Annotated in this window: 240 protein-coding genes, 1 tRNA gene and 1 riboswitch (2 of these 242 cut by a window edge); of the genes, 81 read left to right on the top strand and 160 right to left on the bottom strand. The window is 46.9% G+C overall.

Translation table 11 applies throughout. From position 1 onward, the window contains the following. Positions 1-538, bottom strand: the start of a protein-coding gene (locus tag ACP7H9_RS02215) for a protein adenylyltransferase SelO (protein ID WP_414018443.1). The gene continues 869 nt to the left of window position 1, outside the view; only the first 538 of its 1407 coding nucleotides appear in the window; the start codon lies at positions 536-538; the stop codon falls past the left edge of the window. A gap of 106 nt (positions 539-644) precedes the next feature. On the opposite strand from ACP7H9_RS02215, the gene ACP7H9_RS02220 reads away from it, so the two are divergent. After that, positions 645-1541, top strand: coding sequence for a gluconeogenesis factor YvcK family protein (locus ACP7H9_RS02220; RefSeq protein ID WP_414018444.1), 897 nt, complete (start codon positions 645-647; stop codon positions 1539-1541). Here the strand turns inward: ACP7H9_RS02220 and dcd are convergent. Together dcd and apbC are read right to left on the bottom strand one after the other, a co-directional pair. Beyond that, a complete protein-coding gene (dcd, locus tag ACP7H9_RS02225) occupies positions 1538-2125 on the bottom strand; it encodes a dCTP deaminase (protein ID WP_011233961.1) in 588 nt (195 codons plus the stop codon). The two genes, ACP7H9_RS02220 and dcd, sit on opposite strands and share 4 nt — an antisense overlap. Before the next feature lie 45 nt (positions 2126-2170). Then, a complete protein-coding gene (gene apbC, locus ACP7H9_RS02230) occupies positions 2171-3157 on the bottom strand; it encodes an iron-sulfur cluster carrier protein ApbC (protein ID WP_439222143.1) in 987 nt (328 codons plus the stop codon). 105 nt (positions 3158-3262) lie between these two features. Between apbC and metG the strand changes: the two genes are divergently transcribed. Continuing rightward, entirely contained in the window at positions 3263-5296 is a 2034-nt protein-coding gene (gene metG, locus ACP7H9_RS02235) for a methionine--tRNA ligase (protein WP_114981383.1), read from the top strand. Between the two features lie 12 nt (positions 5297-5308). Here metG and ACP7H9_RS02240 read toward each other — a convergent pair whose 3' ends face one another. Beyond that, a complete protein-coding gene (locus ACP7H9_RS02240; RefSeq protein ID WP_011233964.1) occupies positions 5309-5611 on the bottom strand; it encodes a PilZ domain-containing protein in 303 nt (100 codons plus the stop codon). 98 nt (positions 5612-5709) lie between these two features. Between ACP7H9_RS02240 and hspQ the strand changes: the two genes are divergently transcribed. Continuing rightward, the gene (hspQ, locus tag ACP7H9_RS02245) at positions 5710-6021 is read left to right on the top strand and encodes a heat shock protein HspQ (RefSeq protein WP_011233965.1); all 312 of its coding nucleotides are present in this window, start codon (positions 5710-5712) and stop codon (positions 6019-6021) included. A 61-nt stretch (positions 6022-6082) separates the two neighbouring features. Continuing rightward, positions 6083-6451 carry a histidine triad nucleotide-binding protein gene (locus tag ACP7H9_RS02250; RefSeq protein ID WP_011233966.1) on the top strand — a complete coding sequence of 123 codons (369 nt, stop codon included), beginning with the start codon at positions 6083-6085 and terminating at the stop codon, positions 6449-6451. Positions 6452-6456: 5 nt separating this feature from the next. On the opposite strand, the gene ACP7H9_RS02255 is transcribed toward ACP7H9_RS02250, so the two are convergent. Further along, the gene (locus ACP7H9_RS02255) at positions 6457-6897 is read right to left on the bottom strand and encodes a hypothetical protein (RefSeq protein ID WP_114981384.1); all 441 of its coding nucleotides are present in this window, start codon (positions 6895-6897) and stop codon (positions 6457-6459) included. 6 nt (positions 6898-6903) lie between these two features. Next, positions 6904-8643, bottom strand: coding sequence for a gamma-glutamyltransferase (ggt, locus tag ACP7H9_RS02260; protein ID WP_110014022.1), 1740 nt, complete (start codon positions 8641-8643; stop codon positions 6904-6906). A gap of 77 nt (positions 8644-8720) precedes the next feature. Here ggt (ACP7H9_RS02260) and rrtA point away from each other — a divergent pair, with 77 nt between their 5' ends. Beyond that, the gene (rrtA, locus tag ACP7H9_RS02265; RefSeq protein ID WP_110014023.1) at positions 8721-9290 is read left to right on the top strand and encodes a rhombosortase; all 570 of its coding nucleotides are present in this window, start codon (positions 8721-8723) and stop codon (positions 9288-9290) included. A gap of 8 nt (positions 9291-9298) precedes the next feature. Here rrtA and ACP7H9_RS02270 read toward each other — a convergent pair whose 3' ends face one another. From ACP7H9_RS02270 to pspA, 14 genes are all read right to left on the bottom strand, one after another. After that, entirely contained in the window at positions 9299-11782 is a 2484-nt protein-coding gene (locus tag ACP7H9_RS02270) for a prolyl oligopeptidase family serine peptidase (protein ID WP_439222144.1), read from the bottom strand. A 30-nt stretch (positions 11783-11812) separates the two neighbouring features. Continuing rightward, positions 11813-12451 carry a maleylacetoacetate isomerase gene (gene maiA, locus ACP7H9_RS02275; protein ID WP_110014025.1) on the bottom strand — a complete coding sequence of 213 codons (639 nt, stop codon included), beginning with the start codon at positions 12449-12451 and terminating at the stop codon, positions 11813-11815. Continuing rightward, entirely contained in the window at positions 12451-13476 is a 1026-nt protein-coding gene (locus ACP7H9_RS02280) for a fumarylacetoacetate hydrolase family protein (protein WP_114981386.1), read from the bottom strand. The genes maiA and ACP7H9_RS02280 overlap by 1 nt, the downstream gene beginning before the upstream one ends. A 6-nt stretch (positions 13477-13482) precedes the next feature. Beyond that, positions 13483-14613 (bottom strand): homogentisate 1,2-dioxygenase, encoded by a 1131-nt coding sequence (locus ACP7H9_RS02285; RefSeq protein WP_011233973.1) that lies wholly within the window; start codon positions 14611-14613, stop codon positions 13483-13485. Then, positions 14606-15679 carry a 4-hydroxyphenylpyruvate dioxygenase gene (hppD, locus tag ACP7H9_RS02290; protein WP_110014026.1) on the bottom strand — a complete coding sequence of 358 codons (1074 nt, stop codon included), beginning with the start codon at positions 15677-15679 and terminating at the stop codon, positions 14606-14608. The genes ACP7H9_RS02285 and hppD overlap by 8 nt, the downstream gene beginning before the upstream one ends. 190 nt (positions 15680-15869) lie before the next feature. Continuing rightward, entirely contained in the window at positions 15870-17450 is a 1581-nt protein-coding gene (gene tyrR / locus ACP7H9_RS02295; RefSeq protein ID WP_439222145.1) for a transcriptional regulator TyrR, read from the bottom strand. A gap of 115 nt (positions 17451-17565) precedes the next feature. After that, positions 17566-17907, bottom strand: coding sequence for a 4a-hydroxytetrahydrobiopterin dehydratase (locus tag ACP7H9_RS02300; protein ID WP_034820683.1), 342 nt, complete (start codon positions 17905-17907; stop codon positions 17566-17568). A 19-nt stretch (positions 17908-17926) separates the two neighbouring features. Then, positions 17927-18721, bottom strand: a complete 795-nt coding sequence (gene phhA, locus ACP7H9_RS02305) for a phenylalanine 4-monooxygenase (RefSeq protein WP_011233977.1) — start codon at positions 18719-18721, stop codon at positions 17927-17929. A gap of 69 nt (positions 18722-18790) precedes the next feature. Beyond that, positions 18791-20017: a trans-sulfuration enzyme family protein gene (locus ACP7H9_RS02310; RefSeq protein ID WP_011233978.1), complete on the bottom strand. Its 1227-nt coding sequence runs from the start codon at positions 20015-20017 to the stop codon at positions 18791-18793. A 107-nt stretch (positions 20018-20124) separates the two neighbouring features. Then, a complete protein-coding gene (locus ACP7H9_RS02315; RefSeq protein WP_439222146.1) occupies positions 20125-21114 on the bottom strand; it encodes a YcjF family protein in 990 nt (329 codons plus the stop codon). Then, a complete protein-coding gene (locus ACP7H9_RS02320) occupies positions 21111-22484 on the bottom strand; it encodes a YcjX family protein (protein WP_114981387.1) in 1374 nt (457 codons plus the stop codon). The genes ACP7H9_RS02315 and ACP7H9_RS02320 overlap by 4 nt, the downstream gene beginning before the upstream one ends. Further along, positions 22481-22864 (bottom strand): envelope stress response membrane protein PspC, encoded by a 384-nt coding sequence (gene pspC / locus ACP7H9_RS02325; protein ID WP_034820668.1) that lies wholly within the window; start codon positions 22862-22864, stop codon positions 22481-22483. The genes ACP7H9_RS02320 and pspC overlap by 4 nt, the downstream gene beginning before the upstream one ends. Beyond that, positions 22861-23103, bottom strand: coding sequence for an envelope stress response membrane protein PspB (gene pspB / locus ACP7H9_RS02330; RefSeq protein WP_011233982.1), 243 nt, complete (start codon positions 23101-23103; stop codon positions 22861-22863). Before pspB ends, pspC begins: the two co-directional genes overlap by 4 nt. Before the next feature lie 15 nt (positions 23104-23118). Next, positions 23119-23793, bottom strand: a complete 675-nt coding sequence (gene pspA / locus ACP7H9_RS02335) for a phage shock protein PspA (protein WP_034820665.1) — start codon at positions 23791-23793, stop codon at positions 23119-23121. A gap of 190 nt (positions 23794-23983) precedes the next feature. Between pspA and pspF the strand changes: the two genes are divergently transcribed. The 8 genes from pspF to ggt (ACP7H9_RS02375) all read left to right on the top strand — a co-directional run bounded on the left by pspF (position 23984) and on the right by ggt (ACP7H9_RS02375) (position 33755). Further along, positions 23984-25060: a phage shock protein operon transcriptional activator gene (gene pspF / locus ACP7H9_RS02340; RefSeq protein WP_114981388.1), complete on the top strand. Its 1077-nt coding sequence runs from the start codon at positions 23984-23986 to the stop codon at positions 25058-25060. After that, a complete protein-coding gene (locus ACP7H9_RS02345) occupies positions 25053-26678 on the top strand; it encodes an ABC transporter substrate-binding protein (RefSeq protein ID WP_034820659.1) in 1626 nt (541 codons plus the stop codon). The genes pspF and ACP7H9_RS02345 overlap by 8 nt, the downstream gene beginning before the upstream one ends. Beyond that, positions 26675-27703, top strand: coding sequence for an ABC transporter permease (locus ACP7H9_RS02350; protein ID WP_034820656.1), 1029 nt, complete (start codon positions 26675-26677; stop codon positions 27701-27703). The genes ACP7H9_RS02345 and ACP7H9_RS02350 overlap by 4 nt, the downstream gene beginning before the upstream one ends. Then, entirely contained in the window at positions 27690-28583 is an 894-nt protein-coding gene (locus ACP7H9_RS02355; RefSeq protein WP_034820655.1) for an ABC transporter permease subunit, read from the top strand. Before ACP7H9_RS02350 ends, ACP7H9_RS02355 begins: the two co-directional genes overlap by 14 nt. Beyond that, positions 28583-29575, top strand: a complete 993-nt coding sequence (locus ACP7H9_RS02360; RefSeq protein WP_011233988.1) for a peptide ABC transporter ATP-binding protein — start codon at positions 28583-28585, stop codon at positions 29573-29575. Before ACP7H9_RS02355 ends, ACP7H9_RS02360 begins: the two co-directional genes overlap by 1 nt. Next, entirely contained in the window at positions 29572-30384 is an 813-nt protein-coding gene (locus tag ACP7H9_RS02365; RefSeq protein WP_114981389.1) for a peptide ABC transporter ATP-binding protein, read from the top strand. The genes ACP7H9_RS02360 and ACP7H9_RS02365 overlap by 4 nt, the downstream gene beginning before the upstream one ends. Positions 30385-30407: 23 nt before the next feature. Continuing rightward, the gene (putP, locus tag ACP7H9_RS02370) at positions 30408-31940 is read left to right on the top strand and encodes a sodium/proline symporter PutP (RefSeq protein ID WP_114981390.1); all 1533 of its coding nucleotides are present in this window, start codon (positions 30408-30410) and stop codon (positions 31938-31940) included. 105 nt (positions 31941-32045) lie between these two features. Further along, complete coding sequence (ggt, locus tag ACP7H9_RS02375) at positions 32046-33755, top strand: gamma-glutamyltransferase (protein ID WP_114981391.1); 1710 nt, start codon at positions 32046-32048, stop codon at positions 33753-33755. Between the two features lie 67 nt (positions 33756-33822). Here the strand turns inward: ggt (ACP7H9_RS02375) and rssA are convergent, their stop codons facing one another. Beyond that, a complete protein-coding gene (gene rssA, locus ACP7H9_RS02380; protein WP_114981392.1) occupies positions 33823-34800 on the bottom strand; it encodes a patatin-like phospholipase RssA in 978 nt (325 codons plus the stop codon). An 80-nt stretch (positions 34801-34880) separates the two neighbouring features. On the opposite strand from rssA, the gene ACP7H9_RS02385 reads away from it, so the two are divergent. Then, a complete protein-coding gene (locus ACP7H9_RS02385; RefSeq protein WP_114981393.1) occupies positions 34881-36203 on the top strand; it encodes an anti-phage deoxyguanosine triphosphatase in 1323 nt (440 codons plus the stop codon). 62 nt (positions 36204-36265) lie between these two features. Here ACP7H9_RS02385 and recA read toward each other — a convergent pair whose 3' ends face one another. Then, entirely contained in the window at positions 36266-37384 is a 1119-nt protein-coding gene (gene recA / locus ACP7H9_RS02390) for a recombinase RecA (protein WP_011233994.1), read from the bottom strand. A 99-nt stretch (positions 37385-37483) separates the two neighbouring features. Then, entirely contained in the window at positions 37484-37990 is a 507-nt protein-coding gene (locus tag ACP7H9_RS02395; protein ID WP_114981394.1) for a CinA family protein, read from the bottom strand. A gap of 30 nt (positions 37991-38020) precedes the next feature. Here ACP7H9_RS02395 and mutS point away from each other — a divergent pair, with 30 nt between their 5' ends. Further along, positions 38021-40636 (top strand): DNA mismatch repair protein MutS, encoded by a 2616-nt coding sequence (gene mutS, locus ACP7H9_RS02400; protein ID WP_181813901.1) that lies wholly within the window; start codon positions 38021-38023, stop codon positions 40634-40636. Between the two features lie 39 nt (positions 40637-40675). Here the strand turns inward: mutS and rpoS are convergent, their stop codons facing one another. The 9 genes from rpoS to ftsB all read right to left on the bottom strand — a co-directional run bounded on the left by rpoS (position 40676) and on the right by ftsB (position 47219). Continuing rightward, positions 40676-41644 (bottom strand): RNA polymerase sigma factor RpoS, encoded by a 969-nt coding sequence (gene rpoS / locus ACP7H9_RS02405; RefSeq protein WP_114981395.1) that lies wholly within the window; start codon positions 41642-41644, stop codon positions 40676-40678. A gap of 78 nt (positions 41645-41722) precedes the next feature. Further along, complete coding sequence (locus ACP7H9_RS02410) at positions 41723-42640, bottom strand: peptidoglycan DD-metalloendopeptidase family protein (protein WP_114981396.1); 918 nt, start codon at positions 42638-42640, stop codon at positions 41723-41725. Next, positions 42641-43225: a YqaA family protein gene (locus ACP7H9_RS02415; RefSeq protein WP_114981397.1), complete on the bottom strand. Its 585-nt coding sequence runs from the start codon at positions 43223-43225 to the stop codon at positions 42641-42643. After that, the gene (locus tag ACP7H9_RS02420; RefSeq protein WP_404398985.1) at positions 43222-43863 is read right to left on the bottom strand and encodes a protein-L-isoaspartate(D-aspartate) O-methyltransferase; all 642 of its coding nucleotides are present in this window, start codon (positions 43861-43863) and stop codon (positions 43222-43224) included. The genes ACP7H9_RS02415 and ACP7H9_RS02420 overlap by 4 nt, the downstream gene beginning before the upstream one ends. After that, a complete protein-coding gene (gene surE, locus ACP7H9_RS02425) occupies positions 43863-44615 on the bottom strand; it encodes a 5'/3'-nucleotidase SurE (RefSeq protein ID WP_011234001.1) in 753 nt (250 codons plus the stop codon). The genes ACP7H9_RS02420 and surE overlap by 1 nt, the downstream gene beginning before the upstream one ends. Then, on the bottom strand, positions 44612-45664 hold the full coding sequence (gene truD, locus ACP7H9_RS02430) for a tRNA pseudouridine(13) synthase TruD (protein WP_114981399.1): 1053 nt from the start codon (positions 45662-45664) through the stop codon (positions 44612-44614). The genes surE and truD overlap by 4 nt, the downstream gene beginning before the upstream one ends. Then, on the bottom strand, positions 45664-46143 hold the full coding sequence (ispF, locus tag ACP7H9_RS02435; protein WP_114981400.1) for a 2-C-methyl-D-erythritol 2,4-cyclodiphosphate synthase: 480 nt from the start codon (positions 46141-46143) through the stop codon (positions 45664-45666). The genes truD and ispF overlap by 1 nt, the downstream gene beginning before the upstream one ends. 14 nt (positions 46144-46157) lie before the next feature. Beyond that, positions 46158-46919, bottom strand: coding sequence for a 2-C-methyl-D-erythritol 4-phosphate cytidylyltransferase (ispD, locus tag ACP7H9_RS02440; RefSeq protein WP_114981401.1), 762 nt, complete (start codon positions 46917-46919; stop codon positions 46158-46160). Between the two features lie 18 nt (positions 46920-46937). Next, complete coding sequence (gene ftsB, locus ACP7H9_RS02445; RefSeq protein WP_011234005.1) at positions 46938-47219, bottom strand: cell division protein FtsB; 282 nt, start codon at positions 47217-47219, stop codon at positions 46938-46940. A 92-nt stretch (positions 47220-47311) separates the two neighbouring features. Between ftsB and ACP7H9_RS02450 the strand changes: the two genes are divergently transcribed. Together ACP7H9_RS02450 and ACP7H9_RS02455 are read left to right on the top strand one after the other, a co-directional pair. Beyond that, positions 47312-48034, top strand: a complete 723-nt coding sequence (locus tag ACP7H9_RS02450; protein WP_114981402.1) for a sulfite exporter TauE/SafE family protein — start codon at positions 47312-47314, stop codon at positions 48032-48034. A 40-nt stretch (positions 48035-48074) separates the two neighbouring features. Then, complete coding sequence (locus ACP7H9_RS02455; protein ID WP_011234007.1) at positions 48075-50564, top strand: bifunctional diguanylate cyclase/phosphodiesterase; 2490 nt, start codon at positions 48075-48077, stop codon at positions 50562-50564. Position 50565: 1 nt separating this feature from the next. Here the strand turns inward: ACP7H9_RS02455 and ACP7H9_RS02460 are convergent, their stop codons facing one another. Then, entirely contained in the window at positions 50566-50832 is a 267-nt protein-coding gene (locus ACP7H9_RS02460; protein ID WP_011234008.1) for a DksA/TraR family C4-type zinc finger protein, read from the bottom strand. Between the two features lie 107 nt (positions 50833-50939). On the opposite strand from ACP7H9_RS02460, the gene ACP7H9_RS02465 reads away from it, so the two are divergent. Beyond that, positions 50940-51242, top strand: a complete 303-nt coding sequence (locus ACP7H9_RS02465; RefSeq protein WP_034820623.1) for a putative signal transducing protein — start codon at positions 50940-50942, stop codon at positions 51240-51242. A 31-nt stretch (positions 51243-51273) separates the two neighbouring features. Beyond that, complete coding sequence (locus ACP7H9_RS02470) at positions 51274-51696, top strand: MAPEG family protein (protein WP_011234010.1); 423 nt, start codon at positions 51274-51276, stop codon at positions 51694-51696. 26 nt (positions 51697-51722) lie between these two features. Here the strand turns inward: ACP7H9_RS02470 and ACP7H9_RS02475 are convergent, their stop codons facing one another. Next, the gene (locus ACP7H9_RS02475; RefSeq protein ID WP_034820619.1) at positions 51723-52379 is read right to left on the bottom strand and encodes a Fe2+-dependent dioxygenase; all 657 of its coding nucleotides are present in this window, start codon (positions 52377-52379) and stop codon (positions 51723-51725) included. A gap of 88 nt (positions 52380-52467) precedes the next feature. Here ACP7H9_RS02475 and ACP7H9_RS02480 point away from each other — a divergent pair, with 88 nt between their 5' ends. The 11 genes from ACP7H9_RS02480 to thiH all read left to right on the top strand — a co-directional run bounded on the left by ACP7H9_RS02480 (position 52468) and on the right by thiH (position 62686). Next, positions 52468-53262: a hypothetical protein gene (locus ACP7H9_RS02480; protein ID WP_439222147.1), complete on the top strand. Its 795-nt coding sequence runs from the start codon at positions 52468-52470 to the stop codon at positions 53260-53262. A 135-nt stretch (positions 53263-53397) separates the two neighbouring features. Continuing rightward, a complete protein-coding gene (locus ACP7H9_RS02485; RefSeq protein ID WP_114981403.1) occupies positions 53398-53790 on the top strand; it encodes a c-type cytochrome in 393 nt (130 codons plus the stop codon). 33 nt (positions 53791-53823) lie between these two features. Continuing rightward, positions 53824-54981, top strand: a complete 1158-nt coding sequence (locus ACP7H9_RS02490; protein ID WP_114981404.1) for a multicopper oxidase domain-containing protein — start codon at positions 53824-53826, stop codon at positions 54979-54981. A 10-nt stretch (positions 54982-54991) separates the two neighbouring features. Then, positions 54992-55744: a formylglycine-generating enzyme family protein gene (locus ACP7H9_RS02495; protein WP_110014050.1), complete on the top strand. Its 753-nt coding sequence runs from the start codon at positions 54992-54994 to the stop codon at positions 55742-55744. After that, a complete protein-coding gene (locus ACP7H9_RS02500) occupies positions 55737-56381 on the top strand; it encodes an SCO family protein (RefSeq protein WP_114981405.1) in 645 nt (214 codons plus the stop codon). Before ACP7H9_RS02495 ends, ACP7H9_RS02500 begins: the two co-directional genes overlap by 8 nt. A 40-nt stretch (positions 56382-56421) precedes the next feature. After that, positions 56422-56540: riboswitch (TPP riboswitch) on the top strand. Between the two features lie 83 nt (positions 56541-56623). Further along, positions 56624-58327, top strand: a complete 1704-nt coding sequence (gene thiC, locus ACP7H9_RS02505; protein ID WP_114981407.1) for a phosphomethylpyrimidine synthase ThiC — start codon at positions 56624-56626, stop codon at positions 58325-58327. Beyond that, a complete protein-coding gene (gene thiE / locus ACP7H9_RS02510) occupies positions 58324-59841 on the top strand; it encodes a thiamine phosphate synthase (RefSeq protein WP_227016300.1) in 1518 nt (505 codons plus the stop codon). Before thiC ends, thiE begins: the two co-directional genes overlap by 4 nt. Further along, the gene (locus ACP7H9_RS02515) at positions 59831-60589 is read left to right on the top strand and encodes a HesA/MoeB/ThiF family protein (protein ID WP_114981411.1); all 759 of its coding nucleotides are present in this window, start codon (positions 59831-59833) and stop codon (positions 60587-60589) included. The genes thiE and ACP7H9_RS02515 overlap by 11 nt, the downstream gene beginning before the upstream one ends. Further along, entirely contained in the window at positions 60573-60773 is a 201-nt protein-coding gene (thiS, locus tag ACP7H9_RS02520; protein ID WP_114981412.1) for a sulfur carrier protein ThiS, read from the top strand. The genes ACP7H9_RS02515 and thiS overlap by 17 nt, the downstream gene beginning before the upstream one ends. Positions 60774-60776: 3 nt before the next feature. Beyond that, a complete protein-coding gene (locus tag ACP7H9_RS02525; RefSeq protein WP_114981413.1) occupies positions 60777-61547 on the top strand; it encodes a thiazole synthase in 771 nt (256 codons plus the stop codon). Next, positions 61544-62686: a 2-iminoacetate synthase ThiH gene (gene thiH, locus ACP7H9_RS02530; RefSeq protein WP_114981415.1), complete on the top strand. Its 1143-nt coding sequence runs from the start codon at positions 61544-61546 to the stop codon at positions 62684-62686. Before ACP7H9_RS02525 ends, thiH begins: the two co-directional genes overlap by 4 nt. On the opposite strand, the gene ACP7H9_RS02535 is transcribed toward thiH, so the two are convergent. The 18 genes from ACP7H9_RS02535 to ACP7H9_RS02620 all read right to left on the bottom strand — a co-directional run bounded on the left by ACP7H9_RS02535 (position 62637) and on the right by ACP7H9_RS02620 (position 80658). Further along, a complete protein-coding gene (locus tag ACP7H9_RS02535; protein WP_114981418.1) occupies positions 62637-63314 on the bottom strand; it encodes a hypothetical protein in 678 nt (225 codons plus the stop codon). The two genes, thiH and ACP7H9_RS02535, sit on opposite strands and share 50 nt — an antisense overlap. After that, positions 63268-64560 carry a phosphopyruvate hydratase gene (eno, locus tag ACP7H9_RS02540; protein ID WP_114981420.1) on the bottom strand — a complete coding sequence of 431 codons (1293 nt, stop codon included), beginning with the start codon at positions 64558-64560 and terminating at the stop codon, positions 63268-63270. The genes ACP7H9_RS02535 and eno overlap by 47 nt, the downstream gene beginning before the upstream one ends. 39 nt (positions 64561-64599) lie before the next feature. Further along, positions 64600-66237, bottom strand: a complete 1638-nt coding sequence (locus ACP7H9_RS02545; protein ID WP_114981422.1) for a CTP synthase — start codon at positions 66235-66237, stop codon at positions 64600-64602. Positions 66238-66389: 152 nt separating this feature from the next. Next, positions 66390-66770, bottom strand: coding sequence for a DUF6404 family protein (locus tag ACP7H9_RS02550; RefSeq protein WP_114981424.1), 381 nt, complete (start codon positions 66768-66770; stop codon positions 66390-66392). Positions 66771-66786: 16 nt separating this feature from the next. After that, complete coding sequence (locus ACP7H9_RS02555) at positions 66787-67017, bottom strand: hypothetical protein (protein ID WP_114981426.1); 231 nt, start codon at positions 67015-67017, stop codon at positions 66787-66789. Positions 67018-67144: 127 nt separating this feature from the next. Next, positions 67145-70276 carry an efflux RND transporter permease subunit gene (locus ACP7H9_RS02560; RefSeq protein ID WP_114981428.1) on the bottom strand — a complete coding sequence of 1044 codons (3132 nt, stop codon included), beginning with the start codon at positions 70274-70276 and terminating at the stop codon, positions 67145-67147. Positions 70277-70286: 10 nt separating this feature from the next. Next, positions 70287-71192 carry an efflux RND transporter periplasmic adaptor subunit gene (locus ACP7H9_RS02565; RefSeq protein ID WP_114981430.1) on the bottom strand — a complete coding sequence of 302 codons (906 nt, stop codon included), beginning with the start codon at positions 71190-71192 and terminating at the stop codon, positions 70287-70289. After that, positions 71189-72436, bottom strand: a complete 1248-nt coding sequence (locus ACP7H9_RS02570) for a TolC family protein (protein ID WP_114981432.1) — start codon at positions 72434-72436, stop codon at positions 71189-71191. Before ACP7H9_RS02570 ends, ACP7H9_RS02565 begins: the two co-directional genes overlap by 4 nt. 49 nt (positions 72437-72485) lie before the next feature. Continuing rightward, entirely contained in the window at positions 72486-72812 is a 327-nt protein-coding gene (locus ACP7H9_RS02575) for a hypothetical protein (RefSeq protein ID WP_227016301.1), read from the bottom strand. Positions 72813-72879: 67 nt separating this feature from the next. Beyond that, positions 72880-74850: a hypothetical protein gene (locus ACP7H9_RS02580; RefSeq protein WP_114981434.1), complete on the bottom strand. Its 1971-nt coding sequence runs from the start codon at positions 74848-74850 to the stop codon at positions 72880-72882. Between the two features lie 37 nt (positions 74851-74887). After that, positions 74888-75598, bottom strand: a complete 711-nt coding sequence (locus ACP7H9_RS02585) for a hypothetical protein (protein WP_114981436.1) — start codon at positions 75596-75598, stop codon at positions 74888-74890. 196 nt (positions 75599-75794) lie between these two features. Then, the gene (locus ACP7H9_RS02590; protein WP_110014063.1) at positions 75795-76187 is read right to left on the bottom strand and encodes a SecDF P1 head subdomain-containing protein; all 393 of its coding nucleotides are present in this window, start codon (positions 76185-76187) and stop codon (positions 75795-75797) included. A 47-nt stretch (positions 76188-76234) separates the two neighbouring features. Then, the gene (locus ACP7H9_RS02595) at positions 76235-76879 is read right to left on the bottom strand and encodes a class I SAM-dependent methyltransferase (protein ID WP_114981438.1); all 645 of its coding nucleotides are present in this window, start codon (positions 76877-76879) and stop codon (positions 76235-76237) included. Positions 76880-76907: 28 nt separating this feature from the next. Beyond that, complete coding sequence (locus ACP7H9_RS02600) at positions 76908-77534, bottom strand: HAD-IB family phosphatase (protein WP_114981440.1); 627 nt, start codon at positions 77532-77534, stop codon at positions 76908-76910. A 109-nt stretch (positions 77535-77643) separates the two neighbouring features. Beyond that, positions 77644-77862: a type II toxin-antitoxin system Phd/YefM family antitoxin gene (locus ACP7H9_RS02605; protein WP_114981441.1), complete on the bottom strand. Its 219-nt coding sequence runs from the start codon at positions 77860-77862 to the stop codon at positions 77644-77646. A gap of 60 nt (positions 77863-77922) precedes the next feature. After that, entirely contained in the window at positions 77923-78288 is a 366-nt protein-coding gene (locus tag ACP7H9_RS02610; RefSeq protein ID WP_114981443.1) for a cupin domain-containing protein, read from the bottom strand. Positions 78289-78318: 30 nt separating this feature from the next. Further along, entirely contained in the window at positions 78319-79557 is a 1239-nt protein-coding gene (locus ACP7H9_RS02615; protein WP_114981445.1) for a pyridoxal phosphate-dependent decarboxylase family protein, read from the bottom strand. A gap of 72 nt (positions 79558-79629) precedes the next feature. Further along, positions 79630-80658, bottom strand: coding sequence for a DUF2157 domain-containing protein (locus ACP7H9_RS02620; protein WP_114981447.1), 1029 nt, complete (start codon positions 80656-80658; stop codon positions 79630-79632). Between the two features lie 91 nt (positions 80659-80749). On the opposite strand from ACP7H9_RS02620, the gene ACP7H9_RS02625 reads away from it, so the two are divergent. From ACP7H9_RS02625 to ACP7H9_RS02635, 3 genes are all read left to right on the top strand, one after another. Beyond that, positions 80750-83080 (top strand): glucose/quinate/shikimate family membrane-bound PQQ-dependent dehydrogenase, encoded by a 2331-nt coding sequence (locus ACP7H9_RS02625; RefSeq protein WP_114981449.1) that lies wholly within the window; start codon positions 80750-80752, stop codon positions 83078-83080. Between the two features lie 122 nt (positions 83081-83202). Next, the gene (locus tag ACP7H9_RS02630; RefSeq protein ID WP_011234042.1) at positions 83203-83691 is read left to right on the top strand and encodes a hypothetical protein; all 489 of its coding nucleotides are present in this window, start codon (positions 83203-83205) and stop codon (positions 83689-83691) included. Positions 83692-83782: 91 nt separating this feature from the next. After that, positions 83783-84562 carry an acetoin reductase gene (locus tag ACP7H9_RS02635; RefSeq protein WP_011234043.1) on the top strand — a complete coding sequence of 260 codons (780 nt, stop codon included), beginning with the start codon at positions 83783-83785 and terminating at the stop codon, positions 84560-84562. Between the two features lie 58 nt (positions 84563-84620). Here ACP7H9_RS02635 and ACP7H9_RS02640 read toward each other — a convergent pair whose 3' ends face one another. Continuing rightward, a complete protein-coding gene (locus ACP7H9_RS02640; protein ID WP_208107274.1) occupies positions 84621-84965 on the bottom strand; it encodes a DUF3179 domain-containing (seleno)protein in 345 nt (114 codons plus the stop codon). A 22-nt stretch (positions 84966-84987) separates the two neighbouring features. Further along, positions 84988-85788: a DUF3179 domain-containing (seleno)protein gene (locus ACP7H9_RS02645; protein WP_011234045.1), complete on the bottom strand. Its 801-nt coding sequence runs from the start codon at positions 85786-85788 to the stop codon at positions 84988-84990. A gap of 168 nt (positions 85789-85956) precedes the next feature. Between ACP7H9_RS02645 and ACP7H9_RS02650 the strand changes: the two genes are divergently transcribed. The 3 genes from ACP7H9_RS02650 (at position 85957) to yiaY (ending at position 89277) form a co-directional block, all read left to right on the top strand. Further along, the gene (locus tag ACP7H9_RS02650) at positions 85957-87084 is read left to right on the top strand and encodes a TonB-dependent siderophore receptor (RefSeq protein WP_227016303.1); all 1128 of its coding nucleotides are present in this window, start codon (positions 85957-85959) and stop codon (positions 87082-87084) included. 8 nt (positions 87085-87092) lie between these two features. Next, positions 87093-87938: a TonB-dependent siderophore receptor gene (locus ACP7H9_RS02655; protein WP_439222148.1), complete on the top strand. Its 846-nt coding sequence runs from the start codon at positions 87093-87095 to the stop codon at positions 87936-87938. 190 nt (positions 87939-88128) lie between these two features. Beyond that, complete coding sequence (gene yiaY / locus ACP7H9_RS02660; protein WP_034820542.1) at positions 88129-89277, top strand: L-threonine dehydrogenase; 1149 nt, start codon at positions 88129-88131, stop codon at positions 89275-89277. A gap of 88 nt (positions 89278-89365) precedes the next feature. Here the strand turns inward: yiaY and ACP7H9_RS02665 are convergent, their stop codons facing one another. Next, positions 89366-89812, bottom strand: a complete 447-nt coding sequence (locus ACP7H9_RS02665; protein ID WP_034820539.1) for a hypothetical protein — start codon at positions 89810-89812, stop codon at positions 89366-89368. 90 nt (positions 89813-89902) lie between these two features. On the opposite strand from ACP7H9_RS02665, the gene ACP7H9_RS02670 reads away from it, so the two are divergent. After that, positions 89903-90511, top strand: coding sequence for a superoxide dismutase (locus ACP7H9_RS02670; RefSeq protein ID WP_439222149.1), 609 nt, complete (start codon positions 89903-89905; stop codon positions 90509-90511). After that, positions 90508-91401 carry a ZIP family metal transporter gene (locus ACP7H9_RS02675; RefSeq protein WP_439222150.1) on the top strand — a complete coding sequence of 298 codons (894 nt, stop codon included), beginning with the start codon at positions 90508-90510 and terminating at the stop codon, positions 91399-91401. The genes ACP7H9_RS02670 and ACP7H9_RS02675 overlap by 4 nt, the downstream gene beginning before the upstream one ends. Before the next feature lie 84 nt (positions 91402-91485). Here the strand turns inward: ACP7H9_RS02675 and ACP7H9_RS02680 are convergent, their stop codons facing one another. From ACP7H9_RS02680 to rpoE, 25 genes are all read right to left on the bottom strand, one after another. Then, positions 91486-91806: a hypothetical protein gene (locus ACP7H9_RS02680; RefSeq protein WP_439222151.1), complete on the bottom strand. Its 321-nt coding sequence runs from the start codon at positions 91804-91806 to the stop codon at positions 91486-91488. 114 nt (positions 91807-91920) lie between these two features. After that, positions 91921-92502 carry a TIGR00730 family Rossman fold protein gene (locus ACP7H9_RS02685; protein ID WP_439222152.1) on the bottom strand — a complete coding sequence of 194 codons (582 nt, stop codon included), beginning with the start codon at positions 92500-92502 and terminating at the stop codon, positions 91921-91923. Between the two features lie 117 nt (positions 92503-92619). Continuing rightward, positions 92620-94173: a tannase/feruloyl esterase family alpha/beta hydrolase gene (locus ACP7H9_RS02690; protein ID WP_439222153.1), complete on the bottom strand. Its 1554-nt coding sequence runs from the start codon at positions 94171-94173 to the stop codon at positions 92620-92622. 79 nt (positions 94174-94252) lie between these two features. Then, positions 94253-94612, bottom strand: a complete 360-nt coding sequence (locus ACP7H9_RS02695) for a VOC family protein (protein ID WP_439222154.1) — start codon at positions 94610-94612, stop codon at positions 94253-94255. Between the two features lie 270 nt (positions 94613-94882). Continuing rightward, positions 94883-95392, bottom strand: a complete 510-nt coding sequence (locus ACP7H9_RS02700) for a DUF4823 domain-containing protein (RefSeq protein WP_439222155.1) — start codon at positions 95390-95392, stop codon at positions 94883-94885. Positions 95393-95514: 122 nt separating this feature from the next. Beyond that, a complete protein-coding gene (locus tag ACP7H9_RS02705; RefSeq protein ID WP_439222156.1) occupies positions 95515-96369 on the bottom strand; it encodes a hypothetical protein in 855 nt (284 codons plus the stop codon). A gap of 112 nt (positions 96370-96481) precedes the next feature. Then, positions 96482-97252, bottom strand: a complete 771-nt coding sequence (locus tag ACP7H9_RS02710; protein ID WP_439222157.1) for a hypothetical protein — start codon at positions 97250-97252, stop codon at positions 96482-96484. An 80-nt stretch (positions 97253-97332) separates the two neighbouring features. Further along, positions 97333-98088 (bottom strand): hypothetical protein, encoded by a 756-nt coding sequence (locus ACP7H9_RS02715; RefSeq protein ID WP_439222158.1) that lies wholly within the window; start codon positions 98086-98088, stop codon positions 97333-97335. A gap of 5 nt (positions 98089-98093) precedes the next feature. Further along, a complete protein-coding gene (locus ACP7H9_RS02720) occupies positions 98094-99185 on the bottom strand; it encodes a ComEC/Rec2 family competence protein (protein ID WP_439222159.1) in 1092 nt (363 codons plus the stop codon). A 270-nt stretch (positions 99186-99455) separates the two neighbouring features. Next, positions 99456-100049 carry an HAD-IB family hydrolase gene (locus ACP7H9_RS02725; protein WP_439222160.1) on the bottom strand — a complete coding sequence of 198 codons (594 nt, stop codon included), beginning with the start codon at positions 100047-100049 and terminating at the stop codon, positions 99456-99458. Positions 100050-100061: 12 nt separating this feature from the next. Then, positions 100062-100664 (bottom strand): hypothetical protein, encoded by a 603-nt coding sequence (locus ACP7H9_RS02730; RefSeq protein ID WP_439222161.1) that lies wholly within the window; start codon positions 100662-100664, stop codon positions 100062-100064. A gap of 196 nt (positions 100665-100860) precedes the next feature. Next, a complete protein-coding gene (mazG, locus tag ACP7H9_RS02735; RefSeq protein WP_439222162.1) occupies positions 100861-101634 on the bottom strand; it encodes a nucleoside triphosphate pyrophosphohydrolase in 774 nt (257 codons plus the stop codon). A gap of 22 nt (positions 101635-101656) precedes the next feature. After that, positions 101657-103846, bottom strand: a complete 2190-nt coding sequence (gene relA, locus ACP7H9_RS02740; RefSeq protein ID WP_114981455.1) for a GTP diphosphokinase — start codon at positions 103844-103846, stop codon at positions 101657-101659. 3 nt (positions 103847-103849) lie between these two features. Beyond that, positions 103850-105202 (bottom strand): 23S rRNA (uracil(1939)-C(5))-methyltransferase RlmD, encoded by a 1353-nt coding sequence (rlmD, locus tag ACP7H9_RS02745; RefSeq protein ID WP_439222163.1) that lies wholly within the window; start codon positions 105200-105202, stop codon positions 103850-103852. A 27-nt stretch (positions 105203-105229) separates the two neighbouring features. Next, positions 105230-105610 (bottom strand): holo-ACP synthase, encoded by a 381-nt coding sequence (acpS, locus tag ACP7H9_RS02750; RefSeq protein WP_114981458.1) that lies wholly within the window; start codon positions 105608-105610, stop codon positions 105230-105232. After that, on the bottom strand, positions 105610-106338 hold the full coding sequence (gene pdxJ / locus ACP7H9_RS02755) for a pyridoxine 5'-phosphate synthase (RefSeq protein WP_011234058.1): 729 nt from the start codon (positions 106336-106338) through the stop codon (positions 105610-105612). Before pdxJ ends, acpS begins: the two co-directional genes overlap by 1 nt. A gap of 38 nt (positions 106339-106376) precedes the next feature. Beyond that, positions 106377-107081, bottom strand: coding sequence for a DNA repair protein RecO (gene recO / locus ACP7H9_RS02760; RefSeq protein WP_114981460.1), 705 nt, complete (start codon positions 107079-107081; stop codon positions 106377-106379). A 3-nt stretch (positions 107082-107084) separates the two neighbouring features. Then, complete coding sequence (gene era / locus ACP7H9_RS02765; protein WP_011234060.1) at positions 107085-108002, bottom strand: GTPase Era; 918 nt, start codon at positions 108000-108002, stop codon at positions 107085-107087. After that, positions 107999-108688 carry a ribonuclease III gene (gene rnc / locus ACP7H9_RS02770; RefSeq protein WP_114981462.1) on the bottom strand — a complete coding sequence of 230 codons (690 nt, stop codon included), beginning with the start codon at positions 108686-108688 and terminating at the stop codon, positions 107999-108001. The genes era and rnc overlap by 4 nt, the downstream gene beginning before the upstream one ends. Beyond that, positions 108685-109605, bottom strand: coding sequence for a signal peptidase I (gene lepB / locus ACP7H9_RS02775; RefSeq protein ID WP_114981463.1), 921 nt, complete (start codon positions 109603-109605; stop codon positions 108685-108687). Before lepB ends, rnc begins: the two co-directional genes overlap by 4 nt. Positions 109606-109608: 3 nt before the next feature. Then, positions 109609-111420, bottom strand: coding sequence for a translation elongation factor 4 (gene lepA, locus ACP7H9_RS02780; RefSeq protein ID WP_114981465.1), 1812 nt, complete (start codon positions 111418-111420; stop codon positions 109609-109611). Positions 111421-111523: 103 nt separating this feature from the next. Then, positions 111524-111967 carry a SoxR reducing system RseC family protein gene (locus ACP7H9_RS02785; protein ID WP_011234064.1) on the bottom strand — a complete coding sequence of 148 codons (444 nt, stop codon included), beginning with the start codon at positions 111965-111967 and terminating at the stop codon, positions 111524-111526. Then, the gene (locus tag ACP7H9_RS02790) at positions 111967-112932 is read right to left on the bottom strand and encodes a MucB/RseB C-terminal domain-containing protein (RefSeq protein ID WP_110012519.1); all 966 of its coding nucleotides are present in this window, start codon (positions 112930-112932) and stop codon (positions 111967-111969) included. Before ACP7H9_RS02790 ends, ACP7H9_RS02785 begins: the two co-directional genes overlap by 1 nt. Positions 112933-112936: 4 nt before the next feature. Beyond that, entirely contained in the window at positions 112937-113524 is a 588-nt protein-coding gene (locus tag ACP7H9_RS02795; RefSeq protein WP_110012520.1) for a sigma-E factor negative regulatory protein, read from the bottom strand. Positions 113525-113542: 18 nt separating this feature from the next. Beyond that, positions 113543-114121, bottom strand: a complete 579-nt coding sequence (rpoE, locus tag ACP7H9_RS02800; RefSeq protein ID WP_011234067.1) for an RNA polymerase sigma factor RpoE — start codon at positions 114119-114121, stop codon at positions 113543-113545. A gap of 145 nt (positions 114122-114266) precedes the next feature. Here rpoE and nadB point away from each other — a divergent pair, with 145 nt between their 5' ends. Beyond that, positions 114267-115868, top strand: coding sequence for an L-aspartate oxidase (nadB, locus tag ACP7H9_RS02805; RefSeq protein WP_011234068.1), 1602 nt, complete (start codon positions 114267-114269; stop codon positions 115866-115868). Here the strand turns inward: nadB and ACP7H9_RS02810 are convergent. Both ACP7H9_RS02810 and ACP7H9_RS02815 read right to left on the bottom strand, forming a co-directional pair. After that, positions 115865-116098: a hypothetical protein gene (locus ACP7H9_RS02810; RefSeq protein WP_153849033.1), complete on the bottom strand. Its 234-nt coding sequence runs from the start codon at positions 116096-116098 to the stop codon at positions 115865-115867. The genes nadB and ACP7H9_RS02810 overlap by 4 nt on opposite strands. 45 nt (positions 116099-116143) lie before the next feature. Continuing rightward, complete coding sequence (locus ACP7H9_RS02815) at positions 116144-116416, bottom strand: succinate dehydrogenase assembly factor 2 (RefSeq protein ID WP_011234070.1); 273 nt, start codon at positions 116414-116416, stop codon at positions 116144-116146. An 80-nt stretch (positions 116417-116496) separates the two neighbouring features. On the opposite strand from ACP7H9_RS02815, the gene ygfZ reads away from it, so the two are divergent. Then, positions 116497-117390, top strand: a complete 894-nt coding sequence (gene ygfZ, locus ACP7H9_RS02820; protein WP_011234071.1) for a CAF17-like 4Fe-4S cluster assembly/insertion protein YgfZ — start codon at positions 116497-116499, stop codon at positions 117388-117390. 4 nt (positions 117391-117394) lie between these two features. After that, positions 117395-117877, top strand: coding sequence for a peptidylprolyl isomerase (slyD, locus tag ACP7H9_RS02825; protein WP_034820491.1), 483 nt, complete (start codon positions 117395-117397; stop codon positions 117875-117877). A 62-nt stretch (positions 117878-117939) separates the two neighbouring features. Here the strand turns inward: slyD and lysS are convergent, their stop codons facing one another. The 6 genes from lysS to ACP7H9_RS02855 all read right to left on the bottom strand — a co-directional run bounded on the left by lysS (position 117940) and on the right by ACP7H9_RS02855 (position 124618). After that, positions 117940-119451 (bottom strand): lysine--tRNA ligase, encoded by a 1512-nt coding sequence (gene lysS / locus ACP7H9_RS02830; protein WP_011234073.1) that lies wholly within the window; start codon positions 119449-119451, stop codon positions 117940-117942. A gap of 36 nt (positions 119452-119487) precedes the next feature. Further along, positions 119488-120586 (bottom strand): peptide chain release factor 2 gene (gene prfB, locus ACP7H9_RS02835; protein ID WP_110012522.1). Its coding sequence is split into 2 segments (ribosomal slippage): positions 119488-120510 and positions 120512-120586, totalling 1098 coding nucleotides; the frame shifts between segments, so codons are not numbered across the junction. A gap of 39 nt (positions 120587-120625) precedes the next feature. After that, positions 120626-122338 (bottom strand): single-stranded-DNA-specific exonuclease RecJ, encoded by a 1713-nt coding sequence (recJ, locus tag ACP7H9_RS02840; RefSeq protein WP_114981467.1) that lies wholly within the window; start codon positions 122336-122338, stop codon positions 120626-120628. 3 nt (positions 122339-122341) lie between these two features. Further along, positions 122342-123073, bottom strand: coding sequence for a bifunctional protein-disulfide isomerase/oxidoreductase DsbC (dsbC, locus tag ACP7H9_RS02845; protein ID WP_114981469.1), 732 nt, complete (start codon positions 123071-123073; stop codon positions 122342-122344). Positions 123074-123128: 55 nt separating this feature from the next. After that, a complete protein-coding gene (gene xerD, locus ACP7H9_RS02850; RefSeq protein ID WP_114981471.1) occupies positions 123129-124031 on the bottom strand; it encodes a site-specific tyrosine recombinase XerD in 903 nt (300 codons plus the stop codon). Between the two features lie 101 nt (positions 124032-124132). Next, a complete protein-coding gene (locus ACP7H9_RS02855; RefSeq protein WP_011234078.1) occupies positions 124133-124618 on the bottom strand; it encodes a VC2046/SO_2500 family protein in 486 nt (161 codons plus the stop codon). Positions 124619-124729: 111 nt separating this feature from the next. Here ACP7H9_RS02855 and ACP7H9_RS02860 point away from each other — a divergent pair. Further along, positions 124730-124814: transfer RNA gene (locus tag ACP7H9_RS02860), tRNA-Tyr, on the top strand. A 37-nt stretch (positions 124815-124851) separates the two neighbouring features. On the opposite strand, the gene ACP7H9_RS02865 is transcribed toward ACP7H9_RS02860, so the two are convergent. Then, the gene (locus ACP7H9_RS02865; RefSeq protein ID WP_110012527.1) at positions 124852-125820 is read right to left on the bottom strand and encodes an NAD(P)H-quinone oxidoreductase; all 969 of its coding nucleotides are present in this window, start codon (positions 125818-125820) and stop codon (positions 124852-124854) included. Between the two features lie 84 nt (positions 125821-125904). Between ACP7H9_RS02865 and ACP7H9_RS02870 the strand changes: the two genes are divergently transcribed. After that, positions 125905-127548 (top strand): tetratricopeptide repeat-containing response regulator, encoded by a 1644-nt coding sequence (locus ACP7H9_RS02870; protein ID WP_114981473.1) that lies wholly within the window; start codon positions 125905-125907, stop codon positions 127546-127548. Here the strand turns inward: ACP7H9_RS02870 and ACP7H9_RS02875 are convergent. The 16 genes from ACP7H9_RS02875 to rpsB form a co-directional block, all read right to left on the bottom strand. Continuing rightward, complete coding sequence (locus ACP7H9_RS02875; RefSeq protein WP_114981474.1) at positions 127545-128381, bottom strand: pirin family protein; 837 nt, start codon at positions 128379-128381, stop codon at positions 127545-127547. The genes ACP7H9_RS02870 and ACP7H9_RS02875 overlap by 4 nt on opposite strands. Beyond that, a complete protein-coding gene (locus tag ACP7H9_RS02880) occupies positions 128378-129340 on the bottom strand; it encodes a glutathione S-transferase family protein (protein ID WP_114981475.1) in 963 nt (320 codons plus the stop codon). The genes ACP7H9_RS02875 and ACP7H9_RS02880 overlap by 4 nt, the downstream gene beginning before the upstream one ends. Positions 129341-129434: 94 nt before the next feature. Continuing rightward, positions 129435-130574 carry a lipid-A-disaccharide synthase gene (gene lpxB, locus ACP7H9_RS02885; protein ID WP_114981476.1) on the bottom strand — a complete coding sequence of 380 codons (1140 nt, stop codon included), beginning with the start codon at positions 130572-130574 and terminating at the stop codon, positions 129435-129437. Continuing rightward, positions 130574-131341, bottom strand: a complete 768-nt coding sequence (gene lpxA, locus ACP7H9_RS02890; RefSeq protein ID WP_034820458.1) for an acyl-ACP--UDP-N-acetylglucosamine O-acyltransferase — start codon at positions 131339-131341, stop codon at positions 130574-130576. Before lpxA ends, lpxB begins: the two co-directional genes overlap by 1 nt. After that, positions 131342-131797, bottom strand: coding sequence for a 3-hydroxyacyl-ACP dehydratase FabZ (gene fabZ, locus ACP7H9_RS02895; protein ID WP_011234085.1), 456 nt, complete (start codon positions 131795-131797; stop codon positions 131342-131344). It lies immediately after the preceding gene. Positions 131798-131811: 14 nt separating this feature from the next. Then, the gene (lpxD, locus tag ACP7H9_RS02900) at positions 131812-132837 is read right to left on the bottom strand and encodes a UDP-3-O-(3-hydroxymyristoyl)glucosamine N-acyltransferase (RefSeq protein WP_114981477.1); all 1026 of its coding nucleotides are present in this window, start codon (positions 132835-132837) and stop codon (positions 131812-131814) included. Positions 132838-132840: 3 nt separating this feature from the next. After that, positions 132841-133356 carry an OmpH family outer membrane protein gene (locus tag ACP7H9_RS02905; protein WP_051018736.1) on the bottom strand — a complete coding sequence of 172 codons (516 nt, stop codon included), beginning with the start codon at positions 133354-133356 and terminating at the stop codon, positions 132841-132843. Positions 133357-133400: 44 nt separating this feature from the next. Beyond that, the gene (gene bamA / locus ACP7H9_RS02910; protein WP_114981478.1) at positions 133401-135902 is read right to left on the bottom strand and encodes an outer membrane protein assembly factor BamA; all 2502 of its coding nucleotides are present in this window, start codon (positions 135900-135902) and stop codon (positions 133401-133403) included. A 31-nt stretch (positions 135903-135933) separates the two neighbouring features. Further along, entirely contained in the window at positions 135934-137289 is a 1356-nt protein-coding gene (gene rseP, locus ACP7H9_RS02915; RefSeq protein WP_114981479.1) for a sigma E protease regulator RseP, read from the bottom strand. Then, complete coding sequence (gene ispC / locus ACP7H9_RS02920; protein WP_114981480.1) at positions 137286-138479, bottom strand: 1-deoxy-D-xylulose-5-phosphate reductoisomerase; 1194 nt, start codon at positions 138477-138479, stop codon at positions 137286-137288. The genes rseP and ispC overlap by 4 nt, the downstream gene beginning before the upstream one ends. A 4-nt stretch (positions 138480-138483) precedes the next feature. Beyond that, positions 138484-139347, bottom strand: a complete 864-nt coding sequence (locus ACP7H9_RS02925; protein ID WP_011234091.1) for a phosphatidate cytidylyltransferase — start codon at positions 139345-139347, stop codon at positions 138484-138486. Positions 139348-139350: 3 nt separating this feature from the next. Continuing rightward, positions 139351-140124, bottom strand: a complete 774-nt coding sequence (gene uppS / locus ACP7H9_RS02930) for a polyprenyl diphosphate synthase (protein WP_011234092.1) — start codon at positions 140122-140124, stop codon at positions 139351-139353. Between the two features lie 82 nt (positions 140125-140206). Then, a complete protein-coding gene (gene frr / locus ACP7H9_RS02935) occupies positions 140207-140764 on the bottom strand; it encodes a ribosome recycling factor (protein ID WP_011234093.1) in 558 nt (185 codons plus the stop codon). A gap of 31 nt (positions 140765-140795) precedes the next feature. Next, positions 140796-141530 (bottom strand): UMP kinase, encoded by a 735-nt coding sequence (pyrH, locus tag ACP7H9_RS02940; RefSeq protein WP_016341299.1) that lies wholly within the window; start codon positions 141528-141530, stop codon positions 140796-140798. Between the two features lie 103 nt (positions 141531-141633). Further along, on the bottom strand, positions 141634-142512 hold the full coding sequence (tsf, locus tag ACP7H9_RS02945) for a translation elongation factor Ts (protein WP_011234095.1): 879 nt from the start codon (positions 142510-142512) through the stop codon (positions 141634-141636). 15 nt (positions 142513-142527) lie between these two features. After that, positions 142528-143256, bottom strand: coding sequence for a 30S ribosomal protein S2 (gene rpsB, locus ACP7H9_RS02950; protein WP_011234096.1), 729 nt, complete (start codon positions 143254-143256; stop codon positions 142528-142530). 285 nt (positions 143257-143541) lie between these two features. Between rpsB and map the strand changes: the two genes are divergently transcribed. From map to dapD, 3 genes are read left to right on the top strand one after another with little or no spacing between them, the layout of a single operon-like run. After that, the gene (gene map / locus ACP7H9_RS02955) at positions 143542-144330 is read left to right on the top strand and encodes a type I methionyl aminopeptidase (protein WP_034820440.1); all 789 of its coding nucleotides are present in this window, start codon (positions 143542-143544) and stop codon (positions 144328-144330) included. 20 nt (positions 144331-144350) lie between these two features. Next, positions 144351-146990 (top strand): [protein-PII] uridylyltransferase, encoded by a 2640-nt coding sequence (glnD, locus tag ACP7H9_RS02960; protein WP_114981481.1) that lies wholly within the window; start codon positions 144351-144353, stop codon positions 146988-146990. Positions 146991-146999: 9 nt separating this feature from the next. Next, positions 147000-147824, top strand: a complete 825-nt coding sequence (dapD, locus tag ACP7H9_RS02965; protein ID WP_034820436.1) for a 2,3,4,5-tetrahydropyridine-2,6-dicarboxylate N-succinyltransferase — start codon at positions 147000-147002, stop codon at positions 147822-147824. 3 nt (positions 147825-147827) lie between these two features. On the opposite strand, the gene truC is transcribed toward dapD, so the two are convergent. Together truC and ACP7H9_RS02975 are read right to left on the bottom strand one after the other, a co-directional pair. Further along, positions 147828-148538, bottom strand: coding sequence for a tRNA pseudouridine(65) synthase TruC (gene truC / locus ACP7H9_RS02970; protein ID WP_114981482.1), 711 nt, complete (start codon positions 148536-148538; stop codon positions 147828-147830). Between the two features lie 2 nt (positions 148539-148540). Continuing rightward, entirely contained in the window at positions 148541-148885 is a 345-nt protein-coding gene (locus tag ACP7H9_RS02975) for a YqcC family protein (protein WP_011234101.1), read from the bottom strand. 93 nt (positions 148886-148978) lie between these two features. Between ACP7H9_RS02975 and ACP7H9_RS02980 the strand changes: the two genes are divergently transcribed. Beyond that, positions 148979-150010 (top strand): DUF3549 family protein, encoded by a 1032-nt coding sequence (locus ACP7H9_RS02980; RefSeq protein WP_439222164.1) that lies wholly within the window; start codon positions 148979-148981, stop codon positions 150008-150010. Beyond that, on the top strand, positions 150010-150321 hold the full coding sequence (locus ACP7H9_RS02985; protein ID WP_011234103.1) for a DUF3301 domain-containing protein: 312 nt from the start codon (positions 150010-150012) through the stop codon (positions 150319-150321). Before ACP7H9_RS02980 ends, ACP7H9_RS02985 begins: the two co-directional genes overlap by 1 nt. A 1-nt stretch (position 150322) precedes the next feature. On the opposite strand, the gene ACP7H9_RS02990 is transcribed toward ACP7H9_RS02985, so the two are convergent. Together ACP7H9_RS02990 and syd are read right to left on the bottom strand one after the other, a co-directional pair. Continuing rightward, a complete protein-coding gene (locus tag ACP7H9_RS02990; RefSeq protein WP_011234104.1) occupies positions 150323-151003 on the bottom strand; it encodes a GNAT family N-acetyltransferase in 681 nt (226 codons plus the stop codon). Between the two features lie 97 nt (positions 151004-151100). After that, positions 151101-151652 (bottom strand): SecY-interacting protein, encoded by a 552-nt coding sequence (gene syd, locus ACP7H9_RS02995; protein ID WP_114981483.1) that lies wholly within the window; start codon positions 151650-151652, stop codon positions 151101-151103. Between the two features lie 59 nt (positions 151653-151711). Between syd and queF the strand changes: the two genes are divergently transcribed. After that, complete coding sequence (gene queF / locus ACP7H9_RS03000; protein ID WP_114981484.1) at positions 151712-152536, top strand: NADPH-dependent 7-cyano-7-deazaguanine reductase QueF; 825 nt, start codon at positions 151712-151714, stop codon at positions 152534-152536. A 6-nt stretch (positions 152537-152542) separates the two neighbouring features. Here the strand turns inward: queF and ACP7H9_RS03005 are convergent, their stop codons facing one another. Next, positions 152543-154348, bottom strand: coding sequence for a M61 family metallopeptidase (locus ACP7H9_RS03005; protein ID WP_114981485.1), 1806 nt, complete (start codon positions 154346-154348; stop codon positions 152543-152545). A 151-nt stretch (positions 154349-154499) separates the two neighbouring features. Here ACP7H9_RS03005 and ACP7H9_RS03010 point away from each other — a divergent pair, with 151 nt between their 5' ends. From ACP7H9_RS03010 to ACP7H9_RS03030, 5 genes are all read left to right on the top strand, one after another. After that, positions 154500-156023, top strand: a complete 1524-nt coding sequence (locus ACP7H9_RS03010; RefSeq protein ID WP_114981486.1) for a GGDEF domain-containing protein — start codon at positions 154500-154502, stop codon at positions 156021-156023. Between the two features lie 74 nt (positions 156024-156097). Beyond that, entirely contained in the window at positions 156098-157453 is a 1356-nt protein-coding gene (ppnN, locus tag ACP7H9_RS03015; RefSeq protein ID WP_114981487.1) for a nucleotide 5'-monophosphate nucleosidase PpnN, read from the top strand. Between the two features lie 7 nt (positions 157454-157460). Beyond that, positions 157461-157847: a DUF3192 domain-containing protein gene (locus ACP7H9_RS03020; RefSeq protein ID WP_011234110.1), complete on the top strand. Its 387-nt coding sequence runs from the start codon at positions 157461-157463 to the stop codon at positions 157845-157847. Continuing rightward, positions 157844-159367 (top strand): hypothetical protein, encoded by a 1524-nt coding sequence (locus ACP7H9_RS03025; RefSeq protein WP_439222165.1) that lies wholly within the window; start codon positions 157844-157846, stop codon positions 159365-159367. Before ACP7H9_RS03020 ends, ACP7H9_RS03025 begins: the two co-directional genes overlap by 4 nt. Positions 159368-159472: 105 nt before the next feature. After that, positions 159473-160477, top strand: coding sequence for an isocitrate dehydrogenase (locus tag ACP7H9_RS03030; protein WP_011234112.1), 1005 nt, complete (start codon positions 159473-159475; stop codon positions 160475-160477). A gap of 93 nt (positions 160478-160570) precedes the next feature. Here the strand turns inward: ACP7H9_RS03030 and ACP7H9_RS03035 are convergent, their stop codons facing one another. From ACP7H9_RS03035 to ACP7H9_RS03085, 11 genes are all read right to left on the bottom strand, one after another. Further along, positions 160571-160876 carry a helix-turn-helix domain-containing protein gene (locus tag ACP7H9_RS03035; RefSeq protein ID WP_114981489.1) on the bottom strand — a complete coding sequence of 102 codons (306 nt, stop codon included), beginning with the start codon at positions 160874-160876 and terminating at the stop codon, positions 160571-160573. A gap of 15 nt (positions 160877-160891) precedes the next feature. After that, on the bottom strand, positions 160892-161248 hold the full coding sequence (locus tag ACP7H9_RS03040; RefSeq protein WP_114981490.1) for a type II toxin-antitoxin system RelE/ParE family toxin: 357 nt from the start codon (positions 161246-161248) through the stop codon (positions 160892-160894). Between the two features lie 271 nt (positions 161249-161519). Then, positions 161520-162629, bottom strand: coding sequence for a 23S rRNA (cytidine(2498)-2'-O)-methyltransferase RlmM (gene rlmM / locus ACP7H9_RS03045; protein WP_114981491.1), 1110 nt, complete (start codon positions 162627-162629; stop codon positions 161520-161522). Beyond that, positions 162629-163009 (bottom strand): DUF423 domain-containing protein, encoded by a 381-nt coding sequence (locus tag ACP7H9_RS03050; protein ID WP_114981492.1) that lies wholly within the window; start codon positions 163007-163009, stop codon positions 162629-162631. Before ACP7H9_RS03050 ends, rlmM begins: the two co-directional genes overlap by 1 nt. Next, positions 163006-163629, bottom strand: a complete 624-nt coding sequence (locus ACP7H9_RS03055) for an alpha/beta fold hydrolase (protein WP_114981494.1) — start codon at positions 163627-163629, stop codon at positions 163006-163008. Before ACP7H9_RS03055 ends, ACP7H9_RS03050 begins: the two co-directional genes overlap by 4 nt. Then, entirely contained in the window at positions 163629-164528 is a 900-nt protein-coding gene (locus ACP7H9_RS03060; protein WP_011234116.1) for a transcriptional regulator GcvA, read from the bottom strand. Before ACP7H9_RS03060 ends, ACP7H9_RS03055 begins: the two co-directional genes overlap by 1 nt. 97 nt (positions 164529-164625) lie before the next feature. Beyond that, complete coding sequence (locus ACP7H9_RS03065) at positions 164626-165390, bottom strand: SDR family oxidoreductase (RefSeq protein ID WP_011234117.1); 765 nt, start codon at positions 165388-165390, stop codon at positions 164626-164628. Between the two features lie 20 nt (positions 165391-165410). Further along, positions 165411-166307: a 3-hydroxyisobutyrate dehydrogenase gene (mmsB, locus tag ACP7H9_RS03070; protein WP_011234118.1), complete on the bottom strand. Its 897-nt coding sequence runs from the start codon at positions 166305-166307 to the stop codon at positions 165411-165413. 27 nt (positions 166308-166334) lie between these two features. Continuing rightward, on the bottom strand, positions 166335-167456 hold the full coding sequence (locus ACP7H9_RS03075) for an enoyl-CoA hydratase/isomerase family protein (protein WP_114981496.1): 1122 nt from the start codon (positions 167454-167456) through the stop codon (positions 166335-166337). A 9-nt stretch (positions 167457-167465) separates the two neighbouring features. Next, on the bottom strand, positions 167466-168623 hold the full coding sequence (locus tag ACP7H9_RS03080; RefSeq protein WP_110012549.1) for an acyl-CoA dehydrogenase family protein: 1158 nt from the start codon (positions 168621-168623) through the stop codon (positions 167466-167468). Positions 168624-168635: 12 nt separating this feature from the next. Beyond that, positions 168636-170135, bottom strand: a complete 1500-nt coding sequence (locus tag ACP7H9_RS03085; RefSeq protein ID WP_110012550.1) for a CoA-acylating methylmalonate-semialdehyde dehydrogenase — start codon at positions 170133-170135, stop codon at positions 168636-168638. Between the two features lie 69 nt (positions 170136-170204). Between ACP7H9_RS03085 and ACP7H9_RS03090 the strand changes: the two genes are divergently transcribed. Continuing rightward, the gene (locus tag ACP7H9_RS03090) at positions 170205-171083 is read left to right on the top strand and encodes an EamA family transporter (RefSeq protein WP_114981497.1); all 879 of its coding nucleotides are present in this window, start codon (positions 170205-170207) and stop codon (positions 171081-171083) included. An 8-nt stretch (positions 171084-171091) separates the two neighbouring features. Here the strand turns inward: ACP7H9_RS03090 and ACP7H9_RS03095 are convergent, their stop codons facing one another. Beyond that, positions 171092-172273, bottom strand: coding sequence for an acetyl-CoA C-acyltransferase (locus tag ACP7H9_RS03095; protein WP_034820373.1), 1182 nt, complete (start codon positions 172271-172273; stop codon positions 171092-171094). Positions 172274-172351: 78 nt separating this feature from the next. Here ACP7H9_RS03095 and ACP7H9_RS03100 point away from each other — a divergent pair, with 78 nt between their 5' ends. The 11 genes from ACP7H9_RS03100 (at position 172352) to rcsF (ending at position 186357) form a co-directional block, all read left to right on the top strand. Then, the gene (locus ACP7H9_RS03100) at positions 172352-172771 is read left to right on the top strand and encodes a MerR family transcriptional regulator (RefSeq protein ID WP_011234124.1); all 420 of its coding nucleotides are present in this window, start codon (positions 172352-172354) and stop codon (positions 172769-172771) included. Continuing rightward, positions 172768-173937 (top strand): isovaleryl-CoA dehydrogenase, encoded by a 1170-nt coding sequence (locus tag ACP7H9_RS03105; protein ID WP_110012553.1) that lies wholly within the window; start codon positions 172768-172770, stop codon positions 173935-173937. Before ACP7H9_RS03100 ends, ACP7H9_RS03105 begins: the two co-directional genes overlap by 4 nt. A 15-nt stretch (positions 173938-173952) precedes the next feature. Continuing rightward, positions 173953-175560: a carboxyl transferase domain-containing protein gene (locus ACP7H9_RS03110; RefSeq protein WP_011234126.1), complete on the top strand. Its 1608-nt coding sequence runs from the start codon at positions 173953-173955 to the stop codon at positions 175558-175560. 16 nt (positions 175561-175576) lie between these two features. Next, complete coding sequence (locus tag ACP7H9_RS03115) at positions 175577-176362, top strand: enoyl-CoA hydratase-related protein (RefSeq protein WP_110012554.1); 786 nt, start codon at positions 175577-175579, stop codon at positions 176360-176362. A gap of 14 nt (positions 176363-176376) precedes the next feature. Further along, complete coding sequence (locus tag ACP7H9_RS03120) at positions 176377-178347, top strand: acetyl/propionyl/methylcrotonyl-CoA carboxylase subunit alpha (protein ID WP_414018468.1); 1971 nt, start codon at positions 176377-176379, stop codon at positions 178345-178347. A 32-nt stretch (positions 178348-178379) separates the two neighbouring features. Continuing rightward, on the top strand, positions 178380-179279 hold the full coding sequence (locus ACP7H9_RS03125) for a hydroxymethylglutaryl-CoA lyase (RefSeq protein WP_110012556.1): 900 nt from the start codon (positions 178380-178382) through the stop codon (positions 179277-179279). A gap of 22 nt (positions 179280-179301) precedes the next feature. Beyond that, on the top strand, positions 179302-181245 hold the full coding sequence (locus ACP7H9_RS03130) for an acetoacetate--CoA ligase (protein ID WP_439222166.1): 1944 nt from the start codon (positions 179302-179304) through the stop codon (positions 181243-181245). 3 nt (positions 181246-181248) lie between these two features. Beyond that, positions 181249-183465, top strand: coding sequence for a putative bifunctional diguanylate cyclase/phosphodiesterase (locus ACP7H9_RS03135; protein WP_114981501.1), 2217 nt, complete (start codon positions 181249-181251; stop codon positions 183463-183465). A 17-nt stretch (positions 183466-183482) separates the two neighbouring features. Further along, positions 183483-185132, top strand: a complete 1650-nt coding sequence (locus ACP7H9_RS03140; protein WP_114981502.1) for an electron transfer flavoprotein-ubiquinone oxidoreductase — start codon at positions 183483-183485, stop codon at positions 185130-185132. Positions 185133-185458: 326 nt separating this feature from the next. After that, positions 185459-185875, top strand: a complete 417-nt coding sequence (locus ACP7H9_RS03145) for an H-NS family histone-like protein (RefSeq protein WP_011234133.1) — start codon at positions 185459-185461, stop codon at positions 185873-185875. Positions 185876-185988: 113 nt separating this feature from the next. Next, positions 185989-186357 carry an Rcs stress response system protein RcsF gene (gene rcsF, locus ACP7H9_RS03150; protein ID WP_227016305.1) on the top strand — a complete coding sequence of 123 codons (369 nt, stop codon included), beginning with the start codon at positions 185989-185991 and terminating at the stop codon, positions 186355-186357. Here the strand turns inward: rcsF and ACP7H9_RS03155 are convergent. Then, positions 186354-186995 carry a hypothetical protein gene (locus ACP7H9_RS03155; RefSeq protein ID WP_011234135.1) on the bottom strand — a complete coding sequence of 214 codons (642 nt, stop codon included), beginning with the start codon at positions 186993-186995 and terminating at the stop codon, positions 186354-186356. The genes rcsF and ACP7H9_RS03155 overlap by 4 nt on opposite strands. A gap of 211 nt (positions 186996-187206) precedes the next feature. Here ACP7H9_RS03155 and tsaA point away from each other — a divergent pair, with 211 nt between their 5' ends. Both tsaA and ACP7H9_RS03165 read left to right on the top strand, forming a co-directional pair. Further along, a complete protein-coding gene (tsaA, locus tag ACP7H9_RS03160) occupies positions 187207-187914 on the top strand; it encodes a tRNA (N6-threonylcarbamoyladenosine(37)-N6)-methyltransferase TrmO (RefSeq protein ID WP_114981503.1) in 708 nt (235 codons plus the stop codon). Between the two features lie 78 nt (positions 187915-187992). Beyond that, positions 187993-189696: a proline--tRNA ligase gene (locus ACP7H9_RS03165; RefSeq protein WP_114981504.1), complete on the top strand. Its 1704-nt coding sequence runs from the start codon at positions 187993-187995 to the stop codon at positions 189694-189696. Positions 189697-189776: 80 nt separating this feature from the next. On the opposite strand, the gene gpt is transcribed toward ACP7H9_RS03165, so the two are convergent. Both gpt and ACP7H9_RS03175 read right to left on the bottom strand, forming a co-directional pair. Then, entirely contained in the window at positions 189777-190262 is a 486-nt protein-coding gene (gpt, locus tag ACP7H9_RS03170) for a xanthine phosphoribosyltransferase (RefSeq protein WP_034820335.1), read from the bottom strand. 7 nt (positions 190263-190269) lie between these two features. Continuing rightward, positions 190270-191562 (bottom strand): NCS2 family permease, encoded by a 1293-nt coding sequence (locus ACP7H9_RS03175; protein WP_110012563.1) that lies wholly within the window; start codon positions 191560-191562, stop codon positions 190270-190272. 108 nt (positions 191563-191670) lie between these two features. On the opposite strand from ACP7H9_RS03175, the gene ACP7H9_RS03180 reads away from it, so the two are divergent. Then, a complete protein-coding gene (locus tag ACP7H9_RS03180; protein WP_011234139.1) occupies positions 191671-191991 on the top strand; it encodes a 2Fe-2S iron-sulfur cluster-binding protein in 321 nt (106 codons plus the stop codon). Between the two features lie 12 nt (positions 191992-192003). Here ACP7H9_RS03180 and ACP7H9_RS03185 read toward each other — a convergent pair whose 3' ends face one another. The 5 genes from ACP7H9_RS03185 to prmB are packed head-to-tail and all read right to left on the bottom strand — an operon-like array spanning position 192004 to position 195861. Beyond that, the gene (locus ACP7H9_RS03185) at positions 192004-193146 is read right to left on the bottom strand and encodes an ATP-NAD kinase family protein (RefSeq protein ID WP_114981505.1); all 1143 of its coding nucleotides are present in this window, start codon (positions 193144-193146) and stop codon (positions 192004-192006) included. Positions 193147-193148: 2 nt separating this feature from the next. Next, positions 193149-193277, bottom strand: coding sequence for an entericidin A/B family lipoprotein (locus tag ACP7H9_RS03190; RefSeq protein ID WP_110012565.1), 129 nt, complete (start codon positions 193275-193277; stop codon positions 193149-193151). A 20-nt stretch (positions 193278-193297) separates the two neighbouring features. Beyond that, complete coding sequence (locus ACP7H9_RS03195) at positions 193298-193837, bottom strand: elongation factor P hydroxylase (protein ID WP_114981506.1); 540 nt, start codon at positions 193835-193837, stop codon at positions 193298-193300. A 6-nt stretch (positions 193838-193843) separates the two neighbouring features. Next, entirely contained in the window at positions 193844-194932 is a 1089-nt protein-coding gene (aroC, locus tag ACP7H9_RS03200; protein ID WP_114981507.1) for a chorismate synthase, read from the bottom strand. After that, entirely contained in the window at positions 194932-195861 is a 930-nt protein-coding gene (prmB, locus tag ACP7H9_RS03205) for a 50S ribosomal protein L3 N(5)-glutamine methyltransferase (RefSeq protein WP_011234144.1), read from the bottom strand. The genes aroC and prmB overlap by 1 nt, the downstream gene beginning before the upstream one ends. 86 nt (positions 195862-195947) lie before the next feature. On the opposite strand from prmB, the gene smrB reads away from it, so the two are divergent. Next, complete coding sequence (smrB, locus tag ACP7H9_RS03210; RefSeq protein ID WP_114981508.1) at positions 195948-196511, top strand: endonuclease SmrB; 564 nt, start codon at positions 195948-195950, stop codon at positions 196509-196511. Between the two features lie 3 nt (positions 196512-196514). On the opposite strand, the gene sixA is transcribed toward smrB, so the two are convergent. The 3 genes from sixA to ACP7H9_RS03225 are packed head-to-tail and all read right to left on the bottom strand — an operon-like array spanning position 196515 to position 197795. Beyond that, entirely contained in the window at positions 196515-196997 is a 483-nt protein-coding gene (gene sixA / locus ACP7H9_RS03215) for a phosphohistidine phosphatase SixA (protein WP_114981509.1), read from the bottom strand. Continuing rightward, the gene (locus tag ACP7H9_RS03220; protein WP_114981510.1) at positions 196994-197371 is read right to left on the bottom strand and encodes an RnfH family protein; all 378 of its coding nucleotides are present in this window, start codon (positions 197369-197371) and stop codon (positions 196994-196996) included. The genes sixA and ACP7H9_RS03220 overlap by 4 nt, the downstream gene beginning before the upstream one ends. Continuing rightward, positions 197349-197795, bottom strand: a complete 447-nt coding sequence (locus tag ACP7H9_RS03225; protein ID WP_114981511.1) for a type II toxin-antitoxin system RatA family toxin — start codon at positions 197793-197795, stop codon at positions 197349-197351. The genes ACP7H9_RS03220 and ACP7H9_RS03225 overlap by 23 nt, the downstream gene beginning before the upstream one ends. 106 nt (positions 197796-197901) lie before the next feature. Here ACP7H9_RS03225 and smpB point away from each other — a divergent pair, with 106 nt between their 5' ends. After that, positions 197902-198381 carry an SsrA-binding protein SmpB gene (smpB, locus tag ACP7H9_RS03230; RefSeq protein WP_034820895.1) on the top strand — a complete coding sequence of 160 codons (480 nt, stop codon included), beginning with the start codon at positions 197902-197904 and terminating at the stop codon, positions 198379-198381. Here smpB and ACP7H9_RS03235 read toward each other — a convergent pair. From ACP7H9_RS03235 to ACP7H9_RS03295, 13 genes are all read right to left on the bottom strand, one after another. After that, positions 198323-198835, bottom strand: a complete 513-nt coding sequence (locus tag ACP7H9_RS03235) for a hypothetical protein (RefSeq protein WP_133493646.1) — start codon at positions 198833-198835, stop codon at positions 198323-198325. The two genes, smpB and ACP7H9_RS03235, sit on opposite strands and share 59 nt — an antisense overlap. Further along, positions 198789-199181: a DUF192 domain-containing protein gene (locus ACP7H9_RS03240; protein ID WP_011234151.1), complete on the bottom strand. Its 393-nt coding sequence runs from the start codon at positions 199179-199181 to the stop codon at positions 198789-198791. Before ACP7H9_RS03240 ends, ACP7H9_RS03235 begins: the two co-directional genes overlap by 47 nt. Then, on the bottom strand, positions 199178-199966 hold the full coding sequence (locus ACP7H9_RS03245) for a type II secretion system F family protein (RefSeq protein ID WP_114981512.1): 789 nt from the start codon (positions 199964-199966) through the stop codon (positions 199178-199180). The genes ACP7H9_RS03240 and ACP7H9_RS03245 overlap by 4 nt, the downstream gene beginning before the upstream one ends. Then, positions 199963-200814, bottom strand: coding sequence for a type II secretion system F family protein (locus tag ACP7H9_RS03250; RefSeq protein WP_114981513.1), 852 nt, complete (start codon positions 200812-200814; stop codon positions 199963-199965). Before ACP7H9_RS03250 ends, ACP7H9_RS03245 begins: the two co-directional genes overlap by 4 nt. Further along, positions 200796-202019: a CpaF family protein gene (locus tag ACP7H9_RS03255; protein ID WP_114981514.1), complete on the bottom strand. Its 1224-nt coding sequence runs from the start codon at positions 202017-202019 to the stop codon at positions 200796-200798. Before ACP7H9_RS03255 ends, ACP7H9_RS03250 begins: the two co-directional genes overlap by 19 nt. Continuing rightward, positions 202016-203230, bottom strand: coding sequence for a type II and III secretion system protein family protein (locus ACP7H9_RS03260; RefSeq protein ID WP_114981515.1), 1215 nt, complete (start codon positions 203228-203230; stop codon positions 202016-202018). Before ACP7H9_RS03260 ends, ACP7H9_RS03255 begins: the two co-directional genes overlap by 4 nt. Then, on the bottom strand, positions 203215-203922 hold the full coding sequence (cpaB, locus tag ACP7H9_RS03265) for a Flp pilus assembly protein CpaB (protein WP_114981516.1): 708 nt from the start codon (positions 203920-203922) through the stop codon (positions 203215-203217). Before cpaB ends, ACP7H9_RS03260 begins: the two co-directional genes overlap by 16 nt. Then, a complete protein-coding gene (locus ACP7H9_RS03270; RefSeq protein ID WP_016341303.1) occupies positions 203919-204110 on the bottom strand; it encodes a hypothetical protein in 192 nt (63 codons plus the stop codon). The genes cpaB and ACP7H9_RS03270 overlap by 4 nt, the downstream gene beginning before the upstream one ends. Then, a complete protein-coding gene (locus ACP7H9_RS03275; protein WP_114981517.1) occupies positions 204107-204613 on the bottom strand; it encodes a hypothetical protein in 507 nt (168 codons plus the stop codon). Before ACP7H9_RS03275 ends, ACP7H9_RS03270 begins: the two co-directional genes overlap by 4 nt. Before the next feature lie 105 nt (positions 204614-204718). Next, on the bottom strand, positions 204719-205219 hold the full coding sequence (locus tag ACP7H9_RS03280) for a hypothetical protein (RefSeq protein ID WP_011234158.1): 501 nt from the start codon (positions 205217-205219) through the stop codon (positions 204719-204721). A 2-nt stretch (positions 205220-205221) separates the two neighbouring features. Further along, positions 205222-205758, bottom strand: a complete 537-nt coding sequence (locus ACP7H9_RS03285) for a hypothetical protein (protein ID WP_016341304.1) — start codon at positions 205756-205758, stop codon at positions 205222-205224. After that, positions 205748-206971, bottom strand: a complete 1224-nt coding sequence (locus ACP7H9_RS03290; RefSeq protein WP_114981518.1) for a TadE/TadG family type IV pilus assembly protein — start codon at positions 206969-206971, stop codon at positions 205748-205750. Before ACP7H9_RS03290 ends, ACP7H9_RS03285 begins: the two co-directional genes overlap by 11 nt. Then, on the bottom strand, positions 206968-207246 hold the full coding sequence (locus ACP7H9_RS03295; RefSeq protein ID WP_011234161.1) for a Flp family type IVb pilin: 279 nt from the start codon (positions 207244-207246) through the stop codon (positions 206968-206970). Before ACP7H9_RS03295 ends, ACP7H9_RS03290 begins: the two co-directional genes overlap by 4 nt. Positions 207247-207598: 352 nt before the next feature. Between ACP7H9_RS03295 and ACP7H9_RS03300 the strand changes: the two genes are divergently transcribed. Continuing rightward, the gene (locus ACP7H9_RS03300) at positions 207599-208306 is read left to right on the top strand and encodes a HipA family kinase (protein ID WP_181813903.1); all 708 of its coding nucleotides are present in this window, start codon (positions 207599-207601) and stop codon (positions 208304-208306) included. After that, positions 208303-209109: a DUF3037 domain-containing protein gene (locus ACP7H9_RS03305; protein WP_114981519.1), complete on the top strand. Its 807-nt coding sequence runs from the start codon at positions 208303-208305 to the stop codon at positions 209107-209109. Before ACP7H9_RS03300 ends, ACP7H9_RS03305 begins: the two co-directional genes overlap by 4 nt. Positions 209110-209145: 36 nt before the next feature. Here the strand turns inward: ACP7H9_RS03305 and queE are convergent, their stop codons facing one another. After that, entirely contained in the window at positions 209146-209847 is a 702-nt protein-coding gene (gene queE, locus ACP7H9_RS03310) for a 7-carboxy-7-deazaguanine synthase QueE (RefSeq protein WP_227016306.1), read from the bottom strand. Between the two features lie 32 nt (positions 209848-209879). On the opposite strand from queE, the gene queC reads away from it, so the two are divergent. Then, on the top strand, positions 209880-210536 hold the full coding sequence (queC, locus tag ACP7H9_RS03315) for a 7-cyano-7-deazaguanine synthase QueC (RefSeq protein WP_114981520.1): 657 nt from the start codon (positions 209880-209882) through the stop codon (positions 210534-210536). A gap of 1 nt (position 210537) precedes the next feature. On the opposite strand, the gene nagZ is transcribed toward queC, so the two are convergent. Then, on the bottom strand, positions 210538-211530 hold the full coding sequence (nagZ, locus tag ACP7H9_RS03320) for a beta-N-acetylhexosaminidase (protein ID WP_114981521.1): 993 nt from the start codon (positions 211528-211530) through the stop codon (positions 210538-210540). 130 nt (positions 211531-211660) lie between these two features. On the opposite strand from nagZ, the gene ACP7H9_RS03325 reads away from it, so the two are divergent. After that, positions 211661-213022 carry a S41 family peptidase gene (locus tag ACP7H9_RS03325; protein ID WP_114981522.1) on the top strand — a complete coding sequence of 454 codons (1362 nt, stop codon included), beginning with the start codon at positions 211661-211663 and terminating at the stop codon, positions 213020-213022. A gap of 31 nt (positions 213023-213053) precedes the next feature. Here ACP7H9_RS03325 and ACP7H9_RS03330 read toward each other — a convergent pair whose 3' ends face one another. The 10 genes from ACP7H9_RS03330 to hemA all read right to left on the bottom strand — a co-directional run bounded on the left by ACP7H9_RS03330 (position 213054) and on the right by hemA (position 224927). Further along, positions 213054-215393, bottom strand: a complete 2340-nt coding sequence (locus ACP7H9_RS03330) for an acyl-CoA dehydrogenase (protein ID WP_110012587.1) — start codon at positions 215391-215393, stop codon at positions 213054-213056. A gap of 63 nt (positions 215394-215456) precedes the next feature. After that, positions 215457-216083 (bottom strand): TetR/AcrR family transcriptional regulator, encoded by a 627-nt coding sequence (locus tag ACP7H9_RS03335; RefSeq protein ID WP_011234169.1) that lies wholly within the window; start codon positions 216081-216083, stop codon positions 215457-215459. A 114-nt stretch (positions 216084-216197) separates the two neighbouring features. Further along, complete coding sequence (locus ACP7H9_RS03340; protein ID WP_439222167.1) at positions 216198-217691, bottom strand: TrkH family potassium uptake protein; 1494 nt, start codon at positions 217689-217691, stop codon at positions 216198-216200. A gap of 4 nt (positions 217692-217695) precedes the next feature. Then, positions 217696-218538 (bottom strand): 3-deoxy-8-phosphooctulonate synthase, encoded by an 843-nt coding sequence (gene kdsA / locus ACP7H9_RS03345; RefSeq protein WP_439222208.1) that lies wholly within the window; start codon positions 218536-218538, stop codon positions 217696-217698. Positions 218539-218553: 15 nt separating this feature from the next. Beyond that, positions 218554-219825: a DUF819 family protein gene (locus ACP7H9_RS03350; protein ID WP_114981524.1), complete on the bottom strand. Its 1272-nt coding sequence runs from the start codon at positions 219823-219825 to the stop codon at positions 218554-218556. Between the two features lie 15 nt (positions 219826-219840). Then, positions 219841-220215 carry a SirB2 family protein gene (locus ACP7H9_RS03355; RefSeq protein WP_011234173.1) on the bottom strand — a complete coding sequence of 125 codons (375 nt, stop codon included), beginning with the start codon at positions 220213-220215 and terminating at the stop codon, positions 219841-219843. A gap of 24 nt (positions 220216-220239) precedes the next feature. Beyond that, positions 220240-221712 (bottom strand): DUF3369 domain-containing protein, encoded by a 1473-nt coding sequence (locus ACP7H9_RS03360; protein WP_110012591.1) that lies wholly within the window; start codon positions 221710-221712, stop codon positions 220240-220242. Positions 221713-221714: 2 nt separating this feature from the next. After that, complete coding sequence (gene prmC, locus ACP7H9_RS03365; RefSeq protein WP_153848997.1) at positions 221715-222560, bottom strand: peptide chain release factor N(5)-glutamine methyltransferase; 846 nt, start codon at positions 222558-222560, stop codon at positions 221715-221717. After that, complete coding sequence (gene prfA / locus ACP7H9_RS03370) at positions 222557-223651, bottom strand: peptide chain release factor 1 (protein ID WP_011234176.1); 1095 nt, start codon at positions 223649-223651, stop codon at positions 222557-222559. The genes prmC and prfA overlap by 4 nt, the downstream gene beginning before the upstream one ends. Before the next feature lie 4 nt (positions 223652-223655). Further along, positions 223656-224927 carry a glutamyl-tRNA reductase gene (gene hemA, locus ACP7H9_RS03375; RefSeq protein WP_011234177.1) on the bottom strand — a complete coding sequence of 424 codons (1272 nt, stop codon included), beginning with the start codon at positions 224925-224927 and terminating at the stop codon, positions 223656-223658. A 132-nt stretch (positions 224928-225059) separates the two neighbouring features. Here hemA and lolB point away from each other — a divergent pair, with 132 nt between their 5' ends. The 6 genes from lolB (at position 225060) to ychF (ending at position 230013) form a co-directional block, all read left to right on the top strand. Beyond that, positions 225060-225686 (top strand): lipoprotein insertase outer membrane protein LolB, encoded by a 627-nt coding sequence (gene lolB, locus ACP7H9_RS03380; protein WP_439222168.1) that lies wholly within the window; start codon positions 225060-225062, stop codon positions 225684-225686. Then, entirely contained in the window at positions 225677-226537 is an 861-nt protein-coding gene (ispE, locus tag ACP7H9_RS03385; RefSeq protein ID WP_153848996.1) for a 4-(cytidine 5'-diphospho)-2-C-methyl-D-erythritol kinase, read from the top strand. The genes lolB and ispE overlap by 10 nt, the downstream gene beginning before the upstream one ends. A gap of 15 nt (positions 226538-226552) precedes the next feature. Further along, on the top strand, positions 226553-227500 hold the full coding sequence (locus ACP7H9_RS03390; RefSeq protein WP_016341307.1) for a ribose-phosphate pyrophosphokinase: 948 nt from the start codon (positions 226553-226555) through the stop codon (positions 227498-227500). Between the two features lie 138 nt (positions 227501-227638). Beyond that, a complete protein-coding gene (locus ACP7H9_RS03395) occupies positions 227639-228304 on the top strand; it encodes a 50S ribosomal protein L25/general stress protein Ctc (RefSeq protein WP_011234181.1) in 666 nt (221 codons plus the stop codon). A 14-nt stretch (positions 228305-228318) separates the two neighbouring features. Next, a complete protein-coding gene (gene pth, locus ACP7H9_RS03400; protein WP_034820237.1) occupies positions 228319-228915 on the top strand; it encodes an aminoacyl-tRNA hydrolase in 597 nt (198 codons plus the stop codon). A 6-nt stretch (positions 228916-228921) separates the two neighbouring features. Beyond that, complete coding sequence (gene ychF / locus ACP7H9_RS03405; protein WP_011234183.1) at positions 228922-230013, top strand: redox-regulated ATPase YchF; 1092 nt, start codon at positions 228922-228924, stop codon at positions 230011-230013. Positions 230014-230058: 45 nt separating this feature from the next. On the opposite strand, the gene ACP7H9_RS03410 is transcribed toward ychF, so the two are convergent. Next, a complete protein-coding gene (locus ACP7H9_RS03410; protein ID WP_439222169.1) occupies positions 230059-230466 on the bottom strand; it encodes a group I truncated hemoglobin in 408 nt (135 codons plus the stop codon). Between the two features lie 9 nt (positions 230467-230475). Continuing rightward, positions 230476-230686: the final stretch of a DUF3034 family protein gene (locus ACP7H9_RS03415; RefSeq protein WP_110012597.1), read on the bottom strand. The gene runs 644 nt beyond the window's last position; 211 of the gene's 855 nt are visible here — the last part of the coding sequence; its start codon lies beyond the right edge, outside the window; it ends in the stop codon at positions 230476-230478.

Below are 230686 nucleotides of genomic sequence, written 5' to 3' on the forward strand. Positions count from 1 at the left end.
AATGACCAAAACGGACATGCGTCGTCGCTGTGCGGGCCAGCATTGCGCCGGGTTCAACCCGCTCCCGTTGTATCTTACCTTGTGTCGAAATTAAGGCCAAAGCGCGCGTTGTCGGAATAGTTAGCGCGTGCAGCGCTTCGCTTGCCAGCAACTCCCGTATAGAAGAGCGCAACACCGCCCTGCCATCTGCACCCCGGCTGTACGGAGTCGGTCCGGCACCTTTTATATGGATATCAGTTATTTTATCTCCCACTACGGCCTGACCCAGCAGCAGGCCGCGACCATCGCCCAAATAAGGATTAAAATGTCCGAACTGATGCCCTGCGTATTTTTGCGCAACCGGGTCACTTCCCGGCCAGGGCTCTAGCCCTCCCAACCACTGAAGCAATTCAGCCGGCGGCGTTTCTCCATTGGTTAATTCAGCCCATAATGAACGGTTTAACCAACGTAAATTGACCTCGCCATCGGGCTTTATTGGCTGGCGAGTTGTAATTTCCGGGAACTTACGGGCAAAGCGGTTATCAAAAACTATTGGCATACATCCTCCTGCTAAATAGATTGTTACACAGTCAGCGAGGCTTGCATAACTCATAATAAATCAGCTAAGGTCGCAACGTTTGGCCATTGGCAGCAAAGGAAGCCACATGCAACTTCATTCTTTACGACGTATCACCGCAATAGGCGGTGGCCACGGTCTCGGTCGGGTACTGTCGACTCTGTCGTTTATGAAACATAAGTTAGTCGGTATTGTAGCAACCACAGATAACGGCGGCGCAACCGGTTTGTTACGTGAGTCACAACACTGCATTGCCTGGGGGGATATCCGCAACTGCCTGTCACAACTTGTTGAACAACCGCTAGCGGCCGAAGTACTGAATTATCGTTTTGATTGCACATCGTCACTGCATGGTCATAACTTCGGCAACTTGCTGCTTTATACGCTGGACCAGCTCAGTGCCCGCCCGTTAGATGGTATACAGCTCTTAAGTCGTTTGCTGAACGTCGATAATCGCATACTTCCTATGTCGGAATGCCCGACCGATCTCATTGCGACAACCAACGATGGCATTCAGTGTCATGGTGAAATACGCATTGATAAACTGCCGGTTATGCCACGCAAGCTCTCCTTATCCGGCAGCGTTACTGCAACCCCCGAAGCAATACGCCATATTCGAAGCAGTCAGTTAATCCTGCTGGGGCCGGGAAGTTTCATGACCTCGGTTATGCCACCGTTACTCGTTAGTGGTATTCGCGATGCCTTACGGACAACTCAGGCCAAAGTGGTGTTTATTGATAATCTGGTGGATGAAAACGGCCCTGCTGGCAAGCTTAGCCTGGCTGAAAAAGTCGGCTTTATTGAGGAGCAATTGGGTAAGCAGGTTATCGACTTAGTTTTAAGCAACAAGCAAGAAAAAGACCTAAAATTACCGGTTATTGGCGGTTTGCAGAGTGATGAAGATGTCTACTACCGCCATAATACAAGCAATTTACTGGCTAAACTGGAAGAAGCCGCGAAACAACTCCTGGTGGAGAGTGCTTAGCCGCCGTCAGCTGAAATACGCGAAGCCACGGCGCTGTGCTGATCCCGATATTTAGCATCTTCACGCTTGTTGTAGGGCCTTGCACAAGGGCCACTGAGCTTCTCAAAACTAATAGCACCTATCTTCATACCCGCTCGTAATGCCAAAGGTAACTTACCGCTATTAAAGAACTCCAGAACAATTTGTCCTGACCAACCCGGGTCAATCCGGTGAGCCGTTACATGTACCATCAATCCTAAACGCGCTAATGACGAGCGACCGTCTAACCAACCCACCATATCGGCCGGCAAGGTAATAGACTCATGTGTTACTGCTAAAGCAAATTCGCCAGGGTGAATAAAAAAAGCCTGGTCATCTTTAAGCACAATTTCATCACTCATGACTTCCTGAATTGCCGCTTCAATAGCTTCGCGCGAGCCGCTAATATCTATAAAAGGTGCCGCATGATCCTGCAGCACACGAAAATCGTTGCCTAAATGAATATCTAGTGTAACGCCTGAGATATTATTGGCTTGGGGTGCAGGTTCGACACCTATAATTCCATCTTTCAAATGCTGTTCTATTTCAGTGTCGTTTAGGCGCATGGTTCATCGTTCTCCGTGTTGTCATTTAAGACCCTAAGGCCAGTACTATAACGAATTTTCTTGCTGATAATAGAGGTTTGCTGCAACTTGTTGCGCTGAATTTAAAATTAGCTGACTTAACGGGTGTTCCGGCTGTGCTAACAATAGTGGTGTATCGCCATCCAGACTCTCGCGCAGCTCACTGTTCAAAGGCCACTGCCCCAATAACGGTAAGTTGTGTTCAGTTGCCATAACCGCCCCCCCGTTTTTGCCAAAAACCGCATCTTCATGCCCACACGACGGGCATTGGTAAAAACTCATGTTTTCCAATATGCCTATGAGCGGAATATTCAGCTTTTCAAACATAGCCACGCCTTTCTCAGCGTCTTTAAGTGCAACGGTTTGAGGTGTGGTTACTACCACCGCGCCAGTTACCGGTAATTTTTGCGCCATGGTCAACTGAATGTCGCCAGTACCCGGCGGCATATCCACAATAAGATAATCAAGCGCTGGCCAGGCCGTGTCTTTGTAAAGCTGCTGCAGAGCGCCACTTGCCATAGGACCGCGCCAAATAGTCGCATCGTTGTCCTCAACCAGGTATCCCAGCGAATGTACCTGCAATCCGTGGCGCTCTAAAGGCATCATTTTATTGTTCTTGGTCAGCTCCATCTCTGAGCCGCCACCGCCAAGCATGGTCGGAATTGATGGCCCGTAAATATCGGCATCCAGCAAGCCAACCTTGGCGCCTAGCTGTGATAAAGCTAGTGCCAGATTCACACTGACAGAGGATTTCCCCACTCCGCCTTTGCCTGAGGAGACGACAATGACATTACCCGTGGTAAGCGGTAATTCCGGCTGTGAGTTCTTCAATTTTTTGATCTGACAATTAAGCTGCCAGTCAAACTCGCCCAGTTCAGAATCCTCTTGTATGGCTTTCAGCAAGGACTCGCCAGCAACAAAAGGCAAATTCAATACCCGTTGCTTACCGGAGCCAGTTACCCAGTTATCGGGTATGCCATTAGGCAATAAGGGGTGAGTAAAATCTTTCATCATCAACCTCGGGGATCTGTGTATCAGCCAAGAGCTATGCTAACATGAGCGGCATAAAACTTTAGGGTTTACATTCGATTAATCAACAAAACGGAAGCAGATTTTCGCATGAGCCAATCCGCACGTAAAATACTGGTTACTAACGCACTGCCTTACGCAAACGGCCCTATCCATATCGGTCACATGTTGGGCTATATTCAGGCCGATATCTGGGTACGCTTTCAGAAGCTGCGCGGTAACGAATGCCACTTCGTCTGTGCTGACGATGCGCATGGCACACCGATTATGCTGAAAGCCCAGCAGCTTGGTATAACGCCTGAACAGATGATTGGCGACATGCAACGCTCGCATGAATCCGATTTTAGTGACTTTTTAGTCGGTTTTGACCACTACTACAGCACGCACAGTGACGAAAACCGTGAGTTGGCTGAGACTATCTACACGCGTCTTGATAAAGCCGGACATATTAAAACCAAAGTCATTGAACAGCTGTATGACCCGCAAAAAGAGATGTTCCTGCCCGATCGCTTCGTTAAAGGCGAGTGTCCGGATTGCGGCGCAGAAGACCAGTACGGCGACAACTGCGATGTTTGTGGTGCAACATACGCACCAACCGACCTGAAAAACCCCAAGTCGGTGGTTTCTGGCGCAGAACCCGAGCTGCGTGAGTCTGAACATTACTTTTTCGACCTGCCTGCATTTGGTGACATGCTAAAAAGCTGGACGCGCTCTGGCTCATTGCAAAATGAAATGGCGAACAAGCTCAACGAATGGTTTGAACAAGGCTTGCAACGGTGGGACATTTCTCGCGACGCGCCCTACTTTGGCTTTAAAATTCCCGGCACCGAAAATAAATACTTCTACGTATGGCTGGATGCGCCTATAGGCTACATGAGCAGTTTTAAAAACTATTGCTCAACCACAGGCAAAGCAGACTGGGACACTTATTGGCAAGCTGACAGCGAAGCCGAGCTTTATCACTTTATTGGCAAGGACATTATCTACTTCCACAGCTTATTCTGGCCTGCCATGTTAAAAGGTGCCGATTTCCGTCAACCAACCAATGTCTGGGCACATGGTTTTATTACGGTTAACGGGACTAAAATGTCCAAATCGAAAGGGACATTCATTAAGGCTCGTACCTACCTTGAGCATCTTGACCCGGAATATCTGCGTTATTACTTTGCAGCCAAACTGACAAGCCGTATTGACGATTTAGATCTGAATCTGACCGACTTCGCACAACGGGTCAATTCAGACCTTGTTGGCAAGGTGATTAATATTGCCAGCCGCTGCGCCGGTTTTATTCAGAAAAAGTTCGATGGAAGACTTTCATCTAACGTAGCTGACTCAGCACTGTTAGAAGACTTTCAGCTGGCCGGTGACAACATCGCTGAGCTTTATGAAAAACGAGAGTTCTCACGTGCCATGCGCGACATTATGGCGTTGGCTGATCGTGCGAACCAGTACATTGCTGATAAAGAACCCTGGCAGTTAATTAAGCAGGAAGGCAGCGAGCAGGAAGTTCATGAAATTTGCTCGTTGGGTATCAATCTATTCCGAGTGTTAATGGTGTATTTAGCGCCAGTTGTACCAAAACTGACCGAAGAAGTGCAGAGCTTCTTAAACGACAACTTCACCTGGGACAGCCACAAAACGGCTTTAACAGACCACCCGATAGATAAATTCAAAGCGCTCATGCAGCGCGTTGAAATGGATGACGTAAACGCCATGATTGACGCATCAAAAGAAGAGCAAGCTTCACAAGCTCCGGCTGTGGAAATCAATGACGAATTGAAGAAAGAACCCATTGCCGATGAAATCAGTTTTGACGATTTTGCTAAAGTTGATTTACGCGTTGCCCGCATAGCAAATGCTGAGCACGTCGAAGGTGCTGATAAGTTATTGAAACTGACATTGGATCTTGGCGGTGAAACTCGTCAGGTATTTGCCGGCATTAAATCAGCTTATGATCCGGAAGCATTGAAAGGTCAATTAACCGTTATGGTTGCGAACTTGGCACCTCGAAAAATGCGCTTTGGTTTATCTGAAGGCATGGTGCTTGCAGCAGGCCCGGGTAAAGATGAAATCTACATTCTGAACCCGCACGATGGCGCCAAACCCGGTATGAGAATAATGTAATCAATCGGGCAACTAGTCCATTGATATAATACGACACCCCAGAATAAAGTCGCCGCTGTTGTCTTCCAGTCTCTGACTGCGAACAACTTCAGCGGTAACTTTCAACGGGGCTATGGAACCAGACGAGCCAATTTCCGCAAATAAGCTATCGCCAATTTCTGCGTTTTCAGGTAATTGCAAAGATAAACCAACCGCACTTAAATCCAGACAAATCCCCTGTAACTGCTGCTCTCCCTTTTCATTTTTAAGAGTAACCTTTACATCCGCATTGACTGCCATTCGCATGAAATTTCGATTTTCCGGGGATTCCAGCATGTTGTCCTCTTATTTGTATATTAAGTGTAAATCTTACTTAAGTTTTAGCACGCCTTAGCCGATAAAAAAACATTATCGGATAACATGGAACCGTCATCATGGTAGAAGCGAAGTTTTCAATTGGTCAACTTATCACACACAGCCTTTACGGTTACCGTGGCGTGATTATTGATGCTGACCCGTGCTTCACGCTATCTGACAGCTGGTACAATAAAATGGCAACCTCTAAACCGGCCAAAGATCAGCCGTGGTACCATATTTTAGTTAACAACTCGTCAATTCAGACTTATGTCAGTGAAAGCAGCTTAGAAGCCGACTTTTCAGAGCAGGCAATTCAACACCCAATGGTTGACCTTTTGTTTTCGGGAAAATCCGCCAGCCAATATAAGCTGTCCGAAAACCTCAACTGAATTTGCCGATGCCCAATGCTATAGTTACCATAGACTAAAATAGCGTAATAAGGGTAAGACAATGGCAGAAGAAACGATTTTCACAAAAATTATTAACCGTGACATCCCTGCGGACATTATCTACGAAGATGACAAAGCGCTTGCGTTTAAAGATATAAATCCACAAGCCCCGTTCCACTGTTTGATCATTCCCAAACAACCTATTGCGACAGCAAACGACATTAATGAAGACAACGCCGGTTTGGTTGGTCACTTGTATGTGGTTGCAGCTAAATTAGCAGCGGAACATAATTTTTCACAAGACGGTTACCGGTTAGTCATGAACTGTAATGAGTATGGTGGCCAGACGGTGTATCACATTCATCTGCACATGCTGGCTGGAAAACAAATGGGCTGGCCACCTTATACTGATAAGAAAAAAGAAGCGTAAAGCAATTAAGGGCGATACCGGGTATCAAGAATTTTATCAACGACCCAGGCATCGTCCCTTTTAATCAGTACCACATCACGGCTGTCCTTCGCTCTTTCACCGTTGTGATAGCCGTCAAAAATGACCGTTACTCGTAAATCTTCCGAATTATTTAAGTAATCGGTAAAAGAGTTGGTTTCCACTTCAATTTCAACGGTTTCAAAATAGCGGCCAAGAACGTACCTCTGAACCGCACTAACCGCACCATAATGATCAATTAAGTCAGCCATACGCTCTGAAGACAGCTGTTTCGCCTGCTCTAAGTCTCCGTCTTTATAAATTGAGTCATAAAAACCCTGGATAACTTCTTCCGGCTGGGCTTGTGCATAATTTATCGGCTCGTCGTCTCCACACGCAGATAACGTCACTACAGCGCAAGCCAAAATCAACAGTTTTATAATTTTCATCGCCTGCTATTCTCCTTTTGCCACACCTTCGCGACGTGGGTCAGCACCGCCAATAAGAGTGCCGTCTGAATCAATGCTAACTCCGTGTAAGCCACTGTTTAAATCAATAACTTTAACGTCATGTCCGCGCTTCTCTAAATCTGCTTTGAGTTCACTTATGTCCCGACCTTTTTCCAGCGAGGTATAATCATTACGGTTAGTTACGTGACCAAGATTGATAGCTTGCTGGACGTTTAGGTTCCAGTCCAGCATGCCAACTAATGTCTGGCTGACATAATTAATAATTCGGCTGCCGCCGGGGGAACCTAACGCGTGCAAAACTTGTTCTCCCTTCTCGTCCAGTACAATAATGGGATCCATTGAACTACGGGGGCGTTTACCCGCCTCAACTCTGTTCGCATACTTTTCTTTGCCATCGCCCGGCGCCAGAGAAAAGTCCGTTAATTGGTTGTTTAACAAGAAACCGCCGGCCATGACTGTTGAGCCGAAACCCATTTCAATACTGGTGGTCATAGACAATACATTACCTTCGGCGTCGACTATTGAAACATGGCTGGTATTTGGCAGTTCATAAGCAATATCCTGCTCATACTCGGGCTGTAACTGAACTCCCGGTTTTGCCTTGCCCATGTCATTTTCGGTAATTTTATCTGCCCGGCTCGACAAGTAAGTTTTGTCCAGCATGGCTTCAACTGGCATCTCTACAAAATCAGGATCCGCAATCCATTGGTTCCTGTCGGCATAAGCCATGCGTGACGCCTGAGTAAACAAATGAACGAATTGTTCTGAATTAGGTTCAAGCTCACCTAACTCAAAGTTTTCCAGCACGCCTAGTGTTTGCAGTGTTGTAATCCCCCCAGAACTTGGAGGTCCCATGCCACAGACTTGATATTGTCGATATGCGCTGCATACTGGTTCGCGCAGTTTGGCTTTGTATTGGCTTAAATCTTTAAGACTTAATGCGCCTGGCTCGATAGGGCTGTTTTGTACCGCATCCACAATCTTTGCTGCCAGTTCCCCCTGATAAAATGCATCAGCCCCCTGCTCAGCAATAAGACTTAAGCTCTTTGCATAGTCAGGGTTCTTGAGAATGGACCCCGCTTTCAATGGCTCTCCGTTAGGGAAAAAGTAGTCGCTGGCTTCAGGCATTTTTTTCACACCAGGGTTAATCTCCATCTCAACCAGCTTGGCCAGTCGCGGAGATACTTCAAAACCCTCTTTTGAAAGTTCAATAGTTTGACTGAAAAGTGACGACCAATCCGCTTTGCCCCAACGTTTATGAGCTAATTCCAGGCCGCGAATGACTCCCGGTGTCCCGACTGAACGGCCACCGACTACGGCGTCAATCCACTTAGGCGCATTACCTTCTTCATCCAGAAACAAAGACTCAGTAGCGTCCATAGGAGCAGTCTCACGCGCATCTATGCTGTATAGTTTATTCTCTTCGTTATCCCAATACAGAATAAACGCACCGCCCCCCGGCCCCGATGACTGAGGTTCAACCAGCCCGAGCATAGCCTGTACAGCAATAGCGGCATCAACTGCAGAACCACCACGTTTTAAAACCTGATAGCCAGCGTCAACAGCGTGCGGGTTTGCTGCAGCCACCATAAAGTTATCGGCAGTTACCGCACTCTTCTCAACAAAGCCAGTTGCGGCTTCCGGTTCACGCGTTTCTTGTTCGGATGCAGGCGTACAGGCAGTTAATACGCTTGCTGCAATTATTGTCGGTAGCCAGAACTTCATAAGGCCTCATTCATATTGGGAGGAATTTCCCCTATCATACGAATCAGAAACCAATGACGCAACGAAAAGGAAAACGAATGGAGAGGTTTAATCAATACTGGGCAGGGCTTGCCCTTGTTCTGATTTTATCCATTTTTTTACAACTGATGCCTCAGTGGCACTCGTTACTGACTTTTAACTCAGAAACAGTTATGGCTGAAGGCTGGCCATTGATTAGCGCCCACTTTATTCATTTAGACTGGTGGCATGCGTTGTTTAACTTCATTGGGCTGGCGCTCATTGTTCTCATTTGGCGTGAATACTGGAGCACTCGGTGGCTAATAAACGCTCTGCTGATAAGCGGTGTTGCAACCTCTCTAATGCTCTGGATTATGCCGGTTAATTTAAGCTTTGTCGGTTTATCTGGTGTGTTACACGGACTGCTTGCTTATTGCTTAATTAAGGACATTCGTGCGGGTAAAAAATGGATGTTGCTTATTCTAATTGCACTTGTGGCAAAGGTCGTTGCCGAGTTACTTGGCTGGCAGCCGGATCACTTTGTTGGCGAGCATGTCAGCTACATTCACGCGGCAGGTTTAGTGAGCTCATTATTGCTTTATAAATTAGAACGGCGCCGCATTAGTGACGCCGTTCCCTTCGATAAGTAAAGTTCGCTTTACTTCAGGTTTTCTTCAAACAACTTAAAAATCCGACGGTATTCGTTCAGCCAACTTTCAGGCTGACGGAAACCGTGCGGTTCCACCGGATAAATTGCCGTTTCCCAGTCTTCTTTCTTCAGCTCAATTAAACGCTGCACAAGGCGAACACTGTCCTGAAAGAACACATTGTCATCAACCATCGGAGAGTTGATAAGCAGCGCATCTTCTAACCCCTCAGCAAAGTAGATAGGGGAACTGCGACGATACGCAATAGCATCGTCCTGCGGCAAATTCAGAATGTTTGAGGTATAACTGGTGTTATAATGTGCCCAGTCAGTCACCGGACGCAAAGCAGAACCAGCCTCAAATAAACCTGGCTCTTTAAACAAGGCCATAAAAGTCAAAAAGCCACCATAAGAACCGCCATAGGTTCCTAACTTGTCGCCATCAACGTTCAAGTCACTTTCTAAGTAAGTAGCAACGTCGACCAGGTCTTCAACTTCCGGCGTTCCCATTTGACGATAAATAGCGGTACGCCAGTCGCGTCCGTAACCTTTTGAACCGCGGTAGTCGAGGTCTGCAACCACATAGCCATTTTTATTCAGTAAGCTGTGGAACATAAACTCGCGGAAATACCCTGACCAGCCCATGTGCGCGTTTTGCAAATAGCCGGCACCGTGAATGAACACAACCGCAGGATATTCTTCGGTTCTGTTTTCATCAAAACCTTCAGGCTTATAGATGCGGGTATAAATAGGCTCATCAACATGAGAAGACTCAACCCCGACCAGTTCCGGCGCAGTCCAGTCAATACTCAGGAACTTCTCCGAAACCGTATGTGTCAGGCGCTTCGCTGTTTGAGATGAGCCTACAGCTTTATGATAAAGCTCAGGTGGCATTAACGGTGTTGAATGAGTCAGCAACAGCTCGTCACTTTCAGGGCTGAGCTCAAATGCGGTCATACCATCAAGGTCAGTCAAAGCTTCCGGTTCGCCGCTACCATGGGTTTTCACCCGGTACACTTCGTAAATACCAGGATGTTCAATGTTCGCCTGAAAATACAGATAGTCTCCGCTACGATTTAAGTCGGCAGACTCGACAACATAATGACCTTTAGTTAACTGGCGCGTACTGCCATCAATGCTCGTCGCATACAACTGTGAATAACCATCAGCCTCGGACATGAACCACAACTCACTGCTGTTTAACCAACCAAACTCGTTGTGAGTGTAATTGATCCATGCATCGTCGTGTAAGCGGTCTTGAGAAATCAGTTTTTTACCGGCAGTATCAACAGTAGCAAGCCAGCGATCTTTGTTATCCCAGGCTTCCAGCATCACCGCAACTTCAGTTCCTTCAGCGTTCCACTGAATAGCACCGTTATCCCAACCCCAGTCGGACATCAGAGTTATTGGGCGCGGCTTCTCTTCAGAGGTGTAGCTTTCGCCTTCTGCCTCAAGATTTTCGCGCTTCACTTCTGCCAAAACATCTTCATTCCAGCCTGGTAACGTGTTGTAGGTTAGCGTCGACTGGCTGCCGTCGCTTAAATTGAGTAAAACCAATTGGTGTTCAACAGGCTTGGCATCAGCAACACGGCGACGCACGTTCTCACTTTTTACGCGGCCGTCTTCACTGATGTAGTTTGGCATAATATCGCCTTCATCACGCCAGCTTTGCGGCTCAGTAATAGCCACCAGCAAAAAGTCGCCTTTTGGTGACAAACTGGCCGACACCAACTCTTTATTTTCAGGTAAGTAGAAAGGCTTAGGCGCTAAGGTTGAGTTTTGCGCATGTAAATTGGAACGCTGAGCAAAACGTTCTTCCGATGCCTTACGCTCTTTTTGCACAAACTGAATTAACTCTTGTTCTTCACGAGCAAGGTAATCCTTCGGTTCTTCGTTTGCCTTAGTTTTTTCTTTAAAAGCTAATGAAGCAACCTGGCGGCTTAACCCCGAGTTCACATCAATAACAAAAAAGTTATTATCTTGTTGGTAGCTCAACTGCCCATTGGTCATAGGCTGCAGATTATGCTGGCGAGCATCGTCACGGGTTAATTGACGGAGACTGCCGTCATTAAAACGAACAAAAATATTGCCTTCAAAGGTATAAGCTAAAAAGCTGTCATCCGCTGCATGCACTTTTTCATCGGCAACGTACTGATGCAGGTTTTCTATAGCCACTTTCTGTGGTTCACCGGCACCATTTTCCAGCATCATTAAGTCACGAATGTCGCTGCCTTCGCGCTTTTGATAAAAAAGAATGTCCTCACCATCCATACTCCAGAAAGCCTGCTCCGGGAAACGTCCCATCCAGTCCGGATCAGCCATAATTTGTTCCATGGTGAGATCGGCGGTTCCCTGCGCACTGGCAAGAGAGTTAGCTTGTAAGGTCGGTGTGTTTTTCTGCGTGTCAGCAGTATTCGTATTCTGAGGAGAGGTTGATGCGCAAGAGGCGACAAACAATGCCGCCCCAATGGCCATCACCAGACGTGACTTCACCATATTATTATTTTCCTTTTTAGGATCCCTGGATTACTGTGCATCCGCTTGATTTTCAGGCCGAGCCTGTTGCACTGCGTCAAGCGCCTGCAAACGTTCATGCACCGCCATTAAAGTTGGATATGCCGTTAAGTCCAAATTAAAGCGTTGTGCATTGTATACCTGAGGTATCAAACAGATATCAGCCAATGTTACCGAATTACCATAGCAATAATCACCTGCATACTCGGTAAGCCGCTGTTCAAATGCGGTAAAACTTCGTTCTACCCAGTTAGCTATCCAGGCTGAGCGTTGTTCGTCACTGCAATTCAGCTCACCGGTTAAGTACTGTAGGACTCGTAAATTTGTAACAGGTTGCAGTTCGCAGGCTAAATCATAAGCCAAGGCTCTGACTCTGGCTTTGTCAGCTGGAGCGGAGGGCAATAAAGGTTTCTTTGGATAACACTCTTCCAGATACTCAATAATGGCTAAGGACTGATTTAATCTAACGTCGCCATCTAAAAAAGTAGGAACCAAACGCGCAGGATTAAGCTTTCGATAAGCCTCACTGTGCTGTTGTCCGCCGTCTTTTACTAAATGCACCGGTTCGTACTCGTACGCCAGTCCTTTGAGGTTTAACGCAATACGAACCCGGTAACTGGCGCTTGAGCGCCAGTAGCCGTAAAGTTTCATCACTTTTCAGGACCTTCGTATTGAACAACTTTTTGGTTAATGGTGCCGAATATTGACTGGCCACCATCATCTTTCATTTCCATTTTGATGGTGTCACCAAATTGCATAAACTGCGTCGCCGGCTTGCCATCACGAATGGTTTCAATCATACGCACTTCGGCAATACAGCTGTAGCCAACACCACCTTCTTCAATAGAGGTTCCGTGGTCAGTTCCCTGTTTATTGGAAACTGTACCCGAGCCAATAATAGCACCAGCCCCTAAATGACGAGTCTTCGCTGCATGAGCAACCAACTGGCCAAAGTCAAAGGTCATATCTTCACCGGCATTAGGTTTACCAAAAGCTTTACCGTTGTACTCTGACAATAGTGGCAAATGCACCTTGTTGGCTTTCCACGCGTCGCCCAGTTCATCTGGTGTTACCGCGACCGGCGAAAAAGCTGAGGATGGTTTACTCTGGAAAAAGCCAAAACCTTTGCCCAGCTCGCCCGGAATAAGCCCGCGCAATGAAACGTCATTAACCAGCATCAATAACTTAATGTGCTGCCCGGCGGTCTTAGCATCAATACCCATTGGAACATCGTCAGTAATAATGGCAATTTCGCCTTCAAAGTCGATGCCCCATTCAGTGCTGCCCATTTCAATATCGTCGTAAGGCGCTAAGAAATCATCAGAACCGCCCTGGTACATTAAAGGATCTTCCCAGAAGCTCGGTGGCATCTCGGCACCACGTGCACGCCGAACTAATTCAACGTGGTTTACATAGGCACTGCCATCAGCCCACTGATACGCACGAGGTAGAGGCGACTCACATAAAGCTTCATCGAACTGGATACTGCCATCCACGTCGCTGTCGTTAAGCTGCTGATAGATTTTTTCGAGCTTAGGTGCAATGCCGTCCCAGTTGTCGAGCAACTCTTGCATGCAAGACGCAATAGCAGGAACCGCTACTGCTGCATTTAAATTCCTGCTGACGACCATTAACTGACCGTCACGAGTACCATTTCTGTATGTGGCGAGTTTCATAAGTTGTTATTTCTCCTGCCAACTGTAGACGTAGTCCGGGTTTTCAACCGCTAAAGCCTCATCACTTGCTTGCAAGGCATCGCGGGTATCAAGCATAACCGCAACTTCGTCTGTGAATTTCTTTTTATGCTCACGCCCGGCTTTAAACGCTTTCGGGTGTGGGCCATGAGTAAATCCTGCCGGATGGAAGGTTACCATACCGCGGTCGATATTATCACGACTGAAAAAGTCACCTTCGTGATAGAACAGCACTTCGTCGTAATCATCATTATTGTGGTAGAAAGGCACCTTCAATGCGCCCGGATCTGACTCGATAGGACGCGGAACAAAAGTGCAGACCACAAAACGATCAGCAACAAAAGTTGTATGCGCTGAAGGCGGCAAATGATAACGATGGCTCATTAACGGCCGGATATCACGCCAATTCAGACGAACCGGAGCTAACTCACCGTGCCAGCCTATCGCATCCAGCGGGTTATAAGGGTAAGTGATAACCGACACCTGCTGATGACGTTTTACATACACCTGCCACTGTTCTTCGCTGTATTGCGCCTGAAACGCCTCATCGATATCCGGTGTATCCAGCACTGCCGGATCGAAAATAGCATGATTACCCACCAGACCTTTTTCCGGCAAGCTATAAGAGCCATTTGTTGCTTCAATCATCAACAACTGCATGGTTTCATCAGGCTCAAGACGCCAGTTAGTAGAGCGGGGAATTAAAAAGTAGTCCCCTTTCACCAGGTGAATATGCCCGTAATCACAATGCAGATGACCACTGCCTTCATGAACAAAGAGCAAGTCATCGCCGTCGGCATTACGCACTAAATAATCCATTTTGCTATGGCAATGCCACAAGCGAAAACGGCAGTTATTATTGTGCAATAAGTCAGGCGTTAACCAGGGGTTTTCCGGAGCTATGGCTTCTAGCTTGTTAAAATCGAAAGCCCGTGGGCGCAGAGGCCCACGCCACTCCGACCAACCGGTCGGAGCATGCTGATGGTGAAAATGCGTGGCCGGACCGAAAAAGCCACTACGACCAGCTTCACGTTCATAAATGGCTTGCTCCGGAAAATCAGCGTGGGCCTGTCGAGATGACTTGCCCACCTGTTTCGGAAAGCTGATCCATTTACGCATCGCTTAACACTCCCCGGCGGATCTGATCTTCTTCAATGCTTTCGAATAGCGCTTTGAAGTTACCTTCGCCGAAACCTTCGTTGCCTTTACGCTGAATGATTTCAAAGAACACCGGACCAATTACGGTTTGAGTAAAGATTTGCAGTAAAATGCCATCTTTCATTGGCGCACCGTCGATTAGAATACGCTGTTCACGTAGTGCGTCTAAATCTTCCTGATGCCCTTCAACGCGGTCATTCACTTTCTCGTAGTAAGTTTCCGGCGTATCCATGAAGTCCATACCAATAGAACGCAGGTCTTTTACGGTTTTGTAGATATTGTCACTGGTTAAAGCAATGTGCTGAATACCCTCGCCTTTGTACTCTTTTAAGTACTCTTCAATTTGCGATTTGTCATCGTGAGATTCGTTAATTGGAATACGGATCTTACCGCAAGGCGCTGTCATAGCGCGGCTTAACAAGCCTGTCAGTTTGCCTTCAATGTCGAAGTAACGAATTTCACGGAAGTTACCAATGCGCTCATAGAAGCCAGCCCAAGTATCCATGTTGCCACGGAATACGTTGTGCGTCAGATGGTCTATTTCAAACAGACCAGCGGCGTGCTCGCTCATTTTCGCTTCCCAGTTTTCATAGAAGTCGAAATGCTGCTTATAAATTTCATGGTTTTCGTAGTTGTCGACAAAATACAACGCACTTTCGCCAATACCAAAAACTGCCGGAACACCTTCAACAACGCCTTTATCAGCAGGAAAAGCTTTGGCACCGTTATCAAGTGAGTGCTTCAATGCATGAGCCGAATCTTCGACACGCCAAGCCATACCACAAACACTTGGACCATGGTCTTTCGCAAACTCTTCAGCCTGCCCGCCCGGTTCAGCGTTAATAATGAAATTAATGTCGTTCTGTTTGTACAACCAGGCCTGCTTGCTCTTGTGCTTAGCCACTTCAGTGAAACCCAGTTTATCGAACAAGTCTTTTAAAGCATCAATGCCTTTCTGGTCCGGAGCGGTATACTCAACGAACTCAAAACCGTCTGTATTTAACGGATTAATCATTTTATCTGTCATGGTTACTTCCTCTTATTATTCGGTTGTTAACACCATGACTGTAGCGGTAGTTGTGGGGAAAAGGCGAATAAGAGGAGAAGATAGCAAATTGCTGAAGTTAACGTTAAAACGTAAAGTTTAATGTACAGGCTGAACACTTGCTCTGGATCAAGGTACAGCCTGTTTAACTTGTAAAGCTTTTGTTACAAGACTACTTTTTTGTCTGTTCTGCTTTACGGGCACGACCACTGCGTTGCTTACCAATGCCATAATCGCGTAATTTATTAGCCACTGCAGTATGGGAAAGCCCTAAGCGTTTTGCCAATTGACGTGTACTGGGGAAGCTAGGATATAAACGGCGTAATACGTGGCTTTCAAAACGGCGTACCGCATCGTCCAGACTCATATCGTCGATATCCAGTGCTAGTTGATCATCTTCCTGATTTAACTCAGGCAAACGGATATCGGCGGGCTCCAGTGTATAACCTTCTATCATTGAAACCGAGCGGAACATGGTGTTTTCCAACTGGCGCACATTACCCGGCCATTGATAACTCTTGAGTCGCTCTTTTGCGGCCCGGCTTAAACTTACCTGACTGCGCCCGAGCTTCTTACAAGCCTGAGTAACAAAATGCTCTGCCAACAACAAAATATCGCTTTTGCGTTCACGCAGTGGCGGGACATTCAGTGCCAAAACGTTAAGCCGATAATACAAGTCTTCGCGAAATTCGCCGTTTTCAACGAGTTCGTATAGGTTACCCTGAGCAGTGCAAATAACTCGCACGTCTACGCTCACTTCCTGCTCTTCGCCAATGCGGCGAAACACACCGTCTTCTAAAAAGCGTAATAATTTTGCCTGCAGGCCAATAGACATTTCACTGACTGAGTCCAGTAATACTGTGCCCCCGGCAGATTGTTCCAGGACTCCGGTTTTACGAGTGCTCTGGCTGCTTATACTGCCTTCACCATGACCAAAAAGTTCGCTCTCAGCAACATTGTCTGGTAATGCCGCACAATTTATTGCCAGAAAGGGTTTGTCCTGACGCTGGCTGGCTAAATGACAGGCTTTTGCCAACAGCTCTTTACCGACACCCGTTTCACCTTCAATTAACAGCGGCGCGTCAAGCTCTGCCATACGCTGCGCATCTTTAATAACGCGTTTCATAGTGCTGTTATCGGTCAGCAGGCGCTCAAAGGCTTTTTCATTGTCCTGACTCTGCCAGGTTGCTGTTACGGGCTCTGACTTACAAGTCATTACCGCGCCGGCAAACGCCGTACTGCCTTCTTCGTCGTTAACCCAGATAGGCAATAATTGAGCGTAGTACTCTGAATTGCCTATGGTCACGGCCTCGTAAATAGGGTCACGGGGCTTTTTATCCAGCCAGCGTTGTAGCGAGATGCCATGCACATACTGCATAAGCGGCTCACCTTTAAGGCTGTCTTCCTGACCCGCTAATAAACGTAAGCCGGCGTCATTGATAATGTCGATATGACCTTTGCTATCAATAGAAAGAACCGGGTCCGGCAAGGTACTTAACAGCAAACTAAATTCATAATGCTCGCGTTCAAACGGCATGTAAGGAATGGTTTTTACGTCAATAATATTGGGAATGCGACGAATCTGAGGCATCAAATGCCGAAAGTCATCGAAGGCTAATTCAGGAAAATTTAGGAAGATTTTTCCTTTAGGATCGACTTCAATGCCACGTAAATCAATTTCGTGGTCTCGCAAAATTTGCAGAACATCCTGACAGATACCCAGACGGTCATCACAAGTTATCTCAAGTCGCATAAACCCTACTGCATTGAACTAAATGTAAAGCAAATAATACACTATTGTTCCCGCTTAAAAAACAAAAACCCCGGCCAATAGACCGGGGTTCCATGCAGTTCATCGACAAAGCTGGCTAAGCGTCAAGTACACTGTCGGTTTTTGCAGCCATAATAAAGTCATTTTTATGCAAACCGTTAATGGCGTGAGTCCACCAGGTAACCGTTACTTTGCCCCATTCAGTCACCAGCTCAGGGTGATGTTTTTCTTCCTCAGCAAGGTCACCTACTCGGTTAGTAAAAGCCAGCGCCTGCTTAAAGTTTTTAAACTTAAATTCGCGCTGCAACATCATAACGTTGTCGTTTGTCACCGGCGTCCAGTCAGGTATCTCACGCATCAGCTCTTTCAGCTCTTCATCGCTGACTTGTGGCGCGTCTGCATGACACGCTTCACAACGTGCATTTTCCAAGTTTGACATTTTTTAATACTCCTTTGCCTTAAGCTGCATCTTTTGGTGGAAATTTTGGCTCAAACAACCCTAGCTCCATAGCTTCATGAACCAGCGACATGATATCCATATCGGATATCTTAAACAGCTCGTCCACACTCTCTATGGTGTAGTAGATAGGTTGAATAATATCAATTCGGTACGGTGTACGTAGCGCATCTAACGCTTTCAGTGGTTTGCGCTCTGGCGTATCGCTGTTAACGGCGTATTCCGTTTCAGCCGGAGACGATAAAATACCGCCACCATAAATTCGGATACCCTCTTCGGTTTTCAATAACCCGAACTCTACAGTAAACCAGTACAGGCGAGCCAGATAGACCCGTTCTTTGGGTGTGGCTGCATAACCCAATTTACCGTATTGGTGAGTAAAATGCGCAAACGCCGGGTTGGTTAATAGCGGGCAGTGTCCGAATATTTCGTGAAAAATATCAGGTTCCTGCAAGTAATCAAACTCTTCCCGTGTGCGAATAAAGGTTGCTACCGGAAACTGCTTGTTTGCCAGTAGGCGAAAAAACTCGTCAAATGGAATTAACGCTGGAACTGCTGCAACTTGCCAGCCTGTCTCTCTCTCCAGCACATTATTAATTTCATGCATTTGTGGCAAGCGATCCTTCGGCAAGTCGAGTAACTCCAGTCCCTTCATATACTCATCGCAAGCTTTACCCGGTATGCATTCCAACTGACGTTCGACCAAATCCTTCCAGACCTGATTTTCTTCGTCACTCCACTGAATAATACCGTTTTCATCCGGTTGCCTTGATACGTATTGACTTTGTTTACCCATAATTCAGCCTTGTTGCTTCCTCATTAATGTTTGATCGTTTTTGTTATTATTAGTTCATCTTTCGCAGAATTACGCGGACTTCTGCCACTGCACACGGCAGGCCTCCAGCGCCTGTTCAAGATCCGCAATAATATCGTCTGCTGCTTCTAAGCCTACCGCAATTCGGATCAATGTATCCGAAATCCCCGCCTTAAGACGAGCCTCCGGCGTATACGGGGAATGCGTCATTGACGCCGGGTGCTGAATGAGAGTTTCAGCATCGCCCAGACTCACTGCCAGAGCTATCATCCGCAATTGATTCAGAAAGTAACGTGCTTTCGCTTCATCGCCTTCCAGTTCAAAAGCAATAACCGCCCCGTTACGGCTCATCTGTTTACCCATTAAAGCTTGTGCCTCGTGGTCAGGAGCTCCGGGGTAGTAAATCTTTTTTATATCCTGCCGCGCGGCCAGAAAATCGTAAACCGCATCGGCGTTTTCACAGTGGCGCTGCATGCGCACATCCAGGGTTTTCAGACCACGCAGTATAAGCCAGGCGTCATGTGGACTGATGGTGGCGCCCATATCCTTTAAGGTTGTACTTTTAATGGTGTTAATATCGTCGTCACTGCCACAAATAATGCCGGCGACCACGTCACCATGACCATTGAGGAACTTAGTTGCACTGTGCACAACAATATCGGCACCATGTCGTTTGGGCTGCTGCATCAGTGGCGTCATAAAGGTATTATCCACCACCAGACGAATATCTGAGTCAGCAATTACCGCATGAACTTTTTCGATATCAACCACTTTCAGGTGCGGGTTAGCCGGGGTTTCCAGAAAAACTAAGCGGGTATTCTCACGCAGGGTTTCTTTCAACAGGCCTTCGTTGTTTAAATCAATAAAGTCGGCTTCGACGCCGAAGCGCTCAAACAACTCACTGAACAATGCAAAACTGCAACCGTAAATGGCATCTGATACCACAATATGATCACCGCTGCGCACAAAAGCCATAGTAGCAGCCGCAATAGCACCCATCCCGGTCGCTGCCGCAGCAGCAGCTTCATAACCTTCAAGCGACGCCATCCGGCGCTCCAGTTCTGCTGTTGTCGGGTTACCTAAACGGCTGTAAATATAGCCTTCTTCCTCGCCGGCAAAGCGGCGAGTGCCCTGCTCCGCAGAAGAAAACCGAAAAGTCGAGGTCTGATAAAGTGGCGCGGTTAACGCGCCATGAGGGTCATCATGCGCGGCTCCGGCATGAATTACCTGAGTCGCTGGCTGCCATTTATTATTATGTGGTTTTAAATCAGAAGACATGCGTTTTGGCTCGTTTGTCAGAAATTTGTTAACGAGCAACAGAGTGCAACGAGCTTACCTTAGTTGGCAATCTTTGCGCTGTGTCAAACCTATAAACAACTGTAACGCTAGTTTTCCACTTTCTGCTCAGATGTGGCTGTAGCCTTTGCCTGACGCGATTTATAAATAAAAGGTAAAACGCTCTTTAGCTGGCTTAGTAAGTCTTTTTGCAGTTTTAAATAGCCCGGCTTTTTAACCTTCTCGAACGGCATGGGTCGACATAATTCAATCACTTGGTAGCCCAGCCTGGCGGTGAGCAAACCAGCCCCTAAACCCTGTCCGGCCCGGGTTGATAAACGCGTTAATAGCTCGGCGCTAACCCACTGAGCACCTAAATCAACCGCAACTTCGCTTAGCCCTGCGTAAACAATATTGGCAAACACCTGACGCCATAAGCGAACTCTGGCCCAATACCCCAGTTTTACGCCGTACAACTCGGCAATACGCGATATCATGCGCTGGTTACGCCACATAACGATAAGCATATCCAACAAGGCGAAGGGGCTCACTGCCACCATGGCGGCGGCTTCTGCCGACCAGCGACTTGTAATACGGGTAGCCTGCTGGTCTATACGGCTTAAGACGTCCACTTCAAAACGTTCGCGTTCTTCATCCGCAGACCAATACGGTTGTTTGATTTGCTGCCAGCGATGTTTTAAATCCGGATGTTGCAGAAGCTGTAACTGTTGCTCCGGTTTGGGATCTTCAGACTGTCTTTTCCAGCGCCGTTTCAACTTTTGCAGCAACCAGATTTCACGCACCATAAAGCTCAATAATGCCAACGCAATAACACCAAAACCAACCGCCCACAAACTGCCTAAAAATATGTTTTGTTGAAAACGCTCAATAACCATCAACACCGATTCGATAACAGCGGCCGATAAAGCAACCACTAAACCCAGTGCCAGCCACTTACCCCAGCGACCAGGCTTGGAGTTCGCAGCGGCTTGTGCGGCTCCCGATTCATGTCCGGCTTGTTCAGGAATATTATCGATATTAGAAACTTCAACTGCCGGTTCATCCACCGAATAGTAAGTTAATTTGCGCGGATCACTCATTTGAGTTTATCTCCCAGAACGTATTCAAGTAGCTGATCCAGCCGGATATGCGGCAGAGGTGAATTCTGCGCGGTGAAGCCGGGATAAAATTGCGGATAAATATAGCCTTGTTGCCAGTCCGCAGCCGTTGGTATGGCATCTGGTACCTCTGGTGCACCAACCCGGACAAACTCACGGTTTTCATTAATACCGTCCAGAACTGTCGTGCCGTTACTTAATTTCTTAATTTGACTGGTGGCAATGCCCGCAACGCTAAATACCTGGTGCGGTATTTGATCAAACTGCAGCTCCTGACGCTGCTTCTGCGTCATAACACGCAGTAAATCCGTCAGTTTTTGATGATCTTGTGGGGCAATGCTGTCGGCTTTTGTCGCAACCAGCGCGACTTTATCAATAACCGGCGACATCAATCGTTTAAGCAAACTGTTATTGCCATACGAAAAGCTCTTCATCAGTTCATTTATTGCCAACTGCAATTCCGCAAAATGATGCTCACCATTCTGCAACGCCTGCAGGACATCAACTAACACAACCTGCCGATTAAAGTGCTTAAAGTATTTTTGATAAAACGGAGTCACCACATGCTGTTGATAGTAGCGGTATTTCTCGCGCAAACGTTTCGCCCAGGCATCGGGTACTGGTTGTGACAACGGCCAGGGGAAAAACTCCAGCGCCGGAGCTCCCTCAAGCTCTCCGGGTAACACCATTCTTCCGGGTTGCAACAATAATAATTTTTGCTCCCGGCACTGACGTAAAAAAGTGCGATAACCCGATGCCAGTTCACGTATCTGCTGCTCAGCTTTATCCTCTGACGCGGCGTTTGCGGCCGTCTGGACCTTAATCAACCAGCTATCGGCCAGTTGATGTCGTAACTCAGCTTTCAGTAAGCGCTGCTGTTGCTGACTCCACTCGTCATAGCTCAGTTTTAATAACGGCAAATCCAGCAGCCATTCGCCCGGATAATCAATTAAATCCAGGGTTAAGCGACGAGTGTCGAGCACTCGCCCGGCTAAGCCTCGATGCGGCTTATATTTTATTTCGACACGTATTTCACTCACATCGCGTGTCGACTGCGGCCACCGGGGCACATCTCCGGTTAAACAGTCTATTGCCCCTTCGTAGTCAAAACGCGAGACTTGCCAGTTACTACTGGTGTGCAAACGACAACCATTAAGACGCTGTTGTTGCTTCACTTTAAAATAAGGCAATTGCTGGGTTTCGTTCGCATATAAAAGCTGCTCAAGTAAACCGGTGATTAACGCGGTTTTTCCCGCTCCACTTAACCCCGTTACAGCCAGGCGTATATGACGATCAAACCCGCGATGAATAACGTCGCGGGTTTGGTGTTGTAGCTTTTGAAAACGGCTCACAGACGATTAAATTCTCGTTGAAGATTATAGTGATTTGAGGTTACGTACTTTTCCATTGATTGCAACTGTTGCTCCAGTTCATCAAACTCTCGCTTTATGTCGCGAAAAGCTTCACGCGGCGGTTCTCCGCCCTGCCAGACCTTAGTCTTTACATCAACATTATGACGCTCAGTATTCGGTAGCTTTTTATCCAGAATTAACCAACCGGCGATATAAAGTACAAAGAAAGAGCCGTTAGTAAAAATCACTCCAGTAACAAAGGCCACTCGTATTAGCCAGGGTTCCAGATTCAGGTAATCTGCAATACCAGCACAAACACCTGCAATTTTTCCTCGCTCTGAGTCACGACGCAGTTCTCGTTTGGGTCTTCTCTCGCTCATTGTCTGTCCCTCCAGCCCGGAGCGTCAGCATCCAGAATACGTTCCAGTGTCTGTACACGCTCACGGATGCGTTTTGCCTGATTCGCCAGTAACGCTAAAGATTCCCTTTCTTCCTCGTTCAATCCCTGATTCATTTGTCGTTTACTGCGGTAATGAAGGATGATCCAGATAGGCGCGACTATAATGACAAACAAAATAATCGGCGCCATCAACATCCCTAGTATTGCTTCAATATCCATTTTTTTAAGCCTGTTTTAAGAGTCTTGTTTGGTTTTTGAGCTCATACGAGCACGCAATGCTTCCAGCTCGTCATTCACTTTACTCTCGTTTTCCAGCTCTGCAAATTCGTCACGTAATGTCCGTTTACCCATATCATAAGATTCAACCTGGGCTTCCAAATCATCGATTTTGGCTTCGTAGCGGTCAAACCGCTGCATCGCGTCATCTACTTTGCCACTATCGACCTGTTGCTTAACCTGCAAGCGACTGCTGGCCGCCTTCTGACGCATCAGAATAGCTTTTTGGCGAGACTTCGCATCGGCCAGTTTTTCCTGAAGTTGACCAATTTCGTCGTTTAGCTTGTCCAGGTTTTCATTAACGCGATCCATTTCCTGCTGCAACGAGTCAACGCCCTGCTGCGCTTTTTGCTTTTCAATTAATGCCTGGCGCGCTAAATCGTCACGCTCTTTGGTTAACGCCAGCTCAGCTTTTTTCTCCCAGTCCTGAACTTCGTTTTCCATCCGTTGCTGCTGGCGCTGAATGTCCTTTTTTTCAGCCAGCAGGCGCGCTGACGTAGAGCGTACTTCAACTAACGTATCTTCCATTTCCTGAATAATCAGGCGTACCATTTTTTGCGGATCTTCGGCTTTATCCAATAAAGAATTGATATTGGAGTTCACGATATCGCTAAAACGTGAAAAAATACCCATAATAATGACCTCATACTGGTTTAATAAACAACTCGATGATTTATTATTCAAGTATCAGGCCAACTTTTATTTATGCCATAACAACTTGTTTTATAAATACTTTTTATAGTTTATGTGAATTACACCCTTGCGGGAGTTCGTAAAATAAACTAATAATTAGCAAAAATAACTATAATATAAGGCATTCGACATGCGCCCTGAGCGAAAACCCGACAACCTCATCGGACAATCCAACAGCTTTTCCGATGTGCTGGAACAAGTGTCGCAGATTGCTCCCCTCGATAAGCCCGTATTAATTATTGGTGAACGTGGTACAGGTAAAGAGCTTATTGCGGCGCGTTGTCATTATCTTTCCAGACGCTGGCAACAGCAATACGTTACCCTCAACTGTGCCGCACTTAATGAAAACTTACTCGACAGTGAACTCTTTGGACATGAAGCCGGCGCTTTTACCGGCGCGGCAAAAAAGCACGAAGGTCGTTTTGAACGCGCTGACAGTGGTTCGTTATTTCTTGATGAATTAGCCAATACGTCCTTGCGGGTTCAGGAAAAGCTGCTGCGGGTTATTGAGTACGGAGAATTTGAACGAGTGGGTGGCCGCCATTCGGTTAAAGTCGATACTCGCCTCATTGCCGCTACCAATGAAGACCTCCCGTCATTGGCTGCCAAGGGCAAGTTTCGTTCCGATCTGCTGGATCGCCTGGCATTTGATGTTATTACCCTGCCACCGCTACGTGAACGCCGCGACGATATCATGTTACTTGCTGAGCACTTTGCTATTTCTATGGCACGCGAAATGGAACTGGAGTTATTCAGTGGTTTTTCCGAGAAAGCCCGTAAAACCTTGCTTGAATATCATTGGCCCGGTAACGTACGCGAGCTTAAAAACACAGTAGAGCGAAGCTTATATCGGCTGGGAAATGGTCATGTCCCTATTCATGACATTATTATTGACCCATTTAACAGTCCGTTCCGGCCAAAAACTCCGGTTACGGAAAAAACAGTTGCGCAAGAGCCATTGGCCAATGAACAAAGCAATACTGAAAGTAATGAAATAATTGATATGCCGAAACTCAACGCCGATCAACCAATAGACTTTAAGCAAAAGTCGCAAGAGTATGAAATTGATGTCTTGTCGCAAGCCTTGCGTTTATGTCAGTTTAACCAAAAGAAAACAGCTAATTTTCTTGGACTGACTTATCATCAGTTACGAGGCTACTTAAAAAAGTATCAGTTATTGGAAGGGGCTTCTGCAGCTAATGATTAAAGCGTACGCCAATGTGCTTGTTATTGCAGCAGTGTTTCTCTCAGGCTGTCAGTCTGAGGAGCCAGAGCCTGCTCCCCTGGCCAACGGTATTATTTACTGTTCAGAAGGCAACCCCGCTTCTTTTAATCCACAGCTTGTTACTTCGGGCACTACCGTTGATGCAACTGCAGCTCAACTCTACGACCGGTTAATTGATTACGATGCTGAGCAACAAAAATTTGTACCTGCACTTGCGAAGCGCTGGGAAACTCTGGATAACGGCACTCGTTATCGGTTTCATTTGCGCGAAGGCGTAAAGTTTCATACCACCAACTACTTTCAGCCCAGCCGCGAACTAACCGCTGAAGACGTTCAATTCAGCTTTAACCGGTGGCTGGATGAGACCAGTCTTTATCATCAGGTCGGAGGGAGCTATCCCTTTTTCAGAGCCACAGGGCTGGATCAACTAATAAATAAAGTTGTCAAAATTGACAAAATGACGGTCGATATTGTGCTGAATAATGCCGACAGTTCCTTTTTAGCGAACCTTGCAACAGACTTCGCCATTATTTTATCCGCTGAGTACGCCCAACAACTTTTGATTGACGACCGGCCCGGGCAAATTGATGCTTTACCCATAGGAACCGGCCCCTATCGTTTCGAGAGTTATCGCAAAGACGTGTTAATACGTTACTCCCGACATCCTGGGTATTGGCGGGAAGGCCCGGGAATTGAACATCTGGTGTATTCTATTACTCCGAACGCGAACAAGCGTATGCTTAAATTGGTCACCGGCGAATGTGACATTATTCCTTATCCGCTAGTGAGTGAGTTGCAGGCGCTCAACAGGGAACAGTTAATCGTCACCGATGAAGTAAGTCCAAACGTCTCTTTCTGGGCATTTAATACTGAGAAAGCACCTTTTGATGACCCCAGGGTTCGTCAGGCTCTGAGCCACGCCATTAACCGCGAAGCAATTATTCAGACCATATATTACGGTAATGCTGAGCTCGCACAATCAATACTACCGCCAACATCCTGGGCTTATGATGACCGTGGCATTCAGTATCAGTATGACCCGGAAAAAGCCAAACGTTTATTGGAAGAAGCCGGTCATTCAAATTTGAATATTAACATCTGGGCTATGCCGGTACAGCGCGTCTACAACCCTAACGCCCGCAGAATGGCGGAACTGATGCAGTCAGACTTAGCTCAAATTGGCGTTTCTGCTAGCATTGTTTCTTATGAGTGGAACACCTTTCGCCGACGCCTTTCTCGTGGTGAACACGATACCGTGCTCATTGGTTGGTATGCCGACAATGCTGACCCTGACAACTTTTTCAGACCACTGTTGAGCTGTGCTGCCGTAGCTACCGGTGGCAACCGGGCTAACTGGTGCCACCCGGGTTTTGACCAGTTGCTTTACAGCGCCATAGCAACCACGGTTCCGGAAGAGCGTAAAGCTCTGTATCAGTCAGCTCAGCACTTACTGAATCAGCAGCAACCTTTATTACCTATTGCCCACTCAAAACGCTTTCAGGCACAGCAGAAAAACATCAGCGGCGTAGAACTTCCCCCTTATGGCGGTATTAACTTTCGCCTGGCCACCAAAGATACCGCGGAGGAAGAGTCACAATGACCCGCTATCTTATAGGCCGTTTAAGCGTTTTTATTATTGCTGTGTTTTTACTAACGGTGTTTAGTTTTAGCCTCAATTACTTGTTTCCGGGCGACCCAATAACCAATATGAGCGGCATCCGGTCGTTCCAGAGCAGTTATCCACTCATGGTTGAACTGCGTGGCGGTGACCAGAACCTGGCCATTCAATACATGCGTTACCTGCAACACTTGTTTGCCGGCGACTGGGGGCTATCGCTGAGTAATGGTACACCGGTATTTGCCGATGGTATTCAACACTTTATGGCCTCAATGGAGCTCATTCTTCTGGCCTTACTGGTTGCCATTATTTTTGGTTTACCATTAGGTGTATTTGCTGCCTCCCGCTTTCGTCAGCGCTCCGATCAGACGGTAATAAGTCTGGCTATGGTTGGTTACTCTATCCCGGTTTTCTGGTTAGCTCAGTTACTGATACTACTGTTTGCCATAAAACTCGGTTGGTTCCCTATTACCGGCCAGATAAACCCTTTATATGGTGTCGAACCACAAACCGGTTCAATTCTCATCGATGTATTTTTAAGTGACTCGGAATATAAAGCCGCGGCGCTTCAGGACGCTTTAAATCATATTGTTCTGCCGGTGATCATACTGGCTATCATGCCAATGATGCTGTTACTGCGCTTAATGCGAAATGCAACCCAGGAAATGCTGCAAAAACCTTTCGTAAAAGCGGCTCGTGCCCGCGGGTTAAGTGAATTTAGAGTACTGGTAAAACACGCTATTCCTAATGCCGTGCAATCGGTACTGCAACAGACCACCCTAATTTTCAGTTTACTGTTAACCAACAGCATTGTGGTTGAATCCATTTTTAACTGGCCGGGAATGGGCAATTGGCTTATCCGCAGTATTTTTGAACGTGACTACCCTATTATTCAGGCCGCTGTATTAATGTTCGCTTTCGTTATTTTGTTCTTTAACTTACTGGTCGAGCTATATCATGGCTGGCGATTCCCAATAGTGAGGCACGAACAATATGCCACACGTTAATCTTTACCATCACGATGAAACCCCGTCGCCACTCAAGCTAGTCTGGAAGAGCTTCCGCTCAAGGTTTCTCTCCATGGCCGCCTTGTATGTTCTGCTGGCAATGATATTGGTTGTGTTGCTGTCCCCCTTGCTCGCACCCTTTAATACGTCAGCCCAGTTCTCTGATGCCATTGCACTTCCCCCTTCATGGGTCGAAAGCGGCAATATGAATTATTTGTTTGGCACCGACGATTTAGGTCGGGACATGCTATCGCGGCTATTAATTGGTGGACTATACAGTCTGGGACTCCCCATACTTATGGTTGCTGTATCCTCACTAATTGGCATGAGCATAGGGGCTCTTGCCGGTATCGACCGAACTATAAAATACCAAAGCTTATCGCGACTTTTTGATACTTTGCTGTCCATTCCTTCCTTCTTGATGGCGCTTATCATCATTGCGATTCTCGGTACCGGTTTTAATAACGTAGCCTTTGCTATAACGCTTTCGTTAATTCCACAGTTTATCTTCGTTACCCGTAATGCGGTGCACGAAGAATGGCATAAGGACTATGTTACCGCCTCGAGACTCAATGGTTGCTCCAAAGCCTACTTGCTTTACCGGGTGATATTACCTAACGTGACCCCCACATTGGTCATGCAGCTTACGGTATCGCTTTCCGTTGCTATTATGGATATTGCGGCTCTTAGCTTTCTTGGGCTGGGTATTCAGGCACCAACTCCCGAATGGGGCAGCATGCTGGCACGCAGTCTGGACGAGGTTTATTTATCGCCCTGGTCCATGGTGCTGCCGGGCGTAACCTTGTTTATTACCATTATGGCCATTAACATTGTCGGAGACAGCCTGCGCCGTGCATTAAAAGAAAGGGTTAACAGCTAATGCAGTTACTCGATATACGCAATCTGACAGTAGAGATGCAAACAGCGCACGGCATCGTTCGAGTATTGGATAAAGTCAATCTGCAGCTTACCGAGGGAGAAATTCACAGTATTGTGGGCGAATCCGGGTCGGGGAAAAGCTTGCTGGCAAAAGCCATTATGGGTTTTATCAACCCTAACTGGCAAGTTACCGCCGACAGACTTTGGTGGAACGGACAGGATTTACTGGCAATGACGCCAAAGCAGCGCCGGCAAATTACCGGCCGCGATATGGCTATGATTTTTCAGGACCCTAATGCCTACCTCGATCCTAACAGCACAGTAGAGCAACAAATTGTGGAAGCTATTCCACAAGGGGATGTTCGGGGTACATTCATGCGTCGCCGGGTTGATCGTAAAACCCGGGTCAAAAGACTGCTTCACCGAGTGGGCATTCGCGACCACGAATCTATAATGGAAAGCTACCCTTTTGAATTGTCTCAGGGCATAGCGCAAAAAGTGAGTATTGCTATAGCCATTGCTCACCGTCCCAGACTCCTTATTGCCGACGAACCCACCACCGCGATGGAACCTTCAACCCGTTTACAGATCCATCGTTTGCTGGCACGACTGGCGGTTAGCCAAAAAATGTCCGTGGTGCTAATTTCTCAGGATGTCGGCTCCATTTTGCCTGAGACCAAACGCTTAACCTTGCTTTATTGTGGGCAGCTAATGGAGACCGGTCCTGCTCAGGACATTTTGTCGGAACCGGCGCACCCTTATACCGACTCGATGCTTCGCATGTCATTGCAAACGCAGCAGGAGTTGCCTCACAAAGCGCGTTTACCGACCCTACCCGGTTCTATACCAACCTTGCGGCATATGCCAATTGGGTGTCGTCTGGGTCCCCGGTGCCCTTACGCTCAAAAGACCTGCGTTAAAGCCCCACGGGCCACTCACGACCGGCAACGTGTGTATCATTGCCATTTCCCGCTACTGGATAGCAGCTCATGAGTCACTTACTGGAAGTTCGAAATCTCGGCAAGACTTATCGCTCCCGAAAAGGCTGGCCATGGACTCCTAAGTCGATAGCGATAGAGCCTTTATCTTTCACCCTTGAAGCTGGCGAAATACTGGCAGTAATGGGCGAGACCGGATCGGGAAAATCGACCCTGGCACAAATTATTGGTGGTGTAGACACCGCAACCAGTGGCGAAATTCTGCTTAATGGCCAGAAGCTTCATAGCAATAACTACCCTCAGCTATGTAACAACATTCGTATGATATTTCAGGACAGTGAAAACTCTCTGAATGCGCATCTGAATATAGGTAAACAGCTGGAAGAGCCTCTGTTATTTAATACCCAGTTAACGGCTGCCGAACGTCAGGAGCGGGTCAATTTAACCTTGCAACGCGTTGGTATGCTACGTGAACACTGGGAATTCTACCCTCACATGCTGTCCAGCGGACAAAAACAAAGAGTCTGTATTGCGCGTGCCATTATTCTGGAACCGCAGATTGTTGTCGCCGACGAAGCCCTGGTTGCACTTGACCCATCAATTAGAGCTCAAATCATTAATCTTATGCTCGATCTTCAGAAAGATATGGGTATTTCTTACATTTTAGTGACACATTCGCCGCAAATCGTGAAACACATTGCGGATAAGATCTTAATTTTATATCGTGGTAAAATGATCGCGTTTGATAAAACAGACATAGTACTAGAGGACACGCAGCAAACTTACGTTCAACAATTGCTGCACGAACATTTAAAACAGAACATTCAATATAACAGCGACAGAAGCGCTAAGATCGCTGACTAAAAACTAAAAAACGGGAGTTTAATGTGGAAACAGGTACTCTGATATCACTAGCGCTGTACTTTATTGTCATGCTAGGTATTGGGCTTTACGCCTATAAAAAGTCTACCGACTCAGTTTCAGGCTATATGCTTGGAGGACGAGGCTTAGGCCCTGCAGTTACGGCATTATCAGCAGGTGCATCCGATATGAGTGGTTGGATGTTGATGGGCTTACCCGGTGCAATTTACGTCTCTGGCGTATCTCAGTTGTGGATTGCAGTGGGTCTGGTCATTGGTGCATTCTTAAACTATGTCATTGTGGCGCCCCGCCTCAGAACCTACACCGAAGTTGCTAACGACTCAATTACGATACCAGGCTATTTTTCTAATCGTTTTAACGATAAAGGTCGACGTCTGCGTATTTTTTCCTCAGTCGTTATTATCATCTTCTTCACCTTGTACACGTCTGCCAGCTTAGTTGCGGGAGGCAAGCTGTTCGACAGCTCCTTCGGCATGGACTACACCACTGGCCTTTGGGTAACAGCCGGCGTGGTCTGCGCCTATACCTTATTTGGAGGTTTCCTAGCGGTTAGCATGACCGACTTTGTGCAAGGCTGTATTATGTTTGTCGCTTTGGTGCTGGTGCCTATCGTGGCTTTTGTCGACCTCGGTGGATACAGCAGTGTAGTTGGACAGGTTAACGACATTGATACTAACTTCCTCGACTTTTTCTACAACGTAGACAAAGGCGAAGCGATTGGCTTTCTGGGTATCGTCTCACTGCTGGCCTGGGGTCTTGGCTACTTTGGCCAACCACACATTATCGTACGCTTTATGGCAATACGTTCAGTTAGCGATGTAAAAGCAGCTCGTCGTATTGGCGTGTCGTGGATGGTGGTATCCATCATCGGCGCTATGGCAACTGGTTTTGTTGGTATCGCCTATGTGGCAACTCAGCCAATGGGAATAGCTGATGCTGAGACCATCTTTATTGAGTTCTCTCAGGTACTGTTCCACCCACTTATTGGTGGTTTCCTGCTTGCCGCTATTCTTGCCGCAATTATGAGTACAATTTCTTCTCAGTTACTGGTTAGTTCCAGTTCATTAACTGAGGACTTTTATAAAGCCTTCCTGCGTAAAGACGCAAGTGAAAGAGAGCTTGTAATGGTCGGTCGATTGTCGGTTTTAGTTGTGACTCTGGTCGCTATTTACTTGGCATACGGTGAGACAGAAACGGTACTGGCTCTGGTATCTAAAGCCTGGGCAGGATTCGGGGCAGCCTTTGGCCCAGTCGTTATTCTCAGTCTGTTCTGGAAGCGTATGAACCGTAATGGTGCACTAGCGGGTATGCTTACCGGCGCAATTACCGTTCTACTTTGGATTTTCAGTCCAATACTGTTCGGTATCGACCTTAGTGAAGAAGTCGTCTATGAAATGGTACCCGGCTTTATTCTGTCGACTCTGGCGATTATTATCTTCAGTAAGCTGACAGATGAACCGTCTCAGGAGCTTCAGGACAAATTTGTTGAAATGGAAAGTGTCATCGACGGCTACTACCATGGTGACAAAAAAGGCTAAGCTATTTACGCCTTGTAACTGATAAAAAGACCAGCCCATCGTGGCTGGTCTTTTTTGTTTTAGAAGTCCGGCCTATAGTGGTAGAAAAACAAGAAGGTAACCACTATGGCTAAATTAAATATTATTGCATCCGCGGCGCTCGCATTTTCCTGCGCGGCAACAACCTTACCCAGTAATGCCAGTGACCGTATTACCGGGCATCACTTTGCTACCCGCTCAGAAGCGATGGCACCTACGGCAATGGCCGCAACAAGCCAGCCATTAGCTACGCAAGTTGCGTTAGATATTATGCAGGAAGGCGGCAATGCAATAGATGCCGCTATTGCAGCTAACGCGGTATTAGGTCTGGTTGAGCCAACCGGAAACGGTATTGGTGGTGACCTCTACGCTATTGTCTGGGATGCTGAGGCTAAGAAACTTCATGGCCTCAATGCCTCTGGCCGTTCCCCCCAGAGCTTAACGCTCGACTATTTTAAAGAAAACGGGTACGAATCAATTCCGGCTCGCGGTGTACTTCCCTTATCCGTACCTGGGGCGGTAGATGGCTGGTTTGAGCTACACGACCGTTTTGGTGAGGCGAGCATGGAGAAAATTCTGCAACCCGCCATTCATTATGCAGAGTCTGGCTTTCCGGTGACTGAAGTTATCGCGTATTACATGAAACGCAATGCCGAGGTACTGAAAGATATTCCCGGTTTTGCCGATGTCTTTATGCGTGACGGTAGTGTTCCGGAAAAAGGCGAACGTTTTAAAAACCCCGACCTTGCCAATACATACAAAATATTGGCAAATGAGGGTCGCGACAGCTTTTACAAAGGGAAGATAGCCCGTACTATCAGCGACTTTGTCGAAAAGCACGACGGTTTTCTCTCATATGATGATTTAGCGCAACATAGCTCTACCTGGGTTGATCCCGTATCCACTAACTATCGCGGCTACGACTTATGGGAATTACCACCCAATACACAGGGCATAGCAGCACTGCAGATTCTGAATATACTTGAGCAATTTGATATCAAAACCATGGGTCACGATAGCCCCGAGTACATTCATCATTTTGTAGAGGCCAAAAAGCTGGCGTTTGAAGACCGTGCTAAATACTATTCGGATCCGGCGTTCAATGACGTACCGGTTCAGGGTCTTATCGACAAAGAGTACGGCAAAAAACGCTCGCAGCTAATTAACTCTGAACGCGCCGGACGCTCCTTTGAGCCGGGTAACCCGCCAACAGAGGGCGACACTATTTATCTGACCACTGCCGATAAAGATGGCAATATGGTGTCACTCATTCAAAGTAACTATCGCGGTATGGGTTCAGGCGTTACTCCAACCGGTTTAGGTTTCGTTCTGCAAAACCGGGGCGAGCTCTTTGCGTTAGACCCAAACCACCGTAACGTATTTGAACCAGGTAAACGCCCTTTCCACACCATTATCCCTGCTTTCGTCACTAAGGACGGTAAGCCGCTTATGAGCTACGGAGTTATGGGAGGAGCTACGCAGCCACAAATGCACGCACAAATTCTTATCAACCTCATTGATTTTGATATGAACTTGCAAGAAGCCGGTGACGCGCCGCGTATTCTGCATACAGGCTCAAGTCAGCCAACAGGATCGATAATGGAAGATGGTGGCGTTGTTAGTCTGGAAAATGGTTTCTCAAAAAACACTCGCCGTGAATTAATAAAAATGGGGCACACACTACAGGAAGCCGTGGGACCCTACGGTGGCTATCAGGCTATCTGGAAAGACCATGAACAAGATGTCTATATTGGTGCTTCTGAAAGCCGTAAGGATGGGCACGCCGCTGGTTATTAAGAATAATAGCCGTCTCGTCTCAGCGCAGGCGAGACGGCTTTATCTTTTCAACTCAGAGAAAATCTGACTAACCTCTGCGCTCACGATAAAGTTCAATTTCTTCCATAATCAAGTCACGCATTCTGGTGGTTGTATCGTAACCCAGATCAATGGCTTCCTGACCCCGATAAAACTCCATAATACCGATATGGCCAAGCTTAGGCTGCACTAAAATATCCGGCGGATCACCCGCCATACGGGCCTTAGTAATACGCTCCTGCATAATGTCTATGGAGCTTGCCATAACACTGAACATCCCCGGCGCTTTTTCACCATTATTTCTAAAGCGTTCTTTAAAACTGTCCAGATACTCTTTACTGCCTGACCAAAGGCTGTCAAAAAAGCCGTTATCATCCTCTCCGTGCTCTTCCATATCAGCTTTTTCTTTTTCAACCTGCTCGGTTTCCGTCTGAGGTGGGATGCTTCGCCCTCTGCGTTTCAACGCTTTTGAATTTAATTGCGAATTAAGATGCACAGCAATAACAAAATCTGCCCCCAAAGCTCGGCACAACGACACCGGCACTGGGTTCACCAAGCCTCCGTCTATTAGCCAGCGTCCGTCAAGAGACTTCGGTGACAACACGCCCGGCATGGCACAAGATGCTCTGGAAACATCATAAAGGTCGCCCTTACGTAACCAAATTTCGCGACCGCTGTATAAATCGGTCGCAACGGCACCATAAGTAACAGGCAAACCTTCTATATTGCGTTGACCAAATTCTTCCCGCGCGCGGTTAAAGACTTTTTCTCCACCAATAATGCCGCCATGGTTAAAACCAAAATCCAGCAAATTAAACACTTCCCAACGGTTCATGCCCTGAACCCATTGTTCTATCTCCGCCAACCGCCCGGACGCATAACCAGCCCCCACTAACGAGCCAATTGATGTACCGGCCACCATATTTATACGTACGCCCATCTCTTCCAATGCCTTAATGACACCAATGTGCGCCCATCCTCTTGCCGCTCCAGAGCCCAGAGCTAAAGCGACTTTCACTTCAGACATGTGCTGTTTCCTACTTTTCTTAATAATGTATCTATCGTACTATGATTACTCATTCGTCAACAACATCACTGAGCAGTTAGATGATTTGGACAGAACGTCAGTCAGGTACATCAGAACAGCGCCCTAACGATACCCGCACAAACTTTCAACGGGACAAAGCCCGAATTCTTCACAGTGCGGCATTCAGACGGCTGCAGGCAAAAACTCAGGTTATGTATGTTGGTATGCACGACTTCCCCCGTACACGATTGACCCATTCGCTGGAAGCCAGTCAAATTGGTGCCAGCCTGGTAGTTCATTTAAGTAACCGGCATCCGGCACTGGCTGAGCAACTGGAGCTGTCAGAGCCTTTGCTAGAGTCTTTATGTCTGGCTCACGACATAGGCCATCCGCCATTTGGCCACGGTGGCGAAATTGCTCTTAATTATATGATGCGCAATAACGGCGGGTTTGAAGGTAACGGCCAAACATTTCGTATTGTCACCCAGCTTGAAGCTTACACGCCTGAGCATGGCATGAGCTTAACCAGAAGAACTCTGTTGGGGCTGTTAAAGTACCCGGTATTAGCGAGCGCAATCCGAAGGCAAGAACTTCCCCCTGAGGTAACAAACTTTCGTCATTTGCCCACCCGCGAATGGCTACCACCAAAAGCCTTGTATGACGACGACTCAGAGCAGCTAGACTGGGTACTTCAGCCGCTAAGCACTAACGATAAGAAAAATTTTCAGGCATTAGTGCACGAAGCGACACAAAGTACCCACGGAAAAAGCGCCCTTAAAAGTATTGATGCGTCCATTATGGAAGCTGCAGACGATATCGCATACGGCGTTCACGATCTTGAGGACGCCATTGTTGTCGGCCTGATCCAGCGGCATCACTGGGAAGAACACATGTTCTCCGATTTACAGCAGCTTGAAGCAGAGCTTTCCGGCTTTAACGCCCGAAAGTTAACCGAAGATCTTTTTTCTGGCAGCCATCACCTCCGCAAGCAGGCAATAGGAGGGTTAGTTAACCGGCTGCTTACCTCAGCAAGACTGAACTCTACTGAATACAATTTTGACTGCCCTTTGCTGCAATATGAAGTTCAGTTAGGAGCTGCCGAAAAAATTCTACTGAACTCGTTAAAGCAATTTATTTTTAAATGGGTGATTCGAAAGCCTGAAATGCAGGCACAGGAGTTTAAAGGCCAACAGATTGTTATGGAACTATTTGAGGTTTTAGCCGTAGAGCCGGAACGTTTATTGCCTGAAAATACCCGTTTGCGTTATCTGCAACAGCAACAAAAAGGTGGGAATGCTCTGCGCGTAATTTCTGATTACCTTTCCGGCATGACTGACGGGTATGCCGCTAAACTTTATCAGGAGCTGTTCTCAGTCAGCTCACCCAAAAGTGCGTTTCAGTAATTTTTACTTATAAAAAAACCGGAGCAATAAGCTCCGGCTTGTTATTCCGAAAAACAAATCAGTTATGACAAACTGATATCATCTTTCTCATTACCTTTCTTTTCTGTTTTCTTGTCTGCTTTAGCTTCGCTCTTCGCATCTTCTTTCGCAGCAGCGCGCTCAGCTTCACGAATTTCTTTTGTTCTCTTTTCTGGTTTTGACAACAACAGTTCGCGAATACGACCTTCTAATTCATCGGCAATTTTAGGGTTGTCCTGCAAAAACTTCATTGAGTTAGCTTTACCCTGACCAATTTTGTCGCCGTTATAACTGTACCAGGCACCGGCTTTATCAACCATTTTGTGCTTAACACCCAGGTCAATAAGCTCACCTTCTTTAGAAATACCTTTGCCGTATAAAATTTGGAAGTGCGCTTCTTTAAACGGAGGAGCCACCTTGTTTTTAACCACTTTCACGCGGGTTTCGTTACCCACAACTTCGTCACCTTCTTTCAATGCACCGGTACGGCGAATATCCAGACGAACAGAAGAGTAAAACTTCAGGGCGTTACCACCCGTGGTGGTTTCAGGGTTACCAAACATCACACCAATTTTCATCCGAATTTGGTTGATGAAAATACACATGGTGTTGGATTTTTTAATGTTCGACGTTAATTTACGCAGGGCTTGTGACATTAAACGAGCCTGCAAGCCAACATGGCTATCGCCCATTTCGCCTTCAATTTCCGCTTTTGGTGTCAGCGCTGCTACCGAGTCAACAATCACAATATCGACTGCGCCGGAACGAACCAGCATGTCACAAATTTCTAAAGCCTGCTCACCGGTATCTGGTTGCGATATTAATAAGTCATCAACGTTAACACCTAAAGCTTCGGCATAAATAGGGTCTAACGCGTGCTCAGCATCTACGAAGGCACAGGTCTTACCCATTTTTTGCGCTTCGGCGATGACTTCCAGAGTCATGGTCGTTTTACCACTGGACTCAGGACCGTAAATTTCTACAACCCGCCCAAAAGGCAAGCCACCAATACCAAGAGCAATATCCAGCCCTAACGAACCGGTTGAAACAGAATCGATATCCAGAGTCTGGTTATCACCCAGACGCATGATAGAACCTTTACCAAATTGACGTTCGATTTGTCCGAGCGCTGCATCTAACGCCTTTTGACGATCATTGCTCATTATAAGCTCCGTTATTAATCACTGGTTTTATAAACAGTATACTGTACACATTTACAGTATCAAGCGTTGTTCTTATTTTTTCATTAAAACAAAAGTAAGTTATTGTAATTCAATTAGATTTATAAGTTTATCCAGAACTGTATCTAAGGTTTGTAAGCGCACCTGAGTGCGGTCACCTGCAAATTGTTCAGACCAGCACCAACAGCTTTCACTATTTGCTATTGCCATCCACACCAAACCCACTGGTTTATCCGCTGTGCCGCCTGCGGGGCCTGCCACACCACTCACAGCAATAGCCCAATCGGCATCACATGCCGCTATGGCTCCAACGGCCATTTGCCGAACACAGGCTTCAGAAACTGCACCATGCTTTTCCAGTACGTCAGACTCAACCAGCAGCAACTTTTGCTTAAGGGCATTAGTATAGGTGATTAATCCACCATTAAACCAAGCAGAACTTCCCGCAACTTCGGTAATAGCGTATCCTATCCCTCCTCCGGTACAAGATTCTGCGGTGCATAATGTCTGCTGCTTCTGCTGTAGACTCGAACCCACTTGTTCCGCGAGTTTAAAGGTTTGCGGCGCGATTGCCGTGGTTGCTAACATAACACTGGCTCCAGATAAGAATAATCAATTATGCCTGAATTCTCTGATAAACAGATCCAATCACATACCCCAATGATGCAGCAATACCTACGGATAAAAGCGGAGCATGCTGACATGCTTTTATTCTATCGCATGGGGGACTTTTACGAACTGTTTTTTGAAGACGCGAAACGCTCAGCCCAACTGTTAGATATCTCCCTCACAGCGCGGGGTCAGAGTAATGGTGAACCTATTCCAATGGCAGGTGTTCCCTATCACGCAGTAGAAAACTATCTGGCGCGCCTGGTCAATATGGGCGAATCCGTTGCCATCTGCGAACAAATTGGCGATCCGGCAACCAGCAAAGGTCCGGTTGAAAGAAAAGTCGTGCGTATTGTCACGCCGGGAACCGTCACTGACGAGTCGCTGTTAGCGGAAAAAAGACAAAATCTGTTAGTTGCGATTTGTCCGCTGAATCCAAAACAGCCGGAAGCGGAATACGCAATATCCAGTCTGGAGCTAAGTAGCGGCCGTTTCTGGCTAACCAAAGCTCATTCCAGTGAACAACTGGCTGCAGAAATGCAGCGTTTAGAGCCAGCCGAACTGCTATATCCCGAGTCTATTTCCTTGGCCGGACTACCTTTAGCAAAAGCGAAATGCAAACGCCGACCGGCCTGGGAGTTTGAACAACAAACCGCTTTTATGCTGCTTATTCGCCAGTTTGGCACTCAGCATTTAGAAGGCTTCGGTATCAAAAATAATGAGCCTACCCTGGCAGCCGCCGGTGCTATTCTGCATTATGTAAAAGAAACTCAACGCGCCGCCCTGCCTCACATTCAGGCGCTAATAACTGAACATCCGCAAGACGCTATTATTCTCGACGCAGCAACACGCAGAAACCTTGAGCTGCAGCAAAGCATGGGCGAAGGCGATACACACCTTTCAGCTGTACTGGACAAAACCGTTTCAGCTATGGGAAGCCGCCAGTTCCAGCGTTGGCTGCAGCGCCCTATTCGGAACCATCAGGAACTTAACCAGCGTTATGATGCTGTCGACGCATTAAAAGAAAATCTGAATTTTGAAAATATACAGCTAACATTAAAACAGTTAGCCGATATTGAACGTATTGTTGCCCGTGTAGGCTTACGAAGCGCGCGTCCGAAAGACTTTGCTCGTTTGCGCGACAGCCTGGCTAAAATACCGGAAATCAGAGAGCTTTTATCTCACCGTTCGCTGAGTTATCTGCACGACATTATTGCTCCCTTTCCAGAAGTGGTCGACTTGTTGACTAAAGCCGTTATTGAGCAGCCACCTTTATTGATTCGCGACGGCGGTGTTATTGCCGAAGGATATGATAGAGAGCTTGATGAATTGCGCGATCTTGCAACGGGTGCTACCGACTACCTGAAACAACTGGAGCAGCGTGAACGTGAGAGAAGTGGTATCGCCACATTAAAAGTTGGCTATAACAGAGTTCACGGCTACTTTATTGAGGTCAGCCGGCAGTCGTCAGAAGCGGTACCCGATGACTATCAGCGTCGCCAGACACTAAAAAATACAGAGCGCTATATTATTCCAGAGTTAAAGGAGCACGAAGACAAAGTTCTGAATGCTCAGGCGCGTTCTCTGGCCAGAGAAAAATGGCTTTACGACCAACTCTTTGAGCACTTACTGCCGCAGGTGACTGCATTGCAAAAAAGTACTTCGGGTCTGGCTCAACTCGATACCTTGTGCTGTTTTGCACGGCTGGCTGACAATTATCGTTATTGCCGCCCGCAACTGCAAAAGGAAACCAGCTTAATTGAACTAGAAGCTGCCCGTCATCCGGTTATTGAACAACTGAGCGATGAGCCTTTTATTGCTAATCCCATGTCGCTGACGCCGCAGCAGCGTATGCTGATGATAACCGGCCCTAACATGGGTGGTAAATCGACTTACATGCGACAAGCTGCGTTAATCGTTATTTTGGCGCACATGGGCTGCTACGTACCGGCTGACAAGGCAATTATTGGCGACATTGACCGTATCTTTACCCGTATTGGTGCCTCTGACGATTTAGCCTCAGGCCGTTCGACTTTTATGGTAGAAATGACAGAAACCGCGAACATTCTGCATAACGCCACGGCAAAAAGCCTGGTGCTTATGGATGAAATTGGTCGTGGCACTTCAACTTATGACGGCTTGTCACTGGCTTGGTCTTGTGCCGATTACCTGTCCCGACAACTCCAGTGCCTGACCTTATTCGCCACTCATTACTTTGAGTTAACGGAATTGGCAGAAGAGTTACCAGCCACGGTAAACGTGCACGTCGATGCGAAAGAGCATGGCGATACCATTGCTTTTTTACATAAAGTCAGCCCTGGAGCAGCCAGCCAGAGCTTTGGCTTGCAAGTGGCTAAACTGGCCGGGGTTCCGGAGCATGTCATTCATAAAGCAAAACAAAAGTTGTCCGAACTGGAGCATACTCACCATGGTGGTTTAAACGAACCCGAACAAGCCACTATGGAGCTCACTCCTCCACCTGAAGCTATCCCGTCTCATACAGAAAAACGCAACCCACTGCTTGATGAGCTGGAACAACTGGACATTAATGATCTGACTCCGAAGCAGGCGCTGGATATTCTTTACCAATGGCAACAGAAACAAAAAGGCTCAACACAAAGTTGAGCCTTTTAAAGCTTTAAATACTTTTAGTAACTGCTATTTTTACTGAGCAGTAAATAGTGAGTCTAACGTTAGGCCTTGCTGTTTTAACGAATCGCGTAATTTACGCAGAGCTTCCACTTGTATCTGCCGGACTCGCTCACGCGTAAGGCCTATTTCACGACCAACATCCTCCAGAGTCGAAGGCTCATAGCCCATCAGTCCAAAGCGGCGAGCCAGTACCTCACGTTGTTTCTGATTTAGCGACTGCAACCATTCGGTGATATTCCCTTTCAGGTTTTCATCCTGCAAGACACCTTCCGGTCCGGTATCAGCATCATCGGTGAGGATATCCAACAAGGCTTTGTCGTTATCACCGCCTATAGGCGTATCTACCGAACCAATGCGTTCATTCAGACGCAACATTTTAGTGATATCACCCACGGGCTTATTGAGGCTTTTAGCAATGTCTTCGGCGGTTGGCTCGTGATCCAGTTTATGCGCAAGTTCACGGGCAGCACGAAGATACACGTTAAGCTCTTTAACGACGTGAATCGGCAGTCTAATGGTGCGCGTCTGGTTCATAATTGCGCGCTCAATAGTTTGTCGTATCCACCAGGTAGCGTAAGTTGAGAAGCGGAACCCGCGTTCAGGGTCGAATTTTTCAACCGCCCGGATAAGGCCGAGGTTACCTTCTTCAACTAAATCTAATAAAGGCAGTCCCCGATTAGAATAGCGACGGGCAATTTTAACAACCAACCTCAGATTACTCTCAATCATACGACGGCGGGCTGCCTTGTCGCCTTTTAACGCACGACGGGAATAAAAGACTTCCTCTTCAGCAGTCAGTAACGGAGAGAAACCAATTTCTCCCAGGTATAGCTGCGTCGCGTCCATCTTCTTTTGATACTGAGTTGAAGACGATGATAACGCTTCTTCCAGCTCATCTGCTGCACTGTCCGTGCTATCTACAATAGATTCTTCTTCATTAGCTTCGACGTTTTCAACTGCTTCTTCCTTTATACGGCTCATAACAAGCTCCTGTTATACTGAACACCGTGTTACAACACACGTCGACTTCCTTATCTTGTTATTATTATTCCCACATGACTAGCGAGATTTGGGTAAGTAATGCCTCGGATTGACCGACTTACCACGGAAACGAACTTCAAAATGCAATTTCACCCGAGAACTACCGGAGTCTCCCATACGTCCGATAGTCTCACCTACGTCCACCCATTCCTTTTCCTTCACCAGAATGTCTTCGTTGTGAGCGTAGGCAGTAATAAAATCATCGTTATGTTTCAAAATGATTAAATTACCAAACCCGTGCAATGCGCTTCCAACATAAACCACTTTTCCTGCCGCCGCAGCGTTAACTGAGTCCCCCCTGCTACCGGCAAAATCTATTCCTTTATTGCCTTGTTCACGCAACGAGAAATCGGCTATTATTTTCCCCGATGAAGGCCAACGCCAAATAATATTATTATTGCTCGGTAGCGCCACTTCAGGCCGTTCAATTCGCTGTCTCGGCTGGCTATTGCTACCCTTATCGGTTTGTTTTGCAACCGTTTTTCTTGTGCTTGTTTTTTGACCATACCCTTTCTGTTTCTTATTAGCAACGGGCGTTTTTATATTATTTTGTGCGTTATCAGAGGCTTTTTTATTCTGTTTAGCACTAGCTGTTCGCTGTGCCTTTCTGGCTGTGGTGGTACCTCGTTGTGGCACGCTTTCCAGACTCAACTTTTGTCCCGGATAAATAGTGTAAGGTTTTTGTAAATTATTGATTTGGGCAATATCCTGGACATCCAGGTTAGCCCGGAAGGCTATTGAGTAGAGTGTTTCTCCGGGCTGAACTTCATACTCTTTGTCGTTAATTGAGTTGGCTTCAAAATCGAGGTAAGTTTTTCCAGTATAAAGCTCTTCGACTGGAGCAGGTGCCGACCGGCCACTGCAGGCCTGCAGTAGAATTATGGCAAACACCAATAATACAGATTGTTTAATTGCCCCGGACGATGCCAACATCATTTATACCAACTGCGCTATTACGTATCCAATAATAACCAGTATTACCAGTGTCCAGCCGATGCGGTCAACATATTCACGAAGTTTTACGCCCATTTCAGGGCCACCAGTACGCAACAACCAGGCCACCAGATAAAAGCGCATACCGCGACTGATAGCCGATGCAATAACAAAGGGAAAAAAAGCTATCTGCATAACCCCGGCAGTTACAGTAAACAGTTTATAAGGAATGGGGGAAAAGCCTGCAATAAACACTATCCAAACGCCCCAGTCTGAGAACCAGCCCTGAACGGTGAGAAGTTTCGATTCATACCCCAGTGCCTCAACTGCCGGCAGCACTAAAGACTCATACGCCCAATAACCCAGAAAATACCCTAAAATTCCGCCTGCGACTGAGGTAACTGTGGTCAGAAACGCTAATCGCCACGCCCTTTTAGGTTGAGTCATTGCCATTGGCGCCAGCATGACATCCGGTGGAATAGGAAATATCACCGATTCTGCAAAACTCAACAGACCAAGAATAATGTCTGCTCTGGGGTGCTGAGTCCAGGATAATACTTTATCGTACAGTGCGGAGAACAACTTCAAACGACATCTCCCTTAACTAAAGGCACGAAACGCACATCACCAATACGTTGTTGCTCCAGCGAGTCACCAAAGCGACGCATAACTACCAGGCTCTGCGACTGGTTCTGCTCGCCGACCGGAATAATCATCACGCCGCCGTCGGCAAGCTGATCGACTAAATCCTGAGGTATGTCGCTGGCAGCTGCGGTAACAATAATACCGTCGAACGGCCCTTTGCTGCGCCAGCCTTTCCAGCCATCACCATGACGCATGGCAACATTATGTAAGTCCAACTGCCGCATACGTCGCTTGGCCTGATACTGCAACGTAGCAATACGCTCAACACTGAAAACCTTATCAACCAGTTGAGCCAGAACCGCCGTCTGATAACCCGACCCCGTGCCTATCTCCAGCACATTTTTACAATGATGCTGCATTAATAACTGCGTCATTGTTGCCACCATTAACGGCTGCGAAATGGTCTGCCCATTACCAATGGGTAACGCCGTATTTTCATAGGCTTTATGAGCTAATGACTCGGGCATAAACAGATGTCTTGGGGTTTCAGATATCACCCGTAAAACCTCTTTGTTGGTAATACCGAGATCCTCTAATTGTTGAATCAGTCGCTTAACCCGCGACTGCCCATTACTAATCATCATTTTTGTTGTTCTAACCAGTCTGTCAGTGTATCGGTGTGGCGTTGAGCCGTCATATCCAGGCTTAACGGTGTAATTGAGATATAACCTTCATGAATCGCGGTAAAGTCGGTATTAGGCTCATCACTTGCATGATGCCCAATGGGTCCATACCAAAAGATTTCGCTGCCAAAAGGGTCACGGTCGTGAACCATAGTCTCTGCGCGATGCCGACGTCCCAATTTAGTCACCCGGGTACCTTTTAACTTATCGTAGGTCGTGTAAGGCACATTGATATTCAGTACCGTATCAAGCCGCAGCGGATCGTTTTCCATATTTGCGACAATTTCTGCCACGACCCGCCCGGCGGTATCATAGTAGTCGTGTCCACGACCACCCATCGATACTGCAATGGCAGGCAGTCCCATAAAGCGCCCTTCCATCGCTGCCGCCACCGTGCCTGAGTACAACACATCGTCACCCATATTAGGGCTGTCATTAATACCCGACACGACTAAATCTACGTCTTCAGCCATCGGCGAGTTAGTGCCTAAATGAACACAGTCTGTGGGCGTACCATTAACAGAATAGAAACCATTATCCAGCCGACGCACCCGCAAAGGATTATGTAAGGTTAACGAATTACTGGCACCACTGCAGTTACGGTCCGGAGCTATCACTCGTACATCTGCCACTTCTTTTAAAGCCTGGTACAACGCGAGAATACCCGGCGCATGCACGCCGTCATCATTACTTAATAAAATTTTCATCATCTGGATTCACCACTTAAGTCGACAATTTCATTCAATACGGTTGTTGCATAAGCACCGGACGGAAGCGTAAAGCGAAGCTCTGCGTCCTTGCCCTGCCAACTAATTTCGGGGTTTTCTACGCGCAACAAAATAGTCCGGCGAGCCGCCTCTACGCGCAGCTTTCTGAGCGCCTGTAACCAACTATCGAACGGTTGTAATAAACTTTGTTCAAAGGCGTCGGCTTCCCCTTTCACTAAGGGTTTATTTGTGCTTCCTGCTAGAGGTGCCGTTAAGTAAATATTGTTATTTGCCAGCCGCTGTTTAAGTTCGTCGTCCCATTGCTCTACGGTAAAAACCGACTGCGAGCCTTCCAGCATGACACAATCACCAGTCAAAGTTCCTTCTATACCAAACTGACGTATTCGCTCAGCTACTATCTCGTTGAATAAATAGCTGCGCAGTGCAGACAAATAAAGGCTTCGCTTGCTGCGGCTGATACGCGGAGGGCGGCTCGCCATAAGCCAGCGCTCAGCTTGTGCAACGTTATCTCCGCTGCGGCCAAAGCGCTGTTCGCCAAAATAATTTATTACGCCCTGCTCACTCACACCTTGCCAGAGGTTTTCAAGTGCCTCGCGGGAGCTGACATTAGCTAACCTGATAACGAAGCGGTTCGCACGGTGAAACCCCGTCTTTAATTTCTTGGTTCTGCGTATTACTCGCTCAACTGACATTTCTTCATCGTTTAACTCATTCCAGTTAAGCGTTTCTTTGCCGGGTAGTTGAATGGAAAACCATTGCCAGGTCACTGCCTGGCGATCTTTTAATCCGGAATAACTGACATTTCTTTCTGATACTCCGGCAAACCGGGCTATTTTTTCTGCACAAAAATTTGTATTAGCCCCGGTTTTTCTAACCCAAAGCCACTGGTGCTCACCTTCACCGTCATCAATAACATCCAACTGCTCAATAACCTGAAAATCTTCCGGCGTTTGTTTAAATTCGGCCTGCGGTCTGTCGCCTTTATGTAAACGCGGTAAATCAGCCAAAGACACTTGTGAGGGTGCCAACATTAAAATGACTCCATCAGAACCACAGCATGACAGGCAATACCCTCTTCACGCCCCACAAAGCCTAATTTTTCTGTCGTTGTCGCTTTGACATTCACATTGTCGATGCAGGTTTTTAAACACTGGGCAATGCTGGCCCGCATATCGTCAATATGTGGTGCCATTTTCGGAGCCTGAGCTACAATGGTTACGTCAATGTTACCCGTCTTAAACTCTTTTTCCTGACATAGACTTACGGCATGACTCAGCAATTCGGCACTATCCGCCCCGGCATAGCGTTCATCGGTATCAGGAAAGTGCTGGCCAATATCACCTAACGCTAAAGCGCCTAATACCGCGTCGGTGACAGCATGCAGAACAACATCTCCGTCGGAATGAGCGACAAGTCCCTGATGATGCTCAATTTCAACACCACCTAAAATCAAAGGCTTATCAGAGCCCCAACGATGAACGTCATAACCATGACCAACACGGATTTTCATGAACGATGCCCTCTTTAATTTTTATGATCATTATTGTCCGCTAATAACCAGTCGCGAACACATTCAAAATCTTCCGGGTGAGTCACTTTTAAGTTGCGGATAGAGCCAGGAATAAGCGCCGGCTGGAAACCACACCACTGCATAGCAGAAGCTTCATCAGTTAACTGAGGGTTTAATGCCCCCATATGCTCTATGGCTTGTTGTAAACGCTCTGCATTAAAAACTTGTGGTGTCTGTGCCTGCCACAACGCTTCCCGATCAACACTGGATTCTATATGGGTAACGCCGGTTTCATCATTAACAGAGATAACAGCGCGTTTTAAGGAGTCTCTTACCGGAATGGCAAGAATTGCGCCTTGAGGATCCTTTAAGCCGGTATTAATGACCGCTGTTAGTGCCGTTTTAGGTAAGCATGGGCGTGCCGCGTCATGTACCAGCACATGGGTAGCCCCTTGCGAAACAGCAACTTTAACTCCAGCCAATACGGATTCAGCGCGGCTGTTGCCGCCTGTCACAAAATGAACCTTTGTTGGCAGGCTCTTTTTAAGTTCAATAAGGTATTCAGCATTAGAGTCAGAAACCGCAACGAAAACCTGTTCAACCCGCGCATCCTTTAATACGGCTTCGATGCTGTACTCCAGCAAAGTCCGGTTAGCGACCATCAGAAACTGCTTAGGGATGTTAGCCTGCATCCGGCTTCCGCTGCCAGCTGCAGGGATCACAGCCATTAACGAATCAATCTGGCTTTGTGCGTGGCTTTCAGACTCACTCTTCATCTCGCTCACCCGCTCAGGCTATGGATTACGATCAGGTACAAGACGGAAGAAAACTTCATCCTTTTTTACCATCCCTAGTTCGTTACGGGCACGCTCCTCCAGCGCATCCTCCCCTTCGCGCAAATCTTCAATATCTGCGTAAATGAGTTGATTACGTCTTTCCAGATTTTCATTCGTATTTTTCTGATTGCTGACTTCTTGCTGCAACCGCCAATAATCCGGTAGGCTATTTTTGCCAAACCACAGACGGTATTGTAACGCAAGGAACAAGGCCAACAACACGACCAGAGTCACCCTCATGCTCAGCTCCGTTGTTTTTCCTGTTATCATTATGAAGACTATTGACGTGACTGAAAAGCCGTTTTCAGCATTATAAGACAAAAGAGGTTCATTTGGAGTATTTCGCTGCCGCAATAGTATTTTTCTTCGCAGCTTTGGTTCAGGGGGTAAGCGGTTTTGGCTCCGGTTTGTTAGCCGTCCCAATTCTGGCGCTGTGGTTCCCTATTAGCGTACTTACGCCTGCACTGTCTGTCATTAATATCGTGATTGGCGGCTGGATCTACTGGAAAAACAGAGAGGCGGCTCGCCCATCTCAGTGGAAATGGTTAATTTTTTCAGGCGTCATTGCTTCTCTGGTATCGGGATCTTTGCTGTTAAGCGTAAACGAACAGTTTATTAAACTGATTCTTGGTTTTGTCATACTGGCTGTTGCGCTCGCTTTGGCTAGCGGTAAACAACTCCCTACTGCTGAACATGCGCCCGGACATATTGCGGTAGGTACAGGCTCTGGCTTGCTCAACGGGTTAATGACATTAGGCGGGCCTCCTATTGTTTTATTTCTGGCCAATGCCCGTATCCCAAAACAACAGTTTCGCGCTACACTCAGTCTGTTTTTCTGCTGCATTGCCATGGCAAACGTCGCTAACTTCTCACGCCAGTCTATTTACGCAGAGCCCCATCTCTATCTGGTACTCGCTTTACTACCTTGTGCGCTTATAGGCGCCAGCGTGGGACAAAGACTTCAACAGCATGTATCAGAACAACGTTTTAGACAATTTACTCTGGCACTAATGATACTTTCGGGACTCAGTGTCGTATTGCAAAGTATTAAATAGTTTTAGTACTCCCGCCAACGGCTCTGGTAAAATTAAATTTATGCTTGAAACCCTGTACGCATTTTTCGATTTGGGTCAATTTTCCCAGTCCCCTATAAATGGCTCCCATAACCCGGGGTTAGTCATACTCTCCTATTGTGTCGCGCTGCTAGCTTCTTATACCGCGATACTCACACTGGAACGTGTACAAATATATCAGGCTAAGGTTGCTCGCTACAGTTGGTTAATTGTCAGCGCAGTTATCTCTGGCGTTGGTGTCTGGAGTATGCATTTTATTGGCATGCTGGCTTTTGAGCTTCACCTGCCCATGAGTCATAGCGTGTTGTTAACGCTTATTTCAGTTGTTCCTGCCATTGTCGGCAGCTTTATAGCAATGAAAATTCAAATGTCTTTGTCATCGGTGCGTGCAACACTCATCGCCGGAACTGTTTTGGGCGCCGGTATTGGCCTGATGCACTATACCGGAATGGCTGCAATGGAAATGTCAGCTCACCTTCGTTATGACCCTCTCTGGTTTGTACTTTCGGTATTTGTCGCCGTATCGTTGGGCATCATAGCTTTATTGGCATATCGCCATTATAAAAAATCGGAAAGAACCAGCTGGTTCAGGCGCAGAAGCGCACAAATTGTTGTTGCCGCCATTATTGCTCTGGCTATTTCTGGTATGCACTATACCGCCATGATAGCAGCCAATTTTTACCCTACCCGGGCACCCGATGCGGTATTCAGCGGCCATGGCAACTGGCTGGCTTACGTTGTCGGAATTGGCTCGTGCTTAACCGCTATAATGGCCATTATAGCCTCTCAGATAGACAGACGCTTGCAACAACAGCAAAAGTTAGCCCAAATGTCTGCAGAGCAACTTTATGAAGTTATTAGTGCCATAGATGACGGCTTGCTGCTATTCGACGAACACAACCGTGTTTTGTTAGCGAATCAGGCATTTACGCGACTTACCGGAGATGACCTGGAACGAATAAAAGGCAGTAAACTCAATATTGAAGACTATATTGAGCGCTCAGATAAGTTACTGGAGAATATTAAGAACTCACTAGCCCGCAGAGTTGCCTGGCAAGGTAAAGTTAATGTAAGAAAACGTTCTGGTACGACTTTCCCTGTTCGCTTAAGTATTTCAAAAGTACGCTATAACCAACAGAAAGAACGACATTTTGTAGCAACGGTCACAGACATTAGTGCAGAAGTTGAATCCAGTGAACGTATTCGTTATCTGGCTTACAACGATGCGTTAACCGGGTTAGCGAACCGCCGCTCTTTGTTGGATCATTTGCAAGATCAGCTCGCAACTTATAAAGAAGCAGGCCAAAACGGCGCGTTAATTCTCTGTGATATCGATAAATTTAAAATACTGAATAACACCCTGGGTTCGGATATGGGTGATTTACTGTTAAAACGCGTGGCAGAAAGGCTGCAAAGTTCGACGAAAGCCAACTCATTCCTGGCGCGTTTGAGCGCGAACGAATTCGCGGTCGTGCTAACCGGACTTGAGCGTGGTAATTCAGTCAATATAAAACAGCAATTGCTGACCCGAATTTATCAATTGCTGGATCAACTGCAACAGCCCTATCAGCTCAACAGCTACACGCACCTTTGCTCCTTTAGCGCAGGCGCTTCCTTGTTTGACGACAGCGAATCAAATGCTGAAACCTTAATGACCCAGTCAGGCCTGGCATTATCTCACTCAAAACGCAAAGGTACGGGAGAAGTCTCACTGTTTCGTCAGGAGTTTGCTGATGCAGTAAGTAAGCGAGTCAAACTGGAAGAGCAACTGCGTAATGCAATAAAACAGAACGAATTCGAACTTTATCTGCAACCTCAGGTAAATATTGAGTCAAAGCCCACCGGAGCTGAGGCGCTCATCCGCTGGAAACAAAGTGATGGCCGCTTTGTTTCTCCTGCTGACTTCATTCCTTTAGCCGAGGAAACCGGCTTAATTGTTCCTTTAGGGTACTGGATTACTGAGCGTGCCTGCCAAATTCTCCAGCAATGGCAACAGAGCCCTGAAAAAGCAAAGATGCAACTGTCGATTAACGTCAGTGCCAAACAGTTTCAGCAGCCCGAGTTTGTTGAGCAGGTTCAACTTCTGGTAGAGAAGTACGAGATACGGCCTCATCGGTTAAAGCTAGAGCTCACTGAGAGTTTGCTGATGGATGACATTTCCAGCGTAACCAATAAAATAAAGCAATTAAAGCGCCTTGGGATTGAGTTCGCACTGGATGACTTCGGTACGGGTTACTCGTCGCTTTCTTATCTTATGCAAATTCCGTTCGACACCCTGAAAATTGACGTATCTTTCGTACGTAACATGCTGGATAGTATGGAAAAGGCTCAAATTGTTTACACTATTATTCAGCTAGGAGAAAGCCTTAAACTGAATATTGTTGCTGAGGGAGTAGAAACCGAAGAACAGTTTAATTATTTGGCGCGACTAAATTGCGATACCTTTCAAGGTTACCTGTTCAGCAAACCCGTACCTGAGTCTGAATTTCTGGCAGATAAGACAGCCCCATAGCTTAACGTAACTGGCTGTCTTTACTTCCACGCCGGTTAAAACCCGCTTTGTTTGAGTCCTGCTTGTCGAGTTCCGCCTGACATTCCACACACAGACGAACACCAGGAATCGCTTTGCGCCTGGCCTCCGGAATAGGCTCGCCACATTCTTCGCAAAACTCCAGACTTTCCCCGCCGGTAAGTTTGCTGCGTACACGTTTTACTTCATCTTCGGTACTGGCATCAATTTGTTCCTGTACGGCACCATCGTGCGACCAGCCACCCGCCATATACAACTCCTTAGAAAAATGGAGAACACAAACAGACGCTGAGTCTGATACATTAACTATAACGTAAAAATACATTGCTATTCAGGTTTTACCTATAAGAAACGCCTATGAAACTTATTTATACCCATGAAAACAAACTATTAGTGGAAAACGCCCGTAACCTATTACAAATGGAAGGCATTGAAACAGTTATGAAAAATGAGTTTTCCAGTGGCGCCGCTGGTGATTTAGCGCCATTGGATACCTGGCCTGAATTATGGCTTGTTGATGATACTCAACTCGCTGTCGCAAAAACACTGATTGAAAATATGGAAGAACAAGCGAACGGCCCGGACTGGCGTTGCAATAATTGTCAGGAAATTAACGGAGCCGCTTTTGAAGTATGCTGGAGTTGCGGTAGCCCAGCTTAACCAAATCATACGGAACAAAAGGAGACATAAAATGAACGGAAGTGAAACTTATACAATGGCTTATTGGGGCGTACTCATTGCTCTGGTCATTTTGCTGGTTCAATGGGTTATTGCCAGCGGTCAAAAAGCGAAACAACCCGGTGCCGTTCCGGGTAAAATCGACGACTCACTGAGTCATTCATCTTTTGTGTTTCGTGCTCACCGCACGCTAATGAACTCGTTAGAAAACTATCCGCTGATGCTGGGCACAGTATTTCTGGCCTTCTTCATAGGTGTCAGCGCTTTCTGGACAGGGATATTTATCTGGATTTTCGCTATTGCTCGCTTAATTCACATGGTTCTTTACTACGCCATAGCAACGGAGAAAAACCCCAGCCCCCGCAGCTATTTCTTTATGATTGGGCTAGCAGCTAACGTTGCTTTGCTTATTTTGTGCGGTGTCACTCTGGTTTAAAAGCCGTTAAATTTTTTCTGGGCTGATCACACATCAGCCCATTCTCTTAACAGGTTATGAAACACCTTGGTCAGGCGATCAAAGTTTTCAGACTTACCGTTTGCATCAAATTCAGCTTTCAACGATTGTTCTATATCAAAGAGTAGCTCCCTGTAATTCGGCTGTTTAACCAAGCTTTGCACCCAGCCTATCATTGCCAGCCGGGAACCTTTAGTCACCGGATTAACCCGATGCAGGTAATGGCTCGGATACATAAGAATATCCCCCTGCCCAAGCCGCCAGCTCCGCTCACCACTGGCATCCTCAATAACCAGCTCTCCGCCTTCAAAATCCGATAAGGGTGACAAACCCAGCGTAAAAGAAATATCGGTTCTTACCCCGTTCATCAAGGAATCATCCATGTGAGTACCATAGTACTCTCCCTGCTGATATCGGTTTATAGTCACCCGCGCCACCTGCTTTGGCCGCATAACCGATTGCACCAGAGCGTTTTGCTGAAGCCTGTCCAGCAGCACTTGTGTAGCTGCCTCAGACTTTTTACCCGACAGTTGCTGGTTATTTTTTACATCTTTCGCTGCCCAGCCTGCGGTTTTCTTACCATCACTAAACTGCCCGGCATCAAGGCCTGCAACAATACTCTTTACCGTATCTGTATCTACGGCATTGCTAATTTGTAATATCATTATTCCACACTTCTAACTTGCGAATAGTTATCATTTCTGCAAATATACATGAGTTAACTCTCGCAAAAAAGCATACTAAGGTCTTTATATGTTTGAAAAGAAAAAAGTTTGGCTTGGCGTTGGCAGTGTTCTGGCCACCACCGTAGCAGCATCACAGGTAACAGCAGCGCCACTGACGCAACCGGGCGCGGCACCTTCCATGTTCATGGCTGCCCCTATGGCAGAAGGCGAAATGGCCGCTCCTGAAATTGATTTAAACACCAATGACACGGCGTTTCTGGCTCAGCTCGGTTTTATTCGCGGCCATTTATGGGTGGGAATGAAACTGTACGAGCAAGGCCACATTGAAATGGCTAAAACTCACATGAAACACCCAGGTGACGAGCTCTATAGTGGTCTTACTGAAGCATTTGAAGCACGCGGCTTGCCTGGGTTTGCCGAACCGTTAAATACTCTGGCGGAAAGTGTCATCAATGATAAAGATGAAGACACGGTTATGAACAACTACAAGGCTCTGCTGGACTCTATCAGCGCTAACGAGCCTATTGCTGACATGTCAGCTAAAGACTTCATACTGAGTGTTTCATCAATGCTAATGGTAGCCGCCGACGAGTACGCTATAGGCATTCAAAATGGCGAAGTCACTAATGTTCACGAATATCAAGACGCCATGGGCTTTAAAGAAATTGCGCTTGAACGCTTAAACCGTATTAATGATAAAGAAGCAGAAAAAGCTGAAGAAGCCATTAGCGAAACCCGCAAGGTCATCAGTAACCTTGAAAACCTCTGGCCTACTACTACCCCAGAAGGTGAATTTGAGGGAGATCCGAGTAAAATTTACGGTGCTGCCTCTCGTATTGAACTGGAAGCACGCAGCATTTAATACCTACCAACCTGCATTCGGCTTACTTCTTTTACACATAAAGGAGTAGGCCTGAGTTACCCCTTCATTTCACTCGCAAAAGCTCATTAAAGCAGTATTCTAAAGGCATCTTAAGTCAATTACGAAGGTGTCGTTATGAGCATTCAGTCTCTTTGCAAAATTTCAGTCATTGCCGTGTCATTAGCTGGTTTGTTTATAAGCCAGTCAGCCAACGCAGGCGAAGGCGAAAACGTTTACAAAAAATATTGTCAGGCATGTCATCAACCAAATGGCAAAGGCATGCAGGGCGTATTTCCTCCGCTGGCAGGAAATACAAATATCAAAGATAACCCCGACTACATAGCTAAGACAATTATCAATGGTAAGTCCGGCGCGCTAACCGTTAACGGAACAAATTACAACGGAGCTATGCCGCCCATGGGTTATCTGAAAGACGCCGATATCGCAACCTTAGCTAACTACATCAATACCGATCTTGCAGGCGGCAGTGAGACTATCACAGCCGAAGCCGTTGCCAGTTTGCGTTAAACCTCTTTGTTATCAGTTAAAGGAAAAATCATTATGAAAACTCTAAGCTTATCAATTATCAGTGCCTCTCTTCTGGCTGCTATGGCGTCAGCGTCAGCTCCGGTTCATGCGGAAGAGCTCAGCCTTAAGCACGACAGCGAATATGTCATTGATGGTAAAATCTTTGGATTACCAGAAGCTAAAGTCTACCGCGAAGACTACAACGGCCCGGCGGTTGTTGGCGATTATCTAACTCAGGTTCCAAACATAGCCAAGCTCGACTATGAAGGTAACAAAACTCACGATGTACGCATGGATGTGTTCTCTCAGAAAATAGAAGTAGCACCGGGAGTAACCTATTCGGCCTGGACATTCGGTGGCTCAGTACCCGGCCCGGTATTGCACGTACGTGAAGGTGACCGTGTCATTTTCAAAATGAAAAACCGCTCTGACGAAGAAGTGACTATTACTAAGCCAGTTAAAAATGGTGCTCCGTTCATTCAGCAACTGCAGGCCAACGGTTATCAGAATAACCAGCCAGTCGTTAACCCAATGCCCCACTCTATGGACTTTCATAGTGGCACAGTAGCAGCGGAAGACAAATGGCGTACCATTTCTCCGGGTGAAACTATTGAGTTCGAATGGATAGCCAACTACGCGGGTACTTATATGTATCACTGTGGTACTTCCAGCGTACTCATGCACACAGCTATGGGCCAATACGGCGCCGTTGTGGTATCTCCTAAAGATGGCTACCCAACTGACAAAGACGTTGATAAAGAATTCGTTCTGGTTCAGTCAGAGCACTATTTGGAAGAAGCCTCAGAAGGTAACTACATCTATAACCACGGTGCAGCTTTAGACCGCCAGCCAAGTCATGTGACCTTTAACGGACATGTTGCAGCACTTAGCGACAACCCTTTACGTGCGAACGAAGGTGATCGTGTGCGCTTACATGTGTTAAACGCAGGTCCATCAGGCACTTCCAGCTTCCACGTAATTGGTGCGATTTTCGACCGCGTCTGGTACGAAGGTGACCCGCGTAACGAATGGTATGGCATGCAAACCGTGCTGCTGGGTGCCAGTAACAGCGCAACCATTGAATTTATTGTTCCGGAAGAAGGCATCTATAAGTTGGTCGATCACGAATTTGCTGATGCAGAACGCGGTGCAGCTGGTGCGTTAGTCGCTGGCCCTCGTAAAGAGAAATAAGGGGAAACTTATGGTTAAGTGGCTTGGAGTTGCAGGTGTTTTATTGTCACCCTTAGTGCTCGCCGATCCAGTTCTGATCAATGGTGGTACTTTCGAACCTCCGGTCTTACTGGACAAAGAGCGCCTCAGTATAGAAATGGAAAGTTTCATGCTGGACGCAACCCCTGTCACTAACCAAGAGTTTCTGGAATTTGTCATTGAACAACCTCAGTGGCAGCGAGACAACATCGCTGCCCTATTCCATGATGGAAATTACCTGAAGCATTGGGATGATAATACTGAATTTGCTAAAGGCAAAGACAACGAACCAGTCACTTATGTGTCCTGGTTTGCCGCACGCGAATACTGCTCCGCACAAGGTGGCCGTTTGCCTGGTCTTAACGAGTGGGAGTATGCGTCGGTCAAATATCGCCAACAGCAGAACATCAGCGACGATGATTATGCCCGTAACCTGTTTGCCTGGTACAGCCAGCCACACAGTGCGAAACAACAAACCGTCGACCCAAATGCTGACCAATTGATGCACATGCACGACCGTGTCAATGAATGGGTAGACGACTATCAATTATTATTAACCAACGGCGATGACGTCGATTTGCTCTCCGGCTCATGTGGCGACGGAGCGCGCTTTATGTCGAGTTTTAGTAACGCCAATTACGCCACATTTTTCCGTTATCAGTCACGCAGTGATTACGCCCCGCAAAGTGCGACCAGCACTATGGGTTTTCGTTGCGCATACGACCTGGAGAACGACCATGAATAAATTGCTAAAATTGACAGCCCTGGCCTCTTTGATCTTTGTTGTCCAGTCTTTTGCGCAGGATCACTCGCATCACAATATGCACAAGAATCAGACAGCTAACGACCACAGCAATCATACGGCAATGAACGCAGCAGAGGTCTCTCACTCCGAGTCGGTATACCAGATAGATGCTACCTGGAACACGCATAAGAATAGCCAACTCAAGCTTTCAGAACTTGAAGGTCATCCCGTTATTCTTTCCATGATTTATGGCAGTTGCACCACCGCCTGCCCAGTGTTGGTTCATGACGTAAAACGCTTATACAGCAAGCTGGACGAAGACACTAAACAGCAAGTTAAGCTCGTTATGGTGAGTTTTGACACCGATCGCGATACACCCGAGGCACTCGCTGACTATGTTAAGCAGTATCAACTTAACAACGACAACTGGCTGTTTCTGAACGGTTCGGAGCAGGATATCAGAACCTTAGCTACAGTACTTGGCGTGAGGTATCGACAGCGTCCGGACGGTGATTTTGATCACAGCAATTTGATCACTATTCTCGATAAACAAGGGCTTATTGTTGAACGCATAGAAGGCCTAAGCCAGCCAATGGAGAAGCCAGCTAACGTTGTCGCTAAACTGGTTAACGATTAACAGCGGTTGCATTCGCTCTAAGATTTTGTTCCACTAAAAAGGAATCTTGTCGGAGTGCCGGTAGCTTTCTTAATGAAGTTACCGGCTGAGACCGCAATTGCGGGATCCGTTGAACCTGATCAGGCTAATACCTGCGAAGGGAACAAGAGAGCATCAGCATGACACGACCGTTGTTTCTGCGCTGATGTTCCTTTCAACACTCCTGACAAGCATCTCTAACATCAACAAAATGAGAGAATGCTATGTCAACTGCACCATCGAATAACCGTTTAAACCGCCAACAGGCTGAATCTTTTTTATCATCGCTATCCGGGCATTATTACCCTAATTCCAGCCGTGAATTTCTGTCCGGTAACAACGATATCCAGGTACCCTTTCGTCGCATTCACCTTAGCGAAACCCTGCACCAGCCCACACCGGGCGTGAAGTTACCACCGAACGAGCCGGTGGACGTGTATGATACGTCCAGCGTCTACGGTGACCCGGAAGCTGCAATTGACGTAAAAGTGGGTTTGAAAAAGGTTCGTGAGAACTGGATTCAGCAACGCCACAGCAAGAACCAAGAAGACAATCACGGTATTACTCAACTGGCCTACGCCCGGCGCGGCATCGTTACGCCCGAGATGGAGTTCATTGCACTGCGCGAGAATATGGGGCGGGAGCACCTTGAAAACCCCATAACGTCGGAATTTGTGCGCGACGAAGTCGCCAGTGGACGCGCGATTATTCCCGTTAATACCCACCACCCCGAATCAGAACCAATGATTATTGGCCGCAACTTTTTGGTTAAAGTGAATGCCAACATTGGAAACTCATCGGTCAGTTCGTCTATTGAAGAAGAAGTCGAAAAGCTGGTTTGGGCAACTCGCTGGGGCGCTGATACCGTGATGGACTTATCTACCGGCCGTAATATTCACCAAACCCGGGAATGGATCTTACGCAACAGTCCAGTGCCTATTGGTACTGTGCCTATTTATCAGGCTTTAGAACGGGTCAATGGCGTTGCTGAGGATCTGAGCTGGCCAGTATTTAAAGACGTACTGCTGGAACAGGCTGAGCAAGGTGTGGACTATTTTACGATTCACGCCGGCGTACTGCACGACTTCATTAAACTGACTGCAAAGCGAGTTACCGGCATAGTCTCCCGTGGCGGTTCGATAATGGCGAAATGGTGCATGGCGCACCAGCAAGAAAGTTTTCTTTATCAGCACTTCCGCGATATCTGCAAAATTTGTGCGAAATATGATGTGTCGCTGTCTTTAGGTGACGGCCTGCGCCCCGGTTCCATTGCCGACGCCAACGATGAAGCTCAGTTCGCAGAACTTCGGGTACTAGGCGAGCTGACTCAAATTGCCTGGGAGTACGATGTACAGGTGATGATAGAAGGCCCCGGCCATGTGCCCATGCATAAAATTCAGGAAAACATGGATGAGCAGTTAAAGCACTGTCACGGCGCGCCGTTCTACACCTTAGGGCCGCTAACCACCGATATAGCCCCCGGTTACGACCACATTACCTCAGGTATTGGTGCTGCCATGATTGGAGCATTTGGCTGCGCCATGCTCTGCTATGTTACCCCGAAGGAACACTTAGGCTTGCCTAACAAGGAAGATGTAAAACAGGGGATGATCGCTTACAAAATAGCGGCTCATGCGGCCGATTTAGCCAAAGGACACCCAGGTGCACAGGCGAGGGATGACGCTATGTCAAAAGCCCGCTTCGAATTCCGCTGGGACGATCAATTTAACCTGGCGTTGGACCCGGTTACCGCTCGCAGCTATCACGATGAAACACTGCCTCAGGATTCGAACAAAACCGCGCAGTTTTGCTCCATGTGCGGTCCTAAGTTCTGCTCCATGAAAATTTCTCACGAGGTACGTCAGTACAACCCGGACACTCGCATTGATGTAAAAGTGAAAGACGCGGCGACCGAAGGAGCAGAATGATGTCGGTACCTGTCGTATGGACCATCGCAGGTTCTGACAGCGGCGGTGGCGCAGGCATTCAGGCGGACTTGCACACGTTCCGTAGTCTGAACGTGCATGGCTGCAGTGTCATAAGCACAATTACCGCCCAAAACTCTGTTGCAACCACCGGGTTATTCCCGTTAGCTGCTGACGCCGTTCGTCAGCAGTTGGAATGCCTGCAACAGGACATGCCGCCTGCTGCGATAAAAATTGGGTTGCTTAGTAATGTGCAACAGCTTCAGTGTGTGGCTGACTTTTTAAAGCAATGGTCTGATCCCCTTCCCCAGCCTTTCGTGGTCTGGGATCCGGTGGTTGTCAGCACTCAGCAGGATCGCCTGTCGGAGCTCAAGCCTCAACATTGCGCGGAGTTATTCCCGCTGGTTGATATTATGACACCGAATTTGGATGAACTCAGTTGGTTGAGCGGATTAGAGGTTACTGATGAGGACTCAATGTATCGCGCTGCAGAACAACTCTTTCAGGCCGGACTGTCCCGAATTCTGGTAACAGGCACCGATTTTGGTCGCGCCGATGAAATCTCTGACTATTACCTTAGCTCCGATGGACATACCCAGTACATTCAGCAGAAGTTGAGAACAAAACACAGCCACGGAACAGGCTGCACCTTGTCTTCAGCCATTGCCGCGGCGTTAGCACATGACTATCCACTTGAGGATGCCATAACAGTCGCTAATGCCTACGTGCATCAGGGCCTGATTGAGGCGAAAGGTATAGGCAGAGGACCAGGCCCTGTTGCTCATACACACTGGCCACAGCAAATTGACCATTTTCCAAAGATTAATACGCCGGAGTTGCCCTGTGTTGACCTCCAGTTTCCCAGTCTAGACCAGGAACCCGGATTGTATCCGGTAGTGGATTCTTACGAGTGGATAGAAAAGCTCTTAAAACTGGGCATTAAGACACTGCAACTGCGTATTAAAGATCCTGATGCTCCTCAGTTGGAAACCGCTATTAAAAAAAGCATTCAGCTGGCAGAGAAATATTCAGCGCAGTTGTTTATTAATGACCACTGGCAACTGGCTATTAAGCACAACGCTTATGGCGTGCATTTAGGTCAGGAAGACTTAACCGAGGCTAACCTTCACGCTATTCAGCAAGCAGGGTTGAGGTTGGGCATTTCCACTCACAGCTACACCGAGTTATTAATTGCTCAAGCGTACAAGCCATCTTACATCGCGTTAGGTCATATTTTCCCAACTCAAACCAAGACTATGCCATCCAAACCGCAAGGGCTGCAGCGACTACGCCGCTATGCCGCGTTATTAGCGCCAACGAACATACCGACAGTCGCTATTGGGGGCATTTCTTTAGAGCGCGTAGCTCCCGTAACAGCTACTGGCGTAAACGGAATAGCGGTTGTTAGCGCGATTACTGCTGCCAGAAACGTAGAGCAGGCTGTTCATCAGCTACTAACGGAGATGGAAGCTGAACTCGAGGTTAAAGAAAAGAACGAGGTTGCTCATGCTGAGTAACGAACAACTTCTGCGTTACAGCAGCAACATACTGATGAAAGAAATTGGCGAAACCGGACAACAGCGTTTGCTCAAAAGTCATGTGCTGATTATTGGCTTGGGTGGTCTCGGTTGTCCTGCCAGCCAATATCTGGCGTCATCGGGCGTTGGGCAAATCACACTGGTCGATCACGACACAATAAGTCTCAGCAACTTACAGCGCCAAACACTCTATTCCAGCGACGATATTGGTTTGTCCAAGGCGTGGCAAGCTGGTCATTCTTTGTCGCGGTTAAACCCGGACATTCGTATCACCGCTATTGAAGAAAAGGCCTATGAAGGCAATCTGGACGCGCTCGCCGAACAAGCCGATTTAGTCCTCGACTGCACCGACAATCGCGAGACCCGGTACCTGATCAACCAAAGCTGCTACCGCCTGAACACCCCGCTCATTTCTGCTGCGGCGCGCGGCTTTAACGGGCAACTCATCGCGTTAAATCCGGGGCAATCGCACGGCTGTTATCAGTGCCTTTATCCCGACGCTGTTACCGAGCCTCTGAACTGCAGTAACGCGGGTATAGCCGCTCCTGTTGTGGGCATTATGGGATCCAGTCAGGCGCTACTGGCAATTAATTATTTTACCGGACATAAGCTTGCCTGGGGTTACCTGCAAACCTTCAATGGCTTATCGCAAAACTGGCAACAACTCTATTTACCGCGGGCCGCTTCATGCCCTGTATGCGGAGGTCAAAATGCGCATTCAAATTAATGACAAAGATTTTGAGATCTCTGAGAAAAGCAATTTATCGCAGCTACTGTCTGCTCAGAATGTCGATACCTCGGCCGTTGCCGTCGCTTTAAACGGACAGATTATACACCGGGAACAATGGCAACAAACCGAGCTTAAAAAAAACGATACCATTACACTTGTTCAGGCTGTGGCCGGAGGTTAAACCATGCTGAAAATAGCCGATCGCGATTTTCATTCCCGCTTACTCATAGGCTCAGGCAAATACAGTAGCGCGGACGTTATGCAGAAGTCCCTTGCGGCTTCCGGTAGCGAGTTAGTAACGCTGGCATTAAAGCGCGTTGAACTTGAGCGCCCCACTGACGACATTGTCACGCCTATACAAAACTTAGGTTTACAGCTTTTGCCAAATACCTCTGGTGCCAAAACTGCACAAGACGCTATTTTTGCTGCACGCCTTGCCCGTGAAGCTTTAGGTACCCATTGGCTTAAACTGGAAATACACCCCGACCCCAACTATTTGCTGCCGGACCCGATAGAAACCCTAAAAGCCGCTGAAACTTTGGTAAAAGAAGGCTTTACCGTACTGCCCTACTGCGGTGCTGATCCCGTATTGTGTAAACGCTTGGAGGAAGTTGGCTGTGCGGCAGTTATGCCGTTAGGCGCCCCCATAGGCTCAAACCAGGGCCTGCTTACTCGAGACTTCCTACGGATTATTATCGAGCAGGCTTCGGTGCCGGTCATTATCGATGCGGGCATTGGTGCACCCAGCCACGCCGTTGAAGCCATGCAAATGGGTGCAGACGCTATACTGGTCAATACCGCGATAGCCACCGCGAATAACCCTGTCGCTATGTCAAAAGCCTTTCGCGACGCGGTTATTGTTGGGCGTCAGGCCTTTGAAGCAGGTTTAAGTCAGAATGCTTCCTTAAAAGCTTCCGCATCCAGCCCATTAACGGAGTTTCTGGAGTCGCTATGAGCTTTTATACTACCTGGGAGCAGACCAGCTGGGACAATACCCGCCTGCAGCTTTACAGTAAAAACACGGCTGATGTTGAAACCGCATTAAGCAAGCAGTTCCTGGATACCAGTGATTTCATGGCCTTACTGTCGCCGGCGGCGGAATCCTATCTGCCCCTTATGGCAGAGCGCTCACAACAACTGACCCGGCAGCGCTTTGGTAATACCCTGCACCTGTTTATTCCGCTGTATTTGTCGAATCTGTGTGCTAACGATTGCAGCTACTGCGGCTTTTCCATGAGTAACCGCTTAAAGCGCAAAACCCTGTCGCCAGCTGAAATCGAGCAGGAATGTCAGGCCATAAAAGCCAAAGGTTTTGACACCCTGCTGATAGTGACTGGCGAGCATGAAACCAAGGTAGGTATTGATTATTTTCGTCAGGCGCTACCTATTATCAAACGCTATTTCAGCTATGTGATGTTTGAAGTGCAGCCATTGGCTACCCATGAATACGCTGAATTACGCACGCTGGGTCTGGATGCGGTTATGGTCTATCAGGAAACTTATCAGGCCGCCACGTATGCTAAACATCATTTAAAAGGCAAAAAACGCGATTTCCGCTGGCGGCTTGAAACGCCCGACCGCCTGGGAGAATGCGGTATCGATAAAATTGGCCTCGGCTCGCTGATCGGACTGGAAGACTGGCGTATGGACAGCACCTTTACCGCCATGCACCTGGATTATCTACGGCGACGCTACTGGCGCAGTCGTTATTCGCTGTCGTTTCCCCGGCTACGGCCCTGTGCCGGTGGTGTCGATAACGCAAGGACAATTTCTGATAAACAACTGGTTCAGTTAATTTGCGCCTATCGGTTGCGGTTCCCCGATGTAGAACTCAGCCTTTCCACGCGCGAACAGCAGGCGCTTCGTGATGGATTGTTCCGGTTAGGTGTGACCTCGGTCAGTGCCGAATCGAAAACTCAGCCCGGCGGTTACGCCAACGAGCAACAAGAGCTGGAACAGTTTTCCATAGATGACGACAGGCCAGTAAGTGAAGTGGCGCAGGCAATAAAAGCGAAAGGATTACAACCGGTATGGCAGGACTGGCTTAACGAGCTATCCGCAATGCCACCTGAAACTTTTTCCAGTCCAGAGTAGCCACCAGTAACAACTCACGCAGCGTTAAGGTGCGTGGGTTAACGCGCCCTTTATGATTCCACTGATGTCCACAGCTGGCTGCGGTCATAACACGCTTATTAGGCTTGAGTAAGGTATCCTGACTATGTTCACCCTGCCCGGTAAAATCAAACCAGCCACGGTAATTCAGATGCAGACGCTTTTTATCAGGATCCACACGGTCGATGCTGTCGAGCATTATGGTCGTAAATTCAGGAGTTTGATAACGAACAGGAACCACCAGACCCAAAGCTGCATGTTTAGCAAACCATTGGCTCTGCCCTTCGGCAGATATACCGGCTGAAGGAGCTTTAGTTGGCTGAGGAGCCTGCCAGCTGGCGTTCTGAACATCCAACTTTAACGGCGAATACTGCACTGCATTGAGGCAACCATGAGCGGCGTGACGAATATAGTGCGGGAGACTGGCTAAACGACGTTGCAGAGCCGCAACAGGCATATCATTAACCTGTGCCAGTTGCGGTAATTCACGTTCATACAGCGCTGAGCACAGCTCGGCAAAATCGCCCTGCTGAGCCAGCGGCTGAAATATGTCCGCCTGTTGATTAGCCAGCGTTGACTTCCTGTCGTCCGCGGTAAGGCGCTTGGCCATTCAAATCGCCCTCTATACGCAATAATTGGTTGTACTTAGCAACCCGGTCAGAGCGACACAGCGAGCCGGTTTTAATTTGACCCGCTGCGGTGCCTACTGCCAAATCGGCAATAGTGGCGTCTTCGGTTTCACCCGAACGGTGAGAAATAACCGCCGAGTAACCTGCTTCACGCGCCATCGCAATGGCTGCTAAGGTTTCTGTCAGGCTACCAATCTGATTAAATTTAATCAAAATTGAATTGGCAATCGACTTGTCGATACCTTCTTTGAGAATACGCGTATTGGTTACAAACAGGTCATCACCGACCAGCTGAACTTTGCTGCCCAGTTTTTCGGTTAAGATTTTCCAGCCGTCCCAGTCGCTTTCATCCAGGCCATCCTCAATAGAAATAATAGGATAACGGTCACACAGCTCTGCCAGATAATCAGCAAACTCTTCGGCGGTAAAGGACTTACCTTCGCCAGACAATTCGTATTTACCGTCACGGTAGAATTCAGATGCAGCGCAATCCAAAGCCAGGGTAATGTCGCTGCCCATTTTATAGCCCGCGTTTTCAACCGCTTCGACAATCACCTGCAAGGCTTCTTCATTAGATGCCAAGTTAGGCGCAAACCCGCCCTCGTCACCAACCGCTGTGCTTAAACCGCGCTTCTGCAGAACCTTTTTCAGAGCATGGAACACTTCAGCGCCCATACGCAGGCCTTCTTTGAAGCTTTCAGCGCCAACCGGCTGGATCATGAACTCCTGAATATCCACGTTATTATCTGCATGTTCACCACCGTTTAAGATGTTCATCATTGGCAGTGGCATGCTGTATTTACCGCTGGTGTTATTCAGGTTGGCAATATGTTCGTAAAGCTCAATGCCTTTACTCAAAGCCGCTGCTTTCGCCACCGCCAGAGACACAGCTAAAATAGCGTTAGCACCTAGCTTTTCTTTATTATCGGTACCGTCCAGCTTCAACATAATGTTGTCGACAGCTTCCTGGTTAATCGCATCAATACCGCTTAAGGCTTCAGCAATAGCACCGTTAATATTGGCGACTGCCGTTTCAACACCCTTACCTAAGTAACGAGAAGTGTCGCCGTCACGTAACTCCAGAGCTTCACGTGAACCGGTTGATGCACCACTTGGTGCTGCCGCACGGCCCATGTGGCCAGATTCTAAATAAACGTCGGCTTCAACCGTCGGGTTACCACGGGAGTCCATAATTTCACGACCAACAACTTTAACAATCTTACTCATGCTTAAATCCTGTTTAATGCTTAATCATTAGCCGGGTTATTAACCCAAACGCTCTTTATGAAATTCGCCAGCAGCTTCTATAAAGCCTTTAAATAACGGGTGCCCGTCACGCGGCGTTGAAGTGAATTCCGGGTGGAACTGTACTGCCACAAACCAGCGGTGTTTCGGGTTTTCCAGAATTTCAACCAACTGCTTATCGTGCGAGTAACCGGTAATTTTTAAGCCAGCTTTCTCCAGTGCTTCAACATAATGGTTGTTCACTTCGTAACGATGACGGTGGCGTTCTTCAATAGTCTCTTTACCGTACATTTTAAGTGCTTTAGAGCCCTTTTCTAAATGACATTCTTGTGAGCCCAGGCGCATAGTGCCCCCCAAATCAGAATGCTTATCGCGCAATTCTTTCTGGCCACTGGCATCCATCCATTCAGTGATAAGTCCCACCACAGGATCGCTGCAACTCTCATCAAATTCCGTACTGTTAGCGCCAGCTAAACCAGCCACATTACGAGCGAATTCAATCATTGCGACTTGCATACCTAAACAAATGCCCAAATATGGAACATTGTTTTCACGAGCGTATTTCGCCGCAATTAGTTTTCCTTCAATACCACGACCACCAAAGCCACCGGGAACCAAAATAGCATCCACGTCTTCAAGCTTAGAGGTACCTTTGGTTTCTAAATCTTGTGAGTCTATGTAACGAATGTTCACTGTTAAACGATTCTTAAGGCCAGCGTGCGCTAAGGCTTCGTTAACTGACTTGTAAGCGTCAGGCAGTTCAACGTATTTACCGACAAAACCAACCGTGACTTCACCGTTCGGGTTCGACTCCTGATAGAGTACCTCTTCCCACTCATGCAAGTCGGCTTCAGGACAGTCCAGACGGAAACGTTTGGTCACTATATCGTCCAGACTCTGAGCTTTTAGCATAGAAGGTATTTTGTAAATACTGTCAACGTCGCGCAGGCCAATAACCGCGCGCTCTTCTACGTTGGTAAACAAAGCGATTTTCGAGCGCTCAGTTGCCGGTAAAGAACGATCTGAACGGCATATCAATATATCGGGTTGAATACCAATAGAACGCAGTTCTTTCACTGAGTGCTGTGTTGGCTTGGTTTTCACTTCACCCGCAGCGCCTAAGAATGGCACCAGGGTCAGATGCATAAATAAGGTGTGGTCACGACCAATTTCCGTGCCCAACTGACGAATGGCTTCAAGGAAAGGTTGTGACTCAATGTCACCCACCGTGCCACCAATTTCAATAATGGCAATATCGAAGCCTTTACTGCCTTCAATAACACGACGCTTAATTTCGTTGGTAATGTGAGGAATGACCTGAATGGTCGCTCCTAAAAACTCACCTTTACGCTCACGGCGGATAATGTCTTCATAGACACGGCCGGTGGTAAAGTTGTTGCTGCTGGTCATACGGGTGCGAATAAAACGCTCGTAGTGACCAAGGTCAAGATCGGTTTCAGCTCCGTCTACGGTGACAAAAACTTCACCGTGCTGAATTGGACTCATGGTACCCGGATCTACGTTAATGTAGGGATCCAGCTTCATGATAGTAACGTTAAGGCCCCGTGCTTCTAGAATTGCCGCCAGGGAGGCTGCAGCAATGCCTTTACCCAGCGAGGATACAACTCCGCCGGTTACGAAAATATAGTTTGTCGCCATGTGATACCTAGTTGGTCAGGTCAAATTTGGGATTGCATTCAGACGGGAAAGTAGTATACCGAAAGACGCCCCTAACAACAAATAAAAGCTGTCGTTAGCTAAGCCTGAACATCTGGCGTCGACATCAAAATCTATGCAACTCTAGATTAGAGTCAGGAATATTGCTGAGCGCTCTCATCTATCTCGGGCAGTTCTTCCCAACGGGATAATTTTTTTCGCTTTGCGCTAAAGCTATAGTAACAAGCCATAATAAGACCAAATGTTAAGCCAGCCAGTAGCGGCGCACCAATACCCGCTAATACTGAGAGCCCGGTAGAGTTCCAGACAAGTAGCCACATAATTAAGCCCCAGCCGACAGCAAAAAAAGAACCTAAACTCAGAGCATTACGCATAAAACTATTATAATGCGGTGGTCTTGTTTTTTTACCTAACCACCACATAAACAATAAGAACGGCGGCTCATAGTTAGGCCGCCAGATTTTGGAGTTTTCAAGTTCAGCCAGTGCGGCCTGCTTTTTTGCTTCAAAAGGCATTAAATAAACCTAACAATCAAAACCGTTTTAAATAATGAAAAAGAACATATGTCCAAATAACAGCTGCGGGTATCAGACTAAAAGCAAGTTGAGAGTACATTTCAGAATTGCCGGTAAACTCAATCAGACTTATTGCCAACCCTAGCCCCACACCGAAAAGTAAACTTAGAACGGAAAATAAAATGGTAAAGGTTTTGCGGTCGAATTTAGTTTTGCTAGCAGCTAATGCCTTCGCGCCGGAGTTCATGTTGTTTCCTTAATAATCGGAACTTATTGTTTTAATCATGTTAATAAAACCAAACTAACTTGTTAAGAGTAAATCAATAAAAAAGCGCGCTCAAAATGAACGCGCTTATTCGGAGGCATTAATAAAATTACGTTTTCGCCTGTTTAAATCGATTTACCAAATAAAACAACGCGGGTAGAACAACCAGCGTCAGAAGCGTTGACGAAATAATACCGCCAATAACAACGGTGGCCAGAGGCCGTTGAACCTCTGCTCCTGTACCCGTATTAAACGCCATAGGAACAAAGCCTAAGCTCGCGACAAGAGCGGTCATTAATACCGGTCGCAGACGTTGTTGCGCTCCCTCAAATACAGCGTCTTTCAGCTGTAAGCCATCGCGGAGTAACTGCCGGATAAAAGACAGCATAACAACCCCGTTTAACACCGCGACGCCGGACAAGGCAATAAAACCCACCGCCGCAGAAATAGACAGAGGCATCCCTCGCAATGACAAAGCGAAAATTCCGCCAGTTAATGCCAGCGGCACTCCGGTAAAGATGATCAATGCGCTGCTTAAAGAACCAAAAGCACTATACAGCAGACCTAAAATAAGCAGCAGCGTCAACGGAACCACCAGACTCAGTCGCTGTGAAGCTGACTGCAACTGCTCAAAAGTGCCGCCATAATCAATCCAGTAACCCGTCGGAATATCCAGGTTTGTGTTTAAACTTTCCTGAACCGCATTAACGAATGAGCCCAAGTCGCGATCAGTAACGTTAGCACTGACAATGACATTCCGTTTACCACTTTCCCGGTTAATTTGGTTAGGACCATTAGCCAGGGTTAGTTTAGCTACTTCACCTAAGGGCACGTACTGTAGCTCTGGGTTATTTGCCGCAGGCACATCTACCGGCAGTTGTTTCAATTTTTCAATGTTCTGCCGCCAGTCATTGTCCAGCCGAACCAATAACTTGAAACGTTTGTCACCTTCATAAATAACCCCAGCCTGAATGCCGCCTACGGCACTCTGCAGTGTACTTTGTACATCAGCAACCGTAAGCCCCAGCAACGCCAAATGGTCTCGCTTAGGTTCAACAGACAAGATAGGTAAGCCGGTCATTTGCTCAACGCGCACGCCGGAAGCCCCCGGAGCCTCTCTGATAATAGCCGCGGCTGAGTCACCCAGTTGTTTGAGCTGCTCAAGGTCGTCGCCGTATATACGTACGCCAAGATCAGCCCGCACTCCAGCAATCAGCTCGTTAAACCGCATTTCTATCGGCTGGGTAAATTCGTACTTGTTACCGGGTAACTCTTGTACCTCCTCACGAATTTCACTGACCAGTTGCTCTTTAGTTTTATCCGGGTTGGGCCAGTCTTTGCGCTCCTTCAGCATAATAAAGGTATCAGCCACGCTCGGTGGCATCGGATCCGTTGCTACATCTGGTGTACCAATTTTAGAGAAGACGCGCTTTACTTCGGCAAATTCCGCCACCACGGCTTCTACGTCTTTTTGCATATCAACCGACTGCTGTAAGCCTGTGCCCGGAATTCGCAAGGCATGCATCGCAATGTCGCCTTCGTCCAGTTGCGGCAAAAACTCCGTACCCATACGACTGGCCTGAAACAAAGAAACAGCGAACAAGCCGAAACCGATAGCAATAACGAACACCGGAAGTTTTAGAGCCCCCCTTAATACCGGTTGATAAGCTTTACGAGCGCCGCGCATCACTTTGTTCTCGCCGTGCTTAATATTGCCACGGACAAAGATAGCGACAGCGGCAGGGACAAAAGTGACCGAAAAAATCAAGGCACCCAGCAGCGCCGCAACGACAGTAAAGGCCATAGGATGGAACATTTTTCCTTCCACGCCGCTTAACGCGAATATGGGCAGGTATACCAGCATAATAATGAGGACACCGAATACCGCCGGATTGAATACCTCACGCGTACTTTTCATAACCTCAACTAAGCGTTCCTGAGTTCTTAACACTCTTCCTAACCGCTGTTGCGCATTACCCAGTCGTCGCAAAGCATTTTCCACTACAATAACGGCCCCATCGACAATAATGCCAAAGTCTATCGCACCCAGGCTCATCAGGTTGCCGGACACTTTATTCGTGACCATTCCGGTAATAGCAAACAGCATACTAAGCGGGATAACGCATGCGGTGATCAAGGCAGCACGTATATTGCCGAGCAAGATAAACAGAACCACAATAACCAGAACCGCACCTTCAAAAAGGTTCTTCTCAACCGTGGCAATGGTTTTATCCACTAAGGTAGTACGATTATAAATAGGCTCAGCAACCACGCCTTCTGGTAAGCTTTGTTGCACTTGTTCCAGCTTTTCAGACACCGCTTGTGACACTATGCGGCTGTTCTCACCAATAAGCATCATGGCGGTGCCCAGAACCACTTCTTCCTGATTAGATGTAGCTGCACCGGTGCGCAGCTGTTCACCCAGTTTGACTTCAGCGACATGGCGCACCCGAACCGGCGCATCGTCCCGCTTTGATACCACCACATTGCCAATGTCTTCCAGAGATTGTAACTGACCCGGCGAGCGCACCAGCCACTGTTCCCCGTTCTTTTCTATATATCCGGCGCCGGCGTTTCGGTTGTTCAAGTCCAGAGCTTTTAGTAAGTCCTTCATGGTCACTTTGTAAGCCAGCATACGCCCCGGTTGAGGTGCAACCTGGTATTGCTTTTCATAGCCGCCAACACTGTTTATTTCGGTAACCCCCGGTACTTTTACCAACTGCGGTTTAATGATCCAGTCCTGTATAGTGCGCAGACTTTCCGCAGTATAAGCCTTACCCTCTGCGTCGGTTGCCCCTGGTTTTGCTCTGACAACGTAGTTAAAGATCTCTCCCAAACCGGAGGCTATGGGTCCCATTGCGGGTTCAACGCCTTGCGGCAGTTCCCCTCTAACCTGCTGTAGTCGCTCACTAATTTGCTGTCGAGCCCAGTAAATGTCGGTGCCTTCTTCAAATACCACGGTTACCTGAGACAAACCATAACGAGAAATTGAGCGGGTATAATCCAGCTTCGGAATGCCCGCCATAGCCGTTTCTACCGGGTAAGTGATACGTTGTTCTGTTTCCAGCGGTGAATAACCCGGCGCCTCGGTATTCACCTGTACCTGCACATTGGTAATGTCCGGCACCGCATCAATTGGCAGCTTCATGGTGCTATACACACCAACAGCCGCAATCAAAAAGGTCGCAGCCACCACTAACCAGCGGCGTTCAACCGCAAAGCGAATGAGTGCATCAATCATGATAGTCCCCCTAGTGGCTGTGCCCTGCACCTTGTTTGAGAATGTCAGCTTTAATCAAATAACTGTTGCCAATGACATACTCTGCGCCTGACTGAAGCCCCGAAAGAACCTCGACGTAGTCACCCGATTTGCGCCCTGTTTTAATCTCACTGGCTTCAAACCGGTTGCCGTTGCGGATAAAAACTACGGTTTCTCCGTTCAAGGTCTGAATGGCATCGGACTCAACCGCGATATCGGCAGTAAAGGTGTCAGTTGTGACATCCGCTTTAACATGCATTCCCGGGCGCCAATGTCCTGACTTATTGGGCAACACGACGCGTGCCCGGGCTATGTGACCGCCGGTCATCTGAGGTGCAATGTAAGATACTGTACCGCTTACCGTTTTATGGTGGTGTAAGTCATATACCTCAGCGCTCTGACCTTCTTGCATTGCCTCCACGTTTTCGGGAAATGCTGACAACTCTACCCAAACTGAAGCGGTATTAATTACCTGAAATAAAGGTTGTTGATCAACCAGTTCACCAATATTAGTAAATCGTTCAGAAACCTCGCCACTAATGGGGCTGACCACATTGAACTTGGTACCTGTACTGACGTTTTCGACTACGGCAAGTACCTCGCCCTTTTTAACTGAGTCGCCGATATTGGCATTAAGCGAACTCACAATGCCTTTATAGCGGGCGCTAATATGCGCAATATTGTTATTCTCCGGGGCAATTACGCCGAAAACAGTTTGAGTCACAGCCATGCGTTGGGAGCTAACTTGTCCCATAGTCAGGTCGGCGTTTTCAATAGCTTTATCGCTCAGTTCGGTATGCGACTTTTCATGGTGGTCATCTTCCGACGCCCAGATTTTTTGGGGGTAACTACAGACAGCCAACAAAGCAGCTGCTAAAAAGTAAGTTGATAGTTTCACTGCTGTTCTCCTAAAAATGCTTGTCCGGTCATACGTTCCAGCTGAATGACATCGCTGTATATGGCGTGCTCCCGCGAAACTCTTTGGTACTCGAGCTGAGCTAGCTCATTCTGCGCATCCAGCACCTGCAATAACGAATGCGTACCGCGCACATAGCCCTGGTTCGTTTGTTCGACCAGTTGCTGTGCCAATGGCAATAGCGTGTCTTTCACTTTTTGTCGGTAGTTTTGGTGGGTTTGCAGGCTGTTTATTAGCGCCAGTGCCAGCGAGCGCAACTGAGTTCGCACTAGTTTTTGCTGCTGCAGGTTCGATTGATGCAAAACCCGACGCTGCTTAATACGCCCGATATTAGGATCTTGCAGTTGCAATGGCATCGAAGCTTCAACAACAAAACCGGTATCATCCGACTGATTGTTGTAACGTACGCCAAATCCGAGACTTAAGTCAGAGGTAGAGTCTGCTTCCAACGCCTTTGCCTGAGCCCGCAATAAGCGTTCGGAATCTAACAGGCGTAAATATTCAGGCGCTTTATTTACTGCATTTAGAACGTCCGATTGCTTCGGCAACTTTAAGGGGAAATAAAAAGTCCCCGAAACTTGGTTAAAGTTTGGCTGCTCAGCCCACATTGCGCTGAGCTTTGCCTGCGCTTTAGCCAACTGGCCTTTCAGTTCCTCTATATCAGCCCGTTGGCTCTCGCGCTGAAGTTGGATACGGGTTACCTCAGAGTTTGGAACCGCGCCGGCATTTGCCCGCTCCTGCGCAGTTTCTAAGAGACTCTCCATACGATGAAGCTGCTGCTTGCTAAGACGAATAAACTCCTGCAGCTTGAGTACTTGGTAAAAGCGTTGTGTGGTTTGTGCCAGTACCTCAATGCGCTGGTATTCAAACTCGGCCTGTTGCACTTTTTCTTCGGCTGTAGCCGCATTCATACGCTGCTGGCGTTTCTCACCTAACTCAATGACCTGAGAGAAGGACAGCGTCATCTGCGCACTATCCAGACCGGAGCTTTCACCAGAGCCAGCAAAGTTTTCAACTTCCAGTCCAACTCTCGGATTAGGTGAAAACTCAGCCTGCAGAGTCAGTGCCTCGGCGGCCTGCTGTTGGTAATCGTACTTTTGTAAATCGGGGTTACTCTTCAGCGTGCGGTTTAATGCATCACTTAAAGTTAAATCTGACGCGGCAGCACTAACCGGAAACACCAATATGGCACCCAGAAAGACCACCACGAAGCTCAAACGCTTCATGTTTTTTCTCCAATTGTTCGCTATTTAAAAATGACGGTAGAAATGGAGATTAAGCGTTTGGTGGGGGAACCGGCGGTTGATGGGCTAAACCCTTATCAAAAATCACAGCGGTAGGTTGAGCTTCGGTAATAACGGGACAAGCAGAGACACTAATGCCATAACCAGTAATGCAACTAACGTGCGCATGAAACTGGTGGTCGTGCCCCTGCTCAAGATCTAAAGATGAAGAATTCGGGCTATGTTCCAAACCATGGTTTACATCAAAAACAACATCCACACTGCTGTGGCTTGCGTCTTCCATATGGCCAACCACAGACGCACAGGTAAAAAAGCTGTATATCAGGATGACTGTAATGAGTAACCATGAGATTTTCATGCCCGCTACTTTATCGAACTTAAGCCGCGAACGCTAGCGCAGAGCAATAAAGCTATAAGCCTATAAACTACTTTGCGTTCTGCGTGCCAGTAGAATTCAAGTCAATATCTACGTCATAGTCGATAAATTTAGCCTCCCCCATATACCAAACTTCAAAGGTTTCGGGCTCGCCATAAAAATAGTAAACATCTACCGGTGGCTTGTTCCGACCATGAGCATACACAAAAGACTGCCTCGTTATTTCCTTGAGGTATCCCTTGCTATCCTTAACAAAAACCTCATTCCGGCGACGTTCTTGTTCGTACGCTTTTCTTTTTATCGTTTCGCGCGGCTCAAACTCCGCGTAGTCAATAATGAGTCGGTTACCTTTTAGACTTACGCCTTGCGGCAGTTCGTCTTTAGCATAGCTTTCTTTCGTTAGATTAGGCGCGATAAGCACTGGAAGCGCGGCTTTAAAACGTTCAGGTTTGGTTGTGAACCTTTTTGGATAATAATCAATACTGTGCGCTTTAAAGTCATAAGCAAATTCAATGCTCTCTAAGTCCGTGCTTTCGAGGTTTCCACTTTTCTTTAACTCAACTTCAGCGGCATCCTGCACTGGCTCATTATTTTCATCAAAGAACTTATGACCGGCCATTGCAGATGCCGCCACCCGGTTACCACTTTCAATAAATACATCACTTTGTACATTGGGGTAAAACCACCTTATAACTCCGGGGGTTTCAACATCCTGTCTTTTCGGGTCGTCGAACTCATATCCCCGGAAATGCAGTAATGTCATTAAATCTGAAATTTCTTGTGCATTTAATTCGGTACGGGATGCTGTAACAGGCAGACGATCATTGTAAACAGGAGCCGTTAGCTCAATCTCAGGTATATCGCCCAGGCTGATCTCATAAGTCCGGGAATATGGCAGGTCAAGCACTGGAAGCTCTAACTCACGTTCCACTTTTTGGCTTTCTTCACCGTACACTAATAGCGTTAACAATCCTTTGTCTACTTGTCCGTTAAAGGCCCTGCCTAAGTATATTTTACCAGCGCGCGCCTCTTTACTGTCTTTTTGCCAGGCCTCAAAATCCTTTTTTACAGCTTCTAAATCGATATTTCCCTGTTTAGCCTTTTCTATCACCTCTTCCAGCAGGTCGTTTTCCTGATAAACCTCAGACATAGGCCGACGTCGAGTTGACCGCCAGGCAAGATAATCCCCATTGGCTGTAACGGCCTCAGCAAGAACATCTTCATTCCCAAACAATTTAGCGGGGGCAGTGCCGTCTTCAGTACTAATTTCAACTACGTAATAGTCTTCCCCAAACTCCAGCACGTTAATTAAAAAGCCGTCCCGCTCCAGAGTTTCTCCAACATCTTCAGCGCTGAGTTCAAATGTAATTATCTGTTCTGGCAATTCTGCATAAAACTCTCCCTTTACAGCAACTGGTCTGGGGGACTTCTCATCGCGTGCCTCGGTGAAACAGAATTCTTCACGTGTATCGACAATATCGCCCAATGCCTGCTTATTATTTGCCATATCAGGAAAGCTCGCATATTCAGGGAAGCCCAAGGTATCACCGTTGTCGAAAATCATATTGGTGTATGTCAGACTGTAACGAAACGGAAACTCAAAGCCAGGCTTCAGAGTAAAACCCTGTTCGTTTGAATATTGCATGCAAGAGAGGTGTTTCCAACTGTTTACCGCTACCATACTTTGCAAGTACGCTTCGATCATTGCGTCCCTGTCACTGTATTGGTTGAAATGGAAAAACTCCGGCTGAGTGTATTCAACTTTTTCTATCCCGGCATAAAAGACAAAAACGTCCATCATCCATTGGAAGTTAGACATTTCCTGACCGTACAGTGCACGTCCGAGCTCTTCGTCCTCAAGCCCTTTTAATATTTCAAAACGGGCGTCGTGAAGTTCATCGCGTTGCTGAATTTGCTCGTACACAGTTCGACCCTCCTGCTTAGCTTCCTTGCTTTCTGCACAACCCGCGCTCAGCATTGCGCTGACAAAAGCAACACCCAAAACTTTGTATATATTCACTGTTTCCCTACCTATTTTTTTGGTACATCTTTGTGTGCTACTCGTTTATTTGAAACCACCAGAACAAGTACGGATATTCTTCTAAAGCTTCCGGCGGCGGTTGCTGTAAAAAGCCATGACCCGGATCAAGATCAAGCGCTCCGGTTTCCTGAACAATACCTCTAATTGCCTTAATGGATGCATCCGACTTAGCCTCTTCCAGCTGCGCTTCCTCGTGAAAAGACCATAAATATAAGCCTAATGCGGAATACCACAGGCTGACTAATTCAGGGTTACTCTGCTCTTTTGCCTCAACAATGACTTCTTTTGCCGTATCCTGAATAGCCATTTCCACCGGCGGCAATGCATCGTCGCCCGTAAGCAAGCCTGCTTCGACGAATTTCTGCCAGAGCGGTGAGCCAGCATCGCAATATAGGTAAGGTGGTTCAATGTAGCCGACGGTGGGGTTTGTCTCGCCGTTCCACTTTTCTTCAGGGTGAAGTCCAACAAAAGTAAACTCGCGTACGCTATCGAAAAAGGCTTTATGCGCGGCGTAGTCAGGGTGTTGAGTGAGTTTAAATTGGTAAACAAAGTTGTGTTTCAACAAAGTGTCAATAACACGAAGATGAGTAAAACCAGTATCCCAACATTCCTGAAATTGATAGAGGTTCCAGAATAGCGAGCGCAGTTCCTGGCTCGTCTTTGTTTTCGACTGAGCCAGACAGTTAACCGACGACTCAACCAGGTCTTCAAACTCGTGCATCGACATAAGACATTCCCTTATTAGTAATAGCGCGGCTCTTCACAATACAGCTAACGGAAGAAAACTTACTATGCACCTTCCATTGGCACCGTGTTGTCATTTTGTAAACTGAGTTTACCCAACTTAATACCCAGCTCCAATACAGTTGTGGACACCTTTACAGAAACTTAACCCTAAGTTTCTGCATAACGGCCTGGAGGAACTAACGTATGCGACGAGCGCCCTCGTCCATTCCGGTCACTCTAAACTTCTTTCCAAGTGGTGCCCTGACAACGGGGCTTGATATCAATTCATCACCACAATAAATTCGCATGGGTAAACCAATATGCTCTTTACTCGCGGCTTTCCATTTACTCAGCGCATGGTCGGCCACTTCTATTGTCCATTGAACCGTATTATTGTCGGTAGTTGTATTTAACGAACTAAGGTCAGAACGCTCTAACAGTAAGGTATCCGGGGCTCCCTCACTCTTTGCTGGTAAATATAAGTTAAAATCACAGTACTTTTCTTTGTCCTCTGCGATCGCAGTATCGTCCGCATACGTGAAAGCACTTACCAATAAAGCAAGAACCAGAATGTATTTAAAATTGGTCAAGTTTTGTCCCTGTAACTGAGTCGGTAAAAGGGTTTCCGGCTTTCTAGTTAAGCTTCGCAGATAATGATATTTATTATTTTATCAACGACTTCACCTGTATTACTAACGCCCTGCTCTACATAATACTCCGCATTTAGTAATCTAAACCCCGATTCTTGCAACAAGTTACAGGCAAGTTCTTTATCGTATAGCTCAAAACCATAAGGCACAAAAGGTAAGTCTTTCATAAACGAACTATCGCCAAAAGCGAGGCAAAATAGCCCTTGAGGTTTAAGAACACGTCGAATTTCCGCTAAATGTTCAAGCGGTTTGTCCCAAAAGTAGAGAGTATGAACGGTCAGAATCTTATCGAATACATTACTATCAAAATTGAGTTGAGAGGAATTGCCCTGCTGAAATGTCGCTTGCCCCGAAGTCACTATATCTTCGTTCATGCGTTTCGCTTCGGCAATCATATCTGCTGACCAGTCAACGCCGGTATAGGAGAGGTTATCAGCCCGTTTGATTATGTCAGCAGCAAAAACTCCATTGCCGGGACCAATTTCAAGCAGTGATTCTGAATGTTGTAGGTTTAAAAGGTTTATGCATTTTACGTTCAACTGACCGTTTGCACTGTTCATGTTTAAAGCGACTTCAGCGGCATGCTCTCCACTAGGGTGACGTAGCTGTGAAGCCAGAGTATGTGGATCCATTTTCGGTTACCCATTAACAAATAACATTTTAATTTTTCAAACCAGCAGAAGGCTCTGCTAATTCAGATATACGTTGCCACCTAAAGTACTTTTCATCCGCTAATGCCAACATGGGCATGTCTTCTTCGGTATTACCATAGGCAAATATGGTTTCAAAAGCTGACAAATCGAGGGTACGTTTAATCCCTTTCACCTTATTGCCCAGGCTGCAGTCGCCGAAAACATAACGGCCTGTTAATTTATTGTCTTTAAGCTCCAGTTCACTGCATATGAACTTAATACCCTGAGCCTTACACCAAAACGATAAATATGAATTTAACGATGCTGACACCACATAAATTTCGTCGCCGCGCTCTTTATGCCATTCAATTTTTGCAAGTGCTTCCTCTCTTATAACGCTAGGGAGGTAATGCGTAGCAAATTCTTTCGCTGACTTTAAAATTTCAGACTCACGACGATTCCAGAATACAATTCTGGATAACGCAGGCCTCGTTCGTGAGGCTTTTAAAAGCCCCAGTTTATACAGAATAATAATTGGTGCGGCTAAAATCAGAGCTGCTATAACGCGGTGCTTAGGGGTTGCGTAAAGCAGGAACTTTGTGTAGGTGTCTTGGTTAGTTATTGTGCCGTCAAAGTCAAAGAGAGCTAAGTTCATTGAGTTAGGCTATCCCGAATCCACTTTCATCAATCAATTTTTTGCAGGTTTGGCTCTAAAGCGTTGTAACGATAATCTAAATACCGTTGAAGCAACCACCGCGCAGTTATTATTCGAAGGCTTCATCTAGACTCAGCTCTTTGCTGCTTAGAGTCTTTTCAGACAACTTGACCAACTTAAGTAAAGCCATGATTTCCTGCTGAAACTCGTAATCAGAATATGACTGCACCATATAGGCGGGCTTACCTTTTTTAGTTACCAGTAAGTCTTCTTCTAGCTCAAGCGAGTTAGCATGCTCTTTTAAATAGGTAACCGTTTCCGTTTTCATAACCAACCTTAAAAAGGCTTTTTAAAGACTGTTTCAACTGTAGCAGGTTACGAATTAACCTCAAACCCAAACATTGTTCTTCGCCTTAAGCTGACCACCGGCTTCACCTGTATTGATAACGCCACTTGGTTCAATCAGGAGCACCTGGCATTCGCTCTCGGCAAAGGGTTTATGCTCTACTCCTTTAGGCACCACATACATTTCGCCTTCCGCTAACTGCACAACGTTATCCCTGAACTCAATACCCATTTTTCCCTTGAGTACCAGAAAAACTTCATCAGTATCTTTATGATCGTGCCAGACAAACTCCCCTTTAATTTTAACGACCTTAATTTGATAGTCGTTCATTTCGGCAACCACCCGTGGCGACCAGTGTTCGGAAAACTTACTCAATTTTTCGGCAAAATTAACGACCTTTGATGGCATTGATGTTCCCCTTTTTTGGCTGTTCCATACCTACTCTGTTTCAATTGCGGCAAGAACACTATCAATCACGCGGTCTGGATCGGCTTGTGGGTTAGCCGCTACTGAACGAAACCAGCTTTCATAACCTACTTGGGTCAATGAAACAAACGCCTCGTTCATTCGTTTGCGCACTTCAGTCGGAGAAGCATTCCGAGGCCGCCAAAGCACAACGCCAGTAACCGGTTTTGCGAAAAGCTCTAAGGCTGGTTCAGTTTCTATACGAGACGCGAGCCGCTGCGCTAATTGCATGCAATGCTCAATTTTCTCCGCAATACCCTCTTTACCCCAGGCCATAAGCGTTGCAGCCAGAGGAAGCGCAGTAGAGCCATGAGAGCCCAACAACCCGACATTCGGCACCGCAAGGTACCCTCCGCCGAAGCTCATTGCCTCATGAGCCTCCTTAGACTGCCTAAACATTACAACACCACTCTCTTTAGGTTGAAACAGCCATTTGTGAGCTGACACAGAAACAGAGTCTGCACTCTCAATACCATCCAACAAATTGGAATGTTTAGTTAAACGAAGGGCCCCCGCCCAGGCTGCATCAACATGACGCCATGCAGCATCTGGAAAAGCATTCAAAGGATCTATAGCACCCGCCGCAACAGTCCCGGCGGTTAGTACAACAGCAGTTTTCTCCATATCGATATTCTCTATCGCTTCCGGGCGCAGCTGATGCTGACTGTCCGCGGGTACCTCGTGGAAGTTTAAGTTAAGAAGAGAGGCGGCCTTACGAATACTTAAGTGTGCCATTTCACTCGCAACCACATTATGTACGCCCTTAAGCTCACGTGCCGCCCAAAGTGCTGTAATATTCGCCACTGTCGATCCCGGAACCAGATGCCCACCGTCCATACCAAAAAATTTACTAAGCCAGTGAACGACGGTTTCCTCAAGCTGCCGAGCCCCTTTTCCGGTATCTGTATGTAAAAGGTTCTGGTTACACGACGCAGCCCAGAGCGCACCAACCCAGGACACCCAGGGAGTCGGCGGATCCATATGCGCAAAATAGCCGGGATGATTAAGCCGGGCTGCCGAAGGAAAAAAGCCCTTCGCCAAATGCTCTAAAGCAGCCGAGCCTCCAAGTCCCTCGACCGGAAGCTCTGTCGGCAGATTAAAAGCGGGCTTTTCTGGCGTCACGCCGCGGTCGCCAGCGAGATGCTTTGAAAGTATAGCGAGCGCTTTTTCAAGCTCTTCTGACTGAAATAGAAAATCATCATCTTTCGACATGGAAACCTCCAATTTCGGGCTATGTTTCAACACAAAGTATCAGTTGCCAGTATCCAACATCCAGCTTGTCCGTTAAGATCTTTCCTCTAACAACTCCCGTAACGCCGCAGGAAGCAACTCACGCGACCTTTTGGTAATAGCTTTCTCATGCTTTTGCCAGAGAATGCCTAAGTAAATAATCCCCAGACCAATAGCAGTTAAAGCGGCCGGAAATAGCCAGCTATCCTGGAAAACATCCTGAGCTAAATAACCAAGATAGAAGCAACTTCCAAGGGCTCCAAGCACCACAAATATCCGGCGAACCAGTAATACACCAACACCTATCATCAGAAGGTTTACGCAGAAATAAACAAATTTTGACAGCTCACTGTCTGATTCCATAAAAGATAGGCCGCCCCAAAAAGCCAAAGCACCGAAGATATAAATCCAGAAAGCATAGTCGACGGTATCACGCGCACGAATGTCCACCCAGAATGCAAGACCTATCATTAATAGCCCAGTGTACAAGGATACGAGTTTTCTTAACTCCCAACTGATGTCACCGCCAGCAATCATGACGGCAATATCCATAGTCATATACCAAAGAGTCACAGCTATAGGCATAACTAAAAAAGGATATTTGTACTTCCACGCCATAATGACACCGACAGCCAGGGTGCCCAGCTCCATGTATATCCAGTGCCACTTTATATATCGGTGATACTCACGATAGACAGTTTCGTCGGGCCACACTCCCAACCATTGCTGAAGGCCATAAATAGCCAACGGCGTTAAGCAGACCACAAAGGCGGCACAGATTCCTGCGGGAATAGATAAGCTTTTAGCGGAGAAAACATGAGTAAGCTTTAAGCCAATAGCGGCATAAAGAACGGATATCAGAACAATGCCGACACCACCGAAGGATTCCCACCCCAGGTTCATGAACAGCGTCATTGCGCCAATAGCAATCAGCCCGCCCAGATAATACAGCACATGATTGAACGTAAACTGAGGCTTGTCCTGATGTTGCTCTTTAAAAAACTCAAAAAGAGCGTCGGCTTGCGAAGTAGATATAATGTTTTTATCTGCCGCCTCGCTTAAGTTCTTCCTTGTAATGTTCATACTGTTCCTTCAAATTCAGCGGTGACTTGGTATTCCATCTGCTAGAATATCGCTCACATCTGTATGCATTTCAACATATGGAATCATTGCTATGATTTTATTCGCTATTCTAATTGCACTTCTTGGCCTCGCCTTAACAGTAGGCGGTATTTACCTGCTTACATTGGGTGGCAGCTTCTATTACGCTCTAGCAGGCGTGATTTTACTATTTAATGCCTGGCTTGGTTACAAACGGCATCCGTTAACCCGCACTTTGTTCGCTGTATTCCTGATCCTCACCATGCTGTGGTCATTATGGGAATCTGGGTATGACTGGTGGGCATTAGCACCCCGCATAGGTTTATTTTTGGTGCTTGCCATACCTTTGCTACTTTCCAAAGTGGCAGACAATGGCAGGCGCAAAGTATTGCTCCCCGTTTGGGCCGTTCTCGCGTTAATGACACTGGGCAGCCTTTTCGCGAACCCGCATGACTTATCCGGCAAATTGGATACTCAAGTAGACAGCGAGTCACCTAAACTGGGCAACTCTCCGGAAGGCAGTTGGTACGCTTATGGCCGGACGAATATGGGTCAGCGTTATTCGCCACTGGATAAAATCACCACCGAAAATGTGGGGCAGTTGGAAGAAGCCTGGCGTTACCGCACCGGCGACATGAAAGGGCCTAAAGACGTCGGTGAAACCACCTATGAAGCAACGCCATTGAAAATTGGCGATACACTCTATTTGTGTACACCGCACAATTGGTTAGTGGCACTGGATGCCGACAACGGCTCTAAACGCTGGGTATTTGACGCCAAAGTACCACCGGAAAGCCAGCGCCAGCATCAGACCTGTCGCGGCGTGTCCTATTTGCCACCCAGCTCCGGTGAAGCACCGTCTGCTGAAAAGCTGGATATAGCAGCCGAAACTCTGGCACCAGTTCAGTGTGACGCCGAACTCTTTTTGCCAACTTCTGATGCCCGCTTAATTGCGATTGACCCAACCAGCGGCGCACGTTGTGCAAACTTTGCCGATAACGGTGAACTGGATTTAACCCACAATATGCCCTTCAAACAAGCCGGTTATTATTACTCTACGTCGCCGCCAGTTGTAGCCAATGGCGTAGTGGTGGTTGCAGGCTCCGTAAACGACAACTACGATAAAAACTCACCTTCCGGCGTTATTCGTGCCTATGACGTAAAAACTGGCGAGCTGGTATGGAACTGGGATTCCGGTAACCCGGATGAAACCGCTCCTATTGCCGAAGATGAAGTTTACACTACCAGTTCCCCTAACAGCTGGTCGGTAGCCAGTGCCGATGAAGAGCTGGGTCTTATTTACTTTCCTATGGGGAACCGCACACCCGATCAGCTGGGTTGGTACCGCTCTGAAAATGAAGAGAAATATTCCAGCTCTGTGGTTGCGCTAAGCCTTGAAACCGGACAGGTAGAGTGGGTACAACAATTTGTTCATCATGACCTGTGGGACATGGATACCCCTGCCCAGCCGGTATTGCTCGACTTAGACACCGTAAGCGGAAGACAACCAGCTCTTGTGGTACCCACTAAGCAAGGCGATGTGTATGTGCTGAACCGCGAAACCGGCGAACCTATCTTCCCTATTACCGAAAAATCAGCACCTCAGGGAACGGTGGCTCCAGATAATGCCTCGCCAACACAGCCAATTTCAGCGCTAACCTTCCGTCCACCCACCATGACTGAAAAAGACATGTGGGGAGCGACGCCGCTGGATCAGATGATGTGCCGTATTCAGTTTAAGTCTCTACGCTATGAAGGCCAGTACACACCGCCATCAGAACAAGGTACATTGGTGTATCCGGGTAACTTCGGGGTCTTCAACTGGGGCAGCATTGCAGTAGACCCAAAACGTCAGGTTATGTTCGGTATGCCTTTATACCTGGCCTTCACACAAACGCTGGTTAAAAAAGACGGCTCCGACATGGGTCCGGCCAACCAGGGAGAACAAGGTCTGAACTCAAACGAAGGCGCGCCTTATGCGGTGGATATGAAACCTTTGCTTTCTCCTGCCGGCGTCCCCTGTCAGCAGCCACCATGGGGCTACGTGGCCGGTGTTGACCTGAAAACGGGCGAAACCGTGTATAAGCATAAAAACGGTACTGTTCGTGACCTGACACCGCTCCCGCTGCCAATTAAAATGGGCGTCCCCGGTATTGGTGGCCCTATCATCACCGAAGGTGGTGTGGTCTTTATGGCAGCCGCTGTCGATAACTACCTGCGCGCTTATGACTTATCCACCGGTGAAGAACTTTGGCGTGCTCGTTTGCCAGCTGGCGGACAAGCCACACCAATGACCTATCTGAACAGTCAGGGTGAACAAATGGTGGTTCAGGTAGCCGGTGGTCACGGCTCTATTGGCACCACTATTGGCGATTATGTGATTGCCTATAAACTCAAACGCTAAACAATATAGGCGCGAGTTGTAAGCTAAAGGCTATTTCCAAGGACGAACTCAAGTATTCGCAAACGTTGCCGATACTAAGGCAAACCTACGGAAATAGCCTTTAACCTTCTGGAGAGAGTGCCATGCCCATCTCTTTATACACGAAGACCGCCTCTTCCAGTGTGCCTTCGGTTAGTACTAAGCCGCTCAACACCACAACGAATAGCCAACCTGCGAGCGACAAAACCAGTAGCAGCGCCAGTTTTTATGTTGACCTGTCACCTTTGGTTAAAGAACTTACCTCTGCCTCTGAAAAAGGGGAAAGTTCCCTGCTTTCTAAGAAGGAAAAAATTGACGAAAGTAGCCTTCCCACAGGGCTAAAAGACTTACTAAAACGGATAGCGGAGTACAGAGAAAAGCTTAAGGAGAAACAGCAGGAACTGCGGGACGTTATGAACGATAGTGCCCTGAGCGATGAAGAACGCAAGGCTCGAATAGACGCTCTGCAAAAGGAAATCAGTAGCTATAATACCGCACTTAGCCAGGCCATGCTCCAACTCGGCGAAACGGTTGATCAAATGGACTTAGATGACAAAGCAGTTGCGGAAGTGATGTCCTTGGTTATGTCGTAATGAAAATCCTCACTTTTTGATCTGCATTTGCGAAACTTAACCGCCGCGTATGTACTCTAATTGAAGTGCAATCTTCAAATAGGAGTACGTTATGTCTATACAAAATAAAGTAGCTTTAGTGACTGGAGCTGGTCAGGGAATTGGGCGCGCTATAGCTTTGCGATTGGCAAAAGATGGTGCCGACATTGCCATTGTGGACCTAAACGAAGACAAGATGAATGAAGTCTCCCGAGAAGTAGAAGCATTAAACCGGAAAGCAACAACATTCAAAGCTGATGTAAGTGACCGGGAGCAGGTTTACGCTGCCATTGATCACGCTGAAAAAACGCTTGGTGGTTTCGACATCATGGTGAACAACGCCGGTATTGCACAAGTTCAGGCGATTGCGGATGTCACTCAAGAAGAATTAGATAAAATTCAGAAAATTAATGTTGATGGTACCCTTTGGGGCATTCAGGCAGCAGCGAAGAAGTTTATTGAGCGCAAACAAAAAGGCAAAATTATCAATGCCTCCTCTATCGCGGGTCATAACGGTTTTGCATTATTGGGTGTTTACTCATCAACTAAGTTTGCCGTGCGCGCGTTAACTCAAGCCGCAGCCCTGGAATATGCAAGCCAGGGTATTACGGTAAATGCCTACTGCCCCGGAGTCGTTGGCACCGATATGTGGGTTGAAATTGACAAACGCTTTGCTGAACTTACTGATGCGCCCGTAGGCGAGACATATAAAAAGTATGTTGATGGCATTGCTCTTGGCCGCGCGCAAACACCAGAGGATGTAGCAAGTTTTGTATCTTATCTGGCTGGCCCCGATTCTGACTACATGACGGGTCAGGCTCCGTTAATTGATGGCGGTATCGTTTTTCGTTAAGAGAGTCATCGTATTCCACATACCGATGAATCGCTAAATTTCCGGTATTTGCTGGTGCTTATTTGCAATGCACCAGCTTACTGCCGGGATTAAACAGCTTCCAGGAGAACCAATATTCATCGGAAATAGCTACAGGAACCAGGTTCGATTCTATTTCGCCTTTTATAAACTTACCGCGAACATCCCACACCGTTCCGCTTTTAGTGTCGCAAAGCGTGCTGTTAGCACCGGGTTCAATGCTCACCGGCTTTTCCTCGACTGAGCTTTTAAAACCAAGAACTGAGCCGTTCACAGCGACAAGCACAACACCTAACTCTTCGTTGTTAACCACGCCCTGCTTTAGTAACTCGCCTTTAAGGTACACAACCTGCGGGTTAGCGATTTTATCGGTAATGCCCACCACATGCGTTCGGGGCGAAAAGGTATTATCCCGGTTTTTTTGATGACAGTCCTGGGGTCAAACCATTCGCTATAACCTTTTTCCAAAGGCCCTTAACGGGAAGCTCAAACGCTTTAAAGTCCTGCTTTGTTACTCTCACGACCTTAGGACAGGGGTTCAGCTTTTTCACCTCACTCCAGGTTAAAACCTGAAACGGGATCATTGTTAGTGTATACGGGTGTAACTTGCCAATAACCGATTCACAACTGGCTTGCTGAAAAAAGGTTTTAGTTTTCTTGTCAGCCACAATCATATTCGCGTTTTTAAACGAGCCGACAAACAAAGGGCCAATATCGGTGACATCGAAAGGAATAATACTGTGGCACATAGCGCAATAAGTTAATGCTACCAGTCTGTCATCGAAACGATCATTAATAATATGGTGATGTATTACATAGTCTAGCGGGTAAGCCTTAGTAACACCATCGCACTCAATAACAGCCAGCTCCATGTTGTCCTGAAGAGAAAGCTTCAGCGGCTCATCTGCCATGGCGGGGAAATCAACCGCTTTAAACGCATTCTCCTGATGCATTCGATGCGCTAATACAACGGCCAACGCCATTAGGATAAGAGGAGGAAACGTCCATAAAGGCAGCTCGTCAATTTGCCAGCTCATTAGCAAAGTACCGATAACACCAGCAACCAGCACAGCCCAGGTAAAAGGCTTTCGAATAAAGTAATGGTAATACGACCACTGAACAGGAAACGACTGGATAAGCGTCATATATACGGCAGCAGCGCTCACTGCCAGAGACAAAATTGCGAATGCATAAAAGATAAATACCATAACGGTCTCTCAGTTAAAGCAAAAAAGCGGCGCATGCGATTACCGAAGTAAACATCATCTCATTAAATAAAGCCATAGCGGCAATAGCTCACCTTAAATACAATTGATAATAGTTATCATTAACATTATAGTAACCTCTCTACACTTTACACAGGTGAGGATATAAAGGTGATAACTCAGCATTTAAAAAAATCCCCTCTTCACTTAGCGGTATTACTGGGCATAGGCGCAGCCTCAGCTGCTTTGCCGTCTTACGCTCAGGACGAAAGCAGCAAAAGCGAAGAAATGGAAAGAATTGAAATTAAAAACTCTTACACAACACGTGTTATGAATTATTCCACCGGGCTTAACCTCTCACTTAGAGAAACCCCGCAGTCAATGACCGTAATTACCCAACAGCAGATTGACGATTTAGCAATAACAGAAATTGCTCAGGCACTCCGATACACCACCGGCATTAACGTCAACCGAGCCGAAACAGATCGCATTTTTCCGACCGCACGCGGGTTCTCTATTGATAACGTGCAATTTGACGGTGCTAATGTGCGCGGTGCTTACGGTGGTGTTGAAGGCGACTTTCTCTCTGACATGGCCGTTTATGAGCGTGTAGAAGTGATTCGGGGCGCTGCAGGTCTACTACAGGGGGCGGGCAATCCATCAGCCGCTATCAATTTAATTCGTAAAAAACCAACGGAAGACCTCCGCTCTTCTATTAACATTAAAGCCGGTCGATGGGATTTAACCCGAGCGGAAGCCGATGTCTCGTCAAGTCTTGGTTTTGACGACAAGTTAAGGGGACGCTTTGTTGCGGCTTATCAGGATGCCGGTTCTTACATGGACAGTGTAGAGCGTGATAAAACGATTCTTTACGGTATTCTGGAAGCTGACATAACGCCCTATACCGAAGTCAATTTCGGTGTCGACTACCAGAAACATCATGTTGATGGAATAAGTTACGGTGAGCCCGTACCTTTATATTACAACGACGGTACACGTACTGATCTCCCCCGCTCCAGCAATACCGGAAGCGACTGGACGTATCGTGATCGCGACCGCAACATTACTTTTGCCTCACTGGAGCATCGTTTTGCCAACTTTTGGCAATTTGATTTCTACGCCAGCCATATTGACGGACACTACGACGACAAAAGAATGTATGTAACCGGATTTCTTGATCGGGACACTGGCCTCGGACTTGGAGCCAGCCCCAGCTCGACCAGAGGTGACTGGAACCAATATACTCTGGACTTTAGACTAAGCAAAGCGGATTTTACAGTGGTGCGCAATTTGACCTAGCGGAGCCTTTGTCACTAATTGTAGGGCTTCGCACCAGTTCATGGTCACATGAAGAGTACAATTACACTCCTGAGGCTATGAGTTCCCCTGTCACCGCGGTGGATGAATCTGACTCGGGTGTTATTACTCCGTACGTAGGCATTGTTTATGATATTAATGATCATTTCTCCACCTACGCCAGCCTGACCGATATCTACAACATTCAAACTCAAAAAGATCGGTATGGTAATTTGCTTGACCCTGTGCACGGCGAAAACTATGAAATAGGTCTGAAAGGCGAATTCTTTAACCAACGACTGAACTTCTCTACTGCAGTATTCCAGGTTAAGCAGCGAAATGTTGCGGTTCCGGATATTGAAGTGATTGTCGCTGGCCAACCAGAGCAACGCTATAAAGCAGAAGACGGTGTTGAAACCAAAGGTTATGAAGCTGAGCTTTCTGGCGAGCTAATGACCGGCCTTCAAATTTACGCCGGTTATACACATCGGGTAGCCCGCAACAATGACGGCGAAAAAGTCAGCCGGCAGGCGCCTGAAGACATGGTAAGAATAACCAGTTCTTATAGCTTTGCAGAGAATTTGTCGGGGCTTACTCTGGGTGGTGGGCTTCGCTGGCAAAGTGAAGTATTCCCTTCAAGAAACCAAGGTGTGGGCCCTAATGGTGAAATCCCCCGTCAGGAAAGTTATACGGTTGCCGACCTGTTTGCCCGCTATCAGATCTCTGACAGCCTTACTGCGTCATTAAATATTAACAACCTTTTTGATAAGAGTTACTTTGAAAGTGTCGGCGTGTACAACTACGGCTCTTATGGCGAACCACGTAATATCAGTGCCAGTGTGCGCTGGGACTTCTAAGGTATTGCCCTTTCATGATCTAAAAAATCGATATAGCCCTGCTACTACGTATGATAGCGGGGCTATATGCAGACTCTCTGGTGTGCTGATTTTATCTTTACGCCAAATTATTGATTCAGATCAAGCTATTCGGCGAAACAAAGGAACACAATAATAGAATATAAATTCACTGACAGAAAAGGCTAATGCCATGAGCAGTACTTTTTATATTCCAGCGGTCAATATTATTGGCGAGAACGCCCTTAAAGATGCGGCTACGCAAATGGACAACTATGGCTTTAAACAAGCCTTGATAGTCACCGACCCCGGCATGACCAAACTGGGCGTTACTGCCGAAATCGAAGCCCTGCTCAAAGAGCATGGAATAGACAGCCTAATTTACGATGGCGTACAACCCAACCCGACAGTAACGAACGTGAAAGCCGGGTTAGATGTTCTGCAGAAACATCAATGCGATTGTGTTATTTCACTAGGTGGAGGTTCAGCTCACGACTGCGCCAAAGGTATAGCCCTGGTTGCCACTAATGGCGGGCATATTAGTGACTATGAAGGCGTTGATGTCTCGAAAAAGCCACAACTGCCACTCATTAGTATTAATACCACCGCAGGCACAGCGTCCGAAATGACCCGCTTTTGCATCATTACCGATCCGGAACGCCATATTAAAATGGCAATTGTCGACCAAAATGTGACACCAATTCTGTCGGTTAACGACCCAAGGTTAATGGTCGGTATGCCTGCCAGCTTGACTGCAGCAACAGGCATGGATGCGCTGACCCATGCCGTTGAAGCCTATGTATCTACCGACGCTACGCCGATTACCGATGCCTGTGCCATAAAAGCCATAGAGATTATCCGGGACAATCTGCACGAAGCGGTTCATAACGGAGCGAATATGGAAGCTCGTGAGCAAATGGCTTACGCACAGTTCCTGGCGGGTATGGCGTTTAACAATGCGTCTCTGGGTTATGTACATGCCATGGCGCACCAACTCGGCGGATTCTACGACTTGCCGCACGGTGTCTGCAACGCGGTTTTATTGCCTCATGTGCAACGCTACAACAGTCAGGTTGTCGCACCGCGCCTGAAAGACATTGGTAAAGCACTGGGCGCAGAAGTACAGGGATTAACAGACAAAGAAGGGGCTGACGCTGCTATTGCCGCCATTGTAAAACTATCTCAAAGCGTCAATATTCCGGCTGGTTTGGAAGAATTAGGGGCAAAAGAAGAGGACTTTAATACATTGGCAGACAATGCCATGAAAGACGCTTGTGGCCTGACTAATCCAATTCAACCCAGTCACGAAGACGTTGTTACTATTTTTAAAGCGGCTTTTTAACCGGAGTCTTTTAAGCTTAGCCGTCCGACATCGGACATAGCTAAAGTTTATTGTACTGTGCTGACAAAATCCTATACCTGCGGCTACATTAATGTAGCCGCGAATACGCTGATGTATCATATCCAGCAACGGTAGTCCCATTCATAGGCATAGTTTGTTCCTCTGTTTCCTTGTACGTAAACATGAGTTGTCGCAACTTGCAGCCTTCGCGAAGCATAGCTATAGCGGCCGGATGATCTGACGAAAGCGTATTCTGTAACTGCTGAAAATTGTGTAATGCCCGACTTAACAGAGAAACGCAGCAATTCACGCGATTTTGACGATTATATGTCTCAGACAGATTCTGCACCGCAATTGACAAGCAAATAATAACCTCGCCAGCCTGCTCATGCTGGTTTTTCAGGATATCACTCAAATGTCCTCGTAACAGAAGAATACTATTCATGTAGTAATGATTGGCATTTTGCCATTGTCCCTGCTCAAACTCATAATTCCCCATACGCTGTAACATTTTCCAATTCTGTATCAGTTCCATAATAACCTCCTGCGTTACTCATCAGCATGCCTTGCAATTTAATTAAATGATAATGATTACCGTTAACTTCAAATTAATCAGGAGTAAACTATGTGCTTTAAATTACCTGCGTTACCCTACAACTACGATGCACTTGAGCCTCATGTCGATGCCATGACAATGGAAATTCACCATCAGCGACATCACCAGACCTATGTCAACGGTCTGAACCAGGCACTGGCCGAAACCCGTTACGAAAAATGGGACTTATCTGAACTGTTACGACAAATTGAGAGTATACCTAGTAATATGCAGTCTGCTGTGCGTAATCATGGTGGTGGCCATGCTAACCACTCATTGTTCTGGCAAGTTATGTCACCTCAGGGCGGTGGCGAACCCACGAGCAATCTGGCTAAAGCCATAGAGACCGACATTGGCGGCTTTAAGGCCTTTCAGGAACAATTCACTCAGGCTGCGGTCAGTCGGTTTGGTAGCGGCTGGGCCTGGTTAGTGATTAATGCCAACGGACAACTTGAAATAACCAGTACAGCGAATCAAGATAGTCCATTAATGGATGGACTGACTCCCATACTCGAGCTGGATGTTTGGGAACACGCTTACTATTTAAAATATCAGAACAAACGTGCAGACTATATTGCAGCATTTTATGAAGTGATTCACTGGCCGGAAGTTGCCAGGCGTTTTGAGGAACATGAATGAAGGTAATGGAATTATTTCAACCGGGTTGGCGTCTTGGAAGCAAGCTACTCGGTTGGTTCGTCCTGGTTTTGGGCGCAGGCTATGGTTTATATCAGCTCATTCTGTTAATGCAGAATCAGGACCATGTACGCTACGCGTTTTATGCCGGAATGGTAGCGGCTGGAGCCACGGCTGCGGGTACCCTTCCCGCTCTTTTCTCTCGTGGATTATCAACTCGTTTACATGCTGCAATATTGGGGTTTGGCGGCGGAGTTATGCTGGCAGCCAGCATTTTTTCTCTCATTGTACCGGCGTTAGATCTATTTGAAGTAGCGACACAAACCGCTTGGCATGCGCCGCTAAAAGTGTCTGCGGCTATACTTTTGGGCTCTTTTTTAATGATGGCTCTGGAGCGCAGTGTCCCACATGAGCACTTTATTAAAGGTACTGAAGGACGCCAGGCACTGATATTGAAGCGCAGTTGGTTGTTTGTTTTTGCAATTATTCTGCACAATATTCCTGAAGGGTTGGCAATAGGCGTAGCTTACGCCGGCGATGACACAGTCGGAGCGTCCACTCTGGCAACCGGTATTTCTGTGCAAGACATACCTGAGGGCTTTGTCGTAGCCATGGCTCTATTGGCCGCAGGTTATAGCCGTAAGATAGCAATTGGTGTCGGGATGTTATCCGGTTTGGTGGAGCCATTAATGGCTGTTATTGGCGCCATTGCATTAAGCAACTCAGCTGTGCTGCCCTGGGGGCTGGCTATGGCCGCGGGTGCTATGTTATTCGTCATCAGTCATGAAATGATTCCCGAGTCACACAAACAAGGCCACGAAATGTCTGCAACGAATGGTCTGATGCTGGGTTTCGTGCTGATGTTTGTGCTGGATACAGCCTTGGGTAGTTAGCGCTCAGCTTAACTACCTGAAGCGAATTCGCATTTTCTTTTAAATAAGTAACAGTTTCCGTTTTCATAGCATTTTTCACAAAGCTTATTTATCAAGTAACCACATGACAAAGGCGTACAAGTTGGTAAAAAGGTAAAAAGCACACAGACACAGTGTCACAAAATAAACTGAAAACAGCACCACTTTGGGTACTACTTCCCTGACTAGCCACAGGAAGCCTGATGCGGCTAGCCAACAAGGCAATGCCGCGGTCAATGCTAAAATCACAACTTGCATATACTCGTGGCGATACTCCGCAGCGGAGTTAGCGTAATACCCGAATGTGTACTTGCCTGCGACTCCGAGAAAAAAGAGTCCGCCTGCGGCAGCCAAAACAGCCAGAATCATCCATATCTTCGAGAGCATAAGTTATTCCTTTAACTATAATAGTTAACATTACCAGTAACTAAGGTTACCTACTTTTTCGAGAGACTGCAGTGGCCTTTACATTGTTGGAGTGAATGGTTAGCGGCTTCCTCATTATGTATCCGTTTTTCCTATCCACTTTTGAATCGTCGTAGGTTCATAACTGGCGAATCGATCGAGCAGCGTTTCGGGAGCAGAATCTACAAGCAACATTGAGCGGTGCGGCTGTTTGACGAACTGTTCTGCTACGGCATGATCAAAAAATGCAGTTAACGAATCAAAGTAGCCTTCTATATTGAGCAAGCCGCAAGGTTTTTTATGGAATCCAAGCTGAGCCCATGTCCAAATTTCAAAAATCTCCTCAAGAGTCCCTATCCCTCCGGGCATAGCAATAAACCCGTCCGACAGATCAGCCATCAAGGTTTTGCGTTCATGCATAGATTGCGTTACGTGCAGCTCGGTCAGGTTTGGGTGCGCAACTTCTTTCCGCACCAATGCTTCGGGAATGACGCCAACGGCCTCTCCTCCAAGTTGCAACACAGTATCGGCAATCAGCCCCATAATACCAACACTCGCGCCACCATAAACAAGCTTTAGGTTTCGGTTTACAAGTGTTCTTGCAAGATCACGGGCCGCTCTGGAGTAGGCTTCCTGTCGACCGGGATTTGAACCACAATATATACAGATGCTCTTCATGGCGTTACTCGTTCGCTAGAAAAAAGCGTGGGAAGTCCAGAAACCTCTGCGGCGGCAGGAAACGATAAAGTTAAAAGTGCCAGGCCAGCCAATACGCTTCTGAATAACATTATTTCTCTATCGGCATTCATAGCTATCGGCGGAAGCCTCATCGCCCCCAGTATAATGCGGGTACTCCGGATAGCTGCAAAGCTTGGTGCTGGCGGGTTCCGGCTTTTTGCGTGAGGCGGTAACATTTCCCGGCGCGTCGTCATTTTCCACCCAGTCGACGACCACACTCAGCAGATCAAAGGAATCGTAGGTATTGGCCCCGCCAGCGCAATGACCCATGCCCGGTACGAAATAGAACCGGCTGGCATCGCCCCAGTTTTCATTGGCACTATCAGCCCGCTGATAAAATCCGAGCGTGTCATAGGCGGAGAACCAGGCATCGCTGACCCCGTGATAGAAAAGGATCTTCCCACCGCGATCGAGAAAGGTCGAAAAGTTAGTCCAGCCGTAGCTATCAGTGCGCCCCTGCATCGGGTCATTGCGCAGCCGCGCATCTTCGGCATCAATATCGAGCTCGGTCTGGCCTGCGCTGGCACCGGGCGAGAAAAAGTTCTCACCAGGAATAAAGGTCATACCGCCCTCAATCATGCCGGTATCGACGGGAAAGGCGGGATAGATCTCGTAACCAGCGCTATTAGCGAGGGGCGCAAATGCTTTGTTAATCGCATCCGCCTGCTCCTGTGAGATACACGCGTCATCGTCCCCCGCCTGACAAACGAGCCGGCCGGGATCGAAGTCGCAGCCCTGAACATTGGCAACCACTCCGTTCTCAAGGCCATCCAGACTGTCGCATTGCGCCAGAAGCCCGTCATGTACCGTGCGCCGTTCAGCCGGTGAAAAGGCACTGCCAACTTGCGGATTCCCTTCCTCGTCACGCGGTGCTATCTCGTTAAAGGCCGCAACAGCCTTACGCAGAGCGAAATTTGAATGTCCCGTGCGCATAGCCGGTGCGCCGACAACGGCGCCGTCAAACAGCATGGGGTAGCGCTGCGCGGCAAGCATGCTTTCACGCCCGCCGGTAGAGCAGCCTGAAATATAGGTATGATGTGCCGCCTGCCCGTAATAAGCCTTCGCAATGTCTTTCCCCAGTTGGGTAACCTTGGCCACGGACTGCCCGGCAAAATCAAGCGCGCCTTGCTGATCGGCCATAAAGGACGCGTCGAAACCGCCCTTGCCCTTGTGCCCACCATCGGTAGATATCACCGCAAAACCACGCGCCAGAGCTGGCGTGTCGCCGGCGGCGTTGCCGCCAAGCGGAGGGTGCACTGTGCCATTCAGTCCTCCACCGCCCTGGAACAGAAAACGACCATTCCAGTTTGCAGGCATTGCCAACGCGAAACCTAAACCATAGGTTTTACCGTCCGCGCCCTCACGTTCATTGCTCATGCCTTCAACATAACAATGATCGGGAAGCTCCACCGTCGTGTTATCGGGACCGCCTCCGAAGCTGAATGAACCGGCCGATTTCATCTCTGCACTGGTGATTTCAGTGTTCGCTATTTCAAACTCAGTCAATGCCGCACAGGACATTTCAGTCTCCGTGGCATCGCCACCGAAAGCATTATTTGCTCCACATCCCCCGACAGCAAGCGCAGCCAGTGCAATCATTAATCGATTCATTGTTTTCATCCTTTTTTATTTCTGCCTCAACGACTGGGGCAAGTTAGCTATCCATATGTACTTCCAGCGACGGGCTTAGTTATGCATCAAGTTCAGACCAGACAGCATACTCATTTCCATTTGGATCGGTGAAGTGAAATCTCCGGCCGCCTGGGAAGTCGAAGATATTCTGAACCACCGTTCCTCCTGATGAGGTGACCTTCTTAACCGTTGCCTCTAGCTCTGAGCTATAAAGAACAACCAGTACACTACCATTTTCGGGAGACGAAACTTTGTCAGACTTGTAAAAGCCCCCGTCAATTCCGGCATTCTCAATCGCCATATACTCTGGGCCATAGTCGATAAATGACCACCCAAAAGCCGAAGCGAAGAACCCCTTTGTTGCATCAAGATCTCTTGAGGGAATCTCGACATAATTGATTTTACCCGTTTCTTTCATGACGTTCTCCTGCGTGGCCTATGGATAGCAGATTGATCGCTCATGCAGCCAGTTTAGCTACAATTTTCGGATATTTAGGAATAAAAAAGCGCGTCCTATCGCAAGCTCAAGTCCCCCAATGACGTAGATAATCTGCAGTCCCAGCGACCGCAGGCTCCGAATGTTCTGCATTGATACGTTTAAAATGCATAAAAGTACACCGATAAAAGTAACGGCAAGTACAAAATACAGCTTACCCCAGCCACTACGCACATTTTATTTTTACCCATACTAGTACAAACTCTCAACGTAGCTATTCACTGGGTCAGACAGCAGGTCTTGCGGATGATCTCCGCCCATTGTTGCCCATTTACTTTTCCCGGTAAGCACACTACTTGCCAACTCTTCCCGAGTTTCGAGGTCATAAACCGAGAGCTGGATTTCGAGACGGTCTGACTTTCCTGACCACTCTGTAGCTCTATCTTCCCAATGAAGAATTATTGGCACAACAAGATAGCCTGAGTTTCCTACTAGCTCAGTAAAACAGTTTTCTCTGGAGCAGGAACCTATAACCTTTGTACTCGAGCTATATCTAGCAAAAGCAGCCCGAGTAGCGTTTGCAGTCATAACCCCGGAGCTCCTATACTCCTGGTCACCGTACCAGCCATTTTCTGGGGTAACTATGTATATAAACTGATTTGCAGCTAACTTAACACTGGGCTCCGTGAGAGCGCTCTGCTGATATGAAGCAGTGCAGCCAAAAACAGAGAGCAACGTGATTGATAAAATTAATATACGCATAGTAATTTTATCGAAAATTAACGCCCGCTTAAGCGGACAAAAATTGTTGGCTAAACTGTGTAGCGCAGCAAAACGTAGCCAACTGTTTTTGTTCCGTTTAAAGCGCTTGTTATAACGATTTACTAGAAGCCTTGATGAACATTCCCAGTAACTTCAAATTGATTTTGCTGAAACTCTACCGATGGAATATCAACATGGTCTTTTAACCAAGGCCACACTTCATTAGTTTTACCATTAGCCTGATGAGCTACGTAGAAAAATGATATTACGGGTTCTATGCAGTTGATAATATTAAAAATAGAGTCTTTGAAATATGCTTTATAAAACTCAGTTGCATCGATAGATTTCTGGTGGATTATCTCATTTCTGTATTCTTCAAGAGTAACAAACTGTCCCCACCATTTTTGCTTTTCTACAGCCTTAGTTTCGTACAACTCAGGAAGAATGTATTTAATCTTAGTTTTTAAACTAAGCCACCGCTCAATGGCTGCCTTATCGTATGACTCTGTAATACCTTTCGAGTTTTTCTTAGTTTGGTAAATGTGCCCATGAGGAATACTAAGATTAGCAAATGCTTCTAAAGCAGTATAAGCAAAGACGATTGCAGATTGAATTTCTTCAATGTAGTCGTAAACGTCTTGGGAAATAGCACTTATAGCATCTTTTTTATTTCCGGTTAGCTTAGTAATATCCAATTCGTAGCTACTGCTTTTAAATTTCCGGTCAAAAATTGCTTTTGCTCGACCTGAAGCTTTAGTGCTTACGCTCATTAACATGCCAATGCTGTTTGGAACGAAGTAACTAATCTTTCTCGAACGGTTGAGTTTGACTGTATCGATGTCTTGAATCAACATTGAACCGCTACTATCTTTTGCGAAATGAAACGTAGGCTTCGTCATTCTCAAGTCAGGTATTTTGTACCCTTCGGGTGTCAAACCAACCACTAATGAACTTTTAGATTTATTAGGAATCTTCATATTCGCCTATCGTTATAACGCCCGCCATGACCGGAGGCAAAAACTGCACGAAGCAGAGTTTTTGACTTCCGGTGCATGGCATTGTTAGCTGATTTGCGCCGGACCATTGGTGTTATAGCCACGAGCTGCCCTCTTGGTAACTTAGAAATGGGCTTGTACCGCTAATACGGTAATCTGAGCAGATGCTTTCGAGGCTACTCTTTGCAATCTGAACAAAAAAACCGGTTGGATAGACTAGCTCCCATCGGTTGCTGAAAATTAAACCACTCACAGGGTCTATATCGGATATCGTTGAAACCTCTTGATAGTAAGGAGCAAACTCCATTCTGAAAGGGGACTCTGCCCCTGCGCCAGGCAACCTGAACTCGTGAGCCAGTTTGTTCCTATACATCCAAAGCAGATTTTTGTGCGTGAATCTGGATGGTAGAAATTTCCCATCCAGTTTTTCTGGTTGATCATTACTCTGGTACGGCCACTCAGCAAGAGCCTCCTGAAGTGTCGGGTCAGCTTCTAGCTCTTTATGGCGTGACAATAGCCTGTTCGAAACAGCAAATCTCTTGTGCTTCTCAGATTGAGCCCAACCGTTAAGATCTGAGAAGGAACTAGGTACTTGAGAGAGACCGTCGAGGACGCCGCAAAGCTGCAACAAACTAACCCTGTCATGATACGACCAGCCAGAGTGCGCCGATACGGTTTGTCGATAGCGCTTTCCCACACCAGTCTCATTAGGAAAAGCGGCGATCGAAAGGGAATCAAAAACTGAGCAAAGCAGAAGTTTTGCCGGAAGCCCTTGGTGACGACGGTTTGGTTTAGAGAAAGCAGCAGCAATCATTGCCCTGTTATAGGTTCGAAACCTATCAATTTTTTCTTCAACCGTTTCCACTAATGCCCTCCAATAGCTAACGCCTTGCTCACCGGTAAATTGTGAGCGCAGCGAACAACTTATCCGCGTGCAGCAAATTGTTAGATTTTATGCTCACACGAAGCGTAGAGTGCTCTTGCATATGCAAATGCCCTAACCTCAACCCACTTTTCAGTAACCAAAAACAACCACGAAAAAAGAGAACCCACAAGCAGAAGGATTAGTGCTGCACGCTCAAAAGGGATACCAAGGAGCAGTTCTAATATAGGGCCATCTTTCTCATTAAAATAGTTTGACCATACAATGGTCGAAACAATAGCTATTGACAGCAGGCATATCACGACGCCAAGCCATTTAAAAGCCCTCGTGTTCCTACTAAAACCATACGCAATATTTTCCTTAAAGACCAAAGGGTGATCCGTCGAGCTTCTTGTATGCTCTCGCAAAAAAATTGCCGCAGTTCTATACGTTTCATCTGCGCCCGCAGGATCATCAATTTCTTCTTTGTAAGATACCATTTTAAAGCTAGGGATGAGGCTCACTAGTTTTGACATGTACCGTGCTTTTGTATTTTTATCTAACCTGAAATCTGAATGCCTCAAGATAATCGTTGTAGGCGCACCTCCCCATTTCTTAAAAAGCTTCTCTTGAAGAATATTCCCCCTAGTCGACATTTGATTAGCCGCAAAGGCAATAACGCCAAATGACGTCAGAATGGTTATGGCTGCGCCCCCCCAACTCCTCGATGGCTCATACAGCGCAATTACGGAGATGATAGCGGGGAACATAAGTAAAAAAGCAGGCTTTACTCTGGCATTGAGACTATATTCATCGAATAATTTTTCGAGGCTTTTCATATCAATTAGTCTTCAACCCGCTCATGAAAAGGCTCAGGAGTAGCAGTACTCCAGTCATCTCGACCTGGTGCCCCCTTTTGATGATACTTTCCAACCCCGGCAGTAACATGAACTCTTGCTCCACGGCGAGTAAATGCATTAAGAACTTTTTTTGATGGATGCTTTGGTGCGCCAGACTTAGCTGCAGAGCAAAAAGCTGTAAAGTGCGGGGTGTGATCTTTTGGCTTTATTTCACCAACAAGCTTGTTGAGAGCTGTAGGACCAATATTTCTAAAGCTTCCATGATGTGGTATTTGGATGAAAGCGAGACTATCTAAGTAATCAATATGCCCGATGTGATCCGCTGCTTTTTCTAACGACTCTTTTCCTGCATCACCAGTAAAAATCAACCTCTTCCCTTCTATATTTAATTGAATTATCGCGCTAGAGTGATTTTGGGCGCTTGTTGTATTCCCATCATCTTTAATTAGATCTATATTCCACTGATCAGAAATCCACTCCATTACCTTTTCTTTGGCTTTATCAAAGAAAGAAGCGTCTTTTGAGGCTGACTCTAAGGCCACTTGAGGCATACTGGAAAACTCTACCAGCAACTCGTTGTAGTAATCATAAGTAGGTCCAACCACCTGAACGCAACCTGTTGCGTCATTTAGACCTGTAAATGGTTCTTCGATAGGAATGTCTTTCTTTAACGCTAACCTGTAAAGCCCATTCGCACTTTCCAGTGCCTTTTTTAGTCGTTCGGAAATGCTATTGTCAGTGACACGACCATCTTGAAAGCTAAGAGCCTTTCCGTCGCAATGATCCCACGGCTTATGCATCCATAGTTTTTTTACGGTCATCTCTTCCAGAACAACATGCAACCCTGAAACATGGTCGGAATCTGGGTGAGTAAGTATCACCAAATCAACAACATCTGTTGAGTAGTGTTGCTTAATATGGGAAACGAGAGATTCACCTGATTTTTTATAGCCCCCGTCTATAACTACAACTGTCTGTTCATTTCTGTGACCATCTAAATTGCCAAAGCGCAATGCTATAGCATCCCCGCTTTTCCCCTCATCACCAACAGGGAGAAAGTCAACTTCATATCCCATTCCCATCTCCTTAATTAAGGCCAAGACGCAAATCTAACCTTTGTATATTGCGCACGCACACTTTATACCAACCATTTCCCCGACAAAAACCATACGAACAGGGCAATACGAGCCAATATCAGCCGACGCAAAATGAGCATGCTTACTTTGTTTTCCGTTTTAATGAATATGCACAAAATATGTTTTTATTATGTTACTGACAATAAAGAGTTTATCGAAAACAAGCAAATACAAAGTGCGCATGTTAAAGAACATAAGTGAGCATCTTGGTCAGTAAACACGCTGCCAGTTAAAATACTTCTCATGGGCTAAAGCAAGCATTGGCATGTCTTCTGTTGTATCGCCGTAGGCGTAAATGGTTTTAAAGTCGGATAAATTTACTTTTCGTTTAATGGCACTGACTTTATTCTCCAGGCTGCAGTCACCCGACACATAACGTCCCGTTAATTTGTTATTCTTTATTTCCAGTTCGCTGCATACCCACTTAATACCTTGTGAATGGCACCAGCAGGAAAGGTAAAAGTCTAATGAAGCCGATACCACATAAACTTCGTCTCCTTGCGCTTTGTGCCATTCAATTTTGTTAAGGGCTTCGGCTCTGATAACACTGGGTAAATATTGCTCTGAAAAACTACGGGCTAACCTCGTAATGTCAGCCACGGAGCGATTCCAGAACACGATTCTAGATAACAGCGGCCTTGTCTTGGACGGTTTAAGTAGTCTTAATTTATAAAGCGCAATAAACGGAGAAGCTAATAGCAGCGTCATTATCAGTCGGCGTTTAGGCGTAACGTAGAACAGGAACTTAGTATAAGTATCCTGCCCTGTTATTGTTCCGTCAAAATCAAAAAGTGCAAGGTTCATAAAAGCCCGTAATTAACTGGCTTTGTCGCATGTAGGGATCGAATTAATATTGCGCTGAACGTCGGTATCTAATTTAGTGACGTCCATATCCTCAAGGAACAAGAAAAAGTCCTCATCGTCTTGAGTTTTTAAATAGACGTTTAATTCGGAGTTGCCCCAGGAAAAATTCTCGTCGCGACAGGCGGAAACCAGTCTCACGTTCATACTGCCCGCGCCTCCTTTTTCATTGTTTTCGCGGTAGTCTTTCACCATCTGTTGTCCTTCAGCCATTGTTTGCGCATCTTCTTTTGACAGCTGCATGACTGTAATTCTTTCATTTCCCTCAATGTCTTCTTTTAAGTTATCAGGAACCGCGTAGTCTTCATTAATAATTACCGGGAAGTGATGGTCAAAACTGGTACTTGGGTCGTCAGTTCTAAAATTAAAATCGATAACCACATCACCATCTTGCACGTTAACTCCATCCGGAGCCACAACAGCCACGACCAGCTGCTTAGGATCTGTTTCTAATGGATTCAGGTTCATCATTTTAATCATGGTACTGAGTGGAATATTACTGCATGAAGCAACGAATGTTAGAATACTGGTTAAGAAAATGATTTTTAATTTGTTCATAATAAGTCCTAGTTCAAAGCACCAAATGCTGAATTACATTCGGTATTGTTGGAAAAATGTAACAGGCACAGTTAACTGACCATTGGAAGGTTACAAAGTTTCAACATTTTATTAAGTACAAATTAGTAAGGGAGGAAATATGGTGGATCGCACCTGACGTGAACGTCAGGCTACGCCGTCCAAGTTAGTCACTTCATCATCCTTGTTTTGCTTTCTGCCAGAGGGCTTCAAGTTCTTCAAGGTTGCAGTCAGTTGGGTGTTTACCCTGCTCGCTCAGGCTTCGCTCTATATGCTGAAAACGGCTTTTGAATTTGTCGTTAGCGCGTTGCAGCGCGGCTTCGGGGTTTACTTGTTTGTGGCGGGCCAGGTTAACTACGGCAAACAATAAGTCACCAATTTCTTCTTCAATATGGTCCTGGTCGGTGGCTTCTTTTACTTCCTGAATCTCTTCATCAACTTTGGCGTAAACCGGTTCGGCTTCGGTCCAGTCAAAACCTACTGACGCGGCACGCTTTTGCAGTTTGGCGGCTTTTAGAATACTGGGCAGTTGGCTGGGTATGTCGTCAAACACAGAGCCTTTGGCATTTTTCTTTGTACGTTCCTGCTGCTTTATCTGCTCCCACTGGGCTTTAATTTCGGCGTCAGACAGATTGCGCTGCGCATCGGTGCCGAACACATGCGGGTGGCGGTTTATCAACTTTTCAGCGGTATGTACAGCTATATCATCCAGCTCAAATTGCTGCTCTTCGCGCGCTAATTGAGCATAAAACACCACCTGAAACAGTAAATCGCCCAGCTCATCTTTTATCGACTGCCAGTTACCCGACTGAATGGCATCCACAACTTCGTAGGTTTCCTCTATGGTGTAAGGAATTAACGAGGTCATGTTCTGCTTTAAGTCCCAGGGGCAGCCGCTTTCTGGGTTGCGTAACTGAGTCATAACCTGTTGCAGTTGTTGCATGCCTTTCACTGAGGTACCTCTATTGTTTCAACTAAAGCTTTAAAGTAATGCGCTGAACTTGCTCAACACCATGAACCTGGCGCAGTCTGTCTGTAATGCGGCTGAGCGCGTCGCTGTCTTTTACGGTCAGAGTTAACACTACTGTCGCCGACTGTGACTGCGCATCGCTCTCGCTGTCCATTTGCGCCACCGCCGCCTTTTCATTCGACAGCACGCTGGTAATGTCATGTAACAAACCATTACGATCTAAAGCCGACACACGCAGGCTTGCCCGGTATTCCTGTTTGGAATGCCCCGACCAGGACACTTCAATACCGCGCTCGGGGTGCTGGTGCAATAAATGCTTCAGTTGATCGCAGTCGCTGTGGTGCACGGACACGCCCCGCCCCTGAGTAATAAACCCGGTAATAGGCTCACCCGGCAGCGGTTCACAGCAGTTAGCAAAGTGCATCATCAGGTTACCAATGCCTTCTACCGTTACGTCCGACTTCGGCGTTTTTGGTGACTGCTTGGCTTTACGACGCTTAGTTAAGCGCTCTACTTTGTCGGCTTCGGTTTCCTGCGGTTTCAGGAAGTTCACCACCTGGTGCAAGCGAACGTCGCCAGCGCCAATAGCGGCTAACAAATCGTCCAACGTCGGCACGTTAAAGCGCTCGACCGCTTTGTTGGCATCCTGCACATGCAGTTGATACTTCTGCAGTTCGTTTTCCAGTAACTCTTTACCGGCCTGCAGGTTCTTTTCCCGGTCTTCTTTTTTGAAGTAGGTGTGAACCTTGGCTCGTGCCCGTGACGAATGCAGGTAACCCAGTTGCGGATTTAACCAGTCGCGCCGTGGTTGGGCGTTTTTCTGAGTCAGAATTTCAACCCGGTCACCGTTTTGCAACTGGTAAGTAAAAGGCACAATGCGGCTGTCGATTTTAGCGCCAATGCACTTATGCCCTACTTGACTGTGAATGTAGTAAGCAAAATCGAGCGGGGTTGAGCCCATGGGCAAATCCACTACCTCGCCCTTCGGGGTAAACACGTACACACGGTCTTCAAACACCTGCGAGCGAATTTCATCTACCAGAGTTTCGCTGCCGGCCATGTCTTCGTGCCAGGCCAGTAGCTTACGCAGCCAGGCTATTTTGTCTTCAAAACCGTGGCGTTTACCGGCGGCTGCGCCCTCTTTGTACATCCAGTGCGCGGCCACGCCCAACTCGGCGTCGTCGTGCATGTCGTGCGAGCGTATCTGAATTTCAACGTTCTTGTGTTCAGGACCAATAACCACGGTATGTATGGACTGGTAGCCGTTCGGTTTAGGCGTTGCCACGTAGTCGTCAAACTCGGACGCAATATGGCGCCAACTGGAATGCACAACGCCTAGTGCGGCGTAACAGTCTTTCAGGTTATGCGTCAGAATACGTACGGCGCGAATGTCGAACAGCTGGTCAAACTGCAGATGCTTTTTCTGCATTTTGCGCCAAATAGAATAAATATGTTTGGGGCGACCATAGACATCGGCATCAATACCCTGCTGCTTCAGTGACTCCTGCAAACCTGACACAAAGTTATCTATGTAGAGTTCGCGGTCGGTACGGCGCTCATCTAAACGCTGAGCAATGGTTTTGTAGGTTTTAGGATGCAGGTAACGGAAAGAAATGTCCTCCAGTTCCCACTTCAGCTGCCCTATGCCTAACCGGTTAGCCAGCGGCGCGTATATTTCCGCGCACTCTTTAGCGGCCAGTACCCGGGTTTCTTCGTCGGCTTTCTTCACTTCGCGCAGGTAGCAAATGCGTTCGGCCAGTTTTATCAGCACCGCGCGCACATCTTCCACCATAGACAGTAACATGCGTCTCACATTGTCTATCTGGCTGCCGTCTGGCTGACCGTGTTGGAAGTGTTGTAAGTCACCTATACTTTGCATTTGCTGTACGTTACGCAGCAGCACAATCAAGGTTTTCGACTGTTTACCGGTGATTTTGTCTAAATCGAGCTTGCCTGCTTCCAGCAATGGCACGTATAACGCCGCCAGCAAGGATTCGGCATCCAGCTTTAGCGGTGCCAGTATTTCGACCATTTCCTGGCCTTTCAGCAAGGCTTCAGCTTCCTCAGGAAACTGCTGCTTCAGTTGCTGAAAAGTACTTTCTAACGGCTCAGGATCACTCACAGCGTTCAGCCAATGCTGTTCACTGTCTTTGTATTTGGGGTCATCCACGTGGGTACTGCGTACATGGACCATGATTTACGACGCTCTCTCCAGACAAACCATAGTTTCAATGTGATGGGTTTGCACAAACATGTCAACTGTACTCAGGCCAATTATGCGGTAATTGCAACCTTTGCTTTCGGTTAGCATGCCGGCAATATCCCGCGCCAAAGTATCCGGTGCGCAGGAAACATACAAAATGCGTTGTGGTCTGTGTTCGGGCTTCAGCTTATGCAGCAACTTCACCGCACCTTCAGCCCCCGGTCTTGCAGGATCTAAACACCACAAATCGGCGGGTTCGCCTAAGTCTGAAGCGGTAATTTCGTTTAAGTCGGCGCTAAGTGAACTCAGGTTATTCATACCGTTTTTTTCGGCGTTAATGCGCGTCTGCTCGGCCATGCGGTAAACACCTTCTACCGCCAGTACCGACTTTGCCCGGCGCGCCAAAGGCAGACTGAAGTTGCCAATACCGGCGAAAAAGTCATACACGCGCTGTGTTTTTTCTGGCCTCAGCCAGTCTATAGCCTGTTGCACCATGCGCTGGTTAATACCGCCGTTAACTTGTAGGAAGTCACCCGGTTGAAAATACAGTTTGTCACCGTCGATGCTGGTATCAAAAGGAATTGCTGCACCAGCTAAAGGCTGCAGTTCATTCTCGCTCTGTAACCAAATATTGGTTTTATTGGCCGTTTGCCACTTCTGCAACGCCTGCATGGCGTCACCCGGCAGCGCTTCCGTTATACGCAGCAAAATAATGGGGGTATTGGTATTAATGGCCTCAATATGACCCAGCTTGCTAGCAACCGCCGATGTATTTAACAGAGGGTACAAGGCATTGACACGTTGCAGCAGAATTTCATCGGCTACCAGGCAGTCCTGTATGGCGACAATATGGTGGCTTTGTGCTTCTCTGAAGCCAATCAGCAGCTTTTGCTCTTTGCCCAGCCAGCGCGTTGCCAGCCTCACTCTGCGACGGTAACGCATCGGTTCGCTGACCAGCGGTTCCTGCCACGGCAGACTGCTGGTTTGGGGATTAAATACGCCAAACTTCTGAAACAGCTCTTCCACCACTTGCCGCTTATGAGCCAGCTGTTTTTGCTCGTCTATGTGCTGAAAGTCGCAACCTCCACAGCTAGCATAATACTGACAAGGCGCTTCGCGACGGTCGCTACTGGGCTCCAGAATACGCTCTAAATGACCACTGTGTTTGCCGGCAGTTTTGTATTCTATAACCTCGCCCGGCAAGGCGCCCATAATAAAACGAGTGGGCTGGCCTTTTATAACTGCACGTACAACCGCACGCGCCTGATGGTCAAGTGCTGACACCTGACCTTTTAGGGTTTTACTTACAGACTTATTGCGCTTCTGCGGCTTAAAAAATTGCGCCATGTTGGTTTTGCTTTACCTGATTTATTTCTAATCTGTTTCTAAAATAACCGTTGCTACCGCGTAGTGCTTTTCGTCACTAATGGATAAATGACTGCCAGTAATGCCCTGCTCTTTTATCCATTGTTCGGCGGTTTCGGTGAAATGCCACTCCGGTTTACCGTATTCGTTATGCACTACCTGCATATGCTGAAAAGACAATCCGGCAGAAATACCACGACCAAAAGCTTTGGAGCAGGCTTCTTTGGCAGCAAAACGTTTGGCCAGAAAAGCAGCTTCGTCAACCGAGGCTGTCATTTCTTCCTGTTCTTTTGGTGTTAACACGCGTTTCACTAAACTGTTGCCACGCGCTAACGACTGCTCTATACGGGTTACTTCAACAATGTCAGTACCTAAGCCCCAAATTGCCATTAGCGTGCCTTATCTAAAATATTGCGCATATCGCGCACAGCCTGATCCAAGCCAACCAATACCGCACGGGCAATAATCGAATGACCAATATTCAGTTCACAAACTTGTGGAATTTCCGCCACTTCTAATGTGTTGTGATAGTGCAGACCGTGACCTACATTCACCTGCAAACCAATAGAATGCGCGTATTCTGACGCTTCCATTAAGCGTGCCAGTTCAACAGTACGCTGCTCTTCAGTTTCGGCCTCAGCGTATTGCCCTGTGTGTAACTCCACAATGGGTGCACCGGCTTTTTTAGCGGCGTCTATTTGCTCATGGTCGGCGTCAATAAACAACGACACCTGAATACCGGCATCACTTAAGCGACGAGTGGCATCGGTGATGGTTTCTAACTGACCGGCAACATTCAGGCCACCTTCCGTAGTCAGTTCCTGGCGTTTTTCCGGTACCAGACAACTGTAAGTAGGCTGCGTCTTTATCGCTATATCGAGCATTTCCTCGGTAACAGCCATTTCCAGATTCATGGGAACGTTCAGTGTCTGCTTCAGCATGGCAACGTCGCGGTCAGTAATGTGGCGGCGGTCTTCACGCAAATGAATGGTAATGCCGTCGGCACCAGCTTGTTCGGCAATAGCTGCCGCAGCTACCGGGTCGGGATAACGAACTCCACGCGCGTTACGCAACGTGGCCACATGGTCAATGTTAACGCCCAGGCGTAAACCTTTCATTATTCAGCTCCTTTCGCTTTCGGCTAGTTCTTCGTAATTCACTGACGCTTAGTGCCTCGGAACAATTCACGACTGCGCAGCGGTTTATCACCTAAGTAAACCGCTAAGGCGTCACGCATAATATATTTTAGCAGTCTTAAGCGGTTTTCGTCGTCAACATCCCACGCGGCCAGTTTTTGAATATCCACCACCGAATACGCTCGTTGTTGATTGTCTCTGGCTTGGGTCACAAAGCCATGATCGGGAATAAAATAGCACCACTTCGAGTCGGACAGCACATTACCGGTGTCGGCGTCATAATGCCAGTCAAATGCCGCTCCTAAATGCTGCAATAACTGCCATTCAAACTGACGCAAAGCAGGCTCTACACGCTCGCTGTTGGTCATGTTTTGTAAGGCTGACAAATAGCTTTCAAAAAGCTCGGGGGCTTCAGCTTCTGCCGGCACCAGCCGTTGAATTAACTCATTGAGGTAAAAGCCACTGTAGAGTTTATCGCCCTGCAACAGCAGCTTTTGGGTTGTCTGCTGCGGCTCCAGCAAGGTTAAGGTTTTTAAGTCGCTGCGCCCCTGAAACTCGGCCAACAGTGGCATAAAAGGTTGTGCTAAACCGCGCCAGGGGCTTTTCGGGCGCTTAGCGCCTTTTGCCACCACCCGAACCCGTCCCTTATCTTCAGTGAACAGATCCAGAATGAGACTGGTTTCCTGATAGTCCCAACGATGCAACACCAGTGCCCGCTGCGCCACCGATTAATCTTCCCGGTAGCCCAGACTTTTCAAGGCTCGTTCGTCGTCCGACCAACCAGATTTTACCTTCACCCAAAGTTTCATCATGACTTTGTTGTCCAGCAGTTTTTCTAGATCGCGCCGGGCTTCGGTGCCTATGGTTTTCAGTTTGCTGCCACCCTGCCCGATAATCATCCGCTTCTGCGCTTCGCGTTCAACCAGTATTAAGGCATGAATATGAGTGGTGCCTTTTTCAGACTGACCAAACTGCTCAATTTCCACTGTCGTTTCATACGGCAGTTCGTCACCGGTAAAACGCATAAGCTTTTCACGCACAATTTCTGCCGCCATAAAGCGCACAGAACGGTCCGTTACGTAGTCTTCCGGATAATAGTGGTAGCCTGGCTGCAAATGCGAACGAACAATTTTTCTTAGCTCGTCAACATTGTCGCCGTGTGTTGCCGATATGGGCAGAATAGCATCAAACTTATGCTGTTCATTCAGCCACTGCAAGTGCGGTAATAAGCGCTCTTTGTCTTTCAATTGGTCAACTTTATTAACCAATAACACTACCGGCACTTTACTGCGCTGAATTTTCTCCAGCACCATTTTGTCGTCTTCTAACCACTTTAGGTTTTCAACCACAAAAAGCACTAGGTCCACATCTTTCAAGGCGGAGGATGCAGTCTGGTTCATCACGCGGTTTATCGCACGAGGTTCCTGTTTGTGCATACCAGGCGTGTCGACATAAATAGCCTGACAGCCATCGTCGGTATCTACGCCTAAAATACGATGACGGGTGGTCTGAGGTTTATTCGAGGTAATACTGATTTTCTGCCCCAGCAACCGATTAATCAGTGTGGATTTCCCCACATTCGGACGACCAACAATGGCGACAAAGCCGCTGTGTTTATTCTCGTCCAGTTCTATATCCAGCGTCATGCGCTCTCCTGCAAATGTTCTAATGCGGCCGTTGCTGCAGCCTGTTCGGCTTTACGGCGGCTGGTACCTGTGCCTTTAAAAGGACTTTCGATACCTTCTACAGAACAGTTTACGGTAAATTGTTGATTATGCGCCTGCCCCTGCGTAGCGACCACGTCGTACTCAGGTAAAGGCTTCTGACGGGACTGCAGTAACTCCTGCAGGCGTGTTTTTGGGTCTTTCTGGCTAGTGCCGGGCTCAATCAAGGTTAACTGGGGTTCAAACCAGTTAAGAATGACCTGCCGAATGGTATCCATGTCACTGTCCAGATAAATGGCACCAATAATGGCTTCTACTGCATCAGCAAGAATGGATTCACGGCGATAACCGCCGCTTTTTAACTCGCCCTGGCCTAGCGACAAAAAATCGCCTAGCCCCATTTTCTTACCCAGCTTCGCCAAAGAACGACCACAAACTATCGCGGCGCGCATGCGGCTTAAATCGCCTTCTGCGACTTTGGGAAATTTTTGATACAAAGCTTCAGCTATTACCAGACCTAAAATAGAATCGCCCAGAAACTCCAGGCGTTCATTGTGCGTTGATGAAGCACTACGGTGGGTCATTGCCTGACGCAAGAAATCCTGCTGTTCAAAGCTATAACCAACAATTTTTTCCAGTTCCGTTAAAGGTGGTTTGGGCAAACTCACTCAATACTCCCTAGCCTTTCAAATCGAACTCCCGTAGGAACCCACGACGGCAACCAACTATCGCTACTGCGATCCATTTCAAAACTCATCCAGATGAACACCGCTTTGCCAACCAGCAGTTCTTCGTCAACGAAGCCCCAATAGCGGCTATCACGAGAATTATCGCGGTTATCACCCATAGCAAAATACTGGCCTTCCGGCACCACCCACTCGTCTTTCTGTGTGCCCGGCTGATTAAAATAAAGCATAGTGCGCGGCGCAACACGTGGGTCGATAAGAATTTCGTGGTTTACATCACCTAAGTGCTCGTCATAAGTGCGTAAAGGTGACGAACCGGAGAAATATTCACCATCTGCTTTTAACGCAGTGGATACCACTTTCATTTCTTCACAATCTTTCTCGCCAACAGCGCAAGCGGGCTGAATATAAAGCGACTTGTCACGGTAAATAATACGGTCACCGGGCAAGCCAATAATGCGCTTTATATAATCTATATTTGGTTCTTCTGGGTACTTAAATACCGCAATATCACCGCGTTCCGGCAACGAGGTATCCACCAGCGTCTTTTGAAAAAGCGGATCTTTAATACCGTAGGAAAACTTTTCTACCAGAATGAAATCACCTTTCAGCAACGTCGGCATCATTGAGCCTGACGGTATCTGGAACGGCTCGTATAACAATGTACGAACCACCAGTACTAAAGCAATAACCGGAAAAATAGACTCGCTCAGCTCCATAAGTTTAGGCTGAGGCGCCAGAGTGTCAATTTGCTCGTCGGTTAAAGCCTTGGTTGTTTTTGTCTCAACCTCCGCAATAACCGCTTTACGCTTTGGCTTCAGTACTCGCGCATCGTAAAGCCATAACAACCCGGACAGAACCGTAATAACGGTTAAAATAATTGAAAAATAATTGGCCATTTCCTATTTGCCTACTTTTAAAACCGCAAGGAAGGCTTCCTGAGGTACTTCTACGTTACCCAGGTTCTTCATGCGCTTTTTACCCTCTTTTTGTTTTTGTAAAAGCTTCTTCTTACGACTAACGTCACCGCCATAACACTTAGCTGTTACGTTTTTACGCAGCTGCTTGACCGTCGAGCGCGCAATAACATGGTTGCCAATGGTCGCCTGAATGGCAATATCAAACATTTGTCGTGGAATTAACTCACGCATTTTATCAACTAACAGGCGGCCGCGCCCTTCAGCATGATCACGGTGGGTGATCATTGCCAGCGCATCTACCCGGTCGCCGTTAATCAGTATATCGACACGAACCATGTCCGCAGGTTCAAATTTCTTGAACTGATAATCCAGTGAAGCGTAACCACGACTGGTCGATTTCAACCGGTCGAAGAAATCCATAACCACTTCTGCCATAGGCAGTTCGTAAGTTACCGCAACTTGTTTACCGTGATAAGCCATAGCCGTTTGTACGCCACGCTTATCAACACATAAGGTAATAACATTACCCAGAAACTCTTGCGGAACCAAAATGTTAGCTTCCACAATAGGTTCATAAATGGTTTCAATATCGTTAACCGCTGGCAAGTTCACCGGGTTATCCACTTTGACTATACTGCCATCGGTCTTTTCAACTTCATAAACAACCGTTGGTGCAGTGGTAATCAGGTCTATGTCGTACTCACGCTCTAAGCGTTCCTGAATAATTTCCATGTGCAGCATGCCAAGGAAACCACAACGAAAACCAAAACCAAGTGCAGCAGAATTTTCCGGCTCATAAAAAAGTGACGCGTCATTTAACGACAACTTACCCAAAGCATCCCTAAACGACTCATAGTCCTCTGAGCTGATTGGGAACATACCTGCGTAAACCTGAGGCTTTACTTTTTTAAAGCCGGGTACCGGCTCTTTTGCCGGGTTACGTGTATTGGTCAGGGTGTCACCGACCGGTGCGCCCAGAATGTCTTTGATACCCGAAATAACATAGCCCACCTCGCCGGTGTGCAAAATGCCGGTCTCGTGAGGTTTCGGGTCAAAATAACCAACTTTATCAATTTGATACGACTGACCAGTGGACATTACTGTCATTTTCTCGCCGGCACGCAACGTTCCATTGCGCACGCGAACCAAAGAAACAACCCCCTGATAATTATCAAACCAGGAGTCAATAATCAGTGCCTGTAATGGCTCTTCTGGTTCGCCCTTAGGCGGCGGTATTTGCCGGACAATGCGCTCAAGCACGTCGCCAATACCTAAACCAGTTTTAGCCGAACACTGAACCGCATCCACAGCTTCAATGCCGACAATGTCCTCTATTTCCTGTGCAACGCCCATAGCATCGGCCTGCGGCAAGTCAATTTTGTTCAATACCGGAACAACTTCCAGGTCCATTTCAATAGCGGTATAACAGTTTGCCAAAGTCTGCGCTTCAACACCCTGAGCTGCATCAACAACCAGCAGTGCGCCTTCACAACCCGCCAACGAACGCGAGACTTCATAAGAGAAGTCAACATGCCCTGGCGTATCGATGAAGTTTAACTGATAGGTTTCACCATCTTTAGCCGTGTAATAAAGGGTTACGCTCTGCGCTTTAATCGTAATACCCCGCTCACGCTCCAAATCCATGGAATCGAGTACTTGCTCAGCCATTTCACGGTCAGTCAGTCCACCGCAATGCTGGATCAAGCGGTCGGACAAGGTGGATTTACCGTGGTCAATGTGAGCGATGATCGAGAAGTTACGAATATTACTTTGCTTGAACGCCCTATTCGGCATTGATGATACCTCTGTAAAACTGAATTCTGGAACTTAAAAAATTAGTCCCGATCATACTCATGTTAGCGGCAAGAACAAAGGACTTTATGACAGTTCAGGGGTTTCAGTGCTGAACTTCAGCCGCGACGGTTTCCAGTTTGACCATTGCATTGACTTGAATGTCACGTTTACGGAACCAGCGTTTTAGTCCCCAGAAGGTAAAAGCAAAGCCAGCAAAGGACAATAAAATAACAAAACCTTCGGGTAACGTGCCTGTGTTTTCCAGTAGCACAGCTAATAGCAACAGTGTCAGTATAGGTAAACCGTAGAGTAGTAGAGCAAAACGTGTTACTGCGGTTTCCGGTACTTCTAGTTGCACCTGGTCGCCGGGACTAAACGTTTGTTCGGTAACCACAGTAAACTGCGCATTTCGGTCGGCAAAAACTTTACTTAAAATGCCAGCGCCACAGTTAGATACCTGCGCGCAACCCGAACAGGCCGTTTTTAACTGGGTGGTAACGGTTACGCGGTTGCCATCAACCGCGGTTACTTCTGCTACTTCTTTCATTATTTAACTTCCGCCGCTATGCGTTGAGCCATGGTTAAAGGTACCTGACCCACCACTGTCACAAGAAAGTTATTATAACGCTTTGAGAACAAAGTGTGTGAAGAAGATAGCGCGAGATCGGTTTCCATACCTTCTGTTAGCTCAGCCACATAAACAGAATATTCGGCGAGGCCATCGGAAAACAAATAATGATCAACCGGCGTTGCGTCAACAACGAGAGTGTGGCTTTGCTGGCTTAATAATTTGAATCCTCGCGGTGCCCACCGCGGCCCAACACTGTAGTTTATCGCACTTTGCACACGGAGGTCTTTTAACAGCGGTGGCATTTCAATATTGCTTATTTCTTTGGTTATTTCGGGAGCGGTATCACGAACCGATAAACTGGTTAGTTGCATTTGCTCCACAACATCGCCGGACTGATTCATCATGATCATTTTAAGCGGCATACCGTTCTTGCGGTCAATCCATAGTGCATAGCTGTAACGTTGATTATCTCGGCTTAAAATACGAATATGCTGCGCATTGCGACCTAAAACCCGTGCACCACCACCCACCATAACTTGATAACTATGGCTAAGACCCTCAAAGGGTTGAGAAAATGCGGCCGGAAAGATAGCGGTAATAGTATCAGACTCTAGCGCGTAATTACTGGATGAGGTATTAAAGTGGGCAACCTTGTTATCCACTCTTAAGATGCGAAAGTCCGGACCGTTCATTTGAATTAACAGTTCGGTACTTCCTGTCTCCGGATCGTTGCCCTGTAGCCACTGATAAGGCTCAATTTGATCACCATGTACATGAACTAAAGAAGCCTCAAAATTCAGTTCAGTTAAAGCTTCTGCCATACGGTTGAACCAGTCAGCGCCACTTTCTGCTGGTTCGTTAGTCTGCTGTGCGCTTACCGAGAAGGTGCTGGCGAATAAAACAGCGCCACATAAAATAGACCGATACAACCGAGTTATCATAGCCTTAATTACCTTTGTTGAGCTCCTGCTCTGACTGCTCATCTTTTTCTGCTTGCTCTGTTTTCTGCTGCAACATCAATTGTTGTTGATGATCAATCAGGTATGACTGAACCTGACGGCGTCTTTGCTGATCGCTGATTTGCGACATTGGCTCAACACGATTCAAGCTCACCGGCTCACGGCCACCACCAATGGGGCTGGTCAGCAGAGTAGGTTCTGCGCTGCTACCATCGGGTGTCGCGGGTTGCTGATAAGTTTGCACTGTCATCACCGCAACCACGGCCACACTTGCTGCAACGGCAACTTTGGCGAAAGGCTGGAACCAACGTGAAGCCGCTTTATTCTGGCTCTTAGAGCGACCAAAACCTGGCTTAACGACATTGGACTCCTGGCTTACGCTAACACGAACACGCTCGCTAATATCAAGGCTGATATCCGAGTTTAAGTCACCTTTTATTGCCGCGCGAATAACACTGTAACGGTGCCACTCCTGCTGAGCCTGTTCATCTTGCAACAGTGCTTCAATTTCATCGGCATTGATGAGTTGTTCATCAAACAGCGCGGATGTTGATTCTGATTTATTCCGAGACATAGATGCCCCTCTGTTAGTTTACCGTTCCAGCAACGGTCGGAGTTGATTATCTATTGCTTCCCGAGCGCGAAAGATGCGAGAGCGGACAGTACCTATAGGACAATCCATTTCTAGCGCAATTTCCTCGTAACCGAGACCTTCAATTTCCCTTAAAGTAATTGCCCGACGTAAATCATCCGGCAATTCATCAATTGTTTTTAATACCACATCTCGAATCTCATCAGAGAGCATTTGCCTTTCCGGAGAGGCGCTGTCTCTTAGCGCACCGGCTCCTTCATAAAACTCTGCGTCTTCTGCATCAATGTCAGATGCGGGCGGTTTTCTACCTTGCGAAACTAAATAGTTTTTCGCCGTATTCACCGCAATTCGGTACAGCCAGGTATAAAAGGCACTGTCGCCACGGAAGTTCGGTAACGCCCGATACGCTTTTATAAACGCTTCCTGTGCAACATCAGCTACGTCGCCCTGTTGTTTGACATAACGCGATATCAAACTCATGACTTTATGCTGATACTTTTTTACCAGCAGATCAAAAGCTCGGTTATCACCTTGTTGTACTCTTTCGACCAGCTGTTGGTCACTCACCTGTTCGCTCATCCGAGCCTGTTCTCCCTTAACCCAGGAACTGCTGGAACTGGCGGCCCGTCCTGTTTCTTACTGACTGTGACAGAGCCGCATGTAAAAAGTTCGCAAAAATATCGTCAAATGCGTAAAATCGTTCAAAATTCACATTGAGTACTTTATGGAACCTGTTGCAAATTATCAATGCGATGTACTGATTATTGGTTCGGGAGCCGCGGGATTAACTACCGCTTTACAGTTGGCCGATAACTTAAACGTTACGGTACTAAGTAAAGGCCCGCTGACTGAAGGCTCAACCTTTTACGCGCAAGGCGGCATTGCCGCAGTATTCGACGAAAACGACAGTATTGAGAGTCACATCGAGGATACCTTAATTGCCGGCGCCGGCCTTTGCGATCCCGAAGCCGTTAAGTTTACCACAGAAAACGCGCGCGCAAGTCTGCAATGGCTGATTGATGCCGGCGTGGGTTTTGATCAAGTCGAGTCTAAAGACAGCAACCCAGCGTACCACCTGAACCGTGAAGGCGGTCACAGTCATCGACGAATTCTGCACGCAGCAGATGCCACCGGCAAAGCGGTACAGACAACATTGCAGAAAAAAGCAATGGAGCATCCAAATATTCAGGTGCTGGAACGATACAACGCGGTCGATTTGATCACGGGTTCTCGTATCGGTAAACCTGACGGTTGCTATGGAGCTTATGTCTGGAGCCGTCAGAAAGAACAAGTGGAAACCGTTGCGGCAGGCTGTGTGGTATTGGCTACGGGCGGTGCAAGTAAGGTATATCAGTATACCAGTAACCCGGATATTGCCAGCGGCGACGGTATTGCCATGGCCTGGCGCGCAGGCTGCAGTGTGGCCAATATGGAATTTAATCAGTTCCATCCAACCTGTTTATTTCACCCCAACGCGCAGAGTTTTCTATTAAGCGAAGCCTTGCGTGGCGAAGGCGCTTTGCTGAAACGGCCCGACGGAACTCGTTTTATGCCGGACTTTCATGAGTCTGCTGAATTGGCTCCGCGCGACGTGGTTGCCCGAGCTATCGACTTTGAAATGAAGCGTTTGGGTGCTGACTGCATGTATCTGGATATTTCTCATAAACCGAAAGACTTTATTCAGCATCACTTCCCTACCATTATGGAAAAATGCTTGTCGCTGGGTATTGATATCAGCAAACAGCCGATGCCGGTTGTTCCTGCGGCCCATTACACCTGTGGCGGTGTTAAAACCGATATGAACGCAGCGACCGATTTACCCAACTTGTATGCTGTTGGTGAGGTTGCCTGCACAGGTCTGCACGGAGCCAATCGCATGGCTAGTAACTCGCTGCTGGAATGTCTGGTTTTCGCCCGTGCGGCGGCTAAAGATATTTTATCTAAGCGCCCTCATCAGAAGGCCTTAAATCATATTCCTGGCTGGGATGAAAGTCAGGTAGGCAATTCCGACGAGGAAGTTATAATTCAACATAACTGGCATGAGCTACGTCTGTTTATGTGGGACTACGTGGGTATTGTACGTACCACCAAACGTCTGGAACGGGCTCTTCATCGAATTCAGTTGCTACAGCGCGAAATTCACGAGTATTACTCGAACTTCCGCGTGAGTAACAATTTACTGGAGTTACGTAACTTAGTGCAGGTATCAGAGCTTATTGTACGAAGCGCTATTAGTCGTAAAGAAAGTCGCGGCTTACATTATACTCTGGACTACCCTGACACATTGCCGGATCCTCAGCCTACGGTGCTGACACCGAAAAGTTAAGGCTCTGACAGCTGTTGTAACTGGCGCCGCAGTTTTATCTGCTGCGCCTTTGACAACTGAAACCACCAAACCCGGAGCCAGTGCCGCTTTTCCTGACCTTTTTCTGTTTTATAGGCAAGCGGCAGTAAAACCAACATACCGCCTACGACCAGTGCCTTGCTGAATAATTGACAACGTTCACCCAGCCACCACCAGTAACGTCCGCACGCTGACACAGACAACACGCGCATAGGTCGCTGTAAACGAAAATAACTGTCAGGGTTCACCGCGCGGGTCTATACCTTAACGCGTGACAACATAAACCGAATCATTTCAGCAAGTTCTTCGTCTTCACACTTCTGGTGACCCATAAACCAGGCAAAAAGATCCGGGTCATCGCAGGTAATTAAACGGCGAAATACCGCTTTTTGTTCTTCACTTAGTTCGTCGTAAGCCTGATCAACAAAAGGTTCAAATAATACATCCAGCTCCAGCATGCCCCGGCGGCACGCCCAACGTAAACGACGCTTGTCTTTTAGTGCTTCTTCTGACTGTTTTAACGGCAACATAAAATCTCCGCAGCAATTGCCCTTGTAATTCGATAATGTGCCCTAATATTACCACGTAAGCCATTTAATAAGGAGTCATTGTGGTTGAGTTAACGCAGCATTTTACTGACGCAAATCAGGATCACCTTTCCGTTCAACTGACGGACTATGGTATCCTCTCGGTTTCTGGCGAAGATGCTGACAGTTTTTTACAGGGTCAGCTGACATGTGATTTACGCAAACTCGACCAGGATAATTGCTTATATGGCGCACATTGCGATCAAACCGGAAAAGCGTTTAGCATCTTCTGGCTTTATCGCGAAGACGACGCCGTTTTTTTAATTATGCATCGCAGTGCAATTGAAGGCTCTTTGGCACAATTAAAGAAATTCGGTGTCTTTAGTAAAGTCACTATTGAAGATGTAAGCGACGACTGGAGCATAGCCGGTGTTTTCGGTAGCAAAGCAGCCAGCGTTGCAGCAGAATTTGATGGCCGGGTAATGCAGGTTGGGACCAGTCCCGACCAATATCTGTTACTCAGCCAACAGCCAATTTCTACGGATTATCCGCAACCTTACTGGGATGCGTTGGAAATTGAACGGGTTCGTCCACAACTTACGTCTGAGAACATCCAGGCGTTTGTCCCGCAAATGATGAATTTGCAGGTGTGGGATGGAATCAGTTTTGACAAAGGATGTTATATCGGCCAGGAGACTATTGCCCGGATGAAATATTTGGGCAAACAGAAACGGGCGCTCTTTCGCTTATCCGGTAAAGTAACGGCTCAAGTTACTGCTGGTACGCAATTAGAGAAAGCCATTGGCGAGAACTGGCGTCGTGCAGGTACGGTCATTATGGCAGTGAACCGCACCGACACCCAAGTGGACTTATTAGCTGTTTTACCCAGTGACATAGACACTGACACGGCTATACGAGTCCGGGATGACGACGCAAGTCTTCTGGAAATACACTCACTGCCTTATCAATTAGGTTAAATTTATGAGCGAAACCATTGCACCAAACAAAGTCGTGGCTATCAACTATGCCGTTAAAACGGAAGATGGCCAGACGCTGGACCAGTCTAAAGATGGCAGCCCACTGAACTTCATCCACGGTCGTGGCATGCTGATTCCTGGTCTGGAAAATGCACTGGAAGGCAAAAAAGTTGGCGATAGCTTCACTGCAGAAGTTAAACCAGAAGAAGCTTATGGCGAACGTCATGACGGCTTAATCCAGACTGTACCACGTAACCTGTTCGGCGAAAACGAAGTACAGCCTGGCATGCAGTTCCGTGCCAGCACGGATCAAGGCGAACAGTCTGTTGTTATCGTTGAAGTAAAAGACGACGAAGTGACTGTTGACGGTAACCACCCACTGGCCGGTGTTAACCTCAACTTTGACGTAGAAGTTATTGAAGTTCGTGAAGCGACTGAGCAAGAACTTGAGCACGGTCACGTTCACACTGACGGCGAAGATCACTAAGCGCTGTTTTTGATAAAAGAAACCCGGCTAATAAGCCGGGTTTTTTTGTTTCAGAGAGGTAATTAATCCGCTTTTGGGCGCATATGCGGGAACAATAATACGTCGCGAATAGACGCAGAATCCGTTAGCAACATTACCAGACGGTCAATACCAATGCCCTGACCGGCTGTTGGCGGCATACCGTGTTCCAGTGCGGTGACATAATCTTCGTCGTAGAACATGGCTTCATCATCGCCCGCTTCTTTCTGTTCAACTTGCTCGCGAAAACGTTCAGCCTGATCTTCAGCATCGTTAAGCTCCGAGAAACCATTCGCCAACTCACGACCACCGGCAAAGAATTCAAACCGGTCGGTCACAAACGGATTGTCGTCGTGACGACGAGCCAACGGTGAAACTTCAGCCGGGTACGCAGTAATAAAGGTAGGCTGAATTAAACGATGCTCAGCAACAGTCTCAAAAATTTCGATCTGAACTTTACCTAAGCCCCATGACGGCTTAACACTGACACCAACCTGCTCGGCAATTTCAGTTGCTGTATTCATGTCATTAAGCTGCTCAAGGCTCACTTCCGGCATGTACTTAACAATAGCTTCCAACACTGTCATGCGCTCAAACGGCTTACCGAAATCATAATCCACGCCCTGGCTGGTAAACTGAGCAGAGCCTAAGACCGACTCAGCCGCGCCGCGTAACATCTGCTCGGTTAAATCCATTAAGTCGTGATAATCCGCGTACGCCCAGTAGAACTCCAGCATAGTAAACTCTGGGTTATGGCGTGTGGAGAGACCTTCATTACGGAAATTACGGTTAATTTCGAACACCTTCTCAAAACCACCAACGACTAAACGTTTCAGGTAAAGTTCTGGTGCAATACGTAAAAACAGCTCCATATCCAGTGCGTTATGGTGCGTGCTGAAAGGACGAGCTGCGGCGCCGCCCGGAATCGCCTGCATCATAGGAGTTTCAACTTCCAGAAACTGACGGTCACTTAAAAAACGACGAATATAGTCAATGATTTTAGAGCGAGCCATGAAAGTACTGCGAGACTCTTCGTTGGTAATCAGGTCCAGATAACGCTGACGATAGCGCATTTCCTGATCTGACAAGCCATGGAATTTATCCGGCAAAGGACGCAGTGCTTTAGTCAGCAAACGTACTTCGTCAACTTGCACGCTTAACTCACCGGTTCCGGTAATAAACAAGGTGCCAGAGGCGCCGAGAATATCGCCTAAATCCCATTTTTTAAATTCCGTGTTGTAATAACCTTCAGGCAGATTGTCGCGGGCAACATACAGTTGAATTTTTCCGCTCATATCCTGAATGGTTGCGAAACTGGCTTTCCCCATAATACGGCGGGTCATCATACGGCCGGCAACTTTCACGCGAATGCCTTTTTCTGCCAGCTCTTCTTTACTCAGATTATCGTATTCAGCGTGTAAGTCAGCAGCTAACGAGTCCCGACGGAAATCGTTCGGGAATGCGATACCCTTATCGCGAAGCGCCGACAGTTTCGCCTTTCGCTGCGCGATCTGTTCGTTTACGTCTACTTCAGGTGCCTGCGATTTATCAGTCATTATCGATTTTCCTCTGTCGGGATACTTAAATTAAACTTACAGCCCGCTTTTCAAGCTGGCTTCAATAAACGGGTCAAGTGCGCCATCAAGCACAGCCTGGGTATTACGGTTTTCGATACCCGTACGTAAATCTTTGATACGCGCATCGTCCAGAACATAAGAGCGAATTTGACTGCCCCAGCCGATATCAGCTTTTGAGTCTTCTAATGCCTGTTTCTCTTCGTTCTGTTTCTGTAATTCAAATTCGTACAATTTCGCTTTCAGCTGTTTCATTGCTGAGTCGCGGTTCTTGTGCTGCGAACGGTCACTCTGACATTGCACCACAATGCCTGTTGGTTCGTGCGTTAAACGAACCGCAGAATCGGTACGGTTAACGTGCTGACCACCGGCACCCGATGCCCGATAGGTATCTACCCTCAGGTCAGACGGATCAATCTCAATATCAATGTCGTCGTCTACTTCCGGGTAAACAAAAACCGAAGCGAAAGATGTATGGCGGCGATTACCTGAGTCGAAGGGGGATTTACGTACCAAACGGTGCACACCGGTTTCAGTACGCAGCCAGCCGTAGGCGTATTCTCCGACCACACGTACCGTGGCCGATTTTATACCAGCGACATCGCCTTCTGACAGCTCAGTAATTTCCGCTTTAAAGTCATGCGCTTCTGCCCAGCGCAAATACATGCGTAGCAGCATATTAGCCCAGTCCTGAGCTTCGGTTCCGCCGGAGCCTGACTGAATATCCAGGTAGCAGTCTGCCGAGTCGTTGTCTTTTGAAAACATACGACGAAACTCTAAAGCTTCCAGCTGTTTCACTAAACCGGACAGCTCTTCATGAGCTTCGTTAAAAGTGTCTTCGTCCTCTGCTTCTACCGCAAGATCAACAAGACCCTCGACATCATCCAGCCCCTGCTGAAGTTTATCCAGGGTTTGTACCACTTGCTCTAATGCCGCACGCTCTTTACCTAAGGCTTGCGCCTTGGGTGGATCATCCCACACATTGGGCTGTTCCATCTCACGAGTAACTTCTTCCAGACGCTCTAACTTAGCATCGTAGTCAAAGATACCCCCTAAGCGAATTACTACGCTCACGCATTTCTTTGATGTTGTTGTAGGTTGCGTTAGTTTCAAACATGCGACTACCTAATTCTGTTAATTCTAAAAGGGGCGTAGTTTAACGTATTGCGCGGATTTGCTCCACCAACAACTGAACGTTTGTGCGTCCGCGGAAGTGATTAAGCTGTGGCTTGTATAAAAGTTCAACAACGGAGGCCTGCCGCGCCGGCCATTGTTGTGTATCGACGTTAAAGGCAATCGCATCTAATAATTCGCCTTGCGGATGACGCACCACCAATTTTAGATGTCGCTCTCCGACAATGCGCTGATCCACCAATTCAAACTGGCCGTCAAACATAGGCTCGGGAAACTGCTGACCCCAGGGACCTGCACTTTGCAGCATATTCACACTGTCCTGCGAAAGTTGCAGTGTTGTGAGTTCGCCATCAGACCAGAACACACGTTGCTTCTGTTCTTCTGACAACCACTCCGACGCAACTTGCTCCGCCAGTTCAGAAAAGCGCGCCAGATTTTCTTTTTTCATGGTTAAGCCGGCGGCCATGGCATGTCCCCCGAAACGTTCCATAATGCCCGGCTCAAGACTATGAACACGTTCCAGTAAGTCTCGCATATGCAGACCACTGACCGAACGTGCGGAGCCTTTTAGGAATTCATCGTCATCGTTGGCTAACGCAATAACCGGACGGTTCACCTGCTCTTTTACCCTGCCCGCGACAATACCGATAACACCCGCATGCCAGTCCGGCTGATACAAAGTGACTAAATCAGGCACCTGTCCCTGATCAAAGCGCAACTTTGCGACAGCGCTTTCAGCGTGCTCGCGCATTTCCGTTTCAATTGATTTACGTTGCTGGTTTAAATCGTTAAGTTGCTGCGCTAACTGCTGCGCCCGGGTTTCACCCGCTAACAAGCATTCTATTCCCAGCCCAATATCGTCTAAACGGCCTGCAGCATTGATTCTCGGACCCAGAGCAAAACCTAAGTCGCTGGCAGCCAGCTGACTGGCATCACGGTTCGCAACTTCCAGCAACGCCTTAATTCCTGGGCGGCTCATACCTTTACGAATACGGGCTATACCCTGTTGCACCAATACGCGGTTGTTATAATCCAGCGGCACAACATCAGCTACAGTGCCAAGAGCAACGAGATCCAGCCAGTCAGCCAGGTTAGGTAGTGGCTCAACACCTTGTTCACGTAACGCTGAGCGCAACGCAAGCAGAACATAAAACGCCACACCCACACCGGCTAAATTTTTGCTTGGAAACTCACAGCCGTGCTGATTCGGGTTCACTATCGCATTAGCCGGAGGCAGTTCTTCAGGTGGTAAATGGTGGTCAGTAACCAGCACTTGTATGCCCTTTTCACGAGCAAGTGCAATGGCGTCATGCGCTGCAATACCGTTATCGACAGTCACAATTAACTGCACATTCTCTACGGCCAGTTGTTCTACCATGGCAACAGACAGGCCATAGCCGTCAGTCATTCGATTTGGTACACGATAACCCACTTGCTGCAGACCAAAGGCCTGCAGGGCCGACACCATTAATGCCGAACTGGTTGCGCCGTCGGCATCAAAATCACCGCAAATACAAACCTTTTCTTGATTTTTTAACGCATTTAGCAGCAGTTCAACGGCTTTATCGATATCTCTTAACGAAGAGAAATGGAGTAAACCGGAGGCTTTCAAAGATAATTCGTCAGCACGACGGACACCCCGGCGGGCATAAATTTGCCGCAACAAAGGCGGTATTTGTTGCGGCAAAAAGTCATCGTCAACGACTTGATAACGACGTATTTCATAATCACTCATGAATTACTGTGACTCACCTTTTTTAATTTCAGCAATTAAACGTGATGCAGGTAGCGCTCCCGGCACTAAACGACCGTCGGGCAGAACAATAGCGGGAGTACCGCTTACCCCAAACGATTTACCGAGTTGGTAGTGCTCCGCAACCGGATTGGAACAGCTTAAGTCGCCACTGTAATTTTCGTCTTCTTTAAAGGCGGTAATGGCCGCTTTTTTGTCATCCGCACACCAAACCGTCTGTAGCTGCTGCCCGCCTTTGCTACTCATACCACCACGGGGAAAGGCCAGGTATTTTATGGTAATGCCCTGTGCGTGATAGCTGTCCATGTTTTCGTGCAAGCGCTGACAATAACCGCAGGTAGTGTCTGTAAAAATCGTTACCTGATATTTCTCGTCCTCAGCCGGGTACACGATCATATCGTTTTCAAAACCTTTCAGCATTTTCAGACGAACTTTAGCCATACCCGCTTCACTTAAGTTTTCCGGTTCACTGCCGGTTATATCAAACACATTGCCGCTAATCAGCCGTTCACCATCATCTGACACATAAAACATGCCCTGATTAGTCACCGCACGGACATAGCCGTCAATTTCACCGGGCTCTGTGGACAACACTTCAATACCAATTTTATTCAGGTGCTGGGTGTCGACTTCACTTTGTTCCGCACTAATAGCCGGCGCACTGAAACTTGCGCCGACCAGCCCGACTAATCCAACTACAGACATTAAATTGCGCATAAATACCTCTTAAATTAACTGTCCGAACCCTACCCTGTTACCAGCCAAAATGCAATTAGCCTCGCGGGTGATGCTGAGCATGTAAGGCCTGCAGACGTTCACGTGCAACCTGGGTATAAATTTGTGTGGTAGATAAATCACTGTGACCTAACAGTAGCTGTAAGACACGTAAGTCGGCGCCATGGTTCAGCAAATGCGTGGCAAAAGCATGGCGTAAAGTGTGCGGCGACAAATGTGCGTAAATGCCGGCTTCTTCGGCGTAATGCTTTAATCTGTACCAAAATGCCTGACGTGTTAATAACGAGCCACGTTGCGTAACAAATATCCAGGGGCTGCTTTTATCCGTTATTGCCGGACGTCCATGCTTTAAATAATTGTCCAGCCACTCCAGCGCTTCTTCTCCTAACGGCACCAAACGTTCTTTGTTGCCTTTGCCAACAACCCGAACTAAGCCTTGCTGGCGGCTCAACTGGTCATATTGCAGACGAATAAGTTCGGTTACCCGTAATCCGGTGGCATAGAGAACTTCCAGCATAGTTCGGTCACGCAGACCAATGGGAGTTTCTGTATCCGGTTGTTCCAATAGAGAAATCACATCCTCTTCGCTTAACGAGTGTGGAATGCTTTGCGGTAATTTAGGGCGTTTCAGGCGTGCTGTTGGGTCTACTGCCACCCACTGCTGTTTTACAGCAAACTGGAAGAATTTCTTCGTCGAACTTAAAAATCGCGAGGTGCTTCGTGGCGATAAGCCTTGCATACGCCGCCACAACAGGTAGTCCTGCAGCACCACTTCATCAGTGTCCATTAAGGATTTTTTAAGCGATAGCAAATATTCACAATAACGGCGTAAGTCACTGCGGTACGCGGCTTGAGTATTATTGCTGGAGCCATGATGCAGCCAGAGGTGCTCAGTAAAAGCATCAATACGGTCTTCGTCCTCTGGGCGGAGTTGCTTCATGGTTTTTTGGAAATTAGCGAAATGATAATGCTATTATGCCGCATAGCGAGAGCGGCTGAAACTGCTTGTGCAAAACTCTCCGAAAAGAATCAAGTTAAGCGCTAATGAGTAATGCCTAGTTTCTGCAGAACATCGTATAGGCCAGCGGGCCCTTTATATTTGTACTCGTTTTTTTCGTCCGTTTGCGGCTGCTTCTTCTTTTCCAGCCGCTGACGAACCCGCCAGTCCAGGTTATGAAGAAGCTCCAGGGGCAAACGATCAGGCGTTGCATCGGGAATAAGCGGCTGAGGATGAGTTGCGTCCTGTAGTTTAAAGTCTGACAACTGACTAACTGTTGCATAGACACCACTAGCCAGCACCATGCCTGGCTTTACATCTAAAGGCCGCGTTCTGCCGGCACCAATGGTTCTTTGCCAGTTAACTTGCGCAGGGCGCTCAGAAATAACCGGGTCGTCACCCAAGGCAGACACCCAATAAGCAAACTCGCCCGCGAAGCCGTGATTAACTGCTTCGCTCGCGTGTTGCTCAAAGAAATGAGCGGCCTGGTTTTCGACAGCACTATTCTGTACAGCTGAAACTTGACTCATTAAGACTCTGGATAATCGGTTACAGATACTTCTGTATCGGCCAAAGTCCTAAAAGTTTAAGTTTTCTCTTTACAGCTAAGCTAAGACTGTTATTATACGCGCCTCTTGAGTGGAGGGGTTCCCGAGTGGCCAAAGGGATCAGACTGTAAATCTGACGGCTCAGCCTTCGCAGGTTCGAATCCTGCCCCCTCCACCATTTCTTTACTGCACCGGCAGTTGGCTATCAGCCTGAATTACTCTTCCGAAAGCGTTATAACCACCTTACCCTGAGTTTTATTATCTGCAACATAATCCAGTGCTTGCTGAATATCGTCAGCGGCAAAAACCTCATCGATGATAGGTTTTATGGTGCTGCTTTTAAACTTATCGCCAAAATCACGCCACAAACCCTGTAAAATTTTTCCTTTGCGTTCCGGTGATAATGCTCGCAGAGTTGAGCCAATCAGCTTTTGGCGCTTCATCAGCATACGTCCGAAATCAACTTCGCCAGTCACGCCAGCCATTAAACCAATTAAAATAATACGGCCATCCTGTGCCAGATACTGCTGGTCTTTTGCTATAGACTCACCAGCGACAGGATTCAGAATGACGTCGACTTCGCCAAGAGCTTTAACTTCTTCAACAATGTTCTGTTTGTGCCGGTTTATCGCATTTTTCGCCCCCAGTTTCAGGCAAAACTCTGATTTCTCTCCACTACCCACTATGGCGGTAAGCTCATTACCACTTTCCCGGCACAACTGGATCAGTGACGAACCCACACCGCTGGCACCCGCATGAGCTAATACCCGCTCTCCGGGCTTTAAGTCAGCCAGCTGATACACATTGAGATAAGCAGTGGCAAAAGTTTCCAGCCAACCCGCAGCTTCTGCATTACTCCAGTTTTCAGGCACCTCCAGTATTTGTTCAGCAGAAACATTCACTTGTTCAGCAAAACCGCCGCCAGCCAATAACGCGCTGACACGTTGCCCGGTTTGCCAGCCATTGACTTCGCTACCTACTTTTTCTATAACCCCACAGACTTCTAGTCCAGGAATAGTTGAGGCACCTTTAGGTGGTGGGTATTTCCCTGCTATTTGCATTAAGTCGGCACGATTAAGCCCGGCGCTCAGTACCCGCAGCTGAACTTCATTAGCCTGTGGCTCGTCCAGCTCAGGATGGTTCTTCCAGTGTACTTTTTGTTCGGAAATAGCAATTGCTTTCATATCAGCCTCTGTTGCCGCTTAACATTATTGAAATTAGCCAGTATGCTGTCGGTATGAATAAGATCAGGATACTGTTTGACGCAAATGGACAAAACCTTAGAGCTCAATAATAAACGCGTATTATTAATAGATGACCAGAAGCCCTTTCAGGTCATGCTCAAAGGCTTGCTGTTAAACTTGGGGGCGCAGGACGTACAAGTCAAGACCACCGGCGAAGCAGGTATTGCCGCTTACATTAAAAACCCGCACGATATTCTGTTAGTAGACTATAACCTTGGGCGTGGTCGCAATGGTCGTCAGGTTTTAGAGGAACTGCAAGTTCGAGGGTTAATGAAAGAGCATACTCTGTTCTTTATTATTACCGGTGACAACACCCGACCTATGGTTCTCAGCGCACTTGAACTGCAACCCGATGATTACTTGATGAAACCGTTTTCACATCGAGTGTTGCGCTCCCGTCTTGTGCGAGCCTATAAGCGTCGCATGTGGTTAAAGGACGTATTCAAAGCGCTGACAAATCATGATTATGAAGCCTGTATTGGTGCTTGCCAGAAACATATTCAATCTAACAGCCGCTACAGTAATTACTGCCGCAAACTGCAAATTGAGTTGTACAACAAAACCGGTCAATTAGATAAAGCGGAAACGGCAATTAAAGAACTACTTGAGGAAAACTCTCACAGTTGGGTCTTTCTAAAACTGGCTGAAACGCGGTTATTACAAAACTCTCCCGAAGAAGCCCTGAATATTCTTAATCATTTAATTAAGCGCATGCCTAATGCTGTTGAAGCTTATGACCTGAAAACCGAATGTTACCTTCAACAACAGCAGCTGGAAGACGCTTTGGAAAGCGCCCGTGATGCCATCACCATGGCGCCATTTTCAATTGAAAGGCAAACCAAACTGGCCCATATTGCCCGCGACAACGGCGACTTTGACATTGCCAAGCAAGCCATGAACAACGTTTTGCAAATAGCTCGTAAATCGGTTTTTCGTAACGCACATCACTTATGCAACTATTTACGCAGCATTTTAGATGCGGCCGAAAATAGCGATACACCGCAGCAAATCAGTAAGTATCAGACGGAAGCAACAATGGAGCTGCAACGAGCCCGCTATGACGAGCATCTGTTGCATGCCGATATTTCGTTTGAGGATTTGGAATCCATTTTATTATCGCGTATTGATTCATTTAATGGTCGTTTACGCGAAGCTCAGCAACGCTTAAACGAGGTTGTTGGCGAAAAACTGGCGCACAACCAGCCTATCAATAAAGACTTACTACCTGACGTTATCGCCATTTTACTGGATGTCGGGGAGTATGAAAAAGCGAATGCGCTAGCAGCGAATCAGGATGAAAACCCGACTCTTGACAGTTATACCACTAAAATTTTACAGGCACGCTTAGCTGCAGCTCAAAAACAGCAGGATAACTTCTTTGAAGTTCATAAGGCGGGCTTAGATGCTTATCAGCAAGGCAACTATATTCGTGCACTGGAGCTGTTTCGTAAAGCCATGGAGGCCGCGCCAATGAATAGTGGTGCTGCACTTAACTTTATTCAGGCGGCCGTCCGTTATGTTGAAGAAATTCCAGGTGGAGAGCGAGTTCGGCTTAAGAAAGAATGCGATAATTGCTTTAAAGTCTTAGAGGGGCTCCAATTATCCAGTAGCCACAGTAACCGCTATGAGCGGTTACTGGAGCAAACTGAAGGGTTGGAACTGCGCTAGCTCAGCTTTTGGTTAGCGGCTAACTGACCTGATTGATAATCCTTAATAGCCTGCTCAATCTGATCCGACGAATTCATGACAAAAGGACCGTGTTGGGCAATGGGTTCTTCAATAGGTTTAGCGGCCAACAAGATAAAGCGCGCATGTTCAGTAGCGGAAAAATCTAAGGTTTCAGCAGGATCAAGCAAGATCAACTCGCCCTCTTTCGCCGCCTCCCCATTCACTGTCAGCTCACCCTGATAAACATAAGCCAAGCGTCGTTTTTGCCCTTGTGACGGCAAGCTGAAGCTTTCACTTCCTAAGTGAACATCCAGCATTAGAAAGTCTCTTCCCGGCGCGTTTACGGGGCCTTCCTGTTGCTGGTATCGCCCTGAAATAATCCTGATCAGAGCATCATTATTTTTCAACTCAGGAATACTGGCTGCCGGATAGTCGTGCCACTCAGGTTCACTCATTTTTTCATCGGCCGGCAAATTGACCCAGAGCTGAAAGCCCCACATAAGGCCTTCAACTTGCTTCGGCATTTCGGCGTGAATAATACCTTTCGCTGCTTTCATCCACTGCACACCACCAGCATCCACTTCACCGCTATTACCAACAGAGTCTTTATGCTCCATCGTACCCGCCAACATATAGGTCAGGGTACAAAAACCACGGTGTGGGTGCGGCGGAAAACCGGCAATATAGTCGTCCGGGTTATCGGAGCGAAACTCATCCAGCATTAAAAACGGGTCCTGATGCTTTAAACCCGGCTGGTTAATAATACGAGTGAGTTTAACTCCCGCGCCGTCCTGCGCTGGCATTCCCCGGTGTTTGGCTAAAATAACACTCATGACTGGCTACTCCCCTTGCTACTACGGTTATGTGCCTGATGAAAATCGATTTCCGGCCCCTTAGGCACTATTTGCGTCGGATTAATGGTTTTATGACTGGCATAGTAATGCGTCTTAATATGGTCCATCACGACGGTCTCCTCCACGCCCGGATGCTGGTATAGCTCCAATAGGTAATTCCACATGTTAGGATAATCGACAATGCGCTTCTTATTGGTTTTAAAATGCCCAAAATAAACCGCATCGAAACGCACCAGAGTAGTGAATAAGCGCCAGTCCGCCTCGGTTAACTCGTCACCGGCTAAATAGCGGTTCTGACTAAGAATGTTCTCTACTTTGTCTAAGGCAGCGAATAGCGATTCATACGCTTCTTCATACGCCTGTTGTGTAGTCGCGAAGCCACTGCGGTAAACACCGTTGTTAATGTCGTTATAAACCCATTCATTAACTTCTTCTATCTGCTTTTGCTTATCTGCAGGAAAGAAGTCCAGTGTATTCCCGGTCAGTTCATTAAACGCGGAATTAAAAATACGGATAATTTCGGCCGACTCATTGTTCACAATGGTCTGATTTTTCTTATCCCACAGTACTGGAACGGTTACTCTTCCGGTGTATTCCGGGTCGGCTTTTAAATACAGCTGATAAAGAAAGTCCGCGTCATACAGTGGTTCGTTAAGTGGCGCATCAGCAAACTCCCAGCCATTCTCCAGCATTAGCGGATGCACAACGGAAACGTCGATATGACTTTCCAGACCTTTTAATTTACGGAAGATAAGCGCCCGGTGAGCCCACGGACATGCGTAAGAAACGTAAAGGTGGTAACGCCCGGATTCAGGCTCAAACTCAGTACCCTGCGCTACGGTATTGCGAAATTGTGATTCGCTACGGACAAAGCGGCCACCATGTTTTTTGGTGTCATACCACTTGTCGTGCCATTGACCATCAACTAATAAACCCATAATAAACTCCTTAAGTTGGTATACCCTTATAATAGAGTCTATTTTTTGGAATTATTAGCGCATTATTTTCTATTTATTTTTCTAAAAAATAGAACTATAGAAAAGATTCAACCACATCAGCGGCTTTTTCGCTCGCCGACACCTTCAATTGCTGGTGAATATTCGTAAACTGCTCCAAAAGCGGCTGGTTGTCTTGCTCAATTAACCGCACTAGCGCTTGTTCGATTGCCTCTTCCGAAGCTTCTGATTGAGCCAGTTCCGGCACAATTTCTTTACCCGCTAAGAGGTTAGGTAAAGAGAAAAAAGGTGCGTGAAACAAACGTTTAATGATTTGATAAGACAACCAATGAAAACGATAAGCGACTACCATTGGCCGTTTAATCAGCAAGGCTTCAAGCGCAACAGTTCCCGACGTTAGCAGTAAATAATTGGCTGCCGCCATAACTTTTCGACTTTCACCAACAGGTAATACAATATCCAGTTCAGGACTGAACTGATCAACTAATTCCCGAAATTGTATGGCTCGAGCTTCGCTTATCATAGGAGCAACAAAGCGTAATTCCGGATATTTTTTTGCTAGCTTGTTCGCTACATTCAGAAATACCGGCGCCATACGGGCAATCTCACCCTTACGACTTCCAGGTAAAATGGCAAGATACGTAACATCAGGTTCAAGTTCCAGCTCGTTACGTGCTTCCGTCTGTTGCCACTGCATAGGAATATCATCTGCCAGAGGGTGACCAACAAAGGTTGCTGGTAGCTGGTGTCTATCGTAGAAGTCTTTCTCAAAAGGCAATAAACACAGTACGTGATCCACTGCCTTTTTTATGCCTTTGATACGACCTTCACGCCATGCCCAGACAGATGGACTGACATAATGAATAGTAGGGATACCGGCTTTTTTAAGGCGAGCTTCAACCGTCAGATTAAAGTCAGGAGCATCAATGCCTATCATCACATCCGGTTGCTCAGAAATAAGATAGTTGACCAGGTTCTTTCTGTGTTTTAACAGCTTAGGAAGTTGCTGAAAGACCTCAGCAATGCCCATAACGGCCAAATCATCCATGGCAAAGAACGAGTCCATTCCCCGTTCTGCCATTAAAGGCCCGCCGACTCCAATAAAAGTTGCATTGGGGTGACGTTTGGCAATGGCCTGCATTAGCCCGGCGCCTAACAGATCACCCGAGTGCTCACCGGCAACAATAGCTATTTTAGGCGGCTGATTGCAGCTCATTACGGACGAATAATGCCTCGTGAACTGTTTTCAACAAAAGCTTTAAAACCATCCAGCACCGGTTCATTTAATGCTGAAATACCTTCCAGGGCTTCGTCTACAGTCAGGCTGGAACGGTACAAAATTTTATAGGCACGACGGACATTTTGAATTTGTTCGGGCGTATAGCCGCGACGCTTTAAACCCTCGGAATTGATTGTTCTGGGCTTGGCGTTATGACCCTGCGCCATCACAAAGGGAGGGATATCCTGAACGATAATAGAGTTAACCGCGGCAAAAGAGTGAGAACCAATATGACAAAATTGATGCACACCACTCATGCCACCCAGAATAACCCAGTCACCTACGTGAACATGGCCAGCCAGAGTAACCTGATTAGCAAAGATATTGTCATTACCTATGACGCAATCATGCGCAACATGTACGTAGGCCATAAACAGGTTATTATCGCCAATTTTAGTTAACGAGTTATCCTGCACCGTGCCACGGTGAATGGTTACCGACTCACGGATGACGTTGTTGTCACCAATCTCAAGCTGTGTCGGTTCACCGTCGTATTTCTTATCCTGACAGTCTTCACCAACCGACGCAAATTGATAAATGGTATTATTTTTACCAATGGTTGTCGGGCCTTTTAAAACAACATGAGAGCGGATATCGCAGTTGTCGCCGATAACAACATCGGGGCCAATAACCGTCCAGGGACCGACACTAACGTTAGTACCGAGTTTGGCGCTGGGATCGATAATTGCGGTTTCGTGAATCACTTAAACTTCTCTTCTTGCACAAATAATTTCGGCAGTACAGGCAACGTCACCGTCGACTTCCGCGCGGCCGGTAAATTTCCAGATACCACGACGTTCTTTTTCGAAGGTAACGAAGAAATCAACGGTATCACCGGGGATAACCTGACGTTTAAAACGAGCATTATCGATACCGGCAAAAAGGTACAAATCGTTTGCATTCTTTTTGCTTTCGGTAATTTTAAAGCCTAATAAACCACAAGCCTGAGCTATAGCTTCGAGCAATAACACTCCCGGGAAAATAGGCTTAGCCGGAAAATGCCCATTAAACATAGGCTCATTAAAAGTCACGTTTTTTATCGCGTGCAATGAGTCTTTAGAGTTTGTTTCTATAACTCTGTCTATTAATAAAAACGGATAACGATGAGGCAGTAAATCTAATACGCCCTGAATATCAAACCCTGATTCCGTAATTTTCAAACCTTTCACCTTACTCAATTATTATCGTCAGCTTGTTTTTCTAACTCTTTGACACGCTTGAAAAGATCATCCAGCTGACGGAATCTCGCTCCATTACGTCGCCATTCACGATGTCCACTGGCAGGAATACCTGACGCATAAACACCTGGCTCGGTGATTTCTTTTATCACCATAGCAAATCCCATAATTTGCACGTCGTCGCACACACTAATATGACCGTTAATAGCCGAAGCTCCGCCTATCATACAACGCTTACCAATGCGACAGCTACCGGCTAGTACAGTACAGCCCGCAATAGCCGTGTCTTCATCAATGAAAACGTTATGTGCTATTTGACATTGGTTATCAATAATACAACCCGACGAAATAATGGTGTCATCCAGCGCTCCACGATCGACCGTTGTACTGGCACCAATTTCAACGTTGTCTTTAATAACGACACGCCCCAACTGAGGGATTTTTAGCCATTTACCATTATCAGGTGCCCAGCCAAAACCGTCAGCACCAATAATAGAACCGGAATGAAACAGGCAGTCATCGCCAATAACACAACGATGGTAGATTTTAACGCCTGACCAAAGTGTGCACCCAGAGCCAATTTGCGTTTCAGAGCCAATATAGCAATGTGATCCAATACTGGTGTTATCACCAATTATAGCGCCATCATCAATGACCGTATATTCGCCAATGCTAACATTTTTGCCTATGCTGGCTGACTGCGCAATTTTCGCAGATTCAGCGACACCCTTCGCTGGTTTCGGCGTAGTGTCTAATAGCTGCGCTATTCGAGCAAAAGCCGCGTAAGGGTTGGACACCCGAATCGCGTTATCAATCGCATCGCTGTCGTCTCTTTCAGAGACAATAACAGCACCCGCAGAGGTTGTTTCTAACTGGCTTTTGTAACGGCTATTCGCCAGAAAAGCGATAGCGTCACCAGTAGCAGACTGCAAGGTCGCCACGCGCAAAATGGGGAGCTGCGAATTGCCTCGCACCTCCCCACCCACATGGTCAGCCAACTGCTGCAATGTGTACTCAGACATAAATTAGTTACCTGAAGTCATTTTCTCGACAACGGCGTTAGACAAGTCATTATCGGCTTTCATGTAAGTAACCGCGTTGCTTTCAAGAACCATGTCGTAGTCTTTAGCTTCTGCAACAGCAGTAATCGCGTCCTGAACTTTTCCAAGTAGCTTGTTACGTTCTTCATTTTGGCGACTACGAGTATCTTCTTGTAACGCTTTGCTCTTCAGCTGTGCTTCAGAGATCGTTTGCTCAAGATCACGCTCTAACTGAGTTTTCTCAGAAGCGGACATGATTGATGCATCGCGTTCCTGTTTTTGACGCAGTTCCTGAACTTTCTGTTCAAGGCGACGCATTTCTTCAAAGCGATCCTGAAACTCAGTTTGCAGTTGTTCTGAAATTTGCTCACGTTGTGGCAACTGCTGGAATACTTCCATCATATCGACCACACCTATTTTTTGTTGTGCCTGTGCGGCACCAGCAAAAAGTGCTGTGGAAACAGCAACCGCTGCAGCTGTAGATTTAATTAACTTTTTCAAGGTAAAACTCCTTCAAATTTTATCACTATATTTAATTATTATTATCAGAATGTGGTTCCGATATTAAATGAGAACACTTGGGTTTCATCACCCTCAACTTCTTTCAAAGCCCGACCTAACGAGAAAGTTAATGGGCCCATTGGAGATATCCATTGCACTGACACACCAGCCGATGCACGGAAGTCCCCCGGCGAACTATAGTCGGTTAACGGTTGTGGACTGGTATTCTCCAAGTCCTTGTATCTATCGTAGTCGAATTCAGTATCCCAAACCATACCAAAATCAACAAAGACACTAGTTCGTATGCTATTACGCATACCCTCATCAACAAATGGCGTCGGTACAATCAGCTCCACTCCGCCAGACACTTTAGCGTTACCGCCTAAAGAGTAATTGTTTTGCACAAACAACTGCTGGTTACCCGTTTCTGAACTGTAGTTCGGTGTCGGCAACCCGGTGAAATCCGGAATACCCTCAGAGTTGACCGACTCAGGTACAACATAGACAGCCCTCGGACCGACAGTATTAGGTTCAAAACCGCGTAAATCGCCCTGACCACCAATACGGAAGTATTCCCAGAACGGTAAGAGGTAATCATTTCCAGCATCGTCTTCACCGTAACCGTTACCATAACCTAAATTCAGTCTGGTGAGAAATGACCACTGCTGGTCACGACTTAACGGATAATAGTGCTTGTACTCATAGTTTAAACGAAAATACTTTACGTCACTAAATGGCGCCGAAATTTCGGCACTAGCACGCTGCGAGGATCCACTAGTCGGGAATGTTCCACGATTAAGCGTCACCCGAGACCAACCGGCATTTAATTCATAAATATCGAAACTGATTGGTCGCTCCGGATTCTGGTCATCCAGATAAGAGCGGTAAAACTGCTGGATTTGCTCGATACTTTGGTTCTGCGAATTAACACTCACTTCCTGATTTTTATAACCCACGCCAAAGTTTAAGCGGTTAATTTCATCTATTGGAAAGCTAAGTCCCGTGGATAACCCATAGGTTTTCTGATTATAGTTAACGAGGTTTTGTGCATTACCTGCGTCAAACTCGCTCATATAAATCTGACCTGAGAGTCCAACACCATTCATAGTGAAATAAGGGTCGGAATACGACACACTGACGTTTTTATTAAAACGACTGGTACTGATATTGAACCCGACTCGGGTACCCGTACCTAAAAAGTTGTTTTGCTGAACACCTGCGTTAAGTTGCAGACCTGAGTAGTCTCCGTAACCAATACCCGCATTAAAGGAACCTGAAGGTTGCTCTTTAACCTTATAAGTCACATCTACCTGATCATCCCGGCCTTCAACCCGTTCAGTGGACGTTTCTACGGTTTCGAAATAGCCCAGACGCTCAAGACGAACTTTACCTTGCTCAATGTTGCTGTCAGACAACCATGCGCCTTCAAGTTGACGCATTTCACGGCGTAACACCCGGTCTTTGGTCGCGCCATTGCCTTCAAAATTAATATGACGAACGTAGACGCGTTTTCCTGGGTTTATCGAAAAGGTAATTTTAACCGTTTTATCTTCATCATCGTGCTCAGGGATAGCTCTAACTTCTGGATACGCATAACCATAGCGACCATAAAAGCGGCTGATCATGTCTTCAATATAAGTAACCTGTGCCGCGTTATAGAGCGTGCCTTTCTCAATTTTAGCAATTTTTCCAACCAACTCGTCATGGCCTTTTAAATCACCAATGACATCGGTCTCGCTAATTTTATATTTATCACCTTCACTGACATTTATAGTGATATAAATGCCTTCGCGATCCGGCGTCATAGAGACCTGTACAGACTCTACCCGGAAGCGCAAATAGCCGCGGTCACGATAAAATGACTCTAAGGTTTCCAGGTCACCGCTTAATTGTTGTTTCTGGTAACGCTTTTCGCCTATAAAGTTCCACCATGGAAGGCTATCCCGAAGTTCAAAGGTATCCAGTAATAGCTCATCAGCGAAAGCTTTATTGCCCACAATATTAATTTGCGCAATTTCCGCCGCATCACCTTCTTCAAAGTTCATGCGTAACTCAACACGGTTACGTGGCAAGTCCACAACCTGAACTTCCACCGACGCATTATATTTACCCACACTGTGATAAAAGTCTTCCAGACCTTTTTCAATGCCAGAAATAGTGGTTCTGTCTAAAGGTTCACCAGTAACAATATTATTATCAACTAAGCTTTCCTGAAGCTGCTCGTCTTTAATATCGCTGTTACCTTCAAAGGTGATTTCGGCAATGGTTGGCCGTTCACTAACAGTGAAGATCAAAGTGTCTTCACTTCTGCGCGCATCGATATAGTCGAAATGAGTAGAAGAATAAAGTGAGCGAATAGCGCTGCGAATTTGCAACTCGCTAACTTCGTCACCGACTCTCACAGGTATGTAGGTTAACGCAGCACCTAAAGCGACACGTTGTAATCCTTTTACTTCAATATCTTCGACAACAAATTCATCTTGTGCGTAGGCTGGTGCTACTGCACCTGCAATCATGGCACTCACTAACAGCTTTTTAAACGTCATTATCACTAGCTACTTATTGTTAATTCGTGACTCAGAATGCGAAACGGGCGATGTCATTTGATATTGCTAACGCCATCAACGCGAATACCAGCACCCCACCAATCCTATAGCAAACGTCTTGCACTCTTTCGGATACCGGCTTACCGCGCACCCATTCAATGCTGTAAAACATCAAATGACCGCCGTCTAATACCGGTAAAGGTAATAAATTAATTATCCCTAAATTGACACTTAACAGCGCCAAAAAACTTAAAAAATAAACGAACCCATTGCTGGCACTAACTCCAGCACCTTCGGCAATACTTAAAGGCCCTGCCAGGTTCTTTACAGAAACATCTCCGGTCAGCAGTTTACCTATCATTTTCACGCTAACAACCATCAATTCCCAAGTTTTTTCTGCGCCTTTCGCTAAGCCGCTAAAAAAACCATATTGATGCGTGAAAACGTAATCATCTGGCAAAGGCTCTGTTACCGGAACTACGCCAAGGTAGCCTATGACACCATTTTGGCTTTCCCGTTCCCCTATTTGAACAGAAATTTGCTGCTCAACCTGATTCCTCTGAACCGTAAATAAAACGTCCTGTCCCGCCGATTCAGCGATTATTTTACGTATTTCAGTCCAACTTTCGACACTTTCATCACCAATTCGGGTGATTGTGTCACCTTCTTTTAATCCGCCGGCCTCGGCTGGGGAGCCACTTTCTACCTGGCTAAGTTCGGTATAAACAGCGGGTTGATAAACCTCAATTCCCAAACTGCCAAAGGTCGATTCCGTTTCCGGATCAAACTGCCAGCCACTTAAATTCAGTGTGCGTTTTACTTCGTCACCGTCCGGCGTTCTTAATGTGAGTACTGTTTCATCGTCGCCAATTGCCGACATAAGCCCCAGCTGAACCTGTTGCCAGTCATAGGCTTCAACATTATCAACTGAGAGAATTTCGCTACCTCTTTCAAGCTGAGCTTCGGCTGCAACAGAGTCGGCTTTTACATAGCCGATAACCGGTTTCACCGTGGGAACACCAATGCCAAACATCAACCATAAAACAGCGACCGCTAAAACAAAGTTCGCGATTGGACCGGCAGCAACTATCGCAAAACGTTTATATACTGATTGCGCGTTAAAGCTAACATCTCGCTCTTCCTCGCTGACATCATCAATACGTTCGTCCAGCATGCGAACGTAGCCACCAAGGGGAATAATCCCCAGTTGATAAACCGTGCCGTCTTTGCCTTCACGTTTCCATATAGCCCTGCCAAAACCTACCGAGAAAGTTAACACTTTTACACCGCAGCGGCGCGCAACCCAAAAGTGCCCAAACTCGTGAAAAGCAACTAAAATACCGAGAGTTACAACGAAGGAAAAGAAATACCAAATTGCGTCTATCACTGTGCGTACTCCTGCAACCATTTATTGGCTGCTAAACGCGCTTGTTTATCTATGGCTAACAGCGTCTCTAAGCTGTCGGCCTCATCAGCTTGTATTGACTGCAATACCGAATCACAAACTTTTGCAATATCAGTAAAACCAACCTGTTCTTGTAAAAATGCAGCAACGGCAACTTCGTTCGCCGCGTTTAAAGCCGTAGTGGCCCACTGCCCTTCCCAACATGCTTCTATCGCCAACTGTAAACACGGATAACGTTGCGCTTCGGGCTGCTTAAAGGTCAGTTCGGCTATTTGAGTAAAATCTAAGCCCGCAACACCGCTTTCTAAACGCTCTGGATAACCCAACGAATGGGCTATAGGCGTGCGCATGTCCGGTTCACCCATTTGAGCAAGTACGGAACCGTCGGTGTATTGCACCATAGAATGAATAACGCTCTGCGGGTGAATAACAACTTTCAGTTGGTCACGCGAACAATTGAATAACCAGCGGGCTTCAATGTATTCCAGCCCCTTGTTCAGCATGGTGGCAGAATCCACTGAAATTTTCCGACCCATGGACCAATTTGGGTGATTGCATGCCGCACCAGGGGTTTGTTGCGGCAACTCCTCAAGAGGTATATCGCGAAACGGACCGCCGGAGCCGGTTAACAGTAAATACTGAATGCCATGCTCCGCTAACGCCATAGTACCAACCTGTTGCTGCGCAGCCTGGGGTAAACACTGAAAAATAGCGTTGTGTTCGCTGTCGACCGGAATAATTCTAGCGCCGGAACGTTGAGCATGATCAATAAACAACTGACCGCTCATAACCAGAGCTTCTTTATTGGCTAACAGTACATCTTTACCTGCGTCAATCGCAGCTAGTGTCGGTGATAGTCCGGCCGCACCGACTATAGCCGCCATAACCACATCCACCTCACCGTCCGAACTGACCTCAGCTAAAGCCTGATCTCCATACATAACCTGAGTTGAAGTCTGTTGACCGAGAAGCGCTTTAAGCTCCGCAGCAGCATTTTGTGAGCCCATAACCGCGTATTGCGGATTATGCTTTACACAAAGCTCAGCCATAGCACTAATCTGGCTATGGGCTGTTAAGGCAAAAACCTGAAAGTCATCCGGATGCCGTGAGACAACGTTCAATGTGTTTTGACCAATAGAGCCGGTTGCTCCCAAAACTGTTATTCGACGCATAGGTTTAATGCAAAAACTCCAGATAAGCTAAGGTGAAAATAGGCACTGCAGCGGTAAGACTGTCAATACGGTCAAGAATTCCCCCGTGCCCGGGTAAAATTGAACCGCTGTCCTTAACCCCTGCACTACGCTTAAACATGCTTTCGTTTAAATCACCAAATACTGAAGCAACCACAGTAAACAATCCGGTTAAGTAATAACCGGTAAACTGATCGGCAGGCACTTTAGTCCAGTGCGCCACAACCATCATCACCACAAAAGCTAAGGTCACACCACCACAAAGGCCTTCCATTGTTTTACCCGGGCTTACCGCTGGCATCATCTTATTACGGCCATAACGCACGCCGGCAAAATACGCACCAACATCAGCAGCCCAAACCAGCAGTAAAATAAAGAGAACCACCCAGCCACCAAAGAAGCGCGACTCATCAATATCAATTGAGCGAACCGTGACTAATGCCGCCCAGGTAGGAATAAAAATTAACAAACCAAATACACCGACAATGGCTCGGGTTCGTGACCACATACGTCGGCTGGAGGGATAATTTACGATCATTGCCAACGCAACGACCCACCAGACACCGCCAGCCAAAATAGTGTAGTAGATGAGTTTAGAGAGCTCACCGCCCTCCCACAAATGCTCGTAGGGAGCCAGCCAGGACAACACGCCAATTATGGCGCCGACAAATAAGGTGTAAGCGATGCGCGCTGAAATGCGACGCACGCCCATTAGCGGAGACCATTCCCAGGCGCCCAGCATAAGGACCCCCTGAATGAAAAGAGCAAAGCCCCACAACGGCAGCATAAAAACACCGTACAGTGCCACCGGAACCAGCAATAGTGCTGTAATAATACGTTGTTTTAGCAAGTGTTATTCCTCTATCCGAGTTTCTATGCCTTGCATTAGCACGGTTAATTGTTCGCTCGTTAAACCAAAACGGCGTTCCCGTTGCGCAAAATCTGTAATTGCCTGAGCAAAGGCCGTATCGTCAAAATCAGGCCATAATACTGAGGTGAAATACAGTTCGGCATAAGCCAGCTGCCATAAAAGAAAGTTACTGATACGATGTTCACCGCCTGTACGAATAAGTAAATCCGGCAAAGGCTGGTCTGCCATCATCAATTCGCCTGCTATTGTCTGTTCAGTAATTTCCGCCGGTTCTATTTCACCCGCTTTCACTCTCTCAGCTAATCTACGACTGGCTTGTGTAATATCCCACTGACCGCCGTAGTTCGCCGCTATGTTTAGATTGAGTCCGCTGTTACTGCGCGTTTGCTCTTCTGCTTCACTCATGCGCTTTTGCAAACGCTTTGAAAAAGCCTCTTTGTCACCAACTATGCGCAAGCGAATATCGTTGTCATCTAATTTTTTAATTTCGCTTTTCAGTACTGACATAAACAATTCCATCAATACCGAGACTTCAGTTGCCGGACGCTTCCAGTTTTCACTACTGAATGCGAACAAAGTCAGTGACTCAATACCGTTACGGCGAGCAAAAGCAACAGCCTTGCGCACTGCTTCCGCGCCGGCTTTATGCCCGAAGGTTCTTATTTTACCGCGTTGTTTCGCCCAGCGCCCGTTACCATCCATTATAATGGCAACATGCTTGGGGACTAACTGCTCAATTGACGGTAATTCTTTCATTCAATCTGCCGTAAACATTAAAAAACGCCGTGCGAGTATACCTGACACGGCGTCATAGACCAACGTAGGGACGGTTTGATGGTTAAATTTCCATCAAATCCGCTTCTTTTGCTTTCAGAGCTTCATCAATTTGCTTCACGAATTTATCGGTCAGTTTTTGAATCTCTTCTTCAGCATTACGTTCTTCGTCTTCAGTAATTTCTTTCTCTTTCAGCAGATCTTTAATATCGCCATTAGCATCGCGACGAATATTACGTACCGCAATACGTCCATTCTCAGCTTCGGCACGAACAATTTTAACTAAGTCGCGACGACGCTCTTCTGTCAACGGAGGTAATGGAATACGAATAACTGCGCCTGCTGAGGCCGGATTCAGACCCAAATCAGAATTAATAATGGCTTTTTCAACTGCCGCTGAAGCTGACTTATCAAACACTGTCAGAGCCAGAGTTCTGGAGTCTTCCGTGGTGATATTAGCTAACTGCTTAAGAGGCGTGTCAGTACCGTAATAGTTCACCATGACACTGTCCAGTATGCTTGGATGAGCACGACCCGTACGCACTTTTGACATTTGACTGCGCAGCGACTCAACACTTTTTTCCATGCGATCTTTAGCGTCTTCTATAGTTTCTTTTATCACTGTCTTATACCCTTTTATTCAATAACTGCGTTTACTCTGCGTTCTTGCTAATCAGTGTACCTTCTTCTTCACCCATTATCACGGCTCGTAAGGCACCCGGCTTATTCATATTAAACACCCGGATAGGCAAAGCGTGATCACGCGCCAGAGTAAAAGCCGCTAAATCCATTACTTTTAACTGTTTTTCCAGTATATCATCGTAATTAATATGCTTATACAAAGTCGCATCCGGGTTACTCACCGGGTCATCAGAATATACTCCGTCAACCTTGGTTCCCTTAAGTACGACTTCAGCTTCAATTTCGATACCGCGCAAACAAGCGGCAGAATCTGTAGTAAAGAACGGATTACCGGTTCCCGCAGAAAATATCACTACACGTCCTGATTTTAGCAAACTGATGGCTTCTGCCCAGTTGTAACTGTCACAAACACCGGTCAATTCAATAGCTGACATTAAACGTGCGTTAACAAAGGCTCGGTGTAAAGCGTCGCGCATAGCCAGGCCATTCATTACTGTGGCCAACATGCCCATGTGGTCGCCCACAACCCGATTCATACCAGCTTTTGCTAAGCCTTCTCCACGGAATAAGTTACCGCCCCCAATGACTAAACCAACCTGAACCCCAAGTTCAACCAATTCTTTAATTTCCTGCGCCATACGATCAAGTACTTTGGCGTCAATACCAAATGGCTCATCTCCCATAAGGGCTTCACCACTGAGTTTTAACAATATGCGTCGATAACTGGGTTTCGGATGGGTGCTCATCATTGCCTCTACTCTTTCCTTTAGTTTAAAAAAAACCGCGTCCTGAACGCTCAAGACGCGGTTTATAATTTTCTATTTCATGGGGCTGGTCGAGACCACGCTATTAGCCTTTACTCGCTGCCGCCACTTGTGCCTGAACTTCAGAAGCGAAATCTTCTTCTTTACGTTCAATACCTTCACCCACTTCAAAGCGAACGAAAGTCACAACATCAGCACCAGCTTTCTTCAGTAACTCACCAACAGTCATTGATGGATCTTTAACGAAAGGCTGACCTGTCAGGCTGATTTCGCCGGTAAACTTACGCATACGGCCTTCAACCATTTTTTCAGCAATTTCTTTCGGCTTACCGCTTTGCATTGCGATATCAACCTGAATAGAACGCTCTTTTTCTACAACTTCAGCTGCAACGTCTTCAGGCTTAACGAATTGCGGGCTGCTTGCTGCAACATGCATGCACAGGTCACGAGCCAGATCTTCGTCACCGCCAGTTAAAGCAACAGCAACACCAATGCGGGCACCGTGAGTATAAGTCGCAACAACGTCGCCAGCTTCAAGAGTTTGAACACGACGAACGTTCATGTTCTCGCCAATTTTAGCCACTAAGTCTTCACGAGTTTTCTCAACAGTCTGACCATCAATGTCAGTTGTTTTTAATGCTTCAACGTCATTTTCTTTATTAGCAAATGCTGCGTTGATAACTTTATCACCGAATTCCAGGAAGCTGTCATCGCGAGCAACAAAGTCGGTTTCACAGTTCAGTTCAACCAAAGTTGCCTGATTACCTTCAGATTTAACTAAGATAACGCCTTCAGCCGCAACACGGCCTGCTTTTTTAGCTGCTTTTGCCTGACCGCTCTTACGCATCAGTTCAATTGCCGCTTCCATATCACCGTCGACTTCCTGCAATGCTTTCTTGCAGTCCATCATGCCAGCGCCTGTGCGCTCGCGCAGTTCTTTAACTAGAGCTGCTGTAATAGCCATGATTCTATTCCTCGATTATTCAGTTGCTTCGACGAAATCGTCTGAGTCTTTCGCTTCAACTTGCGCTGTACGTGCTTCTTTTACCGCTTCAGCAGCAGTGTTCAAGTATAATTGAACCGCACGGATTGCGTCATCGTTACCTGGAACAATGTAGTCCACACCGTCAGGGTTAGAGTTTGTATCCACAACAGAAACAACTGGAATGCCCAGGTTATTTGCTTCTTTAATAGAGATGTGTTCGTGATCAGCGTCGATAACAAACAGAACGTCAGGTAAGCCGCCCATGTTTTTGATACCGCCTAAGCCTTTTTCCAGCTTTTCCATTTCACGAGTATTAACCAAAGCTTCTTTCTTGGTCAGTTTCTCGAAAGTACCGTCCTGGCTCATTGTTTCAAGGTCTTTTAAACGCTTGATTGATTGACGAACTGTTTTCCAGTTAGTCAACATGCCACCTAACCAACGGTGGTTTACATAGTACTGACCACAGTTAATGGCTGCTTCTTTAACCGCTTCAGCTGCTGCGCGCTTAGTACCAACAAACAGGATTTTACCTTTGTTAGAAGCAACGTGCTGCATATAGCTCAACGCGTCGTTGAACATAGGCACAGTTTTTTCGAGGTTAATGATATGAATTTTGTTACGAGCACCAAAAATGTAAGGTTTCATTTTTGGGTTCCAGAAACGAGTTTGGTGACCGAAGTGGACACCCGCTTTCAGCATGTCACGCATTGACACGTTAGCCATAATATTTTCCTTTTTAGGGGGTTAAGCCTCCATACATCCCATAAGCCGACCTGTTCTTAGACAAGCACCCCGCCTTATGTGTCGATGTATGTGTGGATTATAATTTACATACAAGTGTACTTTGTTGGCATAAGGCCAAAAAAGCGTGCGTTTTATACCATAAAGCCGAGCCCTGCACAACAAAAAACCTTCGCTAACTTCTGCTTTGACCCACCTCAAAGATAGCGAATTTTATCAGTCACTGTTAAACTGTCGGCTTTTCCAGCAGTCATGGACAGGAAGAGAATGACCATCTCAATTAAGACACCCGAAGAAATCGAAAAAATGCGCGCCGCAGGCAAACTCGCCGCCAGTGTGCTTGAAATGATTGGTGAATACGTCAAACCAGGCGTAACCACGGAAGAACTGGATGATATCTGCCATAAATACATCACGGATCATAACGCCTATCCAGCACCATTAAACTATCACGGTTTCCCTAAATCGATATGTACGTCGGTTAACCATTGTGTCTGTCATGGTATTCCTGGCCCGAAAAAACTGAAAGACGGCGATATCATGAATATTGACGTTACCGTTAAACTGGATGGTTACCATGGCGACACTTCGAAAATGTTTGTTGTGGGTAAACCTTCAATAATGGCCGAGCGGTTAATTAAGGTAACTCAGGAGTCGCTTTATAAAGCCATAGAAATGGTTAAGCCAGGTATCAAGCTGGGTGACTTTGCTGAAGTTATTCAGAAACACGCCGAAGGCCATGGCTATTCTATTGTTAGAGAGTACTGCGGTCACGGTATTGGCTCTGTATTCCATGAAGACCCACAAATTCTGCATTACGGTGAGGCAGGTACTGGCGAAGAGCTAAAAGCCGGTATGTGTTTCACTATTGAACCTATGGTAAATGTGGGTAAGCGCCATACTAAACTGATGAAAGACGGCTGGACCGTACTGACTAAAGATCGCAGCTTAAGTGCACAGTGGGAACATACATTATTAGTTACCGATAACGGTGTTGAAGTACTGACACTGCGCAGTGATGAGCCTGACTTAGCGCGAGTTATCGAGCACAGCTAACGCATTTGCAGGGGGAGCCTATGGCTAACGTTCAAGAAGATAAAGACTTTCACGGGCGCTGGCCTGACCGAACCCTGCAACCTTGCCTAAAAGACTACAAAGCGCTTTTAGAAAGTTACCAAAACTGGTCTGCAGCACGTTTTGTTACCGCCGATATCGATGAGCTGGTTCATCACCGTGCGACCTTCTTTGACCAGCTAATTAGCCAGTTGTGGCAGCAATTTCAGCTTGAAGACGAGCCGGCAAGTATTTTAGCTGTGGGTGGCTATGGTCGTGAGACTCTGCACCCGGGTTCAGATATCGACCTGCTCATTTTAGTGGGCCCTGAAAATGCTGAAGCCGAAGCTAAGTTGTCTGAAAAACTCGGACAGTTTGTTACCTTTTTATGGGACCTGCACCTGGATATCGGCCATTCGGTACGTACTATCGAAGACTGCTTCGCTCAGTCAGAAAACGATATCACGATAGCCACAAACCTTATTGAAAGCCGATACCTCTCAGGAGCTGAATCGCTTTACAATGAATTTCATCAACAGTTGTTAAATGACTTCCCCTGGTCAAGCCGCGATTTCTATCAGGCCAAGCTGGATGAACAAAAGCAGCGCCACCAGCAATACCACAGTACATCTTATAACCTGGAACCGAATATTAAATCGAGCCCCGGAGGGCTACGTGATATTCAGACCGTAGGCTGGATTGCTAAACGTCATTTCCGTACTCACTCAGATGAAAACCTGGTTGAGTACGGTTATATGACAGCCGATGAATTCGTTGAACTGCGTGACTGCATGAACTGGCTATGGCGCATACGCTTTGCCCTTCATCTGGAAGCAGGTAAACGCGAAGACCGCTTACTCTTTGACTTTCAGCCAGGCGTAGCTGTTCGCCTGGGCTACGGTAATGACGGTAAGGCATCCGTTGAAACCATGATGAAAGATTACTTTAAAGTGGTCTTACGCGTCAGCGAGCTTAACCAGATGCTTCTGCAGTTTTTTCATCAGGCGATATTAGGAACACAGGACTTACAACACGCTGAACATATTAGCGATGACTTTGCGGTTGCGAATAAACTGTTAACAGCACGCCACGACAAAGTATTTGATAATCACTGCAATATTATCCGCGCTTTTGTCTGCATTGCGGAACACCCGCAAATACAGGGCATACACTCGAATACCATACGTTTACTCAGAAATGCCCGAGCCCAATTAAGCGAACCGTTAAGCCATGACCCAGAATGCCGCGACTTATTCAATCAGCTGATTCAGCATCCCAGAGGCTGTGGTTTGTCCTTTGCACTGATGCATCACCACAGTGTACTGGCAAGTTACCTGTCGCAGTGGCAACAAATTGTCGGACAAATGCAGTTTGACCTTTTTCACGCGTACACAGTAGATGAACACACCTTTCGTTTAGTGAGAAACTTATACCGCTTTAGTGACGAAGATTATCAGGACCAATTTCCGCTGTGCGAAAAGCTCGTTGCGCAAATGGATCGCCGTTATTGCCTGTATCTGGCGGGTATCTTCCACGACATAGCTAAAGGTCGCGGCGGTGATCACTCAGAGCTTGGTGAAATGGATGCGCGTAATTTTTGCCACCAACATGGTTACAGCGAAGAAGACGCCGAATTGGTTGCCTGGCTGGTGCGGCATCATTTAACCATGTCGGTTACCGCGCAAAAGCGGGATATTCATGACCCTGAAGTTATTCAGGACTTTGCAAATCAAGTTTCGACGCTCGAGCGGCTAGATTACCTTTACTGTCTTACGGTGGCTGATATTCGGGCAACTAACCAGTCGCTGTGGAACAACTGGAAAGCAACTTTACTGGAAGAGCTTTATAACGCCACTTCTTACTTGCTGCAGCAGGACAGTAATAAGCCTACTCTGGATATTCGCCAAAGAATTAATGAAAATAAAGCCAGTGCAATGGCCTTGCTACTAAGTGCAGGCTTTGAAAAAGCGGAAATTCTGGCGTTATGGGGACGTTTTACCGCAGACTATTTCTTCCGCCATACGGCAGAGCAAATCAGTTGGCATTCACAGCATATTCTGAACCTGCCAAGCGAGCAGTTGCCGCTCATTCTCATTGGAGACGAAAACAACTACGGCACAACCGAGTTGTTTATCTACCATCACGAAGAGGGGCATTTGTTTGCCTCGGTTGCCGGTGTTCTCGACAGTCAGCAACTCAACATTCTGGACGCCCAAATTCTGGCTACCCGCGATGGCTTTGTTATGGATACCTTTGTGGTACTGCAACGAGATGGCAAACCGTTAACAGAGCCTCATCGTATTGAAGAGGTAAAACAACAATTGCTGGATGTTCTGCATAAACGGATACCCGTTCCCAGCACTAAGCGGCCATTGTCGCGTCGCATGAAGAACTTTTCGGTGGCAACTGAGGTCACTTTTATACCCAGTAAACACCACGGCCGTACCACCTTCGAGCTGGTGACACTGGACAGACCGGGGCTTATTGCTAAACTTGCCGCTATTTTACAACAACAGAACGTTATCCTGCTGGCAGCGAAAATCACGACTATAGGCGAGCAGGCAGAAGATTTATTTATTGTCACTACCGAGCAGCAAACCGCCCTTAGCGACAAACAGAAAAAAACATTGAAAGCAAAAATTATCAAAGACCTGGAGTTTTAAATTCTTATCATGGAAAACATAAAGCAGCGCATCATCGATGCATTTGAACAACGTGATCAAATCAATGCCCGTACCGACAACGATGACCTTCGTGAAGCTGTGCGTTACGTTATCGACGAAATTGACCGCGGCGAGTTACGGGTAGCCGAAAAAATTTCCGGTGAGTGGGTTGTTCATCAATGGCTGAAGAAAGCGGTTCTGTTGTCATTTCGCTTAAACGACAACGACCTGATTGAAGGCGGAGAAACCCGCTTCTGGGACAAAGTGCCAGCCAAATTTGCCGACTATGACAGTGCCCGTTTCCGCGCCGAAGGCATGCGTGTTGTACCACCCGCCATGGTTCGTAAAGGTGCCTTTATTGGCCGCAACGTTGTCGTAATGCCATCGTACGTTAATATTGGTGCTTACGTTGGTGAAGGCACTATGGTGGATACCTGGGCTACCGTGGGCTCCTGTGCGCAAATTGGTAAAAATGTTCACTTGTCCGGCGGCGTAGGCATCGGTGGTGTTCTGGAGCCGCTGCAGGCCAACCCAACGATTATTGAAGATAACTGCTTCATTGGTGCGCGCTCAGAAATTGTTGAAGGCGTTATTGTTGAAGAAGGCGCAGTGATTTCCATGGGCGTTTACATTGGCCAGAGTACCCGTATTTATGACCGCGAAAATGACCGCATTCTTTATGGTCGCGTACCTTCGGGTTCCGTTGTTGTACCGGGTTCCTTGCCTTCCGCAAATGGAACGCACAGTCTTTACGCTGCTATCATTGTTAAGCGGGTTGATGCTAAAACTCGTGCCAAAGTCGGTATCAATGCCCTGCTACGCAGCGCGGAATAACTTTTACTTAAGAAATGGCTGGTGAAACTCATTCGGCAGTGGTATTTCCAAATTGATGGACTCGCCACTGACCGGATGTTTAAAGCTAAGTCCAGTCGCTGCCAGCAGTAAACGGTGACAATTAAAGTGCTCGCGAAAGAAGTTATTATGCCGTCCATCACCATGGTTAGTATCACCGACAATGGGATGCCGAATGTGTGCCATGTGCCGACGTAACTGGTGCTTACGACCCGTTTCTGGTTGCATCTGAACCAGTGAATAACGTGTGGTGTCATGTTTTTTACTGACTTTATAAGGCAGTTCAATCTGCTTTAAACATTGATAATGCGTTACCGCAGGCTGCTTATCTTTATCCGGATCCGCGTCTTTATCAGCAAGCTTATCAAGTTCTTCTTTCAGTGCGTAATCAATAGTGCCCTTTTCTGGTAAGTAACCTCTGACCACAGCGTGATATGTTTTGCTCACTTCGCGCGCGGTCAGTTGCTCTGTCATGGTACGGGCAACATCGCTATTTAAGCCAAAAATCAACAAACCGGATGTCGGGCGATCTAAACGATGAACAGGATAAACGTGGCAACCCAGTTGATTCCGCAGCATTTGCATTGCAAACTCACGGGCACCGCTGGCTATACGGCTTCGGTGAACCAATAAGCCACTGGGCTTATTAATAACGGCAAGGTGATCATCCAGATAAACAAGTTCTAACTGACTCACCGTTAGACATCTTCCTGCAAAGGGTCAGTTCCGCTGAGCAACACATCAAATTCACGTATCAGTGCAATAAGTTGTTCGTATTGTTCCAGCTCGCTGCGGTATATATGCGCAGCCATGGGGCTAACGGCAATCCCCTCAGGCAGAGGTCGCTTGCTATCCACTAACGCCCACATTCGGGGAAGCATAATAAACTGCAACCACTGATGAAACTCCAGCGTGTCGACAGCAAAAGGCTGCTGACTCTCTAACGCCTGCACCGGCGGGTGGTGAGACTGCCATAAGCCAAGACTGTTCAGTTCACGCTCTATTCTATCCAGCAATCGAGCGGCTTTCTGATACTGCTCCATATCAGACTCCGTTACCACATCATTGTATAAACCGATATAATGGCGCCATAGTGATTTAATACGCCTTAAAATTCAAGCAAAAAGGGAGCGCCTGTGTCAGCACCAACCATCACCACCTTGGGTGAGTTTTTGCAAGCCGGCCAAGCCGAATACAAAATTTTTGATATTGGCAGATGCCTGACGGAGCTGTCTCAAGAAGAGTTTGCAGCAATTGAGCAACAACAACGTCCGTACCCCTACCCCATTGCGCGGCAAGCTCAATTGGCAATACTGTTCCAGCATAAACAACATGACCAACAGCCTTTTATTTGGTTTTTGCAATTTCCGTTGGACGAGCGCGGTCTTTTAAATATAGCCGCACGTAATCAATACCTGGAGTATGTGGTCAATGCATTGGGCCATGAAATAACCGGAGAAATGACCGAAGAGCAGCAAAAACAACTGCAGCAAAACCCGTATTTATTAACGCCGAATGAGCAACAACGCGCAGCTTTGCATGCCCGGGTTCAGCGCCAGCAAAAATTGTCGCCGTCTATACATTTTGAAACGGCAGAAGCGTATTTGAGGCAACCTGAAAGCGGCATAGACTGGCAACAAATGGGCTTGCAGGGGTTACATGACTGCGCTGCCCGGTTAGAGCAATTGCCGGAACTGAGCAAAGCCATAGCAACGCATTTCTCTCATTACCCAAGTGCGGTGCGCCAGCCGTTGGCGGTTGCGCTTGAGCAACAAAGCCTGACGCCACCGGTACGAGACGTTCTTCTGCAGAACCTCGAGAGCAGTAATGCTCAACTGTGCACTGACAGTTTGCGCGCGCTGGCCTCCGCTTCAGCTCATCCTCGGGTAAAAAAGGCAGTAAACAAGCTGGTTCCAAATGCCAATGCCGATCAGCTCGTTGTTATTGCTGCGCGTTTATGGCCGGTGCTTTGCGAAGAACCAAATTTGTTGTGCTACTTAGACGCCATAGCAGAGCTTGATAATTCACTGTTTGATGCCTTATTTCAGGATATTATTGCCCTGCCGGACATACGTCCGTTACTGTTATCTATTATTGCTCAACAAAAACAGTCTGCTGCGGTTAATGAAGCATTAAACCGATTAAAACAACAGACTCAGGGAAGCTGATGAATTTACTCGATGTCATTGTTTTACTGGCGCTGGCAACGGCAATATGGGTGTTTTGGCAACACCGCCAACAGTCAGAAAGCGCACAAAAACATGCAGTATTTTACTGTAAGCAGCAGGGGCTTCAGTTTTTAGATATTCGTCGCGAGGACACGCGTTGGTCTTTTAAAGGCAGCCAGCCGGGCTGGCGTAGTACTTTTAAAATGGGCTTTAGTAGCGACGGCGAAACTCGTTATGAAGGCGACTTAACCCTTCATAACCAGCGTTTGGTAGGTGTCGAGTTACCGCCGTTTCGAATTCCCGCGCAATAATTTAATCAGGCTGCCGTTGGTAGAACAGAACTTCACCTGGCAGCTTTTCCACTTCTATCTGAGCTTGAATGCGATAGCCGCGCTTTTTAAAGAAAGCCTGATAATCCGAACGAGTCACGTAAACGGCTATCCCTTGTGATTCGGGGTCTTCCTCAAAAACCGCTTTGGCAGCTTCAACAAGTAAATGCCCCACTCCCTGCGACTGATACTGTGGTGCTACCGCAATAAATGCCAGCATATGGTAAGGCACATCAGGCATCGCTTCCTGAATTAAGCGTTCCTTTTCAAGTACCTGCTTAGTACTCAAAAAACCAGCCGTTAATAACATGCTTATTCGCCAATGCCAGAAACGTCCGGGACCAAAGCTTTTACCAGGACGGGTAAGACACGCGACACCTAGTAGTGTGCCGCCATCTCTAATACCAATAATAGGCTGTCCGCTTTCCCAGAAAGCGTTTAAGTCTTCGCGGATAGCCGCCCGTAAACGCTTATCGTAGTCAGGTTTGTCTGACCGGAAAATCTTTTGCAGTAATTCATCATCGTAATACGTCTGGAACAAAAGCGAGGCCGCTAATTTCAGATCTTCAGCAACAAGGTAAACCAGCTCGCCCTGAACATGCTCATTGCTGTTTTCACCTGCTTCATCAATTTCGTTTTCCGTTTTTTCTGTCAGACCCTGCATAATGAATAGCCAATTGTAAGTTTTTCATAACACCAACTTAACCATTTTTCGGAATTCTGTCGAGAGTCATTTATCCGCCATTCAGGCAAGACTCTCATCAAGAGTTTTTATCAGTCTCAACTTGAGGCTGACAATTATCAAGCCAGTCAGCCAATGAGTCAGACAGAACTTCGTGTTGTTCCTTACCTACCCATTCGAGTCCAACCGCACCACTTTGGTTATCTATGGTTACCAACAACCCGTCATCCTCGCTACCTAAACCAATAAAGACCGTTTCAGGCTGTTTCAAACGACGCTTCATTAAAATGTGACCAGTAATATTCTCTAATAAACGTTCACCGTCTTCTGCACTCTGCGTCTGTAGTAAACTAATTGTGTGCCCCTGATAATCAAGCGCAAGGTCTCCTGCATACCAGCGGCCAAACAAAGTTTTAATACTCTGATGGAAACTCATTTCCAGAGCACTCTCAAGATCATCAAAGTTTAACGCTTCGGGTTGCCGGCACGGCGTCCACTCAACCGTATTCTCATCAATCACAGTTCCGTAAATTGGGCTATTCCACTCTTCTACATACTCGGTATAGCGCACAGGAACATTTTCCTGATAGCGTGTCATTAGTGCATCTATTGATTCTTCTAACGTCTTCATCTGGTACTTACACCTCAGAAAATTTACAATACGGCCATTGTACTTACGGAGCGACTTAAATGCCAAAGAAGGACGCACTAGACCATTTATCACTGGGTCAGCACACCGACTACCCGAATGAATATGATCCGAAGCAGCTGCAGCCAGTCCCCCGCTCACTGAATCGGGAACCTATAGGGCTTAAAGATAAGCTACCTTTTTCGGGTGTGGATTTATGGACCGGTTATGAAGTCTCCTGGCTAAACTCAAACGGACTGCCACAGGTTGCGGTGGGGTATTTTGCAGTGCCAGCAGAAAGCCCTAACCTGGTCGAGTCCAAGTCGTTTAAGCTTTATTTAAACAGCTTCAATGACTCGCGTTTTGAGACCTGGGAGCAGGTGCAACAACTGATGGAGACCGATCTTTCCGCTTGTGCCGGCGCGCCGGTTAAAGTCAAGCTAAAACAGGTATCTGAGCTGGAAGGTGAATCTGTGGCGACTTTCCCGGGTCATTGCATAGATGATCAGAATATCAGTATTTCGCATTACGACTATCAGCCGTCGCTGCTTGCTACAGAACAAAATGAAACAGAAGAAGAACTGCACAGTCATCTGTTAAAATCGAACTGCCTGATAACCAATCAACCCGATTGGGGTTCGGTTTACATTCATTATCAGGGGCCGAAGTTGGATCGCGCTGCGCTGCTGGCTTATCTGGTCTCATTCAGACGTCATAACGAATTCCACGAGCAATGTGTTGAGCGCATTTATCAGGACTTGAAAGCACTAGGAATGAAAAAGTTGACGGTTTATGCCCGTTACACACGTCGTGGCGGTCTGGACATAAACCCATTTCGTTCCGACTTCGAGCCAGCGCTGCAAATGCAACGCATGGCCCGACAATAACGAATTTTAAGCGTTAGGGTGCGGAATTTGTAACCATTGCAGAAAACGAGCTTTCTGTTCAGCTGTGGGCTCGTCCAATGGTTCAATTTTCGCATCGGTTGCAGGGGTTGGTTGCACCGTTAAGGTTTTCTTGTGCAACTGGTCGCGACGGAAGAATGTCACTTCAATTGAATCACCCGCTTTATATTCAGAAAAAGCGTCTTTAAAACGACCATCAACTACGGTGTGTCCGTCGTAAGCAACAATGACATCGCCCGGCGTAAAGCCCGCTTCCCAGGCGGGGCTGCCTTTACTAACCCGGGTCAATTCCATTCCTCCGCTGGCTTCACTGGCACTCCAGCCAGCCCAGACTTTCTCAGCTTCGGGTTCACCCTCGTCTTCATCCTTGTCCTGATCGTAAACCAGCTCTAAACCCACCTGATCCAGCATACTCTCAAACGGAATATTTGCAGCCGGACTTTCAACATTTTCTTGCCACCAGTCCTGCCAGGACTCACCCGTTAAATCTTTCAAAATAGTTAGCACGTCGGCTGAGGTGAAGCCCTGCTCTTCGGCATCGAAGCGCTGATACAATTCATTATGCACGTCGCGATAGCTAACTTCCCCATCAGTTGTTTTCAACAATTCGCTGTCCAGCAGCCAGGAAACCAAAGCACCTTCCGAATAAATATTCACAGAATCGTTGTGCGCACGGTCTCCATATTGATCAATCCACGCCTCAAAAGAGGCCTCAGCCACTGACATAACCTCCCGGCCTGGTTTTGATCGATAACGGTCAATACTAGTTGCTACTCGTTCAAAATATTCAGACGGTTCCATAATGCCCGCCTGTAATAACAAATGGTTCTGGAAGTAGCTGGTTGAACCTTCCGCAATCCAGAATAAATCAGTGTAGTTTTCCTCTTGATAATCGTATGGAACCAGCCCGTCCGGACGATAAGCTTTCACGTTCCATGTATGCACAAACTCGTGTGACGCTGTGGACATAAACGACAGGTAATCATCGCGACTGGCAAAGCTGTATCTGGGGCGCTGGATAATCGTCGAGTTTTTGTGCTCAGTCGCACCACCCGCGCCGGTTGTCGCGTGGATCATGAAAACATAACGCTCAAATGGGTAACTGCTCCAAATCGAATCACCGGTAGCCACCAGCTTGTGTAAGTCTTCGACCGTTTTTTCAGCGTCGTAGTTACCCTCTCCCCAGAATACGACTTCATAATCGCGATTATCCTGAGTGAATTCATAGTGTTTGTTAATGCCCGTTTCTATCGGCGAGTCAACTAAGACATCCCAGTTTGCGGCCGAGAACTGGTGCTCGCCTTCTCTCTCCATACCGGAGTAACTCTTCCACTCGCCCGGAACATCCAGAGAAACGGACACCGGCTCATCACGCCAGGCGTCTGCATACATAAATACAGCAGAGGCATCTAAGTAGGCATGAGTATCATCGATATGACGACTGCGACGCCCAAGTTGATTGGCGTAAATTTCGTAGTCAACGGTTACTTCACCGCTGTCTTCAGGTAAGTATACGCGCCAGGTGCTTTTATCGACCTTTTCCCAGCGAAGTTCTTCCCCGTTGCTCTGAGCATCAAAGTCACGAACGCCATTAGCGAGATTCAAAATGCGATAATAACCTGTTCTCCAGGCTGGCATTTTTACATCCAGAAACTTAGCGTCACTGGCCGGGAAGGTTATAGACACTTCGCCTTTGTGGTGCTCAGGTTGCGTTAAATCAATTTTATAATCGGTATTTGCCAATACAATGGAAGGTGCCAACATAACACCAACAGCTAATAAGCTCTTGCGCACAGTTTATCTCCGTTAGTTTCGCTTTATTTGTTAGTTAACTTGTTCAAAGACTACCACAATTCACCAATAGAAAATAAATTCAGATAGGTTAGACTTTATGGGATTATTTTTCGTATTATGCGTATTGACTTCAACATTTGGTAGGTGAGCATTGGCAATACCGGAAACACCGCAAGAGCAGGTTCAGCACCTTAGCAAGAAGCTACGACAGAGCATCCAGTCGCGTAAACAGATAGAAGACGACTATCTGCGCGATTCGCAACGTTACTCAAACTTTGTGAACGACCTTTGTCTGGCATTAAATGGTGTTGATAGTGAGTTAGACGGTTTACTGCATAAATTACGCGGTCACCTGCAGCAAAATGCGTCCGCTGCGGTTCTAGAGCCCATGATGCAACAAGTGGGTGAGGTAATTTCTCAGCATACCATTCGTATGCAAACGCTGCTGAAAGAAACCAACGAAAGTATCCAACTGGCATTACAGTCTATTAAGCCACGTGATAGCAGTGGCAGAAGCCAGCTGCAAAAAATAGCAAATGAATTCGAGCAACCAACAATGACGGTTTCTCATTATTTGCCATTAGTAAACCAATTACTGGCACTTTCCTACCAGCAGCAAGGTACTCAGACAGAAACCCAAGTAGCTCAATATCAAAGTCAATTGCTTGATTTACTCAGCGAAGTCGAGTTTCTGGGAAATGCTGCTGACACCTTGCAGCAAGTAAAAGTAGCTTTACAAAAGCCGCAAACTAACGAAACCTTGTTAGCTATAACCTTGAAGGTTATGCGGCTGGTGTTTAACAACATCAACGATGAACGCCGCTCAGCACAACTATTTCTGCAACAATTAAATGCTTCTTTAGAGTCTGTTCAGAGTGTATTAGGTAAAACCATAAGTCATTCTGCGGACTTTGCCGACCAGCGACTGCACCTGAACCAACAACTAAAAAGTGGCGTCTCCGAGATAAAAGCTTGTGTCACTGACGCGTATGAACTGAACGATTTAAAAGAATCGGTAGGTTTGCAGCTACACCGTTTAGGTGAAACTTTAAATCAGCACCTAAAGTTGCATGACGAAGAACGTCAAAGTTTCCATAGCAACACACAGGCCATGGAGCAGAAACTCCGTGAAACCGAAGAGCAGGTTTTACATTACAAGCAGGAGCTGGCTAAACAAAAGTTCCGCAGCTTACAGGACAACCTGACCAAGCTGCCTAACCGCTCTGCTTTTGATGAGCGCTTAAACCTGGAATTCCAGCGTTGGGTCAACGATGAAACCCCGCTGAGTATAGCCATTATCGATGTTGATCATTTTAAGAATATTAATGATAGCTTCGGCCACATTGCCGGCGACAAGACCTTACAAGTTATCGCAGGTACTCTTAGCAAATCGTTACGAGAATCAGCTTTTGTTTGTCGCTATGGTGGCGAAGAGTTTGCTATCATATTCTGTTCTGATGGACAAAGTGCCTATCAACATATCGAGAATACGCGGGAGAAAGTGGCTAATATCCCGTTTAAATTTAAAACCGACGATATACGCATTACTATTTCCGCGGGAATAGCCGAATTTAAATACAATGAAGATACACCGCTGGCGGTTTTTGAAAGAGCCGATAAGGCGCTCTATGAAGCAAAAAATAGCGGGCGCAACAAAGTCATCACAGCAAAATAGAAACCAACGCTGAGGATCACCGCCGGCACAAGGATGACGCCGAGTCATCGTTATTACAGGAGTATGGAAAAATAATGAGAGCAAGCATTTCTCCAAGAGGCACTATGTCTCTTTTGTCACAACTGGAAATAGAACGTTTAAAGCAATCCTCAAACAGCCAACTTTATAAATTATTTCGCAACTGCTGTCTCGCGGTCCTAAATGCCGGAAGTAATACCGACAGCAGCGCTGAAATTTACGATAAGTATAAAGATTTCTCCGTTAATATTATCCGCAAAGAGCGCGGTATTAAAATTGAGTTGATTGAACCGCCGGCGGAAGCTTTTGTTGATGGCGAACTCATTGTCGGTATTCGTGAGTTACTGGAATCCGTATTGCGCGATATTCTCTTTACCGGAGAGCGCTACTCAGAAGAAGAACTGAAAGACGCCGACAGCGCTACCCTAACCCACGTGGTGTTCGATATTTTACGCAACGCCCGTACTATTCAGGCCATGCAAGAGCCCGATATGGTTGTTTGCTGGGGTGGTCACTCGATTAACGAAGCTGAGTATAAATACACTAAAGAAGTGGGTTATCAGTTGGGTTTGCGTGGCTTAAATATCTGTACCGGGTGTGGTCCGGGTGCCATGAAAGGCCCTATGAAAGGCGCGACCATTGGTCATGCTAAACAGCGTATTAGTGGTGGTCGTTACCTGGGCCTTACTGAGCCTGGCATTATCGCTGCCGAGCCACCTAATCCTATTGTTAACGAACTGGTTATTTTGCCCGATATTGAAAAACGCCTGGAAGCTTTTGTTCGCTGTGCGCACGGCATCGTTATTTTCCCGGGTGGCGCGGGTACGGCTGAAGAGCTGCTGTATCTTCTTGGCATACTGATGCACCCGAAAAACCAACAACAAAGCTTACCAGTTATATTGACGGGCCCTGAAGCGTCTAAAGATTACTTTGATGCGCTGGATGCCTTCATTGTCGAAACTCTGGGTGAAGAGGCTCGCGGCTTTTACCGTATTATTATTGCTGACCCATCAGGGGTTGCACAGCACATGCACGCAGGCATGGCAGCCGTAAAACAATACCGCCGTGATTCTGGTGACGCTTACTACTTTAACTGGACCTTGTTTATTGATGAAAACTTCCAACGCCCGTTCTACCCGACTCACGAAAATGTGGCGTCACTGAACCTGCACCCGGAACAGCCTAAAGAAGAGTTAGCAGCGGACTTACGCCGCGCATTCTCAGCTATTGTTGCCGGCAATGTGAAAGATGGTGGCATTCGCCAAATTAGAGAAAAAGGCGTATTTACCATTCACGGTGAAAAAGAGTTAATGAAACGACTGGACGTATTGTTAAGAGCATTCGTCGAACAAGGGCGTATGAAATTACCAGGTTCGGTGTATCATCCTTGTTATAAGGTTGTTACTGACTGAAGGATTTATGAAAAATAAAGTCTTTGTCATACTCGCCATTGGCGCTGTTTCTTATCTAGCTATAGTAGGAGCAGTGCTGATGCTTTATCAGGCTGATCCTGCTGATTTACAGTGGCAGGAACGAGAGACCTACAACGCCAGACAAATTGGTCAATTTGATCTGGGTATGTCAAAAGACAGTGTTATTCGAGTTTTAGGCTCACCAGACATAACTGAAGCGAAAGCGTCATCTGAAGGTGACATGCAAGTTCTGTTTTATCGAACTCATCACGTGACTTCTGACGGAATCACGACTAAAGATGAATGTACCCCTTTGGTTTTTCGCGATAATAAGCTTATCGCCTGGGGTAACGACTCTTATCGTGACTATCAGAATTATCAGAGGCGAGAATGAGAGAACTGACCGAGTGTTGTGAAAAAGCGGCAAGTTTACTGAAACAACACGACGTTCGTCAGCTTTATCGTCTGGTTCAGTTTATTGATGAAGAGTATCAACAAAACCGCTGGCCTGAACTGCTTCCCCTTTACGCTCAGCAACATGCTCAGGACAATAATCAGCTAATAAGTGAGTTACTCGCGGTTTGTGTAAACGCGCTGCATTGCGGTTACCAATGGTCTTTGCACTCACATTATCGCCGAATTCTGGCCGCCGCTTGCGTCAGTGAGAAACTCAACCCAGACCCGAACTACTGGAAGCAACTTCATTTAAGACAGCCGCTGTGGCTGTCTGCTTTAGAGTCTTTAACACTAAAATCCGCTGATATTGTCTTTTTTCGCTACTGGGTTAACGCCTTAACTCAGGTTCAGCTGCAACGTAGTAAGCCCACACAGGCATTTTTTCCCTTATTGAATGGCGAATTCCGCTACCGCTTCTGGGCGCTGTTAAATCAGCAGGATACGCTTCCGGTAAGACTCACTGGTCAAAAGTTTTCACATCACAAAAACCAGCAGACCGCGGTACTTTTAGGTTATGAAGGAAAGCACCAGATTCTGGCTCTATTACATAAGCTGGACAGCCCGTTTTATGTCAGCCCGGACGAAACACAAAATTGGCAAGTTAACAACAAACCTCTGACACAGGAACAAATGAGCGCACTGGCTCAGCATCGGTTGCTAAAACAAGAGCAAACAAGCACAACACAACAAACGCCCAGACAACTGTTACGGGCAATAAACCGTTACGCCAATGCCAGTGGCGCCTTAAACGCAGTAATTCAGCAAATTAACCAATTGCCTTTTTTAGCCAGCAGTCTTCATGCCGCCGTGCATCAGAGCGAACGCATTGGCTACAGCGAAGCCAGCCGTATGGACTTGAAACAGTCTTATTTATGGCTAGGCTCTAAACGAGCTTCAGTTATTCTTGCGACCGCTTTTTTACAACACCAATTTTCATTAAATACAATTCCTCTGCATAACGCATTGATGCAAAAGCTCGGCTTACTGACCACAACGCTACAGCACTTATCGGCGGAAACCGGCGTTAGCCTGCCAACCCCGGCTCCGCTACTTGCCCTACTCTCAGGCTCTGATCTTTTTCGTCACCCAGAGCTGCTTAAATCAGCGAAGTGGCCCCGTCCGCGAGAAATAGAACACTGCTATAGCACAAGTTGGGTTGGCTCTGCACTGGATATCAGTGACTTTCGCCGCAGTCGACAATTAGTTAAGCGCTGGCAATTGCCTCCGGCTACCGAAAATTTATTAAACCCTGATAAAGCCGAGACCAGCAAATTAAGTGCACTATTTTTCTTAGCCCACTATTTAACGCTAAGCACTTATTATCCAGAAGTGTCGTTAAGCAGTTCAGTAAAATCGATGCTAAAGTCTTATTGTCAGCAACTGCAAATAAACAGTGAGCAACTGACCCGAATTAAAGCTAAATCGGCTTTTGAAAGTCACTGTTACTCACCGTTATAACCTACATTCACTGGCTGAATAATGCTTTGCTAGTCAGTATTAGCGCGGCAATGGTAGAATTACCGTTCCTGTTTTTGTTGTAACACGGTTTAAAGGAATCAATTCATGAGTAGAACTATCACAGTTATTCCAGGTGACGGCATCGGCCCGGATATTGTCGAGTCTGCAACAGCCATTCTTGATAAAGCAGGTTGTGACTTTGAATATGAATACGTCGACGCTGGTCTGACTGCTTTGGAAAAAACCGGAGAGTTATTACCTCAAAATACTCTTGATGCGATTGAACGTAACGGTGTTACATTAAAAGGTCCACTGACTACTCCGGTTGGCGAAGGCTTCACCTCTATTAATGTCAGCCTGCGTAAACATTTTTCGCTATATGCTAACGTACGCCCTGTTTTGTCTTTTACCGGCACCCAAGCGCGCTACGAAAACATTGATATTATTACCATTCGTGAAAATACCGAAGGTATGTATTCCGGCTTAGGCCAAAAAGTGTCTGAAGACGGTAATGAAGCAGAAGCAGTCAGCAAAATTACCCGTGAAGGCGCTGAGCGGATTGTCCGTTTCGCCTATGAAACCGCACGCCGCGAAGGCCGTAAGAAAGTCACCGCAGTGCATAAAGCCAATATTCTGAAGTCCACTTCTGGTCTATTCTTAAAAGTAGCGCGTGAAATTGCGGAAGAGTATCCGGACATTGAATCAACAGAAATGATTGTTGATGCGGCCTGCATGCGCTTAGTTATGAACCCTGAAGAGTTTGACGTTATTGTTACCACCAACCTGTTTGGCGATATTCTGTCAGACCTGTGCGCAGGTTTGGTCGGCGGCTTAGGTATGGCACCCGGCGCTAACATTGGTAAAGACTGCGCCATTTTCGAAGCTGTACACGGCTCAGCCCCGGATATTGCCGGTAAAAACCTGGCAAACCCAACCTCAGTTATCTTAGCGTCAATTCAGATGCTGGAATACTTGGGCATGCAAGAGCAAGCCGAAAAAATCACCAAAGCACTAGAAGACGTGATTTCCAGTGGTGACCGTACCACTCGTGATTTAGGCGGTTCGCACGGTACCACTGATTTTACTCAGGCAGTTATTGAGCGTCTTTAACAAGACTCAGCTTACAAGGCCAGCCTGAATTAACAGCAGCCAGTTTTCCCGAATTGGGAAAGCTGGTCTAATAGTATAGTCAGACTAACTTATTTACTTAAACTGATTTATCTCAACGTTCTGGCCATCTGGGAACTTAGCGTGTAACTCCAGTGTTCCCCCTAAAGCTTCAACGTAATGTTTCAATGTACTTAGCAGAGCATCAGGCCGTGTCTCGACCTGAGATATATTAGATTGAGCAAGGTTAAGCTTTTTAGCAACAACAGACTGGTTAAACCCCCGCGCTTTTCGTACTTCCGCCAGAGTCATTTCCGCAATGATACCAACCGCTTTAGCTCTCGCAGCGGCTTGTACTTCTGGCTTAATTTTCTTTTTCATCTCGTGCAATGACTTTGCCATAACCACCCTTAATCTCTAGCTACTATCAGTTTTCAAATAATCCAGAAACAACTTTTCAGCTAACGGGATCATTCGTTTATAAAAGGCTTTATCCCTACTTCCATCTTTACGCCCGCCACATAACAAAACTGCCTGTCTTTTAGGATCAAATGCGTAGAACACTCTAAATGGCTTCCCGTCATGTTGAATCCGGAGCTCTTTCAGGTTCTTCAAGGCTTTTGTTCCTTTTAAAGTATCAGCTTGCGGCCTTCCCAAGCCAGGACCTTTAATTTCCAGTACATCTATCATCGCCTGAACATCGACTTGCTCTGCATCATTAAGCGTAAAAAACCAGTCTTCGTAGTCATCCGTAACTAAAATTACCCAATCCATGGTTTACCTCTAAAATATACACTTAAAAGTATATACTTTCAAAAGTATATTACATATATTTATTCACTGAAAAAGTCATCCAGTAAGTGACGGAGTATAGACAGTAATTTAAGAGTTGAAGGCGGGAACTTAGCTCATTCTTACATAGGACATCAGGAGTTAAAGGATATTATTCAATTGTACTTAAAGTCTTAGTGAAAAGCAGAGATATTGAGAGTATGACAGGAAGTACAGGCATAGCCATGAATGAACTCAGGCTATGCCATTAAAGCTAGCTGCGGGGCAGCCAGCGCAAGTGTACGGTAATTTCTTCACGGTCGTGGTAAAGGTGCTTGGCCTGAATTTCAAACGGCTTAGTCCCCTCGGTTTGTAGCTGTTCTTTAATCTGATCCAGGTAGCCTTTAACAGCAGCATAGCGCTGACGCATTGGTAGCTTAAGATTAAAGATGGCTTCTTCACAGTCACCTTCGAGTAACCAACTGGTCATCAGCTCGCCGACACGTGCGGGTTTTTCAACCATATCGCACACCAGCCAGGTAACATTTTTGCGTTTCGGACGAAATTTAAAGCCGTCTTCCTGAATGTGCTTAACCTGCCCGGTTTCCATTAAGGACTCAGCCATCGGGCCGTTATCAACCGCTTGCACCATCATACCGCGGCGAACCAGCTGATAAGTCCAGCCTCCCGGCGCTGCACCAAGATCTACCGCCTTCATGCCCGAGTGAACACGTTTTTCATGTTCGTTTTCAGGTACAAATACCTGAAAGGCTTCATCCAGTTTTAACGTTGAACGGCTTGGTGCCTCTTTTGGCATACGCAAACGCACAATACCACCGTTGTGTAAGGTTTGGTTATAGCTGTATGAATAGCCCACCAAGGCATGCGCCGGGTTGACGAATAACACATGCAGCATCGGTCGTTTAGCTAGCGGCTTATTACTTAAAAGATCTTCTTTACGCAACGCCTGACGCAGCGGCACGCTGAATTTTCGGCAGAATTTGGATAGCTGGTTAGCTTCATTAGTATCTGGAGTTCCCACCCGTAACTCACCGGCTAAACCGAAGGTTTCCTGGTGAGGTTTTAATACCTTTATGACTTCGCTGGCACGGTCTTCAATACCAGCCACTTTAACAGACCCCAGTAAGGCAAACATTTCGCGCGCAAAGACCAGGTCTTTCAGCGTCAGTTTACGGGCAATATGCTCTGCTTCTTCGTGCTGACAATGATAGGTAACGTAAGCTTGCTCGGGTTGTGTCTGGCAATAACCATAAACACCCAGTTCCGCGGTTTTATCCTGAATTTCGGCCGCGCAATCACCTTCGAACCCAGCACGACACAGCAATACAATGCCACTACCTCTGCCGTTAACAATCTCACTCATTAACTACCTGCTCCTAACTTTATTGCGCCAACTAATAAACTGACCCAGCCAGCAATAAATAATAACCCGCCAATAGGCGTTATAGGCCCAAACCATTTAACACCGGTAAGTGCTAAGGCATACAAACTGCCGGAAAATAAAACCACGCCAGCCAGCCACAAATAACCACTGGCAACAAACCAGACTGACTGTGACTGCTTTAACCAAAGCGCTAAAACAAACAGTGCCAACGCGTGATAAAATTGATAAGTGACTCCGGTCTCAAAAGCGCTCAGCAAACTCTCGCTTAATTTCGATTTTAAACCGTGCGAAGCAAAAGCGCCCAACATAACGCCGGTACCGCCTAAAATGGCGGCCACAATTAAAAATATCTGACTCATTGAATAAACTCCTTAATGGCATCTGCGGCCTGTTGCCAAAGCTTAGGCGTATTCTCCGCTTTGGCTTTTGTGGCGGCAAAACCGTGATCGGCACCCTCTAGCCACTGCAACTGCCAGTTATGCGGCAACTCCACGCTTTGCCCCTGCTCCGCTCTTTTTAAAAGCGGTTTACTGAACGGGTCCCGTGTTCCCTGCAAAATAAGACCGGGCGCCTGCGTCATTTCTAATTCTTCAAGGCGTGACTTCTCAGGTTTTTGCGGCGGATGGAACGGAAACCCCAAAGCAATTACTGCTTTCGCGCCGGATTTATCGGCTAAACGCAACATCACCCGGCTTCCTAATGACTTCCCCATCAAAACTAACGGCTTATTATCTTGCTGTAATTCGATCAGTAGTTCATCAATCGCATCGAACAATGCCTGCATTTTATTCGGCGGCCGTGGCTTACCAGTTTCACGAACCTTTTCCCAATACGGAAAGTCCGGACGGACAAGCTCTGCGCCAAGCGCTATGCCCTGCTCCGCAAAGAAATCCATAAAAGCTGTGTCGGGACCACCTCCTGAACCGTGCAAAAACACGATGCGGAAGGCTCCTTCCGGGTTCTGTTGTTGATAACGCATTATTGATTAAACTCTTGCTCTTCTTTTTGAACCAAGTTTAGCAACCACTGACGGAAGGTCGCGATTTTACCTATCTCCGCCTGATTGTCACGACAAACCAGATAAAACGCTTTATTCCGCTGCAAAGCCTGAGGGAAAATACGAACCAGGTGGCCACTGTCAATTTCAGACTTCACCAGCACATTATTGGCTAATGCAATGCCCTGCCCGTGGACCGCCGCCTGTAAAGCCAGGCTCGAATGACTGAATACCGGTCCGTTATCGCCTTTATACTGAGGTAATCCCACCAACTGAAACCAGTCCTTCCAGGCATTACGGGTTTCGTCGTGCAGCAAAGTTTGCTTGAATAAATCTATCGGCTCTTTGATATTCGCTTTGTTCAGTAACAACGGCGAACAAACCGGCCATAAGTATTCTTCATGCAATTGGTATGCTTTTACCCCGGGCCAACGCCCGTCGCCATAATAAATAGCAACGTCCACGTCGTCGGTTAACGAACCACTAATTTCATCCACGGCTTTAATTCGTATATCCATATCCGGGTGTTCTTCGCGAAAACTACTGAGCCGGGGAACAAACCATAAAATAGCGAAACTTGGAGGAACCGACACGGTCAAAGCCCCACGCTCAGACACTAGCCGAAGTTTATCGGTAGCCTGCGCCAGTTGCTCAAAAATATCCCGTAATTCTAAGTAGTATTCCTGCCCTTCTTCGGTCAGTAACAGCGAGCGGTTACGTCGAATAAAAAGCTTAAGCTCAAGAAAGTCTTCTAACGCTTTTACCTGGTGACTGACGGCCGCCTGGGTCACAAATAACTCTTCGGCTGCTTTGGTAAAACTGAGGTGACGCGCTGCCACTTCAAATGATTTAAGCGCGTTTAAGGGAGGTAATTTCCGCATGCCATTAACTAAAAAGCGTCTCTGTTTAGTAGATAACCACCACTATAACAGAGACGCCCTTAGTTCGGCTATTCATCATTACTTTATCTAATGTGACTTACAACCGAACGCCGCCGTCAATTTCGACCACACGGCCGCTGAAGAAGTCATTTTCAATAATGTAGCGCGCACTGTGGGCAATTTCATTAGGCTGGCCCCAGCGTTTTAGCGGAACCATAGACAACGCGCGATCAACAGCTTCAGGTTTCATCTGTGCCGTCATTGGAGTTTCAATAAAGCCCGGCGCAATGGCACCGCAGCGAATGCCGTAACGACCCAGTTCGCGAGCCCAGGTCACCGTCATAGCAACCACACCGGCTTTGGTTGCGGAATAGTTAGTCTGTCCCATATTACCAGCACGCGCGACGCTGGAAATATTGATGATAACGCCTTTCTTGCCGGCTTTTACCATCTGTGCCGCGGCTTCACGGCCGCATAAGAAGGTACCGGTGAGATTCACATCCAGTACCGACTGGAACTGTTGTAAAGGCATTTTCTGTTTCAGTTCGCCGTCTTTGAATTTGATCAGCAAGCCGTCACGCAATAGGCCTGCGTTGTTCACCAGCACATCAATGCCATCAAACTCTTGCTGAATTTGCTCAAATACGGTTTCTACCGACTCTTCGTCGGTGATATCAACTTCATAACCAACCACTTTGGCTGCGCCCAGCTTTTCGCATTGCTCCTGAGCTTCACCTAATACGTCGCCGTTAATATCAATAAGCGCAAGTTTGGCACCTTGTCTGGCGAAATCTTCAGCCATCGCAAGGCCCAGCCCCTGAGCACCACCGGTAATAACAATGACACTGTCTTTAATTTGCATGTGTTTCCCCAATTCTTAGGTTACTTCTGTGACTTAGGTGCCACATAATTAAAAATACTGGAAAAGTCCTGGCGACCATGGCCTTGCTCAGACCAGCTGTGGTAAAGGTTGCGAGTCAGTGATCCCATAGGCGTTGCGGCACCACTTTCTAATGCGGTTTGTTGCGCCAGACCTAAATCTTTAGCCATTAAGTCAACCAGAAAGCCGCCTTGGTAGTCGTTACTTGAAGGCACGTTGTCCATTACCCCTGGGCACGGATTATATACCTGTAATGTCCAATTACTACCCGAGCTTGCCAGCATAATTTCCGATAAAACTTTCGGGTCCAACCCGTTAGCCTTACCTAATTGCAGAGCTTCAGAAGTACCCACCATTAATACTGACAACAACATGTTATTACAGATTTTTGCAATCTGTCCGGCACCGACATCACCGGCGCGGAAAACATTTTTGCCCATGTCGTTAAGCACGCTACGAGCCCGGTCAACGTTAGTTTCTGTACCACCGCAAATAAAGGTTAAGGTACCCGCTTTCGCGCCACCAACACCACCAGAAACAGGAGCGTCGATAAAGGCAATACCAGCTTTCTCTAACTGTTCACCCACATACATAGCGGTTTCAGAAGAAATGGTACTGCAATCAATAACGAGCTGATCTTTATTCAGCTTGTTGATTAGGCCGTCGTCACCAAGGTAAACGCCTTTTACGTGACGGTCTGCAGGCAGCATAGACACCACAAATTCAGCTCCGTCGATGGCTTCAGCTGCTGTTTTCGCAGCCTGTGCACCGTCAGCAACTATCGCTTTAAGTGCTTCCTCAGATAAGTCAAAAGCCTTAACCTTGTGGCCGGCTTTTGCCAGATTGCTGGCCATTGGGCCACCCATGTTACCCAGTCCAATAAATCCTACGGTTGCCATAAAGGCACTCCTTCTTGTTAATTCGTTTTATTTATCAAGATCGGCTAATGGATGCGTTCGCTCGCCCCAGGGCGGTAAAAAGAATGCATCAACCTCTTCCGCTGGTACTTCGGCTACCGAGCTATGCTGCCATTGTGGATTCTTATCTTTATCAATCAGCAGTGCCCGAATACCTTCCACAAAGTCACCACGAACTGCACAGTTACAGGACAAGGTTAGCTCTAAACGGAAACAGTCAGCCAAAGACAAGTCAGAGCCTTGCTGCAACTGGTTCCAGACCAGGTGCGATGTAAACGGACAACCATTGGCCAGGTTCTTACGCGCCCGCGCCAGCCATTTATCATCGGTTTCGTCACTGACAATACGTTCAACAATTTCACCAATATCATTGCCCGTTGTCAGCTCTATTATTAGCTTCTGATGTGGTTCTACCTGAGGCGTGGGTAATGCTGTTGGGTCACTACTTGCCACGTCACTCAGTAAGTCCGTCACTTTTTGTTTGTTCAGAGCCTCGGTATTGCCCCATTGAACTTCTTTCAGCTTATTCAGAATGCTTTCTTTGCTCTCATGCCCAACAAAGTGATCGGCCAGGTTCAGATACAGTGCATCGTTCGCATTCATCGTTGCGCCGGTAATACCTAAGAACAAACCGCAACCTCGTGGCATGCGATTAAGGAAGTAGGTCGCACCAACATCCGGGTACAAACCAATAGTCACTTCTGGCATAGCCAGTAACGAACGTTCGGTCACAATACGGTGGCTGGCGCCATTCATTAGCCCCATACCGCCGCCCATCACAATGCCGTCACCCCAGCAAATAAGAGGTTTAGGGAAGGTCTGAATAAAGTAGTCCAGTTGATATTCCTGGGTGAAGAAGTTTTCGACTTCTTCCACTAATTTGCCCGGCTCTGCCTGCATGGCTTTATACATAGCCACAATGTCACCACCGGCACAGAATGCTTTTTCACCGGCACCCTGTAACCAGACACAAGCAACTTTGTCATCTTCTGCCCATTTTTTCAGCTGCGGTAACAGCTTTTCAGCCATTGCCAGGCTTAGGGCATTCAATGATTTCTCGGAATTTAACGTAGCAACGCCGATGACTTTGTCACCGGCGTTCAGTTCTTCAAAAAGTACAACGTCTTGCATGGAATCTCCTTACAAGATTTCGCGATCGTTATCAGCCAGAATGCGACGTCCAATAATCATGCGCATAACTTCGTTTGTGCCTTCCAGGATCTGGTGCACACGAACATCACGCACATGGCGCTCTAACGGATACTCTTTAATGTAGCCATAACCACCGTGCAGCTGCAGTGCGTCGTTACACACTTTAAAACCAACATCGGTCGCAAACTGTTTTGCCATAGCACAATAGGTAGTTTTATCAGCATCGTTGTTATCGACTTTACTGGCTGCCAGACGCACCATTTGACGGGCTGCAACCAGCTCAGTCGCCATATCGGCTAACTTAAACTGTAGCGCCTGAAAAGCCGCGAGGGGCTTACCAAATTGCGTACGTTCCTGCATATAAGCTTTGGCAGTATTTAATGCCGCCTGCGCAGTACCCACAGAACATACCGCAATGTTAATGCGTCCGCCGTCTAAGCCCATCATGGCAAACTTAAAGCCTTCGCCTTCTTTACCCAGCAGGTTTTCTGCCGGAATGCGAACGTCTTCAAAGGTCACTAAGCGGGTTGGCTGGGCGTTCCAGCCCATTTTATCTTCGGCTTTACCGTAAATAACTCCTTTGGCGTCCGCCGGTACAGCAAAGGCAGAAATGCCTTTAGGTCCGTCTTCGCCAGTACGAGCCATAACCACTAAAACGTCAGTTTCACCGGCACCGGAGATGAACATTTTAGAGCCATTTAAGACGTACTCGTCGCCGTCTTTTTTCGCACTGGTACGCAAGCTGGCAGCGTCTGAACCAGAGCCTGGTTCGGTCAGGCAGTAAGAGCCAAGCTTCTCACCGGTAACCAATTCTGGTACCCACTGGTCAATCACAGACTGTTGGCCGAAGGAGCCAATCATCCAGGTGACCATGTTATGAATCGTCATCATGGCGGTGGTTGCGGTACAGCCTCCTGCCAACTGCTCAAAAATGAGCGCTGAGTCTAAGCGGCTCATTCCAAAGCCGCCAGCCTCTTCCGGCGTATACATGCCCATAAAGCCCATTTCACCAGCTTTACGGAACACTTCAACGGGGAAGTAGTGCTCTTCGTCCCACTTAGCCGCATTAGGCGCCAGCTCTTTGTCGGCAAAAGCTTTGGCTGTATCCACAAAGGCTTGCTGGTCTTCTGTCAATTCGAAATTCATCGTTATCCCCTATTATCTCAGGTTAATTGACATGTTCGGACCTGCTGGATCTTCAAGGTCGCTCTCAAACCAACGCGCTGTTACCGTCTTAGTTTCGCTGTAGAAACGAACGCCCTGCTTACCATAAGCGTGAAGGTCACCAAAGAATGAACGCTTCCAGCCAGTAAATGAGAAGAACGGCAGCGGTACCGGAATTGGAATGTTGATACCGACCTGACCCACTTCAACTTCGTGCTGGTATTTACGCGCGGCGGCACCACTTGCGGTAAAGATAGAAGTACCATTACCGTAAGGGTTGTTGTTAACCAATTCCAAAGCGTCTTCAAGGCTGTCCACTTCTGTGGCGCACAATACCGGACCGAAAATTTCTGTTTTATAGATTTCCATATCCGGCGTTACGTTAGAGAACACTGTTGGGCCAACCCAGTTACCATTTGGCAGACCGTCAACTTTGCAATTACGACCATCAACCAGCAATTTAGCGCCTTCTTTCTCACCCTGAGTAATCAAAGCTTCAACGCGTTCTTTCGCTTGTGGACTAATAACCGGGCCATAAGCGGCACCTTCGTCATTCCATGCGCCCGGACGAACCTTAGCAATAGCTTCCGCTATTTCAGGGATCCACTCTTTTGCCGCGCCAACAAATACTGCGACAGAAATCGCCATACAACGTTGACCCGCCGCACCGACAGAAGAGCCAACCATATTGTTGATGACTTGCTGTTTATTGGCGTCAGGCATAATAACGCAATGGTTTTTCGCACCGGCAAAGGCCTGTACACGCTTACCATTTTCAGTACCACGGCGGTAAATATATTCAGCAACCGGCACTGAGCCTACAAAAGACAAGGCACGAACGTCGGGGTGGTCTAACAGAAAATCGACCTGATCTTTATTACCATGCAAGACCTGCAACACACCTTTAGGTGCGCCTGCTTCTTCGAACAGTTCAGCCAAACGGGTTGGCGTTAACGGATCTTGCTCGGAAGGCTTCAGAATGAAGGTATTACCACAAGCAATGGCCAGCGGGAACATCCACAGTGGGATCATCGCCGGAAAGTTAAACGGCGTAATACCAGCGCAAACACCTAATGGCTGAGTGTAGCTGTAAGAATCAATTTTACGGGCAACGTTTTCAACGGTCTCGCCCATTAATAACGAAGGAATATTCGCCGCGTGTTCAACCACTTCAATACCACGCCAGACATCACCTTTGGCATCTTCAAAAGTTTTACCAGTTTCTTGCGCCAGAGTCTCTGCAATTTCTTCCTGATGTTCTTTTAACAAGGCCTGATAACGCATCATTACGCGAGCACGCTCAGAAACCGGCACTTCTTTCCAGGTTTTAAAAGCTTCGCGGGCACTCTCAACCGCCGCGTCCATTTCGCTCTGAGTAGCAACTGGCACTTGAGCAATAACTTCCTGAGTTGCAGGGTTGGTCACAGGTATCCACTGTTCTGACTTCGAGGCGATAAATTCGCCATCTATATACAGAGGCACTTTCTTAGACATAATTCACCTTCTTATTGTGTTATTTTGTCATCTATTGATGAGCTAAATTTAGTTAAGTGAGCCTTTTACGTGACCCTCTTAATTCTGATTACTTTACTTTGGGCCGCCAGTTTTTCGCTAATTGGCGTTTACCTTGCGGGCCAGGTTGATGGTTATCTGGTTGTCTTTATTCGCATGATTTTAGCACTGATAACAGTGTTGCCCTTATTCCGCTGGCGTCATCTGTCGCCCCAAAATGGGCAATTGCCTCAACTAGCTAAACTGGCCGTTATTGGCGCTGTACAAATTGGCGCCATGTATTTGTTTCTTTATCATGCGTTTTTGTATTTGAGCGTTGCCGAAGTGCTTTTGTTCACTATCTTTACACCACTCTACATAACGCTAATTGATGAGCTGATACTTAACCGCAAGCATCTGCCGCTGTTATGGTGGATAGCCGCTGCAGTATCGGTATGCGGCGCCGCCATTATTCGCTATCAACCCTTGTCCGATGACTTCATCACCGGCTTCTTTTTAATTCAGGCAGCCAATGCGTGCTTTGCTGCCGGTCAAGTTGCTTATAAACGTTTACCCACGGGTAAAACCTTAGAACAAAGCCAGCAATTTGCTGCCTTTTTCTTTGGTGCCAGCGTCGTTGCCGGCCTTGGTGTTTTATTATTTGGCGACTTAACCAAAATGCCGACCACCAATCTTCAATGGGGCATTTTATTGTGGCTCGGTATTGTTGCCTCCGGCCTTGGTTACCTTGGTTGGAACCTTTCCGGAAAACGAGTCAATACCGGGCAACTGGCCACCATGAACAATGCGTTAATTCCCGCGGGCATTTTGGTTAATGTCGTGTTTTGGGAACAGTCTTTCGACTATACCCGCTTAAGCATTGGTGCTCTTATTATTTTTCTTGCCGTATGGCTGGCAGGACGGGTTAACAAACTTAAACCCGCCCGCTAACCAGCGCTTTAGATCATTTCTACGGCCAGAGCAACGGCTTCTCCACCACCAATACACAGTGAGGTGATGCCCCGTTTCTGGCCTTTTTGTTTCAGTGCATGCAGCAAAGTAACCAATAACCGCGCCCCACTTGCGCCAATGGGATGCCCTAAAGCACAGGCTCCGCCATGCACATTCACTTTCTCCGGATCCAGTTTCATTTGCTGAATAGCCAGCATGGTAACCATGGCAAAGGCTTCATTAATTTCCCATAAATCGACGTCGTCTTTAGTCCAGTCCAGCTTACTCAGCAAAGAGTTCATTGCACCAATTGGGGCAACGGTAAATTCAGACGGCGCCTGAGAATGCGTAGTGTGACCCATAACTCGCGCCAGCGGCTGCAGGCCTTTGGCCTTTGCATCGCTTTCACGCATTAAAATGAGTGCTGCTGCGCCATCAGAAATGGAACTGGAATTAGCCGCGGTAATGGTGCCGTCTTTTTTAAATGCCGCACGCAACTGAGGAATTTTGTCCAGACGCGCTTTACCCGGTTGCTCGTCAGTATCGACAGTGACGTCGCCTTTACGAGTAGAGTATGTAACTGGGGTGATTTCGTCTTTAAAAAAGCCATCTTTAATAGCAGCCTGAGCTTTGGTAAGTGAATGAATGGCAAACTCATCCATTGCTTCACGGCCCAGACCGTATTCGTCAGCAGTGTCCTGTGCGTAACACCCCATAGCTTTATGCTCGTAGGCGTCTTCCAGACCGTCCAGCATCATATGATCCAGCACTTGTCCGTGCCCCATACGATAACCGCTGCGGCCTTTTGGCAGCATGTAAGGTGCATTCGACATGCTTTCCATGCCACCGGCCAGCACCACGTCTGCAGAGCCCGCTTTAATTAAATCGTGCGCCATCATTGCAGCTTTCAAGCCAGAGCCGCATACTTTGTTAATGGTTGTGGCGCCTGTTGAGCGAGGTAAATCGGCATGCAGCATTGCCTGACGCGCCGGCGCCTGACCTAAGCCGGCAGGTAACACATTGCCCATGATAACTTCTGAAATATCATCGGCTGTTAAACCGCTGTTACTCAGCGCTGCTTTTATAGCTGTTGCGCCCAAATTGGGAGCAGTAACTTCACTTAAGCTGCCCTGAAAACCGCCCATTGGCGTACGGTTGGCCGCTACTATAACGATTGAATCGCTCGACATTTTTCCTCCAAATGCACTTTACGTTAACGTAAACTTCCTCTAAGCTTAGATCTTAGGACAACCAAAAAGCAAGTACCGATGAACAATAAAGTGACCTACAGTATTGGCGAACTGGCAAAAGAATTTGACATTACCACCCGTAGCATTCGTTTTTATGAGGACGAAGGCTTGCTTTCCCCCAGGCGCCAGGGGCAGCAGCGCATATATACCAACAAAGACCGGGTTCGTTTAAAGCTGATTCTACGCGGCAAACGACTCGGTTTTTCACTGGCCGAAACCCGTCGTTTGTTCGAACTTTACGACGCGGATAATAGCAGTGCGGCCCAGCTCGAAAAGGTACTTGAGCTGGTCAGTGAGAAAAAACACTCACTTAAACAACAAATGGAAGATATTAATGTGTTACTGACCGAACTCAGTGGTCTGGAGCAACGTTGCCAAGACGAGCTCGAGAATATTCAGTCGTCAGTTTCAGAAGTTCATTCTCAGGAGTCGTTATGATCAGTCAATATACCACCTTTAACTTTGGTCTCGGCGAAACAGCCGATATGATCCGTGAACAGGTTAATGCCTTCGCGCGTGATGAAATAGCCCCACGCGCCGCCGAAATTGATGAAAAAAATGAATTTCCCGGCGATTTATGGCAAAAACTTGGCGACATGGGTCTGCTTGGCTTAACCGTTGCTGAAGAATATGGTGGTTCCGGCATGGGCTACCTTGAACATGTTATTGCTATGGAAGAAATTAGCCGCGCTTCTGCCTCGGTTGGCTTAAGTTATGGTGCCCATTCAAACCTTTGTGTTAACCAAATTCACCGTAATGGTAACGAAGAACAGAAGAAAAAATACTTACCGAAACTGTGCACCGGTGAACACGTTGGCGCTTTAGCTATGAGTGAACCTAATGCCGGTTCTGATGTAGTCAGCATGAAATTACGTGCAGAGAAGAAAGGCGACAAGTACATTCTGAACGGCAATAAAATGTGGATCACTAACGGTCCGGAAGCTAATGTCTTCGTAATTTACGCGAAAACCGAACCCGAGAAGAACTCACGGGGCATTACGGCCTTTATCGTTGAAAAAGACACACCAGGATTCAGCCAGGCGCAAAAACTCGACAAACTTGGTATGCGTGGTTCAAATACCTGTGAACTGGTCTTCGAAGATGTCGAGATTCCTGAAGAAAACATTCTGGGTGAACTTAACGACGGCGTTAAAGTGTTGATGAGTGGCCTTGATTACGAGCGCGCTGTTCTTGCAGCGGGCCCTTTAGGCATTATGCAGGCCTGCCTTGATACTTGCGTACCTTATATTCATGATCGTAAACAGTTCGGTAAAGAGATCGGCGAATTCCAGCTAATTCAGGGCAAAGTTGCTGATATGTACACTCGCACCAATGCGGCGCGTGCCTACGTTTACGCCGTGGCTCAATCTTGCGACCGTGGCGAGACCACTCGTAAAGATGCCGCCGGAGCAATTCTTTACGCCGCAGAATTAGCCACTCAGCTAGCACTGGACGCTATTCAGTTATTGGGCGGTAACGGCTACATTAACGAATACCCCACAGGACGCCTGCTACGTGACGCCAAGCTATACGAAATTGGCGCTGGTACGTCAGAAATTCGCCGTATGCTCATTGGCCGCGAACTGTTCACTGAATCCAAATAATAAGGAGGCAACGCCGTGGCGATTTTATCCAGTAAAATCAACACCCGCGATGCACAATTTGCAGCTAACAGCGAGTCTATGCAGACCGTCGTTAACGACCTGCAGGAAAAAGCGGCAAAAATTCATCAAGGTGGCGGTCCGAAGTATCAGGAGCGCCATTTGTCCCGTGGTAAGTTATTGCCCCGCGACCGTATTAATAAACTACTGGACGCGGGTTCACCGTTTCTGGAAATAGGTCAGTTTGCGGCCTGGGAATGTTACGAAGACTACGTTCCTTCTGCTGGTGTGGTTGCCGGTATTGGTCAGGTTGAAGGCACTGAGTGCATGATCATCGCCAACGACGCCACCGTTAAAGGCGGTACTTATTACCCGCTAACCGTAAAAAAACACCTGCGCGCTCAGGAAATTGCCGAGCGTTGCCACCTGCCTTGTATTTATCTGGTGGACTCTGGCGGTGCTAATCTGCCCCGTCAGGATGAAGTATTCCCGGACAAAGAACACTTTGGTCGCATTTTCTTTAATCAGGCAAATATGTCAGCCAAAGGCATTCCACAAATTGCGGTGGTTATGGGTCTTTGTACCGCAGGCGGTGCTTACGTACCGGCTATGGCCGATGAAAGCGTTATTGTGAAAGAGCAAGGCACTATTTTCCTTGCGGGTCCGCCGTTAGTTAAAGCAGCAACAGGTGAAGAAGTCTCAGCCGAAGAGCTCGGCGGTGCCGATGTGCACACACGCATCTCCGGTGTTGCGGATCATTTTGCTCACAACGACGAACACGCTTTAGCCTTAGCGCGTCGCTCAGTAGCCCGCCTTAACCGCGGTGAACCAACTAAGCTCGACCGCCAGCCAGCCAAACCGCCGCGTTACGACGCAAAAGAGCTGTATGGCATTGTCGGCACTGACTTGCGTAAACCTTATGATGTACACGAAGTGATTGCGCGCATTGTCGATGACTCAGACTTTGACGAATTTAAAGCCAATTATGGCAATACATTGGTGACCGGCTTTGCCCGCATTGACGGCTACCCGGTAGGCATTGTCGCAAACAACGGTATTTTGTTCTCTGAATCTGCACAAAAAGGCGCTCACTTTATTGAACTTTGCGCCCAGCGCAAAATTCCACTGGTGTTCTTACAAAACATTACCGGCTTTATGGTAGGTAAAAAATACGAAGCCGAAGGCATTGCCAAGCATGGTGCGAAAATGGTGATGGCGGTTTCCTGTGCCAAAGTACCTAAGTTTACCGTGTTAATCGGTGGCAGCTACGGCGCCGGTAACTATGGCATGTGTGGTCGCGCCTATGACCCAACCATGATGTTCATGTGGCCTAATGCCCGTATCTCAGTTATGGGCGGTGAACAGGCCGCCGGCGTTATGGCGCAGGTGACTAAAGACAACTTAGCCCGTAAAGGCGAAAGCTTAAGTGAAGAGAAAGAACAAGCGCTGAAAAAGCCCATTGTTGAACAGTACGATAAACAGGGGCACCCCTATTATGCGTCAGCCCGCTTATGGGACGATGGCATTATTGACCCGGCACAAACGCGCGAAGTTCTGGCATTGAGCCTTGCCGCTTCATTAAATGCACCGATTGAAGACAGCCGCTTCGGCGTCTTCCGCATGTAATCGGAGGTTATTAATAATGGCAAAATACACCAAGCTCGATATTAACGACCAGGGCGTTGCCACGCTGACATTGAACCGGCCTGACGTTCACAACGCGTTTGACGACGTGATGATTGCAGAGCTGCTGCAGGCGTTAAAAGAAGTTGAAGAAAGTGCCAGCGCGAGAGTGCTGGTGCTTCGCTCAGAAGGTAAAAACTTTTCTGCCGGTGCGGATCTTAAATGGATGCGCTCCATGGCCGATAAAAACTACCAGCAAAACGTGGATGACGCCGGTGAGCTCGGGCTGTTAATGGAGCGTCTGGATTTGCTCAGCAAGCCCAGCATTGCTTTAGTCCAGGGAGCCGCTTTCGGCGGTGCCGTAGGCCTGGCCGCTTGCTGTGACATTGTACTGGCGCAGCCGCGCAGCAGCTTCTGCCTGAGTGAAGTCAAAATTGGGCTTATTCCTGCGGTTATCAGCCCTTATGTTGTGCGTACTATTGGCGAGCGCCAGTCGCGTCGCTATATGCTCACCGCCGAGCGCTTCTTTGCCGACAAAGCACAGGAGCTAGGTCTGGTTAACGAAGTTGTAGAAGATTTCGAGGAGCCACTGAATAAGTTATTAGAAGCTCTTCTAGCCAATAGTCCACAAGCGGTAGACGCCTGTAAGCAACTGATTCGCAATGTTGGTTCACGTCCAATTGATAAAGACGTGCGTGAACACACCATTAAAGCCATTGCCGAAATTCGCGTGTCGGAACAAGGTCAGGAAGGACTCAGTGCGTTTCTTGAAAAACGCCCCGCCGCCTGGCTTAAACAGAGTTAACAACAGGTCTCATTATGATCAAAACATTATTGATTGCGAACCGTGGTGAAATTGCCTGTCGTATTATTGCCACAGCTAAAAAAATGGGAATTCGCACCGTAGCGGTATTCTCCGATGCCGACCGTAACTCACGCCACGTTAAGCTGGCAGATCAGGCCGTACATATTGGTCCTGCAGCGAGCACGGACAGTTACCTGCGTGCGGATAAAATTATCGCCGCCGCTAAACAAACTGATGCCGAAGCCATTCATCCTGGTTACGGTTTTCTCTCAGAAAACGAAGATTTTGCCGACCAATGTCAGGCTAACGATATTATCTTTGTTGGCCCGCCAGTATCATCCATTGCTGCTATGGGTTCGAAGAGCGCGGCTAAATCCATTATGCAGGACGCCGGCGTACCTCTGGTTCCGGGTTACCACGGAAGCGAGCAGGACATTAAAACGCTAAAAGCAGAAGCTGAAAAAGTGGGTTTCCCGTTACTGCTGAAAGCGGCGTACGGCGGCGGTGGTAAAGGCATGCGTGTGGTCGAAAACATGGGCGAATTCGATGACGCTCTGAATTCCGCCAAACGCGAAGCTAAGTCCTCTTTCGGCAATGATAAAATGCTGATGGAACGTTTTATTCGTAACCCTCGCCACGTAGAGATTCAGGTATTTACCGATGAACACGGTAACGCCGTTTATCTAGCAGAGCGCGACTGTTCAGTGCAACGCCGTCACCAGAAGGTGCTTGAAGAGGCTCCTGCTCCGGCACTGACCGAGAAAACACGTACCGAAATGGGCGAAGCTGCCATTCGAGCAGCCCAGGCAATAGATTACGTTGGCGCCGGTACGGTTGAGTTTTTGTTCGACCAAAGTGGCGAGTTCTACTTTATGGAGATGAACACTCGCTTACAGGTTGAGCATCCGGTTACGGAGATGATCACCGGCCAGGATTTAGTCGAATGGCAGTTGCTGGTCGCTTCGGGTCAGCCATTACCTCTGGCGCAAAATGACATTCAGGTAAACGGTCACGCGTTTGAGGCACGGATTTACGCCGAAGACCCAGACAACGATTTCTTACCTTGCACCGGTACCATTAAGCATTTACGTACGCCTGCAGAAGAAAACGGCATCCGCATTGACACCGGTATTGAAGAAGGCGATGAGATATCTGCTTTCTATGACCCAATGATAGCTAAGCTGATTGTCTGGGACACCGATCGTACCCGTGCCCTGCTGCGTCTGCAAAAGGCTTTGCGTGAATATCGTTTAACTGGGTTAACAACTAACGTAGACTTTTTGCATCGTTTGGCCTCACATCCGGAGTTTGTGAAAACAAACCTGACAACCGAATTTATCCAGCAACATCAGGAAGAGCTGCTGCCCGATAGCTCGGTAAATTATCAGCAAATTGCAACGGAAGCGGCTTTGTTTGATATTTGTCAGCGCCAACAACAGCGTGGCAGTTCACCATGGCAAAGTGGTAATGCATTTAGAATGAACTCAGCGGCGACACATACGGTTCCACTGCAATTTGGCGAAGAAACCTACTCCATTTCACTAATAGAAACCGCTAACGGAGAGTTCCTGCAGCAAGTTGATGACGAAAGCATACAATGGCAGGCATCTTTAACCGACGACAAACTCACTCTGACTGCCGGTAGTATGCGCTATCATCGCTATGTCAGTGCCGACGACCAGCAAATTACCGTATTCACCGATAACGGCCCTATGACTTTCCATCGACACCGCGTGACTGATACGCTGTCGGATGAAGCGGCTCATGGTGGTCACGTTGCCCCAATGAACGGGACCATCATGGAAGTACTGGTCAAAAAAGGCGATACAGTCAAGAAAGATCAACCGCTGGTCATTATGGAAGCCATGAAAATGGAGTACACCATTAAAGCTGGACATGAAGGTGAAGTCACCGACGTCTTTTTCGCCGCGGGGGATTTGGTCAGCGACGGAGATGAACTGCTTGCAGTGAGCGAAGCCGAATAATAAGACATTATTAGAAGTAACCAGGAGTAATTATGGCAATTGCAGAACAGATAAAAATCGTCGAAGTTGGTCCTCGTGACGGCTTGCAAAATGAAGCAGCTGTTTCTGTCGATGCAAAAGTTGCCTTAATTGAAGCGCTGGCAGAAGCCGGCGTTTCTTATATTGAAAGTGCCAGCTTTGTCAGCCCCAAATGGGTGCCTCAAATGGCCGACAGCACTGCCGTTATGGAGCAGATTAAACGTCGCCCGGGAGTCACTTACGCCGGTTTAACGCCAAATTTGAAGGGCTTTGAAGCGGCAGTAGCAGCCAACATGGACGAGGTAGCGGTATTCGGTGCAGCGTCGGAAGCTTTTGCCCAAAAGAACATTAACTGCAGTATCGACGAGTCGCTGGAGCGTTTTAAGCCAGTTATTGCCGCAGCTAAAGAAAAAGGCATTCCCGTCAGAGGCTATGTTTCCTGCGTTTTGGGTTGCCCGTATCAGGGTGAGGTTCCGGTAGAAAATGTGGTTAAAGTTGCAGAAGCCTTATATCACATGGGCTGTTATGAAGTATCGTTGGGCGACACAATAGGCGTCGGTACGCCGTTAAAAGCTCAGGAAATGCTTGCCGCCGTTGCAGAGAAAGTCCCCATGGACAAGCTCGCGCTGCATTTTCACAATACCTACGGACAAGCTTTGGCCAATATCATAGCCTGCCTTCCACTGGGTGTTGCTACCATTGATTCAGCCGTAGCTGGTCTGGGTGGCTGCCCATACGCTAAAGGCGCCAGTGGCAATGTTGCCACTGAAGACGTGGTTTACATGTTAAATGGTATGGGCATTAAAACCGGTATTGACCTGAACAAGTTAATCGCGGCCGGAGCCGATATTTGTCAGCATTTAGCGCATGGCCCCCGCTCTCAGGTCGCAGTAGCAGAATTGGCAAAAGCTTAATTAGCAAAATAAGGGGATTAAAATGACTTCAGAAGCTTTATGGCAACCGTCAGCAGATACCATTGCTAATGCCCGCATGACAGACTTTCTACAACAAGTGAATAAAGATAAAAACGTAGCGCTGGCCAATTATCACGACCTTTATCAGTGGTCCGTCGAGAACGACGAAAGTTTCTGGTCTATGGTGTGGGATTACTTTGATGTTATTGGTGAAAAAGGCTCTACGATAGTTACCGATAAAGAAAAAATGCCCGGTGCCCAATGGTTTCCTGAAGCCAGCCTGAATTTTGCCGAGAACCTGTTGCGTCATAAAGACGACCATATTGCTCTAGTTTTTCGCGGTGAGAATGGCACACGCCAGCAGTTAACTTATGCCGAACTCAACCACGAAGTTGCAGCTTTTGCCGAAGGCTTACGCCAACGCGGAGTTGAAGCCGGTGACCGTGTTGCCGCCATGATGCCTAACTGCATAGAAACCATAATTGGTATGCTGGCAACCACCAGTATCGGCGCTATCTGGTCGTCTTGCTCGCCGGACTTTGGCGTTCAGGGCGTACTTGACCGTTTCGGTCAGATAGAACCTAAAGTTCTGATCACTGTTGATGGTTATTTTTATAACGGCAAAAACCTCAACATAAAGAACAAAACCGCCGATATCATTAAACAAATTCCAAGCATTGAAGCCACGGTGCTGGTTAATTTCAGCCAACAAAAAGACCGCATTGAAGGCGACAAAGTGTTTTCATGGAGTGATTTTGGCGACGCTGAAAAGACCCAGATAGATTTCGCTCCACGCAACTTTAATGACCCGCTCTATATCATGTTTTCATCAGGTACCACGGGCGTCCCTAAATGCATTGTTCATGGTACGGGCGGTACTTTATTGCAGCACTTAAAAGAGCACGGTCTGCATACCGACTTAGATCGTGACGACAATCTGTTTTACTTCACCACCTGCGGATGGATGATGTGGAACTGGCTGGTCAGTGGTCTGGCTGTGGGCGCAACTCTAACCTTATTCGACGGTTCGCCGTTTGCACCTAAACCTGAGTTTTTATGGGACGTGGCTGACGAAGAAGGCATTACCGTATTTGGTACCAGCGCCAAATATTTAGCCGCACTTGAAAAAGAAGGCGTTAAACCGGGAGAAAGTCATAACCTGGAAAAGCTGCGCAGCATCTTAACCACGGGCTCGGTACTACCGCCAGAAAGCTTTGACTACGTTTACCGCGACATTAAAAAAGACCTGTGTCTTTCGTCGATATCAGGTGGTACTGACATTGTTTCCTGCTTTGCCCTTGGCTGCCCTATTCTGCCTGTTTACCGGGGAGAATTACAATGTCGGGGGCTTGGTTTAGCCGTTAACGTTTATGACGAGAACGGAAAACCGGTTAAAGGCGAAAAAGGCGAACTGGTTTGCGAAAACTCATTCCCCTGCATGCCCGTGAGCTTCTGGAACGACGAGAATGGCGAACGTTACTTCAATGCGTATTTCGACCGCTTTAAAAATACCTGGGCACATGGTGACTTTGCCGAGCTCACCGAGCACGACGGCGTTATTATTTACGGTCGTTCCGATGCCGTTCTCAACCCGGGTGGCGTACGTATTGGCACTGCCGAAATTTACCGTCAGGTAGAAAAGGTTGATGAAGTATTGGAAAGTATTGCTGTCGGTCAGCAATACGATGATGACGAGCGCGTCGTTCTTTTTGTAAAACTCAGAGACGGAGTAGAGCTTAACGACGAACTTCGCCAAAACATTGCGAAAACCATTCGTGCTAACGCGACTCCACGGCACGTACCTGCTGTAATTTTGCAGGTTGACGACATACCCCGTACTATAAGCGGTAAGATAGTCGAATTAGCGGTACGTAATGTGGTTCACGGCGAGCCCGTGAAAAACACGGATGCTCTGGCAAACCCAGAAGCACTGGATTACTTCCGTGATAGAGAGGAGTTGCGTTAATCCATGATGTTCCTGCACGGATCACGGCAGGCTGTTATAGCAGCCCTTGTTGGTTTGGTCATTACTGTTACCGCTTTTAGCTATTTGCGTTATCAGGAAAATCAAGTTGTCCACGATGCCCTGGAAGCTGAAACTTACAACTTGCAACGCGACATTCGGCAAAGCCTGGTCTCACATTTATTTGTCGCTGAATTGCTAGCGCGCGAGTGGGAACGCAGTGATCTTTCGATAGAGGAACGCTGGAAGGAAAACGCCGATATCGTTACTTTGTACTATCAAAATGTACAAGGCATCACCTGGCTCAATGACCAGTTGGATATTGAGCTTATCTATCCTCAGAACGAGCAGCCCGAGCTACTGGGAACGCCTTTCGCTAAAACGCCATTGCTGGAAAAACTAAAAGCTTCTGAAGGAAACCGTCACGCAATGATGGGAGCCGCCGGAAACTTGGGGCGTATTAGCAGCGACATAGCTATTTTTGTCCGTGTAGAGCAAGAGCAAACCCACGGTTTTCTGGGTTTTGTGATAAGCCTGCAAAGCCTGTTTAATAATGTCGTACGCAGTAACATCAGTGAAGGTTTCCAACTCAGCGTACGCAGTGACAACGACATACTGTATCAATTTGCCGGCGATACCTCATTACGCGATGAATGGTCACATTTTCATTCACTACAATTAGTAGGAAACAGCTGGGAGCTCTCAGTCTGGCCAACCGCTGGTCACCTGGAGCAACTCCGTGGTGGAATTTCAGTAGCCGCTTTAATCGCCGGTTTACTCGTAACCAGCATGCTGACTTTTGTCCTTTATATTTTAGGCCAAAGCCGCTTTAAAGCGCAGCAACTGGCCGATTCCAATATTGAACTTTATAGTGAAATTGATGAACGCGAGCGCATTGAAAAGCAGATGGCTTATCTTGCCGAGCATGATTCTCTTACTGGCCTTGTAAACCGAAACGCATTAAAACGCATTCTGGGTGAGTGGCTGGAAACCGAGTCACCGCATAAAAAAGCCGCTTTATTATTTATAGATTTAGATAGATTTAAAGAAGTCAATGATGCGCTGGGCCATACGGTTGGTGACGAATTGCTGCGCCGGGTTGCGCGACGCATTACGAAATTAGCGCCTAAAGGAAGCGTTCTGGCACGAGCTGGCGGTGATGAGTTTTTACTGGCAATAGCAAAGCCTGATAGTCGTGAAGCTGTAATCAAACTGTCGGAACAACTGCTTCAGGCGCTCGACACGCACTTTTTCGTGGACGTCTATGAGCTCTTTATTAGTGCCTCTATTGGGGTCACTTTCGCGGATGATGCCGATTTTAACGCTGAATACTTTATTCGTAACGCCGACACTGCGCTTTATCAGGCAAAAGAACATGGCCGCAATACCTATAAAGTTTACGATAAAGCCATTCATCGTGACTTGACCAAAAAACTGGAACTGGTTAAACGGCTGCGCCACGCCGTTTCCAAGCAGCAACTAACGGTTTATTACCAACCTAAAGTTGAGCTCGGTAGCCGCCGTATCAGTGGCTTAGAGGCTCTGGTTCGCTGGGTTGACGATGATGGCAGCATCATTCCTCCGGATGAGTTTATTCCACTGGCTGAAGACACCGGTCTCATTATTCCAATATCGGAATACGTGATGGAAGAAGCCTTTCTACAATTAAAGCAATGGCACGAACTTGGCTTCGAAGAATTGAGCATTGCCATCAATATATCAGGAAAGCAACTACACTTAGCTGATTTGGTCGATGACATTATGGAACGGGTGAACGAAGCCCAAATACCGCCAAACAAAGTAGAGCTAGAGCTAACTGAGCAAGTGTTTATTGAAAACATTCAATCCCATACCCGTTTCATGCATTCGGTGCGTGAACAGGGAATGTCGCTGGCTATAGACGACTTTGGTGTGGGCTATTCGTCACTGTCATACTTGAAGAATTTTCCGGTTACTTCGTTAAAAATAGATCGCTCTTTTGTCAGAGATCTACCGCACAATGAAGACGACGCAACCATTACGCAGACCATTATTAGTCTGGCGCGTAATTTAAACCTGCAATTGGTTGCCGAGGGTATCGAAACCGAAGAACAAGTCGAATTTTTATTACAACGTGAATGCAGTACCGGACAAGGCTTTCTTTTCAGTAGACCGGTCCCGGCGCGGCAAATCACTGAATTATTACAGCAGTATAACGGGCTTATCCCTATCCAGATAGCCTGAATATAGTGGAGGTTAATGTGGAACGCGAAAGCATGGAATTTGACGTCGTCATAGTTGGTGCAGGCCCATCAGGGCTGGCAACCGCCTGTCGACTCGGACAACTCGCGCAGGAAAATGAGCAAGAGCTCATGATATGCGTGGTTGAAAAAGGCGCAGATATTGGCGCTCATATATTATCCGGCGCGGTGTTCGAACCTCGAGCCCTGAACGAGCTTTTTCCTGACTGGAAAGAGCGCGGCGCTCCACTCAACACCGAAGTAACCGGCGACGATGTTTTATTGCTAAAAGACGAAAATAACCACAGTCGCCTGCCAGACTTTAGTGTCCCTAAAACCTTCCATAATAAAGGCAATTATATTGCCAGCATGGGTAACCTGTGCCGTTGGATGGCAGAACAGGCCGAACAACTGGGCATTGAGATATTCCCTGGTTTTGCGGCCTCTGAAATTCTGTATAACGACGATGGCAGCGTTGCGGGTATTCAAACCGGTGACATGGGTGTGGCTAAAGACGGTAGCGAAAAAGACGGCTATATGCCGGGAATGGAACTGCGTGCTAAATACACCTTATTCGCAGAAGGTTGTCGCGGTCATTTAGGCAAAGAGCTGATTAGCAGGTTTGAACTGGATAAAGACAGCACCCCGCAACATTATGGTCTAGGCTTTAAAGAAATTTGGGATGTACCAGAGGACATGCACGAGCCCGGCAAAGTGGTTCACACCGCAGGCTGGCCGCTAACCGACAGTGATGCTACTGGCGGCGGTTATCTATATCATGCCGAAGACGGACAAGTGTACTTAGGCCTTATTGTTGATCTTAACTACGCTAACCCTTACCTGAATCCATTTCAGGAGTTTCAGCGGTTCAAAACTCACCCGGCTATTAAGCAAATCATTGAAAATGGTAAGCGGGTGTCCTACGGCGCACGCGCTATTGCTAAAGGTGGCTATTATTCGTTACCGAAAATGACCTTCCCCGGAGGTTTGCTGGTTGGCTGTAACGCAGGCACCTTAAACTTTGCCAAGATCAAAGGAAACCATACCGCAATGAAGTCGGGTATGGTGGCCGCTGAATGTGTATTTGAACAGCTAAAAAATGGTAAAGCCAACGACGACATTACCAGCTACAAAGAGGCGTTTGAAAAGTCCTGGGTATTTGATGAATTGTATCGCTCACGCAATTTCGGCGGTGCTGTGCATAAATTGGGCACAATACTTGGCGGCGCTTATAATATGGTCGATCAAAATTGGTTTGGTGGTAAATTACCCTTTAAATTTAAAGAGTGGACACCGGATTATAAAGCGACAGGTAAAGCCGAAAACTATACGGCAATCGACTATCCAAAAGCAGATAATAAACTGACATTTGATCGTCTGTCATCGGTATTTTTGTCCAATACCAATCACGCAGAAGATCAACCCTGCCATTTAAAGCTCAGTGACGCTAATATTCCATTAGAGGTCAATTTACCGAAGTATGCAGAGCCTGCGCAACGCTATTGCCCTGCCGGGGTTTATGAAGTGGTTGAAGAAGACGGCAAACAAGTTTTTCAAATTAATGCGCAAAACTGCATACACTGTAAAACTTGTGATATTAAAGATCCTAGCCAGAATATAACCTGGGTTGTGCCCGAAGGTGGCGGCGGACCTACCTACCCTAATATGTAAACACTTCGTAAAGTTAATAACAAAAAACACCAAAGCATGTTAAATGTTTTGGTGTTTTTTCGTTTTAGGAACTAAAAATTATAAGTTTGTCGACTTATTAAGTCATAAATGTACTTTTAAACGAGTCATATAAAAATGAAGTGAAAAGAGAGCAGTATTGATAGTAATTATAAGTAATTGTTAATAAGTAACGCTATAGGTGATTTTAATCCTCTTTCTCTATTTCTATGTACTTATTCAATAAAAAGAAGTTTCAACTTAAACTGTAATAACAGCTATAATGCAAACAAACCAATATTTAAGCAATCAAATAAGGTAAGCAAAAAATGAGTGAATTCATTAACATTCTTCGTCACGAACGCCGTTTAAAAGCAGCATTAAAAGAACTGGATTTAAACGAGCTGGAAAGTGTTAAATCTAAATTTGATTCGGTAATTTCTCAGCGTCGCGAAGAGGAAGCTGAAAAGCAACGCCAGAACGAAGCAAAGCAGAAAAAAATTGAAGAATTTAAAAGCGCGATGGCCGATGCCGGCATTGAATTGTCCGACATATTAGAGCAAGAGCTGGGTGGCGAACCTATCGTTAAAACCACTCGTAAAAAACGGGCACCTAAGCCTCCTAAATACGAATACACCGACGAAAACGGCGAAAAACAAACCTGGACTGGTCAGGGTCGCATGCCTAAAGCCATGAAAACAGCGGTCGATAATGGCAAATCATTAGAAGCATTTCTAATTAAGTAGCGTTAGTCAAACGTAATCTCTACCAATAATAAAGAGTAGAGATTACGCTTTTTGTTGAACAATAGGCTCAGCTTGATTAGGCTATAGAAAATTCAAACTGGCAAGGATCGACATTGCGCTATCGTTTCATAGCATTCGTATTAACGCCATTATTCGGCCTTTCTGCCTGTAGCATCTTACCTCAGATGTCAGGAGGCTTTAATCAGATCGACTCAGGTGATGTTGAAGTTTATCGCGGTGACAACAAGCCCTCGCGTGCATACGAGTTGATAAGTATTGTAAATGGTGAAAGCTGCCAGCGAAAATTTAGAGGCGCAGAAGCGTCGGCGAACGATGCCGTTCAAGCCCTGCGGGAAGACGCTGCCCGATTTAAAGCTCATGCCATTATCGGCGCTCAATGCTTTTCTTTTAAACCCGAAGCCGACTCCATCTGTTACAGTGAAGTCAGCTGCGTGGGTCGCGCTATTCAATGGCGTGATTAATAACCTTGTTTCAAGGTAACGTCGCCAACGCCAACTTCAACCTTAACTCTGACAGAGCCGTTACCCTGATAACTCGACTCAGATGTCACAATCATTCTGTCTTCCTGAGTGTTGCCGAAGTTCTTTAAACTGGTATCGCCAACTCCTACCGATGCTTCTACTTGCTTGTAGTCGCCCTTGGCCAGATTCAAAGAGACATCACCAACACCTAAATCAACTTTTAAGTCGTTGAATGGTACGTCACCTTCAATCTGACCAACACCCAGATCTATCTCAAGCAATCGGCTGCGCGGCACGGACACTATCCAATGTTGTGACATATCGTCATCGGGTGTTGCCGAAATTTCCAGGCGATTCCCGTCTCGTTCACCTTTTATAATCACTTTATCAAGCTCACCGCCACTGACGAACCAGCCGTCATCATCCGACTCTACACGAAGCTCAATTCCGACCGTATCGCCTTCTGTTACACTTAACTCAACCGTTCCCACCGTTGCGTCTAAATGAATTTCTGTATCACTGCTAACAATATAACTACTGGTTAACGTGCGTTCACTTTCGGCAGAAAACGCGGCTGTACTTACTGTAACTAAACCAATAAAACCTAAAGTTAAAGGCCAGATTTTGTGTTTCATCATTTTTCTTTTCCTATTGTTATTAAAACGATTCATGCTAACCCCTAAAGCACTAAAAGTTGCTTATGACTAGCTTTTGCAACGCCTGTGCCAAAAATAAAAGTCACATAAAATCAGTGGGTTAATCCATCTTTAATTTTCGAGGTTAGTGAATTAACAAACTATGTGGTCAAATTGGCTACCACAATTCTGAATATTCACTAACGGAGGCAGAATGAAAAGCCAGCAACAACTAACACCCATAGCTATCATTCGTACGCCTTTTCCTGAAAAGTTTAGTGTTCCCCGGCAACCCGGCCTGGCTCCCTCTGCATTGGCTCAGGTTGAGCTCGTTGGGAATTACCAGCATGCACAAGCCATAGAGGGTATAGAACAGTTCTCTCACCTTTGGCTAACCTTCGAGTTTCATCAGCACAGTTCGTGGCAGGAGCGCGTTCGCCCGCCCCGGCTTGGCGGTAATGAACAGCTGGGCGTCTTTGCCACCCGCTCCCCCTTCCGGCCGAATCAATTAGGCTTATCTGTGGTTGAGTTAGTTGCAGTAGAAACCGAGCCTAAGGTGGTGTTGACGGTACGCGGAGCTGACTTGGTGGATAACACCCCTATTGTTGATATAAAACCTTATATTCCCTACGTCGACGCTATTAGTGACGCTCGTGCGGGATTTGCTCAGCAAAAACCGGAAGAAAGCTTAGAGGTGAAATTTTTGGAAGCGGCGGATTCGACTCTTATCAGGGAGTCAGAGTGCGCTCCTGAGCTTAAAACACTGATTACCGAGGTGCTCAGCCAGGACCCCAGACCCGCTTACCACAAGTTACAGGAAAACCAGAGAAATTACGGCACAGCGCTTTTGAACTACAATATTCGCTGGTATGTACAACAAAACACCGTTTTTGTTGAAGAAATCTCACTAAAACAGCTGTAAAAGGCTTTTGGGCGGCGTCAGACACTGCTAAACTTCGCTCTAATTTTTGACCACTATAACTTGCAGAGATGCCGGACTATGCGCAGCAGCAAATATTTATTATCAACGCTTAAAGAGACACCTTCTGATGCAGAGATCGTGAGTCATCAGCTGATGTTGCGGGCAGGTATGATCCGTAAAGTCGCCGCTGGGTTGTATACCTGGACGCCAACCGGTTTGCGTGTACTGCGCAAAGTTGAAAACGTTGTGCGCGAGGAAATGGAAGCCATTAACGCATTGGAAATTTTAATGCCAATGGTACAACCCGCCGATCTTTGGCAGGAGTCAGGACGCTGGGATGACTACGGCCCGGAATTACTGCGTATAAAAGACCGCAACCAACGTGACTTTTTACTGGGGCCAACCCACGAAGAAATTATCAGTCAACTGGTACGTAAGGAAGTTAGCAGCTACAAACAACTGCCATTAACCTTGTTCCAAATCCAGACCAAATTCCGTGATGAAATACGCCCTCGTTTTGGCGTGATGCGTGCGCGCGAATTTCTGATGAAGGACGCCTACTCTTTCCATTTGACAGACGAATCTCTGCAGAAAACATACGACGATATGTATCAGGCCTACTGCCGTATTTTCGAGCGTCTTGGTTTAGATTATCGTCCGGTTATAGCCGATACAGGCTCTATTGGCGGAAGCCACTCGCACGAGTTTCATGTGCTGGCAAGCTCCGGTGAGGACGCCATCGCGTTTTCTGACTCTTCAGATTACGCCGCAAACGTGGAAATGGCAGAAGCTCTGGCTCCTGCTGGTGAGCGCCCTGCTCCTAATCAAAAAGTAGAAAAGCATGAAGTACAAGGCGACGAACTAGCTGCTGTACTACAGCCTTTGTCTGTAGAAAGCCAGCAAGCAACCAAGTCTTTTATTGTTAAAGCAGCGGACGACATTGATTCTGAATACGTTCAGCTAGTTCTTCGCGCTGACCATGAACTGAACACAGTAAAAGCTGAGAAACTGGCTCAGGTTGCGGCTCCGCTGGAAATACTGACTGAAACAGAGAAAGCCACCGGCGTAGAAGCACCTTACATTGGTGTCGTGAACGCGAAATTGCCTCTGTTAGTTGACAGCAGTGCAGCGCACCTTGCCGACTTTGCCTGTGGTGCAAATGAGAACGGCCAGTGGTTAACCGGTGTTAATTGGAAGCGTGACACAGGTGATTTCAGCGTCGTGGATATTCGTAACGTTGTTGCCGGTGACCCGAGTCCTTGTGGTCAGGGCAAAGTCAAAATTGCTCGCGGTATTGAAGTTGGTCATATTTTCCAGCTGGGCAAAAAATACAGTGACGCTATGAAAGTCGGCGTGTTGTCTGAAAGCGGTAAACATGAAACTTTAACCATGGGCTGCTATGGAATAGGTGTTTCGCGCATAGTCGCTGCCGCCATAGAGCAAAATAACGACGAGCGCGGTATTTGCTGGCCGGAAGCTTTAGCGCCTTTCCAGGTTGTTATAGTGCCAATGAATATGCACAAGTCGGCACGGGTACAGGAAGCCGCTGAGAAGCTTTATACCGACTTAAAGGCTCAAGGTATTGATGTGCTGTTTGATGACCGTAAGGAGCGCCCCGGGGTCATGTTTACCGACATGGAGCTCATAGGCATTCCTCATCAGGTTGTGGTTGGTGAGCGTAACCTTGATGAAAACCAGGTTGAGTACCAAAGTCGTAAAGGCGGAGAGAAGCAGAAAATCAATTTAGATGACTGCATTAGCTTCATACAGCAACAACTCTAACTGACGTTATTAATAAAAATGGCCTGATAGTTTTCGCTATCAGGCCATTTTTTTTGCCTTAATTTTTTAACGAGAGAGTCTTAAGACTCCTGACCCGCTAAAGGCTCAATGTAGTGTAAGTGCATATCCCACGGGAAGTGGATCCAGGTGTCCTGGGCTAAGTCGGCAACAAAATCGTCGACCATTTCCATACCACTGGGTTTTGCGTAAACCGTCACAAACTTAGCTTTCGGCAAGCGTTCCCGCAGAAACTTCAGCGTATTGCCGGTATCCACTAAGTCATCAACGACCAGAAAACCTTCGCCGTCTTCGGTTGCCGTTACGTCTTTCATTACCTGCAAGTCGTCACGCTGTTCGGTGTGGTCATATGAGCTTACAGCAACACAGTCGACAACTCGAATATTAAGCTCGCGCGACACAATTGCCGCCGGAACCAAGCCACCACGGCTAACCGCAATAATACCTTTATATTGCTCCGCCGGTAATTGCCGACGCGCTAGTTCACGCGTTGCGCGGTGCAACTCTTCCCATGATACAAAAAACTCGCGGTTTGAATGCCATCCCATAATTTCGTTACCCTAACCAAATAAATTTAGCGACAAAAAGTGCGCCCAAGAAAACGACGCTTGGTGTTAAATCCTGATAGCGTCCGCCCAGTAATTTCACCACAACGTAACTAATAAACCCTAGTGCAATGCCGTCGGCTATCGAGAATGTCAGTGGTGTCATCAATAAAACCACTGTTACCGGCGCGGCCTCAGTAATGTCGTCCCATTCTACGTCTTTCAGCGTAAACAGCATTAGCACCGCAACGTAAATAATTGCACCTGCGGTTGCGTAAGCAGGGATCATACCAGCCAACGGCGCAAAGAACATGGCCAATAAAAATAAAATACCAACAACCACCGCGGCAAGCCCCGTTTTACCACCTGATGCCACACCGGCAGCTGACTCAATATAGCTGGTGGTGGTTGAGGTACCCAGCATGGAACCAGCAACGGTTGCAGTGCTGTCTGCCATTAATGCTTTATTCAAGCGCGGCATTTCCCCATTGGCTTTTGCCAACCCAGCTTTCTGCGCCACTGCCAGTAAAGTGCCGGACGTATCAAACAGATCTACAAACAAGAAAGCAAAAATAACCGACAACATGCCAATATCAAAAGCCGCTGCTAAATCCATTTGCATAAAGGTTGGCAGCAAGCTCGGTGGTGCAGACACAATACCATTATATTCAACCAGCCCGGTTGCCCAGGCAATAACGGTTACCAGCAAAATACTGATTAAAGCCGCGCCCTGCACTTGTCGCGCAACTAACCCAATAATAAGAAAGAAGCCCGCGGCTGCAAGCAATACTGAAGGCTCAGACAAAGAGCCTAAAGTCACCATGGTGTCGTCATTGGCAACAATAATATTGGCGTTCTGCAAACCAATTAGCGCCAGAAAAGCCCCAATACCCGCAGCAATAGCCAAACGCAATGTGGTTGGAATGGACTTTATTATCCACTCACGAACACGCAAAGCCGACAGCAAGAAAAATAAGCAACCGGAAAAGAACACCGCTCCAAGAGCAGTCTGCCAAGTGTAACCCATGCTAAAAACAACGGTGTAGGTGAAAAAAGCATTTAGCCCCATGCCCGGCGCCAGAGCTACCGGATAATTTGCCCACAGCCCCATGACCAGACAGCCAATAGCCGCAGCCAGACAGGTAGCGACAAATACGGCGCCGTAATCCATACCGGTTTCACTTAAAATGGACGGGTTAACAAAGATAATGTAAGCCATAGTCAGAAAGGTTGTGAGCCCGCCAATAACCTCAGACTTAACCGAACTGCCACTAGCTTTAATTGAAAACAGCTTTTCCAGCATGAGCAACCTTGAAAGTTTAGCGTTGTGGTTAAAGGGCAGGTATTTTATCCTAACCGCCACAGAATTTGTTGCTCACTTTTTATTTTTTAACAGGACACAGAATTTATCATGCCAACCGTTTACTTTGTTGATGCCGATGGTAACCAATTTGAAGCTACTGTCGATGCAGGAACCAACGTTATGGAAGCCGCTGTCGAAAACTTTATTGACGGCATTATTGGCGAATGTGGCGGCGTTATGTCGTGCGCAACTTGCCATTGTTACATACCGCCAGAATGGCAAAGCAAAATTCCTGCCCCATCGGAGCAGGAAGAAGACATGATAGATATGGTTTTAGAGCCGCAGGACAATAGCCGCTTAAGCTGTCAGATAGAAATAACGGACGAATTAGACGGCTTAGTTGTGCACATGCCGAAAACTCAGTTCTAAATAAGCCTGAAATTAATTTACGGCTGCCACCGGCATAAGAACTTCGTCGTGGTAGCCGGTAATAACCCGAATAGTGCCTGAGAGTTCACGGTCTAGTTCCGAATCGCCGGTATCGACTCGTAGTGGTTTGTTATTCAGTGCCTGCAACTTAGTTTTAGTGGCAACCACCCAAATGTTCTCTTTACCAATATGCCGAATAACCCGTGGACTTAATTGCTGATTTCCACGACCAAATAAATGCCCCTGCCCGCCAATTAAGGTTATAACCAATTTAATGCTTCCAGTTTCGCGCTGAGCCACTTCTTCGTATAAACGGTTTTCTGTTACGTCGCTGGCTAACAGGTTATTCTGTTGGACTAAGTCGACACCGAGCAAAGTATTCTCGTGCCCCATGGACTGCATAATAGCTTCTACTGTAGAGCCAGACCCCATGACTAAAAGTTCGTCGTCAATGCGCTCTGTTACTTCAGCCGCAATATCATCCAGTACCATCTCGTCGCTTTCTTTGCCGCCCATTTTTACCGCCTGAACGTATTCCAGTTCGGCCGGTACCGACATTTCACCAAAACGTCGGGCTTTTACGGTACCTTTTCTAAAGGCTTCTTCGTCAATATCCATTACATCGGCATTATGAATACTGGATAACTCGCCCTGCAGGATCTTCTCAATAACCCTTCCGGCCCCGGTTGGACTGATAGCGTAAACGCCTGAATGAATTTTAACGCCGGCCGGTATACCCAAAACTAATTGTTGCTCAGGAACCACCTGATAAATATCGCGCGCAGTACCGTCACCGCCGGCGAATAAAAGAATATCGACGTTATGAGTCACAATTTCAGACACCGCTTTTTTTGTGTCTTCTGGTGAGGATAGCGTTTCAGCAGCTTTGTAGACCGAGTCAAATGAAAAACCCAGAGCTTTGAGGCTATCCGCGCCCATTTCATTATCGGCGGTAACAAAATGAAGTTGCTGATTGTATGGGAGCAAAAGTTCTAATGCGGTTTCAGCTCTTCTAGCGGCCTTTTTCTCAACCCCGGCCGCTAATGCTTTTTGCCGAATATCGGCGCCATCGCTTCCCTTTAAAGCTAAAGCGCCACCAATACCCGCATACGGGTTAATAATAAAACCAACGGTTAATCTACTACTTGTTTCCATTACTACTCGTCATCAGCCTCATCTTCTATCGCTTCACCGGCATTTTGTAAGTCGCGGCCAGCGCCTTCTATTGTTTCACAAGCGCTTAACCCTAGTATTGCAACGGTTACTAACAATGCTCTTAAAAACATAGATAACTCCTTATTCATGACTAAAAATTAACGGACTGACCGTTTGGCCAGCTACAATTAAAGTCGTGACAGAGTGCTTTTGCAAACTTTGCAGCGCGTGGCGGTATGGTATTTTCTTCCAGTAAACGGTTTAACTGTGCAGCCACTTTTTCTGTGAACGCCTGCCTGTCTACTTCAACGCCATTCAAATTATCCACACTTACCTGAAACGGAAAACCACAACATAAAGAAAACAGCCACTCCAGCGCTTGTGGCTTTTGCTCAACCTGCTCAAAGGATTTCTGCTGGGCTTCGTTGCGCCCGTCCGGTTCGTACCAGTAACCATAATCAAACTGCTTTCTGCGCGCTTCGCCCGCTATACACCAATGAGCGGTCTCGTGCAGCGCTGAGGCAAAAAAACCATGAGCAAACACTACTTTATGCGGTTCACCCGCTTTTGTTGCTGGTTGATAATACGGTTCATCGTCACCGGCAAACAGTATGGTGTTGTAATCTTCGCTGAAACAGCGCTTAAAAATCTCAATTAAGCGCTCATAATGGTGTTCTGACGTCTGACTCATATTCGCTTAGCGACTAATATCCGGCGTTTCAGTTTGCGCTGTTAAATTATGCGCCCGCTGGCGTAACCAATGGTCGGCTAAAACCAGGCTGGTCATAGCTTCAACAATAGGTACCGCACGTATACCGACACAGGGGTCGTGACGGCCTTTCGTTACTATGGCCTGTTCGTTACCCCAACGGTCAATTGTACGCCCGCTAATGGCAATACTTGAGGTTGGTTTCAGTGCGATATCAGCAAAAATTGGCTGCCCACTGCTAATACCGCCTAAGACACCGCCCGCGTGGTTCGATAAGAAACCGTCCGGCGTCATTTCATCACGGTGTTCTCTGCCACGCTGGCTTACCACCTCAAAACCATCGCCAACACTCACCGCCTTTACCGCATTAATGCTCATCAGTGCTTTGGCTAAATCAGCATCCAGCCTGTCAAAAACCGGTTCGCCCCAACCCGGCGGCACTCCAGTAGCCTGCACCCGAATTTTTGCACCAATTGAGTCGCCTTCTTTTTTCAGCTGACGAATAAGCTCCTGCATAGCTTCAACCGCATTGGCGTCTCCGCAAAACAGTTCATTCTCGCGTACCTGCTGCCAGTCAATGTTACTAGCAACAACATCGCCCATTTGCGTTAATGCCGCCTGAACCTGTATACCCTGCTGCCGTAGTAATTTATCGGCTATAGCACCAGCCGCCACCCGCATTGCGGTTTCACGCGCTGAAGAACGACCGCCACCGCGATAATCCCGCACACCGTACTTATGTTGGTAGGTGTAATCGGCATGGCCGGGCCGGAAGGTATCTTTTATGTCAGAGTAATCCTGGCTGCGCTGGTCAGTGTTTTCAATCAGCAAACCAATAGAGGTGCCGGTTGTCACGCCTTCAAATACCCCGGAGAGGATCTTGACTTGATCGGCCTCACGACGTGCTGTGGTATAGCGGTTTTGTCCTGGCTTACGCCGGTCTAAAGCTTCCTGTAAATCGGCTTCGGTTAACTCTAACCCCGCAGGACAACCGTCAACAACTGCACCCAGTGAAGGCCCGTGGCTTTCACCAAAGGTGGTAATTTTGAATAACTGACCAAAACTGTTTCCTGGCATTAGCTGGCCTTAGTTTCCCGTTGTTTATGTTCAATTAATTGCTGTTTTGTCAGCAAAAATACCCCGTCGCCGCCATTGGCAAACTCAAGCCACATAAACGGCGTTTTCGGATACTTTTCAGCTAAAGCCGGCATTGAATTGCCCACCTCACAAACAAACAGGCCGCCGTCGTTCAACAAGTCCGAAGCCTGCATCAGCATTTTGTCTACCAAAATTAAGCCATCTTCACCGGCCGCCAACCCAAGTTCCGGTTCGTGGTGATACTCAGGTGGTAAATCAGTCATATCTTCGGCATCGACATACGGAGGATTGGTAACAATTAAATCGTATTTCTCGGCTTTTACTGCATCGAATAAGTCCGACTGAATGGGCGTCACTCTATGAGTTAAACCGTGCTGTTCAATGTTGAACTCAGCCACTTCCAGCGCTTCGGTGGAAATATCCAGCGCATCGACTTCGGCTTCAGGAAACGCATAGGCACAGGCTATGGCAATACAGCCACCGCCGGTGCATAAGTCCAGAACACGGTGCGGGGCTTCGACTAACCAAGTCTGAAAGCCATTTTCAATAAGCTCGGCTATTGGAGAGCGTGGCACCAGAACCCGTTCGTCGACATAAAATGGCAATCCGGCAAACCAGGCCTGATGAGTCAGATACGCAGCCGGAATGTGTTGCTCAACGCGTTGCTTTAATAACTCAACAAATTCTTGTTTCTCTGAGTTGAGCATACGGCAATGACCCATAGCGGCTAACTGAGCCGTTGTTAGCTGTAGCACGAAGCTTAATAAAGCCCGGGTTTCATCAATTGGGTTGTCGGTGCCATGACCGTAATACACATCAGACTGGTTGAGCTGAGTTACGCTCCAGCGGGTAATGTCATCAATGCTTACTAACTCTTGAATGGCTTGTTCCAGATTACGCACTTGCAAAGGCTGTCTCCCGACCACTGAATGTTTTATACTGAGTAAACTTAATGCCTTAAAGATACCTTAATTCAGCGCGGTTTTCATCAATCATGGTCGTAAACAAACGTCAGTCATCATCACTTTCTGAAGACGATATCGAGCTTTTTCGTGAAGCCGCAAAAGGTGCTGCCCGTATAAAGCAGGACAAACTGCCGCCGGAACCACCAAAAATTGCTGAATTACGGCAGCGCCGACAACTATCGCAAGACCCCAGCGCCCAGCAAATTGCCGACGCCAGTCGCTCGGCCAGTCATTATTTTTCCGATGATTTTGAAGCCTACTTTGCCGACGGCCCGGTTCGTTTTGCTGCGGAGGGTGAGTCTGGATATTTGGTTAAGCAGTTACGCCGGGGAGACTACACGCCCGAGTTACTACTGGACTTACACGGCATGACATTAGCCACGGCACGCCAGGAGTTAGCAGCATTATTACTGGCATGTGAGCGCGAACACATAGACTGTTGCTGCATTATGCACGGGCACGGCAGTGGTAAGTTAAAACAACAACTGCCGCATTGGTTAGTACAGCACCCTCATGTAAGGGCGTTTCATCAGGCTCCGCTGGAATGGGGCGGCGCAGCGTCGTTATTGGTGCTGTTAAAAGTTGCGAGCTAGTAATTAGCCCGCACACCGCTCCGCTATTAACAGTTGCTGAAATTTACCGCGCAAAGTTTCCGGCGAGAAGTCGACAACCGCAATACCCGCTGTCGGAAAAATAGGAGGCTGCACGCTGGCATCCAGCTCATGCACTAAATAACTCACTAGCGGCATGTGCGACACCAACACCACACTCTCATAGCCGTGCTGCTGAATTTCCGCAGCAAGCCAACTGACAACTGAACCAGCATGACCATCGGGCGTAATGTCATCGCAATTTTGCTTCTGCCCGGTTTTCAGATGCGACAATAAGATAGAAGCCGTTTGCTGAGCGCGTATATAAGGGCTGACATAAACACAGTCAACTTTCGGTTGCTTGTCTATTAGCCATTTCGCCGTGGTTATAACTTCGTGTTCACCGTTGGTGGTTAAACGGCGCTCGCGATCGGAATAACTGCCCTGTGGGTAGTTTGCTTCACCATGACGCATGATATACAGCTTCATTCTGGCTTAGACTCCTCGGCCTGCGTTCGGCGATTTGTGTCAGGTCGGCCACCGGTAACCCGATTAGCCCGGCCGGACTGTTTGGCTTCTTCCGCACGACGTTTGCGTACGGCTTTTGGATCGGCAATTAACGGACGATAAATTTCAATGCGGTCCCCGTCTCGCGGTTGTGCATTTAACTTCACCGTCTTATTCCAGATACCCACTTTTTGCTGTTCAAGATCAATTTCCGGAAACTGCTCGAACACGTCCGACATGCGTATGCACTCTTCCACCGTTGCGCCCTCTTGCGGATGCACGGTTAACAGCACTTGCTTGTCAGGGGTAGCGTAAGCCACTTCAATAGTTAATTTATTGCCCATGCTGGTTTCCATACACCTGCTCCGCCCTTTTCACAAAGGCATCGACCATACGAGAAGTCACTTCTTTAAATATTTTACCAAAGGCCATGCCCAGCAAGCGACTGGAAAACTCAAAGTCCAGCTTAAGCTCAACTTTGCAGGCGTCGTCGGCCAGTGGCGTAAATACCCAGCCACCGGTTAACTTTTTAAATGGCCCGTCTACCAGGCCCATATCTATACGTTCGGGTTCGTGCAGCGTATTACGGGTGGTAAAGGTTTTGCTGATACCCGCCTTGCTTATGTCTAACGCAGCCACTTTTTGTTGGCTGGACGACTCCAGCACCCGCGCAGCAGCACATCCGGGCACAAACTCCGGGTAAGCTTCAACGTGGTTAACGAGGTCGAACATTTGTTTGGCGCTGTACGAAACTAAAGCACTTTTCTCGATACTCGGCATTTTTTTACCTACGACTAAAATCAACTGCGCAATAATAACGCAACCAGAAGCGCTTTGAAGCCCTTAAAGCAATTTTCTTTTCAGTGCGCATAGGTATAATGGGGCTATGAGTAAAAAGAAACCACAACAATCATCCAATACCATAGCTCGTAATAAAAAAGCGCGGCATGAATACTTCCTTGAAGACAAGTTCGAGGCAGGTGTTAGTTTGCAAGGCTGGGAAATTAAGAGCATACGGGCTGGCAAGGTCAACATTAGCGACAGCTACGTCATTATTAAAAATGGCGAGGCTTACCTTTTGGGTGCCGAAATTCAGCCTCTTAACCAAGCCTCAAGCCATGTTTATTGCGAGCCAGACCGCAGCCGTAAACTGCTGCTGAAGCGCCGCGAGCTGGATAAGCTTATTGGCGCCTCAGAGCGTGAGGGCTATTCCATTGTTGCCACAACCATGTACTGGAAAGGCCCATGGGCAAAACTGGAAATATTTTTAGCCCAGGGTAAAAAGTCACACGATAAGCGCGACACCATTAAAGAGCGCGACTGGCAACGCCAGAAGGCTCGGATAATGAAGCATTCGGTGCGTTAGTTGGAACTTCAGGTGCGTCATTCAGGCGTGCCTGTTGAAGTTTCAATAGTTGATTGAGCAGCCTTTCGAGCTCTCCGTCAAAAGTATCCAGCTCAACCCGGGCATCCATAAGAATGTTGGTGGTCTGACGTAAATTAAGTAATGCCAGATTGAACCACACATTCCGATCAGAAGAATTAAGTCTCAGAGATTGCCCGTAAGCTGATTCGCTAGCTTTAAAACGATACTGTCTAAAGTAAATGTTACCGAGTAGCGCCCAACTTTTATCCGTCCCTAACCCCTTACGGTGTAACCATTGCAAATGCTGTTCCGCTGATAAGAGATCGCCATTTTTATACCAGTTAATGGCGGTATCCAGGCTCTGTTCCTTAACTTGCCTCTCTTCTACTGTCGCGCTACAGCCTTGATTAATTAAGCTCAATAGCAATACAGCAATCAAAATGCTTGTTTTCATTTAGCTCTCCATGCTTGTTTATAAACTTTAATCTCTTTCCAACCCATTTTTCTAAAGGCCAAAAGTTTCCAGCAGCCATTTCAATTAATCCGTGAGCTCCTTTAAAGCGAGCGATTTCATTGGGACAAATGAATCGACGAACCTCTATAATTTGATTTCCTTTGTCGAGGGCCACAACATCAATTGGCTCTTTCATTCCCCAAGTGTGTATTGACCTACAAAATGGAAACCAAAAGGCCATCTCTGGCGTTGGTTGCTGCTCGCCCAGCATGCCAATTAACCTTTGATGAAACTTTTTCATGGCCTTCACCTTGGGCCATGCAATAATTTCTTTCTCACTCGTCATCCAAACCCTCCTTGGCTTATTTGAACAATAACTGGCCCGAGAATAACCAGAAAGTTTACGGGAAAAAAACAAGTTACTAGTGGAAAAAGGAGCTTTACGGGCGCTTCTTGCGCTCTCTTCTCCGCTGAGTTTAGTAGATCCTGTCTTAATTGGTTAGCATAAAACCTTAACGACTTGGTTAGGCTAGTTCCTTGCTGATATCCTTTTATTAGCATCGAACTCCACTCATGGATCTGCTTCGCGTCATACCGTTCAGATAGTTCATACATTGACTGAGCAAAACTTGTCCCTCGTCGCAACCGACTGAGCATCGATGTGATCTCCCGCGCCAGCAGAAGATCGCTGCACGACGCAGATACCTTTTCTAAAGCGGAAATTAACGGAATACCTGAAGCAATCATCATAGAAGTTAGATCACAAAAATCAGGAAGTTGGCGAACTATCGCTTTATTGTTTTTTAGAGCTAACTGTCTTCTCTTATTTATTACCATTAGTAGTAAGAGAACATAAGCAATACTTAAAAGCCAAACCCCGGAAAGCAGGGAAATAGAGACAGATACACATGCCATAAAAACCCAGAAGAAAAATGATCGCGCGGCTCCTTTTAGAAAATCTACTTCCAGATAACGAACAGTCCATCTTTTGACATTTTCCGGTAAAACCGACCACATTTTTGACACTGCATAATCAAGCTTTTGCCCAAGCCCCAGTATTTGCCAGAACGCGAGGACTAAAAGCGAAAAGCTAAGAGTCGCGAGAAATGTTAAGACAGCAACTATAATCATTTTTCATCTTCCGGATGCATAATTCGCTTAACCATCCATCCACCAATAATCATCAATATAAGAGCCACTATAAGCATAAAAATACCAACCCGTGACTCAGTGAAAAGCGCTGTATGTTCTGGTTTCATCCAACTTAAAAGAAAATACAATCCAACCGGCATCATAACGAGAATTTTAGCCTGCATTCTGGCTTGTGAAGTCAGCGTTATCTGCCGCTCTTTAATGTGCTGCTGTTGTTGGAGGTTGTCAGCCAACCTTAGAAATAAATCCGACTGTTGCCCTCCACTTTTCAAACCTAGAACTAAAGATTGAACCACGAGTTTAATGGAGAAAACAGGAACTCTCCGCTGCCAGTCTTCCAGGCAATCTGTTAAGGGTTTACCCACTTTTTCCTGTCTCAATAGCTCGTCCACCTCTTGTCCTAAAGGAGCTAATAACGTTCCTTTTAAATTCTTCAAAGCTGCTCCGACACTCGTACCACTTCTTAACTGGTTACTAAGCCCGATCAACATACCGGGCAACTGTTTTTCAATTTTTATGTAACGTTGCTTTTTAAGATGACGATAAACAAATGGAGGAGCCAACAAAGTCAGAATAAACGTCGCTACTGCCCAGGTTCTATTAACATAAAACCATACGATTAGAGGCGATAAGAGTGTGACTACCAGATAACTTCTGACCAAAATTGTTACCGGCATTCTCAAGAAAAATTCTTCTAAAGAGCGTACCGTTGATAGCGTCAGTTTGTCTTCAAGTTGTCGATATCGCTTTGGTGTTAAATGCGAAAAGATCCATAGCCAGCAAAGTCCGCTGCAAACGATTAAGAGGGCTAATCCGAAGATGAACATAATCCATCTCCCATAAGTGACTCCCAGACCTCTTGACGAATATCGTCCCCTTGCTCATCTGCGAACTTACATAATGTCATACTACTTATTAATGATTGAGTCGTATTGCTTCTTTCAAATAGTGGTGACAGCTGTAAAACATTATCGTCTATCCCCGTAACTTCACTGATACTAATCACGGCTCTTCGGCCATCAGAAAGACGCGCTATCTGAACCACAATATTAACAGCACTGGCTATTTGCTGTCGTAACGCAGAAATCGGAAGCTCTATTCCACCCATCAAGACCATAATTTCCAAACGTCTTAAAGCATCGCGAGCGCTGTTCGCATGAACGGTACTCAAAGATCCCGCATGACCCGTGTTCATAGCCTGTAACATGTCTAAAGCTTCCGACCCACGGCACTCACCTACAATAAGTCGATCAGGACGCATTCGCAGTGCATTGATAACGAGTTCACGAATATTTATAGCCCCTGTTCCCTCCTGATTTTTAGGTCTGGCCTCAAGACTTATCAGATTATTGTGAGCTAATTGCAGTTCAGCCGCGTCTTCGATACTTATAATTCTTTCACCTTCAGGAATTTCCTGAGATAGAATATTTAATAAGGTTGTTTTACCCGTTCCTGTTCCACCAGAAACAATAATATTTTGGCGACAACGAACAGCAAGCCTTAAGAATTCAGCAGCTTGCTCCGTTAATGAGCCACTATCTACCAAGTTCTCGATCGTTAGCGATTTCTTGGTGAACTTTCGAATAGTGAGACACGACCCTTTGGTTGCTAAAGGAGCTAGAACAGCGTTTACGCGAGAACCGTCTGGTAGACGAGCATCGACCATGGGGGATGCATCATCAACGTGACGGCCTAAAGGCAGAACAATCTTATCGATGGTTCGCCGCAGGGAAACCTCGTTACTGAATTGTTCATCCGCTTTCTTCAACTTACCTGAGCGCTCAACATAGATCTGATCATAACTATTGACCATGATTTCAGTTACTGAATTATCTTCTAAAAGACCCTCAATAGGCCCCAGGCCAATGACTTCAGCTACTGCATCTGCTATATCTTTTCCAGACTCGCCTGTAGTTTCCTTTAAATAGGATTCAGCATAGCGCCTCAACTCACATTCACTCATAGACTCAAAACGCGGATCTCTGGTATCTAAATGCTCTTTGAGGCTGTTAATTAAATTAACTGATATCATCGAAATGTCTCCCTTAGCTGTAAAATGGAGTCCTTCTGGTACCAGTCGTGTTTTTGCGCTAACCGTTTTTGCTTATCATGCAACCGCTCTTTAGCCGTATCCATACGCTCAGCCGTAACCATAATAATTAGTTCCGTGGTTTGCTCTCTGTTTTGCTGACTTCTGAAAGCATTTTCCAGAATCGGTAATGAACCTAAACCCGGTATCTGGTCATCCTGAGCTGACTCATCTGTACTTAAAAGACCAGACAAAACCAGTGTGTCTCCATCATTTGAGAGAAACACCGATTCCGTACGACGACTAAGTATGCCCGGTACACCTGAAACCGAAACAGCAGGATCAATATTGCTTAATTCGGCATGAAGCTGCGTTTTTATTCTGTTGTCATCTAAAACCACCGGCTGAATAACAAGCCTTATACCGTATTCGCGGAAAGTAACGTCCTGCATACCCTGCGCGACAACTTGAGGAATAGGCAGTTCTCCTCCCGCAAGAAACGTCGCCTTCTCACCGCTTTGGGTAGATAAAACAGGATTTGCCAATAGTTTGGCGAGACCGCGTCGCTGCATAAGCATCAGTTGGGAATTAATTTCGGCGTCCCACTCGAACAAACCTGATAAAGAGCTCGAAAATGTAGGGCCGCTCGTTGTCCCTTGCCATCTAATTCCAAGGTCTTCGAGATACTGGCGCTTGGTTTCCAGAATATTGACTCGCAAAGTCAACATAGGAGGCTCTTCCTGAAAAGATTCAGTTAAATTTAAAATCTCTTCGTGATTCTCGGAAATTTCCTCGAGTTCTTCGTAATTTCTTTTGGATACCTTGCCCGATAAAACTGTAAGCCCTGACTTTTCTGTTTTGTTAAGACTCTGTTCTGCTTCAGATATAGCTTCTAAACGCCCCTCCAGGGAGAGTTTCAGGCTAGCCGTTACCATAATCTTTAACTCTTTTAATACCTCTTCGGATTTAAACCAGATATCTGCTTTGCCAACTCCCACCCCTCTTAGAATTGCCCGGCTATTGTCGAGAACGTGAACATCTACAACACTCTCGTCACTGATAAGAATATCGCTTCCGGGTTCTATACTGATAATTCGAGTCTCACCTTCTTCAAGATGATAGGAGCTATGATTAACCTCGGCCCGAACACTAATAGCGACGAAAAATAACAGAGTCACGACTAGATAATGTTTGAACTTTACTGAACCTTCCATGGTTGCACCTTGCTTTGTTTAGAATCTTGATGCCAAATACTTGCTTGGTCTAAATGACGGCCTCTCGCCCAGACCAACATTGGACTTCCAATAGCTCTTGTAAATGCCGCTACCTTCTCAGGCTCCACCAACAAAGTCAGCGAATATGAACCATATCCCTCCTGCAAACCGTGAATATCGAAAACCTCGATTTCTTCAAAAGAAACGTATTCTCGTGAACTTTCAAAAGACTCCCCGACAAATACAATATCGACCAGATCTCCGACTTTCAGCAGCGCATTGTGGTGGCCTAAATTGTCCGTAGTGACCGTAATAGCGTAGTAACCGTTAGGCAGAACTTCCGATAAACCATTGTTCTGATTATTCGATAGAACGCGTTCAGAAACCGGTTCACCAGATTTAACAGAACTTCGCAGTTTCCTACCGATAATCAAATTAGCGGCGCTCTCCAAATACCAATGCTCATTGATAAGTTCGTGCGGATATTTTCGAACCAAGAGGTCGCTTACTTCTAAAATATCCCCGACATTAAGATCTTTGGAAAAAACAACAACACTATCAGCATTTCCTGACGCCTCTTGAAGTCGTCGGGAAGTTTCTTGCTGTAGATATTGATTAATTAGAAAAATCGTCACCATCGAAATTATTGAGCTAAAAATCACGGCAAAAATCCATTTCGCCTTTTTTTTCATGATCCTCCTCCTGGTATTAGTACTAAATAGCGCCAAATAAAATAATAAAACTCTTTCGCCTCACGACCCACTTCAATTAGGTAGTCAATGAGTGAAAGTTGCTCTTCAACAACAAATAAAATGGTCATTATTAAGAGAGAGAGCAATAACCACTCTGTCGATGCCTGGCCATTTTGTTGTCTTCTCATAGAACATGAACCAAAATCACATACTCACCTTGCTCGGAGAACATTAGGCGTCCCATATCTTCTTTAAAGATCCAAAAGTCATGGGGTTTCTCAATCGATTGAAAAGAATCGATTTTTTGGCTGTAAGTTAATTTTAATACGTTTTTTATATCTTTGAATTTGAATGTCGATAAATAAACCCAGACCTCTCTTCCATTTTTCCGGTTTTTTGAAATGGCATGAAAAGGCCCGTCAAGCTTAGGCTTTTCCATATACGGAAGAATTATTTTACTTAAAATCCATGAACCATCATTTCCTTTGAAGAAAGTCCAGTTGTCTTCTCCAATTGGACAGATCCAAAAATCTCCATGAGGGGCTGGACAGTAGGAATAGAAATCTTCAATAACACTCCAGTCTGGAACATTAGGACTTTGTAAAAAATAAGCAGTAGCCGTCGCATTCTGAGAAATTGGCATTTCAGACCATTCCCATTTATCAAACCCTGCAGGAATATCAGCAATCATATACGCACCTTAATTAAAGCTCTACTAAGAGTTTGTTACAGCTAAACCCACAGATTTTTAGAAAAGTAATTCCATTTTTATGTAGATAAATCTTTAGTATTCCAGTCATAAATAATGTGCCAAAATCACATATTCACCTTGTTCAGAAAAAACTACGCGCCCCATATCTTCTTTTAATATCCAAACATCATTTTCTTTCTCAATAGATTGAAAAGAGTCTACTTTTTGGCTGTAATAAGACATCATTGCCGTTTGCAATGGTTTAAGCGGATATCTAGCTAAATAAATCCATATCTTTTCTCCATTACTTTCATATCCTGAAATTGGAGTAATGGGTCCCTTTAAAGATTCTTCATGTCCTGGAGACTTAGTCAGTGGCATTAGTATCCATTGTCCGTTTTCTCCCTCAAACAACGTCCATTCAGTATCTTCTATGGGACAAAGCCAAAAAATTATTTCCCCTCCGGGACAATATGGATAAAACTGGCTCAACTCTTTCCAGTCAGGAATTTCTGGTTTTCTCAAAAAAAGAGCATCAATATTGATGGATGAACTAATCGGTTGCTCAGCCCAGCTCCAGTCCTCTAAAACTACGGGTAAATCCATAACTATTCCTTTTTTTGAAGTACTTCCTCGGGCACGACATCTGGAGATATCGTACCGAAAACTAAATAATCGGAACTAAGCTCTTTAGCCAAAAAAAGTGAGCTAAGCCCATCTTGGATTAATTCTGTTATTTCTCCCGAGAGTAAGTTATTTACAACTAAAGACGCAGGCCTAGTCGATAGCTCCTCGCTGCTTCTTGCCTGCCAACTATCTGTTAACCTACTCATTGGATAAAAAGGTTTTTTATCCAGTTTCTTCAACTCTCTTAAGTTTTTCCCTTGGAGCTTTACTGGAAGAAGTCTATTTAAAGGGATAAATAACTTTTCTGTATGTTTATTTAGCCGATATTCTCCCGATAATTGAGCTCGATCAACATCCATAACCCTGCTCCAAATAATTTTACGAGCCTCAATAAGGTTAACGGTACTGTTGTTAATCGCAGGTATAAGGACTTGATACAACGACAAGTAAATAGCTAGCAAAATACCAATTGATAACATGACCTCAACAGTAGCTTGACCTTTACATTTAAAGCGCATCACGACCTAAAATTCCTGTTTTATCTTTATAAGATATTGAAGTTAGCTGAGGCTCCCAGAGCGCATTAAACAAGTTATCCGTTTCATAAAGATCATCTTTTCTATAGAAGATTTTGTCTGGACGACTAAAATGCGTTTTTGCTTTAGCATATGCAACTTGGTTACTGTCCCCCACTTTTATTATCACCGTATCCATGCCCATCTTTAAAAAGTTGCTTAGCCGCATATAGCTAAATTTTTGTGGGTTCGAATTAAACGACTCCATCTGCGCCAAACCAAGTCTGGAAGACATAGAATTACTTTGAAAGGCTGCACCATAACCAGAGCGATGATAACGTCTTTGCTGTTGTGCTTTAGCGCCCCAGCCTAATGGCAATTGCTCCCGAAAACTTCCTACGAACCATTTTCGCCCGTGAAGCGAAACGGAATCCAGCGCATGCCAGTCCCAGCCTCCGTTTCTGTTCCTTGATAATTCTGTTCCTCCACGCTTTATTATTTTATGAGTGAATACGTCTATCCAGTTATATCCTCTGGATTTGCTGAAGGGATCCAGACTTTTCAGTGTCAACTCTTCTAGTTCTTTTGATTGTCTTTCGTTACTGGTTTTACGGACTTCTGTTTTGCGCCACCAAAGAGTTGGAAATGGCACAACACCACCTCCCTGATACGCTTCCCAACTTAGATCTCCTGAATGTTTAGAAACGATATCTTGAATAAGAAGTGGTAGCTCCAAGACGAAACTTGCATCTAAAAGTCTCTGTGCCGCTGATATTCCCTGTATCACAGCCGATTGAAAACGGATTAAGACGCGCGCCAATTGCTGATAAGCTTCCTCGACTCGGTCGAGAATGGTTGATAACACTCTGGTTATTTGCCCGATATAAGGAATGAATGACGTTACTGTCTCTAAGTTGTCCGCCGTCCGGTCTAACATAGACATATAGCTCGCTAGACCAACCCACTGAGCTATTGCTACCTGGTTTCCAATAAGTGCACGATTTGTTAAAGCTAGAAAATTCATCTGCCGGGACATAGCAACAGCTGCGCTATAAGCCGCGTTATCAGCAACACTTTGCAAGTACCATTGACGCCGGGCGTGTTTTCCCATGTCCGTTACAGCGAAAAGCAACATCGAAACGAGTAACAAAACCCCGACCATTAAAATCAGGGTTTGTCCTTTTATTCGCGTATTGGATTTTGCCAAAGCAATCATTTCTTCTTGCCTTGCTCGGTGGCCTCGTCATAATTTCCGAGGTTTACTTCAGTATTTGCCACGGTTCCTGCGCGCCTTGACGACTGGCGAGCTCGGTTTAACTGTTGCGTAGATGATTGCCCTGTCATTTCTTGAGCAAGTCCAGCCACCTGGTTACGTATGGACTTACCAAAAAGTGAATAGACTCCGATTGCAGCAACAGCAATCAAAGCGACAATAATGATGTATTCCGTCATTCCCTGACCACGAGAACGCCGAGCTAAATGCGTATTCATAATTCCCTCCTGGCAATAGGCAACACCATAATTGGCGTTGACGTCAGGAAGTATAGAACGAGTTTTAGAGGGTCAGATCAGAAGTAGCAAATGTCTTACTCAATATTAAGATATTTATGCATCTGCAATAACGGATGCTGGCTCGATGAGCTTTTAACCTTTTCGGGTAATTGAGCCTCGCCCACTCCACCTTTAGTTCGAACCATCGTCAATTTGTACATAGCACTGCTCTGATGACAGACGAATAAATAAGCGAACCCCCTAATAATAGTAGTTGATATTAGTTTGTGATTTGGCGATATAGTCGATAACCTGAGGTTATAAGGTTAGTAGAAAGGGATACAAGCCGCCCATGATCGAAATAACGGAAATTATTAGGCCATTCGAGCAAGGCAGCACACGACCTTTTCTATGTATAGCCGAGAACGGCAAAAAATACGTCGTAAAAGGTCAAGCAGCCACACGTCGGCAGTTAATTGCTGAGTATGTATGCGCTCATCTAGCGAAGCGGTTTGGTTTACCCATCCCAAACTTTAATATTGCCTACATTGATTCATCAATCATCAAATATAACGAAGATGCCAGGGAATCATTAGGCGAAGGCGAAGTTTTTGCCTCGGAATTTATCAATGGTTTGCAGGAAGTTAATTACCAGTTGATGATGAAGCGTGGTAGTACCCTTGCCGCAGATTTGTTTCTGTTTGACTTGTGGATCCGTAATGACGATCGAACCCTATCAATCAAAGGCGGTAACCCAAACTTGTTCTACCAAGTAGCTAAAAAGCAGTTTTGGGCACTAGATCACAATTTAGCATTCGACGATGAGTTTGAGTTTCATGATTTTAAAGCGCATCATTTGGGGACGTACGCTTGGGAACAGAAACACGATAGCCTTTCAGCTGAACTTTATCAGAATAGGGCGAAAAATTGTTTTACCGAGCTCGATACAATCTTCTCACTGATACCGGATGAATGGAGGCCTACTGATGACTTTTTGGAACATATTCGGTTACTATTAGGTCAAATTAATAACAGCAACTTCTGGGAGCGAATATCGTGAAAACATTGTGCATGTATGCAACTGTTCGATTTATGCCATTCGCTGAGACTCAGGAGTTCGCGAACATTGGTGTGGTGTTATGCGCACCTGACACAGGCAAACTCTGCTTCAGGCTTGCCCGAAAACGTTTTGGACGAATTAATCAATTCTTTGATGATCTTGACGGTAAGCTCTATGGCAACACATTAGAGTTATTAGAAGCGGAGCTCAAGCGCATCCAGCAATATGCGTTTAATGTGCCAGGAAAAAATACCGCAGCGCTCTTTAATGAGCTAACACGACACCGTGAGGGTGTCGTTTATTTTGGCAATGTCAGCACAGCCATCGTCGATAACATTGATAATAAACTTACTGAGCTCTACGAGCATTATGTTGAGAGAAACTTCCTGAATGAGAAGTACCGTGAAGATGTACTTGAGCACAACATTCGTAAGCTGTTTAAACACGAAAGCATAAAAGGTTTCAAACGAGCTCAGTTAAAAACGAAACTTGGTGAGTTCAAGCTCCCCTTTGTCAGAAATAACCATAACGCCCTTCAAGTCATAAAACCTATAGCGTTTGACCGCAAAACGCCATTAGCAGCCTACGAACATGCAACTCAATGGATAGATAGGTTTGCCCGTTTGCAAGATGAACAAATCGTTTTACCTGACAACATGATGCTAGCTGTTGAAAAACCTAAAGGCATCAAATTTGAGGAAGCCTATATTGAAGCTCTTAACATAGCAGCTCAGCGTGAGCTTCAATTAGCCGATGCCAATAACCAGCAGCAAATTTTAGCGTTCGCTAAGCCGTCCAACTAAAAGTATCAAAATAAATCCGCTCACTATTTTTTCTGATTACTCAATATTAAGATATTTATGCATCTGCACAGAAAGACGCCAGTTGCGCGCTATGCAGGTTTTCATCGCAAGCTCGGTGGCGCGTGGCCGCTGGCTTATGGGTTGCAGGCAAATAATAGCGTCTGCTTTGGGTGGGCAGCGTTCTAGTAAGGAATCTAACGCGTCTATGTGCTTTTGCATGGCTATGGGGTGCTTTATTTCATTGGCGCGAGCCATGCAGTCGGGGCGTACTAAATAGCCGCCGGGCATATCCAGCTTGGGCGATACCGTTACCCAGGTGCTGTCGGTCACTTTTAGCTCAAAGGTACCGCTGGTTTCTATTTGCAACTGGTAGCCTTTGGCTTCTAAAGCTTCGCCAAGCGGCAGTAAGTCAAACATAGCGGGTTCACCGCCGGTTATTACTACATGTTTGGCGGAGTAACCTTCTTGTTCAAAGCGCGCGATAATGTCCTCGGCGGTCATTTCTGACCATTTTTCTGAGGCTTCGGTTTTTGCCATTAATGCGTCTATGCTTACCTGGTCGCTGGGGTTGGTTTCCCATGTGTGCTGGGTATCGCACCAGGGGCAGCCCACAGGACAACCCTGCAAACGCAGAAAAATAGATGGCACCCCGGTAAAGGTGCCCTCGCCTTGCAAGGTTTCAAAAATTTCGTTGATGCGGTAAGACATAGCTTCCGTTAAAATGGCTTTGGTTAACATGAGTGAATGCGGATTATACGGGGAGTTACAGCATGTCGCAAAAGGTCGTTGTTATTTATTCAGGCGGAATGGACTCTTTTACCGTTTTGCACAAAGCCCTGGCCGAGGGAAACGAGGTACTGGCACTGTCGTTTAACTACGGACAACGCCATGTAAAAGAATTAGAAGTTGCGGCTAAAGTCTGTAAACAGCATGGAATACCCCACAAAGTTGTGGACATTACCGCTATTAACTCGCTGCTGTCGGGTAGCTCGCTAACCGACGACATAGACATTCCTGAAGGCCACTACGAAGAAGAGTCGATGAAATCCACCGTGGTGCCTAACCGCAATATGATTTTACTGTCGCTGGCCATTGGTTATGCGGTGTCTGAAGAGGCTTCTGCGGTGTATTACGGCGCGCATTCGGGTGACCACGCTATTTACCCGGACTGTCGGCCGGAGTTTGTGCGGCAAATGGACGTAGTGAGTAAAATGGCGAACTACGAACCGGTAGCGGTTCATGCGCCCTATTTAGACGTAGACAAAAACGCGATTTTAGCCGACGGCATTAAAATGGATCTGGACTATAGCCAAACCTGGACTTGCTATAACGGCCGCGACAAAGCTTGTGGTAAATGCGGAGCCTGCCAGGAACGCTTAGAGGCCTTCGCCGCCAACGGCATTGAAGACCCTCTTAGCTACGAATAACCTACAGCCAGCGTTGGGCTTGTTCCCAGCGCTGAGTGCGTTTTAACTCTTCGAGCGACACCGCGTTCGACGACATTAGCATTCGGTTCACGCGTTGGGCACTTTCCGGCTCAGTGGCGGGTAAGTCAGCGTCCAATACTTGCACCGCTCCGGCTCTGTCGTTACACACCAGTATCATGTCGCAGCCAGCGTTCAGAGCGGCTACGGCGCGTTGCTGCATGTCACCGGCAACGGTAGCACCCTGCATAGACAAATCGTCACTAAATATGGTGCCGTTAAACTGCAGTTCACTGCGCAGTATTTGCTGTAACCAGAACTCGCTGAAACCGGCAGGCTGCGGGTCTATTTGCGGGTAAATAACGTGAGCCGGCATTATGCCGTCTAGTTTCTGGCTTAATGACAAAAACGGCTTTAAGTCGTGTGCGCGAATTTGCTCTAAGGTACGGTCGTCTTCCGGAATGGCAATGTGGGAATCGGCCTGAACAGAACCGTGCCCAGGGAAGTGCTTGCCGGTGCAGGCCATACCGGCTTCATGCATGCCTTCAATAAACGACGACGCCAGTTTAGAAATTTCCGACGGCACTGCAGAAAATGCGCGGTCACCTATAACGTCACTGCAGTCGTCTACGTCCAGTACCGGGGCAAAACTGATATCAATGCCCACAGCCTGAACTTCTGCTGCCATTAGCCAGCCTAAGTCGCGCGCGGCACGCTGGCGCTCATCTTCATTTTCTATTTTTTGCAAAGAGCCCATAGACGGAATGGCGCTAAACCCCTCACGAAAGCGCTGTACCCGACCACCTTCGTGGTCTACTGCAATAAGCAACGGCTTAGCAGCAGCGGCTCGTGCCTCACGTATTAACTCCTGCAGTTGTTCCAGCGAGGCAAAATTTCGCGTAAATAGAATTAGTCCGTTTACGGCGGGTGACGCAAGAAGTTTTTTGTCCTCGGCGGTCAGCTCTGTGCCCGCAATATCTATCATTAATTGTGCCATAACAGCAGCTGTCTCATTTCGTTTTCAATAGTCAGCAGTTTGCCATGAGTTCAGTAAAGACGCCATGTTCCCTGTTTATCTTTTCGTTCGCTGTGCTAAATTAACATTATTACAACAAGAGAGACGTAGTATGAAACTCGAAAAATCGCTTTTATGTATTGGTATTACTTTGGCACTGTCGGCCTGTGGCGGCTCAGACAGCGGCAGTTCTGGTAGTTCTGGTAGTTCTGGTAGTTCAGGTGGCTCCGCTGGTGGTGAAAATGACTACGCGTTTTGTTCCGCTGAATACCAAAATGAAGAGTTTTTCGAGTACATGAAAGAGGATTACTTCTGGGCAAGTCAGCTACCGGACAACTTAGATCCTGAGGCCTTTGACAACGTTTATGCGGTTCTTGAGGAATTGCGAGTACCAGAGGACACCTACAGCTACATTCTTACAGAAGAGGAATACGATGACCTGTTTGTCAGTGCGACTTACTTTGGGTTTGGTTTTTCTATGGAGCAGATTAGTGCAAGCCGGGTAAAAATTCGTTTTGTTTATGACAACTCCCCCGCCGCTGCAGCTGGCATTGCCCGAGGCGATGAACTATTGGAAATAGATGGGCAGTCGGTAGCGGACTTACTTGCCAATGGGGAGTTTAATAACGCATTGGGCCCCAACGAGAGTGGCGTCAGTAAAAGCGTTACCTGGAGACGTCCGGACGGTAGTGAAGAAACCGAACTCTTAAGTAAAGTTGAAGTAGAAACCAATACCGTTATGGGGTCTCAAACTTACACACAAAATGGAGAAACAGTTGGTTACTTTGCTCTGGACTCATTCATTAACCGCACGGGTTCAGACTTAAACACGGCATTTGATCAGTTTGCCGCCGACAACATCGACCATTTAGTCATTGATGTGCGCTATAACGGCGGTGGTTTAATTCGTTACGCTAATCAAATTTCTACTCAGACTGCCGGCAGCAATGTGCTGGGTAAAACCTTTCTGCAATACCGCTTTAACGAGCAGAATAGCGACCAGAACCAGACACTCCCTTTTAGTTTGGTCGATGGTGTCGAGCAACTCGATTTAGACCGGGTGTTTGTGCTAACCACCGGCAGCAGTTGTTCGTCTTCCGAAATTATTATTAACTCGTTAAGCCCGCATATTGAAGTTGTCACTATAGGCGAACAGACATGTGGAAAGCCTGTCGGCCAGCAACCCGCCGAACTCTGCGATAAAGTCACTTTTGCCATTAACTTTGAAACGGTTAACTCAGAGGGTGAAGGGAAATACTACAATGGTCTGGCACCAACCTGTTCGGTTGAAGACCAACTGGTCGCTGACTGGGGAAGCTCAGAAGATCCATTAACAGCGGCCGCAAACACATACATTAGTACCGGCAGTTGCCCGGTAAGCTCTGCCAGCGCAGAAATAAAAAAGAGCGCTCAGGCGCGCTCTTTTGTTAAACCTATTCACAACATGAAGGATAAGCGCGAGTCCCTGCAGTAAGGCTATACGCAGGAACCCGATGCAGCAGCGGTTAGTCTTTAACCGCTGCTTTTCTTATGTCACCTTTAGCCGTGTAAAACTGGTTGTTTTCGATAATACCGGGAGCGAAACTGTCAACGCCAATGGCGGTTAAACGAAGCTCTTCGGTTTCAGCCAGCTTTTCAGCCGTGTCTTTATCGATTAAGCCTTTCTCAAGCGCCACATCGGCAAGCTCTTTGCCATTGAGGTTAGAGGACAATTCACCGCGTTTTTGCGCTTTACGCAGCGTTTTGTAAACCGACTTCATTTCCAGCATCGAAATAAAGGCTTTTTCCATGTGCCCGGTGGCATCACCAATACTGTCTTTCCAGTAGCACAGGAAGGTATGACGGTCACGAGTAACGCCCGGCTCCATCATGCTGACACTGATGTCCTGTAAAATTTCATCAGACGGCTTTTTGAAATGGTTGCCCAGTGGGAATATCAAAATACGCATTACCCACGCCATAAAGCGATTCGGGAAGTTATCAAAGAAGCCATAGAACGCATCGGCAATGCTGTATAAATGATGCTTCAGCGCATAATGAACGTAAGGTAAATCAGCTACCTGACGGCCTTCGTCTTCAAAGCGCTTCAGTACTGCCGAGCCCATATACAAATGACTTAAAATGTCACCTAAGCGGGCTGAAATCATTTCTTTACGTTTTAAATCGCCGCCCATCATCAGCATAGAAATATCTGATGCTAAAGCTAACCCACGACTCATACGACCCAGCTTACGGTAATAATGCGCCGTTTCACCACTCACCGGAGACTCGCCAAAGCGTGCGCCACTCAGACCCAGCCATAAGCTGCCAAAGACGTTACTTGCGGCAAAACCGATATGCTTCATCAGCAAGCCGTCAAACTCACGCATGCCCTCGTCTTCATTCGGGTTAGCCGCAGCTTTCATTTCTTTAAGTACGTAGGGGTGGCAACGCGTTGCGCCCTGACCAAATATCATCAGGTTACGGGTCAGAATATTTGCACCCTCAACCGTAATAGACACTGGTGTCGCCATGTAGGCGTGGCCTAAATAGTTATGCGGACCTAATTGAATGCCTTTACCAGCGTGAATATCCATTGCATGCTCTAATACTTCACGACCCATTTCGGTCATGTGGTATTTGGTCATGGCCGTTACTACTGAAGGGCTCTGTCCCTGGCATAAAGCCGAAATGGTCAGACGACGCATAGATTCCAGAATGTAGTTGGTACCACCAATTTTACCCATTGATGACTGCACGCCTTCAAACATACCAATTGGCATACCAAACTGCTGACGCACATAAGCGTAAGCGCCGGTCATACGCTGAGTTACGTGGCCTGATGCAGCAGCCAGTGCCGGCAGTGAGATACCGCGCCCTGCTGACAAACATTCAACCAGCATACGCCAGCCTTTACCGGCGTAGTCTGAACCACCAATAATCCATTTCAGCGGAATAAAGACGTCTTTACCAAAGGTTGTACCATTTAGAAAAGCCTGGTTCAGAGGAAAATGACGGTCGCCAATTTCAATGCCTTTGTGCGATGTCGGAATTAACGCACAAGTAATACCAATTTCTTTCTTATCACCTAATAAGGCTTCCGGATCGTAGAGTTTAAATGCCAGACCCAGAACCGTTGCTGAAGGTGCTAAGGTAATATAACGCTTCGACCAGTTAAGACGAATACCAACAACTTCTTCACCCTCGTGCTCGCCTTTACAAATAATACCTTCATCCGGAATAGCACCAGCATCTGAGCCAGCTTCCGGTCCAGTTAAGGCAAAACACGGAATGTCGGTGCCATCAGACAGACGCGGTAACCAATAGTCTTTTTGTTCTTTGGTACCATAATGCGTTAGTAACTCGCCCGGTCCCAGAGAGTTTGGAACCATAACAGATACTGCAGCACTGATAGAACGACTGGCAATTCGTGAAACAATGTAGGAGTTTGCCGCCGGGGTGAAATCGAGGCCGCCGTAATCTTTACCAATGATCATGGCAAAGAAGCGCTCTTTGCGCAGATAATCCCAAACTTGTTTAGGCAGATCGCGATCCTGCTGCACAATTTTAAAATCATCCAGCATGTCCAGCAGCTTAGCCAACTGGTTGTCGACAAACGCCTGTTCCTCGGCAGTGAGTTTAGGTTCAGGTACATCCAGCAGTTTCTGCCAGTCCGGGCGTCCACTGAACAGTTCTCCATCCCACCATACATCGCCCGCTTCCATGGCCTCACGCTCTGTGTCAGACATGGGTGGCAAAATGCGTTTAAAAATAGCAAAAACAGGCTTGGTCACCAGGCTGCGACGGATATCTCCGACTGCAAACACCAGTACCACCAAAACCACTAACAGAATAAAAATTTCCATGGGTATCTCCAGTGCACCATCACAATAAAAGTGTAGTCAAATCTCAAACTTACGACAGGTTGTTTACGCTTCTTCCAGCCCGCCGGAAACAAATGGGATCAAATGATCGATAACGTCCTGCGCACCCACTTTTTGATTGAACTCTGCCTCCGCAATTTCAATCAAAGCTTGTCCCGATACCTGGGCAAAAACTGCCGCTCCCAAAATAAAGTGTAGACGCCAGAACATTTGTTGCTCATCCAAATGCGGATTTGCGCGCTTTAATAAAGCCATTAAATGCTGTAATACCTCACCAAACTCCTGCTGAGTATATTTACGTAAATGGCCCTGAATTTCAGAGTAAGCAAAGCCCAGTAATCTTAAAAAGATATCGGGACCGTGTTTATTGACCTCGGTTAACTTTGCCAGAGGTATTTTAAAGCGCTTGAACAGCTCCTCCGTTTTTAGCTCGCTCTGCTGCTCTGCCAGTTTTAACTGTTCTTCCAGCACTGGCATAAAAACAACCAAATAACGCGCCATTACGGCCTGAATAAGTGCTTTTTTTGAGCCAAAGTGATAGTTTACAGAAGCTAAGTTAACGCCTGCTTCCTGCGTAATTTGCCGTAACGAAGTTTGCTCAAATCCATCGCGGGAAAAGAGCATTTCTGCGGCATTAAGTATTTTCTTTTGAGTCGGAATTCGGGCTGCCATGAAATAAATAAACGCATGATTTAAACATGCGTTTAATCTAATTCATGTCGTTTCAGCGTGCAAGTGTTCGCTGAATTTATTTTTGGTAAGAGTGTAAACCTTTTCAGGCTGAACTTAGTGGCGCCAATAATGACGATGGAACAAAATAAGTACCGTCATAATTTCCAGACGGCCTGCCAGCATAGCAAAAACCAGCAAAAGTTTAGCTCCCCCGTCAAGGCTTGCGAAGTTTCCTGCCGGACCAATAATGTCGCCTAATCCAGGTCCAACGTTGCCCACCGCAGAAGCCGCACCAGATATTGCCGTCATAAAATCCAGTTCAAATAATGATAACCCCAATGCAATAACCGCTATCAGCAAAAAGTACATAAAGCAAAAAGCGACCATTGAGCCAAGTAATGAGTCATTTACCCGACGCTCCTGATAGGTCTGGACACTGACCAGGTTAGGATGAATTAACTGGCTGAACTGTTTTCTTAATAACAACTGCGACAACTGAAAACGAAAAATTTTCATACCGCCGGAAGTTGAACCGGTGCAGCCGCCAATAAACATTAAGTAGAAGAAAGCCATTAATGACCAGCTTCCCCAGTTTCCGTAATCTTCGGTTGCGTAACCGGTTGTGGTCACAACTGACACGACATTAAATGCCGTATGCATTAATGCATCACCAAGTTCCCGTCCTTTAACTATCTGAACCAGGGTAATCAACGCAATAGCAATGAGAAGGAAGGTAACAAAAGCCCGTACCTGGCTATCTTTCCACAATGGCCCAAAGTCACCTTTTACAAAGCGAATGTAGAGCACAAAAGGTAAGGCGCCTGCCACCATAAAAATAGTGCCCGTTATCACCAAAAATGGTGTATCAGAAAAATGCCCAAAAGACGCATCGTAGTTGGAGAAGCCTGCTGTCGCTATGGTGGTCATGCCGTGCACAAAGGCATCAAAACTGCCCATGCCGCCAATTAAATACAAGATAATAACGGCAGCCGTCAGAATGAGGTAAACCCGCCCTATTGCCAAAACCATATGGCTGGAACGCGGCATAAATTTACCCGACATATCGGAAGATTCAGCCTGGAACAGGCGCATGCCGCCAACTTGCAAAAACGGCAAAATGGCCATAGCCATAACGATAATTCCGATTCCGCCCAACCATTGCAACATAGCCCGCCACAACAGAACACTCGCGGGCAAGTCGTCCAGCCCCGAGATAACGGTGGCTCCGGTAGTTGTAATGGCTGACATAGCTTCAAACCAGGCACTGGAGAAGTCCAGATAAGGTCGAGCAAAAATAAACGGCAAGGTGGCGAATAAGCTGGCCGAAACCCAGCATAAGGAGGTCAACAGAAAAACTTGTCGTGCCCGCAGTTTGGCCTCACCCGCTGGCTGCAAAAACAGAACCAAACCAAAAACCAGACCCAGGCTGGATAATGTCAGGTAAGTCCACTGCTCTTTTTCGCCACTAACCACCGCCATAACAAAGGGCGCCAGCAAGGCGATAGAAAGCAATGCAATGAGCCCGCCAATGGCTTTCAGCAATAGCTTAATAGCCTGACGCTTATCAAGCGGAGTCTGACGCAATGACTGGCTGGCCTGCATTGACATAGTTTTAGTTAGACGTGTCTAAAGGAGTAAATGATTTCACCAAATCATCAATCGCTTTCATCTGCTGAAGGTAGGGCTCCAGAGCGTGCAGAGGTAAAGCACAGGGACCGTCGCATTTCGCTTCATCGGGGTTCGGGTGCGCTTCAATAAACAAACCAGCAATACCCAGCGACATACCAGAACGAGCCAACTGCGCTGCTTGCGCGCGGCGTCCGTCAGCAGAGTCAGCTCTGCCGCCAGGACGCTGCAAAGCGTGAGTTGCGTCAAAAATAACCGGCGCCATGGGCTTCATTTCGTCCATACCAAGCATATCAACAATGAGATTGTTATAGCCAAAGCTTGAGCCGCGCTCACACAACATCAGCTTCTCGTTACCGGCCTCGCCAAACTTTTTAAGAATGTGCCTCATTTCCTGTGGCGCAAGAAATTGTGGCTTTTTAATATTAACCATAGACCCGGTTTCAGCCAGGGCTACCACCAGGTCAGTCTGACGGGCAAGAAACGCCGGTAACTGCAATACGTCAACCACTTCAGCGACCGGAGAGGCCTGATGCGGCTCGTGTACATCGGTAATTAAAGGCACATTAAACTGCTGTTTCACTTCTTCAAAAATGCGCAGCCCTTCTTCCAGACCTGGTCCGCGAAAAGAGTGAATGGATGACCGGTTGGCTTTATCAAACGACGCCTTAAACACGTAAGGTATGCCAAGCCTACTGGTTACCTCAACGTAATGCTCAGCAATTCGCAACGCTAAATCACGGGATTCCAGCACATTCATCCCGCCAAATAAAACAAAGGGTTTATCATTTGCTATTTGAATGTCACCAAGCTGTAACTCTTTAATCATCATAAACTCCCGCGGTTAACTACCGACAACTCGTAGAATCTGTCCGGCGAAATACGCCATATAGGTTCCAAGCGCATAACCCATTACCGCTAATAATACACCAACCGGCGCCAATGACGGATGAAAAGCTGAAGCGACAACCGGTGCTGACGCTGCGCCACCCACATTAGCCTGACTGCCCACAGCCATATAAAACACAGGAGCACGAAGCAGTTTGGCCACAAGTAACATAAGCCCAGCGTGGATCAGCATCCAGATAGCACCAATTAAGAAGTACTTAGGCGCCTCTACTATTTTGGTTACGTCCATATGCAGGCCAATGCTGGCCACCAGAATATAAACAAAAACGGAGCCTATTTTTGACGCCCCGGCGGCCTCCAAAGAACGAGCCCGGGTAAAAGAAAGTGCAATACCGCCAGCAGTGGCTAAAACAATGACCCAGAAAAACAGACTGTCCAGGCTGAACTTACTTAGTGCAGGATAATTCGTTGCTATTCCCGGAGCTATCCAGTCAGCCAGCAAATGCGCTAACCCAGCAATACCGAAACCAACAGCCAGAATCAGCATTAAATCACGTAAGCTCGGGTTTCTGACATGCTCGGCTTCATACTGCTCCACTTTACGACGAATGTTGTCGATAGCGGATGTATCAGCGCCGGTGCGGGCATCAATTTTCTTAGCATTTGCTGCCATATAAAGCAGTACAGCCATCCATAAGTTGGCAACAATAATGTCTACTGTCACCATGGCTGAGAAAATATCACCGCCGACTTCATAAACTTCTTTCATGGCAGCCTGGTTTGCGCCGCCACCAATCCAGCTTCCGGCAATGGTTGTCATGCCACGCCAAACAGCATCAGGGCCCGCACCGCCAAGCATTTCAGGGAATATGGCAGACACCAGTAACAAGGCTATAGGCCCGCCAATGACAATACCAAAAGTACCGGTTAAAAATAGAATAAGAGCCTTTGACCCAAGACCCATTACGGCTTTTAAATCCAGACTTAGGGTAAGCAATACCATACAGGCGGGTAACAGATAATCCATTGCTATATCTGTTACGGCAGTTTGATTTCCGTCGACAATACCGAACGTATTCAGTAAAGACGGTATGAAATAGCAAAGCAATAAAGCCGGAACAAAGCGATAGAATTTCTTGAAAAAAGGATGCTCGCTGCTATTGGTGTAAAATACAAAGCCAAGGATGGTCAGCAATAAACCAATAACAACCCCATCGTTAGTGATTAAGGCATTCGTTTCCGAAACAACAGACTCAGGCGCTAACATAGGTACTCCTTTTACTTAACCGGCAATAAGTGCTTGTTTGGACACAGCCACATGCAACAGGAAGGCTATCCAGCCGCAAGCGCCAATAAAACCAAGCCAGCGCGCACCAGCTGTTTTTCCTTTCATAGCTAAGACACCAAAGCCAATATAAGCAATAACACCTATGACTTTATCAGTTAACCAGGGAACCTGAATTGGGTACATGCTTAACGTCACCATGATACCCACCGCACTGAGCAACAATAAGGTATCGTTAACGTGAGGGACTATCTTCAACCACTTCTTTTTTAATAAAGGTGAGTCAAGAAGCAGAAGCACAAAACGGAATAAAAAAAGGCTGATCGAAATCAGCACAAATAATACATGCAGGTGTTTAAAAGCAGCGTACACAGTAACCTCTTATTTTTAATTTAATTAAATGGTTCTCAACTCAGGCAGGGATTTTATAACAACATCAAGAAACTTAGGTGAATAATAGCGGCCCCGTTCATCTTTCAGGCGTACCGCAATATCGCTGTCACTAATGCCACTTTCCCACCAATCCAGCAACTGCTCGGTCAACAGAAGAACCTGAGTGCTTATCGCGATATCCGAGCCTTGTTTACCTTCGGGCAAACCCAGGCCGTCCCAGCGCTCCAGTCTTTCAATAAGTGCCCTGTGCGCATTTTGTGTTGCTTCATGCTCACCGTGACCCAGCGCTCGTAATGAGCGGGCAACTCGTTGCTGACACGTGGTTTCTACCGCTGCAGCCGCATCTGAAGCGCAATTAAGCAACGGCCGCGCTTGCGCAAATAAAGACCAGGCCAAAGCCGTTGTCTCAGCGTCTTCTGCCGCAACTTTTTGAGCTACAGCGTACGCCAGCCGGACTTCGCTGTTTTGCTCCAGGATGCCATTAAAGTGGCTGGCATGATGTAGCATAAGTTGATCGGCCAAACGCGCCAGAAACTGATCGGAATCTTCCAGACAGACCACGTTATCCTGTGCCAGTTGTACATTTTCAGAAAACAGCTGAAGTACATGGTGATCATCGGCCGTAAGTGCTCTGGATAAGCCGCCGATAAACAAAACAGAACCGTGCGACCGGCAATGACTTCGACAGTATAACAATACGAAGTCGTCACCATAATACGAACCATGGTTCGCAATAACATGCTCTAACTCGGCTAAAGCCTTTGATGGAATAACCGAACGTAAAGTCTGACCAACACAAACCCCGGAATCTTCTCCATGAGCGGCTAACACTTTATAGGATGAGCCGTCTTCATTGGAAGTAGCATACAAGGTTTGTTTGGCACCGCCGATAACCCAGCTCAACTGCTGAACTAAACCATCAACAAAACTGTTCATTGGTTGCAAAGCGTAAAGATTCGCCGAAGCGGCGATGATTTTCTCAAGACCATGACGACTTTGGTCAATGGACATGATATCGCGGTACGAACGCAGCGATGACATTACTGCAGTAAAAAGTTTCTGCGCAGTGAGTTCGGTTTTGGATTTGTAGTCGTTGATGTCGTAGTTAACGATAACGGTACGTTCAGGTGCCTGACCCGGCTGCCCTGTTCGCAAAATAATACGGGTAAAGTGGTTGTCGGCTTCTTCCCGAATATAACGTGCCACCTGCAGTCCGGCATCATCGGTTTCCATGACAACATCCAGCAGTAATATAGCTGCATCAGGATGCTCATCAATTAACTGCTTTGCCTCTTCACCAGAAAAAGCACTGTAAAACTTTAAGCCACGACCTAAAAAATTAAAGTCGTTGAGTGCCAGTTTGGTTACCGCATGCACCTCTGGTTCATCATCGACAATCAGAATTTTCCAGTATTCTGTCGGTAATTTTGTGGTTTGCTGGCTGGCTTCGTCAGCAAACATAAACTGATTGCTCATTATTAGTCTCTCCCCGCCCTGGCTTTTGTTCCGCCGGTAACTCGTTCTACCCTAGCATAATCCTGCCAGCGGTTAACCTTTTTGTAACCATTTTTAAACAGTAACTCCACCACGCTATCAGCCTGGCGCCATCCCTGTTCAAGTAGCAACCACCCCTGGTTTGCTAAATGGTTATTGGCTTCTTTTATAATAGTCTCTATATCGGCTAAACCGTTATTTTCCGCAATTAACGCCGTCTGAGGCTCAAATCTGACATCTCCCATACTCAAGTGCGGATCGCCTGCATCAATGTAGGGAGGGTTCGATAAAATCAAGTCAAACTTAAGAGACTTTGGCACAGATTGAAACCAGTTACTGCACAAAATTTCAACATTTAAACCTAAAGCCTGACTATTCCGGCGTGCCAGTTCCACCGCGTCGCTACTTTTATCACACGCCCAAACTTGCCAGCCGGGACGTTCAGACTTCAAAGCCAGCGCAACCGCACCCGTACCCGTGCCTAAATCCAGTACGCGCGCATGTTCGGGAAGTTCAAGACTAAGCGCCGCTTCAACCAGCGTTTCAGTATCGGGACGGGGAATTAACGTGCTGTCGTTTACTTCAAGCATCAATGACCAAAACTCGCGGCGACCAGTGATATGAGCCACGGGCTTGCCTTTCTGCCGAGCTAAAATACATTCCTCATAATGGCATTGCTGCTCTTCTGTCAGCTGCTTTTCCGGCCAGGTCATAAGGTAAGTTTTTTCTTTATCCAGCACAAAGCAAAGTAAGGCAGAAACATCCGCAGCAGCATCTTCACTCTGCTTTAACTGCTGCCGCCCCCACTTTATGGCTTGCTGCAGCGTCATTGCTGTCCTTCAGACAGAGCCGCCAGTTGATCCGCCTGATGCTCAGTAATAATGGCATCCAGTATCAAATCAATGTCGCCGGTAAGTACTTCATCTAACCGATACAGCGTCAGGTTAATGCGGTGGTCTGTTACCCGGCTTTGCGGGTAATTATAAGTGCGAATACGCTCCGAACGATCACCACTTCCTACCAGGTTACGCCGGGTACTGTCTTCTTCTGCCTGACGTTTTTCATCTTCCAGACGTTGTATTCTTGCCTGTAAAACCGACATAGCTTTAGCCCGGTTTTTATGTTGCGAGCGCTCTTCCTGACACTCAACCACCACACCGGTTGGTATATGGGTAAGACGAATAGCAGAATCGGTTCGGTTAACGTGCTGACCACCAGCACCCGAGGCGCGGTAAGTATCGACACGTAAGTCCGCCGGGTTAATTTCAACGGCCTCGGCTTCTGGAATTTCCGGTAACACGGCAACGGTACAAGCTGAAGTATGAATACGCCCTTGCGATTCAGTTTCAGGAACACGCTGCACCCGATGCCCACCAGACTCAAACTTCATGCGTCCGTAAACACCATCACCACTCATGTGAGCAATAATTTCTTTATAACCGCCGTGTTCGCCATCACTGGCACTGACGATATTGACCTTCCAGCCATTTTTTTCAGCGTAGCGGCTATACATACGGAATAAATCGCCGGCGAATATCGACGCTTCATCACCGCCAGCTCCGGCCCGAATTTCCAAATAGCATGAACGATCATCGTTCGGGTCTTTAGGCAGCAACAGAAGTTGTAGGCGGTTTTCCAGCTCTTCTTCGGCTTTTCTTGCCTCTTTTAGCTCTTCTTCCGCCATTTCGCGCATTTCAGCGTCATCATCTTCAGCCATATCTTTTGCAGCTGCCTGATCATCCTGATTCTGGCGGTACTCTTCAAAGCAACCAACCACCTCTTCTAATTGAGAGTACTCACGCGATAATGAGCGAAAACGGTTTTGATCACTGATCACATCGGGCTCACCCAATAAAGCCTGCACTTCCTGATAACGCTCAACTAACCCTTCTAGTTTGCGTTCAATGGATGGATTCAACATGTTTTTATTTGCCTTTTGATGAGTCAGAGGATGGCTCTGACCAAAGTTGTTGCAAAACGGCCAGCGTATATTGGTCGTTATTTTCGCCGGCAGATTTCAATAAGCTTGTCGGTTTATGCGTTAACTGCTGCACCAGCCTGTGACTGAATCGTTGCAGCACTTCGGCCGGGTCTTTGCCCTGCTCTATTTGCGCTAATGCTTTTTTTAACTGCTCGTCAGCTAGTGTTTTTGTGTGCGTACGGTACTCCCGCACCAGCTCTACACTATTCAGGGATTTCAGCCAGTCATTAAACTCTTTCGTTTGCTGCTGAATAATAACCTGAGCTTCACGAGCTGCCTGCTCACGGTTACGAATATTTTCGCTAATAATACTTTGAAGATCGTCAACTGTATAAAGGTAAGCGTCATCGAGTTCATTAACCTGCTCTTCAATGTCCCGCGGCACAGCCAGGTCAATTAACAGCATGGGTCTGTGCCGACGCTTTTTCAGTGCTTTTTCAATGCTGCCTTTGCCCACAATAGGCAAAGTACTGGCGGTTGAACTGACGACAATATCGGCCTGCGGTAATAACTCTGATAACTCAGACAAGCTGTGAGCCGTTGCCCCGACACGTTCAGCCATTTCGCTAGCTCGTTGCAGAGTCCGGTTTGCCACCAGAATTTCAGTCACGCCTTGTTGTTTCAAATGCTGAGCAACCAGCTCGGAAGTATCACCGGCTCCAATCAACAGCACCTTTGACTTCTGTAAGTTAGCGAAAATATGACGCGCCATAGAAACCGCAGCATATGCAACCGAAACCGCGTTTTGACCTACCGCGGTTTCATTTCTAACGGTTTTTGCTACACGAAAGGTTTGCTGAAATAAGCGTTCAAGGATACCGCCCACCGAGGCCTGACGTTTTGCGGCCTGATACGCTTGCTTCACCTGCCCCAGAATTTGTGGCTCGCCAAGCACCAGCGAGTCTAAACCACTGGCAACCGACATAAGGTGGGTAATGGCCTGCTCGCCCTGAAAGTGATAATGATGATTTTCCAGCGCATTTGGTGCCAATTTGTGGAAACCGGTTAACCAGCCCAGGAGCAAGTCGCCAGACACTTCACCCCGGCAATATAGCTCGGTTCGGTTACAGGTAGAGACGATGACGGCTTCTTCAACACCTTGAAGATTACGCACGGCCTGCAGCGCAGCATCAAGCTGTTCAGCACTGAACGCAACTTGCTCGCGCAAATCGACTGATGCGGTTTTATGATTAATTCCGAGAGCTGAAATGGTCATCTGACTGTGAAACTCGTTATCCCAACGCGGCCAAAATCTAAGTTGCCCGATTGTACGTGAAAGCCTTAGTCATTGAAAGTGACAGCGCTTTCTGGTCAACTAATTACATTCCGATTGCAGCAATTGAAAAATATGATTCAACGCCGACTATTCTGGGTTTACCTGGTTGTCATAACATCGTTAGCCGGGTGCGCGCTGCCGACGCCATCAGAGCAAGCAAGCAGTACCGAAGTTAATCAACGTATTATTGACGCTCATCAACAAAAGCTGGAGCAGTTGCAACAGTGGTCGTTAAGTGGCCGCATGGCGGTTATTCAAAAGCAAAATAAGGAAAGGGACAGTTTTTACATTAACTGGCACTACCAGCCTCACCAACAGGTTATTCGTTTTTCTCACCCGCTAAAAGGCCAACTGGCTAAGCTGACCGTCGATGACAGCGGCGCCTTGTTAACTGACTCCGATGATCAGGAACGCTGGGCTCCTTCAGCAGACGCTTTATTATACCGTCTACTGGGTGCTGCCGTTCCCTTTGAGCAATTACACCACTGGGTTCTGGGCAGAAAAACAAACTCACTAAAGTCTGTGAGTTATCATAAAGATGGAACCTTAGCTCAGTCGGCGATATTTCACCGGGGTCAAAACTGGCAGCTCAGCTGGTTCTATGATCAGGACAAAGTACAAACAGTAACCTTGCCGGAACAAATCCACCTGGAAAGTCCGGACCTACTGATAAAGGTACAAGTGAACGAATGGCAGTAAACACCTTAACGCTCCCAGCTCCGGCGAAACTCAACCTATTTTTGCATATTATCGGGCGCCGCTCCGACGGGTACCACAATTTACAGACTGTTTTTCAGTTTCTGGACTACGCCGACACTCTGAAATTCTATACCGCCGCCGACGACAAGTTTGATTTAATTGACCACGATAGCCACATTCCCCGCGACGAGAATTTAGTCTGGAAGGCGTTAACAGCGCTAAGAAAAACATACGAAGAAAAAGGCATTACGCAACTTCCTGGCTGCTCGATTGAATTAATTAAGAGACTTCCTCAGGGTGCCGGGCTAGGTGGTGGTTCATCTAATGCGGCAACCGCACTGGTGGGGCTGAATCAGCTTTGGGGTAGCCATTTAAATAGCACTGAATTACAGGCAATAGGTCGCAAACTCGGTGCCGATGTGCCTGTGTTTATTCATGGACATGCTTGTTTTGCTGAAGGTATCGGCGATGTGTTCACTAATATAACACCGCCTACTCCGTGGTATTTAGTGGTTAAACCCAATGTTTCTATCAGTACGGCTGCGTTGTTCTCTCACCCTAAGCTAGAACGCAACTGCTCGCCGGTTACCGCGGACAACTGGCAACAGCAAAAAGTCGCGAATGTGTTTGAACCAGTGGTCTGCGATCTACACACCGAAGTTGCTATGTTACGCCGTGCCTTGCTAGAATACGCCCCGACTCGGCTCACTGGCAGTGGAGCATGTCTTTTTTCAACATTCGAAACAAGACAAGCCGCAAAGGAAGCGCAACAGCAGGTTCCCAAAGAACTTTGCTCATTTATCGCTCAAGGCCAGAACCGTTCACCACTTATCCAGACATTAACCCAATAAAAGTCGAGGTATGTTGTGCCTGACATGAAACTTTTCGCCGGCAACGCCACTCCTGAGCTAGCCCAGAAAATCGCCGATCGCCTTTATATCAAACTTGGTGAAGCTTCCGTTGGTCGCTTTAGTGACGGCGAAATTAGCGTCGCCATCAATGAAAACGTCCGCGGTTCCGACGTCTTTATTCTTCAATCTACGTGCGCCCCAACCAATGACAATTTAATGGAACTCATTGTTATGGTGGACGCCTTACGTCGTGCGTCTGCTGGTCGTATTACTGCAGTGATGCCTTATTTTGGTTACGCTCGTCAGGATCGCCGGGTTCGTTCAGCTCGTGTTCCTATTACTGCTAAAGTTGTTGCCGATTTCTTATCCAGTGTGGGTGTTGACCGTGTACTGACTGTCGACTTACACGCAGAGCAAATTCAGGGCTTCTTCGATGTGCCTGTCGATAACGTTTTCGGAACCCCGGTTTTATTAGAGCACATGCGTCAGCAAAACTTCGACCATCCGGTTGTGGTCTCTCCTGATATTGGTGGTGTTGTGCGTGCCCGTGCTTTTGCCAAGCTAATGGACGACACCGATTTAGCCATCATTGATAAGCGCCGTCCGTCAGCCAACGTATCGCAGGTTATGCACATAATTGGTGATGTTAAAGGCCGTGACTGCATTATTGTCGATGACATGATTGATACTGGCGGAACGCTTTGCAAAGCCGCAGAAGCACTGAAATCTCACGGTGCAAAGCGTGTGTTTGCTTACGCTACTCACCCGGTATTTTCCGGTAATGCGGTGCAGAACATTAAAGACTCTGAAATTGACGAATTTATCGTTACCGACAGTGTTCCGCTGAGCGATGCGATGAAAGCCACTGGTAAAGTTACTCAGTTAACCTTGTCTGGTATGCTTTCAGAAGCACTGCGCCGCGTTAGTAATGAAGAATCTATTTCAGCAATGTTCGATTACTGATTGTTGTAATTATTCCTGCCCAGTGCTAGTATTGCGCGCCCTTAGAAACCGGCCTCGTTGTCGGTTTCTAAGTTTCTGGGTCAGCTCTTGGTCGCGAGTGCTGACAAATAAAAACTTTAAACATTGAGAGGCCAAATCATGGCTGAATTAGATTTTAACATCCAAGCTACCGTCCGCACGGACAAAGGGAAAGGTGCGAGCCGCCGCCTGCGTCATGAGGACAAAGTACCAGCGATTTTATACGGTGGTCAGGGCGAGCCTATCGCATTAGCGTTAGACCACAATAAAGTGAATAACATGGCCGACTACGAAGCCTTCTATTCACACATTGTGACGCTGGAATTTGATGGTAAGAAACATCAGGCAATCCTAAAAGACATGCAGCGTCACCCGTACAAGCCTAAATTGACTCACCTGGATTTCCAGCGTGTAGAAAAAGGCCACAAACTTCACACTAACTTACCTCTGCATTTCTTAAACGAAACAACTGCGAAGGGCGTTAAAGAAGAAGGCGGTGTTGTTGTTCACCACGTAAACGACGTGGAAATTACTGTATTACCGAAAGACTTACCAGAATACCTGGAAGTTGATATTGCTGAACTCAGCGTAGGTGACACCATTCACCTGACTGACTTAAAACTGCCTAAAGGCGTTGAGTTAGTTGAACTGACTAAAGGTGAAGACCACGACCAGGCGGTTGTGTCTATTACTGCTCCTCGCGTCGAGAAAGAAGAGACCGAAGAAGATACAGTAGCACCTGGCGACGTTCCTGCTGAAAACAGCAAAGACGCTGACGAAGAATAAGTCAGTCTCCTGTTATGGGAACTGAAGTAAAACTGCTTGTGGGCCTGGGAAATCCGGGCCCCGAGTATGAACGAACTCGCCACAACGCTGGTTTCTGGTTAGTCGATGACTTTTGCAGACGCCACGCGATTACGCTCTCCCCTGATGCAAAAAGCAAAGCTCTGATTGGACGCTGGCAACAAGGCGCTCATGACCTGCGCATTGTATTACCACAAAATTTTATGAACCGTAGTGGCTTCTCTGTTGCGGCTCTGGCTAACTTTTATAAAATACCGGCTAACGAAATTTTAGTGGCTTACGATGAGCTCGATTTACCACCCGGCGTTGCTAAGTTTAAGAAAGGTGGAGGTGCCGGCGGGCATAACGGAATTAAAGACATTATTGCCCAGACAGGCAGCCAGGACTTTATGCGGTTACGCATTGGTATTGGCCACCCGGGCGATAAAACGAAGGTAACTGGCTTTGTCTTAGGCAAAGCTTCAGCAAATGAACAGCGGCTTATTGATGATTGTATCGATGAAGCCAGCCGCAGTATCGACACATTAATGGCGGAAGGCTGGGGAACTGCGTTGCAGCGCCTGCATAGCTACCGCCCTGAACAGAAAGGCTAAACTCTCATGGGATTTCGATGTGGTATCGTTGGTTTACCTAACGTAGGTAAATCCACTCTCTTCAACGCACTGACCAAAGCAGGCATTGAAGCTGCAAACTTTCCATTTTGTACCATCGAACCAAACACTGGTGTTGTGCCTGTTCCTGACCCTCGCCTTGATAAGCTAGCCGCTATTGTTAACCCGGAACGAGTCATTCCAACAACCATGGAGTTTGTGGATATCGCCGGGTTAGTTAAAGGTGCTTCAAAAGGCGAAGGCTTAGGTAACCAGTTTTTAGCAAACATTCGTGAAACTGACGCTATTGGCCATGTTGTTCGCTGTTTTGAAGACGACAACATAGTGCATGTCAGCGGTGGTATCGACCCTGCCGATGACATTGACACTATTAACACCGAGCTGGCTTTAGCCGATTTAGACTCGGTTGATAAGTCTCTGTACCGTTTAAGTAAAAAAGCGAAAGGTGGGGATTCACAAGCTAAAGCCGAAATCGCCGTGCTGGAAAAGCTGAAACCGGCACTGGACGAAGGCCAAATGGCTCGTTCTGTTGAGCTAAGCAAAGATGAGCGTGCCACTATTCGTTCATACAACTTGCTAACTTTAAAGCCGACTATGTACATTGCTAATGTCAACGAAGACGGCTTTGAAAATAACCCACATCTTGACAAAGTTCGTGAAATTGCCGCAACCGAGAATGCGGTAGTCGTTCCGGTATGTGCCGCTATTGAATCAGAAATTGCCGAGCTGGACGAAGCCGATAAAGAAGAGTTCTTAAGCGAGCTGGGTCAGGACGAACCGGGGCTTAACCGCGTTATTCGTGGCGGCTATGAACTACTAAACCTGCACACTTACTTCACCGCCGGCGTAAAGGAAGTTCGCGCCTGGACAGTTAAAGTGGGTTCAACTGCACCGCAGGCAGCCGGACGCATTCATACTGACTTTGAAAAAGGCTTCATTCGCGCCGAGATCGTTGGTTATGACGACTATATAGCCAACAACGGTGAACAAGGTGCAAAAGATGCCGGGAAATGGCGTCTGGAAGGGAAAGAGTACATTGTGAAAGACGGCGATGTCATTCACTTCCGCTTTAACGTTTAAATACCGATTAGTGGCTCGCTCTCAGCGAGCCACTTTTTTCACTCATTACTCTTCGACAATATCGCTATGCATTGGCGCCAGCACGCCCAATAACTGATTCTGCGCCGAAACCGGCACATCCTCTTTTTCCATTGCAGCAATCAAGTGTTCGACTAAAGCGTTAAAATCCGCATTGTCGACTCCCATATTACGATGGGAAGTTTTCATATCCTCGCCACTGTAATCACAAGGACCACCACTTAAGTCACACACTTGTTCACTGATGAGTTTGTGCACACGCATAATATCAACACCATCAAAATGATGCGCAATACGCTCATCACCACCCACCCGGTAGAGCATTTCTTCGACGATAGTCTCTATGCCCTGCTGCTCACCCAGTTGCTGATACAGACTCTGAGCAAAGCTAAGCGGCGAAAACAACAAGGCCACCAATAACAAAACAGTTTTCATAGTCTCTCCTTAAAAGGCCGCCTGAACCGATAAATACCAACCCGTTTGATCATCCAGGCCGGCAATCGAGCCCAGATCGGTGTAGGCACCAACAACCGATACATGTTTATTCGGGAAATAAGCAACAAAAAGATCTTTCCAGTCCTGCTCTTGAGCAAAACTTAAGTTGTCCGGTTTCTGTCGATACTCAACGCCTACAGCCCAATAACGATTAATAAAC

Source organism: Idiomarina sp. ST20R2A10 (assembly GCF_051842345.1).
Classification (GTDB): domain Bacteria; phylum Pseudomonadota; class Gammaproteobacteria; order Enterobacterales; family Alteromonadaceae; genus Idiomarina; species Idiomarina loihiensis.

Bases quoted from the DNA above. Each gene is read 5' to 3' on its own strand.
- ACP7H9_RS02220 (WP_414018444.1), top strand. From the start codon at position 645: ATGCAACTTCATTCTTTACGACGTATCACCGCAATAGGCGGTGGCCAC.
- dcd (WP_011233961.1), bottom strand. From the start codon at position 2,125: ATGCGCCTAAACGACACTGAAATAGAACAGCATTTGAAAGATGGAATT.
- apbC (WP_439222143.1), bottom strand. From the start codon at position 3,157: ATGATGAAAGATTTTACTCACCCCTTATTGCCTAATGGCATACCCGAT.
- metG (WP_114981383.1), top strand. From the start codon at position 3,263: ATGAGCCAATCCGCACGTAAAATACTGGTTACTAACGCACTGCCTTAC.
- ACP7H9_RS02240 (WP_011233964.1), bottom strand. From the start codon at position 5,611: ATGCTGGAATCCCCGGAAAATCGAAATTTCATGCGAATGGCAGTCAAT.
- hspQ (WP_011233965.1), top strand. From the start codon at position 5,710: ATGGTAGAAGCGAAGTTTTCAATTGGTCAACTTATCACACACAGCCTT.
- ACP7H9_RS02250 (WP_011233966.1), top strand. From the start codon at position 6,083: ATGGCAGAAGAAACGATTTTCACAAAAATTATTAACCGTGACATCCCT.
- ACP7H9_RS02255 (WP_114981384.1), bottom strand. From the start codon at position 6,897: ATGAAAATTATAAAACTGTTGATTTTGGCTTGCGCTGTAGTGACGTTA.
- ggt (WP_110014022.1), bottom strand. From the start codon at position 8,643: ATGAAGTTCTGGCTACCGACAATAATTGCAGCAAGCGTATTAACTGCC.
- rrtA (WP_110014023.1), top strand. From the start codon at position 8,721: ATGGAGAGGTTTAATCAATACTGGGCAGGGCTTGCCCTTGTTCTGATT.
- ACP7H9_RS02270 (WP_439222144.1), bottom strand. From the start codon at position 11,782: ATGGTGAAGTCACGTCTGGTGATGGCCATTGGGGCGGCATTGTTTGTC.
- maiA (WP_110014025.1), bottom strand. From the start codon at position 12,451: ATGAAACTTTACGGCTACTGGCGCTCAAGCGCCAGTTACCGGGTTCGT.
- ACP7H9_RS02280 (WP_114981386.1), bottom strand. From the start codon at position 13,476: ATGAAACTCGCCACATACAGAAATGGTACTCGTGACGGTCAGTTAATG.
- ACP7H9_RS02285 (WP_011233973.1), bottom strand. From the start codon at position 14,613: ATGCGTAAATGGATCAGCTTTCCGAAACAGGTGGGCAAGTCATCTCGA.
- hppD (WP_110014026.1), bottom strand. From the start codon at position 15,679: ATGACAGATAAAATGATTAATCCGTTAAATACAGACGGTTTTGAGTTC.
- tyrR (WP_439222145.1), bottom strand. From the start codon at position 17,450: ATGCGACTTGAGATAACTTGTGATGACCGTCTGGGTATCTGTCAGGAT.
- ACP7H9_RS02300 (WP_034820683.1), bottom strand. From the start codon at position 17,907: ATGTCAAACTTGGAAAATGCACGTTGTGAAGCGTGTCATGCAGACGCG.
- phhA (WP_011233977.1), bottom strand. From the start codon at position 18,721: ATGGGTAAACAAAGTCAATACGTATCAAGGCAACCGGATGAAAACGGT.
- ACP7H9_RS02310 (WP_011233978.1), bottom strand. From the start codon at position 20,017: ATGTCTTCTGATTTAAAACCACATAATAATAAATGGCAGCCAGCGACT.
- ACP7H9_RS02315 (WP_439222146.1), bottom strand. From the start codon at position 21,114: ATGAGTGATCCGCGCAAATTAACTTACTATTCGGTGGATGAACCGGCA.
- pspC (WP_034820668.1), bottom strand. From the start codon at position 22,864: ATGAGCGAGAGAAGACCCAAACGAGAACTGCGTCGTGACTCAGAGCGA.
- pspB (WP_011233982.1), bottom strand. From the start codon at position 23,103: ATGGATATTGAAGCAATACTAGGGATGTTGATGGCGCCGATTATTTTG.
- pspA (WP_034820665.1), bottom strand. From the start codon at position 23,793: ATGGGTATTTTTTCACGTTTTAGCGATATCGTGAACTCCAATATCAAT.
- pspF (WP_114981388.1), top strand. From the start codon at position 23,984: ATGCGCCCTGAGCGAAAACCCGACAACCTCATCGGACAATCCAACAGC.
- ACP7H9_RS02345 (WP_034820659.1), top strand. From the start codon at position 25,053: ATGATTAAAGCGTACGCCAATGTGCTTGTTATTGCAGCAGTGTTTCTC.
- ACP7H9_RS02350 (WP_034820656.1), top strand. From the start codon at position 26,675: ATGACCCGCTATCTTATAGGCCGTTTAAGCGTTTTTATTATTGCTGTG.
- ACP7H9_RS02355 (WP_034820655.1), top strand. From the start codon at position 27,690: ATGCCACACGTTAATCTTTACCATCACGATGAAACCCCGTCGCCACTC.
- ACP7H9_RS02360 (WP_011233988.1), top strand. From the start codon at position 28,583: ATGCAGTTACTCGATATACGCAATCTGACAGTAGAGATGCAAACAGCG.
- ACP7H9_RS02365 (WP_114981389.1), top strand. From the start codon at position 29,572: ATGAGTCACTTACTGGAAGTTCGAAATCTCGGCAAGACTTATCGCTCC.
- ggt (WP_114981391.1), top strand. From the start codon at position 32,046: ATGGCTAAATTAAATATTATTGCATCCGCGGCGCTCGCATTTTCCTGC.
- rssA (WP_114981392.1), bottom strand. From the start codon at position 34,800: ATGTCTGAAGTGAAAGTCGCTTTAGCTCTGGGCTCTGGAGCGGCAAGA.
- ACP7H9_RS02385 (WP_114981393.1), top strand. From the start codon at position 34,881: ATGATTTGGACAGAACGTCAGTCAGGTACATCAGAACAGCGCCCTAAC.
- recA (WP_011233994.1), bottom strand. From the start codon at position 37,384: ATGAGCAATGATCGTCAAAAGGCGTTAGATGCAGCGCTCGGACAAATC.
- ACP7H9_RS02395 (WP_114981394.1), bottom strand. From the start codon at position 37,990: ATGTTAGCAACCACGGCAATCGCGCCGCAAACCTTTAAACTCGCGGAA.
- mutS (WP_181813901.1), top strand. From the start codon at position 38,021: ATGCCTGAATTCTCTGATAAACAGATCCAATCACATACCCCAATGATG.
- rpoS (WP_114981395.1), bottom strand. From the start codon at position 41,644: ATGAGCCGTATAAAGGAAGAAGCAGTTGAAAACGTCGAAGCTAATGAA.
- ACP7H9_RS02410 (WP_114981396.1), bottom strand. From the start codon at position 42,640: ATGATGTTGGCATCGTCCGGGGCAATTAAACAATCTGTATTATTGGTG.
- ACP7H9_RS02420 (WP_404398985.1), bottom strand. From the start codon at position 43,863: ATGATTAGTAATGGGCAGTCGCGGGTTAAGCGACTGATTCAACAATTA.
- surE (WP_011234001.1), bottom strand. From the start codon at position 44,615: ATGATGAAAATTTTATTAAGTAATGATGACGGCGTGCATGCGCCGGGT.
- truD (WP_114981399.1), bottom strand. From the start codon at position 45,664: ATGTTGGCACCCTCACAAGTGTCTTTGGCTGATTTACCGCGTTTACAT.
- ispF (WP_114981400.1), bottom strand. From the start codon at position 46,143: ATGAAAATCCGTGTTGGTCATGGTTATGACGTTCATCGTTGGGGCTCT.
- ispD (WP_114981401.1), bottom strand. From the start codon at position 46,919: ATGAAGAGTGAGTCTGAAAGCCACGCACAAAGCCAGATTGATTCGTTA.
- ftsB (WP_011234005.1), bottom strand. From the start codon at position 47,219: ATGAGGGTGACTCTGGTCGTGTTGTTGGCCTTGTTCCTTGCGTTACAA.
- ACP7H9_RS02455 (WP_011234007.1), top strand. From the start codon at position 48,075: ATGCTTGAAACCCTGTACGCATTTTTCGATTTGGGTCAATTTTCCCAG.
- ACP7H9_RS02460 (WP_011234008.1), bottom strand. From the start codon at position 50,832: ATGGCGGGTGGCTGGTCGCACGATGGTGCCGTACAGGAACAAATTGAT.
- ACP7H9_RS02465 (WP_034820623.1), top strand. From the start codon at position 50,940: ATGAAACTTATTTATACCCATGAAAACAAACTATTAGTGGAAAACGCC.
- ACP7H9_RS02470 (WP_011234010.1), top strand. From the start codon at position 51,274: ATGAACGGAAGTGAAACTTATACAATGGCTTATTGGGGCGTACTCATT.
- ACP7H9_RS02475 (WP_034820619.1), bottom strand. From the start codon at position 52,379: ATGATATTACAAATTAGCAATGCCGTAGATACAGATACGGTAAAGAGT.
- ACP7H9_RS02480 (WP_439222147.1), top strand. From the start codon at position 52,468: ATGTTTGAAAAGAAAAAAGTTTGGCTTGGCGTTGGCAGTGTTCTGGCC.
- ACP7H9_RS02485 (WP_114981403.1), top strand. From the start codon at position 53,398: ATGAGCATTCAGTCTCTTTGCAAAATTTCAGTCATTGCCGTGTCATTA.
- ACP7H9_RS02490 (WP_114981404.1), top strand. From the start codon at position 53,824: ATGAAAACTCTAAGCTTATCAATTATCAGTGCCTCTCTTCTGGCTGCT.
- ACP7H9_RS02495 (WP_110014050.1), top strand. From the start codon at position 54,992: ATGGTTAAGTGGCTTGGAGTTGCAGGTGTTTTATTGTCACCCTTAGTG.
- ACP7H9_RS02500 (WP_114981405.1), top strand. From the start codon at position 55,737: ATGAATAAATTGCTAAAATTGACAGCCCTGGCCTCTTTGATCTTTGTT.
- thiC (WP_114981407.1), top strand. From the start codon at position 56,624: ATGTCAACTGCACCATCGAATAACCGTTTAAACCGCCAACAGGCTGAA.
- thiE (WP_227016300.1), top strand. From the start codon at position 58,324: ATGATGTCGGTACCTGTCGTATGGACCATCGCAGGTTCTGACAGCGGC.
- ACP7H9_RS02515 (WP_114981411.1), top strand. From the start codon at position 59,831: ATGCTGAGTAACGAACAACTTCTGCGTTACAGCAGCAACATACTGATG.
- thiS (WP_114981412.1), top strand. From the start codon at position 60,573: ATGCGCATTCAAATTAATGACAAAGATTTTGAGATCTCTGAGAAAAGC.
- ACP7H9_RS02525 (WP_114981413.1), top strand. From the start codon at position 60,777: ATGCTGAAAATAGCCGATCGCGATTTTCATTCCCGCTTACTCATAGGC.
- thiH (WP_114981415.1), top strand. From the start codon at position 61,544: ATGAGCTTTTATACTACCTGGGAGCAGACCAGCTGGGACAATACCCGC.
- ACP7H9_RS02535 (WP_114981418.1), bottom strand. From the start codon at position 63,314: ATGGCCAAGCGCCTTACCGCGGACGACAGGAAGTCAACGCTGGCTAAT.
- eno (WP_114981420.1), bottom strand. From the start codon at position 64,560: ATGAGTAAGATTGTTAAAGTTGTTGGTCGTGAAATTATGGACTCCCGT.
- ACP7H9_RS02545 (WP_114981422.1), bottom strand. From the start codon at position 66,237: ATGGCGACAAACTATATTTTCGTAACCGGCGGAGTTGTATCCTCGCTG.
- ACP7H9_RS02550 (WP_114981424.1), bottom strand. From the start codon at position 66,770: ATGCCTTTTGAAGCAAAAAAGCAGGCCGCACTGGCTGAACTTGAAAAC.
- ACP7H9_RS02555 (WP_114981426.1), bottom strand. From the start codon at position 67,017: ATGAACTCCGGCGCGAAGGCATTAGCTGCTAGCAAAACTAAATTCGAC.
- ACP7H9_RS02560 (WP_114981428.1), bottom strand. From the start codon at position 70,276: ATGATTGATGCACTCATTCGCTTTGCGGTTGAACGCCGCTGGTTAGTG.
- ACP7H9_RS02570 (WP_114981432.1), bottom strand. From the start codon at position 72,436: ATGAAGCGTTTGAGCTTCGTGGTGGTCTTTCTGGGTGCCATATTGGTG.
- ACP7H9_RS02575 (WP_227016301.1), bottom strand. From the start codon at position 72,812: ATGAAAATCTCATGGTTACTCATTACAGTCATCCTGATATACAGCTTT.
- ACP7H9_RS02585 (WP_114981436.1), bottom strand. From the start codon at position 75,598: ATGTCGATGCACGAGTTTGAAGACCTGGTTGAGTCGTCGGTTAACTGT.
- ACP7H9_RS02595 (WP_114981438.1), bottom strand. From the start codon at position 76,879: ATGGATCCACATACTCTGGCTTCACAGCTACGTCACCCTAGTGGAGAG.
- ACP7H9_RS02600 (WP_114981440.1), bottom strand. From the start codon at position 77,534: ATGAACTTAGCTCTCTTTGACTTTGACGGCACAATAACTAACCAAGAC.
- ACP7H9_RS02605 (WP_114981441.1), bottom strand. From the start codon at position 77,862: ATGAAAACGGAAACGGTTACCTATTTAAAAGAGCATGCTAACTCGCTT.
- ACP7H9_RS02610 (WP_114981443.1), bottom strand. From the start codon at position 78,288: ATGCCATCAAAGGTCGTTAATTTTGCCGAAAAATTGAGTAAGTTTTCC.
- ACP7H9_RS02615 (WP_114981445.1), bottom strand. From the start codon at position 79,557: ATGTCGAAAGATGATGATTTTCTATTTCAGTCAGAAGAGCTTGAAAAA.
- ACP7H9_RS02620 (WP_114981447.1), bottom strand. From the start codon at position 80,658: ATGAACATTACAAGGAAGAACTTAAGCGAGGCGGCAGATAAAAACATT.
- ACP7H9_RS02625 (WP_114981449.1), top strand. From the start codon at position 80,750: ATGATTTTATTCGCTATTCTAATTGCACTTCTTGGCCTCGCCTTAACA.
- ACP7H9_RS02630 (WP_011234042.1), top strand. From the start codon at position 83,203: ATGCCCATCTCTTTATACACGAAGACCGCCTCTTCCAGTGTGCCTTCG.
- ACP7H9_RS02635 (WP_011234043.1), top strand. From the start codon at position 83,783: ATGTCTATACAAAATAAAGTAGCTTTAGTGACTGGAGCTGGTCAGGGA.
- ACP7H9_RS02645 (WP_011234045.1), bottom strand. From the start codon at position 85,788: ATGGTATTTATCTTTTATGCATTCGCAATTTTGTCTCTGGCAGTGAGC.
- yiaY (WP_034820542.1), top strand. From the start codon at position 88,129: ATGAGCAGTACTTTTTATATTCCAGCGGTCAATATTATTGGCGAGAAC.
- ACP7H9_RS02665 (WP_034820539.1), bottom strand. From the start codon at position 89,812: ATGGAACTGATACAGAATTGGAAAATGTTACAGCGTATGGGGAATTAT.
- ACP7H9_RS02670 (WP_439222149.1), top strand. From the start codon at position 89,903: ATGTGCTTTAAATTACCTGCGTTACCCTACAACTACGATGCACTTGAG.
- ACP7H9_RS02675 (WP_439222150.1), top strand. From the start codon at position 90,508: ATGAAGGTAATGGAATTATTTCAACCGGGTTGGCGTCTTGGAAGCAAG.
- ACP7H9_RS02680 (WP_439222151.1), bottom strand. From the start codon at position 91,806: ATGCTCTCGAAGATATGGATGATTCTGGCTGTTTTGGCTGCCGCAGGC.
- ACP7H9_RS02685 (WP_439222152.1), bottom strand. From the start codon at position 92,502: ATGAAGAGCATCTGTATATATTGTGGTTCAAATCCCGGTCGACAGGAA.
- ACP7H9_RS02690 (WP_439222153.1), bottom strand. From the start codon at position 94,173: ATGAATCGATTAATGATTGCACTGGCTGCGCTTGCTGTCGGGGGATGT.
- ACP7H9_RS02695 (WP_439222154.1), bottom strand. From the start codon at position 94,612: ATGAAAGAAACGGGTAAAATCAATTATGTCGAGATTCCCTCAAGAGAT.
- ACP7H9_RS02700 (WP_439222155.1), bottom strand. From the start codon at position 95,392: ATGCGTATATTAATTTTATCAATCACGTTGCTCTCTGTTTTTGGCTGC.
- ACP7H9_RS02705 (WP_439222156.1), bottom strand. From the start codon at position 96,369: ATGAAGATTCCTAATAAATCTAAAAGTTCATTAGTGGTTGGTTTGACA.
- ACP7H9_RS02715 (WP_439222158.1), bottom strand. From the start codon at position 98,088: ATGAAAAGCCTCGAAAAATTATTCGATGAATATAGTCTCAATGCCAGA.
- ACP7H9_RS02720 (WP_439222159.1), bottom strand. From the start codon at position 99,185: ATGGGATATGAAGTTGACTTTCTCCCTGTTGGTGATGAGGGGAAAAGC.
- ACP7H9_RS02725 (WP_439222160.1), bottom strand. From the start codon at position 100,049: ATGAACCTTGCACTTTTTGATTTTGACGGAACAATAACAGGGCAGGAT.
- ACP7H9_RS02730 (WP_439222161.1), bottom strand. From the start codon at position 100,664: ATGAACAAATTAAAAATCATTTTCTTAACCAGTATTCTAACATTCGTT.
- relA (WP_114981455.1), bottom strand. From the start codon at position 103,846: ATGGTCCATGTACGCAGTACCCACGTGGATGACCCCAAATACAAAGAC.
- rlmD (WP_439222163.1), bottom strand. From the start codon at position 105,202: ATGGCGCAATTTTTTAAGCCGCAGAAGCGCAATAAGTCTGTAAGTAAA.
- acpS (WP_114981458.1), bottom strand. From the start codon at position 105,610: ATGGCAATTTGGGGCTTAGGTACTGACATTGTTGAAGTAACCCGTATA.
- pdxJ (WP_011234058.1), bottom strand. From the start codon at position 106,338: ATGAAAGGTTTACGCCTGGGCGTTAACATTGACCATGTGGCCACGTTG.
- era (WP_011234060.1), bottom strand. From the start codon at position 108,002: ATGACGCTGGATATAGAACTGGACGAGAATAAACACAGCGGCTTTGTC.
- lepB (WP_114981463.1), bottom strand. From the start codon at position 109,605: ATGGCCAATTATTTTTCAATTATTTTAACCGTTATTACGGTTCTGTCC.
- lepA (WP_114981465.1), bottom strand. From the start codon at position 111,420: ATGCCGAATAGGGCGTTCAAGCAAAGTAATATTCGTAACTTCTCGATC.
- ACP7H9_RS02785 (WP_011234064.1), bottom strand. From the start codon at position 111,967: ATGAAAGAAGTAGCAGAAGTAACCGCGGTTGATGGCAACCGCGTAACC.
- ACP7H9_RS02790 (WP_110012519.1), bottom strand. From the start codon at position 112,932: ATGATAACTCGGTTGTATCGGTCTATTTTATGTGGCGCTGTTTTATTC.
- ACP7H9_RS02795 (WP_110012520.1), bottom strand. From the start codon at position 113,524: ATGTCTCGGAATAAATCAGAATCAACATCCGCGCTGTTTGATGAACAA.
- rpoE (WP_011234067.1), bottom strand. From the start codon at position 114,121: ATGAGCGAACAGGTGAGTGACCAACAGCTGGTCGAAAGAGTACAACAA.
- nadB (WP_011234068.1), top strand. From the start codon at position 114,267: ATGGAACCTGTTGCAAATTATCAATGCGATGTACTGATTATTGGTTCG.
- ACP7H9_RS02810 (WP_153849033.1), bottom strand. From the start codon at position 116,098: ATGCGCGTGTTGTCTGTGTCAGCGTGCGGACGTTACTGGTGGTGGCTG.
- ACP7H9_RS02815 (WP_011234070.1), bottom strand. From the start codon at position 116,416: ATGTTGCCGTTAAAACAGTCAGAAGAAGCACTAAAAGACAAGCGTCGT.
- slyD (WP_034820491.1), top strand. From the start codon at position 117,395: ATGAGCGAAACCATTGCACCAAACAAAGTCGTGGCTATCAACTATGCC.
- lysS (WP_011234073.1), bottom strand. From the start codon at position 119,451: ATGACTGATAAATCGCAGGCACCTGAAGTAGACGTAAACGAACAGATC.
- recJ (WP_114981467.1), bottom strand. From the start codon at position 122,338: ATGAGTGATTATGAAATACGTCGTTATCAAGTCGTTGACGATGACTTT.
- dsbC (WP_114981469.1), bottom strand. From the start codon at position 123,073: ATGCGCAATTTAATGTCTGTAGTTGGATTAGTCGGGCTGGTCGGCGCA.
- xerD (WP_114981471.1), bottom strand. From the start codon at position 124,031: ATGAAGCAACTCCGCCCAGAGGACGAAGACCGTATTGATGCTTTTACT.
- ACP7H9_RS02855 (WP_011234078.1), bottom strand. From the start codon at position 124,618: ATGAGTCAAGTTTCAGCTGTACAGAATAGTGCTGTCGAAAACCAGGCC.
- ACP7H9_RS02865 (WP_110012527.1), bottom strand. From the start codon at position 125,820: ATGAAAGCAATTGCTATTTCCGAACAAAAAGTACACTGGAAGAACCAT.
- ACP7H9_RS02870 (WP_114981473.1), top strand. From the start codon at position 125,905: ATGGACAAAACCTTAGAGCTCAATAATAAACGCGTATTATTAATAGAT.
- ACP7H9_RS02875 (WP_114981474.1), bottom strand. From the start codon at position 128,381: ATGAGTGTTATTTTAGCCAAACACCGGGGAATGCCAGCGCAGGACGGC.
- ACP7H9_RS02880 (WP_114981475.1), bottom strand. From the start codon at position 129,340: ATGGGTTTATTAGTTGATGGTCAATGGCACGACAAGTGGTATGACACC.
- lpxB (WP_114981476.1), bottom strand. From the start codon at position 130,574: ATGAGCTGCAATCAGCCGCCTAAAATAGCTATTGTTGCCGGTGAGCAC.
- lpxD (WP_114981477.1), bottom strand. From the start codon at position 132,837: ATGTCTGAGTACACATTGCAGCAGTTGGCTGACCATGTGGGTGGGGAG.
- bamA (WP_114981478.1), bottom strand. From the start codon at position 135,902: ATGACGTTTAAAAAGCTGTTAGTGAGTGCCATGATTGCAGGTGCAGTA.
- ispC (WP_114981480.1), bottom strand. From the start codon at position 138,479: ATGCGTCGAATAACAGTTTTGGGAGCAACCGGCTCTATTGGTCAAAAC.
- uppS (WP_011234092.1), bottom strand. From the start codon at position 140,124: ATGAAAGAATTACCGTCAATTGAGCAGTTAGTCCCCAAGCATGTTGCC.
- pyrH (WP_016341299.1), bottom strand. From the start codon at position 141,530: ATGAGCACCCATCCGAAACCCAGTTATCGACGCATATTGTTAAAACTC.
- tsf (WP_011234095.1), bottom strand. From the start codon at position 142,512: ATGGCTATTACAGCAGCTCTAGTTAAAGAACTGCGCGAGCGCACAGGC.
- rpsB (WP_011234096.1), bottom strand. From the start codon at position 143,256: ATGGCTAACGTGTCAATGCGTGACATGCTGAAAGCGGGTGTCCACTTC.
- map (WP_034820440.1), top strand. From the start codon at position 143,542: ATGACCATCTCAATTAAGACACCCGAAGAAATCGAAAAAATGCGCGCC.
- glnD (WP_114981481.1), top strand. From the start codon at position 144,351: ATGGCTAACGTTCAAGAAGATAAAGACTTTCACGGGCGCTGGCCTGAC.
- dapD (WP_034820436.1), top strand. From the start codon at position 147,000: ATGGAAAACATAAAGCAGCGCATCATCGATGCATTTGAACAACGTGAT.
- ACP7H9_RS02975 (WP_011234101.1), bottom strand. From the start codon at position 148,885: ATGGAGCAGTATCAGAAAGCCGCTCGATTGCTGGATAGAATAGAGCGT.
- ACP7H9_RS02985 (WP_011234103.1), top strand. From the start codon at position 150,010: ATGAATTTACTCGATGTCATTGTTTTACTGGCGCTGGCAACGGCAATA.
- ACP7H9_RS02990 (WP_011234104.1), bottom strand. From the start codon at position 151,003: ATGCAGGGTCTGACAGAAAAAACGGAAAACGAAATTGATGAAGCAGGT.
- syd (WP_114981483.1), bottom strand. From the start codon at position 151,652: ATGAAGACGTTAGAAGAATCAATAGATGCACTAATGACACGCTATCAG.
- queF (WP_114981484.1), top strand. From the start codon at position 151,712: ATGCCAAAGAAGGACGCACTAGACCATTTATCACTGGGTCAGCACACC.
- ppnN (WP_114981487.1), top strand. From the start codon at position 156,098: ATGAGAGCAAGCATTTCTCCAAGAGGCACTATGTCTCTTTTGTCACAA.
- ACP7H9_RS03020 (WP_011234110.1), top strand. From the start codon at position 157,461: ATGAAAAATAAAGTCTTTGTCATACTCGCCATTGGCGCTGTTTCTTAT.
- ACP7H9_RS03025 (WP_439222165.1), top strand. From the start codon at position 157,844: ATGAGAGAACTGACCGAGTGTTGTGAAAAAGCGGCAAGTTTACTGAAA.
- ACP7H9_RS03030 (WP_011234112.1), top strand. From the start codon at position 159,473: ATGAGTAGAACTATCACAGTTATTCCAGGTGACGGCATCGGCCCGGAT.
- ACP7H9_RS03035 (WP_114981489.1), bottom strand. From the start codon at position 160,876: ATGGCAAAGTCATTGCACGAGATGAAAAAGAAAATTAAGCCAGAAGTA.
- ACP7H9_RS03040 (WP_114981490.1), bottom strand. From the start codon at position 161,248: ATGGATTGGGTAATTTTAGTTACGGATGACTACGAAGACTGGTTTTTT.
- rlmM (WP_114981491.1), bottom strand. From the start codon at position 162,629: ATGAGTGAGATTGTTAACGGCAGAGGTAGTGGCATTGTATTGCTGTGT.
- ACP7H9_RS03050 (WP_114981492.1), bottom strand. From the start codon at position 163,009: ATGAGTCAGATATTTTTAATTGTGGCCGCCATTTTAGGCGGTACCGGC.
- ACP7H9_RS03055 (WP_114981494.1), bottom strand. From the start codon at position 163,629: ATGCGTTATCAACAACAGAACCCGGAAGGAGCCTTCCGCATCGTGTTT.
- ACP7H9_RS03060 (WP_011234116.1), bottom strand. From the start codon at position 164,528: ATGCGGAAATTACCTCCCTTAAACGCGCTTAAATCATTTGAAGTGGCA.
- ACP7H9_RS03065 (WP_011234117.1), bottom strand. From the start codon at position 165,390: ATGCAAATTAAAGACAGTGTCATTGTTATTACCGGTGGTGCTCAGGGG.
- mmsB (WP_011234118.1), bottom strand. From the start codon at position 166,307: ATGGCAACCGTAGGATTTATTGGACTGGGTAACATGGGTGGCCCAATG.
- ACP7H9_RS03075 (WP_114981496.1), bottom strand. From the start codon at position 167,456: ATGCAAGACGTTGTACTTTTTGAAGAACTGAACGCCGGTGACAAAGTC.
- ACP7H9_RS03080 (WP_110012549.1), bottom strand. From the start codon at position 168,623: ATGAATTTCGAATTGACAGAAGACCAGCAAGCCTTTGTGGATACAGCC.
- ACP7H9_RS03085 (WP_110012550.1), bottom strand. From the start codon at position 170,135: ATGTCTAAGAAAGTGCCTCTGTATATAGATGGCGAATTTATCGCCTCG.
- ACP7H9_RS03095 (WP_034820373.1), bottom strand. From the start codon at position 172,273: ATGTCGAGCGATTCAATCGTTATAGTAGCGGCCAACCGTACGCCAATG.
- ACP7H9_RS03100 (WP_011234124.1), top strand. From the start codon at position 172,352: ATGAACAATAAAGTGACCTACAGTATTGGCGAACTGGCAAAAGAATTT.
- ACP7H9_RS03105 (WP_110012553.1), top strand. From the start codon at position 172,768: ATGATCAGTCAATATACCACCTTTAACTTTGGTCTCGGCGAAACAGCC.
- ACP7H9_RS03115 (WP_110012554.1), top strand. From the start codon at position 175,577: ATGGCAAAATACACCAAGCTCGATATTAACGACCAGGGCGTTGCCACG.
- ACP7H9_RS03120 (WP_414018468.1), top strand. From the start codon at position 176,377: ATGATCAAAACATTATTGATTGCGAACCGTGGTGAAATTGCCTGTCGT.
- ACP7H9_RS03125 (WP_110012556.1), top strand. From the start codon at position 178,380: ATGGCAATTGCAGAACAGATAAAAATCGTCGAAGTTGGTCCTCGTGAC.
- ACP7H9_RS03130 (WP_439222166.1), top strand. From the start codon at position 179,302: ATGACTTCAGAAGCTTTATGGCAACCGTCAGCAGATACCATTGCTAAT.
- ACP7H9_RS03135 (WP_114981501.1), top strand. From the start codon at position 181,249: ATGATGTTCCTGCACGGATCACGGCAGGCTGTTATAGCAGCCCTTGTT.
- ACP7H9_RS03145 (WP_011234133.1), top strand. From the start codon at position 185,459: ATGAGTGAATTCATTAACATTCTTCGTCACGAACGCCGTTTAAAAGCA.
- ACP7H9_RS03155 (WP_011234135.1), bottom strand. From the start codon at position 186,995: ATGATGAAACACAAAATCTGGCCTTTAACTTTAGGTTTTATTGGTTTA.
- tsaA (WP_114981503.1), top strand. From the start codon at position 187,207: ATGAAAAGCCAGCAACAACTAACACCCATAGCTATCATTCGTACGCCT.
- ACP7H9_RS03165 (WP_114981504.1), top strand. From the start codon at position 187,993: ATGCGCAGCAGCAAATATTTATTATCAACGCTTAAAGAGACACCTTCT.
- gpt (WP_034820335.1), bottom strand. From the start codon at position 190,262: ATGGGATGGCATTCAAACCGCGAGTTTTTTGTATCATGGGAAGAGTTG.
- ACP7H9_RS03175 (WP_110012563.1), bottom strand. From the start codon at position 191,562: ATGCTGGAAAAGCTGTTTTCAATTAAAGCTAGTGGCAGTTCGGTTAAG.
- ACP7H9_RS03180 (WP_011234139.1), top strand. From the start codon at position 191,671: ATGCCAACCGTTTACTTTGTTGATGCCGATGGTAACCAATTTGAAGCT.
- ACP7H9_RS03185 (WP_114981505.1), bottom strand. From the start codon at position 193,146: ATGGAAACAAGTAGTAGATTAACCGTTGGTTTTATTATTAACCCGTAT.
- ACP7H9_RS03190 (WP_110012565.1), bottom strand. From the start codon at position 193,277: ATGTTTTTAAGAGCATTGTTAGTAACCGTTGCAATACTAGGGTTAAGC.
- ACP7H9_RS03195 (WP_114981506.1), bottom strand. From the start codon at position 193,837: ATGAGTCAGACGTCAGAACACCATTATGAGCGCTTAATTGAGATTTTT.
- aroC (WP_114981507.1), bottom strand. From the start codon at position 194,932: ATGCCAGGAAACAGTTTTGGTCAGTTATTCAAAATTACCACCTTTGGT.
- smrB (WP_114981508.1), top strand. From the start codon at position 195,948: ATGGTCGTAAACAAACGTCAGTCATCATCACTTTCTGAAGACGATATC.
- sixA (WP_114981509.1), bottom strand. From the start codon at position 196,997: ATGAAGCTGTATATCATGCGTCATGGTGAAGCAAACTACCCACAGGGC.
- ACP7H9_RS03220 (WP_114981510.1), bottom strand. From the start codon at position 197,371: ATGGAAACCAGCATGGGCAATAAATTAACTATTGAAGTGGCTTACGCT.
- ACP7H9_RS03225 (WP_114981511.1), bottom strand. From the start codon at position 197,795: ATGCCGAGTATCGAGAAAAGTGCTTTAGTTTCGTACAGCGCCAAACAA.
- smpB (WP_034820895.1), top strand. From the start codon at position 197,902: ATGAGTAAAAAGAAACCACAACAATCATCCAATACCATAGCTCGTAAT.
- ACP7H9_RS03235 (WP_133493646.1), bottom strand. From the start codon at position 198,835: ATGAAAACAAGCATTTTGATTGCTGTATTGCTATTGAGCTTAATTAAT.
- ACP7H9_RS03240 (WP_011234151.1), bottom strand. From the start codon at position 199,181: ATGACGAGTGAGAAAGAAATTATTGCATGGCCCAAGGTGAAGGCCATG.
- ACP7H9_RS03245 (WP_114981512.1), bottom strand. From the start codon at position 199,966: ATGATTATAGTTGCTGTCTTAACATTTCTCGCGACTCTTAGCTTTTCG.
- ACP7H9_RS03250 (WP_114981513.1), bottom strand. From the start codon at position 200,814: ATGTTCATCTTCGGATTAGCCCTCTTAATCGTTTGCAGCGGACTTTGC.
- ACP7H9_RS03255 (WP_114981514.1), bottom strand. From the start codon at position 202,019: ATGATATCAGTTAATTTAATTAACAGCCTCAAAGAGCATTTAGATACC.
- ACP7H9_RS03260 (WP_114981515.1), bottom strand. From the start codon at position 203,230: ATGGAAGGTTCAGTAAAGTTCAAACATTATCTAGTCGTGACTCTGTTA.
- cpaB (WP_114981516.1), bottom strand. From the start codon at position 203,922: ATGAAAAAAAAGGCGAAATGGATTTTTGCCGTGATTTTTAGCTCAATA.
- ACP7H9_RS03270 (WP_016341303.1), bottom strand. From the start codon at position 204,110: ATGAGAAGACAACAAAATGGCCAGGCATCGACAGAGTGGTTATTGCTC.
- ACP7H9_RS03275 (WP_114981517.1), bottom strand. From the start codon at position 204,613: ATGATTGCTGATATTCCTGCAGGGTTTGATAAATGGGAATGGTCTGAA.
- ACP7H9_RS03280 (WP_011234158.1), bottom strand. From the start codon at position 205,219: ATGGATTTACCCGTAGTTTTAGAGGACTGGAGCTGGGCTGAGCAACCG.
- ACP7H9_RS03285 (WP_016341304.1), bottom strand. From the start codon at position 205,758: ATGCGCTTTAAATGTAAAGGTCAAGCTACTGTTGAGGTCATGTTATCA.
- ACP7H9_RS03290 (WP_114981518.1), bottom strand. From the start codon at position 206,971: ATGATTGCTTTGGCAAAATCCAATACGCGAATAAAAGGACAAACCCTG.
- ACP7H9_RS03295 (WP_011234161.1), bottom strand. From the start codon at position 207,246: ATGAATACGCATTTAGCTCGGCGTTCTCGTGGTCAGGGAATGACGGAA.
- ACP7H9_RS03300 (WP_181813903.1), top strand. From the start codon at position 207,599: ATGATCGAAATAACGGAAATTATTAGGCCATTCGAGCAAGGCAGCACA.
- queE (WP_227016306.1), bottom strand. From the start codon at position 209,847: ATGTTAACCAAAGCCATTTTAACGGAAGCTATGTCTTACCGCATCAAC.
- queC (WP_114981520.1), top strand. From the start codon at position 209,880: ATGTCGCAAAAGGTCGTTGTTATTTATTCAGGCGGAATGGACTCTTTT.
- nagZ (WP_114981521.1), bottom strand. From the start codon at position 211,530: ATGGCACAATTAATGATAGATATTGCGGGCACAGAGCTGACCGCCGAG.
- ACP7H9_RS03325 (WP_114981522.1), top strand. From the start codon at position 211,661: ATGAAACTCGAAAAATCGCTTTTATGTATTGGTATTACTTTGGCACTG.
- ACP7H9_RS03330 (WP_110012587.1), bottom strand. From the start codon at position 215,393: ATGGAAATTTTTATTCTGTTAGTGGTTTTGGTGGTACTGGTGTTTGCA.
- ACP7H9_RS03335 (WP_011234169.1), bottom strand. From the start codon at position 216,083: ATGGCAGCCCGAATTCCGACTCAAAAGAAAATACTTAATGCCGCAGAA.
- ACP7H9_RS03340 (WP_439222167.1), bottom strand. From the start codon at position 217,691: ATGTCAATGCAGGCCAGCCAGTCATTGCGTCAGACTCCGCTTGATAAG.
- kdsA (WP_439222208.1), bottom strand. From the start codon at position 218,538: ATGATTAAAGAGTTACAGCTTGGTGACATTCAAATAGCAAATGATAAA.
- ACP7H9_RS03350 (WP_114981524.1), bottom strand. From the start codon at position 219,825: ATGTTAGCGCCTGAGTCTGTTGTTTCGGAAACGAATGCCTTAATCACT.
- ACP7H9_RS03360 (WP_110012591.1), bottom strand. From the start codon at position 221,712: ATGAGCAATCAGTTTATGTTTGCTGACGAAGCCAGCCAGCAAACCACA.
- prmC (WP_153848997.1), bottom strand. From the start codon at position 222,560: ATGACGCTGCAGCAAGCCATAAAGTGGGGGCGGCAGCAGTTAAAGCAG.
- prfA (WP_011234176.1), bottom strand. From the start codon at position 223,651: ATGTTGAATCCATCCATTGAACGCAAACTAGAAGGGTTAGTTGAGCGT.
- hemA (WP_011234177.1), bottom strand. From the start codon at position 224,927: ATGACCATTTCAGCTCTCGGAATTAATCATAAAACCGCATCAGTCGAT.
- lolB (WP_439222168.1), top strand. From the start codon at position 225,060: ATGATTCAACGCCGACTATTCTGGGTTTACCTGGTTGTCATAACATCG.
- ispE (WP_153848996.1), top strand. From the start codon at position 225,677: ATGGCAGTAAACACCTTAACGCTCCCAGCTCCGGCGAAACTCAACCTA.
- ACP7H9_RS03395 (WP_011234181.1), top strand. From the start codon at position 227,639: ATGGCTGAATTAGATTTTAACATCCAAGCTACCGTCCGCACGGACAAA.
- pth (WP_034820237.1), top strand. From the start codon at position 228,319: ATGGGAACTGAAGTAAAACTGCTTGTGGGCCTGGGAAATCCGGGCCCC.
- ychF (WP_011234183.1), top strand. From the start codon at position 228,922: ATGGGATTTCGATGTGGTATCGTTGGTTTACCTAACGTAGGTAAATCC.
- ACP7H9_RS03410 (WP_439222169.1), bottom strand. From the start codon at position 230,466: ATGAAAACTGTTTTGTTATTGGTGGCCTTGTTGTTTTCGCCGCTTAGC.